General features: G+C 72.4%; 207 protein-coding genes and 6 pseudogenes (1 of these 213 only partly in view). 101 read left to right on the top strand and 112 right to left on the bottom strand.

Going from position 1 to position 227,934, the window contains the following annotated elements:
• A protein-coding gene (locus tag PV364_RS15925) for a hypothetical protein (RefSeq protein WP_319660633.1) crosses the window boundary here: on the bottom strand, nt 1-284 show its 5' end (the start). The gene continues 409 nt to the left of window position 1, outside the view; the window shows 284 of its 693 coding nt (coding positions 1-284); the start codon lies at nt 282-284; the stop codon falls past the left edge of the window.
• A 95-nt stretch (nt 285-379) separates the two neighbouring features.
• On the opposite strand from PV364_RS15925, the gene PV364_RS15920 reads away from it, so the two are divergent.
• Nucleotides 380-1,369: a hypothetical protein gene (locus tag PV364_RS15920; protein ID WP_319660632.1), complete on the top strand. Its 990-nt coding sequence runs from the start codon at nt 380-382 to the stop codon at nt 1,367-1,369.
• On the opposite strand, the gene PV364_RS15915 is transcribed toward PV364_RS15920, so the two are convergent.
• Both PV364_RS15915 and PV364_RS15910 read right to left on the bottom strand, forming a co-directional pair.
• Nucleotides 1,342-1,557 carry a hypothetical protein gene (locus tag PV364_RS15915; RefSeq protein WP_319660631.1) on the bottom strand — a complete coding sequence of 72 codons (216 nt, stop codon included), beginning with the start codon at nt 1,555-1,557 and terminating at the stop codon, nt 1,342-1,344. The genes PV364_RS15920 and PV364_RS15915 overlap by 28 nt on opposite strands.
• A 114-nt stretch (nt 1,558-1,671) precedes the next feature.
• Entirely contained in the window at nt 1,672-1,881 is a 210-nt protein-coding gene (locus PV364_RS15910) for a hypothetical protein (protein WP_319660630.1), read from the bottom strand.
• 167 nt (nt 1,882-2,048) lie between these two features.
• Between PV364_RS15910 and PV364_RS15905 the strand changes: the two genes are divergently transcribed.
• A complete protein-coding gene (locus PV364_RS15905; protein WP_319660629.1) occupies nt 2,049-3,083 on the top strand; it encodes a GTP-binding protein in 1,035 nt (344 codons plus the stop codon).
• Here the strand turns inward: PV364_RS15905 and PV364_RS15900 are convergent.
• The 3 genes from PV364_RS15900 to PV364_RS15890 are packed head-to-tail and all read right to left on the bottom strand — an operon-like array spanning nt 3,068 to nt 5,209.
• Complete coding sequence (locus PV364_RS15900; protein ID WP_319660628.1) at nt 3,068-3,529, bottom strand: hypothetical protein; 462 nt, start codon at nt 3,527-3,529, stop codon at nt 3,068-3,070. The two genes, PV364_RS15905 and PV364_RS15900, sit on opposite strands and share 16 nt — an antisense overlap.
• A gap of 37 nt (nt 3,530-3,566) precedes the next feature.
• Entirely contained in the window at nt 3,567-4,187 is a 621-nt protein-coding gene (locus PV364_RS15895) for a hypothetical protein (RefSeq protein WP_319660627.1), read from the bottom strand.
• A 59-nt stretch (nt 4,188-4,246) separates the two neighbouring features.
• Nucleotides 4,247-5,209, bottom strand: a complete 963-nt coding sequence (locus PV364_RS15890; protein WP_319660626.1) for a GlxA family transcriptional regulator — start codon at nt 5,207-5,209, stop codon at nt 4,247-4,249.
• Nucleotides 5,210-5,345: 136 nt separating this feature from the next.
• Between PV364_RS15890 and PV364_RS15885 the strand changes: the two genes are divergently transcribed.
• The 3 genes from PV364_RS15885 to PV364_RS15875 all read left to right on the top strand — a co-directional run bounded on the left by PV364_RS15885 (nt 5,346) and on the right by PV364_RS15875 (nt 6,744).
• Nucleotides 5,346-5,642, top strand: coding sequence for an antibiotic biosynthesis monooxygenase (locus PV364_RS15885; RefSeq protein ID WP_319660625.1), 297 nt, complete (start codon nt 5,346-5,348; stop codon nt 5,640-5,642).
• A gap of 4 nt (nt 5,643-5,646) precedes the next feature.
• Nucleotides 5,647-5,955: a DUF4326 domain-containing protein gene (locus tag PV364_RS15880; protein WP_319660624.1), complete on the top strand. Its 309-nt coding sequence runs from the start codon at nt 5,647-5,649 to the stop codon at nt 5,953-5,955.
• 150 nt (nt 5,956-6,105) lie between these two features.
• Nucleotides 6,106-6,744 carry an HD domain-containing protein gene (locus PV364_RS15875; protein ID WP_319660623.1) on the top strand — a complete coding sequence of 213 codons (639 nt, stop codon included), beginning with the start codon at nt 6,106-6,108 and terminating at the stop codon, nt 6,742-6,744.
• An 18-nt stretch (nt 6,745-6,762) separates the two neighbouring features.
• Here the strand turns inward: PV364_RS15875 and PV364_RS15870 are convergent, their stop codons facing one another.
• Entirely contained in the window at nt 6,763-7,779 is a 1,017-nt protein-coding gene (locus PV364_RS15870) for a GlxA family transcriptional regulator (RefSeq protein ID WP_319660622.1), read from the bottom strand.
• Nucleotides 7,780-7,880: 101 nt separating this feature from the next.
• Nucleotides 7,881-8,330, bottom strand: a complete 450-nt coding sequence (locus tag PV364_RS15865; RefSeq protein WP_319660621.1) for an ATP-binding protein — start codon at nt 8,328-8,330, stop codon at nt 7,881-7,883.
• 110 nt (nt 8,331-8,440) lie between these two features.
• On the opposite strand from PV364_RS15865, the gene PV364_RS15860 reads away from it, so the two are divergent.
• Nucleotides 8,441-8,944, top strand: a complete 504-nt coding sequence (locus PV364_RS15860; protein ID WP_319660620.1) for a metallophosphoesterase — start codon at nt 8,441-8,443, stop codon at nt 8,942-8,944.
• Nucleotides 8,945-8,995: 51 nt separating this feature from the next.
• Here the strand turns inward: PV364_RS15860 and PV364_RS15855 are convergent, their stop codons facing one another.
• Nucleotides 8,996-10,585, bottom strand: a complete 1,590-nt coding sequence (locus PV364_RS15855; protein ID WP_319660619.1) for a hypothetical protein — start codon at nt 10,583-10,585, stop codon at nt 8,996-8,998.
• Nucleotides 10,586-10,689: 104 nt separating this feature from the next.
• The gene (locus tag PV364_RS15850; RefSeq protein WP_018534760.1) at nt 10,690-10,884 is read right to left on the bottom strand and encodes a hypothetical protein; all 195 of its coding nucleotides are present in this window, start codon (nt 10,882-10,884) and stop codon (nt 10,690-10,692) included.
• 368 nt (nt 10,885-11,252) lie between these two features.
• Between PV364_RS15850 and PV364_RS15845 the strand changes: the two genes are divergently transcribed.
• From PV364_RS15845 to PV364_RS15830, 4 genes are read left to right on the top strand one after another with little or no spacing between them, the layout of a single operon-like run.
• Nucleotides 11,253-11,666 carry an ankyrin repeat domain-containing protein gene (locus PV364_RS15845; protein WP_319660617.1) on the top strand — a complete coding sequence of 138 codons (414 nt, stop codon included), beginning with the start codon at nt 11,253-11,255 and terminating at the stop codon, nt 11,664-11,666.
• A gap of 47 nt (nt 11,667-11,713) precedes the next feature.
• Nucleotides 11,714-13,249, top strand: a complete 1,536-nt coding sequence (gene zwf / locus PV364_RS15840) for a glucose-6-phosphate dehydrogenase (RefSeq protein WP_319660616.1) — start codon at nt 11,714-11,716, stop codon at nt 13,247-13,249.
• Nucleotides 13,246-14,241: a glucose-6-phosphate dehydrogenase assembly protein OpcA gene (opcA, locus tag PV364_RS15835; RefSeq protein ID WP_319660615.1), complete on the top strand. Its 996-nt coding sequence runs from the start codon at nt 13,246-13,248 to the stop codon at nt 14,239-14,241. The genes zwf and opcA overlap by 4 nt, the downstream gene beginning before the upstream one ends.
• A gap of 30 nt (nt 14,242-14,271) precedes the next feature.
• Nucleotides 14,272-14,688: a hypothetical protein gene (locus PV364_RS15830; RefSeq protein ID WP_319660614.1), complete on the top strand. Its 417-nt coding sequence runs from the start codon at nt 14,272-14,274 to the stop codon at nt 14,686-14,688.
• 65 nt (nt 14,689-14,753) lie between these two features.
• Here PV364_RS15830 and PV364_RS15825 read toward each other — a convergent pair whose 3' ends face one another.
• From PV364_RS15825 to PV364_RS15815, 3 genes and pseudogenes are all read right to left on the bottom strand, one after another.
• The gene (locus tag PV364_RS15825) at nt 14,754-15,377 is read right to left on the bottom strand and encodes a TetR/AcrR family transcriptional regulator (RefSeq protein WP_319660613.1); all 624 of its coding nucleotides are present in this window, start codon (nt 15,375-15,377) and stop codon (nt 14,754-14,756) included.
• Nucleotides 15,358-16,205 (bottom strand): annotated as a pseudogene (locus PV364_RS15820) (oxidoreductase). The gene PV364_RS15825 and the pseudogene PV364_RS15820 overlap by 20 nt, the downstream one beginning before the upstream one ends.
• Nucleotides 16,206-16,233: 28 nt before the next feature.
• Nucleotides 16,234-17,106 carry an aldo/keto reductase gene (locus PV364_RS15815; RefSeq protein WP_319660612.1) on the bottom strand — a complete coding sequence of 291 codons (873 nt, stop codon included), beginning with the start codon at nt 17,104-17,106 and terminating at the stop codon, nt 16,234-16,236.
• Nucleotides 17,107-17,232: 126 nt separating this feature from the next.
• Here PV364_RS15815 and PV364_RS15810 point away from each other — a divergent pair, with 126 nt between their 5' ends.
• Nucleotides 17,233-17,460 (top strand): helix-turn-helix domain-containing protein, encoded by a 228-nt coding sequence (locus tag PV364_RS15810; RefSeq protein ID WP_319660611.1) that lies wholly within the window; start codon nt 17,233-17,235, stop codon nt 17,458-17,460.
• 4 nt (nt 17,461-17,464) lie between these two features.
• Here the strand turns inward: PV364_RS15810 and PV364_RS15805 are convergent, their stop codons facing one another.
• Entirely contained in the window at nt 17,465-18,001 is a 537-nt protein-coding gene (locus PV364_RS15805) for a GNAT family N-acetyltransferase (protein WP_319660610.1), read from the bottom strand.
• A 14-nt stretch (nt 18,002-18,015) separates the two neighbouring features.
• The gene (locus PV364_RS15800; RefSeq protein ID WP_319660609.1) at nt 18,016-18,588 is read right to left on the bottom strand and encodes an XRE family transcriptional regulator; all 573 of its coding nucleotides are present in this window, start codon (nt 18,586-18,588) and stop codon (nt 18,016-18,018) included.
• A gap of 149 nt (nt 18,589-18,737) precedes the next feature.
• Between PV364_RS15800 and PV364_RS15795 the strand changes: the two genes are divergently transcribed.
• Nucleotides 18,738-19,052, top strand: a complete 315-nt coding sequence (locus PV364_RS15795) for a hypothetical protein (protein ID WP_319660608.1) — start codon at nt 18,738-18,740, stop codon at nt 19,050-19,052.
• Nucleotides 19,053-19,081: 29 nt separating this feature from the next.
• Here the strand turns inward: PV364_RS15795 and PV364_RS15790 are convergent, their stop codons facing one another.
• On the bottom strand, nt 19,082-20,122 hold the full coding sequence (locus PV364_RS15790) for a LacI family DNA-binding transcriptional regulator (protein WP_319660607.1): 1,041 nt from the start codon (nt 20,120-20,122) through the stop codon (nt 19,082-19,084).
• A gap of 100 nt (nt 20,123-20,222) precedes the next feature.
• Here PV364_RS15790 and PV364_RS15785 point away from each other — a divergent pair, with 100 nt between their 5' ends.
• The 4 genes from PV364_RS15785 to PV364_RS15770 are packed head-to-tail and all read left to right on the top strand — an operon-like array spanning nt 20,223 to nt 24,281.
• The gene (locus PV364_RS15785; RefSeq protein WP_319660605.1) at nt 20,223-21,413 is read left to right on the top strand and encodes a phytanoyl-CoA dioxygenase family protein; all 1,191 of its coding nucleotides are present in this window, start codon (nt 20,223-20,225) and stop codon (nt 21,411-21,413) included.
• Nucleotides 21,414-21,422: 9 nt separating this feature from the next.
• Nucleotides 21,423-22,199, top strand: coding sequence for an SDR family oxidoreductase (locus PV364_RS15780; protein ID WP_319660604.1), 777 nt, complete (start codon nt 21,423-21,425; stop codon nt 22,197-22,199).
• Nucleotides 22,200-22,245: 46 nt separating this feature from the next.
• Complete coding sequence (locus tag PV364_RS15775) at nt 22,246-23,250, top strand: Gfo/Idh/MocA family oxidoreductase (protein WP_319660603.1); 1,005 nt, start codon at nt 22,246-22,248, stop codon at nt 23,248-23,250.
• The gene (locus tag PV364_RS15770; RefSeq protein WP_319660602.1) at nt 23,247-24,281 is read left to right on the top strand and encodes a Gfo/Idh/MocA family oxidoreductase; all 1,035 of its coding nucleotides are present in this window, start codon (nt 23,247-23,249) and stop codon (nt 24,279-24,281) included. The genes PV364_RS15775 and PV364_RS15770 overlap by 4 nt, the downstream gene beginning before the upstream one ends.
• Here PV364_RS15770 and PV364_RS15765 read toward each other — a convergent pair.
• The 3 genes and pseudogenes from PV364_RS15765 to PV364_RS15755 form a co-directional block, all read right to left on the bottom strand.
• A complete protein-coding gene (locus tag PV364_RS15765) occupies nt 24,250-25,776 on the bottom strand; it encodes a glutamate synthase subunit beta (protein ID WP_319660601.1) in 1,527 nt (508 codons plus the stop codon). The genes PV364_RS15770 and PV364_RS15765 overlap by 32 nt on opposite strands.
• Nucleotides 25,777-25,927: 151 nt before the next feature.
• A complete protein-coding gene (locus PV364_RS41250; RefSeq protein WP_401973990.1) occupies nt 25,928-26,305 on the bottom strand; it encodes a universal stress protein in 378 nt (125 codons plus the stop codon).
• A 135-nt stretch (nt 26,306-26,440) separates the two neighbouring features.
• Nucleotides 26,441-27,570 (bottom strand): annotated as a pseudogene (locus PV364_RS15755) (MFS transporter); the annotation flags it as partial.
• Nucleotides 27,571-28,060: 490 nt separating this feature from the next.
• Between PV364_RS15755 and PV364_RS15745 the strand changes: the two are divergent.
• The 4 genes from PV364_RS15745 to PV364_RS15730 all read left to right on the top strand — a co-directional run bounded on the left by PV364_RS15745 (nt 28,061) and on the right by PV364_RS15730 (nt 30,732).
• The gene (locus tag PV364_RS15745; RefSeq protein ID WP_319660598.1) at nt 28,061-28,189 is read left to right on the top strand and encodes a hypothetical protein; all 129 of its coding nucleotides are present in this window, start codon (nt 28,061-28,063) and stop codon (nt 28,187-28,189) included.
• Between the two features lie 429 nt (nt 28,190-28,618).
• Complete coding sequence (locus PV364_RS15740) at nt 28,619-28,810, top strand: hypothetical protein (protein WP_319660597.1); 192 nt, start codon at nt 28,619-28,621, stop codon at nt 28,808-28,810.
• Between the two features lie 459 nt (nt 28,811-29,269).
• Complete coding sequence (locus PV364_RS15735) at nt 29,270-29,461, top strand: DJ-1/PfpI family protein (RefSeq protein ID WP_319660596.1); 192 nt, start codon at nt 29,270-29,272, stop codon at nt 29,459-29,461.
• A 77-nt stretch (nt 29,462-29,538) separates the two neighbouring features.
• Nucleotides 29,539-30,732 carry an alcohol dehydrogenase catalytic domain-containing protein gene (locus tag PV364_RS15730; RefSeq protein WP_319660595.1) on the top strand — a complete coding sequence of 398 codons (1,194 nt, stop codon included), beginning with the start codon at nt 29,539-29,541 and terminating at the stop codon, nt 30,730-30,732.
• A gap of 397 nt (nt 30,733-31,129) precedes the next feature.
• Here PV364_RS15730 and aceE read toward each other — a convergent pair whose 3' ends face one another.
• From aceE to PV364_RS15715, 3 genes are all read right to left on the bottom strand, one after another.
• The gene (gene aceE, locus PV364_RS15725; protein ID WP_319660594.1) at nt 31,130-33,835 is read right to left on the bottom strand and encodes a pyruvate dehydrogenase (acetyl-transferring), homodimeric type; all 2,706 of its coding nucleotides are present in this window, start codon (nt 33,833-33,835) and stop codon (nt 31,130-31,132) included.
• Nucleotides 33,836-33,961: 126 nt separating this feature from the next.
• Nucleotides 33,962-34,585, bottom strand: coding sequence for a GntR family transcriptional regulator (locus tag PV364_RS15720; RefSeq protein ID WP_319660593.1), 624 nt, complete (start codon nt 34,583-34,585; stop codon nt 33,962-33,964).
• Nucleotides 34,586-34,675: 90 nt separating this feature from the next.
• Nucleotides 34,676-35,476: an exodeoxyribonuclease III gene (locus tag PV364_RS15715; protein WP_319660592.1), complete on the bottom strand. Its 801-nt coding sequence runs from the start codon at nt 35,474-35,476 to the stop codon at nt 34,676-34,678.
• Nucleotides 35,477-35,545: 69 nt separating this feature from the next.
• Between PV364_RS15715 and PV364_RS15710 the strand changes: the two genes are divergently transcribed.
• From PV364_RS15710 to PV364_RS15700, 3 genes are read left to right on the top strand one after another with little or no spacing between them, the layout of a single operon-like run.
• Nucleotides 35,546-36,058 (top strand): GNAT family N-acetyltransferase, encoded by a 513-nt coding sequence (locus tag PV364_RS15710; RefSeq protein WP_319660591.1) that lies wholly within the window; start codon nt 35,546-35,548, stop codon nt 36,056-36,058.
• A gap of 9 nt (nt 36,059-36,067) precedes the next feature.
• Nucleotides 36,068-36,454, top strand: a complete 387-nt coding sequence (locus tag PV364_RS15705; protein ID WP_319660590.1) for a PPOX class F420-dependent oxidoreductase — start codon at nt 36,068-36,070, stop codon at nt 36,452-36,454.
• Nucleotides 36,451-36,846: a (2Fe-2S) ferredoxin domain-containing protein gene (locus PV364_RS15700; protein WP_319660589.1), complete on the top strand. Its 396-nt coding sequence runs from the start codon at nt 36,451-36,453 to the stop codon at nt 36,844-36,846. The genes PV364_RS15705 and PV364_RS15700 overlap by 4 nt, the downstream gene beginning before the upstream one ends.
• A gap of 76 nt (nt 36,847-36,922) precedes the next feature.
• Here PV364_RS15700 and PV364_RS15695 read toward each other — a convergent pair whose 3' ends face one another.
• Both PV364_RS15695 and PV364_RS15690 read right to left on the bottom strand, forming a co-directional pair.
• On the bottom strand, nt 36,923-37,093 hold the full coding sequence (locus PV364_RS15695; RefSeq protein WP_319660588.1) for a hypothetical protein: 171 nt from the start codon (nt 37,091-37,093) through the stop codon (nt 36,923-36,925).
• Between the two features lie 270 nt (nt 37,094-37,363).
• A complete protein-coding gene (locus tag PV364_RS15690; RefSeq protein WP_319660587.1) occupies nt 37,364-37,798 on the bottom strand; it encodes an ATP-binding protein in 435 nt (144 codons plus the stop codon).
• Between the two features lie 124 nt (nt 37,799-37,922).
• Between PV364_RS15690 and PV364_RS15685 the strand changes: the two genes are divergently transcribed.
• The 3 genes from PV364_RS15685 to PV364_RS15675 all read left to right on the top strand — a co-directional run bounded on the left by PV364_RS15685 (nt 37,923) and on the right by PV364_RS15675 (nt 39,364).
• Nucleotides 37,923-38,786, top strand: coding sequence for a helix-turn-helix transcriptional regulator (locus PV364_RS15685; RefSeq protein WP_319660586.1), 864 nt, complete (start codon nt 37,923-37,925; stop codon nt 38,784-38,786).
• 5 nt (nt 38,787-38,791) lie between these two features.
• Nucleotides 38,792-39,031, top strand: coding sequence for a DUF397 domain-containing protein (locus PV364_RS15680; protein WP_319660584.1), 240 nt, complete (start codon nt 38,792-38,794; stop codon nt 39,029-39,031).
• 114 nt (nt 39,032-39,145) lie between these two features.
• Nucleotides 39,146-39,364, top strand: coding sequence for a hypothetical protein (locus tag PV364_RS15675; protein WP_319660583.1), 219 nt, complete (start codon nt 39,146-39,148; stop codon nt 39,362-39,364).
• A gap of 30 nt (nt 39,365-39,394) precedes the next feature.
• Here PV364_RS15675 and PV364_RS15670 read toward each other — a convergent pair whose 3' ends face one another.
• Nucleotides 39,395-40,558: a serine hydrolase domain-containing protein gene (locus PV364_RS15670; protein WP_319660582.1), complete on the bottom strand. Its 1,164-nt coding sequence runs from the start codon at nt 40,556-40,558 to the stop codon at nt 39,395-39,397.
• Nucleotides 40,559-40,794: 236 nt separating this feature from the next.
• Nucleotides 40,795-41,853, bottom strand: a complete 1,059-nt coding sequence (locus PV364_RS15665; RefSeq protein WP_319660581.1) for an LLM class flavin-dependent oxidoreductase — start codon at nt 41,851-41,853, stop codon at nt 40,795-40,797.
• Nucleotides 41,854-41,974: 121 nt separating this feature from the next.
• Here PV364_RS15665 and PV364_RS15660 point away from each other — a divergent pair, with 121 nt between their 5' ends.
• The gene (locus PV364_RS15660) at nt 41,975-43,522 is read left to right on the top strand and encodes an MFS transporter (RefSeq protein ID WP_319660580.1); all 1,548 of its coding nucleotides are present in this window, start codon (nt 41,975-41,977) and stop codon (nt 43,520-43,522) included.
• A gap of 148 nt (nt 43,523-43,670) precedes the next feature.
• On the opposite strand, the gene PV364_RS15655 is transcribed toward PV364_RS15660, so the two are convergent.
• Nucleotides 43,671-44,132, bottom strand: coding sequence for a DUF5709 domain-containing protein (locus tag PV364_RS15655; RefSeq protein WP_319660579.1), 462 nt, complete (start codon nt 44,130-44,132; stop codon nt 43,671-43,673).
• Nucleotides 44,133-44,398: 266 nt separating this feature from the next.
• Between PV364_RS15655 and PV364_RS15650 the strand changes: the two genes are divergently transcribed.
• Nucleotides 44,399-46,426, top strand: a complete 2,028-nt coding sequence (locus tag PV364_RS15650) for a phosphocholine-specific phospholipase C (RefSeq protein ID WP_319660578.1) — start codon at nt 44,399-44,401, stop codon at nt 46,424-46,426.
• Between the two features lie 16 nt (nt 46,427-46,442).
• Here the strand turns inward: PV364_RS15650 and PV364_RS15645 are convergent, their stop codons facing one another.
• The 15 genes from PV364_RS15645 to PV364_RS15580 all read right to left on the bottom strand — a co-directional run bounded on the left by PV364_RS15645 (nt 46,443) and on the right by PV364_RS15580 (nt 59,971).
• A complete protein-coding gene (locus PV364_RS15645) occupies nt 46,443-46,814 on the bottom strand; it encodes a low affinity iron permease family protein (protein ID WP_319660577.1) in 372 nt (123 codons plus the stop codon).
• Between the two features lie 132 nt (nt 46,815-46,946).
• Nucleotides 46,947-47,936 (bottom strand): hydrogenase expression/formation protein HypE, encoded by a 990-nt coding sequence (gene hypE / locus PV364_RS15640; RefSeq protein WP_401973988.1) that lies wholly within the window; start codon nt 47,934-47,936, stop codon nt 46,947-46,949.
• Between the two features lie 79 nt (nt 47,937-48,015).
• Nucleotides 48,016-49,140, bottom strand: coding sequence for a hydrogenase formation protein HypD (gene hypD, locus PV364_RS15635; RefSeq protein WP_319660573.1), 1,125 nt, complete (start codon nt 49,138-49,140; stop codon nt 48,016-48,018).
• Nucleotides 49,137-49,457: a HypC/HybG/HupF family hydrogenase formation chaperone gene (locus PV364_RS15630; RefSeq protein ID WP_319660571.1), complete on the bottom strand. Its 321-nt coding sequence runs from the start codon at nt 49,455-49,457 to the stop codon at nt 49,137-49,139. The genes hypD and PV364_RS15630 overlap by 4 nt, the downstream gene beginning before the upstream one ends.
• Nucleotides 49,457-51,844 carry a carbamoyltransferase HypF gene (hypF, locus tag PV364_RS15625; protein ID WP_319660569.1) on the bottom strand — a complete coding sequence of 796 codons (2,388 nt, stop codon included), beginning with the start codon at nt 51,842-51,844 and terminating at the stop codon, nt 49,457-49,459. The genes PV364_RS15630 and hypF overlap by 1 nt, the downstream gene beginning before the upstream one ends.
• Nucleotides 51,844-52,551, bottom strand: coding sequence for a hydrogenase nickel incorporation protein HypB (gene hypB, locus PV364_RS15620; protein ID WP_319660567.1), 708 nt, complete (start codon nt 52,549-52,551; stop codon nt 51,844-51,846). The genes hypF and hypB overlap by 1 nt, the downstream gene beginning before the upstream one ends.
• A gap of 5 nt (nt 52,552-52,556) precedes the next feature.
• Nucleotides 52,557-52,973, bottom strand: coding sequence for a hydrogenase maturation nickel metallochaperone HypA (locus PV364_RS15615; protein ID WP_319660565.1), 417 nt, complete (start codon nt 52,971-52,973; stop codon nt 52,557-52,559).
• Between the two features lie 146 nt (nt 52,974-53,119).
• The gene (locus PV364_RS41245; RefSeq protein WP_384276552.1) at nt 53,120-53,224 is read right to left on the bottom strand and encodes a DUF6893 family small protein; all 105 of its coding nucleotides are present in this window, start codon (nt 53,222-53,224) and stop codon (nt 53,120-53,122) included.
• Nucleotides 53,225-53,287: 63 nt separating this feature from the next.
• Entirely contained in the window at nt 53,288-53,845 is a 558-nt protein-coding gene (locus PV364_RS15610; RefSeq protein ID WP_319660563.1) for a hydrogenase maturation protease, read from the bottom strand.
• Nucleotides 53,842-55,239 (bottom strand): hypothetical protein, encoded by a 1,398-nt coding sequence (locus PV364_RS15605; protein WP_319660561.1) that lies wholly within the window; start codon nt 55,237-55,239, stop codon nt 53,842-53,844. The genes PV364_RS15610 and PV364_RS15605 overlap by 4 nt, the downstream gene beginning before the upstream one ends.
• Complete coding sequence (locus PV364_RS15600; protein WP_319660559.1) at nt 55,236-55,865, bottom strand: DUF6084 family protein; 630 nt, start codon at nt 55,863-55,865, stop codon at nt 55,236-55,238. Before PV364_RS15600 ends, PV364_RS15605 begins: the two co-directional genes overlap by 4 nt.
• Nucleotides 55,862-56,494: a DUF5947 family protein gene (locus PV364_RS15595; protein ID WP_319660746.1), complete on the bottom strand. Its 633-nt coding sequence runs from the start codon at nt 56,492-56,494 to the stop codon at nt 55,862-55,864. Before PV364_RS15595 ends, PV364_RS15600 begins: the two co-directional genes overlap by 4 nt.
• Nucleotides 56,495-56,499: 5 nt before the next feature.
• Entirely contained in the window at nt 56,500-57,021 is a 522-nt protein-coding gene (locus PV364_RS15590; RefSeq protein WP_319660557.1) for a hypothetical protein, read from the bottom strand.
• Nucleotides 57,018-58,802 (bottom strand): nickel-dependent hydrogenase large subunit, encoded by a 1,785-nt coding sequence (locus PV364_RS15585; RefSeq protein WP_319660555.1) that lies wholly within the window; start codon nt 58,800-58,802, stop codon nt 57,018-57,020. Before PV364_RS15585 ends, PV364_RS15590 begins: the two co-directional genes overlap by 4 nt.
• A gap of 89 nt (nt 58,803-58,891) precedes the next feature.
• Nucleotides 58,892-59,971 carry a hydrogenase expression protein HypE gene (locus tag PV364_RS15580; RefSeq protein ID WP_319660553.1) on the bottom strand — a complete coding sequence of 360 codons (1,080 nt, stop codon included), beginning with the start codon at nt 59,969-59,971 and terminating at the stop codon, nt 58,892-58,894.
• Between the two features lie 302 nt (nt 59,972-60,273).
• Between PV364_RS15580 and PV364_RS15575 the strand changes: the two genes are divergently transcribed.
• Nucleotides 60,274-61,011 (top strand): ABC transporter ATP-binding protein, encoded by a 738-nt coding sequence (locus PV364_RS15575; RefSeq protein ID WP_319660551.1) that lies wholly within the window; start codon nt 60,274-60,276, stop codon nt 61,009-61,011.
• 140 nt (nt 61,012-61,151) lie between these two features.
• Here the strand turns inward: PV364_RS15575 and PV364_RS15570 are convergent, their stop codons facing one another.
• Together PV364_RS15570 and PV364_RS15565 are read right to left on the bottom strand one after the other, a co-directional pair.
• Nucleotides 61,152-61,373, bottom strand: a complete 222-nt coding sequence (locus PV364_RS15570) for a hypothetical protein (protein ID WP_401973926.1) — start codon at nt 61,371-61,373, stop codon at nt 61,152-61,154.
• Nucleotides 61,370-63,043 carry an enoyl-CoA hydratase-related protein gene (locus PV364_RS15565; protein WP_319660549.1) on the bottom strand — a complete coding sequence of 558 codons (1,674 nt, stop codon included), beginning with the start codon at nt 63,041-63,043 and terminating at the stop codon, nt 61,370-61,372. The genes PV364_RS15570 and PV364_RS15565 overlap by 4 nt, the downstream gene beginning before the upstream one ends.
• Nucleotides 63,044-63,258: 215 nt before the next feature.
• On the opposite strand from PV364_RS15565, the gene PV364_RS15560 reads away from it, so the two are divergent.
• The 6 genes from PV364_RS15560 (at nt 63,259) to PV364_RS15535 (ending at nt 70,349) form a co-directional block, all read left to right on the top strand.
• Nucleotides 63,259-64,830: a cellulose binding domain-containing protein gene (locus PV364_RS15560; protein ID WP_319660546.1), complete on the top strand. Its 1,572-nt coding sequence runs from the start codon at nt 63,259-63,261 to the stop codon at nt 64,828-64,830.
• A 322-nt stretch (nt 64,831-65,152) separates the two neighbouring features.
• On the top strand, nt 65,153-65,590 hold the full coding sequence (locus tag PV364_RS15555) for a subtilase-type protease inhibitor (protein WP_319660544.1): 438 nt from the start codon (nt 65,153-65,155) through the stop codon (nt 65,588-65,590).
• Nucleotides 65,591-65,872: 282 nt separating this feature from the next.
• Entirely contained in the window at nt 65,873-67,069 is a 1,197-nt protein-coding gene (locus tag PV364_RS15550) for an alginate lyase family protein (protein ID WP_319660542.1), read from the top strand.
• A 36-nt stretch (nt 67,070-67,105) separates the two neighbouring features.
• Nucleotides 67,106-67,897, top strand: coding sequence for a crotonase/enoyl-CoA hydratase family protein (locus PV364_RS15545; protein WP_319660541.1), 792 nt, complete (start codon nt 67,106-67,108; stop codon nt 67,895-67,897).
• A gap of 396 nt (nt 67,898-68,293) precedes the next feature.
• Nucleotides 68,294-69,904, top strand: a complete 1,611-nt coding sequence (locus PV364_RS15540; RefSeq protein WP_319660539.1) for a M4 family metallopeptidase — start codon at nt 68,294-68,296, stop codon at nt 69,902-69,904.
• Nucleotides 69,905-69,989: 85 nt separating this feature from the next.
• A complete protein-coding gene (locus tag PV364_RS15535) occupies nt 69,990-70,349 on the top strand; it encodes a nuclear transport factor 2 family protein (RefSeq protein WP_319660538.1) in 360 nt (119 codons plus the stop codon).
• Between the two features lie 68 nt (nt 70,350-70,417).
• Here the strand turns inward: PV364_RS15535 and PV364_RS15530 are convergent, their stop codons facing one another.
• From PV364_RS15530 to PV364_RS15480, 11 genes are all read right to left on the bottom strand, one after another.
• The gene (locus PV364_RS15530; protein ID WP_319660537.1) at nt 70,418-71,149 is read right to left on the bottom strand and encodes a PhzF family phenazine biosynthesis protein; all 732 of its coding nucleotides are present in this window, start codon (nt 71,147-71,149) and stop codon (nt 70,418-70,420) included.
• Between the two features lie 3 nt (nt 71,150-71,152).
• Nucleotides 71,153-71,767: a DUF4328 domain-containing protein gene (locus PV364_RS15525; protein WP_319660536.1), complete on the bottom strand. Its 615-nt coding sequence runs from the start codon at nt 71,765-71,767 to the stop codon at nt 71,153-71,155.
• 140 nt (nt 71,768-71,907) lie between these two features.
• Complete coding sequence (locus PV364_RS15520) at nt 71,908-73,860, bottom strand: glycoside hydrolase family 5 protein (protein ID WP_319660534.1); 1,953 nt, start codon at nt 73,858-73,860, stop codon at nt 71,908-71,910.
• A 2-nt stretch (nt 73,861-73,862) separates the two neighbouring features.
• Nucleotides 73,863-75,281: a PI-PLC domain-containing protein gene (locus PV364_RS15515; RefSeq protein ID WP_319660532.1), complete on the bottom strand. Its 1,419-nt coding sequence runs from the start codon at nt 75,279-75,281 to the stop codon at nt 73,863-73,865.
• Between the two features lie 536 nt (nt 75,282-75,817).
• Nucleotides 75,818-76,915 carry a 2,3-diaminopropionate biosynthesis protein SbnA gene (sbnA, locus tag PV364_RS15510; RefSeq protein WP_319660530.1) on the bottom strand — a complete coding sequence of 366 codons (1,098 nt, stop codon included), beginning with the start codon at nt 76,913-76,915 and terminating at the stop codon, nt 75,818-75,820.
• 74 nt (nt 76,916-76,989) lie between these two features.
• Entirely contained in the window at nt 76,990-78,069 is a 1,080-nt protein-coding gene (gene sbnB, locus PV364_RS15505; RefSeq protein WP_319660528.1) for a 2,3-diaminopropionate biosynthesis protein SbnB, read from the bottom strand.
• Nucleotides 78,069-79,100, bottom strand: coding sequence for a TauD/TfdA family dioxygenase (locus tag PV364_RS15500; RefSeq protein WP_319660525.1), 1,032 nt, complete (start codon nt 79,098-79,100; stop codon nt 78,069-78,071). The genes sbnB and PV364_RS15500 overlap by 1 nt, the downstream gene beginning before the upstream one ends.
• Entirely contained in the window at nt 79,097-82,369 is a 3,273-nt protein-coding gene (locus PV364_RS15495; RefSeq protein ID WP_319660524.1) for an amino acid adenylation domain-containing protein, read from the bottom strand. Before PV364_RS15495 ends, PV364_RS15500 begins: the two co-directional genes overlap by 4 nt.
• 33 nt (nt 82,370-82,402) lie before the next feature.
• Nucleotides 82,403-85,009, bottom strand: coding sequence for a Pls/PosA family non-ribosomal peptide synthetase (locus PV364_RS15490; protein WP_415924563.1), 2,607 nt, complete (start codon nt 85,007-85,009; stop codon nt 82,403-82,405).
• Between the two features lie 400 nt (nt 85,010-85,409).
• Entirely contained in the window at nt 85,410-86,216 is an 807-nt protein-coding gene (locus tag PV364_RS15485; protein ID WP_319660522.1) for a hypothetical protein, read from the bottom strand.
• Complete coding sequence (locus tag PV364_RS15480; protein WP_319660521.1) at nt 86,213-87,868, bottom strand: serine/threonine-protein kinase; 1,656 nt, start codon at nt 87,866-87,868, stop codon at nt 86,213-86,215. Before PV364_RS15480 ends, PV364_RS15485 begins: the two co-directional genes overlap by 4 nt.
• A gap of 179 nt (nt 87,869-88,047) precedes the next feature.
• Between PV364_RS15480 and PV364_RS15475 the strand changes: the two genes are divergently transcribed.
• The 7 genes from PV364_RS15475 (at nt 88,048) to PV364_RS15440 (ending at nt 97,933) form a co-directional block, all read left to right on the top strand.
• Nucleotides 88,048-89,016 carry a lytic polysaccharide monooxygenase gene (locus PV364_RS15475; RefSeq protein ID WP_319660519.1) on the top strand — a complete coding sequence of 323 codons (969 nt, stop codon included), beginning with the start codon at nt 88,048-88,050 and terminating at the stop codon, nt 89,014-89,016.
• A 1,023-nt stretch (nt 89,017-90,039) separates the two neighbouring features.
• Nucleotides 90,040-90,129: a K(+)-transporting ATPase subunit F gene (kdpF, locus tag PV364_RS15465; protein ID WP_319660518.1), complete on the top strand. Its 90-nt coding sequence runs from the start codon at nt 90,040-90,042 to the stop codon at nt 90,127-90,129.
• Entirely contained in the window at nt 90,129-91,793 is a 1,665-nt protein-coding gene (kdpA, locus tag PV364_RS15460; RefSeq protein ID WP_319660517.1) for a potassium-transporting ATPase subunit KdpA, read from the top strand. The genes kdpF and kdpA (PV364_RS15460) overlap by 1 nt, the downstream gene beginning before the upstream one ends.
• An 83-nt stretch (nt 91,794-91,876) precedes the next feature.
• Nucleotides 91,877-93,910 (top strand): potassium-transporting ATPase subunit KdpB, encoded by a 2,034-nt coding sequence (kdpB, locus tag PV364_RS15455; RefSeq protein WP_319660744.1) that lies wholly within the window; start codon nt 91,877-91,879, stop codon nt 93,908-93,910.
• Nucleotides 93,911-93,928: 18 nt separating this feature from the next.
• Entirely contained in the window at nt 93,929-94,552 is a 624-nt protein-coding gene (gene kdpC / locus PV364_RS15450; RefSeq protein ID WP_319660516.1) for a potassium-transporting ATPase subunit KdpC, read from the top strand.
• Nucleotides 94,553-94,649: 97 nt separating this feature from the next.
• Entirely contained in the window at nt 94,650-97,253 is a 2,604-nt protein-coding gene (locus PV364_RS15445; RefSeq protein ID WP_319660515.1) for an ATP-binding protein, read from the top strand.
• On the top strand, nt 97,250-97,933 hold the full coding sequence (locus tag PV364_RS15440; RefSeq protein WP_319660514.1) for a response regulator transcription factor: 684 nt from the start codon (nt 97,250-97,252) through the stop codon (nt 97,931-97,933). Before PV364_RS15445 ends, PV364_RS15440 begins: the two co-directional genes overlap by 4 nt.
• A 190-nt stretch (nt 97,934-98,123) precedes the next feature.
• On the opposite strand, the gene PV364_RS15435 is transcribed toward PV364_RS15440, so the two are convergent.
• A complete protein-coding gene (locus tag PV364_RS15435; RefSeq protein ID WP_319660513.1) occupies nt 98,124-98,933 on the bottom strand; it encodes an SDR family NAD(P)-dependent oxidoreductase in 810 nt (269 codons plus the stop codon).
• Nucleotides 98,934-99,348: 415 nt separating this feature from the next.
• Between PV364_RS15435 and kdpB (PV364_RS15430) the strand changes: the two genes are divergently transcribed.
• The gene (gene kdpB, locus PV364_RS15430; protein ID WP_319660512.1) at nt 99,349-101,499 is read left to right on the top strand and encodes a potassium-transporting ATPase subunit KdpB; all 2,151 of its coding nucleotides are present in this window, start codon (nt 99,349-99,351) and stop codon (nt 101,497-101,499) included.
• A gap of 11 nt (nt 101,500-101,510) precedes the next feature.
• On the opposite strand, the gene PV364_RS15425 is transcribed toward kdpB (PV364_RS15430), so the two are convergent.
• On the bottom strand, nt 101,511-102,023 hold the full coding sequence (locus PV364_RS15425) for a PH domain-containing protein (RefSeq protein WP_319660511.1): 513 nt from the start codon (nt 102,021-102,023) through the stop codon (nt 101,511-101,513).
• Between the two features lie 121 nt (nt 102,024-102,144).
• Nucleotides 102,145-104,082 carry an amino acid transporter gene (locus PV364_RS15420; RefSeq protein ID WP_319660510.1) on the bottom strand — a complete coding sequence of 646 codons (1,938 nt, stop codon included), beginning with the start codon at nt 104,080-104,082 and terminating at the stop codon, nt 102,145-102,147.
• A 486-nt stretch (nt 104,083-104,568) separates the two neighbouring features.
• On the opposite strand from PV364_RS15420, the gene PV364_RS15415 reads away from it, so the two are divergent.
• On the top strand, nt 104,569-106,140 hold the full coding sequence (locus PV364_RS15415; RefSeq protein ID WP_319660509.1) for a Na+/H+ antiporter: 1,572 nt from the start codon (nt 104,569-104,571) through the stop codon (nt 106,138-106,140).
• On the opposite strand, the gene PV364_RS15410 is transcribed toward PV364_RS15415, so the two are convergent.
• On the bottom strand, nt 106,130-106,672 hold the full coding sequence (locus PV364_RS15410; RefSeq protein ID WP_319660508.1) for a universal stress protein: 543 nt from the start codon (nt 106,670-106,672) through the stop codon (nt 106,130-106,132). The two genes, PV364_RS15415 and PV364_RS15410, sit on opposite strands and share 11 nt — an antisense overlap.
• Nucleotides 106,673-106,912: 240 nt before the next feature.
• Here PV364_RS15410 and PV364_RS15405 point away from each other — a divergent pair, with 240 nt between their 5' ends.
• From PV364_RS15405 to PV364_RS15385, 5 genes are all read left to right on the top strand, one after another.
• Entirely contained in the window at nt 106,913-107,320 is a 408-nt protein-coding gene (locus PV364_RS15405; RefSeq protein ID WP_319660507.1) for an SAV_915 family protein, read from the top strand.
• Between the two features lie 131 nt (nt 107,321-107,451).
• Entirely contained in the window at nt 107,452-109,611 is a 2,160-nt protein-coding gene (gene kdpB / locus PV364_RS15400) for a potassium-transporting ATPase subunit KdpB (protein ID WP_319660506.1), read from the top strand.
• Between the two features lie 2 nt (nt 109,612-109,613).
• A complete protein-coding gene (locus PV364_RS15395) occupies nt 109,614-110,453 on the top strand; it encodes a potassium-transporting ATPase subunit C (RefSeq protein ID WP_319660505.1) in 840 nt (279 codons plus the stop codon).
• 2 nt (nt 110,454-110,455) lie between these two features.
• Entirely contained in the window at nt 110,456-112,078 is a 1,623-nt protein-coding gene (kdpA, locus tag PV364_RS15390) for a potassium-transporting ATPase subunit KdpA (protein WP_319660504.1), read from the top strand.
• A gap of 621 nt (nt 112,079-112,699) precedes the next feature.
• Entirely contained in the window at nt 112,700-113,245 is a 546-nt protein-coding gene (locus tag PV364_RS15385; protein WP_415924560.1) for a phosphohydrolase, read from the top strand.
• Here the strand turns inward: PV364_RS15385 and PV364_RS15380 are convergent.
• From PV364_RS15380 to PV364_RS15370, 3 genes are all read right to left on the bottom strand, one after another.
• Nucleotides 113,208-115,394, bottom strand: coding sequence for an FUSC family protein (locus PV364_RS15380; RefSeq protein WP_319660503.1), 2,187 nt, complete (start codon nt 115,392-115,394; stop codon nt 113,208-113,210). The genes PV364_RS15385 and PV364_RS15380 overlap by 38 nt on opposite strands.
• 295 nt (nt 115,395-115,689) lie before the next feature.
• Complete coding sequence (locus tag PV364_RS15375) at nt 115,690-116,271, bottom strand: peptidoglycan-binding domain-containing protein (RefSeq protein ID WP_319660502.1); 582 nt, start codon at nt 116,269-116,271, stop codon at nt 115,690-115,692.
• Nucleotides 116,272-116,438: 167 nt separating this feature from the next.
• Nucleotides 116,439-117,410, bottom strand: coding sequence for an AbfB domain-containing protein (locus PV364_RS15370; RefSeq protein WP_319660501.1), 972 nt, complete (start codon nt 117,408-117,410; stop codon nt 116,439-116,441).
• 343 nt (nt 117,411-117,753) lie between these two features.
• On the opposite strand from PV364_RS15370, the gene PV364_RS15365 reads away from it, so the two are divergent.
• The gene (locus tag PV364_RS15365) at nt 117,754-119,244 is read left to right on the top strand and encodes an MFS transporter (RefSeq protein ID WP_319660500.1); all 1,491 of its coding nucleotides are present in this window, start codon (nt 117,754-117,756) and stop codon (nt 119,242-119,244) included.
• Between the two features lie 19 nt (nt 119,245-119,263).
• On the opposite strand, the gene PV364_RS15360 is transcribed toward PV364_RS15365, so the two are convergent.
• A complete protein-coding gene (locus PV364_RS15360; protein WP_319660499.1) occupies nt 119,264-119,779 on the bottom strand; it encodes a mycothiol transferase in 516 nt (171 codons plus the stop codon).
• A 44-nt stretch (nt 119,780-119,823) separates the two neighbouring features.
• The gene (locus PV364_RS15355; protein WP_319660498.1) at nt 119,824-120,777 is read right to left on the bottom strand and encodes a LysR family transcriptional regulator; all 954 of its coding nucleotides are present in this window, start codon (nt 120,775-120,777) and stop codon (nt 119,824-119,826) included.
• Between the two features lie 48 nt (nt 120,778-120,825).
• On the opposite strand from PV364_RS15355, the gene PV364_RS15350 reads away from it, so the two are divergent.
• Complete coding sequence (locus PV364_RS15350; RefSeq protein WP_319660497.1) at nt 120,826-121,743, top strand: DMT family transporter; 918 nt, start codon at nt 120,826-120,828, stop codon at nt 121,741-121,743.
• Here the strand turns inward: PV364_RS15350 and PV364_RS15345 are convergent.
• Nucleotides 121,710-122,453 (bottom strand): class I SAM-dependent methyltransferase, encoded by a 744-nt coding sequence (locus tag PV364_RS15345; RefSeq protein ID WP_319660496.1) that lies wholly within the window; start codon nt 122,451-122,453, stop codon nt 121,710-121,712. The genes PV364_RS15350 and PV364_RS15345 overlap by 34 nt on opposite strands.
• A gap of 55 nt (nt 122,454-122,508) precedes the next feature.
• A complete protein-coding gene (locus PV364_RS15340; protein WP_319660495.1) occupies nt 122,509-124,035 on the bottom strand; it encodes a S1 family peptidase in 1,527 nt (508 codons plus the stop codon).
• A 256-nt stretch (nt 124,036-124,291) separates the two neighbouring features.
• On the opposite strand from PV364_RS15340, the gene PV364_RS15335 reads away from it, so the two are divergent.
• Nucleotides 124,292-124,738 (top strand): SRPBCC family protein, encoded by a 447-nt coding sequence (locus PV364_RS15335; RefSeq protein ID WP_319660494.1) that lies wholly within the window; start codon nt 124,292-124,294, stop codon nt 124,736-124,738.
• A gap of 72 nt (nt 124,739-124,810) precedes the next feature.
• Here PV364_RS15335 and PV364_RS15330 read toward each other — a convergent pair whose 3' ends face one another.
• The 5 genes from PV364_RS15330 to PV364_RS15310 form a co-directional block, all read right to left on the bottom strand.
• Entirely contained in the window at nt 124,811-125,929 is a 1,119-nt protein-coding gene (locus PV364_RS15330; protein ID WP_319660493.1) for a chemotaxis protein, read from the bottom strand.
• A gap of 113 nt (nt 125,930-126,042) precedes the next feature.
• Complete coding sequence (locus tag PV364_RS15325; RefSeq protein ID WP_401973983.1) at nt 126,043-126,273, bottom strand: hypothetical protein; 231 nt, start codon at nt 126,271-126,273, stop codon at nt 126,043-126,045.
• Nucleotides 126,260-126,526 (bottom strand): DUF6400 family protein, encoded by a 267-nt coding sequence (locus PV364_RS15320; protein WP_319660491.1) that lies wholly within the window; start codon nt 126,524-126,526, stop codon nt 126,260-126,262. The genes PV364_RS15325 and PV364_RS15320 overlap by 14 nt, the downstream gene beginning before the upstream one ends.
• Nucleotides 126,527-126,635: 109 nt before the next feature.
• Nucleotides 126,636-127,220, bottom strand: coding sequence for a VanZ family protein (locus PV364_RS15315; protein ID WP_319660490.1), 585 nt, complete (start codon nt 127,218-127,220; stop codon nt 126,636-126,638).
• Between the two features lie 230 nt (nt 127,221-127,450).
• A complete protein-coding gene (locus PV364_RS15310; RefSeq protein WP_319660489.1) occupies nt 127,451-127,870 on the bottom strand; it encodes a MarR family winged helix-turn-helix transcriptional regulator in 420 nt (139 codons plus the stop codon).
• Between PV364_RS15310 and PV364_RS15305 the strand changes: the two genes are divergently transcribed.
• On the top strand, nt 127,799-128,245 hold the full coding sequence (locus tag PV364_RS15305; protein ID WP_319660488.1) for a nuclear transport factor 2 family protein: 447 nt from the start codon (nt 127,799-127,801) through the stop codon (nt 128,243-128,245). The two genes, PV364_RS15310 and PV364_RS15305, sit on opposite strands and share 72 nt — an antisense overlap.
• Before the next feature lie 70 nt (nt 128,246-128,315).
• Here the strand turns inward: PV364_RS15305 and PV364_RS15300 are convergent, their stop codons facing one another.
• On the bottom strand, nt 128,316-129,395 hold the full coding sequence (locus PV364_RS15300) for an RICIN domain-containing protein (protein WP_319660487.1): 1,080 nt from the start codon (nt 129,393-129,395) through the stop codon (nt 128,316-128,318).
• A gap of 232 nt (nt 129,396-129,627) precedes the next feature.
• On the opposite strand from PV364_RS15300, the gene PV364_RS15295 reads away from it, so the two are divergent.
• The 6 genes from PV364_RS15295 (at nt 129,628) to PV364_RS15270 (ending at nt 137,467) form a co-directional block, all read left to right on the top strand.
• Nucleotides 129,628-130,176, top strand: coding sequence for a sigma-70 family RNA polymerase sigma factor (locus PV364_RS15295; protein ID WP_319660486.1), 549 nt, complete (start codon nt 129,628-129,630; stop codon nt 130,174-130,176).
• A gap of 181 nt (nt 130,177-130,357) precedes the next feature.
• A complete protein-coding gene (locus tag PV364_RS15290; protein WP_319660485.1) occupies nt 130,358-134,212 on the top strand; it encodes a S8 family peptidase in 3,855 nt (1,284 codons plus the stop codon).
• 149 nt (nt 134,213-134,361) lie between these two features.
• A complete protein-coding gene (locus tag PV364_RS15285) occupies nt 134,362-135,363 on the top strand; it encodes a helix-turn-helix domain-containing protein (RefSeq protein WP_319660484.1) in 1,002 nt (333 codons plus the stop codon).
• 205 nt (nt 135,364-135,568) lie between these two features.
• Nucleotides 135,569-136,231, top strand: coding sequence for a hypothetical protein (locus PV364_RS15280; RefSeq protein ID WP_319660483.1), 663 nt, complete (start codon nt 135,569-135,571; stop codon nt 136,229-136,231).
• A gap of 273 nt (nt 136,232-136,504) precedes the next feature.
• A complete protein-coding gene (locus PV364_RS15275) occupies nt 136,505-136,759 on the top strand; it encodes an acyl carrier protein (protein ID WP_319660482.1) in 255 nt (84 codons plus the stop codon).
• Between the two features lie 405 nt (nt 136,760-137,164).
• Nucleotides 137,165-137,467 carry a hypothetical protein gene (locus tag PV364_RS15270; RefSeq protein WP_319660481.1) on the top strand — a complete coding sequence of 101 codons (303 nt, stop codon included), beginning with the start codon at nt 137,165-137,167 and terminating at the stop codon, nt 137,465-137,467.
• A 109-nt stretch (nt 137,468-137,576) separates the two neighbouring features.
• On the opposite strand, the gene PV364_RS15265 is transcribed toward PV364_RS15270, so the two are convergent.
• From PV364_RS15265 to PV364_RS15255, 3 genes are all read right to left on the bottom strand, one after another.
• Nucleotides 137,577-138,935 carry an FAD-binding oxidoreductase gene (locus PV364_RS15265; protein WP_319660480.1) on the bottom strand — a complete coding sequence of 453 codons (1,359 nt, stop codon included), beginning with the start codon at nt 138,933-138,935 and terminating at the stop codon, nt 137,577-137,579.
• Nucleotides 138,936-139,092: 157 nt separating this feature from the next.
• Nucleotides 139,093-140,496 (bottom strand): Si-specific NAD(P)(+) transhydrogenase, encoded by a 1,404-nt coding sequence (sthA, locus tag PV364_RS15260; RefSeq protein ID WP_319660479.1) that lies wholly within the window; start codon nt 140,494-140,496, stop codon nt 139,093-139,095.
• Nucleotides 140,497-140,551: 55 nt separating this feature from the next.
• Nucleotides 140,552-141,799 carry a glycosyl hydrolase gene (locus PV364_RS15255; RefSeq protein WP_319660478.1) on the bottom strand — a complete coding sequence of 416 codons (1,248 nt, stop codon included), beginning with the start codon at nt 141,797-141,799 and terminating at the stop codon, nt 140,552-140,554.
• Nucleotides 141,800-142,140: 341 nt separating this feature from the next.
• Between PV364_RS15255 and PV364_RS15250 the strand changes: the two genes are divergently transcribed.
• Nucleotides 142,141-143,235, top strand: coding sequence for a LacI family DNA-binding transcriptional regulator (locus tag PV364_RS15250; protein ID WP_319660477.1), 1,095 nt, complete (start codon nt 142,141-142,143; stop codon nt 143,233-143,235).
• A 702-nt stretch (nt 143,236-143,937) separates the two neighbouring features.
• Here PV364_RS15250 and PV364_RS15245 read toward each other — a convergent pair.
• Nucleotides 143,938-144,408, bottom strand: a complete 471-nt coding sequence (locus PV364_RS15245) for a helix-turn-helix domain-containing protein (RefSeq protein ID WP_319660476.1) — start codon at nt 144,406-144,408, stop codon at nt 143,938-143,940.
• A 105-nt stretch (nt 144,409-144,513) separates the two neighbouring features.
• Between PV364_RS15245 and PV364_RS15240 the strand changes: the two genes are divergently transcribed.
• Both PV364_RS15240 and PV364_RS15235 read left to right on the top strand, forming a co-directional pair.
• A complete protein-coding gene (locus PV364_RS15240; protein WP_319660475.1) occupies nt 144,514-146,091 on the top strand; it encodes an MFS transporter in 1,578 nt (525 codons plus the stop codon).
• Nucleotides 146,092-146,103: 12 nt separating this feature from the next.
• Nucleotides 146,104-146,541: a PaaI family thioesterase gene (locus PV364_RS15235; RefSeq protein ID WP_319660474.1), complete on the top strand. Its 438-nt coding sequence runs from the start codon at nt 146,104-146,106 to the stop codon at nt 146,539-146,541.
• Here PV364_RS15235 and PV364_RS15230 read toward each other — a convergent pair.
• The 7 genes from PV364_RS15230 to PV364_RS15200 form a co-directional block, all read right to left on the bottom strand.
• Nucleotides 146,535-147,206, bottom strand: a complete 672-nt coding sequence (locus PV364_RS15230; protein ID WP_319660473.1) for an alpha-ketoglutarate-dependent dioxygenase AlkB — start codon at nt 147,204-147,206, stop codon at nt 146,535-146,537. The two genes, PV364_RS15235 and PV364_RS15230, sit on opposite strands and share 7 nt — an antisense overlap.
• Nucleotides 147,194-147,961 (bottom strand): ABC transporter substrate-binding protein, encoded by a 768-nt coding sequence (locus PV364_RS15225; protein ID WP_319660472.1) that lies wholly within the window; start codon nt 147,959-147,961, stop codon nt 147,194-147,196. The genes PV364_RS15230 and PV364_RS15225 overlap by 13 nt, the downstream gene beginning before the upstream one ends.
• Nucleotides 147,958-148,692, bottom strand: coding sequence for a 2OG-Fe(II) oxygenase (locus tag PV364_RS15220; protein ID WP_319660471.1), 735 nt, complete (start codon nt 148,690-148,692; stop codon nt 147,958-147,960). The genes PV364_RS15225 and PV364_RS15220 overlap by 4 nt, the downstream gene beginning before the upstream one ends.
• Nucleotides 148,693-148,706: 14 nt before the next feature.
• Entirely contained in the window at nt 148,707-149,216 is a 510-nt protein-coding gene (locus tag PV364_RS15215; protein WP_319660470.1) for a methylated-DNA--[protein]-cysteine S-methyltransferase, read from the bottom strand.
• A gap of 120 nt (nt 149,217-149,336) precedes the next feature.
• A complete protein-coding gene (locus PV364_RS15210; protein WP_319660469.1) occupies nt 149,337-150,812 on the bottom strand; it encodes an AlkA N-terminal domain-containing protein in 1,476 nt (491 codons plus the stop codon).
• Between the two features lie 80 nt (nt 150,813-150,892).
• The gene (locus tag PV364_RS15205; protein WP_319660468.1) at nt 150,893-151,309 is read right to left on the bottom strand and encodes a hypothetical protein; all 417 of its coding nucleotides are present in this window, start codon (nt 151,307-151,309) and stop codon (nt 150,893-150,895) included.
• A 38-nt stretch (nt 151,310-151,347) separates the two neighbouring features.
• Nucleotides 151,348-152,361, bottom strand: coding sequence for an MASE1 domain-containing protein (locus PV364_RS15200; protein WP_319660467.1), 1,014 nt, complete (start codon nt 152,359-152,361; stop codon nt 151,348-151,350).
• 194 nt (nt 152,362-152,555) lie between these two features.
• Here PV364_RS15200 and PV364_RS15195 point away from each other — a divergent pair, with 194 nt between their 5' ends.
• The 12 genes from PV364_RS15195 (at nt 152,556) to PV364_RS15140 (ending at nt 165,275) form a co-directional block, all read left to right on the top strand.
• A complete protein-coding gene (locus tag PV364_RS15195) occupies nt 152,556-153,386 on the top strand; it encodes a hypothetical protein (RefSeq protein WP_319660466.1) in 831 nt (276 codons plus the stop codon).
• 535 nt (nt 153,387-153,921) lie between these two features.
• Entirely contained in the window at nt 153,922-155,214 is a 1,293-nt protein-coding gene (locus PV364_RS15190) for an ABC transporter substrate-binding protein (protein ID WP_319660465.1), read from the top strand.
• A 2-nt stretch (nt 155,215-155,216) separates the two neighbouring features.
• Nucleotides 155,217-156,113, top strand: a complete 897-nt coding sequence (locus PV364_RS15185) for a sugar ABC transporter permease (RefSeq protein WP_319660742.1) — start codon at nt 155,217-155,219, stop codon at nt 156,111-156,113.
• Nucleotides 156,113-157,036 carry a carbohydrate ABC transporter permease gene (locus PV364_RS15180; RefSeq protein ID WP_319660464.1) on the top strand — a complete coding sequence of 308 codons (924 nt, stop codon included), beginning with the start codon at nt 156,113-156,115 and terminating at the stop codon, nt 157,034-157,036. The genes PV364_RS15185 and PV364_RS15180 overlap by 1 nt, the downstream gene beginning before the upstream one ends.
• Nucleotides 157,033-159,144, top strand: coding sequence for an alpha-galactosidase (locus tag PV364_RS15175; RefSeq protein ID WP_319660463.1), 2,112 nt, complete (start codon nt 157,033-157,035; stop codon nt 159,142-159,144). The genes PV364_RS15180 and PV364_RS15175 overlap by 4 nt, the downstream gene beginning before the upstream one ends.
• Before the next feature lie 52 nt (nt 159,145-159,196).
• Nucleotides 159,197-159,955 (top strand): SDR family oxidoreductase, encoded by a 759-nt coding sequence (locus PV364_RS15170; RefSeq protein WP_319660462.1) that lies wholly within the window; start codon nt 159,197-159,199, stop codon nt 159,953-159,955.
• Between the two features lie 68 nt (nt 159,956-160,023).
• Nucleotides 160,024-160,779, top strand: coding sequence for a FadR/GntR family transcriptional regulator (locus tag PV364_RS15165; protein WP_319660461.1), 756 nt, complete (start codon nt 160,024-160,026; stop codon nt 160,777-160,779).
• Nucleotides 160,776-161,921 (top strand): galactonate dehydratase, encoded by a 1,146-nt coding sequence (gene dgoD / locus PV364_RS15160; protein WP_319660460.1) that lies wholly within the window; start codon nt 160,776-160,778, stop codon nt 161,919-161,921. Before PV364_RS15165 ends, dgoD begins: the two co-directional genes overlap by 4 nt.
• Complete coding sequence (locus PV364_RS15155) at nt 161,915-162,715, top strand: hypothetical protein (RefSeq protein WP_319660459.1); 801 nt, start codon at nt 161,915-161,917, stop codon at nt 162,713-162,715. The genes dgoD and PV364_RS15155 overlap by 7 nt, the downstream gene beginning before the upstream one ends.
• Nucleotides 162,716-162,742: 27 nt before the next feature.
• Nucleotides 162,743-163,378, top strand: coding sequence for a bifunctional 4-hydroxy-2-oxoglutarate aldolase/2-dehydro-3-deoxy-phosphogluconate aldolase (locus tag PV364_RS15150; protein ID WP_319660458.1), 636 nt, complete (start codon nt 162,743-162,745; stop codon nt 163,376-163,378).
• Complete coding sequence (locus PV364_RS15145) at nt 163,375-164,259, top strand: SMP-30/gluconolactonase/LRE family protein (RefSeq protein WP_319660457.1); 885 nt, start codon at nt 163,375-163,377, stop codon at nt 164,257-164,259. The genes PV364_RS15150 and PV364_RS15145 overlap by 4 nt, the downstream gene beginning before the upstream one ends.
• Complete coding sequence (locus PV364_RS15140) at nt 164,256-165,275, top strand: sugar kinase (RefSeq protein ID WP_319660456.1); 1,020 nt, start codon at nt 164,256-164,258, stop codon at nt 165,273-165,275. The genes PV364_RS15145 and PV364_RS15140 overlap by 4 nt, the downstream gene beginning before the upstream one ends.
• A gap of 450 nt (nt 165,276-165,725) precedes the next feature.
• Here the strand turns inward: PV364_RS15140 and PV364_RS15135 are convergent, their stop codons facing one another.
• The 4 genes from PV364_RS15135 to PV364_RS15120 all read right to left on the bottom strand — a co-directional run bounded on the left by PV364_RS15135 (nt 165,726) and on the right by PV364_RS15120 (nt 169,804).
• On the bottom strand, nt 165,726-166,052 hold the full coding sequence (locus PV364_RS15135) for a plasmid stabilization protein (protein ID WP_319660455.1): 327 nt from the start codon (nt 166,050-166,052) through the stop codon (nt 165,726-165,728).
• A gap of 63 nt (nt 166,053-166,115) precedes the next feature.
• A complete protein-coding gene (locus PV364_RS15130) occupies nt 166,116-167,207 on the bottom strand; it encodes an NAD-dependent epimerase/dehydratase family protein (protein ID WP_319660454.1) in 1,092 nt (363 codons plus the stop codon).
• A 72-nt stretch (nt 167,208-167,279) separates the two neighbouring features.
• Nucleotides 167,280-168,488, bottom strand: a complete 1,209-nt coding sequence (locus tag PV364_RS15125) for a MalY/PatB family protein (protein ID WP_401973844.1) — start codon at nt 168,486-168,488, stop codon at nt 167,280-167,282.
• Between the two features lie 47 nt (nt 168,489-168,535).
• Nucleotides 168,536-169,804, bottom strand: coding sequence for an ATP-binding protein (locus PV364_RS15120; protein WP_319660453.1), 1,269 nt, complete (start codon nt 169,802-169,804; stop codon nt 168,536-168,538).
• A 209-nt stretch (nt 169,805-170,013) separates the two neighbouring features.
• Here PV364_RS15120 and PV364_RS15115 point away from each other — a divergent pair, with 209 nt between their 5' ends.
• Nucleotides 170,014-170,655 (top strand): class I SAM-dependent methyltransferase, encoded by a 642-nt coding sequence (locus PV364_RS15115; RefSeq protein WP_319660452.1) that lies wholly within the window; start codon nt 170,014-170,016, stop codon nt 170,653-170,655.
• A gap of 66 nt (nt 170,656-170,721) precedes the next feature.
• Here the strand turns inward: PV364_RS15115 and PV364_RS15110 are convergent, their stop codons facing one another.
• From PV364_RS15110 to PV364_RS15095, 4 genes are all read right to left on the bottom strand, one after another.
• Nucleotides 170,722-171,618, bottom strand: a complete 897-nt coding sequence (locus PV364_RS15110) for an oxidoreductase (RefSeq protein ID WP_319660451.1) — start codon at nt 171,616-171,618, stop codon at nt 170,722-170,724.
• 14 nt (nt 171,619-171,632) lie between these two features.
• Nucleotides 171,633-173,231, bottom strand: coding sequence for a Gfo/Idh/MocA family oxidoreductase (locus PV364_RS15105; RefSeq protein WP_319660450.1), 1,599 nt, complete (start codon nt 173,229-173,231; stop codon nt 171,633-171,635).
• Nucleotides 173,232-173,453: 222 nt separating this feature from the next.
• Nucleotides 173,454-174,206: a DUF2071 domain-containing protein gene (locus tag PV364_RS15100; protein WP_319660449.1), complete on the bottom strand. Its 753-nt coding sequence runs from the start codon at nt 174,204-174,206 to the stop codon at nt 173,454-173,456.
• Nucleotides 174,207-175,030: 824 nt separating this feature from the next.
• Entirely contained in the window at nt 175,031-175,864 is an 834-nt protein-coding gene (locus tag PV364_RS15095; RefSeq protein WP_319660448.1) for a class II fructose-bisphosphate aldolase, read from the bottom strand.
• 76 nt (nt 175,865-175,940) lie between these two features.
• Between PV364_RS15095 and PV364_RS15090 the strand changes: the two genes are divergently transcribed.
• The 3 genes from PV364_RS15090 to PV364_RS15080 all read left to right on the top strand — a co-directional run bounded on the left by PV364_RS15090 (nt 175,941) and on the right by PV364_RS15080 (nt 179,085).
• Nucleotides 175,941-176,729: a DeoR/GlpR family DNA-binding transcription regulator gene (locus tag PV364_RS15090; protein ID WP_319660447.1), complete on the top strand. Its 789-nt coding sequence runs from the start codon at nt 175,941-175,943 to the stop codon at nt 176,727-176,729.
• 176 nt (nt 176,730-176,905) lie between these two features.
• Nucleotides 176,906-177,820 carry a sugar isomerase gene (locus PV364_RS15085; protein WP_319660446.1) on the top strand — a complete coding sequence of 305 codons (915 nt, stop codon included), beginning with the start codon at nt 176,906-176,908 and terminating at the stop codon, nt 177,818-177,820.
• A 515-nt stretch (nt 177,821-178,335) separates the two neighbouring features.
• Nucleotides 178,336-179,085, top strand: coding sequence for a GNAT family N-acetyltransferase (locus PV364_RS15080; protein ID WP_319660445.1), 750 nt, complete (start codon nt 178,336-178,338; stop codon nt 179,083-179,085).
• A 21-nt stretch (nt 179,086-179,106) separates the two neighbouring features.
• On the opposite strand, the gene PV364_RS15075 is transcribed toward PV364_RS15080, so the two are convergent.
• Nucleotides 179,107-180,447: a GAF domain-containing protein gene (locus PV364_RS15075; RefSeq protein ID WP_319660444.1), complete on the bottom strand. Its 1,341-nt coding sequence runs from the start codon at nt 180,445-180,447 to the stop codon at nt 179,107-179,109.
• Between the two features lie 171 nt (nt 180,448-180,618).
• Between PV364_RS15075 and PV364_RS15070 the strand changes: the two genes are divergently transcribed.
• A complete protein-coding gene (locus PV364_RS15070; RefSeq protein ID WP_319660443.1) occupies nt 180,619-182,142 on the top strand; it encodes an aldehyde dehydrogenase family protein in 1,524 nt (507 codons plus the stop codon).
• A gap of 162 nt (nt 182,143-182,304) precedes the next feature.
• Here PV364_RS15070 and PV364_RS15065 read toward each other — a convergent pair whose 3' ends face one another.
• From PV364_RS15065 to PV364_RS15055, 3 genes are all read right to left on the bottom strand, one after another.
• Nucleotides 182,305-183,699, bottom strand: coding sequence for an integrase (locus PV364_RS15065; protein ID WP_319660442.1), 1,395 nt, complete (start codon nt 183,697-183,699; stop codon nt 182,305-182,307).
• Nucleotides 183,690-183,887 (bottom strand): helix-turn-helix transcriptional regulator, encoded by a 198-nt coding sequence (locus PV364_RS15060; RefSeq protein ID WP_099939993.1) that lies wholly within the window; start codon nt 183,885-183,887, stop codon nt 183,690-183,692. The genes PV364_RS15065 and PV364_RS15060 overlap by 10 nt, the downstream gene beginning before the upstream one ends.
• A gap of 1,410 nt (nt 183,888-185,297) precedes the next feature.
• Nucleotides 185,298-186,641 (bottom strand): endonuclease domain-containing protein, encoded by a 1,344-nt coding sequence (locus PV364_RS15055; protein WP_319660441.1) that lies wholly within the window; start codon nt 186,639-186,641, stop codon nt 185,298-185,300.
• 627 nt (nt 186,642-187,268) lie between these two features.
• On the opposite strand from PV364_RS15055, the gene cutA reads away from it, so the two are divergent.
• A complete protein-coding gene (cutA, locus tag PV364_RS15050; RefSeq protein ID WP_319660440.1) occupies nt 187,269-187,595 on the top strand; it encodes a divalent-cation tolerance protein CutA in 327 nt (108 codons plus the stop codon).
• 305 nt (nt 187,596-187,900) lie between these two features.
• Here the strand turns inward: cutA and PV364_RS15045 are convergent, their stop codons facing one another.
• Both PV364_RS15045 and PV364_RS15040 read right to left on the bottom strand, forming a co-directional pair.
• Nucleotides 187,901-189,142 carry a helix-turn-helix transcriptional regulator gene (locus tag PV364_RS15045; protein WP_319660439.1) on the bottom strand — a complete coding sequence of 414 codons (1,242 nt, stop codon included), beginning with the start codon at nt 189,140-189,142 and terminating at the stop codon, nt 187,901-187,903.
• 605 nt (nt 189,143-189,747) lie between these two features.
• Nucleotides 189,748-189,882, bottom strand: a complete 135-nt coding sequence (locus tag PV364_RS15040) for a hypothetical protein (RefSeq protein WP_319660438.1) — start codon at nt 189,880-189,882, stop codon at nt 189,748-189,750.
• Between the two features lie 737 nt (nt 189,883-190,619).
• On the opposite strand from PV364_RS15040, the gene PV364_RS15035 reads away from it, so the two are divergent.
• Nucleotides 190,620-191,234, top strand: coding sequence for a hypothetical protein (locus PV364_RS15035; RefSeq protein WP_319660437.1), 615 nt, complete (start codon nt 190,620-190,622; stop codon nt 191,232-191,234).
• Nucleotides 191,235-191,237: 3 nt separating this feature from the next.
• On the opposite strand, the pseudogene PV364_RS15030 reads toward PV364_RS15035, so the two are convergent.
• Nucleotides 191,238-191,435, bottom strand: a pseudogene (locus PV364_RS15030) (VapC toxin family PIN domain ribonuclease); the annotation flags it as partial.
• Nucleotides 191,436-191,598: 163 nt separating this feature from the next.
• Here PV364_RS15030 and PV364_RS15025 point away from each other — a divergent pair.
• Both PV364_RS15025 and PV364_RS15020 read left to right on the top strand, forming a co-directional pair.
• A complete protein-coding gene (locus tag PV364_RS15025; protein WP_319660436.1) occupies nt 191,599-195,078 on the top strand; it encodes a type ISP restriction/modification enzyme in 3,480 nt (1,159 codons plus the stop codon).
• Between the two features lie 157 nt (nt 195,079-195,235).
• Nucleotides 195,236-195,486, top strand: a pseudogene (locus tag PV364_RS15020) (exonuclease domain-containing protein); the annotation flags it as partial.
• A gap of 134 nt (nt 195,487-195,620) precedes the next feature.
• Here PV364_RS15020 and PV364_RS15015 read toward each other — a convergent pair.
• The 5 genes and pseudogenes from PV364_RS15015 to PV364_RS41240 form a co-directional block, all read right to left on the bottom strand.
• A complete protein-coding gene (locus tag PV364_RS15015; protein ID WP_319660435.1) occupies nt 195,621-197,435 on the bottom strand; it encodes a UvrD-helicase domain-containing protein in 1,815 nt (604 codons plus the stop codon).
• Nucleotides 197,432-199,594, bottom strand: a complete 2,163-nt coding sequence (locus tag PV364_RS15010; RefSeq protein ID WP_319660434.1) for an ATP-dependent nuclease — start codon at nt 199,592-199,594, stop codon at nt 197,432-197,434. Before PV364_RS15010 ends, PV364_RS15015 begins: the two co-directional genes overlap by 4 nt.
• Nucleotides 199,595-199,924: 330 nt before the next feature.
• On the bottom strand, nt 199,925-201,376 hold the full coding sequence (locus PV364_RS15005) for a hypothetical protein (RefSeq protein ID WP_319660433.1): 1,452 nt from the start codon (nt 201,374-201,376) through the stop codon (nt 199,925-199,927).
• The gene (locus PV364_RS15000) at nt 201,373-201,690 is read right to left on the bottom strand and encodes a hypothetical protein (RefSeq protein WP_030944093.1); all 318 of its coding nucleotides are present in this window, start codon (nt 201,688-201,690) and stop codon (nt 201,373-201,375) included. The genes PV364_RS15005 and PV364_RS15000 overlap by 4 nt, the downstream gene beginning before the upstream one ends.
• Nucleotides 201,691-201,777: 87 nt before the next feature.
• Nucleotides 201,778-201,898, bottom strand: a pseudogene (locus tag PV364_RS41240) (IS5/IS1182 family transposase); the annotation flags it as partial.
• Between the two features lie 278 nt (nt 201,899-202,176).
• Between PV364_RS41240 and PV364_RS14990 the strand changes: the two are divergent.
• Complete coding sequence (locus PV364_RS14990; protein WP_319660432.1) at nt 202,177-203,328, top strand: hypothetical protein; 1,152 nt, start codon at nt 202,177-202,179, stop codon at nt 203,326-203,328.
• A 261-nt stretch (nt 203,329-203,589) separates the two neighbouring features.
• On the opposite strand, the gene PV364_RS14985 is transcribed toward PV364_RS14990, so the two are convergent.
• Both PV364_RS14985 and PV364_RS14980 read right to left on the bottom strand, forming a co-directional pair.
• Nucleotides 203,590-204,162: a hypothetical protein gene (locus PV364_RS14985; protein WP_319660431.1), complete on the bottom strand. Its 573-nt coding sequence runs from the start codon at nt 204,160-204,162 to the stop codon at nt 203,590-203,592.
• Nucleotides 204,105-204,941, bottom strand: a complete 837-nt coding sequence (locus PV364_RS14980) for an IS701 family transposase (protein WP_319660430.1) — start codon at nt 204,939-204,941, stop codon at nt 204,105-204,107. The genes PV364_RS14985 and PV364_RS14980 overlap by 58 nt, the downstream gene beginning before the upstream one ends.
• A gap of 447 nt (nt 204,942-205,388) precedes the next feature.
• Here PV364_RS14980 and PV364_RS14975 point away from each other — a divergent pair, with 447 nt between their 5' ends.
• The 3 genes from PV364_RS14975 (at nt 205,389) to PV364_RS14965 (ending at nt 209,476) form a co-directional block, all read left to right on the top strand.
• A complete protein-coding gene (locus PV364_RS14975; RefSeq protein WP_319660429.1) occupies nt 205,389-207,398 on the top strand; it encodes an ATP-binding protein in 2,010 nt (669 codons plus the stop codon).
• A 232-nt stretch (nt 207,399-207,630) separates the two neighbouring features.
• Complete coding sequence (locus PV364_RS14970; RefSeq protein WP_319660428.1) at nt 207,631-208,605, top strand: hypothetical protein; 975 nt, start codon at nt 207,631-207,633, stop codon at nt 208,603-208,605.
• Between the two features lie 22 nt (nt 208,606-208,627).
• On the top strand, nt 208,628-209,476 hold the full coding sequence (locus PV364_RS14965; protein ID WP_319660427.1) for a hypothetical protein: 849 nt from the start codon (nt 208,628-208,630) through the stop codon (nt 209,474-209,476).
• A 242-nt stretch (nt 209,477-209,718) separates the two neighbouring features.
• On the opposite strand, the gene PV364_RS14960 is transcribed toward PV364_RS14965, so the two are convergent.
• The 4 genes and pseudogenes from PV364_RS14960 to PV364_RS14945 form a co-directional block, all read right to left on the bottom strand.
• Nucleotides 209,719-211,074, bottom strand: a complete 1,356-nt coding sequence (locus tag PV364_RS14960; protein ID WP_319660426.1) for an IS701 family transposase — start codon at nt 211,072-211,074, stop codon at nt 209,719-209,721.
• A gap of 206 nt (nt 211,075-211,280) precedes the next feature.
• A pseudogene (locus PV364_RS14955) lies at nt 211,281-211,723 on the bottom strand (transposase); the annotation flags it as partial.
• A gap of 92 nt (nt 211,724-211,815) precedes the next feature.
• Nucleotides 211,816-212,157 carry a hypothetical protein gene (locus PV364_RS14950; protein ID WP_319660425.1) on the bottom strand — a complete coding sequence of 114 codons (342 nt, stop codon included), beginning with the start codon at nt 212,155-212,157 and terminating at the stop codon, nt 211,816-211,818.
• Nucleotides 212,154-212,321, bottom strand: a complete 168-nt coding sequence (locus PV364_RS14945) for a hypothetical protein (RefSeq protein WP_319660424.1) — start codon at nt 212,319-212,321, stop codon at nt 212,154-212,156. Before PV364_RS14945 ends, PV364_RS14950 begins: the two co-directional genes overlap by 4 nt.
• An 807-nt stretch (nt 212,322-213,128) precedes the next feature.
• Between PV364_RS14945 and PV364_RS14940 the strand changes: the two genes are divergently transcribed.
• Complete coding sequence (locus PV364_RS14940) at nt 213,129-214,667, top strand: CehA/McbA family metallohydrolase (protein ID WP_415924559.1); 1,539 nt, start codon at nt 213,129-213,131, stop codon at nt 214,665-214,667.
• A gap of 84 nt (nt 214,668-214,751) precedes the next feature.
• Entirely contained in the window at nt 214,752-215,096 is a 345-nt protein-coding gene (locus PV364_RS14935) for a hypothetical protein (RefSeq protein ID WP_319660423.1), read from the top strand.
• 12 nt (nt 215,097-215,108) lie between these two features.
• Here PV364_RS14935 and PV364_RS14930 read toward each other — a convergent pair whose 3' ends face one another.
• Nucleotides 215,109-216,092: an AraC family transcriptional regulator gene (locus PV364_RS14930; protein WP_319660422.1), complete on the bottom strand. Its 984-nt coding sequence runs from the start codon at nt 216,090-216,092 to the stop codon at nt 215,109-215,111.
• A 166-nt stretch (nt 216,093-216,258) separates the two neighbouring features.
• Here PV364_RS14930 and PV364_RS14925 point away from each other — a divergent pair, with 166 nt between their 5' ends.
• The 11 genes from PV364_RS14925 to PV364_RS14875 all read left to right on the top strand — a co-directional run bounded on the left by PV364_RS14925 (nt 216,259) and on the right by PV364_RS14875 (nt 226,548).
• Complete coding sequence (locus PV364_RS14925) at nt 216,259-217,278, top strand: aldo/keto reductase (RefSeq protein WP_319660421.1); 1,020 nt, start codon at nt 216,259-216,261, stop codon at nt 217,276-217,278.
• 164 nt (nt 217,279-217,442) lie between these two features.
• Complete coding sequence (locus PV364_RS14920) at nt 217,443-217,640, top strand: hypothetical protein (protein ID WP_319660420.1); 198 nt, start codon at nt 217,443-217,445, stop codon at nt 217,638-217,640.
• A 539-nt stretch (nt 217,641-218,179) separates the two neighbouring features.
• Nucleotides 218,180-219,049, top strand: a complete 870-nt coding sequence (locus tag PV364_RS14915; protein ID WP_319660419.1) for an NAD-dependent epimerase/dehydratase family protein — start codon at nt 218,180-218,182, stop codon at nt 219,047-219,049.
• A 77-nt stretch (nt 219,050-219,126) separates the two neighbouring features.
• Complete coding sequence (locus PV364_RS14910) at nt 219,127-220,020, top strand: LysR family transcriptional regulator (RefSeq protein WP_319660418.1); 894 nt, start codon at nt 219,127-219,129, stop codon at nt 220,018-220,020.
• Nucleotides 220,021-220,564: 544 nt separating this feature from the next.
• Nucleotides 220,565-221,071: a SigE family RNA polymerase sigma factor gene (locus PV364_RS14905; RefSeq protein WP_319660417.1), complete on the top strand. Its 507-nt coding sequence runs from the start codon at nt 220,565-220,567 to the stop codon at nt 221,069-221,071.
• 26 nt (nt 221,072-221,097) lie between these two features.
• On the top strand, nt 221,098-221,634 hold the full coding sequence (locus tag PV364_RS14900; protein ID WP_319660416.1) for a cellulase: 537 nt from the start codon (nt 221,098-221,100) through the stop codon (nt 221,632-221,634).
• Between the two features lie 149 nt (nt 221,635-221,783).
• Nucleotides 221,784-223,025: a bifunctional glycosyltransferase family 2/GtrA family protein gene (locus tag PV364_RS14895; protein ID WP_319660415.1), complete on the top strand. Its 1,242-nt coding sequence runs from the start codon at nt 221,784-221,786 to the stop codon at nt 223,023-223,025.
• Complete coding sequence (locus PV364_RS14890) at nt 223,022-224,278, top strand: hypothetical protein (protein ID WP_319660414.1); 1,257 nt, start codon at nt 223,022-223,024, stop codon at nt 224,276-224,278. The genes PV364_RS14895 and PV364_RS14890 overlap by 4 nt, the downstream gene beginning before the upstream one ends.
• A gap of 73 nt (nt 224,279-224,351) precedes the next feature.
• Entirely contained in the window at nt 224,352-225,755 is a 1,404-nt protein-coding gene (locus tag PV364_RS14885; RefSeq protein WP_319660413.1) for an MFS transporter, read from the top strand.
• A gap of 129 nt (nt 225,756-225,884) precedes the next feature.
• Nucleotides 225,885-226,196 (top strand): hypothetical protein, encoded by a 312-nt coding sequence (locus PV364_RS14880; protein ID WP_319660412.1) that lies wholly within the window; start codon nt 225,885-225,887, stop codon nt 226,194-226,196.
• Between the two features lie 55 nt (nt 226,197-226,251).
• Complete coding sequence (locus PV364_RS14875; protein ID WP_319660411.1) at nt 226,252-226,548, top strand: hypothetical protein; 297 nt, start codon at nt 226,252-226,254, stop codon at nt 226,546-226,548.
• Nucleotides 226,549-226,570: 22 nt separating this feature from the next.
• On the opposite strand, the gene PV364_RS14870 is transcribed toward PV364_RS14875, so the two are convergent.
• Both PV364_RS14870 and PV364_RS14865 read right to left on the bottom strand, forming a co-directional pair.
• A complete protein-coding gene (locus tag PV364_RS14870) occupies nt 226,571-226,966 on the bottom strand; it encodes a hypothetical protein (RefSeq protein ID WP_319660410.1) in 396 nt (131 codons plus the stop codon).
• A complete protein-coding gene (locus PV364_RS14865) occupies nt 226,963-227,613 on the bottom strand; it encodes an RNA polymerase sigma factor (protein WP_319660409.1) in 651 nt (216 codons plus the stop codon). The genes PV364_RS14870 and PV364_RS14865 overlap by 4 nt, the downstream gene beginning before the upstream one ends.
• A gap of 56 nt (nt 227,614-227,669) precedes the next feature.
• Between PV364_RS14865 and PV364_RS14860 the strand changes: the two genes are divergently transcribed.
• Nucleotides 227,670-227,934: SCO6880 family protein (locus PV364_RS14860; RefSeq protein ID WP_319660408.1), on the top strand; the 265-nt coding region annotated here is incomplete at its 3' end.

Here is a 227,934-nt window from a genome sequence, read left to right as displayed (position 1 = left end):
CCGGGACCGCGGCCGTCGTCGGCGGTGAACCCGGACGCGTCGGCCTCCGCGCCGTGCGGTACGCCCGCCGGGCCGGCCGGCTCCGCGGCCGGGGGCTCGGTGCGGGCCAGTTCGGCGCGGACGCGCAGGCCCTCCGGGGTCAGGTAATGGCCGCCGGTGCGCCCGTACCGCACCGCGAGGCCCTGCTTGGCCAGCGCCGCGCAGGTCGCCTCCCGCGCGCCCAGCAGTCCGGTGTTCGCGTCGGACTCCAGGAGGGCTCTGCGCTGCGCGGCGGTCAGGGGCATGGAGCGCAGCCTATGTGCCCCGCACAGGGCCCCGGAATGCCCTACACTCGAAATTCGAGCAACTGTTCGAACAGCAGGGTGGAGGCGGCACGACCATGGTCGAACCGGAGCGGTACCAGAACCAGGACCCGGGGCCCTGCGTGCTCTACATCCGCTGCGGCGGAACGGACTCCGCGACCCTCGCCGCGCTGGCCGGACTGGTCGGCCAGTTCACCCCGATCGTGCGCGTCGAACGGCCGGACGCGGTCGTGGCCGACGTGCGCCCCGCGGTGGGCTTCTACGGCCTGCTGCCGGAACAGCTGGCCCTCATGATCAGCACCCGGGCCGCCGGCCTCTACGACGTCGCCCTGACGATCGGCGTCGCCGGCAGCCGCACGGTCGCGTACATGGCCGCTTACGACATCCTCGCCGGCCGCATCCGGGCCGTGGACGCCGATCCCGGCGCCGTCGCCGACTTCCTGCGCCCCCAGCCCGTCGCGGCCCTCCCCGGGATCACCGCGGACGCCGTGAGGGCACTGGTCGCGGCCGGGCTGGGCACCGTCGGCCGGGTGGCCGCCGCCCCGCTGCACGAGGTGAAGCGGATCCTCGGCGCGGGCCCGGGGCGGGCGGTGTGGGACCGTGCGCACGGTGTCGACGCGGGCCCCCTCGTCCCCGAGGCGCCGCCCGGCGCGCTCGCCGCCGACCGGCTCTTCACGGCCGACGCCACCGACCGGGGCGCGCTGAGCCGGGCCGTCATCGAACTCGGCCTCGGCCTCGGCGACCGGCTGCGCAGCACCGGCCGCACCGCGACCGGCCTCACCCTCACCGTCCGGCTGGGCGGCGGTTCCTCGGTCAGCCGCAGCCGTACCCTGCCCACCCCCACCTCGGACCCGGGCCGACTGGCCGAGGCCGCCTTCGCCATGCACGAGGCCCTCGGCGCGCACCAGGCCCCCGTCCGCGCGGTGGCGCTGCGCGCCGAGGGGCTGTCGGCCGCCGATGCCGTACCCGCCCGTCCCGTGCCGGCGGGCGCCGTACGGGGCCGCGCCGTGCTGCCGTCGACCCTCGCGGTGCATCCCGTTCAGGAGGAGCGCCGGATGTCCTCCTGAACCGCGGCCTCAAGGAGCGCGGCCATCAGCTCGCGGCCGTCCAGCGGCCGCGGCTGCGGGGACCGCCGGGCCCGCGCCATGTCCGCGAAGCACGGGTCGCAGACGGCCAGCGGAAGGTGCGGGATGCCGCAGTCGCGGACGGTGTCGTCCCCCCGCCCGCAGACATCGCAACGCCAAGATGCCGCCACATGTTCGATGGTGCCCCGTCGGGGCGCTTCGCAACAGGGCGCGACCGGCCCGCGACGCGACGTCAACCTCCGCCGCCCCGCGGGCCGTTGGTCCTCGCCGGGGTCCCGCCCGTCCTACTCGTCGCCGATCACCCGCAGGGTGTGCGCCCGCAGCGCGCACGCCACCATCCCGTCGGGGGTGTGCCGCAGTTGCGGCTCGGACGCCGGGTGATACCCAGAGATCAGGTCCACGATGCGGTAGGCGGTCTCCTCGTCCTCGGCGGCTATGCACACCAGCACCGTGCCGTTCCCTGTCCCGGGCGTGGCGTCCGTTCCCTGTGCCATGCGTCCCCTCCGTCCGTCTCGGTCCGTCGCCGTCACGGTGGACGCGTCGGAAGACTGCGGCGCCGGTGCCCCGGTTCTGCCGCGGCCGCCCGTTCACCCGCACGAAGCACCTCGTGGTGCGCGGGGCTTACGATGAGCGGCCGGCAGTCGTACCCGGAGAGGACACCTTGGCCAGGCAACGGATTCCGGTCGTCGTCCTCGCGGGATTCCTGGGCTCGGGGAAGACCACGCTCCTCAACCACCTGCTGCGCACCAGCGGCGGGACGCGCATCGGCGCGATCGTCAACGACTTCGGCAGCATCAACATCGACGCCCTGTCGGTGGCGGGCCAGGTGGACTCGATGGTCGCCCTCGACAACGGCTGCCTGTGCTGCGCGGTCGACGCCACCGAGATGGACGACATGCTCGCCCGGCTCGCCCGTCCCCAGGCCCGGATCGACGTCATCGTCATCGAGGCCAGCGGGCTCGCCGAACCCCAGGGCATGATCCGGCTGCTCCTCGCCAGCACGAACACCGCCATCACCTACGGCGGTCTCGTGGAGGTCGTCGACGCCGCGGAGTTCGAGGCGGTCCGGGCCCGCCATCCCGAACTCGACCGCCATGTGCGCGCGGCCGACCTCGTCGTCCTCAACAAGACCGACCGCGTGGACGCCGAGGCGCTCGGCCGGGTCCGCGGCACCCTCACCGGGCTCGCCCCGGACACCCCGCTGGTCGAGGCCGCCCACGGCCGCGTCGGACCCGACCTGCTCTTCGACCCGCGGCCGCGCCCGGTGGACGACGCGCCCGCGCGCCAGCTCTCCTTCGAGGAACTGTCGGCCGACCACGCCGACGGCGACCATGAAGGGCATCTCCACGCCGCCTACGAGAGCGTCGAGTTCACCTCCGAAGCGCCCCTGCATCCGCGCCGCCTGGCGGAGTTCCTCGACAGCCGCCCCGCCGGGCTGTTCCGCATGAAGGGCTTCGTCCGGTTCGCCGCGCCCGGCCACCCGCAGAAGTTCACCCTGCACGCCGTCGGCGGCTTCCTGCGCTTCACGTCCTCCGCCTGGGCCCGCGGGGAGTCCCGGGCCACCCGCCTCGTCATGATCGGCTCCGGCCTGGACGCGGACGGACTGCGCAAGGCGCTCGACGCCTGCGTCGCCGACCCGGCGGCCGCGGTCCCGGAGGACGCCATGCTCGGCATCCTGCGCTACGTGCGCCCTTGAGACGGTGGCCGCCGCAGCACCCCCCGGCAGGCCATGCGGGCGCACAGCGCGGCGCCCGTGAGCGGCAGGAGGGTGAGGAAGACCCCGGTCGCCCACGTCATGACGCTGTGATCGGTGGCTTCGAGGGTGCCCCACCAGGTGCGCACCACGCGTACCACCTGCCCCGGCTCGCCGGGGTACCGCACGATCACCGGATCGTGGGACGCGGCCGGAACCGAAGCCGTCCCGAGCAGCCGCCCCGTGCATTCCGTCGGCGCCCGCCCCCGCTCCCCGCTGCGCTTCTCGCATTCCACGAGCAGGACCCGCTCCTCCCGGCCCAACGCCCCGGACTCGAAAGCCCCATGGGCGGCCGTGAAGGCCGTCACCGCCAGCAGCAGCGCGGTGAGCAGCGACCACACCAGGCAGACGCCCTTCCCGCTGCCACGCCTGCGCCGCTTCGCGAGCACATCATCAGCGTAGGCCGTGCGCCCGTCCTCCCGCGGGTCAGAGGAACCCGACGACGAGCCGTACCCCGTCGTCCCCGAAGCGCCCCGCCATCGCCCGCATCACGGCGAAGACATGCGGCCAGTGCGACTCCTCGCCGAGCACGGCAGCGGCGGTCAGCGGTTCGTAGCGGCAGGTCCCCGTCGGGACCGCCCACTCGGTGGTCCGGTGCACCTCGTCGAGGCCCGGCGGGGGCGGCCCCGTGACGTCGCGGACGTCGGCGGGCCATTGGGCCGGCACCAGCCATTGGCCGAACGACGGAGGCCAGGTGTCCGACGTCCAGGTCAGCCGCCCCACGAAGTGGGCGGGAGCGGCAGTGGGGGACAGTCCGGCAAGCTCGGACCAGGTGACCCAGGTCGCGTCGTCCATTGCGCTGCCGTCCTCCTCACGCAGGGAGGACGCCAGACCGCTGGACAGGTCGTCGGGCAGGCCACGGCCGGTGGCGAGGGGCCGGAACCCGGCGGAGTTGCGCACGCCGAACAGCTGGCCGAAGGCCGCGTAGTCCTGTTCGTCGTAGAGCGGCCACAGATCCATGGCCTTGACCCAGGGCTCGCCGTCATAGCAGTCGGTGCCGGCGCGGGGGTGCCGGAACTCGATGCCGCCGTGGATGTCCGTGCTCATGGCGCGCACGGTAGCGACCGGACCGGTCCTGGCGCGACGGATTTGTACCGGGGCACGGGTCAGCGGCCGCGCAGGGCGCCGGCCGTGGTGCCCGCGCGTTCGCGCAGGAGGACGCGCAGGGTGTTGGCGTGCTCGTAGCCGACGCGGCGGGCGACGACCTCCACGGGGAGGTCGGTGGTGCGCAGGAGGTGCGAGGCCCGCTCCACCCGGAGGTCCTGGACGAAGCGGACAGGGGAGACGCCGAGCACGCGGCGCACCGCGCGCTGGAGCGTGCGTTCCCCGACACCGAGCGCCCGCGCGGCCTCGGCGATGCCGATCGGCCCGTCGAGCCGGTCCCGCACCCACTGCTCGAAGGCGGCCACGGTCGGGTCGCTGTGGGCCAGCGCGCTGGGGATGATGTACGCCGCCTGGGACGGCCGGTGGTCGACGACGAGGTAGCGGGCCACCAGGTCGGCCAGCGCCGGGCTGCTCATGCGGACGACGGCGAGGGCCAGGTCGACATGGCCGAAGGCGGCGCCCGCGGTGGTCACGCCCCCGCACGTGGTGACCATCCGGGTCTCGTCCACGGTGACGGCGGGGTAGCGCTGCCGGAAGACCGGCGCGAGCCACCAGCTGGTGGTCGCCCGCAGCCCGTCCAGGACGCCGGACTCGGCCAGCAGGAAGGTCCCCGTGCACGCCGAGGCGACCGGCCGGCCCTCCTGCCGGGTACGGGCCACCAGCCGCCGCACGGCGGCCGTCCCGTCTCCGGCCACCCGCTCCAGCAGGGCGTCCGGGCGGCGTTCCGCGAGCGCAGGGACCAGTAGCAGGTCCGCCCCGGCGGCCGCCGCGAACGGCGCCGCGGCGACGGTGTGCCCGGCGCCGGTGCGCACCCGGCGGCGGGAGCCGACGGTCGTCACGTTCCACTCCGGCGGGGGCTGGTGGGGCAGCTCCCCGCGCATGGCGTTGGCCGCCTGGAGCACGTCGAGGACCGCGGAGAGGCCCGAGTCGAAGACCCCGTCGTACGCCACCACGGCTATGTCCATGACGGGAATGCTATCGACCATGCCGGATCCGACACTGGGGGGAGGACTTCGGGCGCTCTAGCGTTCTCGGTGTCCGGAACAGCGGGAACAGCGCGAACAGCGGGAACATCGGGGACAACGGGAATCGGAGCATGTGATGACGGAGATCGGTCTGCCGGACCGCATCGGGGCCGGGCCCGAGCACGCGGGCGAGGTCGACACGATGCTGCGCGACGCCCCGGAGTTCGCGCGGGCGGAGGAGGGCGCCGTCACCTGGTTCTCGTTCCGCGGCTACGCCACCGTCTTCGGGGTCCTCGACTCCTTCGCGGACGAGACCGGCCGCACCCACCTCCAGGGGCGTATCGCCGCGGCGCTGAAAGAGGCGACCGGGACGACGCTCGCGTCCCCGCCCGGCATCCGCCGGGTCGGCGTGCTCGCGGCAGGGCTCCTCTGACGCCATGGCCGCAACCACGGTCGTCAATCTCAAGGGCCACCGCGGCGACCCCGACTACGCGGACGTCGTCTACGTCGGCCGCCCGGCCCACCGCGGCGGCTGGCACCTGCCGGGCTCCCCGCTGGCCAGCCCGTTCCGGCCGGGGCCGGACGGCACGCGCGAGGAGGTCCTGGAGATGTACCGGGACCACCTGCTGTCGCGCCCGGATCTGCTCGCGATGCTGCCCGGGCTGCGCGGCCGCCGTCTGGGCTGCTGGTGCGTGCCCGAGCCGTGCCATGCCCAGGTCATCGCGGAACTGGCCGACCGCGACTGACGGTTGGCGCGGGCGCGCCGGCGATGTCCCGATCCGTGGGTCACGTGTCCTCATGGACCCGGGCCGGCGCGTCCCGCGCGTCGCAGACTGGAGCTGTCGGTGCCCCGGCCCCCTGCCGGGGCGACACCACGAACCCCCTGGAGACACGCCATGGCCGAGATCATCGCGGACGTCGAGGTACCCGAGACCAAGCTGGTGCACGAGGCGACGGAGCTGGTGCGGGACGCGGCGTCGCCGGTCGTCTTCCACCACTCGCGCCGGGTCTTCTTCTGGGCCTCGATGCGCGGCCGCCTGCGCGGCTGGGACTACGACCCGGAACTGCTCTACGTCGGCGCGCTCTTCCACGACCTCGGGCTGACCGAGCGGTTCGCCCGGACGGACCAGCGCTTCGAGATCGACGGCGCCGACGAGGCCCGCCGCTTCCTGCTGGAGCACGGGGTCGCCGAGGACCGCGCCCGCTTGGTGTGGGAGGGGATCGCCCTGCACACCACGCCGGAGATCCCCTGGCACATGGCGCCGGAGATCGCCCTGGTCACCTCCGGGGTCGAGGTGGACGTGCTCGGCATCGGCTACGACGAGATCCCGGCGGAGCAGCGGGAGGCGGTCGTGGCCGTCCACCCGAGGCCGGACTTCAAGAACAACATCCTGAGGGAGTTCACCCACGGCATCGCGCCCCGCCCGGACACCACCTTCGGCAATGTCAAGGCCGACGTCCTGGAGCGGTTCGTGCCCGGCTACGTCCGCGGGAACTTCGTGGACACCATTCTGGAGTCGCCGTGGCCCGAGTGAGCTCCCGCGTACTCCCGCTCAACCCCGGTCGGCGAAGGCCCCGTTGGGGTGGGTGGTGCGGAAGCGCTCCCGGTACGCGCCCGGGCTGACGCCCAGCCTGCGGCGGAAGGCGCGCCGCATCGTCTCCTCCGACCGGAAGCCGCTGCGCCGGGCCACGGTGGACAGGGCCTCGTTGCCCGCCTCCAGCAGGGCCTGGGCGGCCTCCACACGGACGCGCTCCACGTACTCCGCGGCCGTGCCGCCGGTCTCGTTGCGGAACAGCCGGGTCAGGTGACGCGGCGACACCCCCGCCCGCCCGGCGAGCGCCGGCAGGCTGTGGTCGCCCACCGGGTCGGCGGCGACCTCGTCCAGCACGTCGCGCAGCACCGACCGCGCGGCGTGCCTCGACGACTGGCGCACGCTGAACTGCGACTGCCCGCCGGGCCGTGCCATGAAGACCACCAGGTACTTGGCCGCGGCGCGGGCGACCTCCGCCCCGTGGTCGGACTCCACGAGCGCCAGCGCCAGATCGATGCCGGCGGTGATCCCGGCCGAGGTGATGAAGCGGCCGTCGCGCACGAAGATGGCGTCGGCGTCCACCGTGATGCCGGGGTAGCGGGCCGCCAGATCGGCGGCGTGCCGCCAGTGCGTCGTGGCGCGACGTCCGTCCAGCAGCCCGGTCGCCGCCAGCGGGAACGCCCCGGCGCACACGGCGGCCACGGTGCGCGAGTGCTCCGCGAGCCGGGTGACGGCCTCGATGAGCGGGACGTCGGAGACCGCCGCCCACCAGTCCGACCGCCCGGGGACGACGAGGGTGTCCACGGCGAAGTCCACCGCGTCCAGCGCCATGTCGGGGACCAGCGGCAGCCCGGCCGTGCTGTTGACGGGCTTGCCGTCGAGGGAGGCCGTGTACGTGCGGTAGGCCGCGCCGTAGTCGTTGGCGGCGGTGTACACCTCCAGCGGCCCGGCGACGTCCATCAGCTGCACCCCGTCGAAGAGCACCACCAGGACGCGGTGCGGTGCCGTCGGGCCGGGGGACGTGGTGCCGGTGTTCACGCCGAATGCCTCTCCGTCGGTCGCTCCGGGCCGGCCGTGCCGGACCGCGGGGTCACGACCATCATCACCCGCGGCGGGTCGGCACCCCGCCGCGGCGGCCGTCACACGGGCTGGGCGGACCCGGCGGGCGTCACGGGCCGGTGGAGCGGCGCGAGGCAGCGGGTGGTCACCACCCGGTGGGTGTGCTCGTCGTCGTGGATGGCGGTCGAACCGGCGAGCCGTCGCACGATGTCCAGCCCCCGTCCGTGCTCGTCCGCCGGGGTTCCGTCGGCCGGCCCGTGCGGCTGCGACCGGCTGTCACCGGTGTCGGTCACGGTGATCACCAGCCCCCGCCCGCAGATGGTCAGCCGCACGGACATCTCGGCGCGGCCGTGCCGCGCCGCGTTGGCGGCGAGTTCGTCGACGATCAGCTCGGCGCAGTCCCGGTCCTCCGTGGCCAGTCCCCACATCACCAGCATCTCGGCGGTGAAGTGCCGGGCGGTGCTCACATAGGCGGGTTCGGCCGGCTGCACCAGTTCCGCCGATTGTGTGGAGAGGATGTCTGCGGACATGGCCCCGGCCCTTCAGCGATGAGATCCGCGCTCCCCATGACCGCGGGGAACCGCCGCCCACGCCGTGCGGGTCCCGCGCCCCGGCGGTCCCGGGCGGCTAGCGTGGACGAGTGCGTCTACTTGTGATGTCCGATACGCACGTGCCCAAACGTGCCAAGGAGCTGCCGTCCGAACTCGTGGGCCTGATCGCGCACGCGGACGTCGTCCTCCACGCCGGCGACTGGGTGGACGAGGCGACCCTCGACCTGCTCCTGGCGCGCGCCCGGCGCGTGATCGGCGTCCACGGGAACAACGACGGCCCTGGTCTGCGCGTCCGGCTGCCCGAGGTCGCGCACGCGGAGCTCGGCGGGCTGCGGTTCGCCGTCGTCCACGAGACCGGGCCGGCGCAGGGGCGGGAGCGGCGCTGCGAGGAGCGCTTCCCCGATGTGGACGTGCTCGTGTTCGGCCACAGCCACATCCCCTGGGACTCCACGGCGCCCGGTGGCATGCGGCTGCTCAACCCGGGTTCGCCGACCGACCGCAGGCGGCAGCCGCACTGCACCTACCTGACGGCGGAGGTGGCGGGCGGCGCGCTGACGCACGTCGTCCTGCACCGGCTGCCGCCGCGCCCCTGACGTCGCACCTACCTCCTACCTCGTACCTCGCACGTCGAACGCCGGGAGCGGTCAGTGCTCCAGTGCCGGTCCGCCGGCCGGCCGCATCCGGGCGCCCGCGGGGGCGTCCGGCACCGCCGCCGCGTCCTTGACGAAGGCCACGCCGGCCGGCGGCAGCAGGGACAGCACCGCCTGCCGGTGGGTGTCGCTGGTCTCCTCGTCGTACGGGTCCGGCGTGGCGGGCACCTGCATGCGCAGTACCGGACCGGAGCCCAGCCGCGCGTAACCGCGTCCCGGGGGGACCTCCGCGGCGGACGTCGTGCCCTGGGGCGCGCCCAGTACGGCCTGCGTCTGGTCGGCGGTCACCGCTCCCAGCAGCACCCGTGCCCGGGTGTGCGCGACGACCACCTGCGACAGCGCGTCGGCGGTGTCCAGCTGGTCCGCGACGGCCACGGTGACCCCGGCCCCGCGCCCGTGGCGCAGTGGTACGTCCAGCAGTTCCTGCGGGTCGGGCCGACCCTCGGCGTGCGCGAGCTGGGTCAGCGCGGTCGGCCGGTCGACCAGGATCCACAGCGGGCGCCGCACGTCGTCCGGAGCGCCCCGGCCGGCCTGCCGGGCCCGGTTGACGGCGATGAGGCGCCGCTCGGTCTCGTGCGCCGCCCACTCCAGGGTGGCCAGCGTGCCGGCGAGCCCGCTCTCCACCGCCAGTACGCCCGGCCGGCCGTTCAGGCACGCGTACTCCCCGGTCCCGCTGCCGTCGATGACCACGAGGTCGCCGTCCGGGAGGGCCTGCAGCGCGATGGAGCGCAGGAGCGTCGTGGTGCCGGTGCCCGGCCGGCCGAGCGCGAGCAGGTGCGGCTCGGTCGAACGCGGCCCGGTGCGCCACACCACCGGCGGCGCGTCGCGGACCTCCTCGCCGTCGGTGACGGGCACGGTGCGCTGCACGGCCTCGGCGTCGGTGAAGCCGAGCACGGTCTCGCCGGGCGCGGTGACGAAGCGCTGCGCGGCGATGCCGGTGGGCAGCGGGGGGAGGGCGCAGAGGGTGAGGTGGTTCTCCTCCTCGTTCCAGTCGAAGCGGTACTCCCGGCCGCGTCCGGCCTTGGCGTGCAGGACGTGCTCCACGCGGGCCCGCGACACGGCCTCGCCGTCGGTGAAGTACGCGGGGTACTTCAGGTGCAGCCGGGTCAGCCGCCCGTCCTCGAACTCGTAGTCGCCGAAGACGTTCTCCCAGCTCCCGTCGTGCGCGTACAGCGGGCTGGGGTCGCCCGGGTCCGACAGGTAGGGCACCAGCGACTCGTACAGCGCGGTCAGCCGGTCGTTCTCCGCGCCGCTGGGACCGCTCGGCGCCGGGGTGCGGTCCCGGCCCATCCACGCCGCGGAGCCCATGAGCGCGGCGACGGCCAGGTAGGCGCCGTACGGGAGCAGCACCAGGAGCAGGAAGCCCGCCCCGACCGAGGCCATCAGCGCCGGGCCGCGGCGGTCCTGCGGGGTCTTCCCCCACCAGTCGCGCAGCCAGCCGAGCTGGCGGCGCATCCCGCGGGAGATCACGATCAGCGGGTGGAGCACATCGGTGGCGCTGTCGGCGACGCCGCGCGCCATGTCGCGCCCGCGGGCGAGCGCGAGGCGGCTGCTCAGCAGAGTGGGGAGGGGGCGCCGGACCACGAGGAGCTCCAGGGATCGTTGCGGGACGGGAACGGGAACGGAGACGGGCCCGGTGCGGGGAGGCGCGCCGGGCCCGGTGCGTGGACCGTGCGGTGACGGCCCGGCTAGAACTTGATCCCGCCCAGCAGGCTCGCGAGGCTCGCCCCTCCGGCCTTGATGCTCGGGGCGATGGCGGTGCCCGCGAGGTAGAAGCCGAACAGGGCGCAGACGAGTGCGTGGGAGGCCTTGAGGCCGTCCTTGCGGAAGAACAGGAAGACGATGATGCCGAGCAGGACGACGCCTGAAATGGACAGGATCATGGGGCTACTCCTGTGTGATGGGGACTGTCACCATGAGTTGTTCCAGAATTACAGAAAGTAATAAGATCTGAAAACCGGCAAATGAGTGATTTATGGAGAAATTCGCCTGATCAGCCCTCAGGGGCGGTTTCTCCGGCGTGATCCTTGCCGGTCGCCCGGCGTGTCATGTGGCAGGCCCCGCCGACGGAGCAGTGAAGTCCCCCGAACGAGTGATCGTCGCCGCCAGGGTTCGGCCATGGCTTCTCGTACCGTCCCCACCGGCGGATCGTGCCGGAACCGGGCATGCGGCGGGTGTGAAGGTGGTTGACGCTGCATAAGGTGGATCACACGGATCCCGCGCAGTCCCCCGTCCATTCGAGTGAGGAACGATGAGCGAGCCGACCCCGCAGGCCGAACCGGCGCACGACCCCGAGGTGCTGCAGCTCGCGGCCAAGGTCTTCGACCTCGCCCGCCAGGGCGGAACCGAGACCCTGGTGGCCTACGTGGACGCCGGTGTGCCCGCGAACCTCACCAACGACCGGGGCGACACGCTCGTGATGCTCGCCGCCTACCACGGTCACGCCGCCACCGTCACCGCGCTGCTGCGGCGCGGCGCCGACCCCGACCGTCCCAACGACCGCGGCCAGACCCCGCTGGCCGGTGCCGTGTTCAAGGGTGAGGACGAGGTCGTCCACGCCCTGCTCGACGCCGGGGCCGACCCGGCCGCCGGCACCCCGTCCGCCATCGACACCGCCCGCATGTTCGGCAAGACCGAGCTGCTCGAACTCTTCGGCGCCGCGTGATGCCGCGCGCCGCGACGACCCGACGTACCGCGAAGAGAAGTGGACCCATGACGGAAACCGACAGCTGGATCAATCCGCTGCGCGATCCATCCGACCGGCGGCTGCCCCGCATCGCGGGCCCCTCCGGCCTGGTGATCTTCGGGGTGACCGGTGACCTGTCCCGCAAGAAGCTGATGCCCGCCGTGTACGACCTCGCCAACCGCGGGCTGCTGCCGCCGGGCTTCTCGCTGCTCGGCTTCGCCCGCCGCGACTGGGCGGACGAGGACTTCGCCCAGGTCGTGCACGACGCCGTCAAGGAGCACGCGCGCACCCCCTTCCGCGACGAGGTGTGGCAGGAGCTCTCGGCCGGCATGCGCTTCGTGCCGGGCGACTTCGGCGACGACGAGGCGTTCGAGAAGCTCCGTGTCACCGTGGACGAGCTGGACAGGGCCCGGGGCACGAGCGGCAACTTCGCCTTCTACCTCTCCGTGCCGCCGAAGTTCTTCCCGCAGGTCGTGCAGCAGTTGAAGAAGCACGGCCTGGCCGACGCCGCCGCGGGGTCGTGGCGCCGGGCGGTCATCGAGAAGCCCTTCGGGCACGACCTGGCCAGCGCGCAGGAGCTCAACCGCGTGGTCCACGAGGTCTTCCCGCCCTCCCAGGTGTTCCGGATCGACCACTACCTGGGCAAGGAGACGGTCCAGAACATCCTGGCGCTGCGCTTCGCCAACACGATGTTCGAGCCGCTGTGGAACCGCTCGTTCGTCGACCACGTGCAGATCACCATGGCCGAGGACATCGGCATCGGCGGTCGTGCGGGCTACTACGACGGGATCGGCGCGGCGCGCGACGTCATCCAGAACCACCTGCTGCAACTCCTGGCGCTCACCACGATGGAGGAGCCCGCGGGGTTCGACGCCAAGGCCCTCCTGCGGGAGAAGCTCAAGGTGCTGCAGGCCGTCCGGCTCCCGGACGATCTGGGCAAGCACACGGTGCGCGGGCAGTACGCGCACGGCTGGCAGGGCGGCGAGGAGGTGCCCGGCTACCTGGAGGAGGAGGGCATCGACCCCAAGTCCAAGACCGACACCTACGCCGCGATCAAGCTGCAGATCGACAACCGCCGCTGGGCGGGCGTGCCCTTCTACCTGCGCACCGGCAAGCGGCTCGGCCGGCGGGTCACGGAGATCGCGGTGGTCTTCCAGCGCGCCCCGCACCTGCCCTTCAGCCGTACCGACACCCAGGAGCTGGGGCAGAACGCCCTGGTCATCCGCGTCCAGCCGGACGAGGGTGTGACCGTGCGGTTCGGTTCGAAGGTGCCGGGCACCTCGATGGAGATCCGGGACGTGTCGATGGACTTCGCCTACGGCGAGTCCTTCACCGAGTCCAGCCCGGAGGCGTACGAGCGGCTCATCCTGGACGTGCTGCTCGGCGACGCGAACCTCTTCCCCCGCCCGCAGGAGGTGGAGGAGTCCTGGCGCATCCTCGACCCCGTCGAGCAGTACTGGGATCAGCACGGCAAGCCCGAGCAGTACACCGCCGGGACCTGGGGTCCCGTCGCGGCGGACGAGATGCTCGCACGAGACGGCAGGAGCTGGCGCCGGCCATGAACATCGACCTCACCAACACCACCTCGGCAAAGATCAACTCGGCGCTGGTGCGGGCCCGCAGGAGTGTGGGCAGCCCGGCCGTCGGCATGGTGCTGACCCTCGTCATCGTCACCGACGAGGGCAACCACTACGACGCGCTCAAGTCCGCCTCGGACGCGTCGCGCGAGCACCCGTCGCGCATCCTGGTCGTCATCAAGCGGCCCGGACGCTCCGCGCGCGAGCGCAAGAGCGCCCGCCTGGACGCCGAGGTGCGGGTCGGCGGCGAGACCGGAACCGGCGAGACCGTGCTGCTGCGGCTGCACGGCGAACTCGCCGACCACGCCCACAGCGTGGTGCTGCCGCTGCTGCTGCCCGACGCGCCGGTCGTGGTCTGGTGGCCGGTCGACGCCCCCGACCACCCGGCCGAGGACGCGCTCGGCGCGCTGGCGCAGCGCCGCATCACCGACGCCTACGCCGTGGAGCGGCCGCTGCAGCAGATCGACGCCCGCGCGGCCTCCTACGCCCCCGGGGACACGGACCTGTCCTGGACCCGGCTGACGCCCTGGCGGTCCATGCTGGCCGCCGCGCTCGACCAGGCCCGCGCCACCGTCACGTCCGCCGCCGTGGAGAGCGAGGCGGACAACCCCAGCGCCGAACTCCTCGCGCGCTGGCTCGGCAACCGCCTGCGGGTGCCGGTCGACCGGGTCGTCACCGACGGACCGGTGGTCACGGCGGTGCGCCTGCGCACCGCCGACGGCGAGATCCACATCGACCGCCCCGAGGGCCCGCTGGCGACCCTGTCCATCCCCGGGCAGCCGAGTCGGCACCTCGCGCTGAAGGTGCGCACCACGGCCGAGCTCATCGCCGAGGAACTGCGCCGTCTCGACCCGGACGAGATGTACGCCTCGGCCCTGCGCCACACCGAGGCCGCCGAGCCGCCGCGCCGCGCGAAGACCACCGCCCGCAGCACCGCGAAGCGCGCGACCCCGGCAGCACCGGAGGCCGCCAAGTAGACCGACTGCCGCACGAGCACGCCGGGTGCCGTGCACACCGCCGCAAGCGCGAGCATCGCGGCCGTGGTGAACAGCCAGCACACCACGACCGTCAGCGCCGACTGCGTGTGTGCCCGCCACCCGGCGCGCCCGCTCCTGAAGGTGAACCGCGCGTGCAGTTCCGTCGCCAGCACGGTCGAGACCACGGTCACCAGCGCGTTGGCCACGGCGAAGTCCACCGGCCCCGACAACACGACCAGCACCCATGAGGAGACCAGCCCCACACCTCCGCCGCACAGCGTGAAACGGGCGAACGCGGCCGGCGTGCCCGACGCGGAGCCGGTGTCGGAGGCGGGGGCGGCGTCGGCGGCGGAGGGGGCGGACTCCGGGCGTCGGCGGCGGCGGATCCGGTTCCCGGTCATGGTGTCCATGACCGAAGGCTGCCCTTCCCCGCTGACAGGGCGCTGACCGCGCGCTGACACGCCCCCGGCGCACGACGGTGCGCCCGCCGGTACGCCCGCCTTCGGGCCGTCTCAGGCGCCGTCCGCGAGCAGTCCGTGCAGCGCCGCGAGGGCGACGGCCCCGGCCTGTTCCTCGTCGAGCGGGGCGTGACCTGTCATCAGGCGGAAGACGAGCGGCCCGAAGAGCAGATCGGTCGCGGTGCCCGCGGTGACCCCGGGCCGGGCCCTGCCCTCGGCGACGAGGCGGTCCCACAACTCGGCGACGGCCTCGCGCCGTGCCTGTAGGAAGTAGGTGCGGAAATAGGGAGCCCCGCCGGCGTCGGTGGCGCAGGCGGCCAGCAGCTGGCGGAAGACCCTGCCGCTGTCGCCGGAGAAGAACCCGCTGACGCGGCGGACCTGTTCGCGCAGATCGGTCACCGCGTCGCCGCTGTCGGGCAGCGGGATCGCGTCCGCCATCCGCCGGCCGAAGGCCTCGGCGGCGACCGCGGTGCGCGAGGGCCAGTGCTTGTAGATGGTCATCTTGCTGACGCCCGACCGGGCGCTGACCGCGTCGACCGTGGCGGCCGCCAGCCCGCCCTCGGCGAGCAGGTCGGCGGCCGCGGCCAGGACCGCCTCCCGCGCCCGCACGCTGCGCGGATGCAGCGAGGGGGCGGGGACGGCGGGGTGGGGGTGCGGCTCAGCCGGTGGCAGCGACATCGTCGTAGTCCGTACTGGTGGCCACCGAGCGCCACCGTTCCAGCTCGTCCGCCATCGAGTGCAGCTTGGCCTCGATCCGTTCGACGCTGTCCGGCCCCAACTGCAGGCGCAGCGGCGCCTTGTCGCTGCCCCCCAGGCCGACGATGACGCGGGCGGCCTTGACGGGGTCGCCGGGCTGGGCGTGGTTGTGCTCCGGGGCCGTGTCCCGTGTGCCGCCGGCGGTGGGCGCGTAGTCCTCGATCAGGTTCGCCTCGGTGTGCAGGCTTGAGCTGTCGAGGAAGTCCGTCCGGAAACGGCCCGGTTCCACGATGGTCACCTGGATGCCCAACGGCCCGACCTCACCGGCGAGCGCCTCGGACAGGCCCTCCACGGCGAACTTCGTGGAGGCGTAGACGCCCCAGCCGGGCGTGCCGGTGAAGCCGCCCACGGAACTGATGTTGACGATGTGGCCGAGCGGCGGGCGCGCATTCCGGGCAGGGCCGCGCGCAGCACATTGAGGGTGCCGAACACATTGGTCTCGTAGACCGCCCTGGCCGCCGCGTCCGAGACCTCCTCGACCGCGCCGAGCACGCCCCGGCCCGCGTTGTTGACCAGGACGTCGATGCCGCCGAACCGGTTGGCCGCCGCCTCGACGGCGGTTCGCGCCTGCTGCTCGTCGGTGACGTCGAGCGGCAGCGCGAGGAGTGCGTCGCCCGCGTCGGGGAAGAGCGCGGTCACCGCCCGCGGATCGCGCGCGGTGGCCGCGACGACGTGTCCCGACTCCAGGGCGGCGCGGGCGATCTCCGCACCCAGGCCCCGGGAGGCGCCGGTGATGAACCAACTGCTCATGGTGGACCGCCCTCTCCGGCCGCGGCGATCAGACCGCCGCGGTCAGTGCGTCGAACTGCGCTTCGGTCAGGGTGAGTCCGGCCGCCGCGATGTTGTCCTCCAGGTGGCCCACGCTGGACGTGCCCGGGATCGGCAGCATGTTGGGCGAGCGCTTCAGCAGCCACGCGAGCGCCAACTGCGAGGGGGACGCGCCCTGCTCGGCGGCGATCCGCTCCAGGGGACCGCCCTGCTTGGCGAGTTCGCCGGTGGCGAGCGGGAACCACGGGATGAAGGCCATGTCGTGCCGCTCGGCGTACCCGAGCACGTCCTCGGCGGCGCGGTCGGCCAGGTTGAAGCGGTTCTGCACGGACACGATCCGCGCCGTCCGCGCGGCCTCGTCGATGTCGCCGGTGCTCACCTCGCTGAGCCCGATGTGCCGGATCTTGCCCTCCTGCTGGAGCGCGGCGAGCTCGCCGACCTGGTCGGCGACGGGGACCTCCGGGTCGATGCGGTGCAGCTGGAGCAGGTCGATCCGCTCCACGCCGAGGTGGCGCAGGTTGAGCTCCACCTGCTGGCGCAGGTACGCGGGCCGGCCGACCGGGACCCACCCGCCCGGACCGGTCCGCACGAACCCGACCTTCGTGGCGATCACCAGGTCCTCGGGGTAGGGGTGCAGTGCCTTGCGCAGCAGCAGGTCGGCGGTGAACGGCCCGTAGGCGTCCGCGGTGTCGATGAACGTGACGCCGAGCTCCACCGCGCGCCGCAGGACGCGCACGGCCTCCTCCGGGTCGCGGGGGTCGCCCCAGACCCCTTCGCCGGTGAGCTGCATGGTGCCGTACCCCAGGCGGTGCACGGGCAGGTCGCCGCCGATGGCGAAGGTGCCGGAATCGCGGGCGCTGGTGTCCGCGCTGATCGATGTCATGAGGAACCTCCTGTGCGAACTATACGTACAGTATGGATCCGTGCCCGGCGTTCCGCGACGCATCCCCGACGGACGTATGACAACGGGGGGTTGACGTTGACAACGGGGGGTTGTCATCGTGGCGGCATGGCCGACACCAAGGACCTTTCCGCGTACGAGCCCACCTTCGACCGCATCAGGGAGGCGCGGGCACAGGCCGTCCACCACGCCCGCCTCGCCAACCGCTTCGCCGCCGAACGGCGCGAGCTGATGCAGGGACTCCTCGAGCAGGGCGTCTCCCAGTCCGACATCGCCCGCGCCCTCGGGGTGAGCCGCCAGGCCGTCCAGAAGATGCTGGCCGTCCCCGCCTCCTGAGGCCTCAGGCGCCGTGCGCGGCGTCCGTGAGGGACTTGAAGAAGAACGTCGTCGGGCGCGGCACCCCCGCCGGGTCGGTGGCGTGGCCCGGTACGACGCCGTAGGACGTCCAGCCCGCCGAGCGGTACAGAGCGTCGGCCGGGCTGCCGGTCTCCGTGTCGAGCAGCAGCAGGGTCGCGCCGCCGCCTGCCGCGGCCCGTTCCGCTGTGCCGAGCAGCCTGCGGCCGAGGCCCCGCCCGCGGGCCCTGCGGTGCACCATGAGCTTGACGACCTCCGCGCGGTGCCGCCCGTTCGCCTTCTCCTCCCGGGCGAGACTCACCGTCCCGGTCAGCCCTTCCGCGTCCCGGGCCGCCCAGACCGCCAGCCGGCCGTCCGCGACCGCGGCGGCCCTGCCCCGCCACCACTCCAGCGCCTCGTCCCGGCCGAAGGGCGCGAGGAAGCCGAGCGAGGCGCCCCCGGCCACGGCGTCCGCCAGCAGCGCCGCCAGGCCGGGCGTGGCTTCCCGCAACTGCGCCGCGGAGAGCGGGCTGATCGCGTCCATGGCGGTGGTCTCCTTCAGGGGAGTACGACGACGACGGCGTAGCGGGCGGACTCCGGCCCCGCGCAGCGGTAGCGGGACGCGCCCCACAGGCGGAAGCGGAGGCAGTCGCCGGGGGCGAGGTCATGGACCCGGTCCTGCACGGTGACCTCCAGGGCGCCCTCGCGCACCCACACGTGGTGCTCCAGGCCGGCCACCGGCGGGTGCTCGTACGCGATGTCGGCGCCGGGCCGCAGCACCCCCTCGATCACCTCGGCGCGCAGTCCGGGGTGCGGCGGTGACACGGAGCGGCGCACGAACCCGGTGGGCCCGTCGGTCCACACCCGCTGCTCCGCGGCACGCACCAGTTGCGCGGGCTCGCTCTCGACCTCGGCCAGCAGCCGGGACATGGTGCGTTCGTACGCCGCGCCGAGCCGGCCGAGGAGCGCGGCGGTGGGGCTGATCTCGCCGCGTTCGAGCCGGGACAGCGTGGAGCGGCTGATGCCGGTGCGCGCGGCCAGCTCCTCCAGCGACCAGCCCCGCTCCGCCCGCAGCGCGGCGAGGCGGGCGGCGAGCCGGGCGTCGACGGAGTCTGGATCGATGTCTCTCATATACGGGAATCTATCCCGGATGCGGGACAAAGGACAGGGCGGGGTCCGGAGCCGGGTGCCGGATCGCTCGGCAGGCGCGCCCCCGCACGGTCGGCGACAATCGCCGACAGTGACCGGTGGGACCGCGGGACGAGAGGACGACGGACGCCATGGACCAGATGCCTGCCGCGCTGCGGCACATCAGTGACCGCGAGAAGGAGCTGTCCCGCGGGGCGAGCATCTACCACGACACCCCCGTGCGGCACACGATGGAGTTCGCCTGGCAGCAGCCCGACGGAGCCGGTCACGAGGTGCTGGCCGTCATGGGCTGCAGCGGGGTGATCCCGATCCCGGCGGCCGGTCAGGACATCGCCGTGCACGACCGCGACGTGCGGGTGGTCTCGGTGGTCACCACGTACACGCGCACCCCCGACGAGGGCACCCCCATGCTCCACACCAGGGTCTGCATCGCCCCGGGCGCCTGATCCGCGGCGCGCCGACCGCCTCCCCGGGGTCATTGGTCCGGTCGCGTGAAGCCCATGGGGGTGTTGTACGGGGTGATGACCTGGATGGGCGAGGGCCACGCGTGCGCGGCGCCCGGCAGCGCCCGGTGCGCCTGCATGACGATCTGGCAGGCGTGCCGCATGTCCTGGCGCAGGTCGTGGTGGAGCACCGCCGACAGACGGCCCTCGCGCAGCAGCCGCGTGTTGTCGTGGTCGAGGTCGTGCGCGACGAAGACCCGGCAGTCGCGGCCGAGGGCGTCGAAGGCCTCCACGGTGGCGACGTTGCCGCCGCCGATCGAGTAGACCGCGCGGATCTCCGGGTCGCGGCGCAGCGCGCCGAGCACCAGCTCGCGCAGCGTGTCGTCCAGCCCGTCGCTGTCGGTGATCTCCACCAGCGCGCGCTGCGGCCGCAGGGATCGCAGCGTCGCGCGGAACCCCATCTCGCGCTCCTCCTCGCCCCGGAAGAAGCCCCGGCTGATGGTCACCAGCACATTGCCGGGCCGGTCGCCCAGCCACTGCCCGACCAGGTAGGCGGCGGTGGCGCCCGCCGCCCGGTTGTCGATGCCGACGTACGCCAGCCGCCCGCTCGCCGGGAGGTCCGTCACCAGCGTCACCACCGGGATGCCGGCCGCCGCGAGCCGTCCGACGGCGGCCGTCACCTCGGGCACGTCCGGCGCCTTGAGCAGTACGCCCTGCGAACCGCGCTCGGCGATCCGGTCCAGCACGGCGACCAGCCCCGCGACCGGCCCGGACTCCCGGAAGTGGAACCGCGAGCGCATCACCGCGGGCCGCAGGGACGGCAGTTCGGCCTCCAGCGCGCCGCGCACCGCCGTGGAGAAGCGCTCCGGGGCCTGCATCACGATGTCGATCATGAAGGTGCGGCCGCCCAGGCGAATCTGCGCGTGCTGCCGCCGCAGGTCGGCGACGGCCTGGTGGACCTCGCGCGCCGTGCTCTCGCGCACCCCGCCACGGCCGTTGAGCACGCGGTCGACGGTGGCCTCGCTGAGACCGGCCTGGCGGGCGATCTCGCGGATCGGGAAGGGGTGGCCCATGGGCTCGTTCCTGAAGGGTTTTTGATGGGTTTCTGCGGTTGATTGACGGACTGCCGTTCCTAGACTGACAGGAAATCCCCGCCCGTCGAAAGGACCCCCGATGTCCTTCACGTCCCTCACCGCCGCGGGACCGCGGATGTGGCTGTCCGAGGACGACTGCGACCTCGACGCCCTGCGCGCGCTGACCGAGCAGGCCACCGATCCGCGCGACCACCCGCACGCCGAGGCCGTCGAGCACGGCGTCCCGCTGTACGACAGCGAGCGGCTGCTCGCCCTGGCGGCCACGCCGGACGGCCGCCGCGAGGCCCAGGCCGAGCTGGCGCGGGCCCTGATGGACGGTCCAGGGATCGTCGTGCTCCGCGGGGCCTTCCCGGACGCGGACGTCCTCGACCGGGCCACCGAGGCCTTCGAGGGCCTCATCCGCGACCAGCGTGCCGCCGGCACCGGCGCCGGAGACCACTTCGCCCGGCCCGGCGCCAACGACCGGGTCTGGAACGCCATGGAGAAGCTGGCCGTGGCCGCCCCCGCGGTCTTCGCCGCGTACTACGCCAACGAGGCCGTGGCCCTGGCCGCCACCGCCTGGCTCGGCCCCGACCACCAGATCACCTCGCAGATCAACGTGGTGAACCCCGGTGGCGCCGCGCAGACCGCGCACCGCGACTACCACCTCGGCTTCCTGTCCGGCGAGGCCGCCGCCCGGTTCCCCGCGCACGTCCACCGCCTGTCGCCCGTGCTGACCCTCCAGGGCGCCGTCGCGCACTGCGACATGCCCGTCGAGAGCGGGCCCACTCTCTACCTGCCGCACTCGCAGAAGTACGAGCCGGGCTACCTGGCCTGGCGGCTGCCGGAGTTCCGGGCGTACTTCGAGGAGCGGCACGTGCAACTGCCCCTGGCCAAGGGCGACGCCGTCTTCTTCAACCCCGCGCTGTTCCACGCCGCCGGCCACAACCGCTCCGCGGACATCCGGCGGATGGCCAACCTGCTCCAGATCTCCTCCGCCTTCGGGCGGGCCATGGAGACTGTCGACCGCGAGGCCATGACGAACGCCGTGTACCCGGAACTGCTGCGGATGAAGGCGGCCGGCGCCGCCGCCACCGCGCTCGACACGGTGATCGCGGCCACCGCCGAGGGCTACCCCTTCCCCACCGACCTCGACCGCGACCCGCCGGTGGACGGCCTCGCCCCGCCCTCGCAGGCCGACACGGTGCGCCGCGCGCTCGGCGAGGAGTGGAGTCCGGACATCCTGCGCGCCGCGCTGCGGGCCGCCGCCGAACGCCGTACGAGCCGATAGGGGGCCCGCATGGGACTGCTGCGGGACAGGATCGTCCTGATCAACGGCGGCAGCCAGGGCGTCGGCGCCGCCGTCGCGCGGGCGGCCGCCCGCGAGGGTGCCGTCGTGACCGTCACCGGACGCCGCCCCGGGCCGGGGGAGGAGCTGGCGGCAGAACTGGCCGCCGCCGGTGCCAAGGCCGCGTACCTGCGTTGCGACCTGGCCGACCCCGGCCAGGCGCGCGGCGCCGTCGAGGCCGTGGTGGCCGCCCACGGCCGGATCGACTGCCTGGTCAACGCCGCGGGGCTGACCTCGCGCGGCACCCTGCTCGACACCACGCCGGAGCTCTTCGACGCGCATGTCGCGGTCAACCTGCGCGGTCCGTTCTTCGCGATGCAGGCCGCCGTCGCCGACATGGTCGCCCGTTCGGCGCCCGGCACGATCGTCAACGTGATCTCCTCCTCCGCCCACGGCGGGCAGCCCTTCCTCGCCCCCTATGTGGCGGCCAAGGCGGGCCTGGCCGGACTCACCCGCAACGCGGCGCACGCCCACCGCTGGGACCGTGTGCGGATCAACGGGCTCAACATCGGCTGGACCGACACCGAGGGCGAGGACGCCACCCAGCGCGCCTTCCACGGCGCGGGTGACGACTGGCGCGAGGAGGCCGGCCGCCGGCTCCCGATGGGCCGGCTCGGACAGGCCGACGAGATCGCCGACTTCGTCGTGCTGCTGCTGTCCGACCGCAGCGGCGTGGTCACCGGCGCGGTCCTGGACTGGGACCAGAACGTCCTCGGCGGCCTGGACTGACCCCCGCTCCATCCGACCCGCCCGCAACCCCGAGGAGCAACCACCCATGCGCATCGGCCTGATGGGCCTCGGCCGGATCGGGGCCCTCCACGCGGAGACCCTGGCCGCGCTGCCCGTCGTGGAGTCCCTCGTCGTCACCGACCCGGTCCGCGCCGCGGCCGAGGCCGCCGCCACCCGGTACGGCGCCGAGGTGGCCGCATCGCCCGAGGACGTGATCGCCTCGGGCGTCGACGGGATCGTCGTCGCCGCCGCGACGGACGCCCATCCCCGGCTCATCCTGGCCGCGGTCGAGGCGGGGGTGCCCGTCTTCTGCGAGAAGCCGGTCGCCCGCACGATCGAGGAGAGCGTCGGGGTGCTGCGCGCCGTCCAGGACGGCGGCGTGCCCGTGCAGATCGGCTACAACCGGCGCTTCGACGCGGGCTTCGCCGCCGCCCGGGAGGCCGTCGCCGCAGGTGAGCTCGGCCTTCTGCACACCGTCCGCTCCACCACCCTCGACCCCGAGCCGCCGCCGGCCGCCTATGTGGCCGTCTCCGGAGGCATCTTCCGGGACTGCTCGGTCCACGACTTCGACATCGTGCGCTGGGTGACCGGCCGCGAGGTCACCGAGGTGTACGCGACGGGCGGCAACCGCGGCGCCGACTACATCGCCGCCGCCGGTGACGCCGACACCGCGGCGGCCGTGCTCACCCTCGACGACGGCACGCTCGTCCTGATCTCCAACAGCCGCCACAACCCGCGCGGTTACGACGTCCGGATGGAGCTGCACGGCACCAGGGACAGCATCGCGGTGGGCCTGGAGGACGGGCTGCCGCTGCGCTCCGTCGAACCGGGCGCCGGCTTCCCCGCGGGCCCCCCGCACCACTTCTTCATGGACCGCTTCCGCGCTGCCTACCGGGCCGAGCTCGCCGCTTTCACCGAGGTGGTGGCGGGGCTCCGACCGTCGCCGTGTAGCGTCGCGGACGCGGTCGAGGCGGGCTGGATCGCCGAAGCCTGCACGCTGTCACTGCGCGACCGCCGACCCGTACGGATGGAAGAGGTACGTACCGCATGAGCACCGAACCCCTGCGCATCGGAGTGCTCGGCGCCGCCCGCATCGCCGAGCGCGCCATCGTCGACCCCGCCCGCATCACCGGCCACCGCCTGGTCGCCGTCGCCGCCCGCGACCGCGGCCGCGCCGAGGAGTACGCCGCCGCCCACGGCGTCGAGCGCGTCCACGACTCCTACGCCGACCTGCTCGCCGACCCCGAGATCGAGGCGATCTACAACCCGCTCGCCAACGGCCTGCACGGGCCGTGGAACCTGGCCGCCATCGCGGCGGGCAAGCACGTCCTGACCGAGAAGCCCTCCGCCAGCAATCTGGAGGAGGCCATCGAGGTCCGGGACGCCGCCGCCAAGGCGGGCGTCGCTTTCATGGAGGCGTTCCACAACCTGTACCACCCGGTCATCCGCCGCCTGCACGAGCTGCTGGAAAGCGGGGAGCTCGGCGAGCTGCGGCAGGTGGAGGCCACGGTGAACATCCCCGCCCCGCCGGACTCCGACCCCCGCTGGTCGCTGGAGCTGGCCGGCGGAGCGGTGATGGACCTCGGCTGCTACGCGCTGCACGCGCACCGCGCCCTCGCCCCGTGGGGCGGCGGCGCGCCGCGCGTGGCGGGCGCCCGAGGCGGCGAGCACGCCGGCATGCCCGGGGTGGACGAGTGGCTGGAGGCCGACCTGGTCTTCCCCGGCGGCGCCACCGGCACCGCGCGCTGCAACATGGCGTCGGAGGCGGAGGACATGAGCCTGCGTGTCGTCGGCAGCCGGGGCGAGGCGACCGCGGTCAACTTCGTCCTGCCGCACCTCGACGACCGGCTGCTGGTCCGGACGCCCGACGGCGAGCGCGTGGAGGAGCTGGGCCGGCGCACCTCGTACACGTACCAGCTGGAGGCCTTCGCCGACCTGGTGCGGAACGGCACCCGGGTGGCCACCGACGCCGACGACGCGGTGGAGTCGATGCGGCTGATCGACGACGCCTACCGCGCGGCGGGCTTCGCACCGCGTCCGCGCACCGTCGTCACACCACCAGCGGCTGGTCCGTCGGCGTGATCGGCGCCGGCAGGCAGGTGGCGCCGCGCAGCGCGCGGTCCACGGCCGCCGCCGCCGAGCGGCCCTCGGCGATCGCCCAGACGATCAGCGACTGACCGCGACCGGCGTCGCCCGCGACCCAGACCTTCTCCACCGTGGTGGCGAATGCGGCGTCGCGGGCGATCCGGCCGCGCGCGTCGAGTCCCAGGCCGAGCTGCGGGACGACGCCCTCGTTCCGCTCGGGGCCCGAGAACCCCAGGGCCAGCAGCACGAGCTGGGCAGGGACGACGCGTTCGGTGCCGGCCCGCGGCCGCCGCCCGGAGGGCTCCACGCCCACGAGGTGCAGGGAGGCGACATGCCCGTCGTCGTCCCCCTCGAAGCGGAAGGTGGAGGCGGAGAAGACCCGGATGTCGCCCTGCGGGCCGGGCAGCGGGACGCAGCCGTGCTCGGCGGTGTCCCAGTGCTCGCGGCGGCCCAGCAGCCGGGCCTCCTCGTGCGCGGGGGAGATCCGGAAGACCCGGGGGTACACCGGCCAGGGCTCGTGCTCGGGGCGGTCCCAGCCGGGCAGGGGGTTGATGTCCAGCTGGACGACGGAGGCGGCGCGCTGGCGCAGCACGGTTCCCAGGCAGTCCGCGCCGGTGTCGCCCCCGCCGACGATCACCACGTCCTTGCCCTGCGCGCTGATCGGGGACGAGGTGAGATCGCCCTCGCACACCCGGTTGGCCAGCGTCAGGTAGTCCATGGCCTGATGGATTCCCGCCAACTCCCTCCCCGGGACGGGTAGTTCCCGCCAGGCGCGGGCACCCACCGCGAGCAGCACCGCGTCGTGCTCGGCGATCACCCGGTGTGCGTCGAGGTCCCCGCCGACCTCGGCGCCGGTGCAAAAGCGGGTGCCCTCGGCCCGCATCTGGTGCAGCCGCCGGTCCAGGTGGTGCTTCTCCATCTTGAACTCCGGTATCCCGTACCGGAGCAGGCCGCCCAGCCGGTCGTCCCGCTCGTACACCGTGACCGTGTGCCCGGCCCGGGTGAGCTGCTGCGCGGCGGCCAGCCCCGCGGGCCCCGAGCCGACCACCGCCACGGTGCGGCCGGTGCGGCACTCCGGCGGGAGCGGGACGGCGAGCCCCTCGGCCCAGGCCCGGTCGGCGATCGCCACCTCCACGTTCTTGATCGTGACGGGGTCGGCGTTGATGGTGAGGACGCAGGCGCTCTCGCAGGGCGCCGGGCAGAGCCGGCCGGTGAACTCGGGGAAGTTGTTGGTGGCGTGCAGCCGATCGGACGCCGCGACCCAGTCCTCGCGGAAGACCAGGTCGTTCCAGTCGGGGATCATGTTCCCGAGCGGACAGGCGGCGTGGCAGAACGGGATGCCGCAGTCCATGCACCGGCCCGCCTGTGCGGAGACGATCGGCAGCAGGCCCTGGCCCGTGTACACCTCCTGCCAGTCCTGCACCCGTTCGTCCACCGGGCGCCGTTCGGGAGTACGGCGAGGGGTGGTGAGAAAGCCCTTGGGGTCCGCCATGGCCGCCTCCGGCGTGCCTGCGTGACGATCATGAAGAGCACGGTGGCCGCGTCCCCCGGCGAACTGCACCGTCTGGCCACCATACGTCCGCTTCGTGCGGATTTCGATGGCGTGGGGGACGCGGCCGGCTCGCGGACCGTCGCGGGAGGGGTCAGGCGGCGGCCCCCACCTCCGCGGCCCGCGGGTTGATCAGCACGATGTCGCAGGTCGCGCGGCGCATCAGCTCCCGTCCCGCGCTCGCGTCCATCAGCGCGCAGAGCCCGCCGTGCGTCGGGGCGCCGATCACGATGGCACGCGCCCCCGCCGCCTCGGCGTGCTCGGCGATGAGCCGCCCGATCTCGCCGTGGCCGGTGGCGTGCCGCAGCACGTGCCCGACCGCGGGGACGCCCTGCGCGGCGAGCCGGTCCAGGTGGGTGCGCACCGCGGTGCGGGCGGACTCCAGGTCCTCGCCCTCGGCGCCCGACTCCCCGGAGACGGCCGACTCCTCGGCGTGGACGACGTACACGGTGCGGCCGTTGATCGCCGCCAGCCGGCCTGCGGCCTCGGCGACCCGCTCTGTGTGGGAGGAACCGTCGACCGCGGCGACGATCGCGCCCTTGGCCGCGTCGTACTCGACCGGCAGCAGCGACGGCGCGGTGGTGGCGACGGCCGGCTTCGGTGCCGTGTCCGGCGCGACCTGCTCGGCCTGGAGCCGTTCGGCCTGGCCCAGCAGGCCGTGCGCCGTGGAGAGGATGACGATGCCCAGCACCAGGGCGCCCGCGCCGATGCAGAACGGCAGGTGGATGTCGAAGGCCTCCACCAGTTTGCCCGCGGCGAAGGGGGCCAGGCCGCCGCCGATGAAGCGGACGAAGCCGTACGCGGCCGAGGCGACGCTGCGGTCCCACCGGCGACGGTCACGCAGACGATCAGGACGGTCCGGTTGTCCGTCCAGATCGCGATCGCCAGCACGGTCAGGGCGAACGGCGCCAGGTTGGCGTACAGCGTCCTGGCGATGCCGAGGCGGGCCTGCGGCCGCGGCGCGCCGAAGACGGCGAAGAGCGCGACCAGGGCGCCCCAGCCGGTGAAGACCGGACCGAGCTGGATGGCACCGAGCCCCATCGGGAACGGGGCGTAGCCGAGCACGGTGAAGAACGCCCCGTTGTAGCAGAGCGCGGTGAGCGACATCGTCAGCAGACCGCGGTGGCGCAGCGCCTTCAGCGGCTCGCTCAGCCCGGTCCTGCGGGCCGGCAGCTGCATCGGCTCGACGAGCACGACGGTGGCGACCAGCGCGAGGGACATCAGCACCGCGACACCGGAGAACGGCCCGCGCCGGCTCACTTCACCCAGCACGCCGCCGAGCAGCGGGCCAACCGCGATGCCGACGCCCAGCGCGCTCTCGTAGAGGGTGATCGCGCCGACGAAGCCGCCGCTCGCCGACGCGACGATCACCCCCAGGGAGGTGGCGATGAACAGCGCGTTGCCGACGTCCCAGCCGGCCCGGAAGCCGACGATGCCGCCGATGCTCCCCGACGCGCCGGCCAGCGCGGCGAACACCACGATCAGGGCGAGGCCGGCGATCAGCGTCCGCTCGGCCCCCACCCGGCTGGAGACCCAGCCGGTGATCAGCATGGCGACCGCGGTGACCACCAGGTAACCGATGAACAGCAGCGTCACCTGGCTGGGGGAGGCGTCCAGTTGGCTTGATATCGCGGGCAGGATCGGGTCGACCAGGCCGATCCCCATGAACGAGACCACACAGGCGAAGGCGACCGCGAAGACGGCCTTCGGCTGCGAAGCATCCTGAGCAGGCCGTATCCCTGCGCTGCCGTCACACGGGATACCTCAACCCCGGCCGTCTGTGCCGGGCATGTCTGCACGCTGTCCGGCTCGACGCCGACGCCGCGTGGGCCACCGACCCTGAAGGCGCCGGCCCACGAAGCCGCCAGCTGATGCTCCTCTCCTGCGGCCTCGCTCCCACTCACGCCCAACGCCTGAAGACGTACGGCGGGCGCACCGGCCGTACCGGCGCCGATCAGCGCGAGCGGCTGCAATGGGTGGAACACATGCGCGCGGCCGCGGCCCCAACGCGGGACGACCCCACGGTTCTCCCACCCACTGTCCCGGGGCAGCTTCCGCTAAGCCTGCGTCGCCCGGACGTGGCCCCACCTATGCCATGCCGCCCTGTCTCTGAGGGCTTGACCACCCCTGGGCAGGAGGGGCTGTTCGAGTCCCGGCGAGACTGGCGCCCGGTGGTCGAGTTGACGCGGAAGGATCTGCCGACGCTCACGGTCTCGGCCAAGCGGCTATGCGCACCCACCTGCGTGCGGTCTTCGAGGACGTCGAGCGCATCCGGGCCCATCCACCCGAGCTGTTCGCCTCCAATGCGGGCACGGCGCCGGTCAGGCGCAAGCGCAACGTCGTCGTCCGGGAGTGATCCCGCTGGCCCTCTCGCTCCGTGCGGGCCCTGCCGGTCGTCGGCGTGCGCACAGGGCTTTGGACGGGATGCAGTCGACGTTGAGGCAGACGCTGCCCGGTACTTGGCCTCTACGGCGGCGGTGTGCAGGCCCGGCCGGGAGGCACGCACGGCGGCCGCGTACCCGCCGGGCCCGCGCCAGTACGGCGACGTCGAAATGCGTACCCGTGGGCATCGTGCCTTCCGATGCGCGACGACGGGCCGACGGCCAAGTGACCGGTAGTGGTTTGGCGTGGGCCGGGCATGCCTCAGCGCCTACCGGTTTTCCGGCGCCTCACCGGCCATGCATGGTGATTCGACCCTTTTGACATGTCTTGTGGGGGTGGGACAGTGGGAGTGGTGAGGCCTTTCCGTGCGGCACTCCGTCCACGGTGATGTGCGCACCAGACCGTGGGGACGTGCCAGGCCGATGTCAAGGCGCACAACCGTCAGCTGTGCGGGCTGATCGAGCAGGGCAAGGCCAAGCCGTCGTGGAGCGTCTCCCAGGAGCTGTCGCTGGAGCAGGCGCCGCGGGCCTACCAGCACTTCGGCCACCGCGAGGACGGCTGGACCAAGGTCCTCCTCCACCTCGACGGCAGCTGAGCGGCGGCAGCGCGGACCCGAACCGGTCCCCCGCCGACCACCGGAAGGAACCACGCACCATGACCAACGAACTGCACGGCAGGAAGGTCGCAATCCTGGCCACGGACGGCGTTGAGCGCGTCGAGCTCGAAGAGCCTCTCGGCGCACTGCTGGGCGCTGGAGCGCAGGCCGAACTCCTCCCCTCCGGACCGGCGAGATCAACGCGCGCCAGATGGACATCGAGCCGGCCGGAACCTTTACCGTGGACAAGAAGGTCGCTGACGCCCGACCGTGGACAAGAAGGTCGCTGACGCCCGCGTGGGCGACTACGAGGCGCTCCTGCCGCCCGGCGGCACCATGAACCCCGACCAGATGCGCACCGATCCCGACGCCGTCACCTTCGTGACGTGAGGGAGTTCGTGGACCGGGAAGGCCGTTGCCACCATCTGCCACGGACCTCGGACACTGGCGGAGGCTGGCGTGCTGCGCGGTCGCCGCCTCACCTCTTGGCCCAGCATTCGTACTGACCTACGCAACGCCGGCGCCGAGGTCGTCGACGAGGAGGTCGTGACCGACCGCCAGGTGATCTCCAGCCGTGGCCCGCAGGACCTCCCCGCCTTCTGCAAGGCGATCAGCGAACGCTTCGCCGCCGCACTGCAACCCGCCCGATAGGGAGAAGTCGCAAGCCACCGAAATGAGATCCGGCACTCCCACGGCCAAGACCCTGTGGATCAGCAGAGGAGATCGTCATGGCAAGCATCAACCGCGCCGTCACCTTCCAGAACCCGAAAGACATGCGCGTTGAGTCCCTGGACTTCCCGAAGCTTCAGATGCCGAACGGGAAGAAGGCCCCGCACGGAGTCATCCTCAGAATCGTCGCCACCAACATCTGCGGGAGCGACCTGCACATCTACCGCGGGTCCTTCCCGGTGCCCCAGGGCATGGTGATGGGGCACGAGATGACCGGGGAGGTCATCGAGGTCGGCCCCGACGTCGAGTTCCTCAGCGAGGGCGACCTCGTCTCCGTCCCGTTCAACGTCGCATGCGGACGATGCCGCAACTGCAGGGCGCGTCGGACCGACGTCTGCGAGACCACGAACCCCAAGGTGTCCTGCGGAGCGTACGGCTTCAACCTGGGCGACTGGACCGGCGGTCAGGCCGAGTACCTGTTCGTCCCGTACGCCGACTTCCAGCTCCTGCGCTTCCCGGACAGGGACCAGGCCATGGCGAAGATCCGTGACCTGGCGCTGCTCTCGGACATCCTGCCCACCGCGTTCCACGGTCTCATGGAGGCCGGGGCCAAGCCGGGCTCGACCGTGTACATCGCCGGCGCCGGCCCGGTCGGCCGCTGCGGTGCAGCAGCCGCGCGCCTCCTCGGGGCGTCCTGCATCATCGTCGGCGACTACAGCATGGACCGTTTGGAGCTGGTGGAGAAGAACGGCTGCGAGACGATCGACCTGAGGCAGGACGCAGCACTCACCGACCAGATCGAGGCCATCCTGGGCGAACCCATGGTCGACTGCGCAGTCGACTACGTCGGCACCGAGGCACACGGCATCGGCCGCGAGGGCGGGGACATGGACCCGGCCTACGCCATCAACCAGGTGGTCGACGCCACTCGGGCGGGCGGAGCCACCGGAGTCATCGGCGTCTACGGCCCCGACCCGCTCGCCAAGTCGAAGGCCGAGCAAGAGGGAACGTACCCGATCGACTTCGGCAAGGCATGGATCAAGTCGCCGCGGATCTCCGCCGGGCAGGCACCGATCATGCACTACAACCGCGAGCTGATGATGGCGATCCTGTGGGACCGCATGCCCTACTTGAGCGCCATGCTCAACACGAAGGTGATCAGCCTCGACGACGCCCCCGAAGCCTACGCGACCTTCGACACGGGAGTGCCCGAAAAGTTCATCATCAACCCCCACGGCCTCATTCCCGCCTGAGGCCCGCCCTCATCCGTCCCTGCGAACTCACCGACGGCGTAGTGGGCAGGCCGTCGCCCGAGACGAAGCGACGGACTGCCCACTCTCAAGCCTGCTCGGTGCGGCAACGTGAGAGGCGGCGAGTTACTGAGATTCCACGCGTGATGTCGCAGACGGTGTCCGCTTGAACGGCAACGATCACCGGCGACGACGCGACATCACACAAAGATCATCGGGCACGCGAGGAATCAGTGCCTGACGCCCCGTAATTACGACACCGGCTCGAACCCGGCGGGTGCTGGCCGGACGCAGTGCACGATCGTCGACAATGGGCGATCGACTCCGAAGCCGGATCTACCTACCGGTGCATGCGGAAGCCCCCGTGCGCGCCGGGCGCACGGGGGCTTCCGCAGGGGTGTTACAGCCCGTACCGCTCGCGGGCCTCCTCGACCGCCTCCCGCTTGACCTCGCCGCGCGCCGCCAGCGCCGCGAGCGCCGCCACGACGACCGACTGCGGGTCGACGCCGAAGTGGCGCCGGGCCGCCTCACGGGTGTCGGAGAGGCCGAAACCGTCGGTGCCGAGGGAGTACCAGTCCTGCGGAACCCACTGGCTGATCTGGTCCGGGACCGCGCGCATCCAGTCGCTCACCGCGAGCACCGGACCGGGGGCGCCCTCCAGGACCCGGGCGACGTGCGGCAGCGGTGGTTCCTCACCGCGCAGCCGGGCCGCGTCGTACGCCAGACCGCCGCGGCGCAGTTCGGTCCAGGAGGTGGCCGACCAGACGTCCGCCGCCACGCCCCACTCGGCGGCCAGCAGCCGCTGGGCCTCCAGCACCCAGTGGACCGCGGTGCCCGACGCGAGCAGTTGCAGGCGCGGCGCGTCGGCGGCCAGCCCCGCGGTGCCTGCCTCGCGGAAGCGGTACAGGCCGGCGACGATGCCCTCCTCGACACCGGCGGCGTCGGGCATCGGCGGCTGCGTCTTGGTCTCGTTGTAGACCGTGAGGTAGTAGAAGACGTCCTCGGCGTCCGGCCCGAACATGCGCCGCAGGCCGTCGCGGACGATCACGCCCACCTCGTACGCGAACGCCGGGTCGTAGGCGACCGCCGCCGGGTTGGTGGAGGCGATCAGGTGGGAGTGGCCGTCCGCGTGCTGCAGGCCCTCGCCGGTCATGGTGGTGCGCCCGGCGGTCGCGCCGACCAGGAAGCCGCGGCCGAGCTGGTCGCCCAGGGCCCACATCTGGTCGGCGGTGCGCTGCCAGCCGAACATCGAGTAGAAGATGTACAGCGGGATCATCGGCTCGCCGTGCGTGGCGTACGCGGTGGCCGCGGCCGTGAACTCGGCCATCGAACCGGCCTCGGTGATCCCCTCGTTGAGGACCTGGCCGTCCTTGGCCTCCTTGTAGTACATCAGCATGTCGCGGTCGACCGGGTCGTAGGTCTGGCCGAGCGGTGAGTAGATGCCCGCGCTCGGGAAGAGCGACTCCATGCCGAACGTGCGCGCCTCGTCGGGGACGATCGGCACCCAGCGGCGGCCGGTCTCCTTGTCCCGCATCAAATCCTTCACCAGCCGGACCAGGGCCATGGTGGTGGCGATCTCCTGGCCGCCGGAGCCCTTGTTCAGGGCCTCGAAGGCCTTGGCCGGCTGCTCGGGCAGTGCCACGGGGTGCACGGTACGGGCCGGGGCCGGGCCACCGAGGGCGGCGCGGCGCTCCTGGAGGTAGCGCACCTCGGGCGAGTTCGCGCCCGGGTGCACGTAGGGCACCAGGTCGGTGTCCAGGGCGCTGTCCGGGATCGGCAGCTCCAGCAGGTCCCGCATCGCGCGGAACTGCTCACCGGACAGCTTCTTCATCTGGTGGTTGGCGTTGCGCGACTCGAAGCCCGGACCGAGCGTCCAGCCCTTCACCGTCTGCGCCAGGATCACGGTGGGAGCGCCCTTGTGCTCGACCGCGGCACGGTAGGCCGCGTACACCTTGCGCGGTTCGTGGCCGCCGCGCGAGGTGTGGAAGCACTCGGCGATCTTGGCGTCGGTCAGCAGGCGGGCCATCTCGACCAGCGCCGGATCGGCGCCGAAGAAGTGCTCGCGGATGTACCCGGCGTCGCGGGTGGCGTACGTCTGGAACTGGCCGTCCGGGACCTGCCGCAGCCGCCGCACCAGGGCGCCGGTGGTGTCGAGCGCGAACAGCTCGTCCCAGGCCGAGCCCCACAGCGACTTGACGACGTTCCAGCCGGCCGCGCGGAACTGGGCCTCCAGCTCCTGCACGATCTTGAAGTTGGCGCGCACCGGGCCGTCGAGCCGCTGGAGGTTGCAGTTGATGACGAAGGTGAGGTTGTCCAGCCCCTCGCGGCCGGCCAGCGCCAGGGCCGCGGTCGACTCGGGCTCGTCCATCTCGCCGTCACCGAGGAAGGCCCACACGTGGGAGGCCGAGGTGTCCTTGATGCCGCGGTGGTGCAGGTAGCGGTTGAAGCGCGCCTGATGGATGGCGCTCAGCGGGCCGAGCCCCATGGAGACGGTGGGGAACTCCCACAGCCACGGCAGCCGGCGCGGGTGCGGGTACGAGGGCAGGCCGTTGCCGCCCGCCTCCTGACGGAAGCGGTCCAGGTCGGCCTCGGTGAGCCGGCCGTCGAGGAAGGCGCGCGCGTAGATCCCGGGCGAGGCGTGGCCCTGGATGTAGAGCTGGTCGCCGGAGGCCGGCCGCGAGTCGCCGGACAGCGCGGAGCCCGGTGCCTGCTTGCCGTGGAAGAAGTGGTTGAAGCCCGTCTCGTAGAGCCAGGCCGCCGAGGCGAAGGTCGCGATGTGGCCGCCGAGGCCGAGGCGGCTGCCGCGGGTCACCATCGCCGCCGCGTTCCACCGGTTCCAGCCGGCGATGCGTCGCTCCATCTCCTCGTCGCCCGGGAGCACCGGCTCGTCGGCGGTCGCGATGGTGTTGACGTACGCCGTCTCCAGGGGACTGGGCACGTCGAGCCCCTGGGCCCGGGCGTGGTCCAGTGTCCGCCGCATCAGGTAGGCGGCGCGGTGGGGACCGGCGGCATGGCTGACCGCGTCCAGGGAGGCGGCCCACTCGCCGGTCTCCTCGGGGTCAAGGTCGGGCAGGTGAGCGGGTGTGCTCGGCGTGGCGTCGGTCATCGGTGACCGCCTTCCAGGTGGTTCGGGGCGGGGCCGCTTTCAGCATAGTTCTGATCGATGATCGATCAAATACATGTGACGCGTGTCACGGAAGTATGTACCCGGAGAAACGCGCCCAGCGGTGACTCAGGTGCGTGGCGCGCACCCGAGCACGTGTTCCTTCACCAGCTCGCCCACCCGCGGATCGCCGCGCCGGAAGACCTCGACGACCGCCTGGTGCTCCTCGGCGTACGACTGCTGCCGGGTCCCCAGCCAGCGGATCGACAACGCCGTCCAGATCTCGATGCCCAGCGACTCCCAGGTGTGCAGCAGCACGCTGTTGCCGGACGCGCGCACCAGCTCCCGGTGGAAGGCGACGGTGTGCCGCACCTGGGCCTGCCCGTCCCCGTCCCGGTCCGCGGCGTGCAGCAGGGCGACCTCTGCCTCCAGGGCCGACAGGTCCGCCCTCAGCCGGGGGGCCGCCAGTTCGGCGGCGATCTGCTCCAGGCCGGCCCGCACCGGGTAGATCTCCTCCAGGTCGGCCGCCGTCAGATTGCGCACCCGGACACCCTTGTTCGGCGCCGACTCGATGAGCCGCATGACCTCCAGCTCGCGCAGCGCCTCGCGCACGGGCGTCTGGCTGACCTCCAGCTCGACCGCGATCCCGCGCTCGACGATCCGCTCGCCCGGCTTCCAGCGCCCGCTGACGATGCCCTCCACGATGTACTCGCGGATCTGCTCGCGCAGCGAGTGGACGACGGGGGGCGCCATGCGGACTCCTCGGGAACGACGGCGGATGGGGCAGCTGTCTAGACGATACGGCCGCCGCCCGGCCCGCCGCCGGTTCCGGGGCGCGGGCCGCTACGCGGGGGAGTAGGCGACCGTCACCGGCGCGTGGTCCGACCAGCGCTCGGGATGGGTGGCGGCGCGCTCGACGCGGGCCGCCGCGGCACGGGCGGCGAGGCCGCGGGTGGCCACGTGCAGGTCGATGCGCCAGCCGGTGTCGTTGTCGAAGGCCCGGCCGCGGTACGACCACCAGCTGTAGGGTCCCTCGCCCTCGGGGTGGAGCCGGCGGACGACGTCGGTCCAGCCGCCCTCGTCGTACAGCCGGGACAGCCAGGCGCGCTCCTCCGGCAGGAAACCGGCCTTCTTCTGGTTGGCGCGCCAGTTGCGCAGGTCGCGCTCGGTGTGCGCGATGTTCCAGTCGCCGCAGACCAGGGCCTCGCGGCCACCGGCGGCGCTCTTCTCGCGGAGCGTGGTCAGGTGGGCCAGGAACTCCTCCATGAACCGTTCCTTCTCCGTCTGCCGCTCCGTGCCGACCTCGCCGGAGGGCAGGTAGAGGCTGGCCACCGTGATCCCGGGCAGGTCGATCTCGGCGTAGCGGCCGGAGTCCTCGAACTCCTGCGAGCCGAAGCCGATCCGCACCGCCTCGGGCTCCAGCCGCGAGTACACCGAGACCCCGGCGCGCCCCTTGGCCGCGGCGGGGGCGTGCACCACGTGCCAGCCCCGCGGCGCGCGCACCTCCTCCGGCAGCTGGCCGGGCTCCGCGCGCACCTCCTGGAGGCACACCACGTCGGCGGAGGTGGCCGCCAGCCAGGGCAGGAACCCCTTCGTGGCCGCGGCGCGCAGCCCGTTCACATTCACGGTCGTCACGGTGAGCATGACGGGGACGATACCCGGCGGCGGAGCCTCTCCCGACGGGTGCGTTCCGTACGCACGTACGATATGCGGGTGCAGATCCGGAAGACGCGCTACGACCACCCCGACGCCGTCCTGCTGACCGCGCAGGTCCAGCAGGAGTACGTGGAGCGCTACGGCGACCCCGACGCGACGCCGGTGGACGTGGGGCATTTCGACGCCCCGTACGGCCGTTTCCTGCTCGGCTACCTCGACGGCGCCCCCGTGGCGACCGGCGGCTGGCGGGCCCAGGACGCCTCCCCGGACGGCTTCGAGGACGGCGACGCCGAACTCAAGCGCATGTACGTCGTCCCGCAGGCCCGCGGCAAGGGGCTGGCCCGCCGGATGCTCGCGGAACTGGAGCGCGACGCGGCCGCCGCCGGCCGCACCCGCATGGTGCTGGAGACCGGCCTGATGCAGCCCGAGGCGATCGCCCTGTACACCTCCAGCGGCTACACCCCGGTCGCCAAGTTCGGTCACTACAGGGACAGTCCGCTCAGTGTGTGCCTGGGCAAGTCCCTGCTCGCCGTCGGCCCGGCCTCGGCCACGCGGGCGCGGCCCGCGTAGCCTGGGGGCATGACCGAGGACAGCGCGACCGCCCGTCTCGCGGCGGGGAAGTACCTCCTCGTCACCACCTACCGCAGGGACGGCCGCTCCGTGCCGACCCCGGTGTGGGTGGTGCGCGACGGCGACGCCCTGGGGGCGTGGACGGCCGCCGACTCCGGCAAGGTCAAGCGGATCCGCAACCGGGCCGACGTCCTGGTCGGTCCCTGCGACGTGCGCGGCCGGCCGACGGGGGATCAGATGCCCGCCCGCGCCGAGATCCTGGAGGCGCGGGACAGTGAGCGCTACCGCTCCCTGGTGGCGCGCAAGTACGGGTTGATGGGCCGGCTCACCCTCTTCGGCAGCCGGCTGCGCCGGGGCCGCGAGGGCACGGTGGGTCTGCGGATCACGCTCGCGTGAGCACCGGGTCCGCCGGGTCCGGCCGGCCCGCCCGGTCCGGCGTCTGCACGGTGAGCGTCTGCCGCGACTGCTGCTGCGGCACCGAGAAGGTCCCCGGTGTCGATCACGCGGCGCAGTTGGCCGGTTTGGAAGAAGCGCTCGGCGGGGTGTGCCGGGTGCGGGTCACCGACTGCCTCGACGTGTGCGAGCAGGCCAATGTCGTGGTCGTCCAGCCGTCGCCCCGGGGACGCGCGGCGGGCGGCCGTCCCGTCTGGCTCGGTCTCGTCAACGACCCCGGCGCCGTGCGGGACATCACGGCCTGGGTGCGCGCCGGGGGCCCGGGTCTCGCGGAGCCGCCGGAGGTGCTGGAGCTGTACGCCATCCGTCCGCCGAACGGCCCGGGCGGCGGCTGACGCCGGCCTGGCGGCGCACGGAAGGGCCGCACGGGCGTCGTTGCCCGTACGGCCCGGAACCAGCCCTGGCGACGGGTCAGTCGATGCTGCGCAGGATGTGCAGCTCGTTCAGATCGTCCTCGTACCCGGCGAGCAGGATCGGCGCGGACCTGGCCCAGACGTCCAGATTGCGCACCTCCCGCTGCGGGTTGGGCTGATCGTCAGGCTCCTTGGGGAGCTGGTTCCGCTTTGACTTCTCGGGTGTCACCGCGCACTCCTTCGTGTCGGGTGAGCCGGACGCCGGGCCCGGCCGCTGCCGGACGCCTTCGCCCGGTCGGGCTGATGGGCTGAGCGGACGCGGTGGCGCCGGTTGCGGAACCGGGCGGGGGCCGCGGTGGGCGGCTCCTCCCGGGGCGGAGGCCGTGGGTGGTCGGTGCTCGCCCAGGGGCCGTTCCGTCGACCCCCAGCGTAAGCCCGCCTGGAGGGCGCCACCATCCAATTGGCCACGACGCGACCGCAGTGGGGTCGTTGCCGGGTGTCAGCCCGTGCGCCGGGAGGCTCCGCCGCGCGCGCAGACAAGGGTCGCCCACACGGCGCGGCCCGTACCGCGAGTGGGCGGTTTGACACCCCAGCCTTCGGCCAAATGGGCGACGAGGGCGAGTCCGCGGCCGTTCTCGTCGGCATCCGCCGCCCGGCGGCTCAGCGGACCGGCGTCGCCGCGCCCCTCGTCGACGATCTCCACGTGCAGCAGTCCCCCCGCGGTCCACAGCAGGCAGGCGACGTGCTCGCTCCCGCTGTGCAGTACCGCGTTGGTGAACAGCTCCGTGACGACGAGCCCGGCGTCGTCGCCCAGGGCCTCCAGGCCCCAGTGGCCCAGCGTCGACCGCACCTGGCGGCGGGCGATCCCGACCGACGAGGCGTGCGCCGGGAGGCGAAGCCGGAAGGTGTCCCGGGCGCTGAGGGCATGAAGCACACAGGTAACTATGGCCAGAGCCTGCACAGAAGGCAAGGGTCATTCTGCAAATTGCACAATCGCCAATACAGGGTGTCGGTTCCATTCCTGACATGGCACACTGCTTCCATGGGAGAGAGGGATCGTGGCTGAGGCCAGGGCCGGTGGAGCGCCGACCGTCCTGCGCGTCATCCTCGGCAAACGCCTCCACCACCTGCGCGAGAAGGCCGGGCTCTCGTACGAGCAGGCCGCGCGGGCCCTCGACGTCACCCACGCCACCGTCCGCCGCATGGAGAAGGCCGAGGTCGGCCTCCGCATCCCGTACGTGGAGAAGCTGCTCGGCCTCTACGGGGTGCCGCAGGCCGAGGCCGACGCCTTCGTCGACCTCGCCCGGGAGGGCAACCAGCCGGGCTGGTGGCACCGTTATCGGGACGTCCTGCCCTCCTGGTTCAGTGCGTTCGTCAGCCTGGAGGCCGAGGCGGGCACGATCCGCGCCTACGAGCCGCACTACGTGCCCGGCCTGCTGCAGACCGAGGAGTACGCCCGTGCCGTGCTCCGGGCCGGCAGCCCGCACGCCTCGGCCGCCGAGACCGAGCGGGCCGTCGCCCTGCGGCTGGAGCGCCAGGCACTGCTGTGCCGGCCCGACGCGCCGCTGCTGTGGGTGGTCATGGACGAGACCGTGCTCCGGCGCCCCATCGGCGGCGCCGACGTCATGTGCGCGCAGCTCGAACGGCTCGTGGCGGCGTGCGAACTGCCTTACGTACGGCTGCAGATCATGCCCTTCAGTGCGGGCCCGCACCCCGCGATGTACGGGCCTTTCCACATCTTCCGGTTCCAGGTCCAGGAGCTGCCGGACGTCGTCTTCACCGAGAGCCTGGTCGGCGCCGCCTACCTGGACGACCGGGACGACGTGTCCGTCTTCCTCGAGGCCCTGGACCGGATGTGCGCGCAAGCCTCGCCCGCACACAGCACCGCAGCCATCCTCGATGGCATCCGCAAGGAGATCTGACACACATGGACGACCGCATATACAACGGCATGCGTGCCCTGGACCTCGGAACCGAGGGCTGGCACAAGCCGTGGAGCGGCGGCAACGGGGGAAGTTGCGTGGAAGCCATGAAACTGGCGGACGGCAGAGTCGCGCTGCGGCAGTCCACCGACCCCGAAGGGCCGGCGCTCATCTACACGGACCTGGAGATCAAGATGTTCATCCAGGGCGCGAAGGACGGAAAGGCGGACTTCCTGCTGTCCTGAGCCTCCCGGTTGACGACTTCGAGTGAAAACGGCCCGCGCGGGCAACCGCGGTGACCAACGGGCCGTCTCCGGCGGTGATCCGCCGCCGACGGACGGGACAAGGGGAGCATCACTATGGCCGAGGACCTCGGACCGCTGTACGAGCCGGGCGTCGCCCACGTGCGCATCGCCGCGGCCGACGCGGCGACCGCCCACCGGGTCGCCGATCTCATCGCCTCCCGCTACCCCGGGACCCGCCCGGCGAGCGTGACCACCAACGCCGACGGGCTGGTGGAGTTCGCCCTGTTCACCCACACACTGGAGTCGAGCCCCACCCACCCGTACGACCACTGATCCGCGGACGACGCCGGAGCCGCGGCGGCCTCACCGCCCCGCGGCGTACCGCCAGAAGTCGCGCATCAGCGCGGGCGGGGTGGGGCCGGCCAGCTCCCGCTGGGTCAGGAGCACGGTGACCGTGCCGGTCGACGGCACGATGTGGGCCGCCGTGCCGGTGCCGCCGACCCAGCCGTAGCGGCCCGGCACGTTCCACGGCTCGACGGACGCGACGTCCACCGATCCGCCGAAGCCCCAGCTCTGGCCCTCCAGGAACAGCGGGCTGGCCTCCCGCTGGCCGGGCGTCAGGCGATCGGTCGTCATCAGCCGTACCGACTCCGGCGACAGCACCCGCCGGGCGGCCTTGCCGCCGTCGATGCCGCCGCCGAGCAGCATGCGGCCGAAGGCGTGCAGGTCGTCGGCGGTCGACACCAGTCCTCCGGCGCCCGAGGGGAAGGCGGGCACGGTGCTCCACTGCCCGTCCGGCGCGTCGACGAGCTGCAGACCGCCCGGATGGTCGGCCCGGTAGTAGCCGGTGAACCGGCCGAGGTCGCCCGGCGGCACCGCGAAGCCGGTGTCCTTCATGCCGAGCGGCTCGAAGATCCGCTCCGCCAGGAACTCCGGCAGCGACCGCCCGGCCACCCGGGCGATCAGCACGCCCTGGATGTCCGACGTGGTGTTGTACAGCCAGGCCTCGCCGGGCTGCTCCAGCAGCGGGATGCGCGAGAGCGCCGCCATCCACGCGTCCGGCTCCGCGACGTGCCGGGGCATCGGCGGCCCCTGCTTCAGCTCGGAGAACAGCGGCACGACCGCCGGGAGCGAGAAGTCGGAGGGAAACCCGTAGCCGGCCCGGGCGTCCAGCAGATCGGCCACGGTGATCGGACGTTCGGCCGGGACGACGTCGTCCACCGGGCTGTGCGGGGTGCGGACGACCACCGGCGACGCCAGTTCCGGCAGCCACTTCGCCACCGGGTCGTCCAGCGTGAGCCGCCCGTCGTCCACCAGCGTCATGACAGCGGCGGCGGTGATCGGCTTGGAGACCGAGGCGATGCGGAAGATCGAGTCCGGGGCCATCGGGGCCGGGGCCGTGCCGGCGATGCCGGCCGAGCCGACGGCCGCCACCTCGGTCCGCTCGCCGCGGGCCACCAGGCCCACCGCCCCCGGCACCGTTCCGTCGTCGACGTACGCCTTGAGGATGTCGTGCAGATCGGTCATCGGTCCACCTTCGGGAAAGTACGGTCGGGAAGGCAGACCGCCCGGGGACGCCGAACTCATCGGCCGCGGGTCCGGCGGCGGTCCCGGGCGCCGCCGGCCACCGCTGTCCCCCCGGGCCCACCGACACCGCTGGGAGGTGCCCGGTGCACGCGTGCGCCGCGGGGCGGTGGAGTCCTCCCCGGATGGGTGGCCGGGGAGCGCCGCGGAGCAGGCGGGAAGGTGGCGGCAGGGCCCGGCTACGCGGACACCACGCCCGTGCCCGCGGGTCGCCGGTCCGTTCCGAGGCCGGCCGCCCGGGCCAGCCGGCGGTGGGAGTCCAGCAGTGCCGCGCGGTCGTACCCGGCCGTGCTGACCAGGACCTCGTCCGCCCCGGTGCGTGCGACCAGCCCCGCGAGCGCCGCCCCGGCCTCCGCCTCCGTGCCGTGGATGCCACCGGCCAGCGACTCCTCGAAACGACCGCGTTCGCGGGCGGTCATGGGGCCCGCCAGGATCTCCGCCGGCGGCCCCAGCGGCGGGAACTCCCCGTGGTCGCGGGAGTACGCGGCCGACCAGGCCTCGGAGACCAGCAGCCGGCGTGCCGCCTCGGTGGTGGCGGCGACGGCGACCGGCGTGGAGACCACCACGTACGGCCGTGCCGCCCACGCCGAGGGCCGGAACTCGGCGCGGTACCGGTCGATCGCCGCCCGCATCCGCCCCTCGTCACGGCCCGCGATCACCAGCGGCAGCCCGAAGGCCGCGGCCTGCGCCGCGCCCGAGCCCGTGGCCAGGACGAAGGTCGGCAGGCGCAGTCCCTCCGGCGGCCGGGCGTGCACGGCGGTGCCCCCGCCCGGGCTGCCGGTGAAGTAGCCCAGCAGTTCGGTCAGCAGCCCCGCGAAGTCGTCCGCCGCGCCCATGTCCTTGCCCAGTGCCCGCCGCACGCCGTCGGTGAAGCCCACCGAGCGGCCCAGCCCCATGTCGATCCGCCCCGGGAACAGCGACTCCAGCACCCCGAACTGCTCGGCCACCACCAGCGGCCGGTGGTTCGGCAGCATCACCCCGCCGGTGCCCACCCTGATCCGGGACGTCGCCCCCGCGATCGCCGCGGCCAGCACGGTGGGCGCCGACCCCGCCAGTCCCGGCACCCCGTGGTGCTCGGACACCCAGAAGCGGTGGTAGCCGAGCTCCTCGGCCCGCTGCGCCAGCCACACGGTGTCCCGCAACGCCTGCGCGGGGTCCTGCCCCTTGCGCACCGGGGACCGGTCGAGGAGCGAGAGCCGGAAGGACGGCGGAAAAACGGGAAGCGGCGGCGAGGTCACCCCTTCTTCAACGTCCCGCGCGGCCCCGGATTCCCGCGCTTCGAGATCTTCGTACGCCACGCGAGGGCCGTGCTCGCGGGGTAGCCTCGGGGAAGACCAGCGGGGACGGCCGGAGGCTGCGATGACGGAAGCCGCGCGCGCGACGGGGCGGACCGGTGGGCTGACGCTCGGTGAAGCGGCGGGACGGTGGGTGCTGGTCGCCGTCGTGCTCGGGTCGGGCATGACCTTCCTCGACAGCACGGTCGTCAACGTGGCGCTCCCCACCATCGGCCGTGATCTCGGCGCCTCCCTTGAGGGGCTCCAGTGGACGGTCAACGCCTACACCCTCACCCTGGCCGCGCTCATCCTGCTCGGCGGCTCCCTCGGCGACCGCTTCGGGCGGCGCAAGATCTTCATGATCGGCACGGTGTGGTTCGCGCTGGCCTCGCTGATGTGCGGCCTGGCGCCCGACATCCACGTGCTGATCATCGCCCGCGCCCTCCAGGGGATCGGCGGCGCCCTGCTGACACCGGGGTCGCTCGCGCTGATCCAGTCGTCCTTCGCCTCCGAGGACCGGGCCCGCGCGATCGGCGTCTGGTCCGGCCTCGGCGGCATCGCCGGGGCGCTGGGGCCGCTGCTGGGCGGCTGGCTGGTGGACGCCGTCAGCTGGCGCTGGGTCTTCTTCATCAACCTGCCGCTGGCGGTACTCGTGCTCGCCGTGTCGTCCCGGCACGTCCCGGAGAGCCGGGACGAGTCCGCCACCGGCGACTTCGACGTGGCCGGGGCCGTGCTCGGCGCCGTGGGCCTCGCGGGCATCACGTACGCGCTGATCGGTGCGGGCGGGCGGCAGGCCGACCTGGCCGCCGTCGGGGTCTCCGGCTTCCTGGGCCTGGCGGCCCTGGCCGGCTTCGTGTGGACCGAACGGCGCAGCAGCCATCCCATGCTGCCGCCCGGCCTCTTCGCCAACCGTCAGTTCACCGCCGCGAACCTGGTGACCTTCGCCGTGTACGCCGCGCTCGGCGGCGTCTTCTTCTTCCTGGTGCTGGAGCTGCAGACCGAGGCCCGGTTCTCCCCGCTGGCCGCCGGCTCCGCGCTGCTGCCGATCACGATCATCATGCTGGCGCTGTCCGAACGCTCCGGGCGGCTGGCCGAGCGGATCGGCCCGCGCATCCCCATGACGGTCGGCCCGGCGCTGTCCGCGGTGGGACTGCTGCTGATGCTGCGCATCGGCGCCGACGCCTCGTACGTGGCCGACGTCCTGCCGGCGGTGTGCGTCTTCGGGCTCGGCCTCGCCTGCACGGTGGCCCCGCTGACCGCGACCGTGCTGGGGGCGGCCGACGTACGGCACGCGGGCACCGCCTCCGGTGTGAACAACGCCGTCGCCCGGGCGGCGGGCCTGCTGTCGGTGGCGGCCCTGCCGCTGATGGTGGGACTGTCCGGTGACGACTACGAGAACCCGGCGGCCTTCGGGCACGGCTTCCGCCTCGCCGTCCTGATCTGCGCCGGGCTGCTCGTGGTGGGATCCGTGCTGGCGTGGACCTTCATCAGCTCCGACGTGCTGAAGGAGACCCCGGAGGAGCCGGAGAAGGAGCTGCCGCCGCTCCACCACCACTGTGCGATCGTGGCCCCGCCGCTCCAGTGCAACGCGGCGGGGGCGCCGTCGCCCCCGTCCTCCCGGCCGGAATCCTGATCGGGCCGGCGCGCGCACCGGCCCCTGGTCCTGCCGTCACGCTCGCTCCCCGCCCCGCGAAGCACCGCACGTGACGGCACGTCCCCCGGCGGTGGCCGGGGGAACCAGTGCGACGACAGGGGCCAGGGAGATCAGGGCCCGGGGGCGATCAGTACTCGTCGGCGCCCCGTACGAGGTGCATCGCGGCCTCCTCGGCGGAGGCGGCGGCCCCGTCGACACCGATGTCGTACGCGACCAGGCCCTCGGTCTCGTAGTGCGCGCCCTCGTCCGGGGCGACCAGCCGGCCCGCGCGCGGCCCGCCGACCTCGTCGTCGATCAGCTCACCGTCGGTGTCCCAGGCGTCACCGATACCGTCACCGGTCGGGACGGCCAGGTCCGGAAGCTCCTCGGCCAGACGTTCGTCCAGCGTCTCCCCCCGCAGGCGGCCTTCCGCGGTGGTGGCCGCCTTGTTCACCGCCCAGGGCCGCTCCGGCGGCGAGTAGCCCTCGTCGAGCACCTGGTCCACGCCGTGGTAGTCCAGCGTGTCCTCGGGCTCCAGCAACCCGGCGTCGTCCTGCACCTCGGACCCGTCCGGCTGGTAGACCTCATCACCCATGTCGTTGTCGCTCATGTCCGTCTCCTCGCTCACGCGCCGCCACCACCGACGTCGGCGCGCCGCCTCGCGGGCCGCGTGCCCCCTCTGCCTCCAAGACTCTTCCGTTCGGACGCCGAACGCCACCCGAAAGCGGGAAAAAGCCCGGTCGAGGCGGTGTTCCCCGGACATTCACCCGGCGGACCGGTGCCCGCCGCCGCGAACCCCTGGTCCCTTCCGCCGCCCGGCGGCACCCTTGCCTGCGATCACACGCACCTGACGTCGAGTCGACAAGGATCGGTGGGATGACGGGTATCAGTCGCCGGAAGTTCGTGGCCCTGTCCGCGGGGGCGGCCGCGGGGGCCGCCGTCACGCAGACGGGCGCCGCGGCGCCGCAGCAGCAGGCGGCAGCCGCCGCCGGCACCATCGCCGATGTACGGCACGTGGTCGTGCTGATGCAGGAGAACCGCAGCTTCGACCACTACTTCGGGACGCTGGGGGGTGTGCGCGGCTTCGGCGACCGGGCCGCCATCACCCTGTCCGGCGGCCAGTCGGTCTTCAACCAGCCGAACGGCACCGGACGGCAGTACCCCTGGCGGCTCAGCGCCACGCCCGCCGCCGGCGGCGCCGACCCCGAGACGCTCGCCCAGTGCAACGGCGACCTGCCGCACAGCTGGTCCTCCCAGCACGCCGCCTGGAACAAGGGCGCCCTGGACTCCTGGGTCTCCGGCGTCGGCAACGTGCGCTCCCTCGGCCACCTCACCCGGGCCGACATCCCCTTCCACTACGCCCTCGCGGACGCCTACACCATCTGCGACGCCTACTACTCCTCCACCCTGAGCGCGACCGGACCCAACCGGACGTACCTGTGGAGCGGGAAGGTCGACTCCTCCAGCCACGACGGCGGCGACGAGTCGGGCCTGGCCTGGCAGACGTACGCCGAGGCCCTGCAGAACGCCGGGGTGAGCTGGCGGGTCTACCAGAACGCCGACGACAACTACGGCGACAACGGCCTGGCGTACTTCAAGCAGTTCACCCAGGCCGCCGCGGGCACCCCGCTGCACGACCGCGGCATGGCCTCAGTCCCGCGCACGACCGGCTCGACGCCGGACGACATCGTGGCCGCCGTCAAGGCCGACGTGCTGGCCGGCACCCTGCCCCAGGTCTCGTGGATCGTCCCCAACCAGGCCTTCTCCGAGCACCCCTACGCCCCGCCCGGCGACGGCGCGCACTTCGTGCACCAGGTGCTCCAGGCCCTGAGCGCGAACCCGGCGGTCTTCGACTCGACCGTGCTCTTCCTCAACTACGACGAGAACGACGGCTACTTCGACCACGTCCCGCCGCCGTCCCCGCCCGCCGGCACGGCCGGCGAGTTCCTGAACGGCACGCCCTACGGGCTGGGCTTCCGCGTCCCGATGATCGTCGTCTCGCCCTGGACGCGCGGCGGCTGGGTGTCCTCCGAGGTCTACGACCACACCTCCGTCATCCGCTTCATGGAACGCTGGACCGCGGCCCTGGGCACGCCCGCCACCAGCCCCAACATCAGCGCCTGGCGCCGCAAGGTGACCGGCGACCTGACCCGCTGCTTCGACTTCACCGCGCCGGTCACCGGACTGCCCGCGCTGCCCGCGACATCCGTCATCGGCATCGACACCTGTGCCCCCCTGCCCAACCCCAGGCCCACCACCAACGCGCTGCCCGTGCAGGAGGCGGGCACCCGGCCCGCCCGCGCCCTGCCCTACCAGCCGAACGGCCACCTGGACCGGCTGGAGTTCGGCAGCGGCGGCTCGATCCTGGCCTGGATCGCCATGAGCAACCAGGGTGCCCAGGCCACCGGCGCCGCGCACTTCTCCGTCCACCCCAACGCCTACCGCAGCCGCGTGCCCTGGCAGTACACGATCGACGCGGGCGGGACCGGCAGCGACTACTTCAACATCGGCTCCGGCTACGGCGACGGCAAGTACGACCTGACCCTCGTCGGCCCCAACCGCTTCCTGCGCCGCTTCACCGGGGACGCCAAGGCGGCCGGCAAGGCCTGCGAGGTCGTCCCGACCTACGCGGCCGCGCCCGACACGGGCAAGCAGGCGGTCTGGTTCCGCATGACCAACACCTCCGCCGCCGCCGTCACCTTCACCATCAGGGCGAACCAGTACCGCACCGACGGCCCCTGGACCTACACCGTTCCCGCCGGCGGCAGCACCGACGACTTCTTCAACGCCGTCGCGTACTCCTCGGGCTGGTACGACTTCACGGTCACGATCGGCTCCGACGCGTCCTGGTCGCGCCGCTTCACCGGCCACCTGGAGACCGGCGCCGCGAGCGTCACCGGCTGATCCGTCCCGGGGCCCGTCAGGCCTCCTCGTGGATGCCGATCACCTTGCGCAACGCGTCGCGCGCCTCGTGCGAGCTGCCGCCCTGCTCCAGCAGGGCGGCGGCGATCGCGTCCAGCTTGGTCTGCAGGGCGTGCTCGGCGCGGCGCTCGGAGTTCTTCAGCAGCGCCAGCAGGAGCAGGGTGACCGCCGTCATCAGGTCCGCCGCGAACAACTGCCAGTTCAGCGGCAGCCCGAGGACGTGGACGACGACGAAGGCGGACACCATGACGACGCACACCCCGTAGAAGGCGGGGGAGGCCGTGAAGTTCGAGGCCCCCTCCGCCAGTTGCTCGAAGCGGCCGCCGCGGCCGCGTTCGTCGGTGCGTTCCACCGGGTGCTGGAAGGTCATCGCGTCCTCCTCGGGCGTCGGGTGCGGCGGGGCCGCGTCCTGCATCCCTGCTGCCCCGGACGGCCGGGCGCACCCCTGCCGGTGGGCACGGCCGGGTGCGGGGGCCCCGCACCCGGCCGCGCCGGTGAGGAGTCAGCAGATCCGGGGGAGTTGTTCGCCCAGTGGAAGATCGACCACCCGGGTGCCGCCGAGTCCGGTGCGCGCGACCACCATGCCCGCGTGGTCCTCGACGCACTCGCCGATCACGGCCGCCCGGGTCCCCAGCGGGTGCGCGCGCAGAGCCGCCAGCACCGCGTCGGCATGGGCCCGGGGGACGAAGGCCACGAGTTTGCCCTCGTTCGCCGCGTACCACGGGTCCAGGCCGAGCACCGCGCACGCGTTGGCGACCGGGGAGGGCACGGGCACCGCGCGCTCCTCGACGACGACGCCGACCCCGGAGGCGGCGGCGATCTCGTTGAGCGCGGCGGCGAGCCCGCCCCGGGTGGGGTCGCGCAGCACATGCAGATCGGTCGTCACCGCGAGCATCGCCTCGACGAGACCGTTCAGCGGAGCGCAGTCGCTCTCGATCTCGACGTCGAACTCCAGCCCCTCGCGGACGCTCATGACGGCGACGCCGTGCGCGCCGATCTCCCCGCTGACGATGACGACGTCGCCCGGCTCCGCGCGCTGCGGCCGGATGTCGACCCCCTCGGGGACCAGGCCGATGCCCGCGGTGTTGATGTAGATCCCGTCGCCGTGGCCGGACTCGACGACCTTGGTGTCCCCGGTGACGATCTCGACCCCGGCGGTCCGCGCGGCCGCGCCGATCGCCTCGGCGACCCGGGCGACCAGCGGCATCTCCACACCCTCCTCCAAAATGAACCCGCAGGACAGGAAGGCCGGACGGGCGCCGCTCATCGCGAGGTCGTTGACCGTGCCGTTGACGGCCAGGTCCCCGATGCTGCCGCCGGGGAAGAACAGCGGCCGCACCACGTACGAGTCGGTGGAGAACGCCAGCCGTGCCCCGCCGAGCGGCACCACCGCGGAGTCGGCGAGCTGGGCCAGCACGGGCCCGCCGAAGGCCGGGGCGAAGACGTGCCGGACGAGTTCGGCCGACAGCGTCCCACCGCCGCCGTGCCCCATCACCACACGGGGCTGGTCGCGCAGCGGCGCGGGGCAGGTCCAGCCGGAGAAGTCCGGTGCCGCAAGGGTGTCAGCGGTCTCAGCCAACGGGGCTCGCCTCCAGAGGTGCGCTGGTGCCGCCGAGCCGGCGGTAGAGGTAGTAGGCGGCACAGGCCCCCTCGCTGGAGACCATCGTGGCGCCCAGCGGATTGCGGGGGGTGCAGGCGGTGCCGAACGCCTCGCACTCGTGCGGCTTGATCAGGCCCTGCAGCACCTCGCCGCTGCGGCAGGCGGCCGGCTCCCGGGTGGAGATGCCGGTGACCTCGAAGCGGTGCTCCGCGTCGAACTCCCGGTAGCGCGGGGAGAGCCGCCAGCCGCTGTCCGGGATGACCCCGATGCCGCGCCACGCCCGGTCGGTGACCTCGAAGACGTCCGCGAGCATCGCCTTGGCCGCCGCGTTGCCCTCGGGGCGGACGGCGCGCGGGTAGGCGTTCTCGACGGTGTGCTCGCCGCGCTCCAGCTGGCGCACGGTGCGGCGCACCCCCTCCAGGATGTCCAGCGGCTCGAAGCCGGTGACGACGATGGGCACGCCGAAGCCGTCCGCCAGCTCCGGGTACTCCTCAGTCCCCATCACGCTGCACACGTGCCCGGCGGCCAGGAACGCCTGCACCCGCACGTCCGGCGACCGCATGATCGCCTCGATCGCGGGGGGCACCCGGACGTGCGAGACCAGCAGGCTGAAGTTGCGGATGCCGAGCCTGCGCGCCTGGTACACCGTCATGGCGTTGGGCGGGGCGGTGGTCTCGAAGCCGATGCCGAAGAACACCACCTGTCGGTCGGGGTTCTCCCGGGCGATCCGCAGCGCGTCGAGCGGGGAGTAGACCACCCGCACGTCGCCGCCCTCGCTGCGCACCCGGAACAGGTCGCGGCCGGTGCCGGGCACGCGCAGCATGTCGCCGAAGGAGCAGAAGATCACTTCGGGCCGGGAGGCGATCTCCAGGGCCTTGTCGATGACCTCCAGCGGCGTCACGCAGACCGGGCAGCCGGGCCCGTGGATGAGCTCGACCTCCTCGGGCAGCAACTGGTCGATGCCGTGCCGGATGATGGTGTGGGTCTGGCCGCCGCACACCTCCATCAGCGCCCAGCGCCGGGTCACGGTGGCGCGGATGTCGTCCAGCAGCCGCTTGGCCAGTGCGGGGTCCTGGAACTCCTCGATGTACTTCACCGGTCCGTCTCCACCCCCGCTGTGGCCGTCCCGGACGGGGTGGTGCCCGCCTCGGCCGCCGCCTGCTGCCACGGGTCGCCGAACTCCTCCTCCAGCAGGCCCAGGTTGCCGAAGAGGGCGAGCGTCTGCCGCGCCGACTCCTCGTCCAGGCGCTGCAGCGCGAAGCCGACGTGGACGATGGCGTACTCGCCGACCTGGAGGTCGGGCAGGTACTCCAGGCACACGTCCTTGATCACGCCGCCGAAGTCGACGGTCGCCATCCTTGTCCCGTCACGTTCCTCGATCTCCAGCACCTTGCCGGGTACCGCCAGGCACATCAGCTGTCTCCTCGCTCTGGGTGGGGGGTCCGCGGGCCGTCGCCGCGGGCAGCGGCGACGAGTTGGCCGAGCGCCAGGCCGCCGTCGTTCGGCGGCACCAGGCGGTGGAGCAGGACCTCGAAGCCGTCCGCGCGCAGCGCGCCCGCGCAGGCGGCGGACAGCAGCGCGTTGGCGAAGACGCCGCCGCTCAGGGCGACCGTCGCGACGCCGTCGCGGTCGCGTACGGCGGCGCACACCCGGAGCACGAGGTCGGCCACGGCACGGTGGAAGCGGCCCGCGACGACGCCCGCCGGCACGCCGCGGCCCAGGTCCGCGACGACGCCCGCGAGCACCGGGCCCGCGTCGCAGGCGGTGGCGCCGTCCGCACCGCCGCCGGGACGCAGCGCGAACGCGTAACCCCGCACGGGCAGTTCGCCGGCGGCGACCGCGGCGGCCTCCAGCTCGACGGCCGCCTGCGCCTCGTACCCGGCCTCCTGGCAGACCCCGGCCAGCGCGGAGACCGCGTCGAAGAGCCGGCCCATGCTGGAGGTGGGGACGCAGGCCAGGCCGCGTTCCAACTGCGTCGCCAAGAGGCGGAGTTCGTCCTGCGGGCAGGCTGCCACGCACGGCAGGCCGGCCGTCCAGGGCAGACCGGCCGCCCACAGGTGCGCCAGCGCCATGCGGTAGGGCCTGCGGACCGCGGCGTCCCCGCCCGGCAGCGGCACGTAGGCGAGATGGGCCGCGCGCCGGAAGCCGTCGTAGTCGGCGACCAGGAACTCCCCGCCCCAGACGGCGCCGTCGTCGCCGTGGCCGGTGCCGTCGAAGGCGACACCGAGCACCGGCGCGGTACCGTCGAGCCCCGCCTCGGCCATCGCCGCGGCGACGTGCGCGTGGTGGTGCTGCACCTGGCGCAGCGGACGCCCGCCCGCCGCGCGGCGAGCCCAGCCCAGCGACCGGTAGCCCGGGTGCCGGTCGGCGGCCAGCAGGACCGGCCGCACGCCGGTGATGTCCTCCAGCTGCCGTTCCGCGGCGCCGAAGGCGGTCAGCGTCTCCAGGTCGTCCATGTCACCGACGTGCGCCGACATCCAGGCGTGCCGCCCCTCGCCCACACAGAAGGTGTTCTTCAGGTCGCCGCCGACGGCGAGCGCCGGGAGCACGGACACCGGCAGTGGCACCGGGAAGGGCGCGTAACCGCGCGAGCGCCGTACCGGGAGTTCACCGCCGTCGCAGATCCGCACCACCGAGTCGTCGCAGGGCACATGGATCGGCCGGTCGTGCGTGAGCCACGCGTCGGCGAGCCCCGCGAGCCGGCGCAGGGCGTCCTCGTCGTCCGTGACGATGGGTTCGCCGCCCAGGTTGCCGCTGGTCATCACCAGCAGCCGGGGACCCGGCGGGTCGCCGGGCAGTCCCAGCAGCAGATGGTGCACCGGGGTGTACGGCAGCATGACGCCGAGGTCGGCGACCCGCGGCGCGACGGCCGGCGCCACACCGCCGGTACCGGGCCGCCGCCGCAGCAGCACGACGGGGCGCCGGGCCCCGGCCAGCAACGTCCACTCCGCGGCGTCCACATGGGCCAGTCGCGTGACGTCCGCGAGGTCCCGGGCCATCAGGGCGAACGGCTTGTCGCCCCGGTTCTTGCGCGTCCGCAGCAGCCGTACGCTCGTGTCGTTCGCCGCGTCGCAGGCCAGGTGGTAGCCGCCGAGCCCCTTCACGGCGAGGATCGCGCCGTCCGCGAGCAGCCGTCGCGCGCCGCCGAGCGGATCGTGCGCCGCCGCCTCCACCGTGCCGCGCCCGCGCCGCACCAGCAGCCGCAGCCGCGGACCGCAGTCGTGGCAGGACACCGGCTGCGCGTGGAAGCGCCGGTCGCCCGGGTCCTCGTACTCCGCCCGGCAGGCCCCGCACATCGGGAACCGGGCCATCGTGGTGTTCGCCCGGTCGTAGGGCAGTGCGGTCACGATCGTGAAGCGCGGCCCGCAGTGCGTGCAGGTGATGAACGGGTGGCGGAAGCGGCGGTCGCCCCGGTCGCGGAGCTCCGCCAGGCAGGCCCCGCAGGTCGCGGTGTCGGGGGAGACCAGTGTCCGCGCGGCGCCCCCGCCCGCCCGTGAGGGCGCGATGGCGAAGTCCGAGCCACCGGCGAGCGGTACCGCGGCGTGCGAGACGGACTCGACCACCGCCAGCGGCGGGGCGTCGGTGCCGATGCGGACGCAGAAGGCGGCGACGGCCGCCGGGGCGCCCTCGACCTCGGCGACCACGCCCTCACCGGTGTTGCCGACGTGCCCCGAAAGACCGAGTTCCCGGGCCAGTCCGAAGACGAACGGGCGGAAGCCGACCCCTTGCACCACGCCCCGCACCAGCACCCTGCGGCGCTGCGCGGCGGCGTCGGCCGCCGGGGCCGGCCGGCCGGCCATCAGTGCCCGTGCCCCACGGCGGTGCGCGCCATCACGGGCCGGTGGACGGCGGCCCCGGCGTGCACCGCGAGCGCCCGCTCCAGCAGCACACCCACGCCCTCACCGTCGCGCACCGAGGTGCGGACCACCTCGACCCCCGGGTTCACCTGGGCGACGTTGGCGAGGAACGCCCCCTCGTCGAAGTCCACGGCCGCCGCGATGTCGTACTTGGTGATCAGGACCAGCTGCGCCAGTCCGAAGGCGCTGGGGTACTTCAGCGGCTTGTCCTCGCCCTCGGTGACCGAGGCGAGGACCACGCGCAGCGACTCGCCGAGATCGTAGGAGGCCGGGCACACCAGGTTGCCGACGTTCTCCACGAACAGCAGGTGGGTGTCCCCGGGCAGCCAGTCGTCGACGTGCGAGCGCACCATCCGGGACTCCAGATGGCACAGCCCGTCGGTCAGCACCTGCCGCACCGGCGCGCCCGAACGGCCCAGGCGCAGCGCGTCGTTCTCGGTGGCGAGGTCGGCGGTGAGCGCGGCGACCGGCACGCCGCGCCCGCGGGCCAGGCTCAGTTCCGCCTCCAGGAGGGCGGTCTTGCCGCTCCCGGGGCTGGACAGCAGGTTCACCATGACGGTCCCGCGCGCGGCGAGGTCCTCACGCAGGTGCGCGGCGCCGTGGTCGTTCCTGGCGAGCACGGACTGCTGCAGGTCGGTGACTTTGCACATGGCGTTCAGCGCTCCTCGGCGAGTGGTGCGGACAGCGGGACGGGCGGGCCGGGTGGGACCGGCTCGGCCCACCGCACTTCGGTGATGCGCAGTTCGCGACCGGACAGCAGCTCCGACGCGCCCGCGCCGCAGCGGGGGCAGCCCAGCTGCGGGGGCATCCCGGTCGGCCACTCGTGGTCGCAGGGGGCGCACCGGGCCCGGCCCGGCACGGTCCCGGCCGTCAGGGACGAGCCCTCCAGGACGGTGCCGGAGCAGGCGAGGTCGAAGCAGAAGGACAGGGAGTCGGGCAGCACGCCGGCGAGTTCGCCCACCTCCAGCCGGACCTCCCGCACGGCGGGCGGGACGGCGCCGTCGGCCGCCAGGCGGGCGGCGGCCTGCTCGACCTGCTCCACCACCGCCATCGCGATGGACATCTCGTGCATCGGTCTCATCTCCGGTGTGGGGCGCCGGCCGGGCCACCGGCTGCCGCCCGGCGGTACCCCCGGCTCGCGCGGCTCCATTAGAGGCCGGTCGTGGCGGGCCCCCCGCCCGCCACGCCGCCGGCCCGGCGGCGGGTACCCGTTCGGCCTCACATGGACCGAATGTGCATGTAGCGCTTCACGTCGGGCAGGACGCGGGACATGGCGAGGACGGCCGCGGCCGCCCCCACCGCGCCGAGGGCGATCTTCCACATGGCGGGTGCTCCTTTCTGTTGGTTCCGCTGTTTGCGTGGTGGGGTCTGCTCGGCCGGATCCGCTCACCGCGGACGAGCCGCGGGACCGCTCGCCGTGCGCGGACTTCCGGCCCGCGCGCACTCCTCCCCGACGACCCGGAGCACGAGGCCCACGGCCTCGTCCACGGCGGCGGCGACGGGTGCGCTGAGGCCGATGCCCTCGTCCAGGCAGGCCGGTTCGCAGCCCACGACCAGCACGCGCGTGGGACGTCTGCCCGCGCCCGTGCCGGCGCTGAGGGTGTCCAGCAGGGCCAGGACGGCGTCCGGCGTCATGCGGTGGCCGTCGACGACCGGCGGCTGCGCGGGGTCGGCCGCCGGCTGCGGCGGCACCTCGATCAGCCGCAGGGTGCCGGGCGGCTCGCCCCCCGGCACGGCGTCGACCAGGACCACGCAGCGGTAGCCGTCCAGCAGCCGGTACGCCAGGTGCACCCCGCGGACGCCGGTGTCGGTGAGCTCGGCGCCCTCCGGCAGCGGGTGCCCGGCCAGCCGCCGTACGACCTCGACGCCGAAGCCGTCGTCGCCCAGGAAGATGTTGCCGATGCCGGCGACCAGCACGCCGCCGCTCACGCCCCCGCCGCTCACGCCTCCTCCGCCGGGGCCAGTTCGTCGGGCTGGAAGTACAGGAACCGCCCCTGCTGGCGCCGGAGTTCCGCGCCCGGGTCGCCGTCCACGGTGACCGCGAGGTGCACCCCGCCGTCCACGTCGCGCAGCACCGCTTCCACCAGCGCACCGCGCCCGTGCAGGAACAGGTCCTGGGCGTCGGTGCGCCGCTTGCCGGGGCGCAGCACGACCCGGCTGCCCGCGCCGACGGACGCGCCCTCGATCACCACGCGGTCGCGCGCCGGGTCCACCGAGGCGTCGGCGCCCGGGTCCCACCAGGGCGTGTCCGGCGCGGTCACGGACGGCACCGGGTCCGGCCCGGTGACCTCGCGCAGCGCCCGTACGGCCCCGTGCAGACGCTCCATCACCTCCGGCGGCATGGTCTCCGCCAGGTCGATGACGGCGGCGGCGCGGTCGTCGGTGCCCCTGGCGTGCCGCTTCTCCTCGTCGGTGAGGGCGGCGGTGCGCAGGGCCAGGATCTCGTCGATCTCGGTGGCGTCGTACATCGCGCCGGCGCTCTCCGGGGCGATGCGCGGATGGTCCTCCAGGATGATGGGGGAGGACAGCACCACGTCGGCGGCACCGTCGTCGCCCGCCAGCACCGGCCACGTCTGCTCGTTGCGGCACTCCGCGACGGCTCCGCGCGCCCACTGCGGCGGATCGGTCATGGAGACGAACGAGCCCGCGGTCAGCCCGAGCATCAGGTGTGCCGACACCAGCGAGTGCGCGAGGGCGTCCTCGCGCCGGTTCGCGGTGCCCGGGCCGGTGTTCTCCACGACGGCGGTCAGCCGCAGGACCCGGTAGGGGCCCGGCAGTTCCTCCGCGGAGATCCGGACCACGCCTTCCAGCGCCTCGCGGCGCCGGACGACCGCGCCGACAGGCGCGCCGCCCTCGCCCTCGACCGGCTCGGTGGTCTCGGCCGCGGGCAGGGTGAACGGGAGTGTAATGCCGCCCGCGGTCAACTCGGCCACGCCGGCCTTCAGTTCGACGCGCTCCTCGCACCCCTCGTCCCAGGGCACCAGGACCCGGTCGGGCAGTTCCAGCGCCTCCACCGGCTGGTACGACCCGTCGGGCAGCAGGCGCCGGACGGTGCGCCGCTGGGCGTGCAGGAAGCGCAGCTCGGCGTGGAGCACGGCGTCCGCGCGCGGCTCCATGAGGAGTTCGGTGCGCTGCGCGGCGGGTTCGCCCGACGCTGCCGCCCACGCCGGGGGCACGAGCACGCCGAACTGCCAGCGCATGCGGTTCTTCGCCGACGACGCCCGGTACGGGTAGAGGACGTAGCCCTCGAAGAGCACGGCGTCGGCCACCTTGCGGGCGGTGCCGAAGCGTTCGGCCGTCCCCGCGGTCCCCGCCGCCTCCGCGGCGCCGGCCGTCACCGTGCCGCTCCGGCGAGCAGGGCCTCCACGGTGGCCTCCCAGGACGGCAGCGCGTGCCGGCTGCGGAAGGACCGCAACGCGTCCATGGAGCCGCGCGGCAGCCGGATCCAGCCGCAGCCGGGGAAGTGCGCGTCGATCGTCTCCCGCCACACCGCCACCGGAAGGCGGCACGTGGCCTCCTTGTGCCAGGGCACGGGCAGCACCTGGAATCCGCCGGGTCCGAGGAAGGCGGTGCCGGAGAACAGCATCAGCAGCGGTGCCTCGCCCTCCTCCAGTGCGTCGAAGTACTTGGCGGAGGCGATGTCCATGTCGTAGGTGCACGGCACCGGCAGATCGACCTCGACCTCGCCGGTGAAGCCGGGCACCATCACCGGCACCTGGGCGAACTGGAGCGGTTGCAGCGTGGTGCCCCAGCGTTCGGGCCCGCCGAACAGGTCGTCCAGGCCCTCGGCCTCGGCCGGTGTGTACCCGCGCTGTGCCGGCTCGATGCGCAACTGGCAGCGCAGTGCGATCGCGTGCACCCGCTCCCCGCCGGAGGCGGTGATCCGCAGCCGGAAGACGAGCGTCGGTCCGGCGGCGTACGGATCGGCCCGTACGCCCGTGCACGTGAAGCCCAGGTCGGTCACGACCGGTTCCCTTCCCGCGGCACGGCGGCCGCCCGCTGTCGTAGGTCGTCGAAGAAGGCGGCGAGCTCGGCGCGCGCCCCGGGCCCGCCGTCGAAGCCCTGCCAGGTCAGCCGCAGCCGGCCGACCAGTTCGTACGCGCGGTCGACCGGCGTCAGGTAGCACTCGCCGCCGTCGCCCTCGCGGCGCACCAGCAGCGTCTCCACATCCGGTCGCAGCGCGCGCGCCAGTGGCGAGTCGCCGAACACGGCCTCCCAGGTGCCCGGGTCCACGTCGCTCTCGGTGGCGCCCGCCGGGCTGGGGTAGAGCACGACGGGCCGGTCGAGGGAGGCGTTGTGGAAGAAGAAGGCCACCGACACCGGGATGCGCAGCCGCTGCCAGGCCACGGCGTCCGGCACCGAGCCGGGGTCGGAGAGATAGCGGTCGGGCACGGAGGCGAAACGGCCGCCGCCGGCGCCCGGCCGGTCGAAGAGCAGCGAGCAGGGCGTGCAGGCGCACGCCAGCGCGCGCCGGCCGACGTCCACCAGGTGCCGGTGGGGACCGGTCAGCGTCTCCCCGCACAGCTCGCACCGTTCGGGTGCGGCCGGGCGCGGGGCGACGAAGCGGCGCAGCCCCGCCGCGGGTGGGGACAGCGGGTTCACGGCGCCCCCGGCGGGCGGGTGCCGATCTGGAGCAGGGCGGGTTCCCGCGCGGCGGGACCGGCCTGCGGCAGCTCGACCGCGGTCACCTCGGGCGCCCAGCAGGACAGCGCGGCCTCGATGCGCTGCCGGGTGGCGTCCATGGTGCTCGGGCAGCCGCAGCCGCCGCCCTCGCGGGCGGCCAGCCGCAGCGTGCCGCTGTCGGGGTCGAAGTGCTCGATGTCCACCGAGGTGCCGGCCCGGGCGGCGTGGACCGCGCGCCCGGCCCGCGTGAGGGTGTCCTCGGGGTGCAGGTCGTGCAGGACGAGCAGGCCCGCCACCACCTCGTCCGCCAGCAGCGCGGCCATGGGGTCGGTGCCGCGCTTCTCCAGGAGTTCCACGGCGCGGGCCAGGCCCGCCCCGTAGAACTCCATGAGCGTGCGCACCAGTTCCTCGGCGGCGGCCGCGGCCTCGCCGTCGCCCGAGGCGGCGAGGCCGTCCAGGATCTCCTCGATCCGCCGCGCGGTCCGCTCCGCGCTCATCCGGCCATGCCGCTCAGGCCGGTGGGGACGTGCAGCTTCTCCACGGTGCGGCCGCCGCCGACGTACATGTGGACACCGCACGGCAGACAGGGGTCGAAGCTGCGCACGGCGCGCATGATGTCGATGCCCTTGAAGTTCTCCGGGGAGTTCTCCTCGAAGATCGGGGTGTTCTGCACGGCGTCCTCGTAGGGGCCGGGCGTGCCGTAGGTGTCGCGCACGCTCGCGTTCCAGGGCGTGGGCGGGTACGGGTGGTAGTTGGCGATCTTGCCGCCGCGGATCACCATGTGGTGCGAGAGCACGCCGCGCACCGCCTCGGTGAAGCCCACGCCGATGCTCTCCTCGGGGACCTCGAACTTCTCCCAGGTCTGGGTGCGGCCCGCGCGGACCTCCTCCAGCGCCTTCTCCGTGAAGTGCAGGGCGCAGGCGGCGGCGTAGGCCTGGAAGTAGGTCCGTGCCCGGTTGCGCTCCAGGGCGTTGCTCCACTGCGGGATCTTCCACTCGAAGGTGGTCTCCGGCTTGGTCAGCGTCTTGGGCAGGTTGATGACCACACTGTGCCCGGTGGCCTTCACATAGCCGATGTCGACCAGCCCGTTGAGCGCCGTCGACCACAGGCGGGCCAGCGGGCCGCCGCCGGTGTCGAGGGCCAGGTGCTCCTGGCCGTCGAACCAGCGCGGCGACATGACCCAGCTGTACTTGTCGTCGAAGTCCCGCTTCTGCGGCGCCGGGATGGTGTGCTGGTTCCACGGGTGGCGCGGGTCGACCGGGTTGCCGAGCGGGTCGTGCGTGACGAACTGCTCCTGGCCCTCCCAGTCCTGGTAGTACGAGCTGCCCAGGAGGATCCGGATGCCGAGGTTGATGTTCGTCAGGTCGTTGGTGACCAGCTTGCCGTCCACGACGATGCCGGGGGAGACGAACATCCGCCGGCCCCAGTCGGTCATGTTGGCGTAGGTGAAGTCGCAGTACTCCGGGTCGTTGAAGGCGCCCCAGCAGCCGAGCATGATGCGGCGGCGGCCGACCTCCTCGTAGCCGGGCAGGGCCTCGTAGAAGAAGTCGAAGAGGTCGTCGTGGAGCGGCACGACCCGCTTCATGAATTCCACGTACCGCATCAGCCGGGTGAGGTAGTCGGTGAACAGCTGGACCGACGCGATGGTGCCGACGCCGCCCGCGTACAGCGTGGAGGGGTGGACGTGCCGGCCCTCCATCAGGCAGAACATCTCCCGCGTGTAGCGGCTCACTTGGAGCGCCTCGCGGTAGAACTCGCCCTCCAGCGGGTTGAGCGAGCGCATGATGTCCGCGATGGTGCGGTAGCCGTGCTCCGCGGCGTGCGGCGCCTCGGTGCGCTCGGCCAGCTCCAGGACGCCCGGGTTGGTCTCGCGGACCATCTTCTCGCAGTAGTCGACCCCGACCAGGTTCTCCTGGAAGATGTTGTGGTCGAACATGAACTCCGCGGCCTCGCCGAGGTTGATGATCCACTCGCCGAGGTGCGGCGGCTTGACGCCGTACGCCATGTTCTGCGCGTACACCGAGCAGGTCGCGTGGTTGTCACCGCAGATGCCGCAGATGCGGCTGGTGATGAAGTGCGCGTCGCGCGGGTCCTTGCCCCGCATGAAGACGCTGTAGCCGCGGAAGACCGACGAGGTGCTGTAGCACTCGGCGACCCGCTTCTGCTTGAAGTCGATCTTCGTGTGGATGCCGAGGCTGCCCACGATCCGGGTGATCGGATCCCAGGACATCTCCATCAGGCCACTGCCGTCTCCGGCCGTCTTCGTCTTCGGAGCCATGGTTCTGCGTGCCCTTCGTCAAGCGGGGGAGGCCGGGGTCGGCGGCCGGGGTCAGTGCCGGGGTCGGTGGCCGGTGCGGTGCCCTGGGGTCACCAGGGCGCCTTGTAACCGGTGGTGAGCTTGCGGCCGGTGTGGCGCCACTTGGGCTCGTGGTCGACGGTCTTGGCCGTCATGGAGCGGAGCCTGCGGATCGCCGCGCCGTACACGCCGCTGGCGGTGCTGGACAGCCGTGCGCCGGGCGGTTCGTCCATGAACGGCATGAACATGTCCGGGAAGCCCGGCATGGTGCACGCGATGCAGATGCCGCCGACGTTGGGGCAGCCGCCGACGCCGTCCATCCAGCCGCGCTTGGGGACGTTGCACTTGACCACCGGGCCCCAGCAGCCGATCTTCACCAGGCACTGCGGGGAGTCGTAGCGGTCGGCGAACTGGCCCTGCTCGTAGTAGCCGGCCCGGTCGCAGCCCTCGTGGACGGTCGCGCCGAACAGCCAGGCCGGGCGCAGCTTGTCGTCCAGCGGGATCATCGGCGCGGAGCCGGCCGCCTGGTAGAGCAGGTACGTCAGCGTCTCCGCGAAGTTGTCCGGCTGGATCGGGCACCCGGGCACGCAGACGATCGGGATGCCCGCCTTGGACTTCCACTCCCAGCCCAGGTAGTCGGGCACGCCCATGGCGCCGGTCGGGTTGCCCTCCATGGCGTGGATGCCGCCGTACGTGGCGCAGGTGCCGATGGCGACCACGGCCAGGGCCTTGGGCGCCAGGCGGTCGATCCACTCGCTGGTGGTGATTGGCTGGCCCGTCTCCGGGTTGTCGCCGAAACCGCACCAGTAGCCCTCGGCCTTGATCGACTCATTGGGGATGGACCCCTCGACGACCAGCACGAAGGGGTCGATCTCGCCGCGCTCGGCCTTGAAGAACCACTCGATGAAGTTGTCGGCGCCCTGGACCGGACCGCACTCGAAGTCGATCAGCGGCCAGTGCACGGCGATCTTCGGCAGGCCGGGGAGCCCGCCGAGGGCGATCTCCTCGATGCTGGGCAGCGTCGCGGCGGTGAGCGACACGGAGTCGCCGTCGCAGCTGAGCCCGGCGTTGATCCAGAGAATGTGGATCGGCGCCTCGTCGTCGGCCGGGGTGGGGGCGGCGGCGTTCGTGGTCGCAGCAGTCGCATCCATGGGGATGCCTCCTCAGAGAGCGGCAAATGCCACATAACGGCATCTCCTCCCCTTGATAGCGACTGGCTCGCCGGAGCGGGATGTTGAAGGGGGCCAATCCGGTGATCTGCTTTTCAGGCCGGTTCGCTGGGCGGCCTCTGTGAACGCTTGCGTGGCCCGGCATGGAGGCACTCCGGTGCGTGGGGGAGTTCTCCCGGATGACCCCGGGGGCGATCGTTCACCGCCGCGGTCGCCGCCGTGGCTGCCCTGCTCCTCGGCGCCGGACTCGACCACTGCACGACGACTCGGCAAGGACAGCGCCCATGAGCCTCACGTTCACCGACTGCACCTACCGCTACAAGCGCCGCAACCGGCCGGTGCTGGCGGACTTCTCGTACGAGCTTCAGGAAGGCCTCACCGTCCTCCTCGGGCCGAACGGCGCCGGAAAGTCCACGCTCCTGCGACTCGGGGCCTCCGTGATCCGGCCGCAGTCCGGCCGCATCTCCTGGGACGCGATCGCTTCGACGGCGCGCGAATACCGTCGGCGCGTCTCGTGGATGCCACAGCAGGTCACCCCCATGGCGGGGCTGACCGCCAGGGAGCAGGTCGCCTACACGGGCTGGTTGAAGGGCATGAACCGCGGGGACGCCTGGGACCGTGCGCTGGACGCGCTCTCCAGGGTGGGCCTCCAGGACCAAGCGGGGGACCGGGTGAAGAACCTCTCCGGAGGTCAACTGCGCCGCGTCGGGGTCGCCGCCGCCCTGGTGCACGACTCCCGGGTCCTGCTCCTGGACGAGCCGACGGCGGGCATGGACCCCACCCAGCGGCGCGTCTTCCGCGACATGCTGGGTGCCGCCTTGGGCGCCGGCGGTCTCAGCGTCCTGATGTCGACCCACGACGTGGCGGACCTGGCCGGAGAGGCCGACCGCGTCACCGTGCTCTCCGAGGGGCGCATCCGCTTCGACGGCACCCCGCACCACTTCCTCGCCCAGGCCCCCGCGGACACCCCGGACCCCCGCCATGCGGAAGCCGCCTACACCGCGTTGACGCTGCGGGGGTGAGAGGCGCCGGCAGGACGGCGGGGTCCACTGACATACACGCCGCGCGCCCAGGGCCTTCACCGCTCCGACCGACCACGCGTCCGGCGGTCGACATGAGCGGAGAGGGGAACGCCGGGGTCCGAGGCCGGCAGCTCGGGCGGTCAGCGGGAGGTGAGGGGTGTCTCGGACTCGATGCAGGTGAGCTCCTCGGGGTTGCGGACGTAGTAGAGCCCGGTGACCCGGCCGTTCTCGACGCGTACGGCCATGAAGCCGTCGATCACGCCGTCGAGGCGCAGGACGAGTCCAGGGTTGCCGTTGACCGTCGTGAGCGTGCTGGTGAAGGTACCGCCGACCTTCTCGAGGCTGAAGCGATAGCTCCTCACGCCGTGCCGCATCCGGGGGAGGGACGGCTGCGGACGAAGGCGGCGCGCAGGGCGTGGTAGGGGGCCTCGGGGTCGGAGAAGGTGGCGCGCATGCGGGCGAGCTCGGCGTCGCGGTAGGCGGACAGGGGCTGGACCGCCTCGCGGCGTTCGAGGTCGGCCTTCTTTGCGGCGACGCGGGCCTGGGCGGCGGCGGTGCCGGCCAGGCGGGCGGCCAGCCGGCGCACATCGGCGGCGAAGTCCCGTGGTCCGCACATCAGCAGCCGGTCCACCAGGCCGAGCCGCATCGCCTCCGTGGCGCCGACCGGCATGGCCCGTTCGGTGAGCCGTCGCGCCGTGCCGGTTCCGACACGGCGGGGCAGGGAGTAGGTCCAGTACTCCGATCCGTACAGGCCCATCAGGCGGTAGTGCGGGTTGAGCACCACGCCCTGGCGGCACCAGACCTCGTCCGCGGCGAGGGCGAGCATCACGCCGCCGGCGCCCGCGTTGCCGCCCAGCGCGGCGACGACGAGGCGGTCGGTGGTGGTGAGGACCGCCTCGACGAGGTCGTTCATGGCCGTGATGTTGGCCCAGGACTCCGCGGCGGGGTCCGCGGCGGCCTCGATCGTCTTGAGGTCGATGCCGTTGGAGAACACGTCCCGGCCACCGCCCAGCACCAGCACCGAGGTGGGCCGGGCGCAGGCGCGCCGGTATGCCGTCAGCAGGCGGCGGCAGACGTCGGTGGACATGGCGCCGCCCGGGATCGAGAACGAGAGCACACCCGCGGCCCCCTGCTCGCGGTAGCGGATGTCGGCCCAGTCGTCCTCGTCCGCGCCCCGGGCGGGGACCTCGGGGAGGTCCGGCAGCAGTGCGCCGAGCGCGGTGACCGCGGGCAGGGCGAAGGTGCCCGGGCCGCCGGGGGTGCGGCGGGCCCGCAGCCGCGGGATCCACACCGCGCCGTCCGACGTCGCCCGGCACACCGCGCCCGCCCGGGTGGCCAGCAGCCGCCCGGGCTCGCCGCGCAGCCGCTGCTCGGGGTGGCCGCCGTGCAGGAACCAGCGGGCGCCGAGCAGTTCGTCCAGCACGCCGGGCCGGGAGTCGGCGGCGCGGAGCTTGCGCAGGACGGTCCCGGTGGTGTCGTGGGCCCAGTCGACGCGCCGCTCGTCCTGGGTGACGGCCGGCCGGGCGCGGATGTGCGGGCGGACCGCCGCGTCGGTCTGCGGCCTCGGGAGGTAGGCGCCGGAGGCGACGCGGTCGACCGCCAGCAGAACCGCCTCCATGGCGGCGTCGGAGATCTCGCCGCGGTACAGGTCGCTCTTGCCGACCGGCGGAACGGCGCAGCCCACGGAGGCCCAGACCGCCCCGGCGTCCATCTCGGCCTCCGCCTGGAGGACCGTCACGCCCCACTCGGCGGCGCCCTCCTGGATCGCCCGGTCCAGCGAGGCCGGGCCCCGGTCGCCGGGCGGTCCGGGGTGGACGACCAGGCAGGTGCGGGCGGCACAGACGTCCGGCGGGATCGCCGCCTTGAGCATCGGCGCGAGGACGAGTTCCGGCTCGTACCGGGCCACCGCCGCGCGCACCGCTGCGCCGTCCGGGGTCACCTCGACGGCGACGCTGTGACCCAGTTCGGTCAGTTCCACCAGGGCGCGCTGGGTCAGGCTGTTGAACGCCGAAGCCACCAACAGGATGTGCATCTGTACCTCCCGGCCACCCGGCACGGTCGGGGAGCGCCAGGACTCTTCGCAGCCGATGATGCCCGCCGGGCGGCCGCCGCCCGGTGCGGCCCGGCCGGGGCGTCACCCGATCGGCCAGAACCGGCTATTGACGCGGACGCATCAAGTCGATAGGTCTATACCAGATGCTTTGGTACAGACCAAATCTGCGCCTGTTCCCGCCTGTGGAGGCATGGATGCGAAGAACTCTGGCCCTGGTCACCGCGCTCGTCGGAGCGCTCGTCCTGCTCCTCGCCCCGCCCGCCGCCGCGGCCACCCCGACCGCGGCCTTCGTGAAGACGTCGACCTGGGACACCGGTTACCAGGGGCAGTACACGATCACCAACGGCGGCACCACCACGCTCAGCGGATGGACCGTCGAATTCGACCTGCCCTCCGGTACCTCCGTCGGCTCCTACTGGGACACGCTGCTCACCCAGAGCGGCAGCCACTACACCTTCAAGAACCGCGACTACAACGGCACTCTGGCCCCCGGCGCGACCGCCGCCTTCGGCTGGGTCTCCACCGGCACCGGCGCGCCCACCGGCTGCAAGCTCAACGGCGGCTCCTGTACCGGCGGCGGTGGGGGCAACGACACCACCGCGCCCAGCGTCCCGTCCGGTGTGACCGTCGGCTCGGCGACGAGTTCGTCCCTCACCGTGCGCTGGACCGCCTCCACGGACGACTCCGGCAGCGTCGCCGGCTACGAGGTCTCGCGCGACGGCGGCACGCCCGTCGCGGTGACCGGTACCTCGTACACCGCCACCGGGCTCTCGGCGAGCACCGCCTACGCCTTCCGGGTGCGGGCCAAGGACGCGGCCGGCAACACCTCCGCGTACAGCACCGCCGTCAGCGGGACGACCACCTCCGGCGGGGGCACCAACCCGCCGCCCGGCGGCGTCAGGACCGCCCCCTACGTCGACATGGGTGCCTGGCCGACGCCCAGCCTGACCGCCATGTCCTCGGCGAGCGGACTGAAGAGCTTCACCATGGCCTTCATCACCGCCTCCTCCTGCAAGGCGATGTGGTTCAACGCGTACGACCCGCGCGCGGCGTGGGGCAAGGACCAGATCGACGCCATCCGCGCGGCCGGCGGTGACGTCAAGATCTCCTTCGGCGGCGCCTCCGGCATCGAACTGGCCCAGGCGTGCGGGACGGTCGACGCGCTGTACACCGAGTACAACGCCGTGGTGAACGCCTACGGCCTGACCTACGCCGACTTCGACATCGAGGGCGCGGCCACCGCCGACCCGGCCTCCGTCGCCCGCCGCTCCCAGGCGCTGGCCCGGCTGCAGCAGGCCCACCCCGGGCTGCGGATCTCGCTGACCCTGCCCGCGCTGCCCGAGGGGCTGACGGACGACGGACTGGCCGTCGTGCGCTCCGCCCGGGACGCGGGCGTCACCCTGGACGTCGTCAACATCATGGCGATGGACTACTACCGCTCCACCGACTACGGCGACGCCGCGGTCCAGGCCGCCAACAGCACCTTCGCGCAGCTCAAGACCCTGTATCCGGGCAAGACCGACGCTCAGGTGTGGGCCATGACCGGGGTCACGCCGATGCTCGGCCAGAACGACGACGGCCACATCTACGACCAGGCCGACGCGCGGCAGCTGGTCGGCTTCGCCCAGGGCAAGCACCTCGGGATGCTGGCCTTCTGGGAGATGACGCGGGACCGCAACGCCTGCAACGGCGCGCTCTACATGTGCACCAACATCGCGCAGTCGCCGTACGAGTTCTCGAAGATCTTCGCGGGCTACAGCGGCTGACGCCGCGCCCGCGGCCACCGCGGGCCGCGCCGTTCATTGCTCCATCGGGCCGTCATCGCGTACGAAACGCGGTGGCGGCCCGCTGCTTTCCGGCCGATGTGGAGATGATGTGTCGGGCCGTGAAGGCGCTTTCACCCAGTCCGCGGCTCCGCTGAGTCCTTTCACCGGACGCCCAGCCCCGCCCCAAGTGCGACACAACGGATAGTGCACAGTGTGAACAATCGGTGACTGAAAGTCGCGGAGCGATGTGACGCGGACGTGTCCGATGCACAAGACTCCGGGACGTCCGATTACCGGAGCGAGAGCCGAAGGAGTGTTCGCTATGCGGTTCAGTGCGGTGAGTGCCTGTCTGGCCCTGGTGGCGGCGGTGGGTTCGGCCGGAGTGGCGGCCGGCACCGCCGAGGCGCGGCCGGCGGGTGCGGCGAGTCTGTACGCACCTTCCGCCGTGGTGCTGTCCGTGGGCAAGGGCGAGGATCCGGCCACGGCGACGATGCAGCGCACGGTGGTGCTGCGGTGCAGCCCGACCCCGTACGGCGACCACCCGGACCCGGCGTCCGCCTGTGCGGAACTCAGGGCGGTGCAGGGTGACTTCACGGCGCTGACCGCCGACTCCCCGGGTGCGAACTGCACCCGCATCTGGGACCCGGTCGTCGTCACCGCGGACGGGGTCTGGGAAGGCCGTCGTGTCACCTTCAGCCGCGCGTTCGGCAACGCGTGCATGCTGCGCGGCAGTGACACGCACGGTGTCTTCGCCTTCTGACGGGCCGTCGAGAAGGCGGTGACGGCGAAGGTGTGACCCGAAAGCCACGGGGTTCACCGTGGGGGAGAACCCTGTGAGGGGCGGCCGACTCGTGGGACGGAGTCGGCCGCCCCTGATTCTTTTGTCCGCCCGCCCAGGCATGGCATGGCAATCCCCTCTGGTTCAAGGGGGGTTGACGCGGCATTGGTCTAGTCCTACCGTCATCCGTCAATCGCATCGTTCACGGGTGAGTCCCTTGTTCACCCTTGTGAACGTGCCGTCTCCTGGGAAGGCGTCCCCCACATGTCCCACAGAACACGCGGCATCCTGTCCAAGTCCGTCCTCGCCCTCAGCGCGGCCCTCGTCGCCGCCCTGCTGTCGGCGGTACCCGGCACCGGTCGCGCCTCGGCGGCTCCGGCCGCCTTCACGCACCCCGGTGTCCTGGTCAGCCAGTCCCAACTCGACTTCGTGCGCGGCAAGGTCCAGGCCGGAGCGCAGCCGTGGAAGGCCGCGTACGACCAGATGATGGCGTCGTCCTACGCCTCGCAGTCGCGGAACCCCAAGCCGCGCGCGGTGGTCGAGTGCGGCTCGTACTCCAACCCCAACTACGGTTGCACCGACGAGCGCGAGGACGCGATCGCGGCCTACACCAACGCGCTGGCGTGGTACATCACCCGCGACAGCAGGTACGCGCAGAAGGCGATCCAGCTCATGGACGCCTGGTCGGCCACCATCACCGACCACACCAACAGCAACGCCCCGCTGCAGACCGGCTGGGCCGGCTCGGTGTGGCCGAGGGCCGCGGAGATCATCCGCTACTCGTACGGCAACTGGCCGAACGTGAACCGGTTCGCCACCATGCTGCGCACCGTCTACCTCCCCGAGGTCATCAACGGCTCCAAGAGCAACGGCAACTGGGAGCTGAGCATGATGGAGGCCGCCGTCGGCATCTCCGTCTTCCTCGACGACAAGGCCTCCTACGACAAGGCCGTCACCCGCTACCTCAACCGTGTCGCGGCCTACGTCTACCTGGACACCGACGGCGCGCTGCCGAAGACCGTGCCCGGCAGCGGGCTCGACACCCGGGACGAGATCGTCGGCTACTGGCAGGGCCAGTCCACCTTCGTGACCGGCCTGACCCAGGAGACCTGCCGGGACTTCACCCACACCGGATACGGCATCTCCGCGATCTCGCACGTCGCCGAGACCAGCCGCATCCAGGGCCAGGACCTGTACCCGCAGGTCGGCGAACGGCTGCGGCAGGCGCTCGGCTTCCAGTCGAAGTACCAGCGCGGTGAGGCCGTGCCCTCGTGGCTGTGCGGCGGGCACCTCAACCTCGGGCTCGGGCCGGTGACCGAGGTCGGCTACAACGCGATCCACAACCGCCTCGGCTACGCCATGACCAACACCCAGGCGCTGACCGAGTCGCAGCGGCCGGCCGGCAGCAACAACCTGTTCGTGGCCTGGGAGACGCTGACCCACGGGGATAACCTCGCGTGAACCGGCAGAGGTGACGGGCGGCGGAGGGAAGTGGTCATGGCCGTACGTGTGGAGCGCAGCGGACCCGTCACCACGGTGGTGCTCTCCCGCCCCGGGGCACGCAACGCCGTGGACGGTCCGACCGCACGGGAACTGGCCTCCGCCTTCCGTGAGTTCGACGCCGATCCCGGAGCCTCGGTCGCCGTGCTGTGGGGGGAGGGCGGCACCTTCTGCGCGGGTGCCGACCTCAAGGCCATCGGCACCCCGCGGGGCAACGAGGTGACCGAGGTGAGGGACGGGGGCGACGGCCCGATGGGCCCGACCCGGATGCGGCTGGGCAAGCCGGTCATCGCGGCGATCTCCGGTCACGCGGTGGCCGGCGGCCTGGAACTCGCCCTCTGGTGCGACCTGCGGGTCGCGGAGGAGGACGCGGTGCTCGGGGTGTTCTGCCGGCGCTGGGGGGTGCCGCTGATCGACGGCGGCACGGTGCGGCTGCCGCGGCTCATCGGGACCTCCCGGGCGATGGACCTCATCCTGACGGGGCGTCCGGTCGACGCGGCCGAGGCCTACACCATGGGCCTGGTCAACCGGGTCGTCCCGGCGGGCGGCGCGCGCGAGGCGGCCGAGCGGCTGGCGTCGGAGATCGCGGCGTTCCCGCAGACCTGCGTACGGCACGACCGGCTGGCCGTGCTGGACGCCGAGGGTCTCCAGGAGGGTGCGGCCCTCGCCGCGGAACTGCGGCACGGCCGGATCTCGCTCGCCGAGGCGGCCGAGGGCGCGGCCCGCTTCGCCGCGGGTGCGGGCCGGCACGGGTCGTTCGGGGAGGACGGGCCGGCCGCGGCACGCTGAGCCGGGGTGCCTTCGCCGGGGGCCGGCACGGGCGACGCGAGCAGCCGGTCTCCCCGACGCCGGCGGGCGCGCGGGCTCGTCGGCCCGGTCGCCGGTACGGGGGGCGAGTGCCGCCGCCGGTGACGGGGCTGCCCGGCCCGGCCCGGTGATCGGGACGTCCCCGGTTGCCTCCACCGGCCAGCGGCGCACATCGGACGTCGGCCGCTCCGCCGGACGGGCCGCGGCGGAGCCCACGTGACCGGGGCGTGCGGGGTGGCTGGTTCCCGTGTGTGGGCTGTGTGTGCCCTCTGGACAGCGGAATGTCATGGGCACTTAAATCTGGCTCCGTTTCACCTCCCACCGCGCATGCGCCTCCGCGCACGTCCCCGCGACCCGAGGAGCAGGATGCAGCACTCAATGAGACGCGCAGCCACCGCGACCGCCGCCGCGCTCGGCACAGCCGCGCTGACCGCGGCCCTTCTGGTGCCGTCGGCCGCGTCGGCGGACCACGGGAACCTCCCCTCGCGCGCCACCGCCGTGGCCCGCGCCGACGCGGCGGTGAGCCTGCCGGCCGGGCAGGGGCGCACCGTCCGCGACGTCGTCGTCGACACCGACGGCGCGCAGCACGTCCGCTACGACCGCACCTACCGCGGACTCCCGGTCCTCGGCGGCGACATGATCGTCCACCTCGCCCCCGACGGGTCCGTCGAAGGCACGCAGCGGGCCACCCGTGCCGATCTCGCCGTGCCCAGCGTCACGCCCGCCGTCCGGGCGGGCGCCGCCGCGGACAAGGGCCTCGCGGCCCTGCGCTCCGCCCACCACGGCACGGCCTTCCGGCAGGCCAAGGCCAAGCCGCAGCTGGTCGTCGACGCGCTGCACGGGACGCCGCGGCTGGCCTGGCGGACCACCGCCGTCGGCCTGGACAGCCTCGGCAACCCTGCCGCGCGCGTGCTCGTCACCGACGCCCGCACCGGCGCGCGCATCGACGCCTGGGACGCCCTTGAGACCGCCGCCGGCGACGGCACGTCCCTCTACGGGGGCACCGTCTCCCTGGAGACGACCCCCAGCGGCGGCAGCTACGAGTTGAAGGACCCGACCCGCGGCAACACCTACACCGGTGACGCGCAGAACAAGACGGACCTGTGCATCTTCGGGATCTGCTTCTCCCGCGCCCCCGCCGTGCTCTTCACCGACGCCGACAACCACTGGGGCACCGGCACCACGGCCGACCGCGCGACGGCCGCCGTCGACGCGCAGTACGGCACCGACGAGACCTGGGACTACTACAAGGCCGTCCACGGCCGCAGCGGCATAGCCGGGGACGGCAAGGGCTCGTACAACCGCGTCCACTACGGCAGCAACTACAACAACGCCTTCTGGGACGACAGCTGCTTCTGCATGACCTACGGCGACGGCGACGGCACCACCTTCGGGCCGCTGGTCGCCCTCGACGTCGCCGGGCACGAGATGTCGCACGGCGTCACCTCGCGTACCGCGGCCCTCACCTACTCCGGCGAGTCCGGCGGCCTCAACGAGGCCACCTCGGACATCTTCGGCACGCTGGTGGAGTGGTACGCGGGCAACGCCTCCGACACCGGCGACTACCTCATCGGCGAACGCATCGTGAAGCCCGGCTTCGGCAAGGCGGCGCTGCGCTTCATGGACAAGCCCTCCAAGGACGGCAGTTCCGCCGACTGCTGGAGCTCCGGCGTCGGCAATCTCGACGTCCACTACTCCTCCGGCGTCGCCAACCACTTCGCCTACCTGCTCGCCGAGGGCAGCGGCGCCAAGACCGTCAACGGCGTCAGCTACAACAGCCCCACCTGCAACGGCTCCACGGTGAGCGGCATCGGCCACGACAAGCTCGGCAAGATCTGGTACCGGGCCCTGACGGTCTACATGACCTCCGGAACCAACTACGCGGCGGCCCGCACCGCCACCCTCAAGGCCGCCGCCGACCTGTACGGCGCATCCGGCACCGACTACGCGGCCGTGGCCGCGGCCTGGTCCGCCGTCAACGTCAACTGACCGCGGCGGCGTCGCCGGACCCCGCCGGACCCGCCGGACCCGCCTGATCCAGGCCCGCCCGGCGGGGTCCTGGCACACTGACCGCGTGACGACGACCGACGCGGCGGCTGCCGTACGCGAGCACCTGCGGGCCTTCAACGCCCGTGACCTGGAAGCACTCCTGGCCGGCTTCACCGACGACGTCGTGTGGATCACCGGTGGCACGACCGTACGCGGTCGCGCCGCGCTGACCGGGTTCTTCGACGAGGCGATGCGCGGGCTCCTGCCCACCCTCGAGCTGCGGGACGTGATCGCCGAAGGCGCCCGCGCAGCCTGCCAGATGACCGAGACCCTGACCTACGGCGGAGAGGTGCGGTCGTACCCGATCGCCGCTTTCTACGAGCTCCGCGACGGGCGCATCGCCTCGGCGAAGGTCTACCGCGAGGGCAGCGCGGACGTCGCCTGAGGACGTCGCTGAACGGAGGTCACCTGACGGACGGCGCCCCCGCCCGCTCGCGCGGGCGGGGGCCCGTTTCACAGGTCGAGCAGGTGGATGCGGCGCCGGGAGGACGGCGAGGTGCCGAGGGTGATGGCCGGACGGGGGCGGGTGCCGGGGACCGCGCGGTCGAGGCGGACACGGCCGCCGAGCTCCACCAACCCGTGCGGTGCCGGCGCGGTGAGGATCTGGGAGCCCCGGCCCTGGGTGATGTTGAGGGCCCGGTTCAGGCGCTCGGTGAGCAGGAGGGCCGCCGAGCCGGAGGCCTCGACCTCGGCGGGACCGGCGGGACGGCCGGGGAAGCCGCGCGCCCGTACGCGGCCGGCGGCCTCGTCCTCCCACGCCCAGGCGTAGAGCCATTCGCCGGGGGCCGGCACAGGGAGCGTGTCGACCTCGCGGGGCGAGGCGTACTGGCGCAGGGTGCGCTTCCTGGCCCATTCGGGGCTGGCCTCGACCCAGTTGAACTCGCCGTCGAGCCGCACTCCCAGCACTCCGGCGGGGGTGATCAGCTCGGGGGCGTCCAGCAGCCAGGCGGCGGCGAGCGACGCCGAGCCGGCGAAGGGCAGCTGCCGGCCGGGGATGCGGACGTCGACGACGCCGCGCTCGGCGTCGTTCACGAAGACCGTCTCGGGCAGGCCCGACTGCCGTGCGAAGGTGGCCCGTTCGGGCTCGTTGGCGGTGGCGTCCTCGTCGCGGACGACGGCGACGCGGTTGCCGAGGCCGCCGTCGGGTGCGCAGAAGACGCGGACTATGTCATATCCGGAGTTCATGGGTCAGACCTCGACGGGCGACGGGACGGGAGCCGGGCGGTCGAGCGCGGCGGACTGGAGTGCCGTGATGCGCTCGATCACGAGGATCAGCAGCACGGCCGCGGCGGCCATGAGGACCTCGGTGACCACGAGGCCGGCCATGGACTCCGGGACGACCTTCAAGGTCGTGGTGAGTACGATCCCGTGCCCCAGCCAGGCCGCCCACCAGAGGCTCACCAGCGTCGTGTCGCGCTTGCGGTCCCACGCCGCGGAACTCGCACGCGCGATGGCGAGGACGTGCCGCAACGGGACGAAGAGGTTGACCACGGGGACGAACCACGCGCCGATCAGCCAGCCGCCACCGGGCAGCTTCGCCTCGGGCGACAGTTCCAGCGCGTTGCGCCGGCTCCTGGCGAGCCACACCAGGAAGAGCAGGGCCGACAATGTCATCAGCCAGATGAAGATCTGAGTGCCGAGGACCGAGTCCCGCGGCGCCTCGTTCTGCTGGGACACCGTGTGGGGCACGGTGTGTTCCCGGAATTCCAGGGTGCGGAAGACGTCCGCGACGGCGGCCGCGGCTGTCGCGGTCTGTGCGGCCCGGGCGAGCAGCCGGGGGGTCTTGGGGGGTGGTGACGTCATGGTCGGGGGGCCTGCTTCTGAAGTGCGTGCGCGGGGGCAGCGGACACTGGGGCGGAGTGATCATAGGGTCTGATCGCCACGTCCGCCGACGAGTTGGGGGTCCCGGACCGCGCGTGGTCCGGGACCCTTCCTGGTCAGGGCTATGTCAAGGACCGGCAATAGACCGCATCGGGTGTGCGCGAGGAGCCGACGCGGCCGGTGAAGGCGACGCCGGCCGCGTACTCGCCGTCGGCGCACTGGCCCTTGTAGCTGCCGTAGGCGAAGTCACCGCCCTTGGCGGAGGAGGGACGGTTGTCGCCGCGGTCGAACCACACCGTGCGGCCGCCCGAGCCGAGGGGGGTGCCCGCGACGGCGCACAGGACGCTGGAGACGGCGGCGCCGCGGACGGCGTAGCCGATCATGAAGTCGCCCTGCGGACACTGGTACTTGGTGTATCCGGAGGCCCAGTCGCCGCCGGACGCGACGTACCGTTCGTCGGTCACGACCTCGTACGCCCCGGAGGACGCCCACAGATCGCCCGCGCCGGTGTCGGTGCACAGGGCGCGGTTGCCGGTGTGGGCCAGCCCCACCAGCCGCTGGCCGTCGGGGCAGGCGGCCTTGCGGGCACCGGAGTCCCAGTCGGGGCGGGCGCGCAGGCGCAGGCTCTGCACGAAGTCGCCGTGGTCGGGGCTGAGCATGGACCAGCGCGGGACGGGGTCGACGCGACCCGTCCGGGAGGGGGCGTCGACCAGCCGGGTCCAGGCGTCGGCGCGCCAGTCGTCGCCGTCGTACAGGCCCATGCGGTGCCCGGCCGCGTCCCAGTGGAGCAGCGCCCAGCCGTTGCCCCGGCGGTTCTCGTGCCAGCCGACGAGCGGCCAGTAGGCGAAGTCGGCGTCGGCCCGGATCAGGAAATCGGTGAAGTCCGCGAACCAGGCCCGGGTCCTCGCATCGGTCTCGCCGCGGCCCCCGACACCGAACTCGCTGATCCACAGGGGTGCGGTGAAGTGCTGGTCGGGGGTGGAGGGGACGTAGAACGCCTGGCGGCGCAGCTCCGCGTAGAGGCCGTCGCGGCCGAGGTCGCTGTAGCGCGGGTCGTGGGTCTCGCCGATCCCGGTCGCGCCGCTGTGGCGGGGGCCGGTGTAGCCGTAGAAGTGCGCGGAGTACACCAGCTTCCCGGACCGCACGAGCGTGTGACACAGCCGCTGGACGGGCTCCAGCGTGGGGCGGTCGTGGGGGAAGCCGTCGATGGGCAGTCCGGTCCAGTTGATGCCCTCGACGATGATCAGCAGGTCGGGGTCGGCCTCCTGGAGGATGCGGTCGCCCAGGTGCTGGGAGGCGGCGAACCAGTCGTGGTCGTCGCCGGAGCCCCAGTTGGGGTCGTCCAGGACGGAGCGGCGGACCTCGTTGTACAGGTCGGCGCCGACGACGCGGGGGTTGTCCCGGTAGCGGCGCACCATGAACAGCCAGTCGGCCTCCCAGGCCGCGGTGGACTGCGACGCGTTCCAGCGTTCGTTGCCGTCCACGCCGCAGCACCAACGGGTGGTATTGGTGTGGTTGTTGAGGACGACCGCGAATCCCTCGTCGGTGAGCGCCCGGACGACGGTGTCGTACACCTGGAGCGGCGTCCTGCCGCGCAGCTGCGGATTGGCCGCGACGGAGGCGTCGGTGACGGGGACGGTGTCGTGGATCATCTCGTTGGAGAACGGCAGCCGGACGCTGTTGATCCCCAGTTCGCCGAACCCGGCGAGGATCTCGGCGATCGGGGCGCGGTCCAGGCCCAGCGGCATCCGGCCGGAGTCCTCGCCCGCGTGGTGGTCCGCGGGGTCGGCGGCGTCGCCGGAACCGTTCCAGGTTCCGCTGGCGCCGTGCCAGTTGCCGGACTTCAGCTTGAAGCGGTTGCCGTCGGCGTCGACGATCCAGCGGCCCCGGGTGCTGAGCGGCGGGGTCCACGAGGCGGCGAGCGGGGTGGACGCGGCGGCGGGGGCCGCCGTCGGTGACTGCGCCGCGGGGGTCGCCGCGGGGCTCGCCGCGGCGACCGGGGCCAGCAGGCCGAGGAGCGTGCCGAGGGCGGCGGCCACCGCCGCGAAGGGACTGCGTACGAGTGTCCTCCCCATGGCTACGGCACCACGGTGTAGCCGTTGAGCCGGTCGACCGCGGACTGCGGGGAGCCCAGGTCGTAGCGGTCCACCGCGACGTAGGTGGGCTTCTTGCGGGCGGCGGGCTCGCAGAAGTTCCGGACGCGGTTGAGGAGCTTGCCGTTGTCCGTGGCGGCGGTGCCGGAGAGGGTCGTGTCCCGGAAGTGGTTCATGACGAAGAGCGGGTGGAAGCCGGGCTCCTCGCGGGTGAGGGGGACGTTGACCCCGGAGGCGTACCAGCGGCTGTAGCAGGCCCAGTCGGAGCTTCCCACGCCCGAGCCCATCGACCAGTAGTTCTCGACGGTCCACTCCTGCTGGTACATGACGCCGAAGCTGTCGCGGGTCGGGCCCCCGGAGTCCGCGGCGCGGGTCCGGTCGGTGAAGAGCATCAACTGCTTGCCGCGGGCCGCCAGGTCGGCCATCCTCGGCCAGCCGTGCTCGCGGACGCCGTCCTGGTCGGGGCGGTACAGGACGTCCTGGAGGCCGTCGACGCGGGCGAGTTCGGCGCGCAGCACGTCGGCGGAGACGTAGTCCTCCAGGAAGACGGTGGCGAACTCTCCGGGGTGCTGCTTGAGGAAGTCCACCATGCGCTGGACGTCCACCCATAGTGCGACGGGGCGGCTGACCAGGGTGCAGCTGTCGTGGCAGAGGATGGCGCCGTCCGGGGTCTGGTGGATGTCCATCATGAAGCCGCGTACGCCGTCGTCGAGTTGCTGCGAGATGCCGCGCGACTGGTTGGGGAAGAAGTTCACGAAGGGCGGGGCGAACCCGCCGTCGACGCCGTTGGCGTACGCGTTGTGCGCGGTCAGGAAGGTGACCTGGTCGAGGGTGCGCTGGTCCGCGGGCGGCATCGTGGCCTGGGGGAGCGGCGCGGGGGTCAGGTACCAGCGGGCGAGGGGGCCGTCGGCGCCGATCTGCGGACGCTCGGGATACACCCCGCCTGCGGGCGCGGCGCCGAGGGCGAGGCGGTCGGCGGTGCCGGGGACGCCCAGGGCGTACGCGCCCGGGTCCGCCGCGGCCACCTGCCACACGGCGTTCGCCCCGCCGCACGCGACGACCGCGGCCTCCGCGCCGGACCGGCCGAGGCAGTGGGCCGCGTCGTCGGTGCTGCGCAGTTCATGACCACCCGGCACGGCCACGGCCGTCCACTGCTGGTGGTCCTCGTCGCCCTTGGGGCGGTGCAGGGCCAGGGAGCCGCTGCTGTCGGACGCGTTGAGGCCGTTGACGGCGCTCTGCACGTACAAGGCGCCGCCCGGGACGACGGTGGTGGCGCCGGACGCCTGGGGCAGGGCGGGGAGCGAGATCGCCGCGACGGCGGCGGCGACGGCGCAGGCGCGGGCGCGGGCGCGGGCGAAGTGGGGGGAGCGGAGAGGGTCTCTCCGAGGGGGAGTCATGGGCATGACATACCACTAGGCACACCCGTCGGGAAAGCACGCCGGGCAGCGGCCGTCGGCCCGCCCCGCCCCGCCGCGCGGCGGGGCGGATTCGTCCGGGAGCCGGGGGAGATCGACCGGCGCCGTGATGCGGTGATGCGGCGTGACGCTGCTGGACCTGGAGCGTTGACCGCGGGCCGGGTGGCCAGGGCGGCTTGCTCCGGCGGGCGTGCGGTCGGTGGACTGTGTGCCGGGCGCTGCCCGCGCTTCCGCGTGGCGGTGGGGCGGCTTTCCGATCCGGCCGGGACCGGTGGTGACCGTTGCGGGTCAGGTCGCCGGGGCGGGCCTGGCCCGAAACGGCGGTCCGTCAGGCGGTCCGTCAGGGGAGGGTGCGTGCCCGGGCGCCGGCCGCATTTCCGCGCGGCGGTGGGGCGGTGCTCCGGTCCCGGCGACCCGGTGGTGGGCCCCGGTGGGACGGCCGCGCGCCGTCGGCGGAGCCTGCGGGCCGATGCCCCCAGCCGACGGCTGGGGGCGGGGAGGAGGGAAGGACTGAGTGGCCGGGCCTACGCTTCGGCCTCGCGGATCTCGGGCTGACGTTCCTGGTCGGTGCTCCGCCGGCCGGCCCGGTTGTAGCGGCGGCGGTCCGGGGCGGGGGACACCGGCGGTGGCTGGGGGGCCATCCAGGCGCCGGCGGCCGACTCGTCGGAGTCGAGCACGTCCTCGCCGTAGAGGGCCTGGAGCCAGTTGGTGTGGTAAACGGTGTCGAGGTAGCGCTCCCCGAGGTCGGGTGCGATGGCGGCGGCCGTCAGCTCGTCGGGCGCGTCCTGCCGGGCGAACCACTCCATCGCGCCGCTGACCACGGTCCCGGTCGAGCCGCCGAACAGGAAACCGCTCCTGGCCATGCGGTGGCAGGTGCGGATCGTGTCGGCCTCCTCGACGAGCACGACCTCGTCGACGAAGGACTCGTCGAGCAGCGGCGGCCGCACCCCCATCCCCAGACCGGGGATCATCCGGCGACCGGGGGGACCGCCGAAGGTGACCGAACCGACGCTGTCCACCGCGACGATGCGCACCGGGCGCTGCCACTCCCGGAACCAGCGCGCGCAGCCCATCAGGGTGCCGGTGGTGCCGGCCCCGACGAAGAGCACGTCCAGATCGGGGAACTGCCGGGCGATCTGCGGCGCCGTCGTGCGGTAGTGGGCCCTCCAGTTGCCGGGATTGGTGTACTGGCTGAGCCAGACGTACCGGTCGTCGGAAGCGCACAGCGCGCGCACGTAGTCCAGCCGCGCCCCGAGGAAGCCGCCGTTGGCGTCCAGTCCGGCGATGACGTGCACCTGGCTGCCCAGGGCCTCCATCAGCAACCTGGTGGAGAGGTTGCAGCGGGAGTCGGTGACGCACAGGAACCGGTAGCCCTTGCTGGCCGCGATCATGCTCAGCGCCACGCCAAGATTTCCGGACGACGACTCGACCAGGACCGACTCCGGAGTGAGGAGCCCCTCCTGCTCCGCTGTCTCCACCATCTCGATGGCCGCTTTGAGCTTGATCGAGCCGGCGAAGTTGAATCCCTCGCACTTCAGGTACAGCGAGCGCCCGAAGATCGACCGCAGGTCGACATAGAGATCCGCCTCGTTGAAGGCGTGGGGGGCGGAAATGATTGGCACGACGGCCTCCTCATGTGCACGACGATCTGTTCTGCCGGGCGTGACGCATAGACCTCCTCACTGGACGGGTCGCCTCATCCGTACCGCCTGAGTTCATGGAAGAAGTCGTCGACGACGGTCAGTTCCCCGGAGCGGACCACCTCGTCGTAGACGAACTTGCCGACCGCGAGGTCGAGCACGCCGAGACCGAAGGGCGAGAAGACGATGGTTTGGTCCGCGGGCACCGAGGCCCGTCCGGTCATGACGTCGCCGAGGGTGCCGTGCAGGAACTCCCGGGTGCCGGTGAGCTGTTCCGCCAGGTGCGGCGAGGTGTCGGCCTTCAGGCAGTGCTCGACGTCGTCGACGATGTTGAAGGAGTCGAGCACGATCTCCGGCGCGAGGTCGCGCAGCGACACGTGCAGCACCAGGGGGTGGTGCGCGAACCAGGACCGCTCGGACACGTGCGGCCGGCCGGCGACGGTGGCGAACACCACCAGGTCGCTGGAGCGGATCAGCTGCTCCGCGCTGTCGTACCGGGTGACGCGTCCGGCCGAGCGCGACTGCTCCAGGTAGCCCTGGAAGCCCGCCGCGCTGTCGGCGGACAGGTCGTGCACCCCGACCTCGTCGAACGTCCAGCCGGTCCCGGTCAGATAGGTGTGGATGTACCGGGCGATCAGCCCGGTGCCGATGAAGCCCACGCGCGCCGGGCGGGCCCGGCCCTTACTGAGCCGGTCGGCGGCGAGGGCCGCCAGCGCGGCCGTCCGGGTGGCGCTGATGATCGAACTCTCCAGGCAGGCGAACGGGTAGCCGGTGCCGTGGTCGTTGAGGATCAGCACGGCCGAGGCCCGGGGGATGTCCGCCGCCACGTTCTCCGGGAAGCTGGAGATCCACTTCAGGCCGTCCACCCGCAGGTCGCCGCCGATCGAGGCGGGCAGCGCGATGATCCGGGAGCTCGGCCGGTCGGGGAAGCGCAGGAAGTACGAGGGCGGGTTCACCGAGTCGCCGGCGCAGTGCAGCCGGTAGGCGGCGCCGACCAGTTCGGTGATCTCGTTCTCGCGGCCCCGCAGGGCCCGCTGGACCTGGCCGCCGGGGATCACCGCGAACGACGGCACCGCGGCCGGTCCGCGGGGCGCGGCCGGTCCGGGCGTCGGGGCGACGGAGTCGAGGGCGGTCATCAGGAACCCACCTCCACCGTCGGCGCGCAGTCGGCCAGGCGCACCGCGTCGGCCATGCCGACCAGCACCTCGCGCGGCCCGGCGAAGGGCTCCCTGCTGTGCGCGGTACGGATGTTGTCGACGAGCAGCAGATCGCCGGACTGCCACGGCTCGCGGACGGTGTGCGCCTCGTACACGCCGTTCAGCAGCCGCACGACGTCCTCACCGACCGGGTCGCCGCCGCCGAAGCGGGTGTTGAACGGCAGGCCGTCGGGACCGTAGACGTCCACCAGGTACTCGCGCACCTCGGGGTCGAGCGTCCACTCGTTGAGGAAGGCGATCTGGTTGAACCAGCAACGCCGCCCGCTGAGCGGGTGCCCGACCACCGCGCTGCGGCGCTGGCGGGTGCGGAGCGTGCCGTCGGGCTGCCACTCGAACGCGATCGCGTGGGCGCGGCAGTAGGCCTCCACCGCGGCGCGGTCGTCGGTGCCGAAGGCCTCGGCGACCGTCGCGCCGACCTCGTCGTTGTAGCTGCGGGTGAGCAGCCAGCCCTCGCGTTCGAACCGCTGGACCAGCTCGGACGGCAGCGCGTCCAGCACGGCCGTGGCGTCGGCCACCGCGGTGGCGCCGCCCTCGTCCGGCGCCTGGAGGCAGGCGAACATCATCAGGCCGGGGAACTCCAGCGCATAGCTGAGTTCGTGGTGCATGCACATCGGCTGGTTCTGCGGCCACTTCGTCGAGGAGTACACGCCGCCCGGGTGGGACTGCCGGGGTGCGAAGGACTCCCGCTCGGTCATCAGGCCGCCGGAGAGCCGGGCGAACACCGCGCCGGTTCCGGCCGCGTCGTGGAGCCCGAGGCCCCGGACGAGGACCGAGCCGTGCTCGGCGAGGACGCCGCGCAGCGCGTCGCGGTGCGCGGCCGCCCAGGCGGCGGCGTCATCGGCGGGACGGACCTGGAGCAGGGGCGGCGCCGACGGGCGCAGCTCCAGGTCGAGCAAGGAGGGCGGGGACGGTGAGGTCGACAAGTCGGTCTCCTCTCGGACGCCGGTCATGACGTGGCCGGCAGGGGGACGGCGCGCAGAACGGCGGCCGCGGCCGCCTCGGGACAGGTGCGCAGGAAGTAGTGGCCCCCGCCCGCGATCTCGTGGAGGTCCACGTGCTCGGCCAGCAGGCGCCATTCGGGGTAGCGGCGCCGGTGGTCCGCCGTGCGCGGGTCGTCGTCGGCGACGACCACGGTGACCGGCACCGTGAGCCGTGCGGCCCACGGCTTCTCCAGGGCGTGGGCGAGGTAGCGGTGCGCCGACACGCAGTCGTGGCGGTAGGCGGCGGCGACGTGCCCGGCGCGTGCGGCGTCCAGCTCGCCGAGTTCGGGGTGGCCGCCGTACGCGTTGAGTCCGAGGGTGAGCTCGGCGTCGCCGAGCGCGGTCAGCTCGGCGACCTCGGCACGGCGGCCGGCGGCGTCGCCCAGCAACTGCGCGGCGAGGAAGACCCGTCGGACCGCCACGCCGCGCTCCAGCAACCGCCGCGTGGTCTCCAGCGCGTAGGCGGCGCCGGAGGAGTGTCCCCACAGCATGACCGGACCCGCGCCGCGCGCGGCGACCTCCGCGGCCACCTGCTCGACGACCTGCGTCATCGGGGCGAACGGCTCACCGTCGGCGGCCGGATCGTGACCGGGCAGTTCGACGGCGAGGACGGCGGGACCACCGTTGCCCAGGGCCTTGGCCATCGGCTGGAAGTTGACCGCGTTGCCGCCGGCGTACGGGAAGCAGACCAGCACACCGGCGCGTGCCGGGTCGCCCGGATTCAGTTGCTGGAGCAGGCCGGAGCGCCGGGCCGAGCCGCCGGTGGCCCCGGCGCCCAGGAGCCCGGCCAGGTCGGCGAGCACCGGGTGGCGGGTGACGTCCTTCAACGAGACGGCGCGGTCCAGCAGGATCGCCATGCGCACCGCGGCCAGTGAGGTGCCGCCGCGCTCGAAGAAGTCGTCGCGCCGGTCGACGCGGTCCTCGGGGATGCCGAGCACCTGCGCCCAGGCCGCCGCCAGCCTCCGCTCGGCCGGGGTGCGCGGCGCCTGGCGCTCGTCCTCGGGGACGTCCAGCTCCCCGGCGAGCGCGGTCAGCGCCTTCCGGTCGATCTTGCTGTTGGCCGTCAGCGGCAGGATCTCCCGCCAGTGGAAGGCCGAGGGGATCATGTACGCGGGCAGGGAACGGCCCATCCGCTCCCGCAGGGCGACCGTCTCGACCGGCTGGGGGCCGGAGTGGAAGGCGACCAGCCGCGCGCCGCCGTCCGCGCCGTCCACGACCACCACCGCGCCGTCGCGGACGCCGGGCACCCGCACCAGGGCGTTCTCGATCTCGCCGATCTCGATGCGGAAGCCGCGCACCTTCACCTGGCTGTCCTGGCGGCCCAGGAACTCCAGGGTGCCGCCGGGGTGCCAGCGGCCGTAGTCGCCCGCCCGGTACAGCCGGCGGCCCGGGTGATGCGGGTCCTCCCCGAACGCCTGCCGGGTGCGCTCGGGGTCGTTGACGTAGCCGCGGCCGACACAGACACCGGAGAAGACGATCAGGCCGGGGGCGCCGAGCGGCACGGGGGACAGGTGCTCGTCGACGACGTACACGCTCACGTTCCGCACGGGCGGGCCGAGCGGGACCCAGCCGGTGTCGGGAGGCCGGTGCATGACCGCGTGGTTGGTGTCGTCCGAGGTCTCGGTCAGGCCGTACGCGTTGACCAGCGTGACCCCGGGCCGGGCCGTGAACCAGCGCTGCGTCAGCTCCTTCTTCAGGGCCTCGCCGGTGACCGACACGCACCGCAGGTCGGGCAGGTCGCGCGGCCGGCGTTCGAGGGCGGTCAGCACGACCTCCAGATACGACGGGACGACCTGGAGCACCGCGACCCGGCCCTCGGCGATCCGGTCCAGGAACCGGTCCACGTCCAGGATCACGTCCTGCTCGACGATGAGGGTGCGGCCGCCGGTCAGCAGCGCGGAGACGAGTTGCCACAGCGAGATGTCGAAGCACTGCGGCGCGGTCTGGGCGACCACCTGCCCCTCGGCGATCCCCAGGTCCTCGATCTTGGCGAGCAGGTGGTTCAGGAAGCCGGCGTGCTCGCACATCGCGCCCTTGGGCTCCCCCGTGGAGCCGGAGGTGAAGTAGATGTACGCGAGCTGGTCCGGCGCGACCGGGATGCCCAGGTCGGAGCCCGCGTGGTCCTCCTCGTACGCGGTGCCGACCAGCATCTTGCGGACCCCGGGCAGGTCCGGCAGCGCCTGGTCCAGCGTGGCGGTGCTGCCGGGCTCGGTCACCACGAGCGCGCAGCCGGCGCGGGACAGCACGGTGGCGATGCGGCCGGCCGGGAAGTGCGGTTCGACGGGGAGGTAGACACCGCCGGTCTTGAGGACCGCGAGGACCGTGGCCATCCAGTCCAGGTTGCGTTCCGTCACCACCGCCACGACGCCCTCGCGCCGCAGGCCGCGTGCCAGCAGGGCCCGGCCCAGCCGGTTGGCCCGGGCGTTGAGCTCCCGGTAGGTCCACCGCCGGTCGCCGTGGACGGCGGCGACGGCGTCCGGGTGCGCGCGCACCCGCTCCTCGAACAGCTCGTGGAAGGGACGGCGGGGCAGTTCCCGACGCGGTCCGCCCATCTCCTCCAGCTGGAGGTGGAGTTCGGCGGGGGAGAGCAGGCTCTGCCGGCCGTGCTCGTCGTCGGGCCCGTCGGCCATCAGCCGCAGCGCGGCCAGGTGGTAACCGACGATGCGGGCGGCGCTGTCCGCGTCCAGCACATCCGTGCGGTAGCGCAGTCGCAGCCCGCGCGGCGAGTCCTGCCCGGTGACACCGAGCCACAGCACGGTGGTCCCGGTGGGGTCGACGGCGGAGCCGCCGCCGGTGGGGTCCAGGACGGTCTCGAACGCCGGCCCGGTGCGGCCGAGTTCGCGGAGCAGGGCGTCGAGGGGGACGTCCTGGTGCGCCGACACGGCCGAAGCGGCGCGGTGCGCGTCCCGCGCCAGCGCCCGCCATGTCGCGGGCCGGGTGCTCAGCCGGCAGGGCAGCGGCGGGGTGTCCGCGGCGGCGACCCAGCCGGTCGTCACGTCGGGCTCGCCCGCGAGCGCGGCCAGCACCTTGGCGTGCGCGGCCAGCAGCACCGAGCCGAACGGCACGCCGAGTTCGCCGGTCAGCCGGTCCAGTGCGGCGACGAGGTCGGCGGGGACGGCCGCCGCGTGCTCGCCGAGGCCCGGCGACGGGTCCGCGGTCCACCGGGGGATCGCGGTGAAGCCGCCTGCTGTGAGCACACCGCGCCAGAACTCCCGGCCGGTGTCCGCTGCTGTGTTCATCGGAGCGTTCCTCCACTCACCGCTGACGCGGCGCTACTCTCGGCCGATCAGGGTGCTGCCGCAGGCGTGGACGCCGCCCGGGGCGGCGCTCCGCGCGGCGGCCGGAGCGTCCTCCGGCATCTCCCGCGCGGGGTTTCCACCCCACCGGGCGTGCGGGGGCATTTCCTCGCCCTTCATGAGGAAGGAGTCGGGGGCGAGTTCGGCACCGTCGTGCATCGTCACGCCGTAGTGGACGAGGGCGCCGATGCCGAGCGTGCAGCCGGCCCCCAGCGTGATGCGGTCGGACTTGAAGGTGCCGTCCTCCTGGGAGTGGCACTGGACGACGGTGCCCTCGTTGAGCGTGCAGTCGTCGCCGATGGTGGTCAGGGAGCGCTCCGGCAGGAAGCAGCCGTCGTCGAAGACCCGTTTGCCGATGCGCACGCCCATCAGCCGCCAGATCACGCTCTTCAGCGGCGTGCCGTTGAAGAACATGACGAACAGCGACGCCGCGGTCACCTTCCAGTAGCGCTCGTGCCGCCAGAAGGCCCGGTCGTAGATCGAGCAGTAGAGCGGCTCGAGCCCGCGGAAGCCGGTGGCCGCGCGCTCGGCGAGGACGAGGTAGGCGGCGGTGAACGCCAGCGTCACCACGTTGGCCAGGGCGACCACCGCGACGCCGTACGCCGGGTACAGGTCGTACAGGTCGGCGGCGAAGGACGCGATCAGGGCGACGCCGAAGAAGAACAGCCACCGCATCAGCAGGTGCAGGCCCATGGTGACGGCGTTGTGCCGGTTCTTCTCCCTCAGGCGGGCGTGGAACTTCTCACCGCTCTTGAGGTCGTCGAAGCGGCTGTCGCGCAGCACCGTGCGCGGGATCTCGAAGCTCGGCGACCCGAGCAGCCCGACGTTCTCCCGGACCTCGCCGTCGAGCGGCACCATGACCTTCGTGCCGAGCAGGCAGTTCTCGCCGGTCCTGCCCTGCGCGGGATAGGCGATGTGGTTGCCCAGGAAGTTGTGGGCGCCGATGGACACCCGGGTCACGCGGAAGGACGTGCCGGAGTACTCGGCGTTCATGATCGACAGTCCGTCGGCGACCATCGTGCCGCTGCCCACGGAACTCAGGTACGGGTTCTCGTGCTTGACCTCGGTTCCGAAGTTGGAACCGGTCTGCTCGACCTTCGACAGGTCGTACCCGAGGTGGCGCAGGTAGGGGACGATGGCCGAGCTGTCACCGAACAGCGTGCGGTAGAACCGCCGGTTGGTCAGCAGGCCGATGGCCCGGTGGACGCCGTAGCGGAAGCCGTAGAGCGAGTACACGGTGTCCGGCTTGACCAGCAGGTTCAGCAGCCGTGGCAGGGTGACGACGAGGAGCAGGCCGAGCAGCGCGGCCCCGAAGAAGAAGAGGAGGGACGCCGCCAGGGCGTCGGCGTAGAACGTCCACGAGCTCAGCGCCACGGGCCCCGGGTCGAGCAGCGTGGCGAACTGCGGGACCACGGCCAGCAGCAGGGACACACCGCCGACCGCGGCGGGCAGATACAGCGCCACCGCCATCAGCAGCTGGGAGAGGCTGTACACGGTCTTGCGCGCCCCGCCGCAGTCCGCGGCGGGCACCGTCATGAAGTCCGCACCCGCCCCGGGCTGCGCCGGTGAGCCGTGCCAGCGCTCGCCGGCCGGCACGCACTGGCCCCGGTGCAGGGAGGAGGCGTGGGCGAGCTGGGCGCCGTCACCCATGGAGACGCCGATGTCGAGCACCGTGACCTCGCCGACGAAGACGTCCTTCCCGAGGGTGACCGGGCCGGTCTGGATCACTCCGGACTGCGCCCGGTAGCAGCTCAGATAGGAGTCCTTGCGGATCACCGTGCCGTCGCCGATGGTCAGCAGGTCGGTACAGACCGGCAGGTGCCGCGACAGGACGGTGACGCCGCGGCCGATCCGCGCCCCCAGGGCCCGCAGGTAGAAGGAGTAGAGCGGCGAACCCACGAAGAGCATCAGCGGATTGATCCGCATGAGCGTCTTGGCGCACCAGAAACGGAAGTACGCCAGGCTCCAGATGCGGATCTGCTGCGGCTTCCAGCGACCCACCAGCAGCCACTTGCCGAGCACGGGCAGGACGCACAGGGACAGGAAGGCGCCACCGCCGAAGGCCACCGAGCGCAGGTAGGTCTCGAGCAGGCCGTGCCCGGCGGCCGTCCACTCCGCGCCGGTGGTCGCTATCAGCGCCACCACGTAGGCGTAGCCGAGGAAGAACAGCACCTGCAGGGTTCCGCAGAGAACGTGGTGCGGGGTGCCGACGGGCTCCGGCAGGGCCGGGGGAGCCGCTGGGGCCGGAGCCCGGGCGGGGGCGGCCGGGGACGGGCCGTCCGTCTCCGCGAGGGCCGCAGCGAGGCCGCGGACCGTGGGGTACCGGTAGATCTCGCGCATGGAGACGGCGGGCAGATCGGCGTGCTTCCTGACCCGCGCGCAGAAATGCGCCATCACCAAGGAGTCGGCGCCCAGTTCCTCGAAGAAGTGGCCGTCGGCCGGCACCCGCTCGACCCCCAGCAGGCCGGCCAGCATGTCGGCGAGGATCTCCTCGGTACCGGCCGCCGTGCCGGTGGTTTCACGCCGGGTGGTTGAAGGTTCACCCGAATCGTGCGCCAGGAGTTCGACGGATTCGTCCACGATCTGAGCTCCTTGAGGAGGTTTCGCCCCGCCGGCTGTCGGAGCCGCCGACTGCCGGTGTCCTCACGCCCCGGTTAATGCCGGGGCAAAAAATCCCAAATGCTTCGGTTAATGAGCTCTTCTTAAGCCATACAACCATATGTCGCTCCTCGTAGTCTCCGCTGATCTTCTCCGGGCTGCCACTCGGGCATGGCCGACGCGGTTCCGGCCGGATCCGGTCGCGGAGGTCCGCAGTGAAACCGGGGGCGGCCACTGATACCGTTGCCGTGGACGCCGAAGGCCACGGATTCACGATCTGTGGGCAGGCGGAAGGGCGCTCCGTACTGCGTTACTCAGCGTGTTCCTGCCGGGTCCGGTTGTGAGCCGGGGAACACCGCGAGCCGAGGTGCCGTCACTGTTCGTGTCAGGCGCAGGTGTAGGTGAACGCGGTCACCGCCGACCGGCTGCCGGGCGCGCTCACCCGCAATTCGGCTCGCGCGTCGTAGCTGCCGTGTCCGTGGAAGGTCCACAGCAGGTGCAGACGGGTCGTGTCGCGACCGCCCGGCACCTTTTCGTACAACGGCCCCGATGACGTTCCGTCATTGCGCAGCCAACGGTAAGTGAGCGTTCCGGCGCGGCCGTTGGTGCGGACGGTGGCGATCACGTCCACCCGGGTGTCGCAGGACGGTGCCGAGGGCACCGCGGCCACCGTGACCTCCCGCACCGCGAGCACCGGCCCGAACCGCTGCCACGCCAGGTAGGCCAGCACGGCGAGCAGGACGGCGCCCGCCAGGACGTACCGGCGCGGCCCGCGGCGCCGGGACGCCGCCTGGGTGCCGGGCACGGCGGGCGGGCGCAGCGTGCCGTGCCACACCTCCGCCGCGACGCTCGCGGCGCGGGCGGCGGCTGCCGGGGTCACGCCGGGGCCGAACCGCATGACCTCGCCGTCCACCCGGTCCGGGAGGGTGAGCGACGGCTCGCTGCGGGTCGCGGGGCGTGCCGGCGCTGCGGGCACGGGCTCGCGCAGCGTGGGCGCCGCGGCGGCGGGGGCCCAGTGCTCCGCGAGGACGGTCGCGCTGTAGTCCGCGCCCGGCTCCGGGCGCTCGTCGGCCGGTGGCGCGTACGCCGGAGGGACGGCGTCCTCGACGGGCGGCACGGCGTCCCGCGGCTCCTGGCCGAGCCGCCAGGTGCGCTTCGTGTCCTCCGGGGTCAGGTCACGCGGCTCGCTCACGAGATCACCTCGCACTGCCCCGCGGTGGAGCGGATCTGCTGCGTGGACTGCCCGTTGCCCGCCGCCGGGGAGGTCGACGCGACGGCCCCGAACCAGCAGCCCGACGTGCGCGGGAACGTGTGCGGTGCCGGGATCGTGTACGAGGTCTGCCCGTTCAGGTCGAAGACCGACGTACCGTCCGGTGCGCCGAGGTCGCCCTTGGCGGTGCCCTGGTACCAGGCGACGGTCAGCGTCACCGGTCGCGGGTCGCTCGTGGTGACCCGGAGGCTCGCCGACACGTCGAACGTCCCCGTCTGGGACAGCGAGGCGACGGACACCGATTCGACCGTCACGGGCGGCGTGGGCGAGGTCGACGTGGGCGGCGGGGTGGTCGTCGGCGGTGCGGGCGGTGTCGTGGTGGCCGTTCCGCCGGTGGGAGCGGTGGTCGTGGCGCCGCCGGTCGGCGGGGCCGCGGTGGTGGCACCCGCCGTGGCGGTCGTGGTCGTGGTCGTGGACGCCGACGCGGAAGCCGACGCCGGGGAACTCACGGAGGGGCTGCCGGACGGCGCGACCGTTCCGCCGGGTGCGCCCGAGCCGTCGTCCGCGGTGGCGGTGGCGGTGGTGGTGGACCCGGACCAGTTGGCGGTGGTCTGCCGGGGGGCCTCGCCGGAGGCGACCGCGGCGAAGGTCAGCAGACCCGCCAGGGCGAGGCCCCCGACGGCCGCCAGGAGTCCCTGCCGGCCGAGCCGCCGGGCACCCGGCCCGACCACGGTGGTGGCGAGCGCGGTCTGCGACCCCTGCGTCCTCGCCGAGGGGAACAGCAGCGGCAGCAGCGCCGCCAGGGCGGCCAGCCTGCGCTGACCGCGTTCCTCCCAGTCCGGCCCGTACGCGCCGCCCGCGACGGCCTCCAGCTCCGCGACGAAGGCCGCGGCGTCCGCGGGCCGGTCCGCCGGCTCCTTGGCCATCCCCCGACGCAGCAGCGGACGCAACTCCTCCGGCGTGCCCTCCTCGGGCACCGGGCCCTCGATGTGCTGCACGGCGAGTTCGGCGATGTTCTGGCCCGCGAAGGGCTTGGTCCCGGTCAGGCACTCGTAGAAGGTGGCCGTCGCCGCGTAGACGTCGGTGGCGGGTGAGGCGGACAGACCGGTCCACTGCTCCGGTGCCATGTAGGCGGGCGTGCCCGCCACGTCCGGGGTCTCGCCGCTGCGGGCCGCGATGCCGAAGTCGACCAGCTTGGAGGAGCCGTCCGCCGCGACGAGCACGTTCTCGGGCTTGTAGTCACGGTGCACGACACCCGTGCGGTGCGCTGCGGCCAGACCCAGCAGTGAGCCCTTCAGGACCACCAGGGCCGCCTCCGGCCCCGTCGCGCCCTCCTGCCGGAGCAGCGCGCGCAGCGCGATGCCGTCCACGAGCTCCATGACGATGGCCGCGCCGCGCGGGCCCTCGACGTACTCGTACAGGCGCACCACGTACGGTGTGTCCAGGCCGCCGAGCAGCTGCGCCTCGGCGCGGAACTCCCGCAGGAACCCGGCGTCGACCCGAAGCTCGTCGCTGAGGTACTTGATCGCCACGGGAGTTGACGTGGCGTCATGACGGGCCAGGACGACCCGCCCGCTGCCGCCCGAACCCAGTTCCGCGGACTCCGTGTAGCCCGGAGCGTGCCAGCCGCTCATCCCCTCGCCCCCCTCAGCGACGCACGGTACCCCCGCCCGTACGCGCTGTCCCCCTCACAGACACATTTCCCCCACCGCCGGTTCCCGGGGCCCGGCCGCTGAACGCAGGGCGCACCGCGTCCGTAGTACGGGGCGATCCGCGTACCCGACTCAGAACCGGCAAAGGGGAGGCGCCCGGCATGGCCCCATCGCGCCACGTGCTCAGAACCGTCGTCGCGGGGACCGCCGCGCTGCTCCCGCTGATGGCGTCGGCAGGACCCGCCGCCGCGCACGGGGCGCCCGTCGACCCCGTGAGCCGGGCCGCGGCGTGCGCGGCCGGCAGCGGGCGGTTCACCGGCACGGCGGCCTGCCGCGCGGCAGCGGCCGCCAACGGGGGCGGCGCCGCCTTCGCCGACTGGGACAACCTGCGGGTCGCCGGTGTCGCGGGACGTGACCGACAGGTCATCCCGGACGGGAAGTTGTGCAGCGGCGGCCTGCCCGCCTACCGGGGCCTGGACCTCGCGCGCGCCGACTGGCCCGCCACGCGGCTCACACCCGGCGCCGTCTTCACGATGCGATACGGCACGACCATCCCCCACCAGGGCACGTTCCGGCTCTACCTGACGAAGCAGGGCTACGACCCGACCCGCCCGCTCACCTGGTCCGAGCTGGCGACGAGCCCCTTCCTGACCGCCACCGACCCGGCGGTCGTGGAGGGTTCCTACCGGATCAGCGGGCGGCTGCCCGCCGACCGTACGGGCAGGCATGTGCTGTTCACGATCTGGCAGAACTCCTCGACCCCGGACACCTATTACTCCTGCTCGGACGTGGTCTTCCCGGCCGCGGCGAAACCGGCGGGCAGGAAGCCCGCCGCGCCGGTGAAGCCGACGCCGCGGCCCAGCCGCCCGAGCGCCACCGCCGAGCGGTCCGTGTCCGCGACGCCCACCGCGACGCCCACCGCGGCGTCCGCCGCGCCGTCCGCCGTGCCGCCGTCCGCGGCCTTCCCGGCGGTCGAGTCCCCCGACGCGCAGCCCGTCGCCGCCCAGGGCGGCGGTTCCGGCTCCGGCCCCACCGCCCTCGCGGTCGGGAGCGCCGCGGGCCTCGCCGTCACCGGCCTTCTCGCCCTCGCCCTGCGCCGCAGGCGCTCCCCGGGCACGCGCCCGGGCTGATCCACCGTCCCCCGCAGCCCGGGGTCACGCCGCCGTCGGATGGTGTGGTGCATCAGTGCGGTCTCCTGTGGTGAGGACCCGCGCCCCGCGACCGTCCGCAGCACGGCCTGGCGCACCCGCAGGGTGCGGATCTGCACCTCCAGCGCCTCCGCGTGGGCCGCGGCGACCTCGGCGACGGTGGTCTCGCGGCGCAGGATGCGAGGGATCGCGGCGAGATCGATGCCGAGGTCGCGCCAGCGTGCGGACGAGGCCGAGGCGGTCCAGTGCGGCACGGTCGTGGAGCCGGTATCCGGCGGGCGTGCGGTCGGTCGGCGAGGGTGGCGTCGTCGTCCATGTCCGCCGTCGTGGGGTCTCCCGCCGGGGGAGACCCAACCCCCCCTTGCCCGGCCCGGCCCGCGCCGCGGAGCCCGGGCCTGCGAAACGTCGGCCCTGAGTGACGGTGGGCACGCAGGCGGCGCGCGGTGCCCGATGTCGTGCCTGCCGGTGGGCCTGCGGGTGCTGCTCAGGGTGGGCTGTTTCCCCGGCGGTGAGCTCGCCGATGTCGTGAGCGGGGTGGCCTTGACGGTCCGGTCGGGGGTGCCGCCGTCGGCGGGGTTCGGTGCGGCGGGTGGCGTCAAGACGGCCGGGGACCGTCCCGGCGGGTGCTGGGCCCGGGGCCCGAGGGGCCGCCCGTGCGGCCACGGCGCCCGCTCGTCCCCTCGGGGGCGGACAGGCCCCGCCGCAGGCGGGCGGCTCCGGGCGGACGGGATCACCCCGGGCGGTGCGGGGCGTCAAAAAGCGTCAAAGCTGCGTTAAGCCGCCGCAGGGACCCGTATGGAAGCCGCCAACAAACCTGGTCAGGGGTATGGCAGGGCGCTTTTCTACGGAAGGCCGGTTCTCGCCGGCACCGCTTGCCCCGAGGGCGGGCGGTCACCGTGTCATTCGTCCCCCGGGGTGCTCTCGCATGCCAGACCTCTGGTTCCTCATCCTCACCGTCGTCGTTTTCGCCGTCATCGGCCTCGTGGCCAAGGGGGCGGAGCGGCTGTGAGCGTTGACAACATCGTCGGCCTCGTCGTCGCCGTGGCCCTGGTCGGATACCTGGTCGTGGCGCTGATTCACCCGGAGAAGTTCTAGTGAACGACACCCTCGCGGGCTGGCTCCAGATACTCGCGCTGGTCGGCGCGCTGGCCCTCTCCTACCGACCGCTGGGCGACTACATGGCCCACACCCTGACCTCCGTCAAGCACCTGCGCGTCGAGCGCTTCGCTTACCGGCTGGGCGGGGTGGACGGGGACGCGGACCAAAAGTGGTCCGTCTACCTGCGCAGCGTGCTGGCCTTCTCGGCCGTCTCCGTGCTCTTCCTCTACGGCTTCATGCGACTGCAGAACCACCTGCTGCTGTCCATAGGCATGCCCGCCGTGACCCCCGGGCTGGCCTTCAACACGGCCGCCTCCTTCGTGACCAACACCAACTGGCAGGCGTACTCGGGTGAGTCCGCCATGGGCCACCTGGTGCAGATGTCCGGTCTCGCGGTGCAGAACTTCGTGTCCGCGGCCGTCGGCATCGCCGTCGTCGCGGCCCTGATCCGGGGCTTCACGCGCAAGAAGACCGACCGCATCGGCAACTTCTGGGTGGACCTCACCCGGATCGTCATCCGCGTGCTGCTCCCGCTCGCCTTCGTCTTCGCGATCGTGCTCGTCGCGGCCGGCGTCATCCAGAACTTCCACGGCGCCGAGTCGATCTCGACCCTCGTCGGTGACCACCAGAGCCTGACCGGCGGACCGGTCGCCTCGCAGGAGGCCATCAAGGAGCTGGGCACCAACGGCGGCGGTTTCTACAACGCCAACTCCGCCCACCCCTTCGAGAACCCCAACGCCTTCACCAACTGGCTGGAGATCTACCTCCTGCTGGTGATCGCCACCTCCCTGCCGCGGACCTTCGGCCGCATGGTCGGGGACAACCGCCAGGGCTACGCGATCATCGCCGTGATGGGCGTGATCTGGGCCGCCTCGGTCGCCATCGTCACCGTGAACGAGCTGCACAGCGTGAGCAGCCAGGCCGGTCACTTGGCGGGCGGCATGATGGAGGGCAAGGAGCAGCGGTTCGGGGTGTGGGGCTCGGCGCTCTTCGCGGTGTCGACGACGCTCACCTCCACGGGCGCGGTCAACTCCTTCCACGACTCGTTCTCGCCCATCGGCGGCGGGATGACGATCTTCAACATGATGCTCGGCGAGATCGCCCCCGGTGGTACCGGATCCGGCCTCTACGGCATCCTCGTCCTCGCGATCATCACGGTCTTCATCGCCGGCCTGATGGTCGGCCGCACGCCGGAGTACCTGGGCAAGAAGCTCGGCGGCCGCGAGATGAAGTTCGCCTCGCTCTACATCCTCACCACCCCGGCGATCGTCCTGGTCGGCGCCGGCCTCGCCATGGCGCTGCCGGGTGAGCGGGCGGGCATGCTGAACAGCGGTGCGCACGGCTTCTCCGAGGTGCTGTACGCCTTCACCTCGGCCGCCAACAACAACGGCTCGGCGTTCGCCGGCATCACGGTCAACACCGACTGGTACAACACCGCGCTCGGTCTGGCCATGCTCCTCGGCCGCTTCCTGCCGATGGTGTTCGTCCTCGCGCTGGCCGGCTCCCTGGCCCAGCAGCAGCCGGTCCCGGCCACGGCGGGCACGCTGCCCACCCACCGGCCGCAGTTCGTCGGCCTGCTGACGGCCGTGATCCTGATCGTCGTCGGCCTCACCTACTTCCCCGCCCTCGCGCTGGGTCCGCTCGCGGAAGGTCTGTCCTGATGTCCCTGACCACCCTCGAACCCCCGACCGCGCCGGGGGCCGCATCGCCCGGGCCGCAGCAGCCCCACCGGGTCTCCGGCGGCATGCTGGACCCGAAGCAGATGCTCACCTCGCTTCCCGACGCGCTGAAGAAGCTCGACCCCCGGGTGATGTTCAAGAACCCGGTCATGTTCGTGGTCGAGGTCGGCGCCGTCCTGACCACCCTGTCGGCGATCAAGGACCCGAGCGTCTTCGCCTGGGTCATCACGGTCTGGCTGTGGCTGACCGCCGTCTTCGCCAACCTGTCCGAGGCCGTCGCCGAGGGGCGCGGCAAGGCACAGGCCGAGACCCTGCGGCGCACGAAGACCGACACCGTCGCGCGCCGTGTCACCGACTGGCGGCCCGGGGCCACCGGGCTCGCCGAGGAGCAGGTGCCCGCCTCCGGGCTGCGGCTCGGCGACCACGTCGTCGTCGAGGCCGGGCAGATCATCCCCGGCGACGGTGACGTCGTCGAGGGCGTTGCGTCGGTGGACGAGTCGGCGATCACCGGTGAGTCGGCCCCGGTCATCCGGGAGTCCGGCGGCGACCGCTCGGCCGTCACGGGCGGCACCAAGGTGCTGTCGGACCGCATCGTCGTGCGCATCACGTCCAAGCCGGGCGAGACCTTCATCGACCGGATGATCGCGCTGGTCGAGGGCGCCTCCCGGCAGAAGACGCCCAACGAGATCGCGCTCAACATCCTGCTGGCCTCGCTGACCATCGTCTTCCTGCTGGCGGTCGTGACCTTGCAGCCGTTCGCGATCTACGCGGGCGCCGAGCAGAGCATCGTCATCCTGGTGGCCCTGGTCGTCGCGCTCATCCCGACGACCATCGGCGGACTGCTGTCGGCGATCGGCATCGCGGGCATGGACCGCCTGGTGCAGCGCAATGTGCTGGCCATGTCCGGCCGTGCCGTCGAGGCCGCCGGTGACGTCAACACCCTGCTGCTGGACAAGACCGGCACCATCACCCTCGGCAACCGCCAGGCGGCCGAGTTCCTGCCGGTCGGCGCCGTCACCGCCGAGGAACTGGCGGACGCCGCGCAGCTGTCGTCGCTCGCCGACGAGACGCCCGAGGGCCGCTCCGTGGTCGTCCTGGCGAAGGAGAAGTACGGCCTGCGGGCCCGGCACGAGGGCGAGCTCGGCCACGCCGAGTTCGTGCCCTTCACCGCCCAGACCCGCATGTCCGGCGTCGACATCGACGGCCGCCAGATCCGCAAGGGCGCCGCGTCCGCGGTCACCGCGTGGGTCGCGCAGAACGGCGGGCAGGCCGGCGAGGACGTGCAGGCGCAGGTCGACCGCATCTCGCAGTCCGGCGGCACCCCGCTGGTCGTCGCGGTGAAGGACGGCGGCGCGGCCCGGGTCCTGGGTGTCATTCACCTGAAGGACGTCGTCAAGGAGGGCATGCGGGAGCGGTTCGACGAGCTGCGGCGGATGGGTATCCGCACGGTGATGATCACGGGTGACAACCCGCTGACCGCGAAGGCGATCGCCGAGGAAGCGGGTGTGGACGACTTCCTCGCGGAGGCGACGCCCGAGGACAAGATGGCGCTGATCAAGCGGGAGCAGGCGGGCGGCAAACTCGTCGCGATGACCGGTGACGGCACCAACGACGCCCCGGCGCTGGCGCAGGCCGATGTCGGCGTGGCGATGAACACCGGTACCTCGGCCGCCAAGGAGGCCGGGAACATGGTGGACCTGGACTCCAACCCGACCAAGCTGATCGAGATCGTGGAGATCGGCAAGCAGTTGCTGATCACCCGCGGCGCGCTGACGACCTTCTCCATCGCCAACGACGTGGCGAAGTACTTCGCGATCATCCCCGCGATGTTCGCGATCGCCTACCCGGGCCTGGACAAGCTCAACATCATGCAGCTGCACAGCCCGCAGTCGGCGATCGTCTCGGCGATCATCTTCAACGCCCTGATCATCGTGGTGCTGATCCCGCTGGCCCTGCGCGGCGTCCGCTACCGGCCGTCCTCGGCGTCCGCTCTGCTGACCCGCAACATCTGGGTCTACGGTCTGGGTGGCCTGGTGCTGCCGTTCGCCGGCATCAAGGTGATCGACCTGATCATCCAGTTCATCCCCGGACTCAGCTGAAGAAGAAGGCAATCCGACATGTTCAGCTCCCTTCCCGCCGTGGTCCGGAACCATCTGGCCGCCCTGCGCATGCTGCTGGTGCTCACGGTCGTCGCGGGCATCGTGTACCCGCTGGCCGTCACCGGTGTGGCGCAGGCCGTCTTCTCCGACCAGGCCAACGGCTCCAAGGTTACCCAGGACGGCAAGACCGTCGGCTCCAGCCTCATCGGCCAGAGCTTCAACCTCCCGAAGAAGAACCCCGACGACGCCGACGAGGTCGCCCAGCCGGACCCGAAGTGGTTCCAGCCGCGGCCCGGCGGCTACGACCCGCTCGCCACCGGTGCGTCCAACCTCGGTCCCAACAACGAGGACCTGATCAAGACGATCAAGGAGCGCCGCGCGGCCGTGGCCGAGTTCGACGGCGTGGCCCCCGGCGACGTCCCGGTCGACGCCATCACGGCCTCCGGCTCCGGCCTCGACCCGCACATCTCGCCGGCTTACGCCGACGAGCAGGTCGACCGGGTGGCCAAGGCCCGCGGCCTGGACACGGCCGAGGTGCGCAAGCTGGTCGCCGACCACGTGCAGAGCCGCGTCATCGGCTTCCTGGGCGAGGAACGCGTCAACGTACTCGAGCTCAACCTCGCACTCGCCCAGCTCGGGTGACGTCGCGTTCCAGCCGTATCGCACGGACCACGCCGCCCGGCGTCGCAGGCATCCTGCGACGCCGGGCGGCGTGACATCCCGCAAGGAAGGAACTCCGGTGACGCAGCCAGTCGTCACAGCCGGGACCGGCGCCCGCCAGGGGCGGCCCGGCAAACTGAAGGTCTTCCTCGGAGCCGCACCCGGAGTGGGCAAGACCTACCGGATGCTGGACGAGGGCCGCCGGCGCGCCGCCCGCGGGACGGACGTCGTCGTGGGCTACGTCGAGTGCCACAAACGGCCGCACACCGAGGCCAAACTCGACGGCCTGGAGATCGTCCCGCGCGCCGCACGGAGCTACCGCGGCGCCGACTTCACCGAGATGGACCTCGACGCGGTGCTCGCCAGGGCCCCCCAGGTGGCGCTGGTCGACGAGATGGCCCACACCAACATCCCCGGCGGGGCGCACGCCAAGCGGTGGCAGGACATCGAGGTGCTGCTCGACGCCGGGATCGACGTCCTCACGGCCGTCAACATTCAGCACCTGGAATCGCTCAACGACGTCGTCGAGAAGATCACGGGCGTGCCCCAGCGCGAGACGCTCCCCGACGAGGTCGTCCGCCGCGCCGACGAGATCGAGCTCGTGGACATGCCCGCCGAGGCCCTGCGCCGGCGCATGGCCCACGGCAACGTCTACGCCCCGGAGAAGGTCGACGCCGCCCTGTCGAACTACTTCCGGGTCGGCAACCTCACCGCGCTGCGCGAACTGGCCCTGCTCTGGGTCGCCGGGCGGGTCGACGAGGCCTTGCAGAAGTACCGCACCGAACACGGCATCGGCCGGGTCTGGGAGACCCGCGAACGCGTCGTGGTGGCGCTGACCGGCGGGCCGGAGGGCGAGACGCTGATCCGCCGGGCGGCACGCATCGCCGAGCGCTCCTCGGGCGGGGGCGCGTCCGGCGCGGGCGGCACGCGCGACCTGCTCGCCGTCCACATCGCCCGCAGCGACGGTCTGGCGGACGCCTCGCCCGCCGCGCTGTCCCGGCAGCGCGCCCTGGTGGAGAGCCTGGGCGGCAGCTTCCACTCCGTGGTCGGGGACCATGTCCCCACCGCCCTGCTGGACTTCGCCCGCGCCGAGAACGCCACCCAGCTGGTGGTCGGGGTGAGCCGGCGCGGCCGGCTGGCGCGCTTCGTCACCGGGCGCGGGGTCGGCGAGACCATCGTGGAACGTTCCGGCGACATCGACGTCCACATGGTCAGCCACGAACGGGCCGGCCGCGGGCGGCTCCTGTCCACCCCCAGCAACGACCTGCCCTTCGTGCGCAAGGTCGCCGGACCCGTGGCGGGATTCGTGCTGCCCGCGCTGCTGACCGTCGTGCTCGCGAACACCCGCGGGCACCTCAACCTCACCAGCGAGGCCCTGCTCTTCCTGCTCACCGTGGTCGGCGTCGCCTGCATCGGCGGGGTGGTCTCCGCGCTGCTGGCGTCGGTCACGGCCTCGCTGCTGCTCAACTACTTCTTCATCCCGCCCATCGGCCGGTTCACCATCGGCGAGACCAACAACGTGCTCGCCCTGGCCGTCTTCGCGGTCGTCGCCGTCACCGTCGCCACGATCGTGGACCGCTCCCTGCGGCTGTCCCGGCGCGCGGCCGGGGCGACGGCCGAGGCCGAGACGCTCTCCTCGCTGGCCGGGAACATCCTCCGCGGCGACCAGGCCGTGGAGGTGCTGCTGCAGCGTACCCGGGAGGCCTTCGGGCTGGAGTCCGCGGACCTCGTCCACAAGCCCTCCGGGCACGGCCGCCTCGCGGTCACCGCGGGGGACGGCGAGACGGGCGACACCGTCGCCGTCGCCGTCGGGCCGCAGGACACCCTCGTCCTGCGCGGGCGCCGGCTGGCCGCATCCGAGCGGCGGGTCCTGGTCGCCTTCGCGGGGCACGTGGCCTCCGCGCTGGAACGGGCCCGGCTCGCCGAGGTCGCCGCCGAGGTCGAACCCGTCAAGGCGGCGGACCGCATGCGGACCGCACTGCTGGCCGCGGTCGGCCACGACCTGCGCACGCCGCTGGCCGGCGCCTGGGCGGCCGTCAGCTCCCTGCGCAGCCGGGAGGTGGACTTCTCGGCCGAGGACCGCGAGGAACTGCTGACGACGGCGGAGGAGTCGCTGGCCCGGCTCAGCCGCCTCGTGGACAACCTGCTGGACATGAGCAGACTCCAGGCGGGCGCCCTCCAACTGACCCTGCGGCCGACGGCGTTCGCCGAGGTGGTACCCCTCGCCCTGGACAGCGTCGGCGACGCCACCGCTCCGGTGGTCACCCAGGGGCTGGACGAGGCACCGCTCGCGCTGGCCGACCCGCCCCTGGTGGAGCGGGTCGTCGCCAACCTGGTGACGAACGCGCAGCGGCACGCCCCGGAGGGCACCAAGGTCCTGATCGGCGCGAGCGCGCTCGGTGGGCGCGTCGAACTGCGCGTCGCCGACCGGGGGCCCGGGCTGCCGCCCGCCGACCGGGAACGGGTCTTCGCGCCGTTCCAGCGGCTCGGCGACACCGACAACACCACCGGGCTCGGTCTGGGGCTCGCGCTCTCCCGCGGTCTGACCGAGGCCATGGGCGGCACCCTCACACCCGAGGACACGCCCGGCGGCGGACTGACCATGGTGCTGTCGCTGCCCGTGGCGGACGCCCCCGGGGGCGTCGCCACCCCCACCCCCGGAGACGAGGAGGCCCTGGCATGAGGCGCGTTCTGGTCGTCGACGACGAGCCGGGCTTCCGCAAGGCCCTCGACATCGACCTCACCGCCCGTCACTACACCGTGTCCACGGCACCTGACGGGGTCACCGCCCTGACGCTGGTGTCCCTCAACCCGCCCGACGTGATCGTCCTCGACCTGGGACTGCCGGACATGGCGGGCATCGACGTCATCCTCGGTGTCCGGGCGTGGACCCCGCTGCCGATCATCGTGGTGTCCGGGCGGTCGGACCCGGCCGACAAGGTCCCGGCGCTGGACGCGGGCGCCGACGACTACCTCACCAAGCCGTTCTCCATGGACGAACTCGCGGCCCGGCTGCGTGCCGTGTTCCGCCGCCCCGCGGCCGTGGAGGAGCCGCAGACGGTCGACGTCGGCGGATACCGGCTGGACCTGGCCGCGTTCACCGTCGGCACCCGCCGCGGCCGGGGCAAGGCACCGCACCTGACCCCCACCGAGTGGCGGCTGCTCATGCCGCTGCTGCGCAATCCGGGCCGGCTGGTCACCGGGCGCCAACTGCTGCGCGAGGTCTGGGGACCGGGCAACGAGATGCGCACCAACTACCTGCGCGTCTACCTGGCCACCCTCCGGCACAAGCTGGAGCCGGACCCCGCCCACCCCCGCCACCTGATCACCGTTCCCGGACTCGGCTACCGCTTCGAGCCCTGAGCGGTCCGGGTACCCGGTCGCCACACGGCGGTGCGGACCACCCGATCGTCCGGGTGGTCCGCACCGTGGGGTCCAGGGATCTCAGCCCTGGTTGGCCTTTCCGCCGTGGTTGGCCCCCTTCTTGCGACGAGCCCTCTTCTTGCGGGCGCGCTTGGACATCGTGTTCCTCCTCCGGGCAGTGACGGGGCCGTCAGACGGCGACGAGCAGATCGGCGGCCTTGCACAGGCGGCGCGCGGTGCGTTCCCCGTGACCGTCGGTGGAAGGGCCGTCGGCGTCGTAGTGGGCACCGGGCACCAGCCGGGTCCGCGGGTCGCAGAGCCGCACGACGCGGGCGGCGCCGTCGACCGGCGGCTCGCCCTCGTGGGCGTACGGCGACAGCAGGGCGGTCGTGGAGACGCCGGGGTCGACGCTGACCACCGTGCAGCCGTCGGGCGCCGCCGCGCCGGCGAACACGGTCAGGGCCAGCTGCGACTGCGCGTAGGCGGCGAACCGGGAGTAGCGGCGCGCCCGGTTGAGGTCGGTCCAGGCCAGGGACGCCGTCCGGTGGGTGGTGGACGAGACGTTGACGACCCGGCTGCCGGGCCGCGCCGACAGCGGGCCCGTCAGCTCGCGGGTGAGCAGGTACGCCGCCAGGAAGTTGACCTGGAAGGAGAGCTCGTTGCCGTCCTCGGTCAGCGTGTGCTGTTCGGGGGCCGCGACCGCCGCGTTGTTGACCAGGACGTCGAGGACGGGATGGGCGGCCGTCAGCCGCGAGGCCATCGCCTTGACCTGCGCCAGCCGGCGGAAGTCCGCGACGGCCAGGCGCAGCCGGGCCCGGTCGGCGCCGGCGGCCACCAGCCGTTCCACGGCGTGGTGGGCGGACTCGGTGTCGGGGCCGTGGACGATGACCATGTGCCCCCGTTCGGCGAGCAGGCGGGCGGTCTCCCACCCGATGCCGGAGGTCGCCCCCGTGACCATGGCGGTCCTCGGGGCAGCGGCGGGCTGGGCGGATGTGGACATGGGTCATCCCTCCGGGGGAACGACACGCCGGCGCGCGCCCCGGCCACGGGTCGTGGGGGCGCGCGCCGTACGTGAGGGGACGCGGCCTCAGGCCGGGCCGCGGGACACCGGCTCGTCAGGGAGCCGGCAGGAGAACAGCGCGCGGAACCGGCGGCACCCGATGGGGTGGCCGGTCGTCATGGCGCCGACCGCTGTTCACACCCCCATCCCACCGCCCGGCGCCGCGGGCGGCAAGATCCGCCGTCCGTTCCTGACACCGCCCTGACGCCGCGGACGACGCGGCGTCAAGACGCCGTCAGAAAGGCGGACCCCGCGCGCAAAGGTCCTGTCAGGGAAGCCCGTCGGGCACCCGCCGCCGCGATGTGCTGGCCTTCGCACCCCCCCGTACTCCCGTACCGCTCAGAAGGTCCCCTCCATGCAGCCTCTGGCCCCCGCCCCCGAGACGGACCGCACCGCCCCGCCCCCGCCGGCCCCCGGGCGCGGGCCCGGCAGGCGCCGCAAGGTGTCCGCGGGACTGCTCGACCCCCAGCAGCTGTGGACCGCCTTCCCGGAGGCACTGCGCAAGCTCGACCCGCGCGGCATGGCGCGAAAGCCGGTTCTGTTCGTCGTCGAGGCCGGCGCGCTGCTCACGACGCTGTCGGCGCTGCTGCACCCCGGGGTCTTCGCCTGGGTGATCACCGTCTGGCTGTGGCTGACGGTCGTCTTCGCCAACCTCGCCGAGGCCGTCGCGGAAGGGCGCGGCAAGGCGCAGGCGGAGAGCCTGCGCCGGGCCCGGACCGGCACGGTGGCCCGGCGGCTGCGCGGATGGCGCCCGTACGGCCGGGAGTTCACGGAGGAGACCGTCCCGGCCGGCGAACTGCGGCGGTTCGACGTGGTGGTCGTCGAGACGGGCGGGACCATCCCCGGCGACGGGGAGGTCGTCGAGGGCATCGCGGCCGTCGACGAGTCGGCGATCACGGGGGAGTCGGCACCGGTCATCCGCGAGGCGGGCGGCGACCGCTCCGGAGTCACCGGCGGTACGAAGGTGCTCTCGGACCGGATCGTCGTGCGCATCACGTCACGCTCCGGCAGGACCTTCCTGGACCGGATGATCGCCCTGGTCGAGGGCGCCTCACGGCAGAAGACGCCCAACGAGGTCGCGCTGAACATCCTGCTGGCGTCGCTGACCGTCGTCTTCATCCTCGTCGTCGTCACGCTGGCACCGATGGCCTCCTACGCCGGCGCCGCCCAGGGCACGGTCGTCCTGGTGGCCCTGCTGGTCACGCTGATTCCCACCACCATCGGGGCGCTGCTGTCGGCGATCGGCATCGCGGGCATGGACCGTCTGGTGCAGCGCAACGTGCTGGCGATGTCCGGGCGCGCGGTCGAGGCGGCGGGCGACGTCTCGGTCCTGCTGCTGGACAAGACCGGCACCATCACCTTCGGCAACCGCCGCGCCGCCGCGTTCGTCCCGCTGTCCGGCGTGGACGAGATGCAACTCGCCCAGGCCGCCCAGGTGTCCAGCCTCGCCGACGAGACCCCCGAGGGCCGGTCGGTCGTCGTCCTGGCCAAGGAGCGCCACGGGCTGCGCGCCCCGGCCGCCGGTGAGCTGGGACAGACCCGCTTCGTGCCGTTCTCCGCCCGCAGCCGCATGAGCGGGGTGGACCTGCGCTGGGAGGACGGCGCCGGAGTCTCCGTGCGCAAGGGCGCCGCGGCGACCGTGGCCGCGTGGGTCACGGGGCGCGGCGGGCAGGTGCCCGAGGAGGTCGCGTCGATCGTGGACCGTATCGGCGCCTCCGGCGGTACCCCGCTCCTGGTCGCGCTCGACGACGGGCACGAGGCGCGGGTCCTCGGCGTGATCCACCTCAAGGACGTGGTGAAGAACGGCATCCGCGAACGCTTCGCCGAGCTGCGGCGGATGGGTATCCGCACGGTGATGGTCACCGGTGACAACCCGCTGACGGCCCGGGCGATCGCGCAGGAGGCGGGTGTGGACGACTTCCTCGCGGAGGCGACGCCCGAGGACAAACTCGCCCTGATCAGGCGCGAGCAGGAAGGCGGCAACCTGGTCGCGATGACCGGTGACGGCACCAACGACGCCCCGGCGCTGGCGCAGGCCGATGTCGGCGTGGCGATGAACACCGGTACCTCGGCCGCCAAGGAGGCCGGGAACATGGTGGACCTGGACTCCAACCCGACCAAGCTGATCGAGATCGTGGAGGTCGGCAAGCAGTTGCTGATCACCCGTGGCGCGCTGACGACCTTCTCCATCGTCAACGACGTGGCGAAGTACTTCGCGATCATCCCGGCGATGTTCGCCGGTGCCTACCCGGGCCTGGACAAGCTCAACATCATGCGGCTGCACAGCCCGCAGTCGGCGATCGTCTCGGCGATCGTCTTCAACGCCCTGATCATCGTGGTGCTGATCCCGCTGGCCCTGCGCGGCGTCCGCTACACGCCCGCTTCCGCGGGCGAGCTGCTGCGGCGCAACCTGCTGGTGTACGGAGTGGGCGGGCTCGTGCTGCCGTTCCTCGGCATCAAGCTGATCGACATGGCCGTCGTCCAGTTCGTGCCGGGCCTCGGCTGACCCGCCGCGTCCTACCGCATCCCCGACACGCGGAACACCGCCCGGGCCCGCGGGCCGTCGACGCGGTCGCCCAGGTGGGCCAGCACCTCGCAGCCGTGGCGCAGGACGCCGAGCTCGCGGGAGCGGTGGGCGCCGGTCTCCAACAGGTGCCACAGCAGCGGGTCGGCGATCAGCGTGCGCGGATCGACCTCCACGTGCCGGCCGAAGGCGTCGTACAGCAGCAGCTGCGCCCCGGGGCCCTGGTGCCGGCCCACCGCGACCAGGGCGTCCGTGCGTACCGTGCGGGTCCGCAGCAGGCCGCGTACCGAGAGCGTGCCCTCGTCCGCCGTCACACGCGGCGGCAGCAGCACCGCCAGGACCAGGGCCGCCAGGCCCGCCCAGAGTCCGGCGCGCGCGGCGTCGAGCGTGCCCGCCGCCGTGTCGAGGGCCAGGGCGAGGGTCAGGAAGCCCAGCGCCCAGCCCACCGCGGACCGTGCGTGCGCGGTCCAGCGGCGGTCGGCGTACCCGGTGGTGGTCCGCTTCATGCGGCCGACCGTAGGAGCGTGCGCCTGCCGCCTGGAGCGGGGTTGACGGGCTCCTGACGGGTGGCCGCGGGATCCTGGCGCGGTCCTGACGGCCCGGCGGCCGGGCGGCCTGGCGGCCGGGTCAGCCGACGTGCACGCGGGGGCGGCGGTTGCGGTCCGGCTCCGCCTCGCGGAGCACCTCGCGGGTGACAGGAGCCACCTCACCCTGCCCGAACAGGAAGAAGCGCAGGAAGTTCGCGAAGGGGGTGCCCTCGGTCCACTCGAAGTAGATGTGCGGCCGCTGCCCGCTGGCGTCGCGCACGTGCAGGAGCAGGGCGGCCAGCGCGTTGGGGATCGAGGACGACTCCAGCGTCAGGACCCGGTAGCGCTCGTGGAGCACCGCGCCGCGCACGGTGAGGCCGGACTCGAACTCCGAGGGGTCCAGGACCGTGACCTCGACGAAGACGAAGTCGTCCTCCGCGGGGATGTCGTTGTCGGCGCGGATCTGCTGGATCTTGTCGCGGTACTCCGCCACGTCCCGGCGGTCCGGCTCGTTGGCGATGAAGCGGATCCTGCGGTGGGACATGTCGCGGACGAAGCGCTCGGCCATGTCGTCCAGCGTCACGCTGGTGACCCGGAGTTCGAAGGCGCGGGCCAGCCGGGACAGCAGGGAGATGAGGATGATGCCGGCGATGAAGCAGGCACCGATCTTCACACCGTCCGGGCGCTCGATGACGTTGACGACGGTCGTGTAGAGGAAGACCGCCGAGATCACGGCGAACGCCACGGTCCAGGCGCGCTGGCGGGCCTTGCGGGCGGCGATCGTCACGGCGATGGCCGCGGAGCTGATCAGCACCAGTACACCGGTGGCGTAGGCGCCGCCCTGTGCGTCGACGTCGGCGTCGAAGATCCAGGTGACCAGGAAGGCCACCAGCGTGAAGACCAGCACCATGGGGCGTACCGCGCGCGCCCAGTGCGGGGCCATTCCGTAGCGGGGCAGGTAGCGCGGCATCAGGTTGAGCAGACCCGCCATGGCCGAGGCGCCGGCGAACCACAGGATGCAGATGGTGGACACGTCGTAGACGGTGCCGAAGGCGTTGCCCAGGTACTCGTGCGCCAGGTAGGCCAGGGCGCGGCCGTTGGCCTGGCCGCCGGACTCGAACTCCTGGGCGGGGATGAGGAGCGTGGTGATGAAGCTGGTGGCGATGAGGAAGCAGCTCATGATGACCGCGGCCGTGGTGAGCAGCTTCTTCGTCCCGCGGATCCGACCGGTGGGGTTCTCCTCCGTGTCACTGGCGTCGCCCTGCACATGGGGCATGACCGCGACGCCGGTCTCGAAGCCGGACAGGCCGAGGGCCAGTTTGGGGAAGACCAGCAGGGCCACGCCCACCATCGCCAGCACGTTGCCGTGCTGGGCGGTCAGCGCGGTGGACCAGTCGGTGACGACGTGCGAGGCGGTCGCCACGTGCCACAGACCGACGACGACCACCACCACGTTCAGCGCCAGGTAGAGCCCGACCAGGGCCACCGCGACGCCGATCGCCTCCAGGAAGCCCTTGAGGAACACCGCCCCGAGCAGCGCCACCAGGAACAAGGTGATGATCATCTCGTGGCCGTGCAGCACGCTCGTCAGGTGCGGGTTCTCCACCAGGTGGGTGGAGGCGTCCGCCGCCGACAGCGTGATGGTGATCAGGAAGTCCGTGGCCGCGAAGCCCAGCAGCGTCAGCACGAAGAGCTTGCCCTGCCAGAACGACAGCAGCCGCTCCAGCATCGCGATCGAACCCTCGCCGTGCGGGCTCTCCTCCGCCACCCGCCGGTACACCGGCAGGGCGCCCGCCAGGGTCACGATCACCAGGACGATCGTGGCGACCGGCGACAGCAGGCCGGCGGCGAGCGCCGCGATGCCCGGCTGGTAGCCCAGGGTGGAGAAGTAGTCGACACCCGTCAGGCACATGACCCGCCACCACCGCTGTCCGCGGTGGGCGCTCTCGGGCGCCGGCTGCCCGCCCTGCTGGTGCCGGGCCATGTCGGACAGGCCCTCCAGCATCCACGCGCGCAGCCGACTCGGATGAGCGGACATGGCCACGTTGCACTCCCGTCGACAACAGTCAAGATTCCGCCGTCGGCGGACGGCCAGGTCAGCGTACGCAGCCCGGCAGGGGCCGTCCGCGCACGGCACGGCGGCGCGACGGCACCGCGCCGCCCCGGCCACTGCCGCGGCCCGCGGGCCCGCGGTGGCCCGGGGCGGCGCGGCGCCGGAGGCCGCCGTCGCCCCGCACGTGATCAACTCCGCAGGTGGGAGCGGGATTCGGGGGCGCGCGGGGGAGCGGCCGCGCCGTGCCGGGGGACGAGCCGCCGGGCGGAGGGTCCCGCGGACCGCCGGGGCCCGGCGTTGACGCGCTCCATACGGCTGACGCGCAATCCTGACGCTTTCTTAACGCCCCGCCTCCCCCCGCGGTCCGGACGGGCGCCCGGGCCGGGTAGATTCGACCGCGGTGTGCCGGGAAGTCTGGTCGGCGGTAAGTGCGCAGCAGCCGCAGCAACTCCTTCCCGTGGGGACCCTCACATGACCGTCCTGACCGCCGTTCTCCTGCTGGTGGCCCTGGCGACCGCCGTCGCCACCGGCGCCCGGCACTGGCGGGTTCCCGCGCCCTCGCTCCTGGTCGTGGCGGGGCTGCTGGTGGGACTGCTGCCGTGGGTGCCCGCGGTGCACGTCGCGCCCGAGGTGATCAGTGTCGTCGTGCTGCCCCCGCTGCTGTACGCCTCCGCCGAGGAGATCTCCTGGCGGGAACTGCGCCGCGTGTGGCGCCCGGTCACGGTCCTCGCCTTTGGGCTCGTGGTGACCTCGGCCGCGGCCGTCGCGGCCGTGGCGGCCTCCGTGACGCCGCTCGGCGGGCCGATGGCCCTGGTGCTGGGCGCGGTCCTCGCCAGCACCGACCCGGTCGCCGTGACCGCCCTCGGGCGCCGGCTGTCGCTGCCGCCCCGGGTGAAGGTACTGGTGCAGTCGGAGAGCCTCTTCAACGACGCCACCAGCCTGGTGCTGTTCAAGGTCGCCGTCGGCGCGGCGGTCGCCTCGGGCTCGCTGCTCACGCCCGCCGCGGCGGGCCGGTTCCTCGAACTGGGCGGCGGCGGCGCGCTGGTCGGCGCCGCCGTCGCCGGACTCGTCACGCTGATCCGCCGGCGCACCGAGGACCCGGTGCTGGAGACGGTGGTCGCGCTGGTCACGCCGTACGGCGTCTACGTGCTCGCCGAGGACCTGCACACCTCAGGGGTCACGGCGGTCGTGCTGGCCGGCGTGGTGCTGGGCAGCACCGGGCACCGGATCACGAACGCGCCGATACGGCTGCAGATCCACGCCGTCTACGCCACCGTCGTCTTCCTCCTGGAGAACGTCGTGTTCGCGCTCATCGGCCTCCAGCTGCCCACGCTCGTGCGCGAACTCGACCCGTCGGAGCGGGGCCTGCCGCTGCTGACCGGCGTCCTCGCGGTGGCCGCCACGGTCGTCGTGGTACGGCTCGTGTGGGTCTTCCCGCTCTCGGCCGTCATGCAGCACCGCCGCAAGGACGGCCCGGTGTCCTGGTGGGTGCCGCTGGTCACCTCGTGGGCCGGTACGCGCGGGGTCATGCCGCTGGCCGCCGCGCTGTCGGTGCCCGAACTGACCTCCGCCGGGGCACCGCTGCCGCACCGCTCGCTCGTGCTCACCCTGACGACCGGCGTGGTGGTGCTGACCGTCGTCGTCCAGGGCTTCACCCTGGCCCCGGTGGTACGGCGCTCGGGCATCGCCCTGGAACCGGAGCACACCGCCCGCGAGGAGGCCCGGGCACGGGACGCGCTGTCGCGTGCGGGGCTGCGCTACCTCGACCAGCTCGACGACCTCGAGGCCGCTCCGGCGTCGGTCGTCGTCCAGCTGCGCCGCCATCTGGAGGCCGGACTGGACGAAGCGGACGAGAGCCCCGGGGCGGACCGCGCCGCCGTCTCCGCCGAGGCCGTCACCGCCCACCGGGACCTGCGCCGGACCCTGATCGGCGTGCAGAACGGCGAACTGCGGCGGCTGTACGAGTCCGGCCAGGTGAGCGACGCCACCCGGCGAGCCGTCCAGCGGGCCCTGGACCTGGAGGAGGCCGGGCTCACAGGGTGATCGAGCCGTGCGGACGGCGTCCGAGGCCGAGTCGCGCCCGTGACCCGCGGCGCCGCGCCTCGACGAGCTCCGACATCAGGGGCGGCGGCGGCACGGCGAGGACGGGGCACCGGGCGTGGTCCAGGCAGTGCCGGGCCACCGACGGCGACAGCAGGCGGCGCAGCGGCCCGTGCGAACCGGTGCCCACCACGAGCAGGTCGGACTCCTGGTCGGCCACCCGCACCAGCGTGGGGCCGGGCAGACCGAGGGCGATGACGGGGCGCAGCGGCGGGTCCAGCGGGATGCTGCCGCCGAAGGCCGTGTCCAGGGCGGCGAACAACTGCCGTCGGGCCAGGGAATGCCAGCGGTCGAGCAGGGGAGGCGACGGCGGCCTGCTGGAGCCGAAGTCGACGCCCACGGTCTCCCAGGCGATCACCACCGTCAGGGCCGCCGACCGGCGGCGGGCCTCCTCGACGGCCCGGTGGAGTGCCGCCAGGCTGCCCAGGGATCCGCTGACACCGACCACGACACGGTCTTCGCGGGACTCACGCATGGCTCCATGCAAACGCCGTGCCGCCGGCCCGCGACGGCCGTTGTCGCGATCCTGACGCCGCGGTCCCGGGGCCTGACGCACCCCTGATCCGCCCGCGGCCCGGGCGTCAACATTTCCCCGGGTGCCGTCAACGTCCCGTCAGGGAGGGCCGTCACCCCCCGTGCCCCGGGAATAGCGTCCTGGTGCGCCCCGGTCCGACGTGCCCGGACCGGGGTCCTGCCGCCCCTCCTGGAGGAATCCATGACCGAGCCCGCGTCCGAGGACGATCCCGAGCCTTGCGAACCCGTCCCGGCCGGAGCCGGTGGAACGCTCTGCGTCCCCGTCCGGCCGGGACCGGTCGGCCCCGTCGCGCGCATGTTCCGCACGCCGCTGGGCGACCGCACCGCGGTCGCCTTCACCACACCGGAACGCCTCACCGCGACCCTCGGCGCGGAACAGGAATGGATCGACCTGTCGGAGTCCGCGCTGCGCTCGATGGCCCGGCCGCTCGGTGTCACCGCGCTCACGGTGGACCCCCGGTTCGCCGCCCCCGCCGTCAAGGACGACCCCGACGCGTCGCCCGACCGATTCGGCTCCCAGATCATGGGCGTCCTGCGGGTGACCGGCGCGTTCGCCCTCGTCGACGCCCTGTGTCTGTGGATCCGCTGACACGTCCGCAGTAGCCCGGCCCCCTGGGGCCCCTCATTCGCCCTCCGGGCAGGTGCCGTCCCCGCGTTGCCCTGCCCGGAGGTGCCATGCCGTTTCGGCACCATGGTTCGATTTTCCTCGGAGCAGCTCAGATGACCACCGCCCCAGCCCCCGTCAGACCGGCCGCGCAGAGCGCGGCGGAACCGCCCGGTCCCGACCACGGCCGCCGTGTCGGCGGCGGGCTGCTCGATCCCCGGCAGCTGTGGCTCGCCCTGCCGGAGGCGCTGCGCAAGCTCAACCCGGTCACGCTGTTCCGCAACCCGGTCATGTTCGTCACCGAGATCGGCGCGGCCCTCACCACCGGGCTCGCGGTCGCCCACTCCTCGCTCTTCGCGTGGCTGATCACCGCGTGGCTCTGGCTCACCGTCGTCTTCGGCAACCTCGCCGAGGCCGTGGCCGAGAGCCGCGGCAAGGCGCAGGCCGACTCCCTGCGCCGCACCCGCAGGCAGACCACCGCCCGCCGCCTGACGGCGACGGGGGAGAAGACCGTCCCCGCGATCGCCCTGCGCCGCGGCGACAGGGTGGTCGTGGCGGCCGGCGAACTGGTCCCCGGGGACGGCGACGTCGTCGAGGGCGTCGCCAGCGTCGACGAGTCCGCGATCACCGGGGAGTCCGCACCCGTCATCCGCGAGTCCGGCGGCGACCGCTCCGCCGTGACCGGCGGTACCAAGGTGCTGTCCGACCGCATCGTCGTACGCATCACCCAGGAACCCGGAGAGAGCTTCCTGGACCGGATGATCGCCCTGGTCGAGGGCGCCAACCGGCAGAAGACCCCCAACGAGCTGGCCCTCAACCTGCTCCTGGTCATGCTGACCTTCGTCTTCCTGATCGCCGTCGTGACGCTCCAGCCCATGGCGATCTTCTCCAAGGGCATCACCGGCGCCGCTCCCGACAGCACCGCGCTGACCGCCGACGGCGTCACCGGGATCGTCCTGGTCTCCCTGCTGGTCTGCCTCATCCCGACCACCATCGGGGCCCTGCTGTCGGCGATCGGCATCGCGGGCATGGACCGTCTGGTGCAGCGCAACGTGCTCGCCTCGTCGGGACGCGCCGTGGAGGCGGCGGGCGACGTGAACACCCTGCTGCTCGACAAGACCGGCACCATCACCTACGGCAACCGGCAGGCGAGCGGGTTCCTGCCGATCGGAGGCGTCGAGCCGGAGCAGCTCGCCCAGGCCGCCCTGCTGTCCAGCCTCGCCGACGAGACCCCGGAGGGCCGGTCGATCGTCACCCACGCCCGTGAGCACTTCACGCTGAACCACCACAGGGCCGACGAACTCGATCTGCCCGACGCCGAGTGGGTGCCGTTCAGTGCCGTCACCCGCATGTCCGGGGTCGACCTGCCCCGGGGCGGGCGCCAGTTGCGCAAGGGCGCCGCGTCGGCGGTCGCCGGATGGGTGCGCGACAGCGGCGGCACGGTGCCGGCCGGCCTGGACGTGTACGTCGAGCAGGTGTCGGCCTCCGGCGGCACCCCGCTGGCGGTGGCCGAACGCCGGGCCGACGGCCCCGCCCGGGTGCTCGGTGTCATCCACCTCAAGGACGTCGTCAAGCCCGGCCTGCGCGAACGCTTCGACGAGATGCGCCGCATGGGCATCCGCACCGTCATGATCACCGGCGACAACCCGGTGACGGCCCGCGCCATCGCCGAGGAGGCGGGGGTGGACGACTTCCTCGCCGAGGCCACCCCCGAGGACAAACTCGCCCTGATCAAGCGCGAGCAGGAAGGCGGCAACCTGGTCGCGATGACCGGTGACGGCACCAACGACGCCCCGGCGCTGGCGCAGGCGGACGTCGGCGTGGCGATGAACACCGGCACCTCGGCCGCCAAGGAGGCCGGCAACATGGTCGACCTCGACTCCGACCCCACGAAGATCGTGGAGATCGTCGAGATCGGCAAGCAACTCCTCATCACGCGCGGGGCGCTGACGGCCTTCTCGATCGCCAACGACATCGCCAAGTACTTCGCGATCCTCCCGGCCATGTTCGGCGGGGTCTACCCCGCCCTCGACGCCGTCAACATCATGCGGCTGCACTCGCCGGCCTCCGCGATCCTGTCCGCCGTCGTCTTCAACGCCGTCGTCATCGTCGCGCTCATCCCGCTCGCCCTGCGCGGCGTGCGCTACCGGCCGTCCTCGGCGTCCGCCCTGCTCACCCGCAACCTGTGGGTGTACGGCCTCGGCGGCGTCGTCGTCCCCTTCCTCGCCATCAAGCTGATCGACCTCGCCCTCGTCCAGTTCGTCCCCGGGATCTGACCATGCCTGCCCTCACCCGCCTCCCGCACTGGGCGGCCCACCACCTGGCCGCCGTGCGGGTCGTCGTGGCGCTCACCCTGCTCGTCGGCCTGGCCTACCCGCTCGGCATGACCGCGCTCGGACAGCTGCCAGGGCTACGCCACACCGCCCACGGCACCGCCCTCGGCAGGTCGTACACCGACACCAAGGGCCGCCCGCTGCCCGGCTACTTCCAGTCCCGGCCCTCCAACGCCGGCGCCGGCTACGACCCGGCCGCCTCGGCGGCCGGCAACCTCGGCCCCGAGAGCGTCGTGGACACCCCGGACAAGCCGAGCCTGCTCACCCAGGTCTGCACGCGCAGCAAGGCGGTCGGCGAGCTGGAGCACGTCGACGGCTCGCGCCCCTACTGCACCGCCGACGGCGTCGGCGCTGTGCTCGGCGTCTTCCGCGCGGGCGGCACCACCGGTGCCGTGGAACGCGTGGTCAGCCTCAACCAGCCGTGCCCCGCACGGCCGTTCGCCGCCTCGTACGAGGGTGTGGCCGTCGTGTGCGCCGCCCCGGACGCGGACTGGTCCCAGGCCGTCGTCGTCCCCGTACGCGGCGACGCCCCGGCCCGCCCCGTGGTGCCCGCGGACGCCGTCACCGCCAGTGGCAGCGGCCTCGACCCGGACATCAGCCCCGCCTACGCGCGCCTCCAGGCCCCCCGTGTCGCCCGCGAGCGCGGCCTGCCCGAGAGCAGCGTCCGCGCCCTCGTCGCCCGGTTCACCACGGGCCGCGCGCTCGGCGTGCTCGGTGAGCCGGCCGTCGACGTCGTCGCACTCAACAACGCGCTCGACCGCGCCCGTCCGCTCCAGGGAGCCTGAGCATGACCGTCTGCGGCTGGCTTCAGGCCACCCTCGTCATCGCCGTCGTCGTGGGCCTGCACGTACCGCTCGGCGACTACCTCGCCCGCGCCCTCGACGGCGGGCGCCACCTCGCCCCCGAACGGCTGCTGTACCGCGTGTGCGGCATCGATCCCGACCGCGAACAGAACTGGCGGCACTACCTGTTCGCGCTCCTGGCCTTCTCCGCCGCGAGCATCGCCGCCCTCTTCGCGCTCTTCACCTTCCAGGACCGGCTGCCGTGGTCGCTCGGCCGGGACGGCATGCCCTGGCCGCTCGCCCTGCACACCGCGGTCAGCTTCACCACCAACACCAGCTGGCAGAACTACGCCGGCGAGTCCACCACCGGTCACCTCGCCGTGATGGCGGGCCTGGGCACCCAGGCCTTCGCCTCCGGCGCCGTCGGCATCTGCGCGGCCCTCGCGCTGGTCCGCGGCCTGGTCCGGCACGGCGCCGACGAACTGGGCAACTTCTGGGTGGACCTGATCCGCTCGGTCCTCCGGGTGTTCCTGCCGCTGGCCGTCGTCTCCGGGCTGCTGCTCATGGCGTTCGGCGTGCCGCAGCACCTGTCGGGCGCCGACCAGTTGGCGGGCCCGGTCGGCTCCTGGGAGCCGATCAAACTCTTGTCGGGCGACGGCGGCGGCTTCTTCAACGCCAACAGCGCCCACCCCCTGGAGAACCCCTCCGCCTGGACCAACACCGTCGAGATCGTGCTCATGCTGCTGATCCCGACCGCGCTCATCCGCACCTACGGCCGGATGGCCGGCAGCCTGCGCCAGAGCTGGACCCTGCTCACGGTCGTGGGCGTCCTGTTCGGCCTGCTGCTGGTGGCGGGCAACCTGGCGCAGAGCATGCACACCGGGACCGTGACGGCGGCCGTCGGCGGCCAGACCGAGGGCACCGAGACCCGCTTCGGCGTCCCGGCGAGCACCCTGTTCGGCGTCTCGGCCACCGCGTCGGCCGACGGCGCGGCCAACGCCTCGTACGACAGCTTCTCCAGCCTCGGCGGAGGCGTGCTCCTCGCGGGCATGATGCTCGGCGAGATCGCGCCCGGCGGCACCGGCAGCGGGCTGTACGGCCTGCTCATGGCGGTCCTGGTCGCGGTCTTCATCGGCGGGCTCATGGTCGGCCGCACACCCGAGTACCTGCGCAAGCGGATCGGCTTCGGCGAGATGCGGCACGTCGTGCTCTACGCCCTGGTCGCGCCCACCGCGATCCTCGTCTGCTCCGCGATCGCGGTCGCCCTGCCCGAGAGCCGCGCGTCGATGGGCAACGCGGGACCGCACGGGCTCAGCGAACTGATCTACGCGTACACGAGCAACACGGCGAGCAACGGCAGCGCGATGGCCGGGTTCAACGGGGCCACCGACTTCCACAACCTGCTCATGGTGGCCGCCATGCTGATCGGCCGCTACCTGCCGATCGTGTTCGTGCTCGCCCTCGCCGGGCGCCTCGCCCGGCAGCGCCCCGGCGTGGTCACGGTCGGCACCCTGCGGCCCTACGGCGTCAACTTCGTCGTCCTCGCCACCGGCGCCGCACTCGTCCTGGCGCTGCTCAACTTCCTGCCGGTCCTCTCCCTCGGGCCGGTCGCGGAGGGACTGCTCTAGCGGCGGGGCGTGGCGGGTCCCCGGTGGGGCCGGGCGGGCGGTCCGCGCTTTCGGGCCACCCGCCCGGCTCGCGCGCGTCGGGGCCGGTTGTCTCATGGGGTCGAGCGCGGCACGGGGTTCCGGCGTCCGCGCGGGCCGTTGCCGCGGCGGGCCGGGCCGGGCCGCGCCGGTTGCGGGCGGGCCAGGCCCGCCCCGTGAGGCGACTGGGCGAGCCGGGCTCTCGGCGGGGTGCGGGCGCATGTCCCGGTCCGGCGCCCGCGTCGGCCGCCGGGTGCTCCGGCGACGTTCCGCCGCGAATGCTGATCGCGTCGTCGGTGGCTCCTGGGGGCCGCGGGGCGCGGCCTTGGAGGCCGGTCGGGGGAGGGCCCTGTCCGTGCGTTCTGGCACGCGTATCCGCGGGAGGGGCGGACGAGCGTTCGCCCCCCCGGGGGGTGATCGCGCGGTCCGTGGAGCCTGGGGACGGCCGCTCACCGCTGCCGCGCCCGGCGGCGCCGGTGCGGTCCCGGGCGCCAAGGCGCCGGCCGGCGCCGGTTCACCCCGGTCGCGCACGGCCGCGCCGCCCGACGGGCGTTCGCCGCAGGCGCTGGACGGGCCGGGCGGCGCCCCGGAGGATGGGGTGCCGTGAGGGTGAACAGCGTCGAGGACGCCGACGCGCTGGCGAGCAGCGCGCACGAGGGCCAGACCGATCGCATCGGCGTGGCGTACGTCGAGCACGTCCGTGCCGTCGCCGCGGGGCTCGCGCCCTTCGGGCCCGAGCTGCAGATGGCCGGTCTGCTGCACGACGTCATCGAGGACACGTCATGGACCGCCGGGCGGCTGCGTGCCGTGGGGGTTCCCGACCGCGTCGTCGCCGTCGTCGAGCAGGTCACCAACCAGCCGGGCGTCGCCTACGAGGACAAGCTGCGCACGATCACCGGCAGCCGGGACGCGACGCTGGTCAAGATCGCCGACAACGCCCACAACAGCCGGGCGGACCGCGCCGCCCGCCTCGACCCCGCCACGCGCGAACGCCTCGCCGCCAAGTACCGGGCCGCCCGCGCGGTCCTGTGGCCTGCCGCCTCCCGCGAGGACGTCGCGGCGATCCTCGCCGTCGTCAACCCGGACCTGCTCGCCGAACTGCCGAGCGCGCTCAGTCGGGAGCGGCGGGCGCCGGGCGGGCCGCGGTGATCGCGGCCTGGAGACTGGCCAGCCAGATGGCGGCGTCGACGGCGTAGTACAGCAGCGGGTCAGGGGCCCGGCCCGCCGAGGCCGTGCAGACGTCGTGGATGACCGTGCGGTCGGTCGGCACCTCGCCGGGCTCCGGGTCCCCGGGGGAGCGGCGCTCGCGGCCCAGGCGCAGGTCGTAGCTGAACGGCAGCGCCATGCCCCGCAGGTGATGGGCGGCGTCGCGCAGGTGCGCGGCGCTCAGCGGCCAGGCGGACAGCGCGCCCGGTGGGCAGTTGTCCAGCAGGATCTGCCCCATCGTGATGACGCGGTTCCCGGCCAGCATGATCACCTGGAAGTCGGTGTCCCCGGACGACGCCTGCCGGGGACCGTGCCGTTCGGTGGCGTACTGGGCGTAGGTCGCCTCGAAGATCAGCTGGGCGAGCCGGACCCGCGGCAGCGAGTCGGTGGCCCGCGCGCCCTCGGTGATGGTCTCGGTGATGTCGGCGACCGCGCGGGAGCCTTGATCGAGGACGCGCGCGCAGGCGCGCCGCAGTTCGCCGGTTCCGCCGTGCGGCCAGGCGAGCAGGCCGACGACGGCACCCGTGACGGCCCCGGTGAGTACGTCCAGCACGCGGGCGGCTGCCAGTTCGGGCCCGCTGCGGGCGATCTGGGTGAACGCGGCCGCCACGGTCAGTGTGAAGAACGCCTGGCCCCAGCCGGGCCCGAGCACCGAGCCCGCCGCGAAGGCCAGCAGCATGCACGGCGGCAGCAGCGCGGCGTACACCAGCGGCGTCCCGGCCGCGACGTACAGGATCCCGGCGGCGATCACGGCGCCTGCGAGCGTTCCGCGCAGCGCGGGCCACAGCGCGGTACGGGTGTCCACGGCGCTGGTGCGCATCACGGTGAGCGTGGTGAGCAGCGCCCAGAAGCCGTGCTCCAGGCCGAGCGCGCCGACGACCAGCCGGACCGCCGCGAGGGCCAGGGCGATGCGCACCGCGTTCTGGAAGTACACCGACCGCGGCGTGAGATGGGCACGCAGCCGGTGGTAGTACAGCTCCGCCGTGGGGCGCCCGGCGTACCAGAAGGCCCCGGGCCGGGCCCCGGGCGGCGTGCTGTCCGGGGGGATGCGGGCGCCGAGCGCGATCCGGACCGCCGTGACGACGGAGTCCGCCGTGTGCGTGATGTCCAGGGCGAGCGCGCCGTTGCGCACCATCGTGGCGGAGTCCGTGCCCGTCCCGCGCGGTCGTACGCGGTGCGACTCGAAGGCGCTCGCCGCGGCACCGCAGACGGCCTGCATGGGCGGCGGGGCCCGGCCGGTCAGCGCGCGGTCCACGTCCTCGCAGGCCGCCGCCGAGGTCAGCAGCAGTCCCATGGCGGCCGGTTCGGGCGGGGGCGCCCCCTCGTCGGCCGACTCCGTCAGTTGCCGCGTCTGCGCGAGCAGGTGCCGCATCTGCGAGGCGGCCTCGGACAGCGCACGGTCGCGTGCGGACGCCGACGCGGGGCGCTCGTCGGTCGGCACGTGGCTCATCCGCAGTTGCTGCGATGCCTTCAGCAGGGCGTCCGGGTCCCGGCGGCGGGGCGGGTCCGCCGCCAGCCCGTACAGTGCGTCGGCGGCCGTCCGCGCCGCCCGCGCGAGCCGGTGCTCGTACCGGCCCGGGCACGGCGCGGGCCACAGGAATACCTCCGCGACGCAGGTCAGCACGATCCCGGCCACCAGGCCTGCCAGCCGGTGTCCGAGCGTCGACGGCGCGTACGGCGGGAAGCACGGAAGGATGTAGAACAGTTGCAGCCCGTTGGCGAGGCCCACCAGCTTCGGGCCGCCGACCCCGCTGAACGAGACGAGGAAGCCGACGACCAGCATCCCCAGGGCCGCGGTCCAGGCGTGCGCGGCCAGCACCGTGCCCAGGGCCACCAGCGCCATGCCGACCGGCAGCGCCGCCAGCAGGGTGCGCGCCCGCTCGCGCGGCGTCCCGGGAACCGAGGACAGGCCGCCCGCCGCGACGGCGCCGAACAGGGCGTAGATGGCCACCGTCCGGTCGCCCAGCCCGTACCGCGCCGCATAGAAGCCCGTGCAGGCCACCACGGTCACCCGTGCCGAGCGCCGCACCGCCGCCAGCCCCGGATCGCGGGCCCGCAGCCACTCCAGTCCGCTCCGACGCGCCCATCCCATCGTCAAACGGTAGGCCGCCCGATCACACCGGGCCACCGCGACGCGCGTGCCGCGCGCGGGGCGGGACCCGTCGTCGCGGACTGCTCCCGGCTGCCGGGCTGTCGTGCCCTTTCGGGGGATGCCCGACGGGTTTCGTCCGGTGGTGGGGTCGGTCGGGCGGCAGGGGCGCTCGGGAGTCTGTCCGGCATGCGCGGTGCGGTGACGGTGCGGGATGCTCGCACGCCGCTGATCGTGAGCCGGAGCGAACCACGGGTTGTCGGGGCGGGCGGCCGGGCCGGTCCGGTGCTTCGTGGGCTCAGGGGGTGCGGGACTCGAGGTCGTGGCGGGTGACGTCGCCGTATTCGCCGCTCTCGTCGCCGCGGATGCCGTACCAGACCTGGAAGCGGGCGACGGCTGCCGTGAGGCGGCGGTCGAAGCGGCCGTCGACCGCGCCGCCCGTGTAGACGTCGGGGATGCGCAGCAGGCGGGACTGGAGGTCGCTGACGGCGGGGCCGCTGTCGCCTTCCCGGAGTACGCCGGAGACGGTCCGCGCGGCGGGCGGCGCTGTGGTGACCGGCACGGCGGGGGCGGCGGCGGGGGAGAAGAGCGCGAGGGCGAGGCCGAAGCCGGCCGCGCCGGCGCCCGCGACGAGGGCGCCGAGGCCGGTCAGGCGGGCGGTGCGCGACGAGCGGGGCCGCCGGACGGGAGGAGCCGGGGGCGGTGCCGGGGCGGGGCGCCGGACGGGGGGCGGCAGGGGCTGGGTGTCAGGGCCTGGGCCGCCCCCGCGCGGGGGCGGGGCGGCGCCGTCGGCAGGGCGGAAGAGGTCGAGGGACTCCTCCCAGGAACTGCCCGCGGCCGCGGACTCGCGTGCGGGGATGACCCGCGTCGGCTCGATCATGCGGCGCCGTGACGGCCCTCCGGCGGACGGGTTCGGCACTGCGGTACCCCTTGTCTCCCCCCTCGGCCCTGCTGGTTCGCCCACGTTAGGACCGAACTCACGCACTCCCGGCGGGAATCGGCGAACCCGTCCCGCCCGCGGCCGCACTGCGCTATGCCGACGGCCCGTCAGCCGGCCCAGGGCGGCGCGATCCGGAACGAACTGTCGGCGCGGTACGAGGAGTCGTGCCGGTACGGGTCGAGGCGCAGCCGGAAGTCGCGGTGCCGCAGCAGGCGCTCCGGATGGTCGTACGACGCGAAGGAGACCGTGCCCCGCCAGATGCCCGGCCGGGCGCAGAAGGTCGCGTCCTCGCGGAAGAGCGCGGAGCCGTCCGGCCGGTCGAGGCGGATGCGGAAGCCCTCGTGCCGCAGGTAGCGGCCGTCCGTCGTGGCGAAGGAGGCGCAGCGCGCGTCGGCCAGTCCGGTGACGAGGACGAAGGTGGCGGCCCGGCGTGCCGCGCGGGTGGAGGACGCGCCGACGGCGTCGAGGCGGCCGGTGTCCCCGGCCGCGCTCCAGAAGCGGTCGGGGAAGTTCACGGACCGCAGCGACAGGCGGTGCCCCCGGGGTGCGTGGGGGCCGTCGCCGCCGGACCGGGGCGCGGCGGGAGTGCGGTGGGACGGACCGGAGGGGCTGTTCGCGGGGGACGTGGTCACCGCCGGGATCCGGGTGGAGGCTGGCTGGATCCGCGGGGCGGAGGGCAGGGGCGAGGACGATGCCCTCACCGCTCCCGTCGTGGGCGTCCCCGGCGCGGCCGCCGGGCCGTCCGGCGGCTGGGCGAGCGCGGCCTGCTCGGCCGCGGCCTCGCCGGGCGCGGGTGCCGTGTCGTGGAACACCACCGGTGCGACCAGGGCGCACACCGCCACCACCGCGGTGCCCACGACCAGTCGCAGCGCCCGCGTCTGGCGCCGCGGAGCCGGTTCCGCCCGGCCCGGTGCGGTGAGGGCGACGCGTAACGGAGCACGCGACACCGACCGCGTCCACGCGTCGTCGTCGAAGCCCGGGAACGGGTGCCGCGCGGCGGGGGCGGCGCGTCGCGGCTGGAAGACGTCCAGTTCATCGTCGTCGAGGCCGTCGGGGCCGTCGGGCTCTTGCGCTGTCACGTGGGGTGCTCCGTGGCTGTCGGGCCGGGGACGGACGGGGCGGGATCCGGCTGCCCGGCAGCTCGGCTGGTCCGCGCCTTCCGTGATCGGCGAGATTAGCGAGACCGGGTGGTTTCCGTGGGGCTTCGGTGAAAACTCCTGCCCAGTGGTGTCGCTGTTGTATGCCCCCCCCAACTTCCCCTCCCGCCCCTCGGATTGACGCGCGAACCGGCCCGGAGCCGCCCGCCCCGGCTGCGCCGCCGCCCGCCCCGGCCGGCCCATCCCCCTGGCATGAACGGACCGGTCGGCGGGAAGGCGCGCCTGCGGAACCCGCCCCGTACGCAGAACGCCAGGAGGTGGCCCCATGGCAGGGTCGACCGCGCACGCCGATCCCCCGGGATCGATCCGTACGGACGTGCCCGCACGGCTGGACCGGCTGCCCTGGACCCGCTGGCACTGGCGCATCGTGATCGGGCTCGGCACGGTCTGGATCCTCGACGGCCTCGAGGTGACCATCGTCGGCAACATCGCCGGCCGCCTCGCGGAGTCCGGCAGCGGCATCGACATCAGCACTGCCCAGGTCACCACCCTCGCGGCGGCGGTGTACGTGGCCGGGGCGTGCCTGGGAGCGCTGTACTTCGGCCGACTGACCGACCGGCTCGGCCGCAAGAAGCTGTTCATGGTCACCCTCGCCGTCTACCTCGTGGCGACCGCGGTCACGGCGTTCTCGTGGACCGCGTGGTTCTTCATCCTGTGCCGCTTCTTCACCGGCTTCGGCATCGGCGGCGAGTACGCGGCCATCAATTCCGCGATCGACGAGCTGATCCCGGCCCGGGTCCGCGGCCGGGTGGACCTGATCATCAACGGCAGCTTCTGGGTCGGCGCGGCGGTGGGCGCCTTCGCCTCCATTGCCCTGCTGAACACCGCCCTGTTCGCCACCGACGTCGGCTGGCGGCTCGCCTTCGCCATCGGTGTCGTCCTGGGCCTGGTCATCCTCCTCGTCCGCCGCCATGTGCCGGAGAGCCCGCGCTGGCTGTTCGTCCACGGCAGGGCCGAGGAGGCCGAAGGCATCGTCGCGGACGTCGAGCGCGAGGTCCACGAGCAGACCGGGCAACGGCTTCCGGAGCCGGAGGGCAGCATCCTCATCACCCCGCGCGGCGACATCGGCTTCCTCACCATCGCCCGCACGGTGACCCGCACCTACCCCCGGCGCACGATCCTCGGCCTCTCCCTCTTCGCGGGCCAGGCCTTCCTCTACAACGCCGTCACCTTCGGCTACGCCGTCATCCTGACCACGTTCTTCGACGTCCCGAACGGCGACACCGGGTACTACTTCGCCGTGATCGCGGTCGGCAACTTCATGGGACCGCTGCTGCTCGGCCACCTCTTCGACTCGGTGGGCCGCAAACCGATGATCTCCGGCACCTACATCGGCTCCGGTGTGCTTCTCCTGGGCACCGCCTGGCTGTTCCAGCAGGGCGTGCTCAGCGCGTTCACGATGACCGCCTGCTGGACCGCCGTGCTCTTCCTGGCCTCGGCGGGTGCCAGTGCCGCGTACCTCACGGTCAGCGAGATCTTCCCGCTGGAGACCCGGGCGCTGTGCATCGCGTTCTTCTACGCGGTCGGCACGGCCCTCGGCGGCATCACCGGCCCGCTGCTCTTCAACGGCCTGGTCAGCAGCGGCAAGCCGTCCGACACCACGCTCGCCTTCTGCATCGGCGCCGTGCTGATGATCCTCGCCGGGGGCGTGGAGGCGGCCATCGGGGTGCGCGCGGAGCGCCGCAGCCTGGAGTCGCTGGCCTCGCCGCTCAGCGCCGTCGACGAGTCCGGGCGGACCGCCGCCGCGAAGGGCTGAGACCCCGCGGCCGTCCGGCTCAGCGCGTGCGACGGGCCACCAGGCCGCGCAGGAAGGCGGCCTGGCCGGCGTGCTGCAGGTCGTCGGAGACGACGCTGACCAGCCGGACGGCGAGGGTCACGGGCGGGTCCCAGCTCTCGTCGACGACACGCTCGAAGTCGGCCTCGTGCAGGGTGCGGAGATAGCCCACGGTGTGGTCGTGGACGGCGTCGTGGTAGCCGGTCAGCAGCTCGCCCGTCGGCACCCGCACCGCGTCGACCTCTTTGCGGACGTGCCCGTACCCGGTGTCGTACACCGGCAGGGCCAGGTCGAAGCGGTCGGCCCAGCCGTCGGCGGTCCACAGCTGCTCGCTGCCGGCGGCGTCGGCCACGTGGTCGTCCTGGATCCGTGTGAGGTGCCAGACCAGCCAGGCGATGGAGTTGGAGCGGTCCTCCAGGCGGGCGTGCAGTTCATCGGGCGACAGGCCGTCGACGGCCTCGTGGACGACCTCCTGGATCCGGCCGAAGGCGTCTACCAGCAGTCGGGCGCTCTTCACGGGTACTCCCTGCGATCGGTGCGGGCCGGCGGCTGCGCCCCACGCTAGGCCGCCTCCCCGGCGGCGGCCACGAGACACTCCAGGACCCGGCGCAGCGCCGGCTGCTCCGCGGTGCCCGTGGCGAGCAGGGCGGAGACGGTACGGGTCACCGGGCGGGCCGGCGGGTGCAGGCTGACGCCGTCCAGGGCGGCGGGGAGGGCCATGCGCGGTACGAGGGCGACACCCGCCCCGGCCCCGACGAGCGCGGTGAGCACGGCGAAGTCGGAGGCCAGCGCCACCGGCCGGGGGACGAACCCGGAGGCTCCGCAGGCCCGCCGGGTCAGCTCGTGGCACGAGGTCTCGGGCCCGGGCATCAGCCAGTTCTCCCCGGCAAGGCCGGCGAGGTCGGCGGGCTCCCCGGCGGCCAGCCGCAGCCGGTCCGCGAGGTCCGCGGGGAGGGCCAGCAGCACGGGCTCGTCGAGCAGATGGTGCCGCTCGCACCCCGCGGGGACGTCGCGGGGCAGCAGGCTGTACGCGTGGACCACGGCGATGTCCGTCTCGCGGCGGCGCAGCGCGCCGGCGGCGGCGTCCGGCTCGTGCTCGGCGATGCGCAGTTCCGCCGGGCCGGTGCCGTCCGCGGCGGCCCCGGCGGCGAGCCGTGCCCAGGTCCTCGGCAGCAGGACGCGGGCGGCGGAGGGGAACGCGGCGACGCGCACCGGCGCCCGGCCTCCGCCGCGCAGGCCCTCCAGGGCGGCTTCGGCGGACGCCAGATCGCCCAGGATGACCTCGGCGTGCTCCACGAGCAGCCGGCCCGCGGGGGTCAGCCGCAGCGTGCGCCCGTGCTTCTCCAGGACGGCGACGCCCGCCTCGCGCTCCAGCGCGGCCAGTTGCTGCGAGACCGCGGGGCCGGTCAGGTGCAGGGCCTCGGCGGTGGCGGCGATGGTGCGGTGCACGGAGAACTCGCGCAGCAGGGTCAGCCGGCGGACGTCGAGCATGAAGCTCACCTTCTTGTTCCGCATAGGAAGAGTAACTGGATCTTCTGAATCCTAGCGGGGACAGTGGAGGGCGTGCAGAGTTCCCCCCGCTTCCTGGCCCTCGCCGGCACCGTGGTGCTGTGGGCGTCCGCCTTCCCCGCGATCCGCGTCGGGCTCGACGGTCTCGGCGTCGCGGGACTGTCGTTCCTGCGCCTGGCGGTCGCCTCGGTGGCGCTGGCGGCCGTGGCGCCGCTGGCGGGGGTGCGGCGGCCGCGAGGGCGCGACCTGCCGCTGATCCTGCTGTGCGGGCTGACCGGGATGAGCGCCTACCAGGTGCTGCTGAACTGGGGCGAGGTGCACGTCCCCGCCGGGACCGCGAGTCTGCTCGTCGCGTTCGCGCCCGTGTTCAGCGTGCTGCTGGCCACCGCCTTCCTCGGCGAGGCGCTGACCGCGCGCATCGTCCTCGGCAGCCTGGTGGCCGTCGCGGGCGCCGCCGTCATCGCCTTCGCCCACGGCGGCGCGCGGGTCTCCGCGGGGGCCCTGGTGGTTCTCGCGGCGGCTGTCGTCCAGGGGACGTACCACGTGGCCACGAAGCCGCTGCTGGCCCGCCGCACGGGCCTGGAGGTCGCCTGCTACGCCATGTGGTCCGGGACGGCGCTGCTGCTGCCGCTCGCGCCGGGGACGGTGGCGGCGCTGGCCCACGCGCCCGCCGCCGCCATCGGGTCCGCCGTCTACCTCGGCCTGCTGCCCTCCGCGCTGGGCTTCGTGATCTGGGGCTGGGCGGTCGCCCGTACGACGCTGGCCGTCTCGACCGCGGCGCTCTATCTCGTCCCGCCGGTCGCCGTCGCCGTCGCCTTCGTGTGGCTCGGCGAGACCCCGCACTGGATCGAACTGGGCGGCGGGGCGCTCGGGATCGCCGGCGTCGTGCTCATCAACCGGCGGCGGCCCCCGGCGGGCGCCGTCCCGGGAGCGGGGGCTCAGCGGAGCGCGACCGCCAAGGTGACGACGTAGGGCTCCTCGACCGTGCCGTCCGGGAAGAGCGAGGTCAGCCGCTCCCGTTCGGCCGCGAGGAAGTCCCGGGCCCGCTCCTCGCCGAGCACGAGGAAGGCGGAGTGGCTGCCGAGGCTCCCCAGGTGGACCTCCAGCGGTACCCGCCGCGTCCAGGCCACCCGGCGCACGGTGAACTCCGGCCCCTCCGGCACCCGGTCCTTGGAACCGCCGCCCAGGGCCCCGCCGCCGTGCCCGAAGTACGCCCGCAGCCGGGCCTCCTGGTCCGCCAGCCAGGGCGCCGAGCGGTCGAAGTCGTTGCGCCACACCGCGAAGGCGCCGCCCGGGCGCAGTACCCGCAGCGCCTCCGGCACCGACGCCGCCGGGTCCGTCCAGTGCCAGGCCTGCGCGTACGTCACGAAGTCCATGACGCCGGTCGCCAGCGGCAGCCGGTCGCCCTCACCGCGCACGACGGGCACGTCCGGCAGCGAGCGGCGGAACTGGGCGGACATGCCGTCCCCCGGCTCCACGGCCAGGACGCGGGCGCCGCGGGCGTGCAGCAGCGCCGTCGCGATCCCGGTCCCCGCCCCGACGTCCGCCACCCGGGCGCCGGTCAGCGACCGGTCCGCGACCTCCTCCAGGGCGTCCAGCAGCGACACCGGGTAGGAGGGGCGGTTCGCCGCGTACTGGGCGGCCGCCTTGTCGAACGAACGGGCACGGGAAATGGTCGTCATGCCCCCATCCTGCGTCGCCGCGCGCCCACCGGGCGAAAGCTTTGCCGTTCCGTGGTCAATTCCACTGGCGGCGGTAGGCGTGCCCCCCTCCGCCGCTCGCGGGCCTGATCCACAGCGTGGCCAGCAGCCCCAGGAAACTGATGGCGATGACGAGCACCCCGGGGCCGATGCCGCGGCCGCTGCTGATGGCGGCGAAGGCCGAGGTGTCGGCGGCCGTGCCCGGATAACCGGCGGCCCCGGGGACCGCCGGGGCGTTCTGCCCGCCCTGCGCCCCGGGAGCGGCCGGCGCGGCCGGGGCCGCGGGCGCCGTCTGCCCGTTGGGGCCGTCCGGCTCGTTCCGGCCGCCCGGTGTGGAGCCGCCGGCGCCCGTGCCGGTCCCCGGGGTACCGGCGGGCGCGGAGGAGGCCGGGGCCGCGCCGGAGTCCTGGCCGCCCGGCGTCGCGCCGTCGCTGTCCGTGGCCCGGGGGATGCCGACGCCCAGCGCGGCCAGCGCGGTCGTCACCGGCTGGAAGAAGGTGATGCCGCCGGAGGTGCAGTCACCACTGCCGCCCGAGGTGACGCCGAGGGCGAGGCTCTGGGCGAACAGCGGGCCGCCGCTGTCCCCGGGCTCGGCGCACACCGTGGTCTGGATCAGGCCGCCGACCTGGCCCTCGGGATAGTTGACCGTCGCGTTCAGCCCGGTGACCCGGCCCGCGTGCAGGCCCGAGGTGCTGCCGCTGCGGAAGACCTGCTGTCCCACCAGTGCCTCGGCCGCCCCGTTGATCCGCACCGCCCGTCCGTCGCCGAGGTTCACCACGCTCGCGCGGTCGTCGTCGGCCCCGACCGGGTCGCCGTAGCGGATCAGGGAGAAGTCCGCACCGGGAAAGGAGCTCGCGACCGTCGTGCCGACCCCGGTGGCACCCCGGTTGTCGCCGAACCAGGTGGTGCCGACCGGGCCGCAGTGACCCGCGGTCAGCAGGAACGTCTCCGGGCCGTTGGTGACGTTGAAGCCGGCCGAACAGCGGCTGCCCCGGGTGAAGATGGGCGCGGCCCCGGCGGTACGGGTGGTGAACGTGTCCGTGGTCCGCTCCATGCGGACCGCGTCCCCGATGCCGTCGGCGACGTCCTTCAGCCGCGACCAGTCCTCGGCCGAGACGGTGCGGTCCGCGAGGACCACCACCGTGTTCGTCCTCGGGTCGACCGACCACGCCGTGCCCGCCACCCGTGGTGCCTCGCGGAGCGTGTCACCGGCCGAACTCAGCTCGCGCATGCTGTGGCGCACGATCTTCGCCCGCGCGCCCGCCCGGGTCACCTCGGCCGCGGACGCGTCGTCGGTGACGGCGACCACCGCGCGGCCCTGGGCGTCCACCCAGCTGCCGGCGGTGCGGGAGTCGCCGAGCCGGCTCTCCAGCTGTCTGGCGAGGGCCGCCGCGCTCCCCACGCTCTGCGCGCCGTCGGCCGGGGCGTCCAGGACGCGGTGGCCGCCGCCGCCGTCCTGTGACGCGTTCGCCCCGGCCTGGGACACCATCACCCCGCCGCAGACGACTCCCGCGACGGCCACGAGCCGTATCGCGCGCTGCACGTGACGCCGTGTGCGCCTCACCCAGACCCCTACTTCCGCATCCGTACGCGGACCCGCGGACCCGGGCCCACCCTCCATACGTGCGGTACGCGCCGCGTGCTCACCGCCCCGGCGACCGGTGTCCGCGAGGCCGGCGCGGGCGGGGGTGAGGCGGGCCGGGGCGGTCGTCCCGGGTGCCCGGGCCGGGGCGAGGACCTATGGTGACGGAGAGGCGCCATGCGGGCGCCGTCCGCGACGGCGCGTCCGTGCCGCCGGGGTGAGCCGTCAAGGAGCCGTGATGGGCGGACAGTTCGAGGCAGTGGTCGAGATCGGCCGGTCCGTGGGCGAGGTCTTCGCCTACCTCGCCGAAGGCACGCACGACCCCGAGTTCAGCCCCCGGGTGCAGGAGATCAGGAAGAGCCCGGCGGGTCCGACCACCGTGGGCACGATCTTCACCAGCGTGGTCAAGGACGCCGGGATGAAGACCCGGCGGGAGTTCCGGATCACGGCGCTCGACGCGCCCAACCGGATCCGCTGGGCGGAGCAGTCCAAGAACCTGGTCACCGCGACGCAGGGCGGTTACGACCTGGAGCCGGTCGCCGAGCGGGTGACGCGGCTGCGCATCTTCAACGAGCTGGAGGGGCACGGCGTCGGCAAGCTGCTCGTCGGGCTGGCCCTGAGCGCGGCCCGCAAGGACGCGCCGGCCTTCGGGCAGCGCATCAAGGCGGCCGTCGAGGCCTCCTGACGCGCGGCGCACCACGCCGCGGCCGGGTCCGGCCGCGCCCCCGCGTCACCCGGGAGTGCGGCCGGGCCGGGGTCAGTAGCGCAGTACCGCGGCGATGCGCTCGTGCTCGGCGAGGGTGTCCGGGGGCAGGAAGACGACCTCCGCGCCCTTGTCGAGCGCGGTCTCCACGACCTCGTCCACGATGTCCTCGCGCACACCGCCCTCGAAGCCGTCGGCCTGTTCGCCGTCGCCGTCGACCGGGACCAGGTGGCCCTCCGAGACCTTCACGATGCGCTGGTAGTCCTCCTCGACCGCGACCAGCTCGGCCCGGCCCTCGCACACCGACTCCCAGACCTCGTCCAGTCCGGCGGCGAAGGTGCGGCGGCTGCGGGCCTCCTCGAGCCGCGCCCCGACCCGCTGGGTCTCCTGGCGGGCGAACTCCTCCTTCGCGGGGGCGAGTTCCTGCAGCAGGGTCGGCTCGGGGGCGTCGACCAGACCGCCCTTGAGCACGGTGGCCACGGCGGCGTCGGAGGCCGTGCCGACCTCCTTGAGCAGCCCGACGGCGTCGGGGAGCCCGACCAGGTACAGCGGTCGGGCGTCCGTGCCCAGCAGCGCGGCCAGCGCGGTGTCGACGGAGCGCAGGAAGCGCCGGGTCTCCTCGTTGCTGAAGGTGCTCGGGTGGTCGCCGATCTGCTCCAGCCGTTCGGGGTCCCACTCCAGGTGTTCCGGCTCCGCGGGGAAGCCGTCGCCCTCATGGGCGTGGAGCGACCGCCCCGTGCCACTCCACAGCCTCGCGCGGTCGGCGGCGACGCCGAGCACCCAGTACGGGCGGGCACGGGCCTTGGCGGCGACCAGGTTCCGGGTGAGGAAGCTGTCGCTGATGACCACGCGCTCGGGCACCGGGCGCGGCAGGACCCACAACTGGTGGTCCTCCTCTGTGGCGTACATGACCAGCCCGTCGAGGGAATGCCGCAGGTCCACCTCGGACGCGACCCGCTGGAGCTGGCCCTTGATGTTCATCCGGGTCCGGCGGGACGCGTCCGGGTCGTTCTCGACCCGGCGTTCGGCCTCGGCGATCAGATTGCGCAGCCGCACCGCGTCCTGGGCGTTGTCCGGACGCCGGTGCGTAGGCATGGTCAGCGACACCGCTGGGTACGGCCTGGTCGCGCGGAGCTCCCGCAGCGTTCCGGCCGTGAGGGCGTCGGTTTCCATGGTTGCCTCCCTGAGGTCCACGGTTGCTCCCCGCGGACGGGGGCAGCCCACCTCCCGAGCGTTTCACACCCCGCGCCGGGCCGCCTGCCGGGGAACGGGTCCCACCGGGCGGGTCAGCCGGAGGCGCGGTGCCGGGCGCCGAAGCCGCTGTCCCAGGACCACATGTGGGTGCAGGAAGGGCACTGCAGGTGCACCACGGGACCCTGGTTGGAGAGCAAGTAGCGCCAGTGGTCGGGGCAGTTGTGGCCCGCGGCGCACGTGGCGCACTCGACGTGGTCCGCACAGCGGGGGCACGGGATCCAGGCCCGGCGGGCGGGGTCCGCCGAAGGGTCAATCGGAAGCAGCACCGTCGTCCTTCCCGGTCTCCTCGCGGGCGGGCAGGACGCCGGCGGCGACGAGCATGCGGTGCACCGCCTCCTGCTCCTCGTCCAGTCCCGAGTAGAGCAGGCGGTGGGCCTCGTCCTCGCCGCGCAGGACCTCGACCGGGTCCCAGTCGTCGCCGAGGGCGGCGACGACCTCGGCGCGACGGGCCGTCTCGTGCTCGGTGAAGTCGAGCTCGAAGGTGTGGAGCTGGTCCGGGGATTCGTTGTGGTTCATGGATGCTCGCCCGCTCCCGCGGCACTCGGGGTTCAATCAAACGTGTGTATCAAAATGCCGGACTTGCTGGGAAGTGCTCGAACCCCGAATGTGACGCACCCCATGCCGGTCAGGGGCGTTTGGCGAACCCGCGGCGGACGGTCGCCAAGGGCCGGAAGGGCTTGCGCGCGGTGCTCGTGCCGGGCGTGCCCTTGGGGCGGCCGACCTTGGCGGGAGCGGCCTTGCGCGGCGTGCTCCTGGCCGCGGGGGCGGTCTCGGGCGCGGGGGTCGCGGCGGGCTCGGGCAGGGCGTGCACGACCCGGCCGAGCCGGCGGCCGAGGAGCAGGTAGCCGAGCAGGGCGCCGGTGGTGTTCATGATCACGTCGTCGACGTCGAAGGCCCGGCCCTGCACGACCGCGCCCTGTGCGAGCTCGACGAGGACCATCACCAGCCCGGTGGTGACCACGACCCGCAGCGCGCCGCGCGCCTTGGGCGCCAGTACCGGCAGCAGCACACCGAAGGGCATGCCCAGCAGGACGTTCCCGCCGACCTGGCGGACGGCTCCGGCCACCGTGTAGCGCTCGTAGTACTGGCGGAGCGAGGCTCCCGGGTGGAGATTGGCGTGCGCCAGTCCCTCGGAGGCGTACGAGGGGGAGAGCGTCGCGCGGGCGAGCACCGCCCCGAAGGCCACCATGGCGACGAACGCCAAAGCCATCGCCGCCCACCGGCCCACCGTCGCCAACACCGACCGGCGCCTTCGCTCCGGTACCTCCGGCACCTCCGGCGATCTCCTGCGCCACACCGACCGACCCACTGAGCCCCTCCTCCGGTCCTGGCCCCCGCCTCCGACCGGATACCCCGGAAGCGGCGGAGGATGCCCTGCTCCGGGGCCGGGCTTCGCGGGCGGGACGGAACGGCCGGTACGCCGCCCGCGCGGTCACCCCGTCAGCGCGCTGGGCGCACATCGCGGCGGCGCACCCGCGCGGCCCCGCCCAGTTCCCCCAGCAGGTCGGCGAGCACCGCCCGGCCGGCTGCGAGGGATTCCGCTCCGCAGCGCCTGGTCAGCCGCTCCTCCAGCGCGGCCCGGGCCCGGCGTGCGGCGGCGACGGCCTCGCGGCCGCGTGGAGTGAGGCGCACGAGCCGCACACGGGCGTCGCCGGGGTCGGGGACGCGCTCGGTGTACCCGAGGCGTTCGAGCTCGGCGACGGCCTTGGACGCGCCCTGCTGCGTCATGCCGAGCCTCGCGGCGAGGTCGCCGACGGTGGGTTGTCCCTGCACGAGGTGCTGGAAGACGTGGCCGTGCGACAGGCGCAGGTCGCCGAAGCCCCGGGCGGCCAGTTCCGCCCGGACGGCGTCGCCGACCACGAGGCCGTCTCGCGCGGGGCGTTCGGTGAGGAACTGGCCCGCTTCCTCACCGAGGACGTGGTTCACCGGGAGTTGCCCGACGCCCTCTTGCCCGAGGGCGCGGTGCGCGACCTGTCCGCACCGCTGGAGGCGGCCCGACGCGGGCGGCAGGGACTGCGCGAGCAGACCTTCGGGGGCGTCAACGCCGTCGCCGCGCGGGACACGGTCGCACGGGAGGTGGCCTGGGAGGGCACCCTGGCCGTCCCGTTGGGCGACCCGCCGGCAGGACACGTGCTGCGGGCGCACATCGGCACGTTCCTGGAGTTCCGGGACGGCCGGATCGCCGGGCAGCGGAACTACGACTGCTACGAGCCGCTGCGCGCCGCGGCTGCCTGAGCCGGCGACGCCCCCGCCGCCTCCTCGGCGGCGGGGGCGGCCGGCGGGTACCGGTCGATATGACGGTTCGTCAGTTGCGGTACCACTTCTGGTTGGAGGTGCCGTAGCAGGTCCACAGCTGCAGCGTCGTGCCGTTGCCGGTGGCCTTGTCCACGACGTCGACGCACTTGTCGGCGTGCGGGTTCACCAGGTCGCCCGCGCTGTTGAGGACGAACTGCTGCGCCCAGCCGCCGTTGCACTTGGCCAGCTGGACCGCCGTGCCGTTGGCGGTGGACGCCCAGGCCAGGTCCATGCACAGACCGAGGGAGTGGACCGAACCGTCGGAACGGAAGTCCCACTTCTGCGAGGCAGCACCGCCGCAGTCCCAGATCCGCAGGCGGCTGCCGTCGCGGCCGATGCCGTCCGACGCGTTGGTGATGTCGATGCACCGTCCGGAGGCCGAGCTGCGGATGCGCACGCCGGGAACCGTGACGGTCTGCTGCGTCTTGGTGGGCTTCGGGGTGGGCTTGGTGGCCGAACCGCTCGTCCCGGAGCCGGAGCCGGAGCCGGAGCCGGAGCCGGAGCCGGTGGTGCCGGAGCCGGAGGAACCCGTGCCGCCCGTGCCGGTCGTCGTGCTGCCGCCGCCGGTGGTGCTGCCGCCGCCCGCGGCCGCGATGCCTCCGCTGCCGCCGCTGTGGACCGTGCCGTTGCCGCCGCCGGTGAGGACCGTCCCGGCGCCGCCGCCGGTGAGGACCGTCCCGGCGCCGCCGCCCGTCACGCCGCCGGTGCCGCCGCCCGTGCCGCTCACCAGGCCGCGCGGGCCGGAGTTCTGGGAGTCGGTGTGGGTGCCGACGGTGGGTGAGCCGGTGGACGCCGAGGGGTCCGATCCCGTCTCCCCGGGTGTGCCGGCGGACACGGAGGCGGCCGGAGCGGCGGCCACCGGGCCGCCGTCGGCGCCGTGTTCGGGGAACACGTCGATCTGTGCGAGCAGGGGAACCACCAGCACCGCGCAGCCGACGACGGCGGCCGCCGTGGCTGTCGCGGCCCACACCCGCTTGCCCGGCAGCAGCCCCCGGCGGGGCAGTGCGGGGCGCCGTGCGAAGTGCTCGCTGAAGCGCTCGGGTGCTCCTTCGAGCACCTCGGGGTGCCGTGGCTCGGATGGGGACGGCACATCGTCTCCTGTCGTATCGGTGGGGCTGCCGCGAAGCATGAAGGTGCCGGTCCGCGCGAGTTCAGCCGGAACGTGCACATTGGACGAACGTCGTCTTAAGAGCCTCGCCAAATGATCGACTGTTCGCCAACCTCGTAAGTACAGCACGCCCTGGCGGGCAATATCGTTCACCCCCATGGGCACGAACGAGTCCGGTCACCAGGGCCGATGACATCCTCCGGGAGCCGGCGCCGTGACCCCCACAGAAGACGACGCGCAAGGGGGGCGCCCGGATCTCGCGGCCCGCCTCCTTGCCGAGACCGAAGTCCTGCGACGTTATGTCGGCGGCCTGATGGGCGGTGACGTGCACGCCGCCGAGGACGTCCTGCAGGAGACCCTGCTGCGGGCCTGGCAGAGCGCCGGACGGCTCGACCTCGACGAGCGGCCGATCCGCATGTGGCTCTTCCGCGTCGCCCGCAACCTCGCCGTCGACCACCGCCGCCGCGACCGCTCCGTACCCGTCGGGGTCACCGCCGCGGACTTCGCGGGCACCGCGCTCGCGCCCGTCCGCGACCACGCCGGCGCCGTCGAGGACCGCTCCCTCCTGGTCGGCGCCCTGCGCGCGCTCGCGCCCGCGCACCGCGAGGCGCTGGTCCGCGTCCACGTGATGGGCCAGGCCGGCGAGGACGTCGCCGTCCAGCTGGGCGTCCCGTGCGGGACGGTCAAGTCCCGTACCCACCACGGGGTGCGCGCCCTGCGCGCGGAACTCGCGCGCCGGGGTATCCGCGGCGCGGCCGCCTGAGCACCCGGCCGGTCCTGGCGCGCAGTGCCGCGCCGCCCTCCTGGCGGCGTCACGGCGGCTTCCCGTGGCGCCGTTGTGACATGTCGCAGCTGTGACACCTGAGGCCGGTGACATGCCCGTCGCCACAGCAGATTCTGTCGGACAGCGCGTGACGTCCAGCTGTACGAAAGGTGCTTGGCTGATGGCATGGATCCGCCTGACGGCGGCAATATCGACAGGACTGTTGCTGACCGCCGGAGGCGTATCGTCCGCCTCCGCCCGAACACCCCAGGAGACCGCGGCGCGACCCGCCGGCGGCCAGGGCGCGTCGTCCGTGACCGTACGCCTGGTGACCGGCGACCGTGTGACGGTGACGCCCGGCACCGACGGCCGCACCATCGCGTCGGTCGAGCCCGGGCCGGGCCGCGAGGGGATCGTCTTCCGTACGTACCAGGAGGACGGCGGGAACTTGACGGTGCTGCCGTCGGACGCCGCGGACCTGGTCTCCGCCGGGACGCTGGACCGGCGTCTGTTCGACGTCTCCACCCTGATCGCCCAGGGCTACGACGAGGCCCGCACCTCCGCGCTGCCGCTCATCGTCTCCGGCGGCCCGCAGGGCGGCGTGGCCCGGACGACGGCGAAGAGCGAGAAGGCCGCGGCCGCCGTCGCGGACCGGGTCGCCGCGTTCAACGAGGCATCGGCCCCGGCACGGACCCTCGCCAGCATCGACGCGCGGTCGCTGCGCGTCGCGGACGAGGACCTCGGCGCCTTCTGGAAGGCGCTGAACCCGGGCGCCGCCCAGGGTGCCGCGCGCGCCGCCGCGACCCCGCGGGTGTGGCTGGACGGCCGCGTTGCGCCCGTGCTGGACCGCAGCACGGCGCAGATCAACGCGCCGGCGGCGTGGAAGGCCGGGTACGAGGGCCAGGGCGTGAAGGTGGCCGTGCTGGACACCGGCGTGGACGCCACCCACCCCGATCTGGCGGGCCGGATCGCGGAGTCGAAGGACTTCTCGGGCAGCGGGAACACCGTGGACCACTTCGGGCACGGCACGCATGTGGCGTCGATCGTCGGCGGCACGGGCGCGGCGTCCTCCGGCTCCCGCAAGGGCGTGGCTCCGAAGGCGGAGCTGCTGGTCGGGAAGGTGCTCGGTGACGACGGCTACGGCTCGGAGTCGCAGGTCATCGACGGCATGGAGTGGGCGGCCGCCGAGCACGCCAAGGTCGTCAACATGAGCCTCGGCTCCGACGACCCGACCGACGGCACCGACCCCATGAGCCAGGCCCTCAACACGCTGTCCGCCTCGGGCGACACCCTGTTCGTCGTCGCGGCGGGCAACGCGGGCGAGAACGGCGAGTCCACGATCGGCTCGCCCGGTGCGGCCGACGCCGCGCTGACGGTGGGCGCCGTGGACCGCGACGACTCCCTCGCCCCCTTCTCCAGCCGCGGCCCGCGGCTGGGCGACAAGGCGGTCAAGCCGGATGTGACGGCGCCGGGCGTGGGCATCGTGGCCGCGCGTGCCGCGGGCACCACGATGGGCGACCCTGTCGACGCCAACTACACGGCGGCGTCGGGTACGTCGATGGCGACCCCGCACGTCGCGGGTGCCGTCGCGCTGATCGCCCAGCAGCACCCCGGCTGGACCGGTCAGCAGTTGAAGGACGCGCTCATCAGCACCGCGCACACCGTGTCCGGCACCAAGGTGACCGAGCAGGGCGGCGGCCGGATCGACGTCGCCGCGGCGATGCGCGCGGTCACGGCGACCGGCAGCGTGTCCCTGCCCGCCGTCCAGGTGGGCGGCGAGCGCCGGCAGTCGGGAACCCTGCACTACACCAACACCGGTGACAAGGCCGTCGACCTGAAGCTCACGGTGGACCTGGCCACCGCCGACGGCGTGGCCCTGACGACCGGTGTCGTCACACCCGGCACGAGCACCGTGCACCTCGCCCCCGGCGCGTCCGCCGACGTGCCGCTGAGCACGGACGCCAAGAACGCCAAGCGCGGCGCCTACTACGGCTACGCCACCGCGACCGGCGCGGACGGCGCCGTGGTCGCCCACACCACCCTCTCCCTGGTCGTGCACGCGCCGCTGCACCGGCTCACCGTGATCTCCCGCGACCGCGCGGGCAAGGTGCTGCCGGGCTGGCTGCCGACGATCTGGGGCCAGGACGGCTTCGTCTCGTACACCAGCGCCGACCCCGCGGTCGCCGTCGTGGAGGAGGGCACCTACCAGGCCGACTTCAGCAGCCTGGACAACGCCGCGGACGGCCAGGAACTGGTCGAGGTGATCAACCCGCAGGTGAAGGTCACCAAGGACACCACGGTGACGCTGGACGCCTCCAAGGTCACCCCGGTGCAGATCCGCACGCCCAAGCCCGCCGAGCAGCACGGTGTCATCAGCTACCAGACATACCGGAAGATCGAGGGACACGGCCTGATCCAGGGCGTGATGTTCTTCGACGTCGCCAAGCGCATCTACGTCAGCCCGACCGCCCAGGTCACCGACGGCACCTTCGAGTTCGCCTCACGGTGGCAGATGACGGCGCCGCAGCTGCGGGCGAAGGTGTCCGGCACCTCGGCGCCCTTCGCCCCGTACTACCTGCCGGCCTCCCCGGTCCTCGACTCCAAGGGCGTCAGGCTGACCGCGGTGGACGCCGGCGCGGGCACCGCCGCCGATCTCAAGGCCGCCCACGTGCGCGGGAAACTCGCCGTCATCCGCTACGACTTCGGCAACGACGCCGAGCTGGCGAAGGCCGCCGCGGCCGCCGGGGCCAAGGCGCTCATGCTCGTCATGCCGCAGGGCTTCTACCCCTGGACGCGCTGGCAGCCGGAGGGCGACCGCCTCGCGCTGCCGGTGATGCGCGCCGGTGCGAAGGAGGGCACCGACCTGCTCGGGCGTGCCGGGAAGCGCACGACCACCGTGGACTTCTCCGGCACGGTGAAGAGCCCCTACCTGTACGACGTGCTGCAGGTGTCCCAGCAGCGCATCCCCGAGAAGGTGGTGTACACCGTCAGCGACCGCAACAGCGCGGTCGTGAAGGCCTCCTACGCCCGTACCGGAGCCTCGGCCTGGGGCAGCGAGCAGCGCTTCGGATGGCGGCCCTACCAGAGCACCGCCTGGAGCGAGACCGCGCGCGACGTGCCGATGGGCCAGGAGCGCGTGGAGTACGTGACGGCCGGGGACACGCTGTGGAGCCACATCGTGCACCACGACACGGTCATGGACCGCGACATCGCGCTGGGCGTCGGCATGCGGGACGCCGCCCACACCTACAGGCCCGGACAGCGCGCCACGGAGAAGTGGTTCGCGGGCCCGGTGCGTCCGTCGATCCCGCACGGTGTGACGGGCTGGCCCGGTTCGGTGCGCAACGGCGACACCCTGTCGCTGTACATCCCGGAGTTCACCGACTCCCAGGCCGGCCACTGGTCGTTCGCGGAGGTCAGCGCGCTGGGTGGCGGTATCGGCACCGGTGCCGCCGTGTCCGCGGTGGGTGACCCGAGCGACGTCGCCCACGCGGAGGTGTACCGCAACGGCCGGCTCGTGGCGCAGTCCGACTCCGGTGCGTGGGGCGGCTTCGAGGTGCCCGCGGGCAAGGCCGGCTACCGGCTGGACCTGACCACCGCCCGCACCTCCGCCGACTGGCGGTTCGGCACCGGCACGAAGACGTCCTGGACGTTCACCTCGGACACCGCGGCGACGGCCACGCTGCTGCCGCTGCTCCAGGTCGACTACAGCGCGCCGGTGGACCTCCACAACGCGGTGGATTCGCGGCGGTCGCACACCTTGGGTCTGAACGTGCGGATGCCGGACGGCCTGGCCGCCCCGCGCGGGGTCACGCTCAAGGTCGAGGCGTCGTACGACGACGGCCGGACCTGGACCACGGCCCGCACCAAGCGGCTCGGCGGCGGTACGGGCTTCAGCGCCGGTGTGGAACGGCCGTCCCGGCTGCACGGGGACGCGTACGTGACGCTGCGGGTCACCGCCACCGACAGCGCGGGCCACAGCGTGCGGCAGACGATCGACCGCGCCTACCTGCACCGCGGCCCCTCGGGGCGGTGACGCAGGTCGGGCGGCACGACTGACCGACGGCGGGTGCCGGGGCGCGGGCCCCGGCACCCGCCGTTTGCTTGCCCGGCGGGGGCATGCCGTGCAAACTTCAACGGGCCGTTCCGCTTATGGGGCCGGCCGCGGCGAGGGAGGGGCACGGCATGCTGGAGGCTGCAGGCCTCACGGGGATCGAGGAGACGGTGTACCGGCTCCTGGTCGGGACCGCGACCGCGTCGGCCCAGGAGGTCGCCGACCAGACCGGACTCCCGCGCGAGTCCGTCGAGGCCGTCCTGGCGGCCCTGCGCGGCAAGGGACTCGCCAGCCCCACCGACCGCGACCCGCTGCACTACGCCGCGGTACCGCCCGACGTGGCGCTGCTGCCGCGGCTGCAACGCCACGCCGACGCGCTCGACAAGGCCCGCACCGCCGTCACCGACCTGCTCGACAGCTACCGCAGCACCCGCCGCAGGCACGACCCCGGCCAGCTCATCGAGGTGATCACCGGCGCCGAGGCGCTGCGCCAGCACCTGCGCCAGATGCAGGACAACGCGCGCCACGAGATGCTCTGGTTCTGCAAGGCCCAGTACGTCGCGATGCCCTCGGGCAGCAACCGCGCGGAGTACGACGCCCTCGCCCGCGGGGTGCGCTACCGCGTGCTGTACGAGCAGGCCTTCTTCGACGACGAGGGCGCCATCGACAACGTCGTCGAGGGAGTGCGCGCCGGCGAGATCGCCCGTTCCGTCCCGCACCTCCCGCTGCGTCTGGCCGTCTCCGACCGGGCCATCGCCATCTGCCCGCTGGTCCCCGGCGGGCCCCAGGGCAGTCCGAACGAGGCGACGGCCGCCCTCGTGCGCGGCAGCAGCCTGCTGGAGGCGCTCATCTCGCTCTTCGAGCGCTACTGGGAGACCGCGGTCCCCCTCAACGTGAGCGCCTCCGGCGGGGTCGAGGGAAGCGACGGTGTCATCGACTCCGACCCGCTCTCCGAGACCGACCGCCGGCTGCTCTCGCTGCTCGTGGCGGGTGTCGCCGACAAGGCCATCGCCAGTCAGATGGGGCTGAGCCGGCGTACCGTACAGCGGCACATCCAGCACATGATGACGCTCGCCGGCGCGGACACGCGGATGCAGCTCGCCTGGCAGGCCGCCCGCCGCGGCTGGCTCTGAGTCGCGCCACGACCAGGTGATATGATGATGCGTCAGAACTGGGCGGCCGGCGGCCGAGGCGGGTCGGGGCCGCGCGGGCGGCGGCCCGGGGGACCGGTGCGGGCCGGTCCCGCCGGGGCGCGGGCGGCGGCTTCCCGGACGCTGCCGTTGGCCAAAGCTTCTCGCCCTCGTCGCGGACCCGGCCGGTTGGTGGGAGGCTTGAACCATGAGTACCCGCCTACCAGCGGGTTCCGTGGAGCAGGCTGCCCTGCCGTCCTGGTCGCCCATGCTGGCGGTGGCCGGTCCGCTGCCCGGGCCGGAGGACGAGGCGCAGTACGGGTTCGAGCCGCTCTTCAACGGTGCCCGAGTTCTCGTCCATCTACCGGGGGACGGCCGGGTTCGGCTGATCTCCGGGATCGGCCAGGACGTCACGAGCGTGTATCCCGAACTACGACAACTGCCCGACGTGCTGCCACCCGGGTTGGTCGCCGTCCTCGACGGCGAGATCATCACCCTGGGAAAGCACGGCGGTCCGTCCATGGAGCGGCTGCAGCGGCGGATGAGTCTGCGGCACCCGGCGGCCGTGGAGCAGGCGGCCGTGGACATGCCGGCCCGGCTGATGGTCTACGACATCCTCCACCTGGGGGAGCCGGTGCTGCACTCCCCGTACACCGCGCGCCGCGCCCTCCTGGACGACCTGGGCATGTCCGGCCCCTTCGTCGCCGTCCCGCCGTACTGGCCGGCGATGGCGGAGGAAGCGCTGCAGCACATCCGTCAGGAGGGGTATGACGGCATCGTGGCGAAACGGCTGACCAGCCCCTATCTACCGGGGCGGCGCAGCCGCGACTGGATCAAGATCAAGAACATGCATCCTGGCGAGTCCCACTGATTCCTGCCGGCCGCCGCCGCGGCGGCCGGCCCTCGTGGGGCCGTGTGCCGGTGCCGTCCGTCCGGCCGTCCCGCCGGAGCGTTTCTCCCTTCTCTCTCCTCCCTTGTGTGTCCCGTGCTCCCGCGTGTCCGGCGGGAGCACGGGACGCGCCCGTCCGCCTCCGTTTCGTGACCGCCGCGGGGGCGTTCCCCGCTGTTCCCGGGGTAGTGGCCGAGCGACCGCCGGGGTACGCGTATCCCGCAGCAGCCGATGGGGAGAAGAGGGCGCAAGGACATGACGCATGACGTCGCGCAGATCGTCCGCAGGGCCGTCGCCGAGTACGCGGGCGTGCCGGAGGACGAGGTGGTGCCCGAGGCGACCTTCGCCGGGCTCGGGCTCGGGGACCGGGGCAAGCAGCAGGCGGCCGACGCCGTGGAGCGCAAAGTGGGCGTGATGCTGCTGGCCGACGAGGTCGAGCGGATGGGGACGGTGGGCGACCTCGTCGACACCGTGTCGGGGAAGCTCTCCGAGCAACTCTCGTCAGGCTGATCGCGCACTCTCGGTAGTCGCACACACTGCGTGGCCGGTGGGAACCCTGCGCACCCGGTGGTGGTGACGCTGCACCCAAATCCCCTGTGAGGCAGGGGATTTGGGCTGCGGACGAGGTGTCAGGAGGTGCCGTTCCCGACCTCCGGAAGCCATGTTTATTTGTCCGAGTTCACGTAATTTGTCGGAAACCTTTGACTCTGGGCCACTAACGTGCCTACGGTGCAAATGGGACGCCTTCAACTAGGCACATCGGATACGGCGTTCCACACCAGTGATGGTGTGCCCCGTCCCAAGGACCCGGGCACATCCCGGTCGCACCGGGGTCACGCGCACGAAGCCGGTGCGACGGCGACCAAGTCCTTTTGGTCGCGCATCCCAAACACGTTCACACCCCAAGGGAACGACATGCGCGCGAACAAGAACACCACTCGCAGGATTGTCGCAGCGGCCTTTGTTGCTCCGCTGCTGGCCTTCGCCGGTGCGTCAGCAGCCAGTGCGGCCACGCCGCACGAGACCGCTCCGCAGGCAGTCGCCTCCGCGCACAGCTGGGGCGGCGGCTGGGGCGGTGGCTGGGGCCACGGTGGCTGGGGCGGCGGCTGGGGCCACGGCTGGGGCGGCTACGGCTGGGGCCACGGTGGCTGGGGCGGCGGCTGGGGCGGCTACGGCTGGGGCCCGGGCTACGGAGGCTACTACGGCTTCTTCCGCTGAGGTCTGACGATCTGAGCAGAACAGTGACAGTACGACAGGGCCGCCACCTCGCCCGAGGTGGCGGCCCTGCCGCGTGCGCTGGTGGGGGCGGTCGCGGCGGACGGCGTACTCACCGGGGGAACGAGTGGAAGAGCCCGTCGGGGTCGTGCCTCTCGCGCAGCGCGCCGAGCCGCGCCCAGTCCGCCGCCGTGTACGACCTGCGGGCGTGCGAGTCGTCCGCGGTCAGGTCCGCTTCGGCGATGTAGTGCCCGGTCCCGAGCGGGGCGACGGCCGCCATCGCCCCGCGCAGCCACCGGACGTTGGCCTCGTCCCGCGACGGGTCGTCCCAGACCGCGTACGCGGAGACCTTGGCGTCGCCGAGGACGGAGAAGGCCGTGTCGCCCAGCAGCCGAGGGTTCCGTGAGGCCGGCGCGAGCGCGGCAAGGACGAGGGACTTCGCCGAGGGCGCCCGGCCGAGGGCGTCGCCGAGCCGGGTCAGCAGCGTCCCCGGGTCGGCGTGGGACCAGACGGTGTCGGCCGCGTAGCGGTGCCCCTCCGGCCAGAGTGCGGCGGTGCGCGCGTACAGGGCCTGCATCGAGGTGGGCTCCGCGACGGCCCGGAGCAGCGGAGCGACGGTGAACGGCGGCTCGGCGAGCGGTGCCAGCGCGCGGGCCGCCTCGTCGTGCGAGCCGGCGAACGCGGTGCCTGACAACGAGAGGACCACCTCCCCGGAGGCGGGATCGGTCGACAGGGTGAGGACGACCTCCACGTCGGCGGGCAGGGCCCCGGCGGCGTCGGCGACCCAGTCGGCGAGCGACTCGACCTCGCCGAGGTGGCACACGTACGACGTGGTGGCGATCGCCGCCGGACCAGGCCACAGGGCCAGCCGGAAGGCGGTCACGACCGCGAAGAAGCCCGGTCCCGCGCCCCGCGCCGCCCAGAACAGATCGGCGTTCTCCCGTTCGTCGCAGCGCACCACCTCGCCGTCCGCCGTGACGGCCTCGATCGCGCGCACGCTCGCGCAGGCCGGGCCCCACGCGCCGGAGTTCCAGCCGAGGCCCCCGCTGAGCAGGTAGCCGCCGAGCGCGACCGCGGCGCCGTGACCGGTGGGGAAGGCCAGGCCGGCCCCGGCGAGGACGCGCGTGAACTCCCCGGACGGGAGCCCGGGCTCGACGGTCGCCGTGGCACGCGCGGGATCGACGACGCAACGGCGCAGGGCCGACAGGTCGAGCAGCATCCCGCCGTCGCGCAGGGGCGCGCCGCACCAGCTGTGGCCGCCCGAGCGGACCGCGACCCGCAGGCCCTCGGCGCGGGCCGTCGCGATCGCCGCCGGGACGTCGCGCACGGAGGCGGCGCGGACGATCACATCGGGGCGGCGGTCCGGCCGGTACCCGTTCCACAGCAGGCCGGCCCGGACGTCCTCGTAGCCGGCGTCGCCCTTGCGGACGATCGGCCCCTCGACGCCCGGAACCCGTGCGGGATCGCTCATGACGACCTCCTGGCCGCCGTCAGGCGGAGTGCCGCGTGCGTCGTCCCAGGCTAACCGCACGTCGCACGGGCCGCCCGTGGTCACGGCGGCCGCGGGGGCCGGGGTCTCCCCTGCCACCGCCGGGAGGTATCGCCGGGTCCGCGGCCGCCGTGCGGGCTCAGCCGGTGAGCCGGTCGATCTGGCGGATCTTGTTGGTCGCGTCGAGCGCGGCCACCTTGTAGGACTCGGCGAGCGTCGGGTAGTTGAACACGGCGTCCACCAGGTAGTCGACCGTACCGCCGCAGCCCATCACGGCCTGGCCGATGTGCAGCAGCTCGGTCGCCCCGGAGCCGAAGCAGTGCACGCCGAGCAGCGTGCGGTCCTCGGGCGACACCAGCAGCTTCAGCATGCCGTGGGAGTCGCCGATGATCTGGCCGCGGGCCAGCTCGCGGTAGCGCGAGATGCCGACCTCGAACGGCACGTTGTCATCGGTCAGCTGGTCCTCGGTGCGGCCGACGAAGCTGATCTCGGGGATGGTGTAGATGCCGATCGGCTGCAGGCCCCGCATCGCGTTCACCGGCTCCTCGCACGCGTGGTACGCGGCGGCCCGGCCCTGCTCCATCGAGGTCGCGGCCAGCGCGGGGAAGCCGATCACGTCGCCGACGGCATAGATGTGCGGCACCGCGGTCCGGTAGTGCTCGTCGACGGTTATCCGCCCGCGCTTGTCCGCGGCCAGTCCCGCCTTGCCGAGGTCGAGCTCCTCGGTGAGCCCCTGCCGGCCCGCCGAGTACATGACGGTGTCCGCGGGGATCTTCTTGCCGCTCGCCAGCAGGGTCAGCGCCCCGGTGGCGTGCCGCTCGACGGCCGCCACGGTCTCGCCGAAGCGGAAGGTCACGGCCAGGTCCCGCAGGTGGTACTTGAGGGCCTCGACGATCTCGACGTCGCAGAAGTCCAGCATGCCGTCGCGCTGCTCGACCACCGTCACCTTGGTGCCGAGCGCGGCGAACATCGAGGCGTACTCGATGCCGATGACCCCGGCGCCGACGATCACCATCGAGCGCGGGACCCGCTCGAGGTTCAGCACGCTGTCGGAGTCCATGATCGTGCGGTCGTCGAACTCGACACTCGCGGGACGGGCCGGCCGGGTGCCCGTCGCGATCACGATGTGCCCCGCCGTCACCAGCGTGTCCTGGCCCGAGGCGTCCCGCACGGCGACGGTGCGCTCGTCCACGAAGCGGCCGGTGCCCGGCAGCATCGCGACCCGGTTGCGCGCCAGTTGGCTGCGGATCACGTCCACCTCCCGGCTCACCACGTGCTGGGTGCGCGCGGTGAGGTCGGCGACGGTGATGTCCTCCTTGAGGCGGTAGCTCTGCCCGTACATGTCGCGCTGGGTCAGGCCGGTGAGGTACAGCACCGCCTCGCGCAGGGTCTTCGACGGAATGGTGCCGGTGTGGATGGAGACGCCGCCCAGCATGTCGGGGCGGTCGACGATGGCGACCCGGCGGCCGAGCTTGGCCGCGGCGATGGCGGCCTTCTGGCCGCCCGGGCCGGATCCGATGACGAGCAGGTCGAATTCGGTCACGGGCCGAGTCTGACAGGGGGCGACACTCCGGGGAAAGGGAGGTCCCGGGTCGGGGTCAGCGGGCCTCGGCGACGGTGAGGACCTCGGTGATGCCGCGCGCGGCCAGATGCGCCGGGTCCTCGGCGAGCCCGGCCAGGACGAGGGCCGGCCGGACCCCGCGCGCGGTGAGGGCCGCCCAGGCCTCGAACACCTCGCCCCCCGGGGCGCAGATGGCGCGGCGCGGCGCCGTGTCGGGGTCGCCGACGTCCACGACGAGAGCGGTGGTACGGGGGAGCGGAGCCGGTGCGGGCCCTGAACGCAGTTCCCCGGCGGCCCGGGCGACGGCGGCGCCCGCCGGTTTCACACGGCGGTCGTTGCCGAGCAGACCGAGCGTGTACTCCAGCTCCGGGAAGTCGGCCAGGCTCCGCGCGACGTCGTGGGAGCACCACCAGGTGATGCCCCACACGTCCGTGCAGTCCAGCGCGTTGGCGATGGTGGCCGACGCGAAGGCCGCCGCGTGGTCCGGCGGGATCAGTGGCGCGGGGGCGCCGACCTCCTGGAGCCAGACGGGACGGTGCGGGTCGGTGGCCCACGCCTTGGAGAGCTCGACGAGGTACGCGGCGTGGTGCTCGGTGGCGACCCCCGCGTGGCCGTGGCGCTGGGCGGTGCCGTTGAAGACCCAGGAGTGGACGGCGGTGGCGAAGCCGAGGCGGGCGGCCTGACCGGGTGTGAAGGCGTGGTCGTCCTGGTACCAGGCCGCGTCGTACTCCGCGTGCAGGTGCAGCTTGCCGGGGGCGCCGCGCTCGCACGCGTCCAGCATCAGGCGCAGCCACGCCTCGGCCTGTGCGGGGCCGATGCGGTCCGGGTCCGGGTGCGGCGGTCCGGAGAACTGGTTGATTTCGTTGCCGACCGTCATGCCGAGGAAGTTGGGCCGGTCGGCGAGGGCCGCGGCCAGGGTGCGCAGGTACTCGGCCTCCGCCGCGACGACGTCGGGGTCGGTGAAGATGTTCCGCCGGTGCCAGGTGCCGGTCCAGGCGGGCAGGAAGTCGAAACTGGACAGATGGCCCTGCAGGCCGTCGACGTTGACGTCCAGGCCGCGTTCCGCGGCGGCGTCGACGAGGGCCACCAACTGCTCGACCGCCCGCGGCCGGATCAGCGCGCGGTTGGGCTGGAACAGCGGCCACAGCGGGAAGACCCGGATGTGGTCCAGGCCCAGGCCGGCGATGGAGTCGAGGTCGGCGCGGACCGCGTCGAGGTCGAAGTCCAGCCAGTGGTGGAACCAGCCCTGGCTCGGGGTGTAGTTGACGCCTAGGCGCGGGGTCATGGCAGGTCCAGGTGGCGAGGGGCGGGCGCGGGCGGCACGCCGGGGCTGTCGGGCGGGCCGGGGGAGTGGCCGTGCCGCGACCGGCTTCGGCCGGGGGAGCCGGCCGCCGGCGCCCACGCCAAACTGGCATCGCGCCCCCGGTAAAGTCAACTCGCTCCGGGCAAAGCCTTTTTGCGTCTGAGAATCCGCAGGTCACCGCCCTGGTGAAGAATACGGGGAGGAGCTGCTAATGCGCTTTAGGAGAACGCCGCTCAAGCGCTATAGCAGCGCGTGGTGTTCCGCGGGTGGATACTGGCACACCACAGCGGGGACACGGGGCGGCGAGCGGAGGGAGGGGTCCGATGACGGCGTACGAGCGGCCGCAGGACCCGGCGCCCGGGGGCCGCGCCGACCGGCGCGGCCCGGCACGCCGCCCGACCATGAAGGACATCGCCCGCCGGGCGGGGGTGTCCGAGAGCGCGGTCTCCTTCGCCCTCAACGACCGGCCCGGCGTGTCCGACGCCACGCGCCGCCGGGTCCGCGCGGTCGCCGAGCAACTGGGCTGGCAGGCCAGTACCGCCGCCCGCGCGCTGTCCGGCGAGGGCGCGGCCACGGTCGGCCTGGTCCTGGCCCGGCCGGCCAACACCCTCGGCCTCGAGTCGTTCTTCCTGCAACTCGTCTCGGGCCTCCAGGAGGTGCTGTCGGCGCGCCAACTGGGCCTGCTCTTCAGGGTGGTGGAGGACAGCGGGGCGGAGTGCGACGTCTACCGCAGATGGTGGGCGGAACAGCGGGTCGACGGGGTGATCGTGGTCGACCCCCACGCCGGCGACCCGCGCCCGGAACTCCTGGACTCCCTGGGCCTGCCCGCGGTCGTCATCGGCACCACACCGGACGGTGCCGCCGCGCGCCCCGGGATCTCCACCGTGTGGGCCGACGACACCGCCGCGATGGCCGCGATCGCCCGCCACCTCCACGCCCTCGGCCACCGCCGCGTCGTGCACGTCGCGGGGCCGCCGCACCTGTCGCACACCGCGCGCCGCCTCGCCTCGCTCCGCGCCGAGGCCGCGCGCCTCGGGGTGGCCGCGGCCCGCTCGGTCACCACGGACTACTCCGGCGAGCAGGGTGCCGAGGTCACGAGCCGCGTGCTGGCCGGCGCCGATCCGCCCACGGCGATCGTCTACGACAACGACGTGATGGCGGTGGCGGGCGCGGCCGTCGCCGCCCGGCGCGGGCTGTCCGTACCGGGCGACCTGTCCCTCGTCGCCTTCGACGACTCGCCGCTGTGCCGGACCACCCACCCTCCGCTGACCGCGCTCGTGCGGGACACCCTCGCGGTGGGGCGCTGTGCCGCGACGGAGCTGCTCGCGCTTCTCGCGGGCGGTTCGGCGCGCCGCGTCCAGGTGCCGACGCCGCGGCTCTGTGTGCGTGCCAGCACGGCCCCGCCTTCGGCGGCCTGACCGGTTTTCCCCCGCCCGCCCTCCCGGGTGCCCTGTGAAGTCAGTGACCCCGGCGCGCGTGTTGGGTGGGCCGGGTGCGGGGCCTCCGGGGCTGCACGTCCTGGACTGTGATATTTACGCGCGTTTCCAGCACTTGCTCATCCCGTCCCTGCCCGGATGGTGCGCACAAATATCCCGCAGCGTCCAGAACATCCACCCCTACGACCCCGCCCCCTCCGTCTCCATATGCGCCTGATCCCCGGTGGGGGGTGTGGGGGCGGTCCGGGGTGACCGCGGTTGCCTGACTCCACCCCTTCGGCCTGCCGCGCGAGCGCTGGCCCCGCGGACCGCGCCGGTGGGGGGTGTGGGGGCGGTGCGGGTGACCCCGGTTGCCTCACTCCACCCCGGCGGCCTGCCGCGAGACAGCGGGCCCCCTCGGACCGCGCTGCGCCAACGGTGGCCCGAGCACGGTGCCGCTTCTACCCCCCTCCGGGGATCAGGCGCATGACGAAACGGAGGGGGCGGGGTCGTAGGGGTGGGTGTTCTGGACTGTGGAGCATATTTGGGTGCATGACCCGGGGTGATCAGTTGAGGGTGCGTGAGGCACCGAAATGTGCTGTCCAGAATGGCCGGCCCCGGAGGCCCCGCACCCGGCCCCCACGAAACGCGCGCCGGGGTCACTGACTTCACGGGGCACCCGGGAGGGCGGGCGGGGGAAAGACCTCACGGGGTCCGGGGCCGCGCCCCGGGGCCGGGGTGGCGATCCACCTCGTCGCCTCCGGCGACGAGGTGCCCGTGCTCGCACATCAGCGCCACCTGCACGGACGCCCCGCACCCGTGGTGCGTCGCCAGCAGCGAGGGCCCCTCGGGATCGGCGAGATACTTGTCACCCCACGTGCGCAGCGCGCTGATCAGCGGGTAGAGGTCCTGCCCCATCGTGGTGAGGACGTACTCCGAGCGCCGGCGCGCGCCGGGTTCCTGGTAGTCGCGCAGCTCCAGCAGGCCCCGTTCGACCATGCCGTTCAGCCGGTCGCTGAGGACCGAGCGGGAGACGCCCAGGTGGTTCTGGATGTCGCTGAACCGCCGGACCCCGCGGGTGACCTCGCGGAGGATCAGCAGCACCCATGGCTGGCCGACGAGTTCGACGGCGCGCCCCACCGAGCAGTTCGAGACGTCCTGGTCGAGGTATTCCATGAGGCCGATCCTATCTGAGTTCTCCATAAGAACTCAGGGATGGTAGCGTGCGCCCCAACGGCTGAGTTCGAGAGTCGCACCCAGCCGAGGAGGGACACCCCACTCATGACACCCACGACCGCCGCCGGCGCGCCCGCCGCACCGGCGTCCACACAGAGCGAGCAGCCCGTTGCCGCCCGGCAGAGCCGGAGGCAGTGGATCGGATTCGTCGTCGCCAGCCTCGGCCAGATGGCGATGTTCGTGAACATCACCCAGACCGCGGCGGTCCTCGCGCCCCTCCAGCAGGACCTGCACGTATCCGGTGCCGCATTCGTCTGGATCGCCGGCATCTACTCGATGATGGTCGCGAGCTTCGTGCTCTCCGCCGGCACCGTCGGCGACATCCTGGGACGCCGCCGGGTCTTCGCCCTCGGCATGGCGCTCCTGGGCGCCGGCAGCCTCGTGGTCTTCCTGGCGTCCGGGGCCGGGACGGTGATCGTGGGCCAGGCGCTCATGGGCATCGGTGGCGCGGCGATCCTGCCCAACAGCCTGTCACTGGTGACCCACATGTTCCCCGACCCGCAGGAGCGGACCCGGGCGGTGGGCATCTGGGTCGCGGTGTCCGGGATCGGGCTCGCCTTCGGGCCCGTCGCGGCCGGGCTGATCCTGGAGCGCTTCTCCTGGAACGCGGTCTTCCTGGTCAACGTGGTCCTCGCGGTGGTCGTGCTGCTGCTCACGCCGCGCTTCGTCACCGAGAGCCGCCACCCGGGCCGCCACCTCGACCCGCCCGGCCTGGTGCTGGCCGTGATCGCGATCGGCGCGCTCAACTACGGTCTGGTCCAGGGCGGTCACAGCGGATACGGCACCTGGCAGGCGTCCGGCGCGTTCGTCCTCGCCGCCGTCGCGCTGGCGGCGTTCGTCGCGCACGAGTCCCGCACCCGCACGCCGATGCTCAATCTGCGGCTGTTCCGCAACCGGACCTTCGCCACGGCCAACGTCGTCGCCATGATCGGCCAGTACTCCTTCGTGGCCGTCGCCTTCGCCCAGGTGCTGTACTTCGAGCGGGTCCGGCACGAGTCGATCCTCGACGCGGGACTGCTGCTGCTGCCGGTGATGATCGCGTACGTACTGGTCAGCTACGTGGCCGCCGCCGTGGCCCGGCGCGTCGGCTTCAAGACGACCCTCGGCGCCGGGACGGTGCTCGCCGCGGTGGGCGCCCTGGCGATGACCGCGCAGACCCCCACCACGCCCGTCGTCGTCATCGCGGTGCTGATGGGCCTGTTCGGGGCCGGCGCGGGGCTCATCCTGCCCCCGGGGACGGCCGTGGCGGTCATCAGCGTGCCGCACACCGACGGCGGCATGGCCAGCGGCACGGTCAACCTCTTCCGCCAGGTCGGCGGAACCCTCGGCGCGACCGTCACCGGCACCGTCCTGACCAGCGGCCTCGCCTCACGGCTGCCGAACGCGCTCGCCGAGCGCGGCACCCCGTCCGCGGTCACCGGCCAGGTGGTCAAGGCGGTCGGCAGCGGCTCGTCCGGCGCGGGCCTGCCCGCGGGGCTGCGTGCCACCGTCGACTCCGCGGTCGGCGACGCGTTCTCGGGGGCACTGCACATCGCGGTGCTCATCCCGGGTGTGGCCATCGCCGCGGCGGCCGTCGCGGCCGTCGCACTGATCCGCAACCGTCCCACTCCGCAACAGCACTGAGGGAGCCCCGCCGTGCCCGAAGCAGCCCAGCCCGACTCCACCCCCGACGCCCACCTGGCCCCGGAGCGCGCGGGAGCCTTCCTCCGCGCCGTCGGGCTGCACCTCGACTCCGTCACCCCGACCGAGGTCCGCGGCCACCTCGAGGTGACGGCGGAGCACCACACACCGTGGGGCATCACCCACGGCGGGGTCCACACCACCGTCATCGAGAGCGTGGCCAGTGTCGGCGCGTCGGTCGCGGTGGAGTCCCGGGGGCAGTTCGCGGTCGGGGTCGGCAACCAGACGGACTTCCTGCGGTCGCACGTCACCGGGCGCCTCGACGTGGTCGGCAGGCCCATCCAGCAGGGGCGCAGCCTGCAACTGTGGCTCGTGGAGATCAACGACGAGTCCGGCAGGCCCGTCGCCCGCGGCCAGGTGCGGCTGTTCAACCGCGACCTGCCCGGTCACTGACCGGGGACGTCCGTCAGACCGGTGACCCGCAGGGTGAGGTTCAGCCGCCCGGCCGTGAGGCCGGTGGCCGGGTCACCGGTCCCGGGCAGGATCCTCGGGACCCCGTGGTACGCGAAGCGCGACGGCCCGCCGAAGACGAACAGGTCGCCGGAGGCCAGTTCCAGATCGGTGTAGGGGCGGTTGCGGTTCTCGGTGTTGCCGAAGCGGAAGACGCAGCTGTCGCCGATGGTCAGCGACACCACCGGGGCGCCGGACCGCTCGTCCTTGTCCTGGTGCATGCCCATCCGGGCGTCGGCGTCATAGAAGTTGATCAGAGCGGTGTCCGGTGCGTAGCCGTCGCCCGCCGAGGGGTCCTGGTACGCGTCCACCAGTGCCCGGCGGCCCAACTCGGCCAGCCAGTCGGGGAATTCCGCGACCCGGGCACCGTTCACGTCACCCGCCGTCCGGGTGTAGCGGTACGGCTGCCAGTGCCAGCCCACGCAGACCGTCTGCACCGACATCACACCGCCGCGCGGCAGCCTGGTGTGCCGCATGGGAACCGGCCCGGCGGCCCAGCCGCGGCACGCGGTCACGAGCCCGCGCTGCTCGTCCGGGCCGAGCCAGCCGGGCACGTGCACCGCGCCGGGTGCGACCTCCAGCCGGGGGCGGGGGATCAGGGCGACCATCGGACGCCCCCCGCGGCGGTACGGACCACCCAGCCGCGGTCGAAGTGCCAGACGCCGCCGTCGGGCGCCGCCCCGCGCATTCCCTGGAGCGCGGCCGTGCCGGTCGCGGCCGCGATGCGGGGGTCGCCGAGCGCGGCGAAGCCGGCCGTGCGAGCGGCGTCCCAGCCGGTGCCGCGCCGCAGCCGGCGGACGAGCTGGGCCCATCCTCGGGGCGCCGCCGCGACCGCCCAGGCGTCGGGGGCGTCCGCGGTCAGCCGCTGGGCCGGCCGCAGCCAGGAGGCCGCCTCCTCGGGCCAGTCCACGACGGCGGCGATCTCGCGGCCCGCCGCGCGCCAGGCGGCCGCGAAGGCCACCGCGGCGTCTCGGGAGGCCGCGTCGCGGCTGTGACCGACCGCGACGACCCGCGCGCCGCCCAGCAGGCCGAGGACGGCGGCCAACTCCGCCGCCGTGTGCGCGGCGGGCGCGGGTGGTTCCTCCAGGACGGCGAGATCACCGGCCGTGAGGAGGGGCGAGGGCGGGGGCGCCTCGTTGTCGGGGATGCGGGGCAGTTCCATGGTCTCCGGGTCCCTGTTCGCTCGGCTCGCTTTCCATTGTGCGTACTGGCGGGCCAGCGCCCGCAGCGCGCTGGGGCAGTCCAGCCTGCCGTAGAGCCGGCCGCGCCGGTGCCCGCCGAGGGTGCCGGGCACGGCGCTCGGGTACGGCGCTCCGTCCGGTCCGGTCAGGGTGTAGGCGCGGACGGGGCCGGAGCCGGTCACGTGGCGTCGTGGAGGACCAGCCCCAGCGTGTGCCGGCGGCCGGAGCGGACGGTGCTCACGCCGTGCCGCATGGGAGCGGCGGACCAGCCGCGCGCGGAGCGGACGGGGCGGTCGCGGGTGGTGAACACCAGCGCGTGGCCCTGGGGGAGCGCGGTGGACGAGCCCCGTGACTGGGCTCGCGCCCGCTGCTCGGTCATCAGGAACTCGCCGCCGGTGTAGTCGCCGCCCGGCCCGTCCAGGCCGATCACGACCTGGAGCGGGAAGACCAGTTCCCCGTACAGATCCTGGTGCAGCGCGTTCCAGTCGCCCGCGCCGTAGCGAAGCAGGATCGGGGTCGGCCGCCGCTGTCCCGCGGCGTGGCACATCCCCAGCCACTCCTCCAGGGTGTCCGGCCACGGCGCGGGGCGGCCGAGGCGGGCCGCCCAGTCCCGCGCGACGGGCAGCAGGCGGGGGTAGAACGCCTCGCGCAGTTCCCGTACGAGGTCCGGCAGCGGATGGGCGAAGTAGCGGTACTGGCCCGAGCCGAAGCGGTGCCGGGCCATGTCGACGGTGGAGCGGAAGCGTGCCGGTTCGTCGTACAGTCCGGCCACCGCGCGGCACTCGGCGGGGGTGAGGACGCGATGGGCGGTCAGGGCACTGCCGTACGCGTCGAGCTCGCCCGCGAGCGCGGGCCAGTCGGCGGCGGCGACCCGCTCGCGGGCCGCCGCCGGGGTGTGGGGGGTCGTGGTCATGAGGGTGCTCCCGGTCAGGCGGTGCGGCGGCCGGACTCCAGCGCCAGCAGGTGTTCCTTGCGGGACATGCCCCCGGCGTAGCCGGTCAGGGCGCCACTGGAGGCGACCACGCGGTGGCAGGGCCGGACGACCAGCAGCGGGTTGCGGCCGATCGCGGCGCCCACCGCGCGCGACGAGCTGCGCGGAATGCCGCACCGTTCGGCGACGTCGGCGTACGAGAGGGTCGTGCCGTAGCCGATGGTCTCCACGGTCTTCCACACCTGCTGCTGGAACGGGGTGCCGGCCGTGGTGAACTCGATGTCGAAGCAGGTCCGTTCGCCCGCGAAGTACGCCGTGAGCTGGCCGAGGATCTCGGCGAAGGCCGCCCGGTCCTCGCGCCAGCCGGCCTCGGGGGCCGCGACGCCGAACCTCTGCCCGGGAACGGACAGCGAAGTGAGCGCCGTACCGCCCTTGGCGGTCGCCGACTCCTCTCCGACGAGCAGGAGTTCGCCGAGCGGGCTGTGTGTCGTGGTGTAGACCGTCATCGGTCCGGTCCTTCCGTCGTTCGTGCGGTACGGCTACGAGTCTGGCCCCCGGGCAGGGGACGGTGCTGGCGGGATTCGGACGTCGCATCCCGCTGCCTGCATGCCAGGCCGGTCTGCCCCTCAGGTCACGGTCTGCCCGGCGTTCCAGAGGTGGTGCGCTGCGTAGGTGCGCCAGGGGCGCCAGGCCTCGGCCTCCTGCAGCGAGACGCCCGCCCGGGCGGCGCCGGCGCGCACCGCCACGTCGTCCTCCAGCAGGACGTCGGGGTCGCCCAGGGCGCGCATCCGCAGGTAGCCCGCCGTCCAGGGACCGATGCCGCGCAGCGCGAGCAGTGCCTTCTCCGCGGCGTCCCGGTCGACCCCCGGGTCGAGGGCGACGGTGCCGTCGGCCAGCGCGGCGGCGAGCCCGCGCAGCGTGTCCCGGCGGGCACCGGGCATGCCGAGTTCCGAGAGCGACGCCCCCGCGAGGGTGTCCACCGTGGGGAACAGATGGCTGAGGCCGCCGCTCGGCACGGGCAGAGGCGTCCCGTACGCGGCCACGAGCGCGGCGCCCAGGCGCCGCCCCGCGGCGAGGGTGACCTGCTGGCCCAGCACGGCGCGGACCGCCGTCTCGTGCGGATCGACGGTGCCGGGCGCGCGCAGTCCGGGGCGGAGCGCGGCCAGCGCCCCCATCGCCGGGGCGGCAGCGAGCCGTTCGGCCACCGCGTACGGATCGGCGTCCAGGTCGAACAGGCGCCGGACGCGCTGGGTGGCGGTCGTCAGGTCCCGCAGCTCGCTCAGGTGCAGGCGGCACTCCAGCCAGCGGCCGCCCTTGCCGGCGGTCTCGGCCACCTCGGCGACCGCGTGGCCGCCGGGCAGCCGCAGGGTACGCCGGTAGGTACGGCCGCCGGGGGGCCCGGTGACCTCCTCGATGCCCTGGAGGGCGCGGCGCTCCAGGTGGTCGAAGACCTGGCCGGTGTCGTAGGCGCCCCGATAGGCGAGCCGCAGCGGGATACCGGCGGCGGGGGACCCGCCCTCGCCGACGGCGGACGCGGAACGCGCACTGCCGGGCCTGGCCGCCCGCAGCTCCGTGGGCGTCATGCCGTAGATCTCGCGGATCGTGTCGTTGAACTGCCGCACGCTCGCGAAACCGGCGGCGAACGCGATCCCGGCGGCCTGCATACCGGTCGTCTGCAGCAGGATGCGCGCGGTGTGCGCCCGCTGGGCCCGCGCCAGGGCGATCGGGCCCGCGCCGAGCTCCGCGTTGAGCTGGCGCTGCACCTGCCGGGCGCTGTAACCCAGCCGCGTGGCGAGACCCGCCACGCCCTCGCGGTCCACGATGCCGTCGCCGATCAGCCGCATCGCCCGGCCGACGACGTCCGCCCGCACGTTCCACGCTGCGGAACCGGGCACGGCGTCCGGGCGGCACCGCCGGCAGGCCCGGAAACCGGCGCCCTGCGCGGCGGCCGCGGTCGGGAAGAAGCGCACATTGCGCTGCCGTGGCGTCACGGCGGGGCAGCTGGGACGGCAGTAGATGCCCGTCGTCGTCACCGCGAAGAAGAACTCCCCGTCGAAGCGGGCGTCCCGGCTGCGCACCGCCTCGTACCTGCGGTCGTCCATGGTCACCCCTCCACTGTGCGGCATCGCGCCCGCGAACACCGGCGGAAATCGGACACGGCCTTCCCGCGGGTCCGGCCGGCTCAGGCGCCCGCTGCCCTGCCCGCACGCTTGATCCGCCACGCGAACACCGCCGCGCCGAGGGGGAGGCCGACGAACCCGCCCAGGGCGGACCCGACGTCATGGGTGTCCGGCGAGATCCACGTCTCGACGGCGTCTCCCGGCAGCACCAGTGCCGGGGTGGCCAGAGCGGCGGCCGCGGCGGACCGCCGGCCCGGCGGCCGGGCCCGGTGCTGTTCGGCCACCGGCACGCCCCCGGCGAGGACGCAGATTCCGAGGCTCAGGAAGGCCGCACCCGGCAGCAGGCCGAGCGCCCAGGCGATGAGTTCGAGGAGTCCCACGGGGACGAGGCAGATGAGCATGTGCGCGACCACGGCGGCGGCGAGGTCCCGGGCCCCGTACGGCACCGGGCCGGCTCCGGCGCTCCCCTCCTCGGCCATGCCGGGAGCGTACCGGGCACGGTGGGCACCCCCGTGACCTACGAGCGGTCCTGGCCGCGCGGCGGCGCGGGTGCCCACGGGGCGATGTCGCCGGCGGCGAGCCGGTCGAGCGCGGCGCTGAGCCGGCGGCACACCTGCTCGGTCTTCTGACGCGAACGGTCCCGTTCGGTGATGGTCGCGGCCAGCAGGAGGGCGGTCAGCGCCACCGACCCGTTGAACGCCTGGAGGGCGACCATCGTGGCGAGGAGGGTGTGACCGGCGAACGGACCCGCCCCGTCGGCGGCCGCGACGACGGCGAAGAGGGAGACGACCGCCGCGCAGGGCGCCGCGCCCGCGAGCCGGAAGCGGAAGGCGGCCCAGATCAGGACCGGGAAGACCAGGAAGAGCAGCCCGAGACCGCTCCGGGTGGCCACTCCCGCGACGATCACGGTGCACACCAGCAGTGCCGCCGCCTCGGCCCAACGCAGCGGCACGACCCCGCGCGGCCACCGGTACGCGCGGGCGGCCAGCAGCAGGGGCGCGATGACCAGCACGCCCATCGCGTCCCCGGTCCACCACACCGACCAGGTCCGCCAGAAGTCACCGGCGGGCACGGCTCCGGCGGCCACCAGCACCGCGCTGCCGAGGGTCGCGCTGACGAGCATCCCGCCCAGGGCGCCGAGGAAGACCAGTGCCAGCGCGTCCCGCAGCCGGTCCAGTTCGGGGCGGAAGCCGACGTGCCGCAGCAGCAGGCATGCGCACACCGGGGCGATCGTGTTGCCTGCGGCGATGGCGGCGACCGGGAGGATCGAGGGGCCGATGGCGAGGTTCACCAGGAACGCGCCGACGGCGACCCCGGGCCACATCCGCACCCCCCACAGCAGCAGGCCGACCACGGCGATCCCGGTCGGCGGCCACAGCGGGGTGACCTGGCCGCGGACGAGCTGCTGCATCAGTCCCAGGCGCGCGGAGCCGTAGTAGACCGCGCCGACGACGGCGATCCGCAGGACGAGCACCGCCCAGCGCCGTGGCCCGCGAGCCCCGCCGGGCGGTTCGGTACGGAGTCGGGACATGGCATCAGCGCCCTGCGGTCGTCTGCTGTGCGACTGATGTGCGGGGAATTCCCACGCTACCGCCGCCTCCGTCCCCCGGCAGGCCACCCGGGGGCGGTGGTGCGGGCGGGAAATGGTTACGGGCTTGTCGTACGTGCGCACTACAGTCCGCACAGCGAACGCACACCATCAACAGGCAACAGGGGTGGGACCGGATGAGCACGTCGAGGCGTATGCGCCTTGCCGCCGCGGTGGGGGCCGCGGCCGTCGCACTGATCGCGACGGCCGGCTGCGGGGCGGCGCACGACACGGCGAAGGCCGTGGGCAAGACGGACACGATCGCGAAGATCCTCGCGCGGGTCACGGACCGCACGGAGAAGGTCGGGTCGGCGCAGGTCAGGTTCGTCACCGACCCGGGGCAGGGCAGCCCGGTCACCATGACGGGCACCTACTCGTGGGGCAAGGGACTCGCCTACGACGTCATGATGGACACCAAGGCCGCCCAGATGCAGTCGGTTCAGGACGCCCCGACGCTGCGGGCCCTGCTGGTGGACGGTGCCTACTACTACAACGTGGACCCGCAGCCCGCCGGCCCGCTGAAGGGCAAGCACTGGATGCGCGTCGACGTGTCGGCGCTGCTGGGCGAGAAGGGCGCCGCGGCGGTCGAGAAGAACGGTGACCCGACGGCGGGGCTGCGCTACATCGGCATGTCCAAGGACGCCGAGGACCTGGGCGAGGAGCCGGTGCGCGGCATCAAGGCGCATCACTACCACGTGACCCTCGACAAGGACGACCTGGGCGCCGGGATGTCCGCGGAGGACAAGAAGAACCTCATCGGTTCCATGGTCGGTTCCGGCGGCGGCATCGACATGGACGTCTGGGTCGACGGCAAGGACCTGCCGGTCCGGCTCATCCAGGTGATGGGGAAGGTGAAGGTGACCGCGGACTTCCTGAAGTTCGGTCACGCCAAGACGGTGACGGCGCCCCCTGCGTCGGACACCGCTGACGTCAGCGCCCAGGTGAAGGCCGCCCAGCCGGGCTCCTGACCGCCTGCCGCCGCTTCACGAACGCCCCCGTCCGCGTGCCGCGGACGGGGGCGTCCGCGTGTCCTGACGTGGGCACGGCCGCGGTCCAACCACCCCGTTTTTAAGTTAATTAGCAATTAATATTGACAGGCTCCGGGTGTCCCGCCACAGTTTCCGCCGTGGGCACCGGCGCCCGGCACGGCCGAGGCGGGGTGCCCTGTGCACCCAACTCTCGGGAGAACTCAGTGGCTTCGCATCGTGCAAGGACGGCGCGCGGGCGGCGTTCCGCGGCGTCACGCGGCCGCGTCCGCCGGACCGCTCTCTGAGCGTCGCGCTCCGCGTCCCTCCCGTACCGCTCGACCTGTTCCGCCGGCTTGTTCGCTTCATCAGGTGTGCCCTCGGGGTCCGTTGGGACCGGGGCACGTCCTGCCAGAAATAAATTAGTAATTAATCTTGACGGGGCGCAGACGCCTGCGACAGGCTTCTCCTGCCGCACCCAGAGCCGGGCCGTCAGGGGGCCTCAGCTCCGTTCCGTGGGCACATTAGGAGTACACAGATGACCGCCATCAACGCCAGCCGCCGCCGGTTCCTCGTGGGAGCCGGCGCAGTCGGCGCCGGCGCGCTGCTCAGCAGCTGCGTCACCCAGAGCCCGGCCGCATCCGGAGGAAAGTCCGGCGGCCCGGTGACCCTGCAGTCCAACCTCTCCTCCCCGCAGGCCAAGACCGCGATGCAGGAGATCGTCGCCGCGTTCGACAAGCGCGGGAAGACCAAGGCGCAGCTCAACACGGTCGCGTCCGAGACCTTCCGCACCCAGCTGCCGACCTACCTCACCTCGGCCAACCCGCCGGACGCCTACACCTGGTACCCCGGTTCCGTCGCCGAGTCGTACGCCAAGAAGGACCTGCTCCTCGACATCAGCGACGTCTGGGAGAAGCCCGAGCTCGCCGGGTACTCCGACGCCCTGAAGAAGCTGTGCACCTCGGCCTCCAGCGGCAAGAAGGTCTTCGTGCCCACCAGTTACTACTGGTGGGGCATGTTCTACCGGAAGTCCAACTTCGAGAAGTGGGGCGTGCAGGAGCCCAAGACCTGGGACGAGTTCCTGGACCTCTGCGACAAGCTCAAGAGCAAGGGTGTGGCCCCCATCGGCCTCGGCGCGGGCGGTGACACCCCGTGGGTCGCCTCCGCATGGTTCGACTACCTGAACATCCGGGTCAACGGTGCCACCTACCACCGCGAACTCCTCGCCGGGAAGCACCGCTTCGACGACCCCGAGGTCCGCAAGGTCTTCGACACGTGGGACCAGGCGCGCCCGTTCTTCGACCCCAACGGCACGGCGATCCCCTTCCAGGACGCCACCACCGCGCTCCTCCAGGGCCGCACCGGCATGATGCTGATCGGCACCTTCTTCGCCGACGCCGCGCCCAAGGACGCCCTCGGGGACCTGGACTTCTTCCAGTTCCCGATCATCGACCCGAAGGTGCCGGTCGCCGAGGAGGCGCCCACCGACGGCTACTTCGCCAGCGCCCGAACCCAGCGCGCCGACGGCGTCAAGGAGCTGCTGCGCTACCTCGCCACCGCCGAGGCGCAGGAGCTCTACCTCAAGAGCTCGTCCGGCACCACGCTGCCCACCCACCCGGACGCCAAGGACAGCGGCACCCCGCTGGTCCTCAAGGGCCGCAAGCTCATCGAGAGCGCCGCCGACCTCACCCAGTTCTTCAACCGGGACTCCAGCGACGCCCTCCAGCCCACCGCCGACACCGCGCTCGTGCACTACCTGGCGAAGCCCAAGGAGATCGGCTCCATCCTCACCACGTGGCAGCGCAGCGCGCAGAAGATCTGGAGCCAGTGAGCATGGCTCTGATCGGCTCCGCACGACGGTCCAGGGCCACTCGGGTGCCCCCGGTGGTCCTGGCCTTCGTCCTCGTCCCGCTGCTCGCCGAGGCGTTCTGGGTCTTCTGGCCGGCCCTCCAGGGGTTCTACCTCTCCCTGACCTCCTGGGACGGCCTGTCCACGCCGACGTTCGTCGGCCTCGGCAACTTCAGCGAGATGGTGCACGACGAGGTCTTCCGCACCGCCGCGATCAACACGGTGCTGTGGCTGCTCCTCTTCGGCGGGCTGTCGGCCGGTCTCGGACTCGGTGCCGCGCTGCTGCTCCAGCAGGAGCGGCGCGGCATCGGGTTCTACCGGGCGGCGCTCTTCCTGCCGGTGGTCTTCTCACTGGTCGCCACCGCCCTGGTGTGGCAGGCGATGTACCAGCCGGACGGCCTGATCAACAACGTCCTCGGGGCCGTCGGCCTCGGCGGCTGGAAGCACGCCTGGCTCGCCGACCAGGACACCGCCTTCTACGCGGTGATCGTGCCCGCGCTGTGGCGCCAGGTCGGCTACGTGATGGTGCTGTACCTGGCCGGCCTCAAGGGCGTCGACCCGGCGCTGTACGAAGCCGCGAAGGTCGACGGCGCCGGCCGCTGGCAGCAGTTCCGGCACATCACCCTGCCGCAGCTGCGCAGTGTCAACGCGGTCGTCCTTTCGGTGATCGTCATCGACTCGCTGCGCTCCTTCGACGTCGTGTGGGCGCTCACCCGCGGCGGCCCGTACCACTCCTCCGAACTGCTGAGCACCTACATGTACTCCACCGCGTTCCAGTCCCTGCGGCTGGGATACGGCTCCGCGCTCGCCGTCGTCATCTTCGTGCTGGCCTTCGGCGTCATCGCGAGCTACCTCGTGCGCGCCTTCAGGGAGGCCGACTGATGACCGCCACCCACGCCGCCGCGCGCGTCAAGGACCCGGACGGCCCGGCGGACCGGACCGGAGAGGACCCGGCCGGGCAGCTCCGCCGTTCTCCGGGGCGCGGCCGCGCCCTGCGCACCGCCGGTTTCCACCTCTCCGCGGGCCTGCTGTCCGCGCTGTGGCTGCTGCCGATCGCCCTCGTCCTGGTCACCAGCACGCGGACGTTCGACGACATCGCCGCGCACGGCGTCGGCAGCTGGCCGCACTCGTTCACCTTCGACAGCTTCCGCCAGGCGTGGGTGGACGGCGGCCAGCAGCGGGCCCTCATCAACAGCATGCTGGTCACCCTTCCCACCGTGGCGCTCTCGCTCGGCCTCGCCTCCATGGCCGCCTTCGCGCTCAGCCGCTACGACCTGCCCTTCCGGCGCGTCCTGCTGCTGCTGATGCTCGGCGGCAACCTGCTGCCCCCGCAGATCCTGCTGATCCCGGTCTCCAAGCTGAGCGAAGTGCTCGGCATCTACGACCAGCTGTACGCCCTGATCGGTGTGCAGGTCGGCTTCGGCGTCGGGTTCTACGTCTTCGTGCTGCACGGCTTCATGCGGTCGATCCCCGGCGAGATCCAGCAGGCCGCCGTCATCGACGGCGCGAACCCCTGGCAGATCTACTGGCGGGTCATCCTGCCGCTGGCCCGCCCGGCGCTGGCCGCGCTCTGCGCGCTGTCGTTCACCTGGATCTTCAACGATCTGCTGTGGGCCATCACGGTGCTGCGCACCGACACGCAGATGCCCATCACGGCGTCCCTCATCGGACTCCAGGGACAGTACGTGTCGATGTGGAACGTCATCGCCGCCGGCTCGGTGATCGCCGCGGCCCCGACGGTGGCCGTCTTCCTCCGCTTCCAGCGCCACTTCGTGGCCGGACTCAACCTCGGAGCCGTCAAGTGACCGCGCACGACCGGTGGCTGCTGCGCACCGACACCACCACCTACGCCGTCACCCTCGGCGGCGAGGGCCGCTGGGCCGAACTCGCCGCCTGGGGGCCGCACGGCGCGGAGGACGGCCCGTCGCCCATGGACTGGTCGCGCCGCACCCACTTCATCACCCCCGCGGACGCGGCACCGGCCGAGTACATCCCGTACGGGCTGCGGCCGTTCACCGGCGCCGACCTGATCGCCTCCCGCCCCGGCGGCGACCGCGGCAGCTGGTGGCGGTTCGAGGGGGCCACCCCGGACGGCGACCGGGCGCTGCGCCTGGACTTCGCCGACGACCTCCTGGGTCTGCGCACCACGCTGTGCTACGAGACCGTGCCCGGCACCGACGTCGTCCTGCGCTGGACGGAGCTGACCTGCACCGGTGAGCACGACGTCCGGCTGGAGCGCTTCGACTCCGCGGCCGTCAACGTCCCCGTCCAGGGCGGCGCGCGGCTGACCTACCTGGCCGGCCAGTGGTCGCAGGAGTTCCAGCTCAAGGACGTCACGCTGGAGCGCGGCCGTTTCGAGATGGAGAGCACCCAGGGCTCGGCGGGCCACGCCTACCACCCCTGGCTCGCCGTCCAGGACGCCGCCGCCCCCGCCGAGGGAGCCACGCCCACCTACGGCATCGCCCTGGAGTGGTCCGGCAACTGGCGGATCACCGCCGACGCCGAGCCCGGCGGCGCGGTGCGGGTGCGCGCCGGCCGGGTGCCCCACGAGGGCGCCGTCCGCCTCGCCCCCGGTGCCACCCTCGTCACGCCCCGGCTGGCCTGCGCGTTCAGCCCCGACGGGCTCGACGGACTGGCCCGCGTCTGGCACCGCTACGAGCGGCACCTGACCGGCGAGCGGATCGACCGGCCCCGCAAGGTGCTCTACAACTCCTGGGAGGCGACCGGCTTCGACGTCGACGCCGGGAACCAGCTGGAGCTGGCCAAGGTCGCCGCCGAGCTCGGCGCCGAACTCTTCGTCGTCGACGACGGCTGGTTCACCGGGCGCCCCGACGACACCGGCGGCCTCGGCGACTGGGACCCGGACCCGGCCGAGTTCCCCGGCGGCTTCGACCGCTTCGTCGAGGACGTGCGCGCTCTCGGCATGGACTTCGGCCTGTGGGTCGAGCCCGAGGGCATCAGCCCCCGCTCGAAGCTCTACGCCGAGCACCCCGAGTGGGTCTACCGCATCGACGGCCGCCCGGCCACCCTCGTGCGCAACCAGTTGCTGCTGGACCTCGGCCGCGAGGACGTCCAGGCCTTCGTCATCGGCACCCTCGACCGGCTGCTCGGCTCCCACGCCATCAGCTACCTCAAGTGGGACATGAACCGGCCGCCCACCGAGCGCGGCCGCCCCGGTCACGCCGCGGGCGCCGACCCCGAGCTCCAGGACCTCGACGCCGCCCACATCGCCGGGTACCTGAGGGTCCTGGACCACCTGCGCACCGCCCACCCGCACGTCACCGTCGAGGGCTGCGCGGGCGGCGGCGGCCGGGTCGAGCACGCCACCATCGCGCGCACCGACGTGGTGTGGCCCAGCGACAACACCGCGCCCATCGACCGGCTGCGCATCCAGTACGGCTACCTCCACGCGCACGCCCCGCACACCATGAGCTCCTGGGTCACCGACGCCCCCGGCGTCTTCGACCCGCGGCCCCGCTCGCTCGCCTTCCGGTTCGTCAACTCCGCGGCCGGGGTGCTCGGCATCGGTGCCGACATCCGCCACTGGACGCCCGAGCAGCGCGCCGAGGCGGCGCGGTGGATCGCCCGCTACAAGGAGATCCGCGACGTCGTCCACCACGGCGAGGTCCACCTGCTGGGCAGCCCCGCCGACCCGACCTGCGGCGTCCAGTACGAGGAACCGGGCGGCGCGCGTGTGGTGGTGACGGCGTGGAACACCGGGCCGCTCGACGGCGCGCCCCTGGTGCCCGGCCGGCCCGCCCGCCTGCGCCTGCGCGGCCTGCCGCCGGACGCCGCCTACACGGACACCGCCACCGGCACCCGCTACAGCGCCGCCCATCTGGCGCACTCCGGCCTGCCGTTCGCATGGACGGCGCAGCACGACGCGGAGCTCGTCGTCCTGGCCCGGCAGTGACGATCCGGCGAGAATCTGCACACCAGCGATGAAACAGGAGACGACCAGCCCCATGAACCCAGCGGCCCGCTTCACCCACCGCGTCGCCGTCGTCACCGGAGCCGCCTCGGGCATCGGCGCCGCATCGGCGGCGCGCCTGGCCGCTGAGGGGGCGGCCGTCGTCCTCGTCGACATCGCCGCCGAGCGCGGCGAGGAGACCGCCGCGCGGCTGCGCAAGGACGGCGCGCGCGCCGCCTTCGTCGCCGCCGACGTCGCGAGCGAGGACGACTGGCAGCGGGTCACCGACGCCGCGCACGGCTTCGGCCCCGTCGACGTCCTGGTCAGCAACGCGTACACGGTCCAGGTCGCCCCCGCGCACGAGACCAGCCTCGCCTCCTGGGAACGGCAGTTGTCGGTCAACCTCACCGGCGCCTTCCTCGGCTTCAAGGCCGTGCTGCCCGACCTGCGCGAGCGGCGTGGCGCGGTGGTGCTCACCTCCTCCGTCCACGCCCACCGGGGCATTCCCGGCCACCCGGCCTATGCGGCCAGCAAGGGCGCGCTGCTGTCGCTGTGCGGCCAGCTCGCCGTCGAGTACGGACCGGAGGTCCGCGTCAACGCCGTGGTCCCCGGGCCGATCCTGACCGCCGCGTGGGACCGGGTACCGCAGGCCGAACGCGAACAGAGCGTCGCCGAGACCGCGGCCGGCCGCTTCGGCACTCCCGAGGAGGTCGCCGCCGCCGTCGCCTTCCTCGCCGCCGAAGAAGCCTCGTACATCACCGGAACGAGCCTGCTCGTCGACGGCGGCTGGAGCGTCGTCAAAGCCTCCGCCTGACGGGTACGCCCCGACGGAGCCGGCCGAGACGACGGTCCTGCCCCCCGACCAGCAAGAAAGGCATACACATGACGCCATACGCGCGCCGCGGAGTGCACGGCCAGACCGTGGAGACCCTCGCCCGCCGAGTGCTCAGCGGCGAGATCCCCGAGGGAGCGACGCTCGACATGGCGGCCCTGCAGAGCGAACTGGACGTCAGCCTGACGGCCCTGCGCGAGTCGCTGAAGGTGCTCGCGGCCAAGGGCATGGTCGACGCCCGGCAGAAACGCGGCACCTTCGTGCGGCCGCGCGCCGACTGGAACCTGCTCGACGCCGACGTCCTGCGCTGGCAGTTCTCGGAGAACAACGGCAACGGAGCCGACCTGGCGCTGCTGCGCAACCTCGGCGAGGTCCGCGGCATCATCGAACCCGCCGCCGTGCGCCTGGCCGCGGCCAGGCGCACCGACGAGGACCTCGAAGCGCTGGACGCGGCCCTGGCAGCCATGAGCGAGGAGGGCAGCGCGAGCCACGCCGTCGAGGCCGACCTCGCCTTCCACCGCGCGCTGCTGGCGGCCACGCACAACGAGTTGCTGGAACGCATGGAGATGGTCATCGAGTCCGGTCTCGCCCAGCGCGACCAGATCGTGCACAGCGCCCCCCACAGCGAGGACCCCGTGCCGAGCCACCGTGCCGTCCTGGACGCCGTGCGCGACCGGGACGCGGACGCGGCGGAGCACGCCATGCGCGCTCTGCTCGACCAGGCCGTGCGCGACCTGGACAAGGTCAGCGGCCCGCGCGGCTCGGAACAGCCCCCCACCGAAGAGAAGGACGACCCCGCAAAGTGAAGATCGCGCGCATCGAGACGTTCCTCGTGCCGCCCCGTTGGCTGTTCTGCCGCATCGAGACCGACGACGGCGTCGTCGGCTGGGGCGAACCCGTCGTGGAGGGCCGCGCCGAGGTGGTGCGGGCCGCCGTGGAGGTGCTGGCGGAACAGCTCATCGGCAAGGACCCGTTGCGCATCCAGGACCACTGGCAGGTGCTGACCAAGGGCGGCTTCTACCGCGGCGGCCCCGTGCTCTCCAGCGCCGTCGCCGGCATCGACCAGGCGCTGTGGGACATCGCGGGCCGCACCCTCGGCGTTCCCGTGCACACCCTGCTCGGCGGGCCGGTGCGCGACACCGTCCGCGTCTACGCCTGGGTCGGCGGCGACGAACCGGCGCGGCTGAAGGACGAGATCACCGCCCAGATCGAGGCCGGCTTCACCGCCGTCAAGATGAACGCCGCGGGCGCCACCCCGCCGCTCACCAGCCCCGCCCAGACGGCCGCCGTCGTCGAGCGGGTGACCGTCGCCCGTGAGGTGCTGGGCGCGCACCGCGACGTCGCCGTCGACTTCCACGGCCGGTTCAGCGCGGCCAACGCGCGGCGGGTGCTGCACGAGATAGCCCCGCTGCACCCGCTCTTCGTCGAGGAGCCCGTGCTGCCGGACCAGGCGCATCTGCTCCCCGGGCTGGTCGCCGCCTCCTCCGTCCCGCTCGCCACCGGCGAACGGCTCTACGGGCGCTCGGAGTTCCTCTCCGTGCTCAACGCGGGCGTCGCCGTGGCGCAGCCCGACCTCTCGCACGCGGGCGGCATCTCCGAGGTGACCCGGATCGCCGCGCTCGCCGAGACCTTCGGAGCCCACCTCGCACCGCACTGCCCGCTCGGGCCCATCGCGCTCGCGGCGAGCCTCCAGGTCGCCTTCGCCACGCCCAACTTCCTGATCCAGGAACAGAGCCGGGGCATCCACTACAACAAGGACGCCGACCTGCTGTCGTACCTGGTCGACACCGAGCCGTTCCGCTTCGTCGACGGCCAGGCCCGGCGCAATGAGGCGCCCGGTCTCGGCATCGACATCGACGAGCAGGCCGTGCGCGCCGCCGACCGCGCCGGGCACGCCTGGCGCAACCCCGTGTGGCGGCACGCCGACGGCTCCTTCGCCGAATGGTGACCACGTCCCGGCCGGTGCCGCTCACCGTCGCCACCGACCCGGCGCACGGCGGCCGGTGGACCTCGCTGTCCGGCGGCGGCCGTGAATGGCTCTGGCACCGCGAGGAGCCGCGCCGCGCGGGCGCCGCGCCCGGCGACGCCTTTGCCGACGCCGGGGGTCTCGAGGAGTGCGTGCCCACCGTGCGAGGCGTCCCGGACCACGGGGACGCCTGGTCGCGGCCGTGGCGGGCGGAGGGCGACGGGTACGCCGTGCAGTGCCCCGGCTTCCGGCTGACCCGGCGCGTCACCACCGAGGCGGGGTCCGTCGTCGCCGCGTACACACTGCGCGCCGAGCCCGGCCACCGCTTCGTCTGGGCCGCCCACGCCCTGCTGGACCTGTCGCCCGCCGCCCGGCTGGGCGTCGACGGGGCCGCCGCCACCTGGCTCTACCCGGACGAGGGCGCGACCCGGGTCCCCGGCACCTGGCCCCGGGTGGGCGGTGTCCCGCTCGACATGCTCGGGCCCGACGACGGGACCGCCGTCGGCGCCGTCGTCGACACCGCCCGGGTGACGGTGACCGACGGTCCCGACACGCTGCACCTGGCCGTCGAGGCGGAGGGGCAACCGGTCGCCGTCGCGCTCTGGCGCAACCTCGGCGGCTTCCCGGCCGGCGCGCCGTACCGCTCCATCGGCGTCGAGCCGATGCTGGGACGGGTCTTCGACCGCGAGGGCGCCGATGAGGGCGACACGGCCGTCGTGCCCGCCTCCGGCGAGGTCTCCTGGCGGCTGACCGTCACCGCGACCCGCCGCACCTGAACCACCCACCAGCAGAAGGGATGTCGGATGGACCTGCTCGCCGCGCTGCGCGCCCACCGGCTGCTCGCCATCGTCCGGGGCAACGACCCGGACGCCGCACTCAAGACCGTGCTGACCCTCGCCGAGGAGGGCGTCACCCTCATCGAGGTCTCCCTCACCGGACACGGCGCGCTCGACGTGATCGCGCAGGCCCGCGCCGCGCTCGGGCCCGGGGCGACCCTCGGTGCGGGCACCGTGCTCAGCGCCGACGACGCGCACGCCGCCCACCGGGCCGGTGCCGCCTTCCTCGTCACCCCCGCCCTCGGCGAGGGCGTCGCCACCGGCCGTGACCTCGGACTGCCCGTCCTGGCCGGTGTGATGACCCCGACCGACATCCTGCAGGCGCAGCGGATGGGCGCGCAGGCGCTCAAGCTCTTCCCCGCCGGCAGCGCGGGCGGTCCGGGCTACCTGCGGGACCTGCGCGCGCCCTTCCCCGACCTGCCCTTCGTGCCGGTCGGCGGGGTGGACGCGCCCGCCGCCGCCGCGTACCTGGCCGCCGGAGCCGTCGCGGTCGGCGTCGGCTCGCCGCTCGTCGCGGACGCGGCCGCCGGGGGCGGCCTCGCCGCGCTGCGGGAGCGGGCCCGGGAGTTCCTCGACGTCGTCCGCGAGGAGCCCGCGCCGTGACGGCCGCCGGCACCGCCTACGAGGTCCTCGGCGACGAACGGCTCGAACTGGGCGAGGGCATCCGCTGGACGGACGGCCGCGCCGTGCTGACCGACATCCTCACGGGCCGCCTGCTCGCCGCCCCCACCTTCGAGGCCGTCGCCGAACTGGCCGTCCCGCTCGGCGCGGTGGCCCCCGTCGAGGGACACCCCGGCCACTGGATCGCGGCGGCCGGCACGGGCATCTGCCGCATCGACCCCGCCGGGCGCACCCGCTGGCTCGCCCGGCCCGAGGACGGCGCGCCCGAGCCCATGCGCATGAACGACGGCGTCGCCGACCCGTACGGCCGCTTCTGGGCGGGCAGCATGGCCTACGCGACGACGGAGGACGCCGGCTCCCTGTACCGCGTGGACCGCGACGGACACGTCACGCGCGCGCTGCACGGCATCACCGTGCCCAACGGGCCCGCCTTCACCGCCGACGGCCGCACGATGTACCTCGCCGACAGCGCCCGCGGCGTCGTCCGGCGCTACCCGGTGGACGTGGCCACCGGTGAACTCGGCTCGCCCGAGACCTTCGTGACCCTGGACTCCGGCAGCCCGGACGGCATGACCGTCGACGCCGAGGGCGCCCTGTGGACCGCTGTCTGGGGCACCGGTCAGGTGCGTCGCCACCTGCCGGACGGGACGCTCGACCGGGTCCTGGAGCTCCCCGCCGTCCAGCCCGCCGGCCTGTGCCTCGGCGGCCCCGACGGCCGCACCCTCCACGTCACCAGCGCCACCATAGGCCTCGCCGCCCCGGGCCCGTTCGACGGTGCCGTCTTCACCGTCCGTGTGGACGTGCCGGGTACCCCCGTCGCGCCGTACCGCCCGGCCGGACCCGAGCCGGAGGACGGCCCGTGACCACCGACGCGGTGAACCTCGGCCCGGGCCCCGTGGTCTGCGTCGGGGAGACCATGGCAGCGCTCGTGCCCGATCCGCTCGGTCCGCTGGAGAGCGCGGACCGCCTCGGGGTGGCGGTCGCGGGCGCCGAGTCCAACGTCGCCCTCTACCTCGCCGATCACGGTGTGCCCGCGCGCTGGGTCTCGGCCGTCGGTGACGACCCGTTCGGCCGCCGCGTCCGCGAGCGGATCGCCGCGGGCGGGGTGGACGTCAGCGGCGTACGCGTCGACCCGGACCGCCCCACGGGGCTGCTGTTCAAGGACCCTGGGGAGCACGGCACGCGCGTGCACTACCGGCGCCGCGACTCCGCGGCGTCGGCGCTCGGCGAGGCCCTGCTCGACGGCCCGGCCCTGCACGGCGCCGCGCTGCTGCACCTCAGCGGGATCACGCCCGCGCTGTCGAGCAGTTGCCGTGCCCTCGTCGAGCGCGCGCTGCGCCCCGGACGGCCGTGCCCCGTCAGCTTCGACGTGAACCACCGCCCCGCCCTGTGGAGCGACCGTGCCACCGCGGCCGACGTGCTGGGCACCCTCGCCGACCGCGCGGACATCGTGCTCGTCGGCCTGGACGAGGCGCAGGCGCTGTGGGGGGACGCCGTCACCGACGCGCCTTCGGTCCGCGCGCTGCTGGCCGGGCCGCGGGTCCTCGTGGTGAAGGACGGCGCGCGGGCCGCGACCGCCTTCGTCGGCGCCGACGCGCACACGGTCCCCGCACTGACCGTCCGTGTGGCCGAACCCGTGGGTGCGGGCGACGCGTTCGCCGCCGGCTTCCTGGCCGGCCTCCACCGGGGCCTCCCCGTCGAGCCCGCACTCCGCCTCGGCCACCTCACGGCCGCCTCGGCCCTCCGCGTCCCCGCCGACCACGGCCCGCTGCCGCCGGCCGACGTCCTCGCGGCCCTGCTCGACGCGGACGAGACGACCTGGCGGGAGGCTTCCTTCGGCTGCGAGGCGCCTGCCGATCAGGGGGGACGGGTGGCCTGACGCGGTCGTCGCCGGGCTGAGGGCGGCGGGAGACGGCCCGATGCCCGGCCCGGCCGCCCCGTGCGACGCCGCGTCCCGTCGGTGTCGCCCCCACGTCGCAGATCGGGAAGGCATTCCGCGACCGGCAGTCGCCTGCCGTGAACGGTCGGCCGGCCTTGCGGTGGGACACGAAGACCTCCGTGCGGTGGAGTCCCGGACAGCTCCACCACACTGGAGGCCTGCGCCTTTACCAAGCCCGGGACCGGTGTCGACAACGTCCGTGATCAGTGCACCCGGGCGCCGGGCACGGAGTCCACCCTCGGGCGCCCGAGCCGGTTCGCCGCCCGTGCCCGGCCTCGGAGTCCGAGCAGACGCACGGGCCCGTCAGCACGGCCGCGGGGACCGCGCGCCCTGCGACCGCGCGGCGGGTCCGACGCGCTCCCGTCGTCGCCGAAGCCCTGACCCGAGGGGTCAGTTCCGACCGAGGGCCCGTTCCAATTCGGCCTTGTTCATGTGCGAGCGGCCGTCGATGTTGCGCCGCCGCGCCTCCGCGTACAGCTGGTCGTACGTGGGGCCCTGCGTGCCGTGGCCCGAGCGCAGGCCGCCGCGGCGACCGGAGGAGATGTCGTCCACGGAACTGCGGCTCGCGGTCCGGGACTCGCCCGCGCGGGCGCGCTCCTTGTTGACGGTCCGGGCGGCGATCTCCTCCGCGCGCCTCTCGCTCTCGCCGCGCTCCTTGGCGCTCTCCTTGATGTGTTCGTACTGCCGCTCGCGCTTGGGGCTGGAACCTGCCGGCATGACCGTCACCTCACCTTTCCTATGCGTGTTCCCGTGTGCTCCGCGTCGTTCCCGCGCTCTCGCTCAGGGCCGTGAACCGACGCCCGTCGCGACCTCGTGGAGCCGTCCCACCGCCCCGCTCGGCGCCAGGACCGCGGTCGATGCGCCACTGCCCTCCCGCAGGCCCTCCAGGAACTGCTCGACCGCGTCGGTCGCGCTGTGCAGGGGCCGCCAGTCGAGTTCCCGCCGTGCCCGGCCGGTGTCGAGCAGCGGCAGCCGCAGCACCGCGTCGAAGAGTCCCGGGGAGGACGGCACGAGGTGCAGCCGCCAGGCGCCCGCCAGGGCCGCGCGCACCGCGGCGCGCGGCATCCGCACGACCTGGGCACCGAAGATCGAGGCGAGTTCCCCCGCGTCGAGCGGCGGCTCCGCGGCCAGGTTGAAGGCACCGCGCACCGGCCGCAGGACCGCCTTGCGGTAGGCCTCGGCGGCGTCGTCGGTGTGCAGGGCCTGGAAGCGCAGGCCACGCATGTCGGGCACGACCGGGACGAGCCGCGGCCGGACCAGCCGTCCGGGCAGGAACGGTCCGGCGAACAGGCGGCGTTGCTGTGCGGCGGACTCCTTCTTGAAGATGAAGGCGGGCCGCATGCGCACCACCCGCACCCGCGGATGGTCCGCCTCGTACCCGTCGAGGTAGCGCTCGATGTAGGCCTTCTCGCGGCAGTACGCGGCCCCCGGCCAGCCGTGCGTGGGCCAGGACTCGTCGACGCGGCGGTCCTTCGGGCCGGGAGAGTACGCGGCCACCGACGAGGCGTGCACGAGGGCGGGGACGCCTGCCGCCGCCACGGCGTCGAAGACCCGGATGCCGCCGAGGACGTTGGTGCGCCAGGTGATCGCCGGGTCGTGGCTGGGCTGCAGCAGCCAGGCGAGGTGGACGACGGCGTCGGCGCCGCGGAAGAGGTCCGCCAGCCGGGTGCCGTCGTCCGCGATGTCGGCCCTGACCCACGTGGTCCTCGCCGGGTGCCAGTCCGAGGGCACCCGGCGGGCGATGCCGGTGATCCGGGCGACCGCCGGGTCCTCGCCGAGTACCCGCAGCAGGCTGGTGCCGACGTTGCCCGTCGCGCCCACGACGACGACGTGCAGCCCGTCGCGGGGTCCGTGTGCCGGAGTGCTGGTCACGGTGCTCGCCTCCTCGGTGCTCCGACGCTCCGCGGTTCGCGTTCTTGGGGCGGCTACCCGTGTGCGCCGGATTCAGACGGCCCGGCCGGCCGCGGCGGCCGCCATGCGGCGCACCGCCTCCGTGATCACCTCTGGGCCGGTCGCCAGGTTGAGCCGCACGTGGCCGGCGCCGCCCGTGCCGAAGTCGGGGCCGGGGCTGAACGCCACGCGCCCGCGTTCCAGGAACACCTGCGACGGGTTCTCGCCGAGGCCCAGCGCCCGGCAGTCCAGCCAGGCCAGATACGTCCCCGGGGCGGGCCGGTAGCCCACCGCGGGCAGTTGCTCGGCCAGCAGGCAGGCCAGCAGCCGACGGTTGTGGTCCAGGTCGGCCAGGACCGCGTCCAGCCAGTCGCCGCCCTCCCGCAGGGCCGCGGTGTGCGCGATGACGCCCAAGTGGCTCGGCCCGTGGGAGACCTCCTCCGGCATCCGTGCCAGGTCCCCGGCCGCGGCGGGTCCGGCGAGGGCGAGCGCCGCCTTCAGCCCTGCCAGGTTCCACGCCTTCGACGCCGACATGAGCGACAGCCCGCTCTCCGCGCCCGGCACGCTCAGGTACGGCACGAAAACGGCGTCCGGGGCCACCACCGGGGCGTGGATCTCGTCGGCCACGACCCGCACGCCGTACCGGCCGGCCAGCGCCGCCACGGCGGCCAGCTCCCCGGCGGTGTGCACCGTGCCGGTGGGGTTGTGCGGGCTGCACAGCAGGTACGCGGCCCGCCCCCCGCCCGGGCCGCGGCCGGCGAAGGCCTCCTCCAGGGCGGCGAGGTCCAGCCGCAGGTCCGGGCCGAGCGGCGCCTCCACCACGCGCCGGTCCATGTGCGTCACGAACTGGTAGAACGGCGGGTACACCGGACAGTTGACGATCACCGCGTCACCGGGCGCGGTCACGAGTCTCAGCATCTCGACGACGCCGAGCATCACGTCCGGGACGATCGCGGCGCGCTCGCTCGTCACGCCGTCCCAGCCCCAGCGTTCCCGGGCGAAGCCCGCGAGCGCGTCGGCGTACCCGGTGCCCGCCGGGTAACCGGTGTCGCCGAGCGCGATCGCCTCGGTGAGGGCCCGCGCCACCGGCTCGGCCAGGGGGACGTCCATCTCGGCCACCCACAGCGGCAGCACGTCGGCCGGGTAGGACCGCCACTTCATGCTCGTGCGGCGCCGGAGCTGGTCGAGCGTGAGCCGGTGCAGCGGGCCGGGCGAGGGCGCGGTCGGGGGCACGGCTGCGGATGCGGGAGGAATCGTGTCCATGACATCAACATAGGGTGGAACCGCGTCCGTGCGGCCCCTCTCGACGCTCATGTGCGGCCGTAGCGGACGCTGTGCTCCGCGAACTCCAGCGCCATGTCGCTGGTGACCGTGGGGCGGGTGGTGCGGATGGTGCGCAGGTAGTCGTCCGTGGTCGCCTGCGTCCTGTTCCCGGTGTCCAAGGTGCGTTCGAACGCGGTCTGCGCCACGGCGCGCGCGGCCTGCTTGATGTCCGCCGGTGTGAAGCCCTCGCTGGCGTCGGCCAGGGCGGTGGTGTCGGCGTCGGCCCCCGCCTTGGCGAGGTAGCTCCCCCACAGCGCGCGGCGCGCCTCGTGGTCGGGCGGCCCCACCGGCAGGACGTAGTCGAAGCGGCCGTGCCGCAGGAACGCCGGGTCGAGGGCGGCGACGGTGTTGGTGGCGCAGATCAGCAGCCGGCCGTCGCGGTCGCGGAACCGCACGATGGACTTGAGGAGTTCGTTGACCACGCCCACGGAGGCCGGGTCGGCGAGATTGCGGCGGCCCGCGACCTCCTCCACCTCGTCGATGAACACCAGCACATGGTCGAGCTGCGAGATCTCGTCGAAGCGCCGCCCGAGTCCTGTCGCGATGCCGCCCTCCAGGGCCAGCCGCGACGGGAACAACTCCACGAACGGCCAGCCCAGCCGGCCGGCCACCGCCTGGGCGAAGGTGCTCTTGCCCGTGCCCGGCGGCCCGAACAGGACGACGGCCTGCGGCGGTTCCACCCCGTGCTCGTCGGCGAGCTCGGCATTGGCCAGCGGAAGCACGATGCGGCGCTCGATCAGGGCCTTCTCCCGCCCCATCCCCGCGAGTTTCTCCCACAGCCCGGTGGGCGGCACGAGTGCGCCGAGGGAGGCCAGCACCGCCGGGTCCTGGGCGGTCACCGCCTGGGCCTTCTCGAAGTACGTCAGGCCCTGGCGCCGGGTGAACCCGGAGTTGCACAGCGCCGCGGTGCCCGTCTCGTCCTCGGGCAGCACGGCGGCCAGCGTCCGCGCCCCGGCCGCCTGCAGCCGGTGCTCCAGCGCGGACAGCAGCGCGGTGCCCAGGCCCAGGTTCCGCCAGGACGGGTGGAGGCTGATCCGCAGCACCCACGCCCGGTCCCCGTCGACGCGGCCGATGGCGGCGCCGATGAGGTGGCCGTCGGCGATCGCCACCACGCTGGGGTGCTGCGCCTGCAGGGCGGCGACGGCCTCGGAGAGGCGGAAGACGGCGGGCTGGTCGGTGGTGCCGCTCTCGGCGTCCAGGCGCACCACGGCCTCGAGATCGTCCGGGGTGAAATCGCGTACGTGCCACACGGCCATGGCGAGCCTCCACGTGGGACGTCCTGCCGTCCCCCCCCCCATCATCGGCCGGGCGGCACGCGGGCGCCCCCCGGGCCCCGCCCGGCGCGCGCGGTGTTGCCGAACCGGCAAGAACCTTGCCCACCCGCGTGCGCCGGGCGCATCGTCGGCACCGAGGCGGCGCCCGCGGGGGCGCCGCGCCGCGCACTTCGAAGGGACCCGATCCACCGATGACCGACGACATCGCCTCGCAGGAGGACTACTGGGACGGCCGCTACGCCTCGACCGAGCGCGTGTGGAGCGGCAACCCCAACGGCGTCCTGGTCCGCGAGACCTCCGAGCTGACCCCGGGCACCGCCCTCGACCTGGGCTGCGGCGAGGGCGGTGACGCGATCTGGCTGGCCGGCCGGGGCTGGCGCGTCACCGCCGTCGACATCTCCGGCGTCGCGCTGCGGCGCGCGGCGGATCACGCGGCCGACGCCGGTGTCGGCGGGCTGATCAGCTGGGAACGCCACGACCTCGGCGAGTCCTTCCCCGAGGGCGCCTACGACCTGGTCTCGGCCCACTTCCTGCACACCGTCGGCTACATGCCCCGCGAGCGCATCCTGCGCTCCGCCGCGGCCGCCGTCGCGCCCGGCGGCATCCTGCTCGTCACCGGGCACGGCGGCTTCCCGGCCTGGGAGCACAACCACCACCCGGAGGTGCACTTCCCCACGCCGGACGAGGTCGTGCGCGACCTCGAACTCGCCGAGGGGGAGTGGGAGGTGCTGCTCAGCGAGGAGCACGAGCGCGTGCAGAACGACCCGGAGGGCCGGCCCACGACGCGCCAGGACAACGTCGTCAAGGTGCGGCGGCTGCGCGGCGCGGGCTGACGGCCGGAGGGCCGCCGGTCACGCGGCCGGCCACGCGGCCGGCCACGCGATCGGTCACGCGATCGGTCACCCGGTCGCGGACCGGCCGCCGTCGAGCAGGGACAGGTCGTCGGCGTCGAGGACGATCGCGGCGGCGGCCATGTTCTGCTCCAGGTGGGTCAGGGAGGCCGTGCCGGGGATCTGCACGATCGAGGGGGACCGGGCCAGGCCCCAGGCCACGGCGATCTGGAACGGTGTCGCGCCGTGCCGTTCCGCCACCTTGGCCAGGGCGTCGCCGTCGAGCGGGGCGTGTCCGCCGCCGAGGGCGAAGAACGGCATGTAGGCGATGTCCACGGTCGCGCAGAAGTCGACCAGAGCGCTGTCGACCTGGTCCAGGACGCCGAACCGGTTCTGCACCGCCGCGACCGGGGCGATGGCACGCGCCTCGTCCAGCTGATCACGCGTCACATTGCTGACACCCAGGTGCCTGACGAGGCCTTCGTCCCGCAACTGGGCGAGCGCGGCGAAGCGTTCGCCGAGGGAGTCGCGCGCATCGGTGCCGAGGCGGCCGACCCGCAGGTAGACCAGGTCCAGGACGTCGACGCCGAGTTCCCGCAGGTTCTCCTCCACCAGGCCGCGCAACTGCCCCGGCTCCGCCTGCCCGTACATCCTGCCCTCCGCGTCGCGCAGCGGGCCCACCTTGGTGGCGAGGGTGACGTCGGCGGGGTACGGGTGGAGGGCCTCGCGCAGGATCGCGTTGGCCCGGTTGCCGCCGGAGAAGTAGAAGGCGGCGGTGTCGATGTGGCGCGCGCCGAGCTCGACGGCCCGGCGCGCGACCGCCACCGACGCCGCCGGGTTGGTGGCGGGCCCGTTCCACCGGCCGGGCAGCTGCATCGCGCCGAAGCCCAGGCGCGGGACGGTGGTCGTTCCGTCGAGGGCGTAGGTGGCGGCGGGGGACGGGGGTTCGTTCGGTGCGGTCGTCATACGGGAAGCATGACTCACGGCGCGATGTCGAGGCGCCGGATCAGGCCGTCGCGCAGGGCGAAGCGGTAGCGCAGGTCGACCACGCCGCCCGGGAAGTCGCCCTCCAGGCGGTTGGTGACGGTGCAGTGCTCCGCGTCGGTGCGTTCGGCGGCGGTCAGTTCGGTCGTGTAGGTGTACTCGCTCGCCGCCCGGTCCAGCCACCGCTCGATGGCGGCGCGGCCCTCGTACGTCCGGCCGTCGTCGGTCACGGTGGCGTCGGGGGTGAAGGCGCCGATCGCCGTGGCGGTGTCGCGGGCGGCGTGGGCGCGGAGGTAGCGCGTGACGATACCGGGCAGGTCGGAGGGGTTGACGGGCTGTGCGGTCATGGCGTCGTTCCTCGGGGGAGCAGGGGCGTGCGACGGGGTGCGTGAGTGGCTGCTAAATCGGAAGCAAGTAGCTTCGATATTAGCAGCAACTCCACGGTGACCGTCAACCGCTCGGGCCCGGGCGCGGTGGCGGGGCCGGCGGACCGGGGCCCGCCGGGTCTGCGCCACGCCCGTGGCGGAGGCGCGCTCATGGCGTCGATGAGCCGGTGCCGGTCCAGGGCGTGGCGGAAGTCGGGGACCGTGTGGCCGCCCTCGGCGAGGTCGCGGGCGGACTGCGCGTACAGGGCCACATTGCCGGTCATGGAGCGGGAGAGGTCGGCGGGCAGGCCGTCGCCGAAGTACGACGCGGGGACCTCCAGGGGCGGAGGCGGTGGTGTCCGTGCCGCGGCCGCCGGCCAGGGAGAGATCGGCGACCTGCATGTTGCCCCAGTCCGCGGAGAGGACCAGGTCGCCTTCGGTGCCGTTGATCTCCCAGCGTAAGTTGTCACCCCGGGAGGTCCCGCCCCGGTAGAACACCGAGGCGGCCGCGCCGCCGGTGAGCGTGCCGATCACGGCGACCTGGTCCGGCGCGGTGATCGGCACGGTGCCGCCGTCCGCGGTGATCCGGGCCTCCGTGCGGCCGACCACGAGGTTGGCGCTCAGCTTCTCGAAGTCCCCCAGCACGTGGTTCAGCGGGTCGACGGCGTGCGAGAAGGGCGAGGTCAGCGGGGTCGCGCCATGGGCGTTGTCGTAGTAGTACTCCGCCTGGCGGGTGGCGGCCTCCGGGCCCCGGACCATGCCGGAACCGACCATGGTGGTGCCGATCACCCGGCCCACGTATCCGTCGTTGATCAGGTCCTGCGCGTACCGCACCTGCGGGGCGTAGCGGCCCTGTGTGCCGATGACGCTGCGCACCCCGGCCTTCTCCGCGAGTTCCGTCAGGTGCTGGGCCTCGGCCAGGCCGTTCCCCAGCGGCCACTCGCTGTAGACGTGCTTGCCCGCCTCCATGGCGGCCGACAGGAGTTCCAGGTGCTCGCTGACCTTCACCGCCACCACGACCAGGTCGATGCCCGGGTGTGCCAGGAGTTCCCGGTGGTTGACGTAGCCGGCCACCCCGTACCGCGCCGCCGCGGCCTCCGCCGAGCCGCGCCGGGAGGTGCTGACGGCGCGCAGCTCGTACGCCGGGGACGCCGTGACGACGGGGATGTGCGAGATCGAGGCCCAGCCGCCGGTGCTGCCGCCGATGATGCCTGCGCCGATCGTTTTCATGGGTTTCTCATCACAGGAGAGGAGGTGAATTCTGGAACGGATGAAAGCAATCTGGGATGCGCGGGGTCGCCGCGTCTCGGCCGGAATCCGACGGCCCGTGCGCCGGGGGCAAGGGCTGTGGGCGAGCGGGGTGTGGCCGTCTCACCGCACGCTGACACGTTATGGAATGAACGTACAGTAAAGAAAATGTCCGGTTCGCCACGCCTCTGGTGACGTGGTCCCTCAGGGAGTCGGAATGCCGGCCGGGCGGGAGGGTCGCCCGAAGCGGACGGGGACGCCGGCGGAGTACAGGACGCTCACCGGGGGACCCGCGGGCGCCGGCAGTCCGGCGGCGGTGACGAGGTTCTCCTCGCACGCGACGAGCTCGGCGCGGTGCAGGGGCCAGCGCGGATGGGTGTTGGGCAGGTACAGGGACCGCTCGAAGAACGTGTTGTGCAGACCCCAGCGCGCCGTGAGGAAGTGCTCCAGCTCGCTCGGCTCGGCGACGGGCTCGCCCACTCGCACGGTGATCCGCGCGTGCGCACCGCCCGCCCCCGGCCCGCGCCGCCGACTGGTGTACGTCAGGGTGTCGCCGTCGCGGCGGATGTCCATGCGCGCCCACTGGTACGGCAGCCGGAACGCGGCCCGCGCCACCGCGACCGGGATCAGCCGGGACGCGTCGAGCGAGCGGAAGACCACGCCGCGCCGCCCGTGCGCGTCCACCGAGTACAGGCGGACGTTGGTCTCGGGGAAGGTGCCGAGGTACGGGATGCCGGGGAGCCGGAACCAGCCGACACGGTGCATCCGGAAGGCGACGAGCCCCACGTAGGTGACCCCGTCGAGAGTGTCGGGCACCGTACCGGCGGGCAGCAGCGGCGCCACGTCCGCGGGATCGGCGGCCCAGTGCAGGAACGCCAGGTCGAGCCACGACTGCGTCAGCAGCGGATTCGCCGTGGCGCCCGGTGGGTCGGCCGTTATCGGTTCCGGGGCGGGCACACAGCAAGCATCGCAGAGTCGTCCGGCCTCCCGGGGAGTGAACGCCGGGGACCTGCCTCCCGGGCGGGTCCGGGGGCGTGCTCGATGGGGGGCCGCGGCAGGCGGGCGCGGGCGGCGCGGCCATGCGGGCGCGGGCGGCGCGGCCATGCGGGCGCGGCCGTTGTGCGTGCCCGGCGGCAGGTGTCAGCAGCGCGTTGCGCGGTCGGCGCGGCATGATCACCCCGCGATCCGGAGGACCGCATGTTCGGCGGACTCGGGCCCGTCGAACTGATCCTCGTCCTCGTGGTGCGCGTCGTGGCGGCCGTCATCGTCGGAGTCCTCGCCCTCGAACGACGCCGGTGACCCCCGCGGACCTACCCCGGGATCGAGCGGGGCCACCGCGGGGCGGGCTGCACCGCCGGACGGCCCGGGCGGGTCGGTCCCTTCGCGCCCTCGCCGCGCCGGGAGGGGACACGGGGGCGCTGCTCGCGGACCCGGACCCCGCCGTACGGCCTGCGCCGCGTCGGGCACCGGCGATCCGGAGGCGGTGTCCGTCCCGCCGGCCGCCGCCGACACCTGGTTCGAGGGCCGCTGCCGGTCGCCCGCGCCACGGTGCCGCTGTGCGCCGCTCCCACGGCGGAACACAACGGGCGGCCGCTGTTGGCGTGCGCCCTCCCCGATGGGCGGCGGCCGGGGCAGCCGCTGACGCGAACTCAACGCGCCTTCCTGGCCGCGCTGATGGAGCGGAACCCCTGCCGGGGCGACATCGCCCACCGCGACCACTGGCTGTGTGCGGCGGGCCTCCCGGCGGAGGGCGCCCGCGGGGTGACCCGCGCGGGGCCCGATCAGCCCAGGACGCGCAGGGCCCGCTCCACCGCCGTCGCCATGTCCGTGCGCGCGGGCGCGAGATAGCGGCGCGGATCGACGGTGGTGCCGTCCGCCGCGAGGAAGCCGCGGACCGCGCCGGTGAAGGCGATGTTGAGGGCGGTGCCGATGTTGATCTTCGCCATGCCGCCGGCGACGGCGCGCCGCAGCTCGTCCTCGGGGACACCGGTCGAGCCGTGCAGGACGAGCGGTACGGCGACGGCGGTGCGCAGACGGGCGATCAGGCCGTGGTCGAGCCGGGCGGTCCGGGTGGTCATCGCGTGCGAACTGCCCACGGCGACGGCGAGGGCGTCGACCCCGGTCGCGGCCACGTAGGCGCGGGCCCCGTCGGGGTCGGTGCGGGCACCGGGGGCGTGCACGCCGTCTTTGCCGCCGACCTCGCCGAGTTCGGCCTCCAGCCACAGGCCCGCGTCGTGCGCCCACTCGGCCGCGGCGCGCGTGGCGGCCACGTTCCGCTCGTGCGGCAGCGCGGAGGCGTCGTACATGACCGAGCCGAAACCGCAGTCGGCGGCCTGCCGCAGCAACGCGTCGTCGGTGACGTGGTCGAGGTGCAGGGCGACGGGGACCCGCGCGGATTCGGCCACGGCCGCGGTCGCCCGAGCTATGGGCGCGAGGGCGCCGCCGTGGAAGCGCACGGCGTTCTCACTGATCTGGCAGATCACCGGGCGGCCCGCGGCCTCGGCCCCGGCGACGATCGCCTCGGCGTGCTCCAGGGTGATGACGTTGAAGGCTCCCGCGCCGCGGCCGTCGGCGCGGGCGGAGCGGACGAGGGCGGCGGTCCCGATCAGCGGCATGAGGTCGTTGTTCCTCTCGACGGGCCGATGGCCTGTGGTTTCATGGCCGCCAGGTCCGGCGACAAGGGGCGAGACGATGGCGGCACCGCAGGCCCGATGGAGCGCGCTGCTGGAGATGCTGACCCGCGACGGACGGATCGAGGTCGAGGCCGCGGCCGCCGAACTCGCCGTCTCCGCCGCCACGATCCGCCGTGACCTGGACGAGCTGGCCCGCCAGAACATGGTCACCCGCACCCATGGCGGCGCCACGATCAACGCCATCGCCTACGACCTGCCGCTGCGCTACAAGTCCGCCCGCCGCGCCGCCGAGAAGGAGCGCATCGCACGCACCGCGGCGGCCCTGGTGAAGCCCGGCGCCGTCGTGGGCCTGAACGGCGGGACCACGACGACAGCGGTCGCCCGTGCGCTGGCCGAGCGGGGCGACCTGGCCGAGGAGGCCGGCGAGCCGACGCTGACCGTGGTCACCAACGCGCTCAACATCGCGGGTGAGTTGGCCGTGCGCCGGCATGTGAAGCTCGTCGTCACCGGCGGGGTGGCCCGCCCGGCCTCGTACGAGCTGATCGGTCCCCTGGCGGCCGATCTGCTCGCGCAGATCACGCTCGACCAGGTCTTCCTCGGCGTCGACGCCCTCGATGTCGCACACGGCGCCACGGCCCGCCACGAGGGTGAGGCGGGCGTCAACCGCGAACTCGCCCGGCGCGCCGAGCGGGTCGTGGTCGTCGCCGACGCCTCGAAGCTCGGCAAGCGGGCCTTCGCGCGGATCTGCCCCGTCGAGGACGTGCACGTCCTGGTGACGGACGGGGACGCGCCCGCCGGGCTCACCGAGCCCTTCGTCGCAGCCGGCGTGGAGGTCGTCCGCGCCTGACCACGCGTCGCGCCGGTCTTCACCCACGGGGACCTCCGCCTCCTTCCGGTGTGCGCGTTTTTGCGCGAACCTTGCACGAGTCGAGCAACTTCGCTCATCATGCTGGATCGAGCGTGCGGCCTGTCAAGACCGGCGGCACCGCCAGAGGCCGGATCGAATCGAGCGGACGGAGTCCCGTGAGCCAGACCGAGATCGAGATCGCGACCCAGCCCGACTGCTGGCGCCGGGCCGTCGCCCTGGCCGCCGACCCGAACGCCCCCTGGCGGGCGGCGATGCCCCGTCCCGGTGAGCGCGTGGCGGTCGTCGGCTGCGGCACCTCCTGGTTCATGGCCCACGCGTATGCCGTGCTGCGCGAGTCCGCCGGCCTGGGCGAGACGGACGCCTTCGCGGCCTCCGAGATGCCGGCCGGCCGCGCCTACGACCGCGTGCTCGCCCTGACCCGGTCCGGCACCACGAGCGAAGTGCTCGCTCTGCTGGGGCGCCTGCGCGGAGTGACGCCCACCGTCGCGGTCACCGCCGACCCGGCCACCCCCGTCATGGAACGCGCGGACGCCGCCGTGGTCCTGGACTTCGCCGACGAGACATCGGTCGTGCAGACGCGCTTCGCCACCACCGAACTCGTGCTGCTGCGGGCGCTGCTCGGCGAGGACCTGACCGGACTGGCCGCGCAGGGCGAGTCGGCGCTGACCGACCCGCTGCCCGGCGAGCTGCTGGAGACCGAGCAGTTCACGTTCCTCGGCAAGGGCTGGGCGTACGGCGTGGCCCAGGAGGCCGCGCTGAAGATGCGTGAGGCGGCGGGCGCCTGGACCGAGGCCTACCCCGTCATGGAGTACCGCCACGGCCCGATCAGCGTCACCGGGCCCGGCCGTGTCGCCTGGTGGTTCGGCGACCCGGCCGACCTGCCGCCGGGCCTGGCGGAGGAGATCGCCGGGACCGGCGGCCGTCTGGTGGCGGCCGGCCGAGACCCGCTGGCCGACCTCGTCCTCGTCCAGCGTCTCGCGGCGGCCCTCGGAGCCGCCCGCGGCCTGGACCCGGACTCCCCTCGGCACCTCACCCGCTCCGTGATCCTGCCCCCGGCGGAGAGCAGCTGACACTGCGTCAGGTGCGAGCACGGGCGGGCCGCCCCGGCTTCGAGGAGGCGGCCGCGGTCCTGCGGCGTCGGCACGTACGCGCTGCAATCGGCCGAGGCCCTCGGTGCCGGCCACGTCACCGGTGCGTGCGGCACGGCCAAGACCGCTTTCGTCGGCTCCCCCGGCGCCGACGGGGTCGCCGGCCGCACCCGCGACTGACGCCGTCCCGTCCCGCGCCCCGGCCCGTGGGCGCGGAGGTCGTCCGGCCCCGGATCGTCGGAACGCGGTTCGCCGCCGCGGAGCGGGTGCGCGCGGCGCTCGCCGACGCCCTCGAAGCGGTCCGCCGGCCACGCGGCGGCGATGCGCGGGGCAAGCCCGTCCTCCGCGTCCGACGCTCTCCCCTGGGGGTGTGCCGGTGGGGCACGGAGCCGGGTCGTAGGGTGGGGAGCTGCTTCTCAGGGCAGGAAGGGATACGGCTCCGTGGCCGTTGCACCCAGTGGCCCGCGCAACCCCACGGATCGGAGAACCGCCCCGCCATGTCGACCAGCGTCCACCCCGCCCACCCGTCCGACTCCGGTGCGGAGCCGCTCGCCGCCGCCGCGCCGCATCCGCTGGACAACCCCGTGTGGTTCGCGTTGACCGGAGCGCACGCGCGGTTCGCCGAGCGGCACGGCCGGGCCGTGCGCTACCCCGGCGACATGTCGCCGTTCGCGTCACTGGAGGACCAGGCCGACCCGGCGGCCTGGGCGGACCTGGCCGAACTGCTGGGCCCCGGCGGGACCGCGCTGGTCACGGGCTCGCCCGAGGTTCCCGGGGACTGGCAGGTACTGGAGGGCGGCGAGGGCGTGCAGCTCGTCGGGACGAACCTGCGTGTCGCGCACGATCCGCAGGCGGTACTGCTGGGCGCCGACGACGTCCCCGAGGTCATGGACCTGATCGCCCGCACGAAGCCCGGCCCCTTCGCGCCGCGCACCATCGAACTCGGCACCTATCTCGGCGTGCGGGAGAACGGGCGCCTCATCGCCATGGCGGGCGAGCGCATGCGCCCGCCCGGCGGCACGGAGATCAGTGCCGTGTGCACCGACCCGGACCACCGCGGCCGCGGCCTGGCGAGCCGGCTGATCCGCGCGGTCGCCGCGGGCATCGCGGACCGGGGGGACACGCCCTTCCTGCACGCCGATCCCAGGAACACCAACGCGATCCGGCTCTACGAGTCCATGGGCTTCGCACTCCGCCGCCGCCCGCTCTTCCTCCTGGTCAGGGCGCCGGGCGACGCGACGGTGTGACGCCGGCCGGAGGAGCGCCGCTCAGGCCCGGTCCAGCAGCGTCCGCAGCATCAGCCGGCGCGGCGACTCCCGGGGAAGCGCGCTGATCGCCGCCTGCAGCATCTCGGCGTCGACGTGGTTCTCCGGGCGCTCCAGCCAGGCGAGCAGCAGCCGGGCGTCGCCGCGGTGCCGCAGCGCCCGGCGCATCTCGCAGTCGAGTTCGTCCCGCGCCTCGGCGACGGCGGGAGCGGTGGACCCGGGCAGCAGCGCCCCCGGGTAGGCGGCGAGCGCCTGGCGGTACGCGCCGCGGGCGAGCAACGCGCGCACCTCCTCGGCGTCGCTGGAGGCGGGCAGCAGAAGCCGGTACGGGCGCGAGCCGACGACATGCGGGCCCAGCAGGCGCCGCAGCCGGGACATCTCCGCGCGAACCGTGACACGGGCCGCCTCGTGCTCGTGCAGCCGTACGGCGAGCGCGTCGGCGCCGAGCCCGCGCGGGTGCAGGGCGAGGACGAATACGATCTCGGAGTGGCGGGGGCTCAGTTCGACACGCCCGTAGGGCGAGCCGAACCTCGCCCGGTCGCGCGCGAGCACCTCCAGCCGGCAGGTCGCAGCGGCGGTCCCGGCCGCCGCCGGAACCGGTACCCGACCAGGCACCGGAGCGGGGACCGAGGCCGGTTCCGGTGCGGCCGCCGGGATCTCACCGCGCAGCCGCAGCACCCGCAGTTCCGCCTCCGCCGCCGCGACCGTGGCCCGCACCAGCGCCAGCGCGTGGGGCGCCGCGATGTGGTCGCCCCCGGTCAGGTCCAGCACACCGATGACCCGCCCGGTGTCCGGGTCCCGCAGCGGCGCGGCCGAACAGCTCCAGGGATGCACCCGGCGTACGAAGTGCTCGCCTGCGTAGATCTGCAGCGGCCGGCCGAGGGCGAGCGCCGTGCCCGGCGCGTTCGTACCGGCGGCCTCCTCGGCCCACACCGCACCCTCGACGAAGCCGATCCGCTCTGCGCGCGCCGCCAGCCCCGGCGCGCCCTCGACCCACAGCAGACGGCCGTGCTCGTCGCCGACGGCCACCAGTTCGTTGCTCTCCTGCGCCGATTCGACCAGCAGGCGGCGGACCACGGGCAGCACCGCCGCCAGCGGGTGGCTCTCGCGGTAGGCGCGCAGCTCCGGTCCCGCGAGGGCGGGCACGCTGGGCCCCGCGACCTCCGGGTCGACCCCGCGGCTGCGGGAGCGCTGCCACGAGTCCCGCACCACGTCGCGCACCGGCCGCGGCGCCCGCCCGGTGATGAGGAACTCCTCGTGGGCACGTGCCACGTCCCGGCGCAGCAGCTTCGGATCGGTCCCGGGTGGCCAGGCCGCGTAAGAGGCCGCGTACGAGACAGTCATGGTCGCCCCTGGGTCGGGGGTGGGCCGGCGCCCGGCGGCACCGGCCGGCTGCAGCCGAGTGTAGTTCCGCGGGTACGCCGCGTCGCAACCCTCCTGCAACCTTCTCCGTTCTACGGTCGCACCACCGCCGTCCGCAACGGAGCGGGCGGCCCATCCATGGGAGGCCGCCCCATGACCCGCTACGCCAACCCCGGTTCCGAGGGCTCGATCGTCCGGTACCAGGCCCGCTACGACCACTGGATCGGCGGCGAGTACGTCCCTCCCGCGCGCGGCGAGTACTTCGAGAACCCGACCCCCGTCACCGGTCAGCCGTTCACCGAGATCGCCCGCGGCACCGCCGACGACGTCGAGCGGGCCCTGGACGCCGCGCACGCGGCGGCCCCCGCGTGGGCCAGGACCTCGGCCGGCGAGCGCGCGAACATCCTCAACCGGATCGCCGACCGCATGGAGCAGCACCTGGAGGAACTGGCCGTCGCCGAGAGCTGGGAGAACGGCAAGCCGGTCCGCGAGACGCTGGCCGCCGACATCCCGCTGGCCATCGACCACTTCCGCTACTTCGCGGGCGCCGTCCGGGCCCAGGAGGGCAGCCTGGCCGAGATCGACGACGACACCGTCGCGTACCACTTCCACGAGCCGCTGGGCGTCGTCGCCCAGATCATCCCGTGGAACTTCCCGATCCTGATGGCGACCTGGAAGCTCGCCCCGGCCCTGGCCGCGGGCAACGCCGTCGTCATCAAGCCCGCCGAGCAGACCCCGGCGTCCATCCACTTCTGGATGAGCCTGATCGCCGACCTCCTGCCGCCCGGTGTCGTCAACATCGTCAACGGCTTCGGCGTCGAGGCCGGCAAGCCGCTCGCGTCGAGCCCGCGCGTCGCCAAGGTCGCCTTCACCGGCGAGACCACCACGGGCCGGCTCATCATGCAGTACGCCTCGCAGAACCTGAAGCCCGTCACGCTCGAACTCGGCGGCAAGAGCCCCAACATCTTCTTCGAGGACGTCTCGGTCGCCGACGACGACTTCTACGACAAGGCGCTCGAGGGCTTCACGATGTTCGCCCTCAACCAGGGCGAGGTCTGCACCTGCCCGTCCCGCGCGCTGATCCAGCGCGGCCACTACAGCGCCTTCCTGGAGGCGGGCGTCACCCGCACCGAGAAGATCGTCCAGGGTCACCCGCTGGACACGTCCACCATGATCGGCGCGCAGGCCTCCAACGACCAGCTGGAGAAGATCCTCTCCTACTTCGACATCGGCCAGCAGGAGGGCGCCAAGGTCCTCACCGGCGGCGAGCGCGCGCAGCTCGGCGGCGAACTGGCGGGCGGATACTACGTCCAGCCCACCATCCTGGAGGGTGACAACCGCATGCGGGTCTTCCAGGAGGAGATCTTCGGCCCGGTCGTCGCCGTCACGTCGTTCAACGACTTCGAGGACGCCATCTCCATCGCCAACGACACCCTCTACGGCCTCGGCGCCGGCGTCTGGACCCGCGACGGCAGCACCGCCTACCGCGCGGGCCGCGCGATCCAGGCGGGCCGGGTGTGGACCAACTGCTACCACGCCTACCCGGCGCACGCCGCCTTCGGCGGCTACAAGCAGTCCGGCATCGGGCGCGAGAACCACAAGATGATGCTCGACCACTACCAGCAGACCAAGAACCTTCTGGTCAGCTACTCGCCGAAGAAGCTCGGCTTCTTCTAGGAGCACGAAAAAAGGCGCCTGACCTGGTCTTTCACCCGTCAGGCGCCTTTCCCTCAGCTTGCTCTCGGCCGAGCCCGGCTTGCGTGCTAACTCCCAGTTCCTCCCACACCTGTACCGCTCCTGACCAGTACTTCCGGACCAGTCACGGACCAAACCCACGCTTCAGCCCTCGGTTGCTTCGCCTTGGCTGACACGCCCCCACTCCTGCATCGACTGCTCGATGAGGCGGTTCGCCTGTTCTCGAACGCCGTCGAGGAACTTGGCGTAGTGACGGAAGAGAACCTCGATGCTCTGGCCGGCGCGGCGGGCGCATTCGGCCGGGTCCACTCCGGAGTAGAGCCAGAACGAGATCCCCGCGTGCCGGAGATCGTAAGGTCGCTTAGCCAGGCCAGAGGTGCGCTCCGGGCGAGTCAGGGCGTGTTCCTGGGCCCGCGCCCACGTCTTGCCGTATGCGGCAGCGTCGACGTAGTTGCCAGCCTCGTTCCGGAAGAGTCGGCCATCAGGTGCCACGTCGAAGCGTTCCACGTGGGCACGCAGCATGCGTACGAACTGCGGTGGGATGGGCACAGGCCGCGTCGCGCTTGCCGCGCGACGCTTGAGCGAGTGCACCTCGTGCACCTCACCGTCGTCAGTCCACTCCTTGCCGGACGTGACGACCCCGCCCGAAAGGTTGAGCATTCCCCATCCGGTCTTCGCCAAGTGGCATTGCTCGATCCGAAGATGGATGACCTCAGCCGGCCGCATGGCCGCGAAGTACATGCAGCCGAAGAACGCCTCAAGATGACGCCCCCGCCCCGACTGGCCGGCAACAGCCTCGAGTAGCCGAAGCACCTGGGCCGGATTCGGAACGGCAGCCGGATCCACCTCCTCATTGACCGCCGGCGCATTCCACCGGAGCCCGTTGAGGGGGTTCTCCGCGAAGTACCTCTTCTCCACCGCAGTGTTGAGAGCTTCGTTGAACGCAGCCCTCTTGCGTCGGGCTGTCTTGGCCGCAGCCGCCTTGCCGTCCAGCTTGCGGCACATAGCATCGAGGGCCCTGCGCAGAACATCCGCATCCGCACGGGCGCTGACAGGCAGAGAGTTCCGCTTCATCCAGTCCAGCGCGTGGAGCCACTCCTCGTCGGGTTCGCGCTGCCAGGCGTTCTTGTTGAATGCCCAGGAGTACAGGGCACGCCTCAGTACCCGCGGATCGGAATACGTTGCGCCGGGGTGCACCAGGGCGGGCGTGATGGTAGCGAAGGCATCGGCCAGGGTGCGGCGGGTGTTCCCTGGCGTACGCTCCCATCTTTGCTCGATGTATTCGTGCGCCAGGTCGTACCACGTAGTCCGCTGCTTGATGGCCCGCAACTCAGATGCGGGCAGACCGGTGTGCTCATCAAAAGGCTCACCCTCGCGCGCCGCTGTCATCAGCTTCGCGCGCCGGCTATCAGCAAGCGCGAATGTGATGAAGGACGCGGACTTCTCGCGCCCGTTGACCGTCCACCGGATCTGGAAAGGCTTGCGCCGATCAGAACGCTCGCGTATGTCCCAGAAGCGGACGTTATAACTCATCGCCATCCAGGCGTATCCCTTTCACACGCCTCCCACCACGCATCCAGATCGGCGCGGCGGCAGCGCAGTTCACCATTCGGTAGCTTGATCATTCGGGGTGCCTGACCGCGAGCGCGTAGGCGGTAGAAGGCCGATGCGCTCATGCGGATTTCCGCTAGGACTTCGGCAAGCTTGAGCGCAGGTGGACGAGCCATTGATGTCTTCCTCGGGCATTCCGGATTTGTCGGCCACCCAAGCGGCAGCGCGCGACTTGTACCCACTCCGCCACAGCTGATGGGCAGGCGCTGTCAGTTACAGGGGCTGCAGGGCGCCGACATGAAGGGCCATAGTGTCCGAACGGCTCCACCGCCAAGCACAGCCGCTGCGAACACCCTCAATGGTCTTCATGATCGCCGGTTTGGCCAACCGGCGATCGTGGTCTATGTTGTGCGCCCCCACAGGGAAATTCACGGACGATCGCTAGCGGACGAAACTCAGGGGCCAGCCGGTGCGATCGGACAACGGGGTCGCGCCGTCCGTCACGAGCACCCGGAGCCCGTCGTCAATTAGCCAGTCCAAATCGTGCGCAACGATGCGCTCGGGAGCGCCGACGGCTCGGGCTATGTGCCAGGGTGGGGCTCCAGGCGTGTCGCGATGCGCGCGAGGACCACTCGGTCCCGGCGATAGCTACGTTGCAGCAAGTCCTCGCCGACCAACCCGGTCGCACAGACGCAAAGAAACAGCGCCGTGGATGAGCGTCGTAATCCTCTCGCTCCGATGTGTTCCATACGTTCAGGGCGGTGCCAAGCGGATGGGGGCGTTGAATCGGACGGATCGGAGAGCGGCGTTCGTCAGGGGGTACTCCTTGGGTCGGGCCTCTGCGATGAGGCCGAGCAGCACGAGGTACCGGCCTCCGGCATGGCCGACCTGCAGGTCGGCCCGGAATCCTGAATCCCATCACTGACCTGGTGTTTTTCGGGGACGTTGTACGTTGACATAGTCCCAGAGAAGGTTCCAGTCCTTCGGGTCTATTTCTCGTCTGCCGTGGGCGAATGCCGGGCCGAGGGAAGTCCAACCGGAAAACGTCAGGGGCTTTCCGTCGGAGAAGAGCGGCAGGGCATGCTCCGCCTTCGCCTGGCTCGGGCGCACCGTGAAACCGGTGTGCACGGCGCCGGCGGCCAGCCCGGACGAGAAGCCGACAGCCTCCGAGAAAGAGGCGGCGCGGAAGTCGCTGGCTGTACTGCGGACAGACCTGCGGGTGGCGCAGATCGCTGGGAATCGGGGCCCGGAGTGAAACGGAAGGGCTACAACGCCTGAGTGTCGCGGCCTTTGCGAGGGCTGCATGATCCCTTTCCAGTGCCAGGGTCACTGCTCTGCACGGCCACGCAGGCAGTCGACACGGTACTGAGCCTCTGCCTGCGAGTCAGGTCGCATGGACGCGTGCTGGGCTGTGTAGGTTGTCATGCGTAACTCGCGAGCCCCAGCGAGGAGCTCGTATCCCTCCCACTCGGTGACGTCCGTTCCGTACGGACTCTGCTGCGCATTTCGCTGGGGCGTGCGGGGTGACCCTGTCGGGGCCGGCAGATGCGAGGTGACGTGGGGGCGTCAGGTCTCCCGGTGCTCGCTCAGAACAGTGCTGGGCCCTCGCCGCTGGTGTCCACGATGACTGGCCGGAACTGGGCAGGGAGGCCATCCAGGCGGTCAGGACCGGCCGCGGCGGCCACGGCAGGGGCCGTCTCGGCCAGCCAGGTGCGAAACCGCTCGGCGGCTTCGCGGTAGGGGACTCGCGCCAGGACACGGTGCTCGCCGGAGGGGCAGAAGTCGACGGCGGCCGTGAGCAGGCAGGAACGGGGCGCCTGGTGACTGCCCGTCCAGGACACGCGCAGGACACCGCAGGGCTTGCGCCCGCGGGGAGCGGGGTGGGTCGGGCGCAGTGATCGGCAGGCTGTGTGGGCGGTCCACGCGGCGAGGTGCGGCAACGGGAGGGTGGTGCGTGCGCGGCAGCCGGGGCAGCGGTGCCAGTGGCGGAGCCAGTCGTCGGTGTCGGTGTGGAAGAGGCGTGTGTAGCGGTTCGCCACGCGGATGTCGTTGCTGTACAGGTGGTCGGGGCGTTCCAGTGTGTTGCAGGACTGGCAGAGGGGGGCGCGGGCGTAGTCGTGTTCGTGGCAGTGGTCGAGGACGGTGGCGGGCGCAGTGCGGCAGACGGCGCATGCCCACCCGGCCACCCTGCGGGAGGTACCGGGTTTCCTGCTGAGCACCGAGTACAGCTGGCCTTCCAGCTCTTTGTTGTACGGGCGCAGTGAGGCGGTGGGGTCCTCGGGGCTCGTCGTCTGCCGACCGCCGGCGTCTCGGGCCTGCCGGGGGTAGGAGGACGGCTCGGTTGCGGCTGCGCCTGCCTGGCGGGTCCGCGCGGCTTGCACCCACTGCGTTTCGGTGTGCTCGGCCGCATCCAGCAGCCTGACCACAGCGCGCGGCAGCCACCACGTCCGCTGCGTCCCGTCGCGGGTCTGCTCCACGAGTATCTGTCGCCAGTCGATCCCCGCCAGATGGTACGGCCGACCGACTTCACGTCGTGCTGCCCGCGCGGGGCCGCCCGGCTCCTGCAGTTCCCGCGTGATGCGCCGGCGCCAACGCAGCGGCGTCTCCTCGTTGTACTCCTGCCTCGGCGCCCCACGAAACGGACCGATGCGGACCAGGTCCTGCCGGTCCATTCCCACCGCGTTCAGTTCCGCGGCCGCCCGGCGCACCTGAGCCTCCGGAACACTCCACTGACCGCCGCTCGCCCTCACCGTCGCCACCACATGGCCGCCGAGCAGGACGTAGCCCGCCCGGGCATGGGCAGGAGAGCAGGTGAATGCCCCAGAAGCCGTCGGCACAGCACTGTCGGCCGTCAAGTCGACCCACAGAGCGTCCGCGGCACCCAGGGTGATCAGGCCGTCCGTGCGACCGGGCATGACACGCTCTGACATACCGACAGGCTAACGGCCTGCACCGCGGCAACGGTCTCCAAGCTCCTCGGTCAGCCGGGCCGCCGCCCGCAACTCCATATTCCTGAGCATCTGGTTCGTCAGCACCTCCCGTGCCCGCAGCGTCACCACCAGAACGTCAAGAACCGGGCAAGTCACCCTCGCGCATCAGCGGTCCCCGAGCCCAGACGAATTGAGCAACAGAGTCCGTACGTCTCGCAAAACTCGGCGTACTCGGCCTCGGTGACCGCGCCGGTCGTCGTCATCTTGACCGCCGTAGAGACGAGATCCCACTCCGAGGGCCCGACAGAGACCAGCTTGAAGTCCATCAGTAGCGGCCGGGCCGCCGTGCGGTCGACGTTGCCGACCCACGCGCCGTGCACGACGCATTCGGGCGTGCCCGCGGGCCTGTGCTCCCGCCACGGAGTTCCGCATGTCGTTGCCGCAACCACCCGCGATCACCCTCAGACAGGGACGTCGCCGCCTCGATCACTCGGCGACCCGTATGAACGTTCGGGTCTGTCGAGCGGAAAGTTCGGCACGGGCAAGGGACGGAGCTGTTTCAGCAGCGTGACGTGTGCCCTTGACGGCTGGGTAGAGTCGCGGTATCCGAGCTGGAGAGGTAGTTGTATGGCCAACGATATTGTGATTGCGCAGACGACCAGCGACGACGAGGATCAGGCGAAGGCGCTGGCCCGGGGCGCGGTCGAGAGCAAGCTGGCAGCGGGCGTTCACGTTGATGCGCCGATCACCGCCTTCTATTGGTGGAAGGGGAAGGTCGAGACGGCGCAGGAGTGGCGGATCTCGTACATGACTACGACGGACCGTCTCCCGGCACTGGAGGCGTGGCTGCACGAGCAGCACCCGTACGACGTTCCCCAGTGGATCACGCTGCCCGTGAGTGGTGGGTTGGAGGCGTACCTGTCCTGGGTTGTCGAGGAGGCGGCACGCGACTGACGGCCGACAGGTCATACGACGGCGTTGGGTGTGGCTCCTTTCGAGGGACAGGCTGAGCTGGGCATTTGCCGGTTCGGCTCGACCGCCGGTCGTGGAGATCCTTTCGGAACCAGCAGGTCACGCCCGCGCGTTGAATCAAGATCGACAGCACGGGGGTGCGGGTCATCGCGTGACCCCCCGCGGTGGTCGAGTCGATCATTCGGGTACGCCGCAAGTCGCAGTTCATGCAGGTGAGGCCGTCCCTCCAAAGGAGCTGCACCCGACGGCGTTCGCATCCTGAGCTTGCCCGTGTGCCGCGCGGGGGGTCAGGAAGCGAACTGCCGCAGGTGAAGGCCAAGTTCCTGCTCGCTGTCGGGGAGCGACGCTGCGATAGTCGCGGCGCGCTCCTTGCCCATCGTGTTGGGCTTGGCCTGAGCCGCTGCGGCGAACTGGCGTGACACGTAGACGCCTTGGTCAACGTCACCTCCACGCAGCAGGGCCGAAGCGAGATCACCGAGAACCACGACACCCCCATCCGACAGTTCGTCTCCGAGGCGGCCGACCGCGGTGTCGGCTGTAACGGTGAGTTCAGGACGCCCCAACTGTCCGTATACGGAGAGGGCCAACGAGTCCATGCGGTACGGGGTCACGAACCGGACCCACGCCTGCTCGCTGGTGTGATCCGCAAAGTCGTAGGCGAAGCGCGCTCGCTCCAACGCCCGGAGCGCCCCCGTCTCGTCGCCGACCGCCGCGGCTTCCTCCGCGTGCCTGCCGAGGACCCAGGCGGCAGCCGTAGCGTTGCCGTGGCCTCGCACATCGTTGGCCGCTTGGGAAAGGAACTCCAACTTCGCCTTCGGCGACGAAGCGCCGTAGCTGGCATAGGTCAGAGCCAGAGCCCGGAGTGGAGGGTGCCCGGCGGTCGCCGCGCACTGCGAAGTGACCCTGTAGTAGGCGTCGGCTCTGTCGTGCTCCGCCAGGTCCCAGGCCACCCAACCGGCCAAGGCTGCGGTTTCTCCAGCGGCGATGGCGAGAGCCCGTTCGTGCTCGCCGGCACGAGGCAGAGCCGCGGTGATCGCGTCAAGGTGCGCCTCGACTGTGCTTTGTAGTCGCCGGGCGCTGAGGTTGAGTTCCTGGACGTGCAGTTCAGCGGCCCGGTCGATGAGCGCGACAGCGGAGGACGAATCGATCTTAGAGCCCTTGCTGAGAGCGAAGGCGAGTCGCCCCCAGGGCTCGGCAGCCGCGCTCACGCTGATAGCCGCCCCGCCCAGCAGCGTGCGACGCTCCACGGCGTCCTGGTCCTCCCCTGCATTGGCATGCCCCTCTCTCTTCCGAACGCGGGCAGCCTTAGCCTCCCGCTGTAGTTCCTCGAAGGGGACACCGCAGGCTGCCGCAATGTGACCGATTGTGTGATTGGTAGGGATGTTCTCGAAGTTCTCATAGCGACTGATCTCTCGGCGAGTCAGGGTGTACCGGCCGGAGACAGCGTTGATCGCCTCTGCCTGCTCCTCCTGCGTCCGACCCGAATCCTGCCGAAGCCGGAGGAGCAGGTCGGCGAACGGATCTGGCATGAGTGTGACCTCTGTTGGTGGGCGGAATCCAATCATGGCCTCAATTCCCCCTCCGGTTTCCCCCCTTGACAGATTTTTCCCCCTCTGGATTCCCCTGGTCGACGGCGTGGCCACGCGGTGCGATAGCCCTCATGACCAGGCTCCAAGCGCCCCCGCCCGACGGGGCCATCCGTAGCTTTGCGGCCGCAGCAGGCGCATCACGCGTGAGGTCGGTTCAGGAAGGCCGACGCAGCACATCGGCATGGGCAGCCATACCGGCGGCACCCCATGCCTGTCAGGCGGCCTTCCTTCCTGATCTCGCGCAAGTTGGGGAGATGCGCCAGACAACCAGGGCGTTCCTACGGTGGTGCCATGTTTCGAAGCCGGTGGCGGGGTTCGCCGTGCTGGCCGTCTCAGAGCTGATCACCAACGCTGTGGTTCACGGTGAGGGCGAAATCGTGCTCCGGAAGCGCCCTGTACGAACGGATTTCCTGACGTCTCGCAGAGCGGCCTTCCGGAGCCTCTCTGTGAGAACCAGGCGTCGCCAACCGGCCCGAGCTGCATGGCCAACAAGCTGCTGGCCCATCAGGACAGGCCGACCACACAGACGATGTCTGGTACCCCGACTACTCCTGGCGCACGATGCGCCACGACGGCATGCCCTTTAACGGATTCACCCGGTCCCTCTCAGGCTGGGCCCGAGTGATGCCGTCCCCGAGGCCGGGCAATGCCTCGTCGACCACCTCGGCCAGCTCCGCCATCGCGCCGTCCTGCCGTCGGGCCGGCACCAGCCTCACCACGCGCCGGTGAGGCCGGGTGTCGGTGCCGTTGCCCCGACGGAGTCGCGGAAGGCCGGGGCAGTTACAGCGCCGAGCTCCACAGGCGTTTCCCGGGAGAGGGCAGCAAGAAACGGGCCCAGGCTGAAACAGCCGGTCCACACGAGTGGACGCCTATGGGCCCAGACAGCTTCGAAGCGAAGCAACATAGCCCAGGATCGCCGGTTAGCCAAACCGGCGATCCCGCGGATCATTGATGGTCCACCGCCACTACCTGCCCCTACATCGAAAGGGACCGCCAAGACGGCTGTCAATTCCAAGCGTCGCGCGTCTGTCAGCGCTCTGCGCTGCCGCAGAGCTCCTGCGAACAGGTGCCGTGAGCACTCAAGGTCCAGTAAGGCGCGTAGTGGCATCCCGAGTACACCCGGGCATGGAGTCGACCTTGCACCGGGGGGCTTGCTCATCGCCATCAGCCGCAGCCCGCAATGCAGGTGACCTCACTTACGTCACGTGTTGTTTTAATCAATTTCCGGGTCGGCACCGTGATCCACAAGCACCGTCTTAACAACCGGAGAATCCGAATTGCTGACAGATCAACGAGGTGCAAGGCACCCGTTAGATGGCGTCCCGCCATGTGGTGTACGGGATCAAGACTCGCGCCCCCGTCTCATCGCCGCCGCAGAGCGTCTCCCCACTTCACCATCACCGCACAGGGCCAGACCGTGGGGTTTCTCGTCCTCCAGGAACAGGACCGGACCGAGCACGTCGCCACCGAGAAGGAACTCGCCGACGCCAAGAAGAACTCCTGGATCAGGATCCCCCGCTTCGACTACACCCCATCCGAACGCCTCCGCTTCGTCCTCAGCGGCGGCCAACCGCACCGGGCAAGCGAATGGTCCGACGCCCCCGGCCACCCCCTCGAAGACCAGCTCGCCGAGATCGCACAGGAGGTCACCTTCCGCGGCGAAGCCGCCGAACGCAGACGTCTCGACGAGATCGAAGCCGCACGCCAGAAGCGCATCCGCTGGGAAGCCGCCATGGAAGACGCCCGCATCCAGTACGCCGAGGCGTACCGCTTCAGACACTTTGAAGCGCAGGAAGCGGCGTGGCGCCACGCCACCGGACTGACGGAGTACTTGAGCGCCGTACGCACGCGAGTCGAGGCCATGCCCCCGGGGCAGACCAGAACCGAAGCCGAAGCATGGATCAGCTGGGCAGCATCCACCGTCGAGCGCCTCGACCCATTACACACACCACCCCGACTGCCCGACATCCCCGAACCACGAGCCGACGACCTCAGGCCCTTCCTCGGGCACTGGAGCCCCTACGGCCCCTGAGTCGCGATAGCGGGCGCGCACCGACTCGGTGACACCCAGATGATCATCCGTGATCTCGGACAGAACGACACGGCCTCGTCGCACCCAATGTCGGATGTCGTCGACCGCGCTGAGCGCCGCTTCACGGCCGAGCTTGCGCGTGGCGACGTGGTCGACCTCCGAGAGCAGCAGCGGAGACATCACCAGGAGCCCCGCAGCCATGATGGCTTCGTTTGACGCACGCACGCAGCTCCCCGCGATCGCCCCCAGCGTGCCTGCAAGATCGCCATGCCGTCCACCGATTGCGCTCCGCACGCTGACGCACGCCCGGGATGCGCTCCCGGCACACGCTCCAACCCACCTCCGTACGCGGGTCTTTGGTGACATGTCGCCAATCAACCTACATCCACTGGCGTTTGCTGCTTGGGATGTCATGGGCATTCTGTATGGGTCTGATCGTCGGCGTGGGTGCAACCTTGGGGGGCCGATGGCAAGAGGGGACGTCTGGGCGGGAAAGGCCACGACCGGATCGGTCGCGAACCTCGTCGCTCAGTTCGGCGAGGAGGTCAGGGCCAAGCTGCAAGGTCCCGCAGGGGCGGTCAGCAGTAAGGAGGACAGCCTGACCGCGCCGGTGGAGCATCTGCTGCGCGGCATGGCCTCGCGGCAACGCCTCAAGCTCATCGTCCACGGTCAGAGTCGCATCAAGGAACTCGGGATCCGGCCCGACTTCGCCATCGCCTGCGGCGGCAGGACCATAGGGCACGTCGAGCTGAAGCAGCCGGGTTCGGGGGCCGATCCGGAGAAGTGGTCGGTGAAGAGCCACGACCGCAAGCAGTGGGAGAAGATCAAGGCACTCCACAATGTGCTGTACACCGACGGATACCAGTGGGCGGTCTACCGTTTCGGCGTACAGGTCGGCCCGACCGGGATCCTGGTCGGAGACCTTCATTCCGGTAGCCGGCAACTCGTCGTCGCGGACACCGGGTTCGAGCGCGCCCTCACGCACTTCTTCCTGCCAGCGCCCATCGTCCACGACAGCATCAACGAACTGGTCAAGCGCATCGCGGGAATCTGCGCCCTGCTGCGTGACGAGGTCACCGAACGCCTCATCCGCGAGGAGCACGGGGAGGCTGACGCTGCGTTCTCGATCCTGGCCGACAACTGGAAGGACCTGCTCTTCCCCGACGCTCGCCCGGAGGAGTTCGCGGACCAATACAGTCAGACGCTGACGTTTGCCATGCTGCTGGCTCGTCTTGAGCACATTGATCTGGGCAGGCTCACGCTCCCCGAGGTCGCAATCCGACTGGGCAAGCGGCATTCCTTGATGGGCAAGGCGCTCGCGGTGCTGACGGACGACGCCCTCGACGATCTGCGGGGCATCATCGACCCGCTGATCGACGTCTTATCGGCCGTCGACCCCGAGATGTTCAAGGACGAGACCGGAGACGCCTACCTCCACCTGTACGAGGGCTTTCTGAGCGCCTACGACCCGGAACTGCGACGGCGGACGGGTACTTACTACACGGCCGGCGAGGTCGTCCGCTTCATGGTCGGCTTCACCGACGAGGTGCTGCGAGACCGGCTCGGCCAGGAGGACGGGTACGGAAGCGAGGACGTCACCGTCGTCGATCCGGCCATGGGCACCGGGACCTTCCTCATCAACATCATCGACCACGTCGCCAAGTCCCTGTCACTGAAGTACGGCAGGACGCTCAAGTCCGGGCTTCTCCGGGAACTCTCGGGCCGACTGGTCGGGCTGGAGAAACAGACCGGGCCGTACGCCGTCGCCGAACTCCGTGTGCACCACGCCTTCCGGTCCCACGACGCCGACATCACGCGCCGCCCGCCGAGGCTTCTGGTGGCCGACACACTCGACGATCCCGCCGTCGAGCACCACCTGGGCTTCATGTACGAGGCTATCGCCCGCCACCGCCGAATGGCGAACAAGATCAAGGCGGACGAGAAGGTCATGGTGGTCATCGGCAATCCGCCCTACCTGCGGGGTGCGAGACAATCGGGCGTCGGACGCTGGGTCACCGAGGGCAACCCGAACGGCCAGGGCCCGATCCTCGCCCGCTTCCACCCAGAGGACAACGGACGCGTCGGATACGCCCTCGACAACCTCTACATCTACTTCTGGGCGTGGTCTACCTGGAAGGTCTTCGACCAGTTGACCGCCTCGGGAGCGCCGAAGGCCCCTAGCGGGATCGTTGCCCTCATCACCAACTCCGGATACCTGGACAGCGAGGGCTCGGCCGGCATGCGCCACTACCTGCGCGAGGTCGCCGACGAGGGCTGGGTCATCGGTCTCTCCCCCGAGGGCGCCTACTCCGACACGCGCACCCGTGTCTTCCAGGATGTCAAGCGGGAGATCTGCATCGCCGTCTTCGTCCGCCATGGCGCCCCGGACGCGGGTACACCGGCGCGGGTCTGGCGACTCGACGTCCCCGCGGGCACACGCGAGGAGAAGTTCGACTGGCTGGAAGGGCTTGGCCTCGACGGCCATCGCGGAGGGACCTCCTGGCAGCTCTGCCCCACACAGTGGACCGCGCCCTTTCACGCCACGTCCGACTCCGAGTGGTCGGCAATGCCACCGGTGGACGCCCTGCTGCCCTGGACGAGCTCCGGCAACAAGAACAACCGCAACTGGCCCGTCTCACCCAGCCGGGACGTTCTGGAGAGGCGCTGGCACAGGCTCGTCCAGGCTCCGGCAGACGCCAAAGCGGAGCTGATGAAGAGCACCGGAGACCGCCGTCCGGACAAGCTGGAACCACCACTGCCCGGCCAGCAGGAGAGGGGCAGCCTTGCCGCAGAGAAAGAGAGGGTTCCGGTCATCGTCAAGTACGGACGGATGACGTTCGACCGGCAGTACATCATCGCGGACCGAAGAGTGATCGACCGACCGCGGCCGGCCTTGTGGTTTGCCCACAACGACCAGCGTCAGATCTACCTGTCCGAACTCCACACGGAATCAGGCCGTCCGGGGCCGGCGGTGAGTTTCACCGCCCTTCTGCCCGACATTCATCACTTCAAAGGCACCGAAGGCGGCCGCGTCGCCCCTCTTTACCGCCACCCCCACCAGGCTGAACCAAACGTCACCCCTGGCCTGCTGCGGCTGCTCACCAAGACGCACGGCGTGACGGTCACCGCCGAGGACCTCTTCGCGTACATCGCGGGAACAGCCGGCCACAGCGGCTACACCCGCCGGTTCGCCGCGAACCTCGCCGAGCGCGGTGCCCGTATCCCTATAACACGCGACCCGGCTCTATGGGCGGAGCTCGTGGAAGTGGGCAGGCGCACGGTGTGGATCCACACGTACGGCCAGCGCTTCGCCTCCCACCACGACAGTTCACCTGGCTCGTCCCCGAGGCTTCCCCCGGAGGAACAACCGGAATGCGTCGTCGTGATCGGAGAGGACCACGGGTTACCTGAGGACATCTCCTACGACGCGTCCACGCGAACCCTCACGGTGGGCACGGGCTGCATACATCCGGTGGCGCCGGAAGTCTGGGACTATCGGATCGGCGGGGTGCAGGTGATCCGCAAGTGGTTCAGCTTCCGCAAGCGCAAGCCAGACGTGGAACGACAGACCCCGTTGAACGACATCCTGCCCCCGACCTGGCCTGCCCGGTGGACCGTTGACCTGCTTGACCTCATCAACGCGCTCGGGCTCCTCGTAGCCCTCGAACCCCGACAGGCCCGGCTGCTGGACGCCGTGAGCAGCGGCCCGCTCATCACCACCGACGACCTACGGGGCGAGGGCATCCTGCCCGTACCTGCCTACGCAACCAAGGAACCGAAACCGCCGCGGAAGTCTCGACGCACCCCCGGCCCTAGTCAGGAGAGCCTCGACTTCTCGGACTGACACCCGCCCGGCCTGAGTGCCTGACGCCCGCAACATCAACGGAATATTCACTCTCAAGGCGGTCAAGTTCGAGGAGTCCTGTCCCTGACCGTCAGTCGGGCTGCAGTAGGGCACACGACGCCACGTAAGTCACCGAGTTGATTGGGCAACCCACGCGATGATTCTCGTCTCTGCTGGCTTGGATATACCACCGCAAGTGACTACGCCTGCGACTGGGCGCTGATCGATGTAGAAACCTCAGTACTCGTACCCTGACGGGACCGAATGCTGTCCGTCGCGGTGGTGACGATCAGCCCGGAAGGCCAACAGTCCGGAGAGTTCTCGACCCTGCTCAACCCTGTATGCGACCCGGGGCCAGTCGAGGTACACGGGATCACGGCTGAGCGACTGCGGGGCGCTCCAACCTTCGCCCACCTCCTCCGTGATCTTTGGCGGCCGGGAGCTGCCCGAGGTCGTCATGAGGCGATCACATCCGGGCGACCAGCAACCCAGGGCATTCCTTGTCGGGGTTGGCCCGGGGATCCGTCCGGCCTACCTCGTCCTCATTCGCCACCCACCACCGTATCTCCGTCGAACCGCAGCGACGTGATCCGCGACTCGTCGACCCACTCCCGGAGGGTGTCCAGTGCGGCGGGCTCAAGTTTCGTGGTGAAGAGGATGGCCAGGTGCTCTCTGGCCCGTGAGCATGCCACGTAGAAGAGGTTGCGTGCCCTGATGAACGCCTCCAGTTCCTTGTCCATCAGTTCGTCGCGCCGGGAGAAGTTAGCCAGCATCTCGGGGATCTGGAAGCGGGAGTGTCCCTTGCTGACCACGGCGAGGACCCGGTTGAACTCCAGTCCCTTGACTCCGTGTTGTGTGGCGAAGGGCGTGCCGCCGCCGAGGTGTTCGTTCAACGCCAGCAACTCCGCGTACGGCACCTGGCGCAGTTGTTGGTACTCCTTCGACCGCGCCGCCGCCCGGGCTTCGGCCTTGTCGTCACTCACAGCCTGCGGGTCGGTGCCGGGTGGTGACACGGCCTTACGGTGGCGCTCGCGCACCTTCCCCAGGCCGTCGAAGAGCTGCTGCTCAAGACAGAGGTCGAGGACGTCGCCGACCGTGCCCGTCTTGCGGGCCTCCCCCAGTTTCGTCAGGAACGCCATCCATTCCTGCTTGTCGGCCGACGAGTTGATGGGTGGGCGGCCACGGGGGTCGAGTGCGTCGAACATCGCGCCGTAGCGCTTGTTCCGGTGGTGGAGCAGGGCCGGTTCCAGCGTGTCCATGAAGAAGGCCATGGCATGGTCCTCCTTCCTCACGTAGGAATCGTTGCGCCGAAAGGCCCCGTGGAGCTTCTGATATCCCAGTTCGCCGGCGATCGTCTCGTGCGTGAGCATGAGGATCTTCGTGCTGGGCTCCTCCGCCCGCGCCTGGGCATCGTGACCGGATGCCCCGGTGCTCCATAACCGGTCACGGACGTCGTCCAGTACCCATTTCCGGGCCGTGTGGGCCGCGTCCCAGCCGAGCTGACCCTTCCGGTGGTGGGTGAGCCTCGTCCCGGCCCATTCGTTGGTGTGATAGACGGCTACGGTGCCCTCGCCAACTCCTGACGCCGTGGTCTGCGTCAGTTCGGGACGCATCGCGTTCAGGAGGTTCACGACGGCGCGCTGCGAGCGCCGATTGCGCCGTCTGAAGACCGGTGTCGGGCGGGCGTCCTCGAGTGCCCCGCACGCGTTGTCGTAGATCTGCTGCCAATGGTCCCCGAAGAAGCCGCAGAGGGGGCCGCGCGCGGTGGCCTCATCGCCCGGCGTGCCCAGCATGGCCTCCACCAGGCCGGCGGGGGTGTCCTGGTACTCGTCCACGAAGACGATCGGGAACCGGTCGGCAGCCAGGGCCCGGAACTTGGGAAGGGCGAAAAACGCCCTCGCGAGGACGGGCAGATCGTTGTGACCCAGCTGCACGCGACGGCTGTCGTGGTCCACTTTCTGGAAGCCGGTGCTGTACTCGACGGTGTAGCCGTCCAGTGAGGTGTGGCCCTCCATCTTCGACAGCATGATGTCCAGCTCGACGATGTGGCGCAACAGGTGCTTGCGGAAAGGGGAGAGCAGCTGCCACAGGAAACCATGGATGGTTTCGGCGAACACGTACGGGCTGCGGTCGGTACGGCTGATGATCTCGTCGCGGGCCACATTGGTGTAGGTGACGCAGGCGATGCGCTGGTGGGGCCGCGGGAGGTAGCAGGGGCGGTCAGCCAGGATGTTCTGGAGCGCCTCGATCAGTGAGCTGGTCTTGCCCGCACCGGCACCGGCCTCCACCTTGAAGTGACGGCCCGCCTGGAGAGCCGTCAGGATCGTGTGCGTGACGTCTTCCGCCTCGGTCGTCACTGGACGTCCGCCTTCGTCGCCGTCCCGTCCTGTGCCATGAGCCACTCGAGGCCGCGCCTGATGTACTTCGGGACCTGCCAGTCGTGGTCTCCGAGGACGTAGTCGAGGGCGAAGTCGACCTTGCTGCGCCTGGTCTCCACGCTGCTACGGGCCTGTTGTTCCAGTTCCTCGGCGGGAGCGGCACCCGTGGAAATACCGAACAGGGCCCGGTTGGCCAGCGCGAAGGCGTCCTCGAAAGTGCGGCCGCACGGACCGCCGGGCTCCTCCGGCACCTGGTAAGCGAGGCACATGCTGCCGCCGGCGATCGGCGGGTCCGTCTCGGCCCGCTGCAGCAGCTCGGCCACCGTGATGTCGGCCATCTCGGGGGACCACGCCCTGATGGACTGGTTGGACGTGCGTCCGGATTCGGACACCAGGCATTTGCGGATCTTGGGTTCCCTGTCGTCGACGGGATCAAGATCCGTGATGATCAGGGCTGGGATCCCGAGGACCTTCAGCAGCGGATAGAACCTGTGGGCATGCGCCCCGCCGACCTCCATCAAGGTCACGTACTGGTGCTGGGGCGTCTCTCCGGGCCTCCTCGCCGCCAGCTTCTCCTCCGCAGCCGGGACGAAGATACGCTCGCTGGCGCCCTCGACGAGGATGGCCTTGTCCGCGAAGTAGAGGTCGGCCCGGGTGAGGGTCAGGTACTTGCGGAGGAACCTCTCGTCGCCGGTCACCTGGGACAGGTCCTTGATGACGGTGCGGGCCGGCCCCGGCTCGCTTCCGCTCTCCACGGTGTCCTCCTCCTTCCGGAAGTACCGGATGTCGGAGAAGTGTCCCCGGTTGGCCACGTGTGCCGAGTGGGTGGTCACCACGAACTGAGCGTTCCACCGGGGGCTGCTGTCGATTGCGGTGCTACTCTTCTCGACCGCTCCCTTTTGCTCGGGCATCGTCGCTCTCATCTGCGCGTCGATCCGGGGGAACAGATTGACGGAGTACGTGAGTCGCTGAATGAACGCCTCCTGCATCTGCGGATGCAGATGGGCCTCCGGTTCCTCCAGGAAGACGAGATGGATCCCCGACTCCGGAGAGGTCGCCGTGTGGTCGCGGTAGCAGGTGAAGAGCCTGAGCAGAATCATCACCAAGTTCCGCGTACCGAGGCCGTTGTACGACTCCGGGAACCGCACACCGGCCACTCCCGGATAGTGAATGCGCGCGAAGTTCCTGAGCAGCCTCTTGGAGTCCAGCCGGGCGGCCGTGACGAACTCCTGGTTGGCTAGACCCGGATAGCCGAATGCCTTCAACGTCGGCGCCACCCGTTCGCGGACCTTCTGGAGGCTGCTGTCGAGACTGCCGGAGGTGTCCACGAGTGTCCTGTCGATGTTCGCGGCGAGCTCCTCCAGCCACGTCGCGTTCTGGCTCTTCTCCGCCGCGGTCAGCAGTTGCTCGAAGACCGCTCCGATTGGTGCGGCATGCCCGTCGCTCTCGTCGTCCAGCCCTCGCTGCGCCTCGACGAAGTCCACCCTCACCAGGGTGCGCACGTCCGCGAGGTCGACCGGTCGGACGTTCGCCTCATCGGTCGGGTCGACCGCCATCACCGACATCTCGAAGTGCTTCGGGATGCCTCTGCCCAGCTGCTCAAGCGTGGCCGTGGCATCCGGCCCCACCGGCACGCCGCCGAAGAACTCCTTCAGGGCACCGTCCCCCAACGCGAAGGCGAACCTGATCACCACCTCGGAGCAGTCGGGGTCAAGGTCCACCACGAAGGGGGCCAGGGGTCCGTACTGGCCGCAGTCCTTGTCGTAGGAGATGTGGAGGGTGAGGGTGACTGCCGGAACCGTGTCGCGCGCCTGCTCCGCCTCACCCGAGGCGAAGAGGCGATGGGCGGCGAGGAACTCCTCGTAGCAGTCGGCGGAGAAGTCCTCGATGCGCAGCGCGGCCTTCTTCCTCGCCACGAAGAATTCGAACAGTTTCGCCAGCGAGGTCTTTCCCGTGTTGTTGCGGCCGACGCACAGTGTCACCTTGTCCGTGAAGGAAAGCTCGGTTCTGCGGAGCAGCCGGAAGTTGCGGATGACCGCCTTGGTGAGCCGGGGCGGCACCGGGACTGCGGTCCCGTGTGGTTCGGCGGAGCCGTCTCGCGGGCCTGGGATGGCACGCGGATCACTGGGCTGGGTCATCGCGGCTCCTTGCTGCGCTCGTACACACCCTGGGACGTCCGGCGGGAACACACAGCAATGGGAGCCACAAGCCCCATGAGATGCCGTCGCCCCCTCAGGATCTGGGGCCGCATCTTGTCACCATAATTCTCTAAATGCACAGCGGTCACATTTGATTCAGTTTCGGTCGCCTATCGATCTGAATTCACTCCCGAATGTTCGAGATACGGCACCCATGCGGCCACCACCTCATAAGCCGACGGACCGGGTGAGGGATGGCCATGTACGAGGCGCACAGCGTGACCGGTGCTCAGTGAAGGCGTTGCGCCAGGAGCGGTGAATGGGTCCGCATCAGGTCCGATGCCAGCCCATGGCCAGTCCCGTCGAGTCCTTGAGGACCTGGTTCAGCGCTTCGACCTGTCCGACGTCGTCGAAGAGGCTGCGGGGAAGGTGGTCGTGAGCGAGAGGGCCGACGCCGTGCAGGATGTCGTCGTACGCCGACGCCACGGCGGCACCTATCAGTAGGTCCGTCGCCTCATCGAGGCCCACGTGCTCCGCCGGCCACCGGTACTCACCCTGACTCACCTGGAACACCGGGAACAGCCACTGCATGTCCCGGTCGGGCTTGATGAACCTGGTCGCTCTCTCGCCCAGGAAATTGACGCCGTAGTGCGAGATCGAACAGACGTCTCTTTCCCGCAGGGCAAGCAGACGTGAAGCGCACATGAGGGACACGGCAGGCGTACGCGCGGACAGGTGCATGGGGGTCGTGGCGGCTTCCCGGAGGGTCGAGAGGTCGGACAGACGGGAAGCCACGCTTCCCATCCGGAGCCCACTGCGCTTGGCCAGCAAGTGCTGGAAGTGGACCGTCGCCTCGTGGCTCGGATACTGGAACTCCAGGTCCGTCTCCCAGCCTGTCATCGCCTTGGCTGCCGTCACGAACCGGTAGGGAGGGTAGAGCTCTTTCCAGTCGACGGACGGGTCGTCGGAGTTCAAGCCCGGCACCACAGGGTTCAGTGCGAAGTCGATGAGGGCCAGGACGGTACTTCCGCCGAGGGTGCGCCCTGCGAGAGTACGTGCCAGGCGACACGGCATCCCATACTCGCCGTTCAGCACCTCGAGCAAGAACTCGCGCAGCGCCGGGTCAGCTTTCCGTATGAAGGCGCCCTCGAACTGGAAGAGTTCGTCGAGCACCGCCGCGCACTCGAAGAGGACGCGAGTGGTGAGCGGGCCCTCGGAGGTGTGCACGAGCTTCAGGGGCCCGTCGATGCCGACGCGTACGTCATCGGGACACTCGACCATCTCCATGCCCGCACCCTGGCGCCACATGTCTTCGAGGGAGTGCTCCATTGCCGCCCGCATGTCCCAGGTGGCGGTGTCGAACTCCGTCAGACCCTCCGGGTCCAAGAGGAGGTAGTAGGCGAAGTAGAGGTTGAGCCAATCCGCTTCGCTGTATTTCAGTTCCCCTTGGGCGTGCTTGGGGTAGCGCTCGAAGGAGAAAAAGGGGAGTCCGCTGCTCCGGTCCTCGTGGAGATGCTCCACGTCTTGCCGGGGCAGGTGAGAGATCGTGTACGCGGCTAACTGGTCCCTCGTGCGCCGCAGCAGGCTCAGAAGAATGCCGACAGTGGATCCGTGATATCGCGCCCAGTGGCTGCTCTCGTGGACGTAGGTCTTATGCCAGGAGCCGACCGCCGTCACAAGATCGCTGGTGCGCGTGCGGGTCTGATCCTGGAAGAGGATCTGGCTGCGCAGATTCAACTCGGCGCCGCTCGAGTTCCGTAGACGTGGAGAGCGGACGGTCACCGGTTCACTCCTTCCGAGCCGTCCGCACCCTGGTCGTCGTCTTCCGGTCGAGGAGGCGCCTCCTCCACGGGCCCCCGGTCACGCGCCCGCTCGACCAGTGCCTTCAAGGCGTCATACAGGGTGTTCGTGGCCAGTCCGGCGGCGACGGAGATGGAGATCTCCGCCCAGTGGGCGTGGCGTAAGGAGTCGCGCCTGTTCTGCTGCAGGGGCGTGAGGGCGAGGGAGCACTTTCCGGCGAGGTGCTGATCCGCCTCTATTTCCCGTGCTAGCACCTTCAAGTTCGCGGCTTCGCCCCGGTATTCAAAGATCGGCATGACGGGAGCCTACAACTGGCCTCCGGTTCCCGGATCGGGACTCGGACACCGCCGTCTTCGCTGGAGGACCGCGGTAGCGCAACGTCGGGTGAGTTCGCCCCCGGGTGGTCGTTTGAGGCCGGCGGCGACGTGGGGGGCCGGCGCCGGTATAGGCGCGGTCGGCGAGGACAGGGACGCCTTGTCGCTCACAGATCCGGATGATGTGGTGGCCCACGCCGACGCTCACTTTCCAGCAACATACGGCTGTCGTGGGTCGCTTCGGTGACTGATGGCCGGCGCGGTCCTACGCGCCCGTCGCCATCAGGGCGGCACGCGGACACAGGCGCCTGGCGTGGCCGGAGCCATGCGGCGAGCCAGGGTTCCCGGGGGATCGCTTCCGTCTCCGCTGATGCCGGGGCGGACTGCGGACCGGGGTGATAGAGAGATGCCGGTACGACGATCCTCACGGTCTGTGTATGACGGCCCTGAACCCGGAAAGCGGCGACGATGTTCTTCAATGGCCCCGCGCACGTGCGCACCGATGCCACGCTCTTCCCGGCCAGTACCGGCGTCCCCGTCGAGCAGGATCTGCCAGTCCTGCCGCAAGACTTGGCACGCGCGTTGTTCATCACGGGCAGGGCCCCGTACGACCAAACCAAGCACGGGAGGTCATCGGCGTACGAGTGGTGCCACAGGGTGGCGGTCCTGCCCGCCTATCTCAGCTGGAGCGATGATCCGGTCCGTCGCATCACACGTACCGACCTCGCCCGCGAACTCGACCCCTCCGAGAAGGGCATGCTGTCCTACACCCTGGGGCAGGCCATGTGCCAGATCTTCGCCGAGAGGCAGCTATCCGTCCGGTTCTTCATGCACGTCGCCCGCTACGCCTCCGCCTACAATCTCACCTTCGCCCCCGGCCGGAGCCGGGCGGACTTCTTCGGAGAGCGGACCGTCGGCGGTTATGTCGTCGCGGAAGCCAAGGGCCGCTCAGGCCCGCTGACGAAGGAGCTGCGCGAAGCCATGGAGGAACAGAAGAGGACAGTCAAGACCATCAAGGGCGAAGTGCCGAAGATCGCATACGCGAGCGCGGTGCACTTCTCCTCCCCCCATAGCCCCATGCGTCTGACGGCGATCGACCCGGACACAGCCGACCCTCGCGCCGTAGACCTTCCCGTCGACCCGGACCTACATGTGCTGGCCTACTACACGCCGTTCCTGGACGCCTTCACCCATCAGGAACCACTCATTCTGGGCGACTACGTCGTGGCTGGCTTCGCGGCGCTCGGCGTGACGCTCGGGGTCTTGGCGCCGGTGCTGCAGCGTGTGGAACGGGCGGCTCAACGCAACGAAATCACGGGCCTTCGCGACGACATCCTGGGCTTGCTCGCCCGCCACCGGCCTCGCCAGGAGCGCACGCTCTACATCGACGGCACTCTTTTCGCGGCAGACTGGACGGTTCCTGAGGACCGGCGCCGCCCGGGCCGTCGGGACAGCGAGGTGCTCCCCGACTTCCTGCACGAGGCGTTCCGTAGCATGAACGAGGAGGACGACTGGCGAGTGGCGTCTGTGGAGGAGGGGGACCTCGACTGGCGGGATCTGTCCCCTGCCAGGGGCTACATGCCGGGAATCCTCCCCCAGGGTGATGTCCTCGAGGGCTGAGGCATGGACGGCCGCCGGGCACCCTACGGCCGCTGCAGATTCACCGCCGCGGTGTGGACGCCGCCGAGGGCCTGTCAGGCGCTGTCCCGGTTCACGCGCTGTGTAGATCGGCTTGTCCCCGTCGGTCCGGCGACACGAGTTTCGCCGGGCAGCCCAACGTGGCAACTCCACCAGGTCGATGCGAATGTCGACGATGGTGGTGTGGCCTGTCCGGGGCGACGATAGACACGGCAGCTGTAAGTCTTGATCGTCTGGCTCCGGTCATGTGGTCGCCGCCGCGGTGATGTTGTTCCATCGGCGGTGGGCCTCGGTGGCCTGGTGCCGGTGGTGACGGCGCCAGGCAGACCAGTGCAGGGCGTGCTCGAGGTCGCGGCGGGGCGTGGGGAGTGCGGTGATCCGCAGGATGGCCAGGAGTTCGCGGCCGCTGGCCGGGGCGAGGTGAAGGCCGTGTTCCGTTGCGTTGGCGGTGCGGGTGGCAGCGTGGGTGACGGCGAGGACGGCGGCGGCGAAAAGGCTGATCAGGCTCCAGCGCATCCAGGAGGTCCAGCAGGTCACCTGGCCCTGGTCCAGTCCGGCCAGGCCCTTCGCGCCTTGGAAGTCCTCCTCGATCTTCCAGCGGGTGCAGATGATGTTCACGAGGACCGCGAGGCTGACGGGGGTGGTGGAGTGGCAGCGGTAGAAGGACAGTTGGCGGGTGTAGCGGTGGCGGCGCACGACGAGGAACGCGTGCCCGGCCTTGTCCCGGTCCACGGGGGCGTCGTCGGCCAGGACGTGGATCAGGGCCCAGTCGTAGTGGCGGTCGCCCTTGGTGCCGTTGCCCGTGCGTCGTCGCATCCAGGCCCTGGCCGGCACCTTCGCCGCCGTTCAGTGGCGCTGAAGCGGCCCGCGGCAGTGCTCGCGCGATGGTCGGCCTTGACCGCCAGGGCGTAGTCGAAGCCCAGAGTGCGGGCGGTGCGGCGCAGTTCCAGGCTGCCGTAGACCTCGTCGCCGGTGAACCAGCGTGCGGGAAGAGTGAGTTGACGGGCGCGGTGCAGCATGGCGGCGGCCAGCTGGGGCTTGGTGGCGAAGGTGACCTCGTCGGGCACGTGCCGCAGCAGCCTGCGCTCCTCGTCCTCGGCCCAGGCGGCGGGCAGGTAGAGCTCGCGGTCGATCAGGGCGTGACCGTGCGGCGAGGCGTAGGTGAGATGGACGGCGATCTGGCACAATCCCACTCCGCCAAGCGCGCCGGAGTACTGGTGGGAGGCTCCCACGCAGTCGGTGGAGGATTTCTCGTCACCCGTCTCGTCGACGATCAACACGGCTTCGTTGTAGGCGAGTTCGGCCGCGACCCAGACGGCGAGACGGTCGCGGGCCAGGTCATGGTTCCAGGCGCCGCGCGAGAGGAAGTGCTGGAGGCGGTGGGGCCCGTCGTGCCCGAGTGCCTCGGCAAGGGTCCAGCAGTTGCGCCGTTCCAGCTCCATCAGCATGCCCTGCGTCATCGCCCGGCCCAGCATCCGCGAGTCCCGGCGCGGGAAGCAGACGGCCACCGCCGCCATCAGCGACCCGAACGCCGCCTTCCAGGCCCGCTCGGCTATCGTGGCCTCCACGGCCACCTGGTTCTTGATCGTCTTCACACACGTCAATGATCACGGTGGCCGTTCCCGTGTCCGCGACCGCCCCTGCCCTGACCTGCACGGACGCCTCAACGATCAAGACTTACAGCTGCCGTGGCTGAGCACGGGTTTCCTCCTGCGACCGTCATCAGATATATAGATCTCGGCAGTGAGAGGCATGTGGACGGGGAAGGGCGGCCGATAGTGATGCCCACACGGCAGCAAACTCCTGGCCGATACCGGGCGTTGGTAATCGGGATCAAGGGCCAGGTACAAAGTCTCCACGGCGAGGATGAGGCGATCCAGGAGTTGCCTCTGCTGGAATATGCACCTGGGTACACCTTGAGGGTTTGTGACGCACTGGGCAAGTATGGATACACAACCCACCCGTTGAGCGGAGACCCAGGACCTTCTGCCTCAGCACTGGAAGGCTCCGTTTTATCGGTGCGAGACTCTGGACCCGGGTTTGTGGTGGTTCATCTCCTCGCTCACGGCACTTCAGGAAAATCCGGCGGAGTTTATGTTATTGGTGGGGATGGGAAGAGAACTACCGGCGATATCGAAGCCTGGCTAAAGCTAGTCGAAGACCACGAACCGGAGAATGAAGCACCTCTGGTTCTCTTCCTCCTCGACATGTGCCACTCTGGCGGACCTGCTCGACTCAACTGGCAGCAGGTCATGCGCGCCGAATATCGCAAAGCGTGGGTCATCGCCGCATCAGAACCTGGCAAGCTGGCCTACAATGGCTGGCTTTCGCAAGCGGTCGCGCAGGTACTGGAATGGTTTCACGACGACACTCTACGTGTGGACTCGCAGCTGCCGCACATTCCTCTGTCCCGGTTCTGCTGGGAGGTCAAGAGGTTGGTAGAGGGGTATGTGGTGGAAGGGCCTGGGGTGGAGCAGTTGGTGCAGACTCCATTGGCTCCACTCGGCGACGACCTCTCCCATCTAGCCTTTTTCCCAAATCCGAGATACCTCTCAGACGAGGCTCCAGCGAAAGATCACCCAGAGGCGCGCGAGGCGGCAGAACCACTCCCGACAGCGGCACTGGACCCTACACTTGCAGCATTGCTGGACGAAGCCCCAGATTTCCGGCACTTCATGAGTCGGGCCTCTGGCGTCGAACCGTTTCTCGACCGTATCGATGGTGGTTTCTTCTGCGGGCGCAGGAAGGAAGTAAGTAATCTGGCCGACTGGCTACGAGGCAAAGGAAAAGCGCTGCGGGTGGTTACCGGAAAGCCGGGCGTGGGAAAGTCCGCGCTATTGGGGGTCTTGGTATGCGCTGCACACCCTGCCCTTCGGCCAAAGACCCAAATGCTGTGGCGCCGCCTGGTTGACCCACCCCCCGCGGTGTCGAAGCTGGCCGTGGTGCACGCCCGTCGACGTTCGGTGGCCGAGGTGCTAGCTGCGATGGCCCGCCAGTGGAGTTTGAAACTCGTCGGCAGCCATACCGTCCAGGACATCGCCACAGCTCTGGCGGAGAGTGAATCTCCGCCGACTCTGGTGATCGACGCCGTCGATGAAGCGGAGAGTCCTCGTGAGCTGATGGCTGTGCTGCTCATGCTGATCGATTCGCGGCGCGCGGATGGGCGCCCTGTATGCCGTCTGCTGGTTGGTATCCGACCCGAACGCCGCTTTGCCCCGCTACTGAGAAGGGCTCGCCGAGCGCGAGGTCGCCTTGATTTGGGCCGGGCACCTCGGCGTGAGCTTCAACGCGACTTGCATGGCTATATCCGGGAGTTGCTGTCCGCCACCGAGATGTACGGGATGGCCGCCCAAGAAGAGGCCGCCGAAGAACTCGCACGAAGCATCGCGCACAGGTTGACGCGGCGTCACCACATGCCGGTCGGGGAGTTTCTGGTTGCGGCGCTGTACATGCGGACCGTGTTGGACCAACCTGTTCCCGTGACTGCTCTCGGGGCTCGGGAACTGGGCGCGGAGATGCCCCGTGGACTGCGTGAACTGCTAGACCTCGACCTATCGCAGCGTCCATCGACACCATGGCTTCGGCCGGTGCTGACCGCATTGGCCTTCGCACAGGGCAACGGCATGCCCGAGGAGATCGTCCAGGCGGCGGCCAGAGCGTTCCGCGTCAAAGAGCGGGAACAGCCCGTCCTTGGAAGAAATCCGCGCTGCCCTACATGCCGGCAGCTTTTACCTGCGCAGAGATGTGGACAAAGACGGCAACACGCTATATCGCCTCTTTCATCAAAGCCTTGCAGATCAGCTACGTCCGGCCGCTGGCGCAGGGAGAGTTTGGCGGTACCTTTCGGATCATGGCGGACGGTGGTCGACGGCTCACCCGTATCTGCTGCAGTATGCGGCACACCATGCCAAAGAGGCTGGATGCCTGGAAAAGTTGATCAACGATCCCGAGTTCTTGGTCCATGCCGAAGTCCGGTCATTGAAGTCAGTGCTGACCTCGGGGTATCGGGTCCGCAAGCACCCGAAATACCGAGAGGCCAGAAATGTCGCTGAGTTGTACGCATGGACGCTCAGTGATCACCTCGACAGTTACCCTCATGAACGCAGGCAGATACTGGCTGTCGCCGCCGAGTGGCGGGGCTTCCATGAACTAGCGGCGGCCCTCTCCCGAGGCCACATTTGGCAGCCCCGGGAGATCGGCCGAATGCAGGACGCCATCATCAGGGATCCTGGAGGCATGGCGGGGCCACCCGGTGTCACTGTCAGACGCAAAAGGGTGAATGGCATGGCTGCTGTAACGTTAGCCAGCGGCCCGCGAGTGATCTCCAGCGCCGACGAAGACTGGCTGCGGCTTTGGGACGTGCGGAAGGGCGGGGAGATCGGCAAACCAGAGCCCAGTGATTTTTACCTAGCTTTGGCCGGCTGTGGGGTGGTCGAGGATCGTTTTGCGATCCTAGCCGTGAGACCGGTGTCGACCTCCGGACGTGTGCGCCTATGCCTTTGGCATAGGCGTGATCTGGCACAACCACTGGGAATGCCTGAACATTTTGGCTTTGACATGGCCGCAAACGAAATGCTGACTGGTGTGGCGTGCACTGCGGTGGAGAACCGGCAAGCGATCGCCATTACCTGCGGGAATCGCCGATCTTCCAGCGGCCGATCCATCGAGGGGGTGATACGTTTCTGGGATCTGCGTGACTTGACAGAGTGGAGCCCACCGCTCATCGACCACCATGGGGCGGTGCAAACCGTCACCACTACTTGCATCAATGGGCGTCTGCATGTGGCCACCGGCGGTGATGACGGCATGATTCGGTTGTGGGATTTGAAATCTGGGGCAAGACGCAGCAGATTAATTGGCCACGATGGTCCAGTGCGTGTGCTTAAAGCAGTGGCCCTCGGTGAACGTCCATATATTGTCTCTGGCGGTGACGACGGAACGGTCCGGCTGTGGAACTTGGAAACCAGCAGATTGACTCGCAAATTCGCCGGTCACGCAGGGATGGTGCGCCGGATCGTGCCAGTGACGCTTGAAAGACACCCGCATGTAGTCACCGAGGGAGACGACAATAGGATCCGGTTGTGGGACCTGGAAAGCGGCGACGAGATCGAAACGCTTTGGGTTCCAGACAAGCTACGGGGACTGGTAGTGACGACCGACGGTTCGATCATCGTTGGCCTGGACACAATGATTATGGCCCTGGAGCCGGGGCCGTCGCTGCCACGTCTTCATCCCATTGACCCAGTTGTCCTGCCCTAACTCATTTCGGAGGAAGCCTGCTATGACTCTGATCCTCGGTGTGCACGGCGTCTGGAACCATGCAGCCGGACACTCTCCACAGGAGGTTGCCCGTGCTCGTGCCGCGACCTGGGCAAAGCACCTGAGTGAGGGGATCGGGCACGACCTGACCACGAAAGACGTGGCTTATGCGTACTACGCGCAGCATCTTCGTCGGGAGCTTCCAGTCGCTCAGGGGGCCGACGATGAGCTGCTAGACCATCTCACTCAGGACGAGATCGAACTTGTCACCCACTGGCTGGAGGCCCTTAACTTGCCGCAGGCCACATCCCAAGGAAGACTGGCCGTCCCCCTGCGCCAGGCTGCCACTGTATTGGCGCGGCACTTCAGTCTGGACGGGCGCCTAACCCGAGCGTTCATCGCCATGTGTTTTCGAGAGGTAGCCGCTTACCTGCGTGGCGACGGAGCGGACGCACCATCACGTGGAGCAGCCCGCGAGGAGGTTGCCGCAGCGATCGCTGCGCATACCCCCCGAGTAGTGATCGCTCACTCACTCGGCACCGTTGTTACGTATGAAGCACTGCATGCGCATCCCGAGTTGAATGTTGAACTACTTCTCACCCTCGGTTCGCCACTCGCCCTTCCGCACGGCGTCTTTCACCGGCTGGTGCCCGCTCCCGTCAACGGTGCTGGATCGCGCCCCCATGGGGTAGCAAGGTGGGTCAACATCGCTGACCATGGCGACCCGATCGCCGTGCTACGTCCGCTGAAGCATTACTTCCACGACGTAGACCTTGACCTCAACGAAAGCATCGGGGCCTTCGACTTTCACCGTGCCGCTGGCTATCTGCGCAGCCCCGCAGTCGCCGCTACCCTCGCCCCCATGCTGTAACTGCCCTGTACGAGCGGCGGCCTCGACCTGGGCGCCCGCACTGAATGGCGCGCAGGCTGTCACCGGCTCCCGGGTCGAACGGCGTCGCAGCCGGGATTGGCGACGCGGGTGCCGGTCCGCAGGATGCCGGTGGCAGTCTCCATCGTCTGGTGCAACCGGTTTTCGTGGCTGGAGTTCAGTGTGACCCCGGCCGGGGACCCGGTCTGACAAGGCAGTTGTAAGTCTTGATCTTGGTCGTTGGGTCACGTGGTCGCGGCCGCGGTGATGTTGTTCCAGTGCCGGTGGCAGGTGGTGGCGCGGTGTTGGTGGCGGCGGCGCCAGGCGGACCAGTGCAGGACGTGGTCGAGGTCGCGGCGGGGCGTCGGGATGACGGTGGCGCGGAGGACGGCCAGGAGTTCGCGCGGGCTGGCCGGGACGAGGTCGGTCCCTGCGGCGTCGGCAGTGTGGGTTTGGGTGCGGGCGCGGGTGACGGTCAGGACCGCGGCGGCCATCAGGCTGATCAGACTCCACCGCATCCAAGAGTTCCAGCAGGTCACCTGGCCCTGGTCGAGGCCGGTGACCCCCTTCGCGCCTTGGAAATCCTCTTCGATCTTCCATCTGGTGCAGATGATGTGGACGAGGTCGGCGAGGCTGACGGGCGTGGCGGAGTGGCAGCGGTAGAAGGAGAGTTCACGGGTGTAGCGGTGGCGGCGGACGACGAGGCGGGCGTGCCCGGCGGCGGCTGCCTCGTCGGCGGGGGTGTCGTCCTCGATCACGTCGATCAGGGCCCAGTCGTAGTGTCGGTCGCCTTTGAGGCCGTGGCCGGTGCGCATCCGCATCCACGCCTTCTTCGGGACGCGGCGGGCGAGTTCGGCGGCGGTCAGGCGGCCGGCCCGGGTGGTGGCGCGGTGGTCGGCCTTCACGGCCAGGGCGTAGTCGAAGCCCAGGGTGCGGGCGGTTCGGCGCAGCTCGCGTCCGCCGTACACCTCGTCCCCGGCGAACCAGCGCGCCGCGATGCCCAGGGACCGGGCGCGGGCGAGCATGGCGGCGGCGAGCTGCGGCTTGGTGGCGAACTCCACCGCGTCGGACACGTGCCGCAGCAGGCGGCGTTCCTCGTCCGCGGCCCAGCCGGCCGGCAGGTACAGCTCCCGGTCGATCAGGGCATGGCCGCGGGTGGAGGCGTAGGCCAGGTGGACGGCGACCTGGCACAGACCGACCCCGCCCAGAGCGCCGGAGTACTGGTGGGCGGCGCCGATGCAGTCCGTGGACGACTTCGCGTCCCCGGTCTCGTCCACCACCAACACCGCCTCATCTTCGAGGAGTTCGCCGACCGCCCAGACCGCGAGCCGGTCCCGGGCCAGGTCGTGGTCCCACGCGCCGCGGGAGAGGAAGTGCTGCAGCCGGTGCGGCCCGCCATGCCCCAGCGCCTCGGCCAGCGACCAGCAGCTGCGCCGCTCCAGCTCCATCAGCATCGCCTGCACCGCCTCCCGGGCCAGCAGTCGCGAGTCCCGCCGCGGGAAGCAGTCCGCGACCTGCGCCATCACGTCCCCGAACGCGGCCGTCCACTCCTGCTGGGCTATCGTGGCCTCCACGGCCACCACGTCGTGCGTTGTCTTCACAAACGACCATGATCGCGGTGGCCGTTCCCATGCCCGCGCCACCCCTGACCTGCACAGACACATCAACGATCAAGACTTACTGCCGTGATAGAGCCTCCCCGGTTGCACCGAGGGCGCCGAGAGTGGTGCCGATTTCCCAGAGGATCCCCGACCGACGTCACCGCTCACCAGCGAGGTCGAGATCCCCCTTGCTCGTCTCGGCCGCACAAGGTGCGGGGCTTGCGCCGGGGCCGGCCCCGCTTGCCCCGCACCGGCGGCAGGCCGTCGACCAGCGGCAGGAGCTGCGTGATGTCGTTTCGGTGCCCGGCCGTCAACTACACCCGCAGCGGGGTGCCGTGCGCGTCGGTCAGCACGTGGTGCTCCGAGCCCAGCCGTCCACGGTCAACCAGGCTCGGACCGACTTTTGGGGCTGCTTCGCCCCCGCTTGGCCTGCACGTGCAAGGCGTCAACGGGGACGCAGGAGAAGTCCAGGCGGTCCACCGCCCGCAGCCGGTCCAGCAGCACGCATTGGAGTTCTTCCCTGCAGCGTCTTGCGGTCATCGATCCGCTTGCGCCCCGGGTGCCGGAACCGTCGTTCATGCTTCGGCAGCAACGGCTCGATCACCGCCCACAGCTCGTCACTGACCTCCCACGGCTTCCGCCGTGCCACGGTCACCCCCAAGCAGCACGGGATCACATACCTCTAAAAGAGCCCGCCGCAGCAGGCCGCTCTCCAGCGCACGCAATCGACCTGCGGCTCACTCACTTCGGCGCCTCCGGCAGCGCCGGCACCGTCGAGATGGACTGGATAGTGGACTCCCACTCCCCGGTCCGCGTGTTCTTGAACCGAAGATGCAGCACCTCGAACTCGTCCGGCACCCAGTCGAACTCGCCGACCTCATCCTGGTCGAAGACCTGGTGTTCCGCGAACAGCTTGGCCAGCTCGATGTCCATAGACGCCTGCATGATGAACTTGCCGACCTTAACGACGTGCATCACCGGACGACCCTGCGCCTCCGCCTCCCGGACGCTCTCCCAGAACGGCTCGTACCTCCTGGCCGACTTGGTCATCCCAACCCACTCGTCGCGCCTGATCTCGCTCACTTCGGCCCCTCCAGCCTGCTCGTCGTCACCGGCGTCCGGCTCTGCACATACTTCACCTTCGGCGCCTTCGCGACCGCCAGGCGGTTGGCCTCCTGCACGAACTCCGCTTCCGCCTCGACGCGCAGCGCCGCGTGACCGTGCAGAGCCACCGTATATCTCGCCATTACCTCAACCCCTCCGCCTCAGGACCATGACCACGCTGTAGAGAACGCACAGCCCCAGACTCATCCTGAACGCCGTTTCGGGGGCCATCCCCGCGGGCGCGAGGAGCAGCCGAGCCTGGCAGTCCGGCGGGCCTTCTGCGCGGGAGCATCCCCGCACCCGCGGGAATGCTCCCATCTCGGCCTGCATGCCAGGCAGGCGCAGCCATCTGCTCCCCACACCCGATGTACAGCAGCCTCGTCCTCGAAGGCGAAGAGCATCGTTCCCTGTACGTCGCCCTTACCCAGGCACGACGCCACACTGCCGTTCTCGGACTCACCCACACTCGCGCGGAACCCGCACGGATCACTGCCCGCGCCCAAGGACGGCGATTGCGATCCCCTCGCCCCCAGGCGACCGCCACGCCGCCAATCCGGGCTCGCCACAACCGCGAGCTGGCCTTCGCTCTCCCATGAGCGCCTGAAGTGCAGCACTTCTCCGCGAGTTACGCCCGCCCAACCGATCAAGACCAAGATCCGGACCATACACGGGCCAAGACCCCAGTCAGAGTGAGTACGATCTTCATTCCCCCTGGTCACAACGCCATGAATGGTGTACCACCAGCAGACCAAGAACCTTCTGGTCAGCTACTCGCCGAAGAAGCTCGGCTTCTTCTAGGAGCGGGGCGGCAGGCGTCCGCACCGGCCCGCCGGCCGGTGCGGACGCATCGCCGCGGCCACCGCGGAGCCCACGTCCGTCAGCCGGCGCACAACGGTCGCCACGCTCCCGTCACCCGGACGCCTGAGGCTGAAGGGACGGAACGACGCGATGTGTTGCAGCTTTCCGCGCTCGCGGGTGCCACCGGCGTGCTGACACTGGCCCCGATGAGCTCCGCGGCCGCATCCGACTCCGCCCCGGCCGGCGGTCACCCCGGCGGCTCAGGCGGCATCCCGCCGGAGGGGAGCATGCAGACCCGGGTCGTCACGGGGCATCTGCCGACCGGTGCTGCCGACTTCGTCCACCTGCCCGTGGAAGTGCCGCGCGGGGTCGGGCAGATCGCGGTGTCGTACGGCTACGACAGGCCGGCCGTGCAGCCCGGGACGCAGGGCAACGCCTGCGACATCGGCATCTTCGACCAGCACGGCACCGACGTCGGCGGGCGCGGCTTCCGCGGCTGGTCGGGCGGCGCGCGGACGGAGTTCGCGATCAGCGCCGACACGGCGACCCCCGGCTACCTGGCGGGACCGGTCGGGGCGGGCACCTGGCACGTCGTCCTCGGACCGTACACGGTCGCGCCGCAGGGACTGGACTACTCCGTCACCGTCACGCTCACCTTCGGCGCCCCCGCCGCCGCGCAGGTCCCGAACTACCCGCCGGACCACGCGACCGGCCGCGGCCGGGCCTGGTACCGGGGCGACTGCCACCTGCACAGCGTGCACTCCGACGGCAAGCGCACCCTGGAGCAGTTGGCCGCGCTGGCCCGGGCCGCCGGGCTGGACTTCATCAACTCCAGCGACCACAACACCACTTCGGCGCACGCCCACCTGGGCGCCGTATCCGGCGACGACCTGCTGATCCTCACGGGCGAGGAGGTCACCACCCGCAACGGCCACTACCTGGCGATCGGCCTGGACGCCGGAGAGTGGATCGACTGGCGCTACCGTGCCCGCGACGACGCCTTCGGCCGCTTCGCCCGGCAGATCCGGCGGGCCGGCGGCATCGTGGTGCCGGCGCACCCGTACGCCCCCAGCCTGGCCGGCCAGTGGAAGTTCGGCTACGACGACGTCGACGCCATCGAGGTGTGGAACGGCCCCTGGACCCTCGACGACGAGCTGACCCTTCTCACCTGGGACAACCTGCTGACCGGTGCCGCGCGCCGCGGCGACGGCCACTGGATCCCGGCGATGGGCAACTCCGACGCCCACCGCGACCCCGACGTGGTCGGCCTGCCGCAGACCGTGGTGCTCGCGGACGGCCTCAACCGGCGCGCCCTGCAGGCGGGTCTGCGGGCCGGGACCTCCTGGATCGCCGAGAGCGCCGCCGTGCGGCTCTCGTTCACCGCGAGCGGCCCGCGCGGCGAGCACGCCGGCATCGGCGAGCGGCTGCCGGTGGCCCGCGACGCGGCGGTGACCGTCCGCCTGGAGGCGGGCGGGGTGCCGGCGGGCACGGTGGTGCGCCTGATGACCGACGAGGGGCAGATGGTGGGCGCGCCACTGCCCGCATCCGGTGTCCTGGAGTGGTCCACCACCGCGTCGCTGGCCTCCTACGTACGGGCCGAGGTGCGCCGTCCGGCCCCGGACGGGGGCGCGTCGGGTCTCCCGGGTCCGGCGCTGGCCCTCACCAACCCGATCTGGCTGGGCCGGAAGTAGCCAGTACGCCGGCCCCGGCACCACGCCACGGTTCCGGGGCCGAGGCCGCTCCGGAACCCGGCCGCGTCCGGCAGGATGGCGTGCATGACTGCCATCCCCGAGGGGTCCTCGCTCTCCCTGTGGTCGAAGGGCTCCGTCCTGTCCATCGGTTCCGTGGACTCCGTCCTCTCGATCGGCTCCGTCGGTTCCGTGCTCTCCGTCGGTTCCGTCGGCAGCGCCCTGTCCGCCGCTTCCCTCGGTTCCAGCCTCTCGCTGCTCTCCGCCGGTTCCTGGCTCAGCGTCGGTTCCCTCCTGTCCGCCCAGTCCCGCTGGTCCGTGCTGTCCTGGCGCTCCTCCCGCACGATCCTCACCGCGGCCACGGCCGCCGCCGTGACCGGCGCCGCGCTGGTCCTCCTCGACGGCGCGCGCACCCACCGGACGGCGCGCTGACACCGGCGCGCCTCACCCCGACGCCTGCGCCGCCTCCCGTTCCCCCTGACGCAGGGCCAGGGTCCGGTGGCGGGCCGGGGGCTGGCCGGTGACGCGCTTGAAGGCGTTGCTGAAGGCACTCTCGGAGGCGTAGCCCCACTCGGCGGCGACGGAGGCGACGGTGCGGTCACCGCCGCGGAGCGCGGCGGCCGCGCGCTGGATGCGCCAGCGCATCAGGTAGTCCAGGGGCGGGCGGCCGACGAGCGACCTGAAGCGGAGCGCGAAGGCGGAGCGCGACATGCCGACCGCGGAGGCGAGTTCGCCCACCGTCCAGGGGTACGCGGGCCGCTGGTGCATGTGCCCGAGGGCGGCGCCGATCTGGGGGTCGCTGAGGCCGCCGAGCCAGCCGGTGCCGGACTCGCCCGCCTCGGCGGCGAGTTCCAGGTAGGCGCGCAGGGCCTGGAGGAAGAGGATCTGCGTGAGGCTGGCCGCCATGACGGAGGCCCCCGGGCGGTCCTCGGCGGTCTCGTCGGCGAGCAGTTGCAGCGTGGGTCGCAGCACCTGCGCCTGCGGGTTGCCGGCGGGGATGCCCGCGGTCGGCGGCAGGCTGCTGAGCAGCAGGCCGGCCGTGACGTCGTCGAACTCGATGCTGCCGCCGACGACGACGGTACGGTCCGGCGCCCCGGGATCGCCGTGGCGGACGACCATCGAACTGCTCCCGGTGCGCGCCCGGGCCGCCTGGTAGACGGCGTGCCCGTCGACCGGCTCGACCGGCGGGTCGCTGATGCTGCCCACCTGGTACGGCCGGTCGCCCGTGAGCAGGTAGCAGTCGCCCGCCCCGAGCAGCAGCGGCGCGGTGCCGTCCGGGGCGAGCCGGCAGGAGCCGGTGAGGACGGCGCCGACCTTGACGTACGGGTAGGCGCGGAAGCGCATCGCCCAGGGGCCGCCGACCTCGATCCGGGAGGGCGAGGCTCCGCGCAGGTGCAGCAGGTTCAGGACGTCGGACAGCGGATCCATGGTCACTCCGGACGATCGCGCAACTTCGAAGGACTTTCTCTTATGGATTGTCCATCGTCACCGTCTTAGCGTGCACATACGGAGGCACCGCGGGCCTCCGGGCAGACCGGCAGATGACGTTGCACACGCACCCGCACCCGCACCACAAGAGGCAGTGAGACAGCACATGCAGTACGAGCAACTGGGCAGCACCGGAGTCTTCGTGTCCCGCGTCGCCCTCGGCGCGATGACCTTCGGCGGAAGGACCACCCCGCCCTACGACTCGGTCGGCGGCCTGGACCTCCCGCAGACCGACGCGATCGTGGGCCTCGCCCTGGACAGCGGCATCAACCTGATCGACACCGCGAACGTCTACTCCGCCGGCGAGTCCGAGGAACTGCTCGGCCAGGTGCTCGGCAAGCGCCGCCGCGACGTGGTCCTCGCCACCAAGATGACCGCCCGCGTCGGCCCCGGCCCCAACGAGGTCGGCCAGTCGCGGCTGCACATCATGCAGGCCCTGGAGGACAGCCTGCGCCGCCTGCGCACCGACCACATCGACCTCTACCAGATCCACAACATCGACCCGGTCACGCCGGTCGAGGAGACACTCGGCGCCCTCGACGACGCCGTGCGCCAGGGCAAGATCCGCTACATCGGCGCCTCCAACCTCGCCGCCTGGCACATGATGAAGGCCCTCGGCGTCTCCGACCGGCGCGGACTGGCCCGCTTCTGCTCGCTCCAGTCGTACTACTCCCTGGCCGGACGGGACATCGAGCGGGAGATCCTGCCCCTGGTCCGCGACCAGAAGCTGGGCATGCTCGTGTGGAGCCCGCTGGCAGGCGGCATGCTCACCGGCAAGTTCGACCGCGACGGCGCGAGCGACGCCGCCGCCCGCCGTGCCAAGATCGACTTCCCGCCCGTCGACCGCGAGCGCGTCTACGACGTCGTCGACGCCCTGCGTCTGGTGGCGGCCCGTCACGACGCCTCGGTCGCGAGCGTCGCCCTGGCGTGGGTGCTGGGCCGGCCCGGCGTCACGAGTGCCATCGTCGGAGCCCGCCGCCCCGAGCAGCTCACCGACAACCTGTCCGCCCTGGACCTGGCGCTCTCCGCGCAGGATCTGGAGGAGCTGGACGCCGCGAGCCGCCTCCCGGTGGAGTACCCGGGCTGGATCCACGGCTTCTCGGAGCGGCTCCCCAACAGGGCGTGACGCTCCGCGAACTCACCGGAACCGCTGGCAGGCCGGCGCGCTGTACGGTACGACTGCAAGAGTGAACTGTACGAACTGTGGCGCGTCCGTGCTCCAGGGCCCCGGAGGGCGCTGGTCCTGCAACAACTGCGGCGCATCCGGCTGAGGAGTAAGGACAGGTCGGCATGGACTGTGAGCGCTGCCTCGAACCCGTCATCGAAGGCCCCGAGGGCGGTTACGTCTGCGGCCTGTGCCTGTTCACCGTCGAGCCCCCCGGGTACAACAAGCGCCGCGAGGAGGGCCTGAAGGCGGCCGCCGCCGAGCGCCGCCGGCGCACCCTGGAACGCCGTGCCCGCAAGGAGCACAGCGCCGGACGCACCTGAGCCGTGCCGCGTGAACGCAACCGCCGGTGTCCACCGGCGGTTGCGTGTTCCCGTGGTCGTCGGCCGCGCGGCCCCCGGGCGCGTCGGCGTCCGGGTCCGCCGGGCAGGCGGGTCGCGATGCAGTCGATGAGGAAGTCCGGGCCCAGGGCGAACCGCATCGTCCACGCCAGGGCCTCCGGAACGGCCTCGCCCGTGCGGCCGGCCCCCCGACGGTGCCACGGCCGTGCGGCCGCGCGACCCCGGTGGCCGCCCGGCTCCGGCACGTCTTCGAGGTGTGCCGCGACGGCAGGGCGCCGCTGCACGTCTGTGGTCCGCCGGCCACGTCGTCCACCGGCGCGGACGAGCCCGCCGCGCCCGCGCGGGCAGGGCGCCGTCCGCGTACCGGTCCCGGTCGCGCAGGTCTTCCCGACCGTCGCCGGCCAGGCGTGATACCCGACGGGCATCACAGGGGCCGCAACAGGTCTTGGACCGCCGCGGCGCCTCGCGACAAGACTCGGCTGCATCACATCCGTCTGGAGTCGTCGAGAGAGGCGAGCAGCATGAAGGTCTTCGTGACCGGAGGGTCCGGGTACATCGGGCAGGCGACGATCAAGGCGCTGGTGCGCCGGGACATCCAGGTCAGCGCCCTGGTCCGCAGCGATCAGGCGGCGGCGGTCGTGAACGGGCTCGGGGCGGCCGCGGTCCGCGGCGCGCTCACCGACACCGCTGTGCTCACCGAGGCGGCCCGCGCCGCGGACGGGGTCGTCCATCTGGGCCAGCACGCCGGCCCCGACAGCGGCGACATCGACCGGGCGGCCGCCGAGGCGCTCCAGGACGGGGCCGGCCCCCGCCCGTACGTGCACACCGGCGGGATCTGGGTCTACGGCGACACCGACGGCGTCGTCGACGAGGACGCGCCGCTCATCCCGCCGCGGCTCACCGCCTGGCGGCTGGAGAACGAGAAGCGGGTCCTGGCCCGCGCCGCGACCGGCGAGCGGCCCGTGGTGGTCATGCCCGGCGTGGTGTTCGGCCACGCGGCCGGCCTGGTCGAGGCGTTCTACGCGCAGCCTGGGCGCGCCGACGGCGCTGTGCCGTGCATCGGGGACGGCGCCAACCACTGGTCCGTCGTGCACGTCGACGACGTCGCGGAGCTCTACGCGCTCGCCCTGGGCGCCCCGGCGGGCTCGGTCTTCGCGGGCACCATCGACGTGTTCCCCACGGCCGCCGAGATCAGTCAGGCGGTCAGCCGGGCGATCGGGCGCCCGGGCGCCGTCCGCCACCTGTCGCCCGCCGAGGCCGAGGAGCGGATGGGCCCGATCGCCCAGGCGTTCGCGCTCGACCAGCGGATCACCGGCGCCCGGGCCCGCCGCGAGCTGGGCTGGGCCCCGACCCGTCTGGACCCCCTCGCCGCCCTCGCCGACGGCTCCTGATCCGCGATCGACGTCGTGCCTCCTCCCGAACGCGCATAGGCTCGTCCGGGAGGAGTCCGGCCGCGAGGGAGGTGCCCGTGGACCTCGATCTGCGCAAGCTGCGGTACTTCGTCGCGGTGGCCGAGGAACTGCACTTCGGGCGGGCCGCCGAGCGGCTGCACATCGCGCAGCCGGTGCTGTCCCGGCAGATCCGGGCGCTGGAGCACGAACTCAGGGCACAGTTGTTCTCCCGCGACCGCCGCACCACCGGCCTGACGGCGGCGGGGGAGCAGCTCCTCGCCGACGCCGGGCCTCTGCTGGCCGCGGCGGAGGCGGCGCAGCGCCGGGTGGCCCGTGCCGCACTCGGGGGTCCGGGGACGTTCACCGTCGGCTTCATGCCGGGCCTGATCGTCACCGGCGCGGTCCGGGAGTTCTCCGGGCGCCATCAGGGGCTGTCCGTGGAGGTCGTCAGGACCGGCTGGGACGACCAGACCGAGGCCATCCGTGACGGCCGGGTCGACGTCGGGTACGTCAGGATGCCGCTCGACGCCCGGGGCCTGGACATGTGCGAGCTGATGACCGAGCCGCGGGTCGCGGTCCTGCCCGCCGACCACCGCTACGCGGGCAAGCCCTCCCTCGGCATCGCCGACCTCGCCGGCGAGCACCTGCTGCAGGACCCGGACGCGGTCCCGGAGTGGCGCGACGTCGCGCAGGAGCTGCGCACCGACGCCCCGGCCCCGGTCCCGGCGTTCCGCACGGTCGAGGAGAAGCTGGAGAACGTGGCGGCCGGGCGCGGTGTGGTCGTCCTGCCGCTGTCCACCGCTTCGTACTACACCCGCCCCGACGTCACCCACGTCGAACTGTCGGACATCGGCCCGAACCGGGTGTGCTTGGCCTGGGACGGCAGCCGCCACGACCCTCTCGTGGAGGAGTTCGTCTCCGTCGCCCTCGCGCACCGCCCCCCCGTCCCTCACGGGCTGCCCCGCGAGTGATTGTGGGGTGCGCCCGCCTGGGAGTTTGGCTGGTGGGTGATTCAGCAGGCCATCGTGCGGACGTGCACGAGTTCGGTGCCGGGCTTGCGGCGGGTGGTCCTGCGGGCGGCGCGGTCGGCTCATCGCTCATGACGACCCCCTCATCGAGGCAGGGGAGGAGTCCCCCTGCCTTCCGCCACGATCCTTGCCCGTCCTCGGCGTTGACCGGCAGAAGATCCGGGAAGATACGGGGCTGTTGCGGGCAGCCGGTCGGCCCGCTGTGTGGCCCACCTCGGCACCGGCCTGTCCGGCGCCACGGATGCCGACCCGCCCGTCCAGCTGCTGAAATCGCACCCACCAGCCGCACCTCCAGGCCGACACACCCCACAATCCATCGTGGGGCAGCCCGTTGGCACTCCGCGCGTCCCCGCCCTGCCCGGTGCCCCCGTCCGGCCGGACGGGGGCACCGTCGTGTGACGGGGATCACGGCCCCCGGCCGCATAGTGGAGCGGGGGCCGGCGTCTTTCCAGAGGTGCAAGAGGCGGTGAAGGGCGGGGCGGTGTTGATGGGTTCGACGCGGACGGATGAGTTCGACGAGTTCGTGGCAGCCCGTTGGTCCGCTTTGTTCCATCTTGCGCGGTTGCTGGCCGGTGGTGACCGCCATCGGGCCGAGGACCTGCTCCAGGAAGCCCTGGTCAAGCTGTGGTTCGCGTGGCCGAGGGTCGGCTCCCAGGCGCCCGAGCCGTATGTGCGCAAGGTGCTGGCCCGGGCGGCGGCGCGATCCGCGCGCCGCCGCTGGTGGGGGGAGCGGCCGGTGGGGGAGGTGCCGGAACGGGCCGCGGCCGGGGACGTGTCGGCGGCCGTCGCCGAACGCACGCGCCTGGAGTCGGCCCTGGCGCTGCTGCCGGCGCCGCAGCGAGCGGCGGTGGTGCTGCGCTACTACCAGGACCTGCCGGAGGCGCAGGTCGCGGAGGCGCTGGGCTGCCCGCTGGGCACCGCCCGGTCGCACGCGTCACGCGGCATCGCGCGACTGCGGCAGCTCCTGGCCGATGCCATCGAGCCGGTGGGATGAGGGACGAGGGAAACGGGGGAGAGGGGATGGACTCCATGGACGACTTCGAGCGGCGACTGGCGCGGATGATGCACGCCTCCGAGCAGCACACCCCCTTCGAGCCCCGGCACCGGGAGCGGCTGCGTGACGGGGTCGTCGTCCGGCGCCGGGTGCGTACCGCGTGGCAGGCCGGCAGTTCCGCGGTCGCGGTGACCGCCGTCGCCTGCGCCCTGGTCCTGCTGCCCGGTTCCTCGTCCGGTCAGGTGGTGCCGGCCGGCCCCGGCGGTCCGGCGACGTCCGGTGCGGCGTACCCGAGCACCTCCGCACCGGCGGGGCCGAGCGCCGGCGGCGGCGCCAGCTCCAGCCCCACCTTCTCGCCGTCGGGCGCGGACACGGGCGGGACGCCGACCGCGCCCACCGGCTCCGCGGATCCGTCGACCGCCACCGCCTCCGTCGCCGACACCGCCACGAGCAGTTCCACCGCCACCGCCACCAGCACCGACACCGGCACGGCGTCGGGCGGGCCCGGCTCCACGACCTCTCCGCCGGTGAGCCCGTACGGGAACTCCACCGGCACGGGATAGCACCCGCTCGCCCCGTCACCCCACCGCGCCACCACCCCACCGAACGCCCGTAGTGCCGTCGGCGCGCCCGCGATGCGGCCCCGGCACGGCCCGGCATGCCCCGGCGCGCTCCGGCACGCCCCGACGCAGAGAGCAGATACGGACAGACCATGAGAAACGAACCACCCGGTGCTCTGAGGGAACGCGTCCCGCTGCCGGCCCGGCACCAGGAGCCCGTCCTGGACGTGGTCGTCCCCGTCCACAACGAGGAGGCGGACCTGGAGCGGTCCGTGCGGCGGCTCCACGCCCATCTGCGCGAGACCTTCCCCTACCCGTTCCGGATCACCGTCGCCGACAACGCCAGCACCGACCGGACCCCGCTGATCGCGGCCCGCCTCGCCGAGGAACTGCCCGAGGCGCGGTGGCTGCACCTGGCCGAGAAGGGGCGCGGCCGGGCGCTGCGCACCGCGTGGTCCCACTCGACGGCGCCGGTACTGGCCTACCTGGACGTGGACCTGTCGACCGATCTGGCCGCCCTGCTCCCGCTCGTCGCCCCGCTCATATCCGGGCACTCCGACATCGCCATCGGCACCCGGCTCGCGCGCGGCTCCCGCGTCGTACGGGGACCCAAGCGGGAGGTCGTCTCCCGCTGCTACAACGCGATCCTGCGCTCCACCCTCGCCGTCCGCTTCACCGACGCGCAGTGCGGATTCAAGGCCGTTCGCCGTGACGTCGCCGAGCGGCTGCTGCCGATGGTGGAGGACGCTGGGTGGTTCTTCGACACCGAGCTGCTGGTGATCGCCGAGCGGGCCGGCCTGCGCATCCACGAAGTGCCCGTGGACTGGGTCGACGACCCCGACAGCCGGGTGCACATCGTGTCCACCGCCCTCGGCGACCTGCGCGGCATCGCGCGCATCGGCCGTGCCCTGGCCGGCGGCCGGCTCCCGCTCGCCGAACTGCGCCGCAGCGCCGTGGCCACCGAGCCCCCGGGGGGCCTGCTCTCCCAGCTGCTGCGTTTCGCCGCCGTCGGCGTCGCCAGCACCGTCGGGTACGTGGCGCTGTACGCGGTCCTGCGACCCGCCACCGGCGCGCAGGCCGGCAACGCGCTCGCCCTGCTGGTGTGCGCGGTCGCCAACACCGCTGCGAACCGCCGGCTCACCTTCGGCGTGCGCGGCCGCACGGGCGCCGCCCGGCACCACGCCCGCGGGCTCGCGGCGTTCCTGATGGGGCTGGCGCTCACCAGCGGGGCCCTGGCCGTGCTGCACCACGCGGCACCGGGCGCCGGACAGCGGGTCGAGACCGGCGCGCTGGTGGCCGCCAATCTCGCCGCGACGCTGCTGCGGTTCCTGCTGCTGCGGTCCTGGGTCTTCCCCGGCCGGCACACCCCGCGGACGGGAACCGGCTCCCGATGACCCTCGTGCCCGGCACCCTCGACGCGCCCGTCGGCACCCGCCCCCCGGCCGACGGCGATCCGCCGGCAGAACCCTCCCGCGCCGCCCGCTGGGGCCGTGTGCTGGCGACGTACGGCACGCTGAAGCTCGCCGGCTTCGCGGTCTTCCTCCTGCTGCTGCGGTACGCGGGCGACTACCGCACGAAGAACCCGCGCTTCGGGGGCGGCGCGCGCCCCTGGGACGTCCTCGCCAGCTGGGACGGCTGGTGGTACCAGCAGGTCGCCGCGCACGGTTACCACCCGGCCCTGGTGCCGGTGCCCGGGGCCACCGGCCTGATCACCCTCGAAGGCAACTCCGCGGCCTTCTTCCCGCTCTACCCCGCGGTGATGCGGCTGGTCGCGGAGTGCACCGGCCTCGGCCTGTACGGCGCCGGGATGCTCGTCTCCGTCGTCTGCTCGTTCGCCGCCGCGCTCGGCGTGTACGTCGTCACCGCGCGCTTCGGCGGGCACCGCGCGGGACTTGCCGCGGCCGGGCTGTGGGCCGTGTGGCCGGGCTCCGGCATGGAGTGGTCGGGGTACTCCGAGTCGCTCTACGTCGCCCTCGCGGTCTGGTCCTGCCACGCCGTCATGACCCGCCGCTGGATCACGGCGGGACTGCTGACCTTCGCCGCCGGACTCGCGCGGCCCACCGCCACCTCGCTGATCGCCGCCCTCACCGTCGCCGCGCTGCTCGCCCTGGTGCGAGACCGGCGGCGCTCCGGCGTGCTGCGTCCCCTGGCCGCGATCGCCGTGGCGCCGCTCGGCCTGTTCGGCTACCTCGGCTGGGTGGGGTACCGCATGGGCGACTACGGCGGCTACTTCGCGCTGCAGGAGGGCGCCTGGGCGCACACCTTCGACTGGGGGCGGTACACGGCGGACGTGTTCACCTCCGTCCCGGTGGGCCGTTTCGACTACCTGTCCGCGTTCCCGTTCGCCGATCTGATCGGCGTGGCCGTGGTCCTGCTGGACATCGCGCTGATCTGGCTGCTGATCCGCCTGCGGCCGCCCGCGGAGCTGGTCGTCCACGCGGTGCTCACCGTCGTCACGGTGCTCGGCACGCAGCAGATCTTCAGCAACGTCTCGCGCTATCTGCTGCCGGCCTTCCCGCTGTTCATCCCGCTCGCCCTCGTCCTCGGCCGGCTCAAGGCCCCGCACCGGGCCGTACTGCTCGGGATCGCCGCCCTGGCCTCCGGCTCGTACGCGGGCTACGCGCTCTTCGAGCTCGGTGTGCCGTAACCGCACCGCCGTGCGGGGCGTTGGACCTCGGCGCCGGACCCGTCCCCCACCGGGCCTTCCCACTGGAGCCGCCATGTCCTCCCACGCCGCCATGCCGCCGCATCCCGCCGAGGCGCAGCCGCCGCCCGGGGACGGGCGCGCCGGGCGCCGCCTCGCCCTGGTCGGCGGATCGCTGGGCAATCTCGTCGAGTGGTACGACTGGTTCGTCTACGCGAGCTTCGCCGTCTACTTCGCCGAGTCCTTCTTCCCCGGTGGCAACCCGACCACCCGGCTGAGGAACACCGCCGGGATCTTCGCGGTGGGCTTCCTGATGCGCCCGGTGGGCGGCTGGGTGCTCGGCAGGGCCGCCGACCGGCACGGCCGCAAGAGCGCGCTGACGCTCACCGTCGCCATGATGTCGGTCGCGGCGCTGCTGATCGCGGTCGCGCCCAGCCATGCGCGGGCCGGCTGGCTCGGCGCGCTCGTCCTGCTCGTCGCCCGGCTGCTGCAGGGGCTCAGCATCGGCGGCGAGTACGCGGCCAGCGCCACCTATCTGACCGAGGCCTCGGCGCGCGACCGGCGGGGGCTCGGTTCCTCCTTCCAGTACGTGTCCATGACCGGCGGCCAGCTGCTCGGCCTCGCGGTCCTGATCGCCCTCCAGCACCTGCTGACGGAACGGCAGTTGACGGACTGGGGCTGGCGCGTCCCCTTTGTGCTGGGTGCGGTCCTCGCGGTGGTGGTGCTGTGGATCCGGCGCAGCCTGGAGGAGACCGAGGCCTTCGCGGAGGAGGCCGCCGAGCCCGCCGCCGCGCGGGGATCGCTGGCCCTGCTGTGGCAGTACCGGCGGCAGGCACTGCTCGTCATGGCACTGACCCTCGGCGGGACGGTCGCCTACTACACGTACACCACCTACCTGACGAAGTACCTGATCGGCAGTGCGGGGATGGCCAAGACCACGGCCACGCTGGTGAGTTTCACGGCCCTGGCCGTCTTCGCGCTGCTCCAGCCGCTCGCGGGCGCGCTCTCCGACCGCGTCGGCCGCCGTCCGCTGCTGATCACCTTCGCCGTCGGCTGCTCGGTCTGCACCTACCCGGTGATGACCGCGCTCGGCTCGGTGACGACCTACTGGCCCGCCCTCGGGCTGTCCCTGATCGCCCTCACCGTCGTCACCGGCTACACGTCCATCAATGCCGCGGTGAAGGCCGAGTTGTTCCCCACCAGGGTGCGGGCCCTGGGCGTCGCGTTGCCGTACGCGCTGGCCAACGCGCTGTTCGGCGGGACGGCCGAGTACGTGGCCCTGTGGTTCAAGGACGCGGGGCACGAGAGCGCGTTCTTCTGGTACGTGTCCGGGTGCGCGCTGGTCTCGCTCGTCGTCTACGTCCTCATGCCGGACACCCGCGCCGTCGCCCTGAGCCGGGCCGAGGCGCGCGACGACGGCGTACGGGCCGAGCCGGACACGACCGCTGAGGCATCGTCGGAGCGCACCGGAAGGCAGTGAACCGGCGGGCGGTGATGGTGAATGTCATGACCACGTAAAATTAGCCTCGTCGCTCTACCCGCATAGATCCCAGGAGGCCATCCTGATGCGCGGACCCGGTGATCTCAGCGATCGACGAGAGGACCACAGATGAGGACGTTGACGAAGGTGCTGGCCGCGACGGCCGCCGCCGCGGCCTTCACGGTCATGGCCCAGCCGGCGCACGCGGTGGTGCCGCCCGAGCACGCGATCATCGTGTGCCAGAGCGCCAGCTTCTACGCCAACTACGACAGTTCCTCCGGACCCAGCGGCCTGATCCGCGTCCTGGGCTACGGCAACAAGGTCGGCCACACCCGCGGCGCCCACCCCGTCTACAACGGCTGGGCCGCCACCTTCGACTTCGGCAAGGGCGACTGGGGTTACGTCCGCAACGAGTGCCTCGGCGGCTACGGCTCCTGGTGAACCGCCCCCGCCGTCCCCGATCCGCCACCGCCCCCCGACGCAGGAAGGAACCACCATGCCCCTACCCCGCACCCTCCGGATCTCCCGCGCCGTCGTCGTCGCCGCAGCCCTGGCCGCGGGCCTGCTGACGACCGCGGGCCCCGCCCGTGCGGCCGACGGCACCATCGGCCGGCGTGAGACCGTCTGCGCCCAGGACCTGTACGTGCGCACCGCCCCCGGCGGCGCGTGGACCGGGACCCTGTACACGGGCCAGACCTTCACCGTGGAGAGCAAGCAGAGCGGCTGGGCCTACGGGTTCGCCTACGGCAACATCAACCGCCACGGCTGGGTCCAGGACGGCTGGTTCTGCTGATCCCCGCCCGGGCCCTCCCGGCTCACCGTGCCACGGCGGCCGGTCCCGCCTGCTCGCTCGCCCCGCCGGGCGACACGGCGCGCGGGACCGCCGCCGTGCCGGACTGCGCCGGCGCGGGAGCCGGTCCGCCGCGCCGCTGCTCCGGCGCCGTGGGGGAGTGGGTGGGACTGGCCGGCGGCACGGGATCGCCCTCCCGCCGCGCGGCGGTCAGGACGAGCAGCACGCAGGCGAGCGCCGCCGCGAGCCCCAGCACGGCCACGGCGGCGGGACGGACCCGCGTCCGCGGGCGGGTCAGCAGGGACGGCGGGGCCGCCCGGCGCAGGCTGTCCGGGCCCACGGTGCGGGCCTTCGCGTCCAGCGCGGCACGCAGGAGCTCCTCGGTCCCGGCCCGGTCCGGCCGCTGGACGGCGGCGGTCATGACGGCACCTCCAAGTGACGGGCCAGGGCGTCCAGCGCCCGGCTCGCGGTGGACTTCACCGCGCCGCGCGACAGCCGCAGCGTGTCCGCGATCTGGGCCTCGGTGAGGTTCGACCAGTAGCGCAGCACGAGCACCTCCCGCTGCCTGCGCGTCAGCCGGCCGAGCGCGGCCAACACCTCCCGGTGCTCCTCACGCAGCAGCACGTACTCCTCCGGGGGCGGCGCGTGCCCCTCGCGCTCCGGAACGTGGGCCCGCATCGTCCTGCGCCGGCGCAGCACGGACCGGGCACCGTTGACCACGCTGGTGCGCACGTACGCCTCGGGGTCGTCCACGCCCGCCAGCCGTTCGCCGTGCCGGCGGTAGAGCGCGGCGAAGGCGTCCTGCACGACGTCCTCCGCGGTGGGCAGGTCGTCGACCAGGAACAGTGCCAGACGCACGAGGTCCAGACGGCGGTGGTGGTACAGCTCGTCGATCTCCGGCCGCGCGATGTGCCCGGGCCGTCCGGCGCGCACCTGGGACGACGGGTGCACCGCCCGCGCCGCGGGCCGGCGGGCGTCCCCGGACACGGCGCTCCGCAGCCGTGCCCAGACGTGCCGGAGCGGGGCCGTCGGGAGGGCGGGGCGCGACCCCACAGCCGCTGTGCTCATGGATCTCCTGGGTAGCGGTTCGGGAGGCGGCCGCCGGGCGGGGCCCGGCGGCCGCCGTGGAGTCGGTGCAGGCGTACAAGCACGACTCGGGTGTCTCGCGGACATGGATGCTGACACTGGCGCCGCGCGGCACGGTCCGGTCCAGCGTGCTGCGGGGCCTGCTGGAGCCCGCGGCGGGCACCCGCCGCAAGCGGGTCTCGCTGGTCTACCGCCCGATCGACCCGGCGACCTCCGCCCGCATCGTCCAGGCCGACCGGCGTGCCGCGCACTTCATGGCGGGCTCCAAGCGGGGCCTGGTGCAGGCGCGGGCCAGTTCCGAGA

The sequence above is a fragment of the Streptomyces sp. MI02-7b genome (assembly GCF_033793585.1).
GTDB lineage: Bacteria > Actinomycetota > Actinomycetes > Streptomycetales > Streptomycetaceae > Actinacidiphila.
Note: the sequence above shows the minus strand (reverse complement) of the source record. Positions and strands in the feature narration are given on the sequence as shown.

Bases quoted from the DNA above. Each gene is read 5' to 3' on its own strand.
- PV364_RS14885 (WP_319660413.1), top strand. From the start codon at position 224,352: ATGTCCTCCCACGCCGCCATGCCGCCGCATCCCGCCGAGGCGCAGCCG.
- PV364_RS15775 (WP_319660603.1), top strand. From the start codon at position 22,246: ATGCGCATCGGCCTGATGGGCCTCGGCCGGATCGGGGCCCTCCACGCG.
- PV364_RS15745 (WP_319660598.1), top strand. From the start codon at position 28,061: ATGCGCACCCACCTGCGTGCGGTCTTCGAGGACGTCGAGCGCATCCGG.
- PV364_RS14945 (WP_319660424.1), bottom strand. From the start codon at position 212,321: ATGGCGAGATATACGGTGGCTCTGCACGGTCACGCGGCGCTGCGCGTC.
- PV364_RS15815 (WP_319660612.1), bottom strand. From the start codon at position 17,106: ATGACATCGATCAGCGCGGACACCAGCGCCCGCGATTCCGGCACCTTC.
- PV364_RS15355 (WP_319660498.1), bottom strand. From the start codon at position 120,777: ATGCGGAACAAGAAGGTGAGCTTCATGCTCGACGTCCGCCGGCTGACC.
- PV364_RS15575 (WP_319660551.1), top strand. From the start codon at position 60,274: ATGAGCCTCACGTTCACCGACTGCACCTACCGCTACAAGCGCCGCAAC.
- PV364_RS15180 (WP_319660464.1), top strand. From the start codon at position 156,113: ATGACCGCCACCCACGCCGCCGCGCGCGTCAAGGACCCGGACGGCCCG.
- PV364_RS15865 (WP_319660621.1), bottom strand. From the start codon at position 8,330: ATGTCCGCAGACATCCTCTCCACACAATCGGCGGAACTGGTGCAGCCG.
- hypB (WP_319660567.1), bottom strand. From the start codon at position 52,551: ATGTGCAAAGTCACCGACCTGCAGCAGTCCGTGCTCGCCAGGAACGAC.
- PV364_RS15420 (WP_319660510.1), bottom strand. From the start codon at position 104,082: ATGTCCGCTCATCCGAGTCGGCTGCGCGCGTGGATGCTGGAGGGCCTG.
- PV364_RS15555 (WP_319660544.1), top strand. From the start codon at position 65,153: ATGCGGTTCAGTGCGGTGAGTGCCTGTCTGGCCCTGGTGGCGGCGGTG.
- PV364_RS14880 (WP_319660412.1), top strand. From the start codon at position 225,885: ATGAGGACGTTGACGAAGGTGCTGGCCGCGACGGCCGCCGCCGCGGCC.
- PV364_RS15660 (WP_319660580.1), top strand. From the start codon at position 41,975: ATGACGGAAGCCGCGCGCGCGACGGGGCGGACCGGTGGGCTGACGCTC.
- PV364_RS14865 (WP_319660409.1), bottom strand. From the start codon at position 227,613: ATGAGCACAGCGGCTGTGGGGTCGCGCCCCGCCCTCCCGACGGCCCCG.
- PV364_RS15240 (WP_319660475.1), top strand. From the start codon at position 144,514: ATGACACCCACGACCGCCGCCGGCGCGCCCGCCGCACCGGCGTCCACA.
- PV364_RS14990 (WP_319660432.1), top strand. From the start codon at position 202,177: ATGTTCTTCAATGGCCCCGCGCACGTGCGCACCGATGCCACGCTCTTC.
- PV364_RS15525 (WP_319660536.1), bottom strand. From the start codon at position 71,767: ATGACGTCACCACCCCCCAAGACCCCCCGGCTGCTCGCCCGGGCCGCA.
- PV364_RS15650 (WP_319660578.1), top strand. From the start codon at position 44,399: ATGACGGGTATCAGTCGCCGGAAGTTCGTGGCCCTGTCCGCGGGGGCG.
- PV364_RS15110 (WP_319660451.1), bottom strand. From the start codon at position 171,618: ATGACGACCGCACCGAACGAACCCCCGTCCCCCGCCGCCACCTACGCC.
- PV364_RS15910 (WP_319660630.1), bottom strand. From the start codon at position 1,881: ATGGCACAGGGAACGGACGCCACGCCCGGGACAGGGAACGGCACGGTG.
- PV364_RS14970 (WP_319660428.1), top strand. From the start codon at position 207,631: ATGGCTGCTGTAACGTTAGCCAGCGGCCCGCGAGTGATCTCCAGCGCC.
- PV364_RS15550 (WP_319660542.1), top strand. From the start codon at position 65,873: ATGTCCCACAGAACACGCGGCATCCTGTCCAAGTCCGTCCTCGCCCTC.
- PV364_RS14965 (WP_319660427.1), top strand. From the start codon at position 208,628: ATGACTCTGATCCTCGGTGTGCACGGCGTCTGGAACCATGCAGCCGGA.
- zwf (WP_319660616.1), top strand. From the start codon at position 11,714: ATGACGGAAACCGACAGCTGGATCAATCCGCTGCGCGATCCATCCGAC.
- PV364_RS15705 (WP_319660590.1), top strand. From the start codon at position 36,068: ATGACCGAGGACAGCGCGACCGCCCGTCTCGCGGCGGGGAAGTACCTC.
- PV364_RS15230 (WP_319660473.1), bottom strand. From the start codon at position 147,206: ATGGTCGCCCTGATCCCCCGCCCCCGGCTGGAGGTCGCACCCGGCGCG.
- PV364_RS15205 (WP_319660468.1), bottom strand. From the start codon at position 151,309: ATGGCCGAGGAGGGGAGCGCCGGAGCCGGCCCGGTGCCGTACGGGGCC.
- PV364_RS15060 (WP_099939993.1), bottom strand. From the start codon at position 183,887: ATGGCTCGTCCACCTGCGCTCAAGCTTGCCGAAGTCCTAGCGGAAATC.
- cutA (WP_319660440.1), top strand. From the start codon at position 187,269: ATGGCCAACGATATTGTGATTGCGCAGACGACCAGCGACGACGAGGAT.
- PV364_RS15090 (WP_319660447.1), top strand. From the start codon at position 175,941: ATGGCGGCACCGCAGGCCCGATGGAGCGCGCTGCTGGAGATGCTGACC.
- PV364_RS15770 (WP_319660602.1), top strand. From the start codon at position 23,247: ATGAGCACCGAACCCCTGCGCATCGGAGTGCTCGGCGCCGCCCGCATC.
- PV364_RS15215 (WP_319660470.1), bottom strand. From the start codon at position 149,216: ATGACGGTCTACACCACGACACACAGCCCGCTCGGCGAACTCCTGCTC.
- PV364_RS15250 (WP_319660477.1), top strand. From the start codon at position 142,141: ATGACGGCGTACGAGCGGCCGCAGGACCCGGCGCCCGGGGGCCGCGCC.
- kdpC (WP_319660516.1), top strand. From the start codon at position 93,929: ATGTTCAGCTCCCTTCCCGCCGTGGTCCGGAACCATCTGGCCGCCCTG.
- PV364_RS15530 (WP_319660537.1), bottom strand. From the start codon at position 71,149: ATGAACTCCGGATATGACATAGTCCGCGTCTTCTGCGCACCCGACGGC.
- PV364_RS15825 (WP_319660613.1), bottom strand. From the start codon at position 15,377: ATGTCGCTGCCACCGGCTGAGCCGCACCCCCACCCCGCCGTCCCCGCC.
- PV364_RS14925 (WP_319660421.1), top strand. From the start codon at position 216,259: ATGCAGTACGAGCAACTGGGCAGCACCGGAGTCTTCGTGTCCCGCGTC.
- PV364_RS14935 (WP_319660423.1), top strand. From the start codon at position 214,752: ATGACTGCCATCCCCGAGGGGTCCTCGCTCTCCCTGTGGTCGAAGGGC.
- PV364_RS15480 (WP_319660521.1), bottom strand. From the start codon at position 87,868: ATGAGCGGCTGGCACGCTCCGGGCTACACGGAGTCCGCGGAACTGGGT.
- PV364_RS15670 (WP_319660582.1), bottom strand. From the start codon at position 40,558: ATGACCGATCTGCACGACATCCTCAAGGCGTACGTCGACGACGGAACG.
- PV364_RS15845 (WP_319660617.1), top strand. From the start codon at position 11,253: ATGAGCGAGCCGACCCCGCAGGCCGAACCGGCGCACGACCCCGAGGTG.
- PV364_RS15365 (WP_319660500.1), top strand. From the start codon at position 117,754: ATGGCAGGGTCGACCGCGCACGCCGATCCCCCGGGATCGATCCGTACG.
- kdpB (WP_319660744.1), top strand. From the start codon at position 91,877: ATGCTGGACCCGAAGCAGATGCTCACCTCGCTTCCCGACGCGCTGAAG.
- PV364_RS14895 (WP_319660415.1), top strand. From the start codon at position 221,784: ATGAGAAACGAACCACCCGGTGCTCTGAGGGAACGCGTCCCGCTGCCG.
- PV364_RS15170 (WP_319660462.1), top strand. From the start codon at position 159,197: ATGAACCCAGCGGCCCGCTTCACCCACCGCGTCGCCGTCGTCACCGGA.
- PV364_RS15720 (WP_319660593.1), bottom strand. From the start codon at position 34,585: ATGGCGCCCCCCGTCGTCCACTCGCTGCGCGAGCAGATCCGCGAGTAC.
- PV364_RS15080 (WP_319660445.1), top strand. From the start codon at position 178,336: ATGTCGACCAGCGTCCACCCCGCCCACCCGTCCGACTCCGGTGCGGAG.
- PV364_RS15475 (WP_319660519.1), top strand. From the start codon at position 88,048: ATGGCCCCATCGCGCCACGTGCTCAGAACCGTCGTCGCGGGGACCGCC.
- PV364_RS14890 (WP_319660414.1), top strand. From the start codon at position 223,022: ATGACCCTCGTGCCCGGCACCCTCGACGCGCCCGTCGGCACCCGCCCC.
- PV364_RS15000 (WP_030944093.1), bottom strand. From the start codon at position 201,690: ATGCCGATCTTTGAATACCGGGGCGAAGCCGCGAACTTGAAGGTGCTA.
- PV364_RS15040 (WP_319660438.1), bottom strand. From the start codon at position 189,882: ATGGCGGAGCTGGCCGAGGTGGTCGACGAGGCATTGCCCGGCCTCGGG.
- PV364_RS41245 (WP_384276552.1), bottom strand. From the start codon at position 53,224: ATGTGGAAGATCGCCCTCGGCGCGGTGGGGGCGGCCGCGGCCGTCCTC.
- PV364_RS15275 (WP_319660482.1), top strand. From the start codon at position 136,505: ATGACGCATGACGTCGCGCAGATCGTCCGCAGGGCCGTCGCCGAGTAC.
- PV364_RS15410 (WP_319660508.1), bottom strand. From the start codon at position 106,672: ATGCGTGAGTCCCGCGAAGACCGTGTCGTGGTCGGTGTCAGCGGATCC.
- PV364_RS15500 (WP_319660525.1), bottom strand. From the start codon at position 79,100: ATGACCGGCGTCCGAGAGGAGACCGACTTGTCGACCTCACCGTCCCCG.
- kdpB (WP_319660512.1), top strand. From the start codon at position 99,349: ATGCAGCCTCTGGCCCCCGCCCCCGAGACGGACCGCACCGCCCCGCCC.
- PV364_RS15190 (WP_319660465.1), top strand. From the start codon at position 153,922: ATGACCGCCATCAACGCCAGCCGCCGCCGGTTCCTCGTGGGAGCCGGC.
- PV364_RS15790 (WP_319660607.1), bottom strand. From the start codon at position 20,122: ATGGGCCACCCCTTCCCGATCCGCGAGATCGCCCGCCAGGCCGGTCTC.
- kdpA (WP_319660504.1), top strand. From the start codon at position 110,456: ATGACCGTCTGCGGCTGGCTTCAGGCCACCCTCGTCATCGCCGTCGTC.
- PV364_RS15125 (WP_401973844.1), bottom strand. From the start codon at position 168,488: ATGGACACGATTCCTCCCGCATCCGCAGCCGTGCCCCCGACCGCGCCC.
- PV364_RS15135 (WP_319660455.1), bottom strand. From the start codon at position 166,052: ATGCCGGCAGGTTCCAGCCCCAAGCGCGAGCGGCAGTACGAACACATC.
- PV364_RS15070 (WP_319660443.1), top strand. From the start codon at position 180,619: ATGACCCGCTACGCCAACCCCGGTTCCGAGGGCTCGATCGTCCGGTAC.
- PV364_RS15795 (WP_319660608.1), top strand. From the start codon at position 18,738: ATGGACCAGATGCCTGCCGCGCTGCGGCACATCAGTGACCGCGAGAAG.
- PV364_RS14875 (WP_319660411.1), top strand. From the start codon at position 226,252: ATGCCCCTACCCCGCACCCTCCGGATCTCCCGCGCCGTCGTCGTCGCC.
- PV364_RS15165 (WP_319660461.1), top strand. From the start codon at position 160,024: ATGACGCCATACGCGCGCCGCGGAGTGCACGGCCAGACCGTGGAGACC.
- PV364_RS14920 (WP_319660420.1), top strand. From the start codon at position 217,443: ATGGACTGTGAGCGCTGCCTCGAACCCGTCATCGAAGGCCCCGAGGGC.
- aceE (WP_319660594.1), bottom strand. From the start codon at position 33,835: ATGACCGACGCCACGCCGAGCACACCCGCTCACCTGCCCGACCTTGAC.
- PV364_RS15255 (WP_319660478.1), bottom strand. From the start codon at position 141,799: ATGACCCCGCGCCTAGGCGTCAACTACACCCCGAGCCAGGGCTGGTTC.
- PV364_RS15075 (WP_319660444.1), bottom strand. From the start codon at position 180,447: ATGACTGTCTCGTACGCGGCCTCTTACGCGGCCTGGCCACCCGGGACC.
- PV364_RS15115 (WP_319660452.1), top strand. From the start codon at position 170,014: ATGACCGACGACATCGCCTCGCAGGAGGACTACTGGGACGGCCGCTAC.
- PV364_RS15880 (WP_319660624.1), top strand. From the start codon at position 5,647: ATGGCCGCAACCACGGTCGTCAATCTCAAGGGCCACCGCGGCGACCCC.
- PV364_RS15850 (WP_018534760.1), bottom strand. From the start codon at position 10,884: ATGATCCTGTCCATTTCAGGCGTCGTCCTGCTCGGCATCATCGTCTTC.
- PV364_RS15715 (WP_319660592.1), bottom strand. From the start codon at position 35,476: ATGCTCACCGTGACGACCGTGAATGTGAACGGGCTGCGCGCCGCGGCC.
- PV364_RS15435 (WP_319660513.1), bottom strand. From the start codon at position 98,933: ATGTCCACATCCGCCCAGCCCGCCGCTGCCCCGAGGACCGCCATGGTC.
- PV364_RS15155 (WP_319660459.1), top strand. From the start codon at position 161,915: ATGGTGACCACGTCCCGGCCGGTGCCGCTCACCGTCGCCACCGACCCG.
- PV364_RS15800 (WP_319660609.1), bottom strand. From the start codon at position 18,588: ATGAGAGACATCGATCCAGACTCCGTCGACGCCCGGCTCGCCGCCCGC.
- PV364_RS15245 (WP_319660476.1), bottom strand. From the start codon at position 144,408: ATGGAATACCTCGACCAGGACGTCTCGAACTGCTCGGTGGGGCGCGCC.
- hypF (WP_319660569.1), bottom strand. From the start codon at position 51,844: ATGGCCGGCCGGCCGGCCCCGGCGGCCGACGCCGCCGCGCAGCGCCGC.
- PV364_RS15120 (WP_319660453.1), bottom strand. From the start codon at position 169,804: ATGGCCGTGTGGCACGTACGCGATTTCACCCCGGACGATCTCGAGGCC.
- PV364_RS15630 (WP_319660571.1), bottom strand. From the start codon at position 49,457: ATGTGCCTGGCGGTACCCGGCAAGGTGCTGGAGATCGAGGAACGTGAC.
- PV364_RS15150 (WP_319660458.1), top strand. From the start codon at position 162,743: ATGGACCTGCTCGCCGCGCTGCGCGCCCACCGGCTGCTCGCCATCGTC.
- PV364_RS15590 (WP_319660557.1), bottom strand. From the start codon at position 57,021: ATGAGCGCGGAGCGGACCGCGCGGCGGATCGAGGAGATCCTGGACGGC.
- PV364_RS15395 (WP_319660505.1), top strand. From the start codon at position 109,614: ATGCCTGCCCTCACCCGCCTCCCGCACTGGGCGGCCCACCACCTGGCC.
- PV364_RS15810 (WP_319660611.1), top strand. From the start codon at position 17,233: ATGGCCGACACCAAGGACCTTTCCGCGTACGAGCCCACCTTCGACCGC.
- PV364_RS15315 (WP_319660490.1), bottom strand. From the start codon at position 127,220: ATGGCTTTGGCGTTCGTCGCCATGGTGGCCTTCGGGGCGGTGCTCGCC.
- PV364_RS15415 (WP_319660509.1), top strand. From the start codon at position 104,569: ATGACCGTCCTGACCGCCGTTCTCCTGCTGGTGGCCCTGGCGACCGCC.
- PV364_RS14985 (WP_319660431.1), bottom strand. From the start codon at position 204,162: ATGCGACGACGCACGGGCAACGGCACCAAGGGCGACCGCCACTACGAC.
- PV364_RS15565 (WP_319660549.1), bottom strand. From the start codon at position 63,043: ATGCACATCCTGTTGGTGGCTTCGGCGTTCAACAGCCTGACCCAGCGC.
- PV364_RS15890 (WP_319660626.1), bottom strand. From the start codon at position 5,209: ATGGACATAGCCGTGGTGGCGTACGACGGGGTCTTCGACTCGGGCCTC.
- PV364_RS15345 (WP_319660496.1), bottom strand. From the start codon at position 122,453: ATGACGACCATTTCCCGTGCCCGTTCGTTCGACAAGGCGGCCGCCCAG.
- PV364_RS15920 (WP_319660632.1), top strand. From the start codon at position 380: ATGGTCGAACCGGAGCGGTACCAGAACCAGGACCCGGGGCCCTGCGTG.
- PV364_RS15785 (WP_319660605.1), top strand. From the start codon at position 20,223: ATGTCCTTCACGTCCCTCACCGCCGCGGGACCGCGGATGTGGCTGTCC.
- PV364_RS15615 (WP_319660565.1), bottom strand. From the start codon at position 52,973: ATGCACGAGATGTCCATCGCGATGGCGGTGGTGGAGCAGGTCGAGCAG.
- PV364_RS15025 (WP_319660436.1), top strand. From the start codon at position 191,599: ATGTCGCCAATCAACCTACATCCACTGGCGTTTGCTGCTTGGGATGTC.
- PV364_RS15780 (WP_319660604.1), top strand. From the start codon at position 21,423: ATGGGACTGCTGCGGGACAGGATCGTCCTGATCAACGGCGGCAGCCAG.
- PV364_RS15055 (WP_319660441.1), bottom strand. From the start codon at position 186,641: ATGTCAGAGCGTGTCATGCCCGGTCGCACGGACGGCCTGATCACCCTG.
- PV364_RS15680 (WP_319660584.1), top strand. From the start codon at position 38,792: ATGGACGACCGCATATACAACGGCATGCGTGCCCTGGACCTCGGAACC.
- PV364_RS15045 (WP_319660439.1), bottom strand. From the start codon at position 189,142: ATGCCAGATCCGTTCGCCGACCTGCTCCTCCGGCTTCGGCAGGATTCG.
- PV364_RS15515 (WP_319660532.1), bottom strand. From the start codon at position 75,281: ATGCCCATGACTCCCCCTCGGAGAGACCCTCTCCGCTCCCCCCACTTC.
- PV364_RS15560 (WP_319660546.1), top strand. From the start codon at position 63,259: ATGCGAAGAACTCTGGCCCTGGTCACCGCGCTCGTCGGAGCGCTCGTC.
- PV364_RS15875 (WP_319660623.1), top strand. From the start codon at position 6,106: ATGGCCGAGATCATCGCGGACGTCGAGGTACCCGAGACCAAGCTGGTG.
- PV364_RS15010 (WP_319660434.1), bottom strand. From the start codon at position 199,594: ATGACCCAGCCCAGTGATCCGCGTGCCATCCCAGGCCCGCGAGACGGC.
- PV364_RS15580 (WP_319660553.1), bottom strand. From the start codon at position 59,971: ATGGATGCGACTGCTGCGACCACGAACGCCGCCGCCCCCACCCCGGCC.
- PV364_RS15425 (WP_319660511.1), bottom strand. From the start codon at position 102,023: ATGAAGCGGACCACCACCGGGTACGCCGACCGCCGCTGGACCGCGCAC.
- PV364_RS15895 (WP_319660627.1), bottom strand. From the start codon at position 4,187: ATGAGCACGGACATCCACGGCGGCATCGAGTTCCGGCACCCCCGCGCC.
- PV364_RS15270 (WP_319660481.1), top strand. From the start codon at position 137,165: ATGCGCGCGAACAAGAACACCACTCGCAGGATTGTCGCAGCGGCCTTT.
- hypE (WP_401973988.1), bottom strand. From the start codon at position 47,936: ATGGGGCACGGCGGCGGTGGGACGCTGTCGGCCGAACTCGTCCGGCAC.
- kdpB (WP_319660506.1), top strand. From the start codon at position 107,452: ATGACCACCGCCCCAGCCCCCGTCAGACCGGCCGCGCAGAGCGCGGCG.
- PV364_RS14870 (WP_319660410.1), bottom strand. From the start codon at position 226,966: ATGACCGCCGCCGTCCAGCGGCCGGACCGGGCCGGGACCGAGGAGCTC.
- PV364_RS14905 (WP_319660417.1), top strand. From the start codon at position 220,565: ATGGGTTCGACGCGGACGGATGAGTTCGACGAGTTCGTGGCAGCCCGT.
- PV364_RS15885 (WP_319660625.1), top strand. From the start codon at position 5,346: ATGACGGAGATCGGTCTGCCGGACCGCATCGGGGCCGGGCCCGAGCAC.
- PV364_RS15655 (WP_319660579.1), bottom strand. From the start codon at position 44,132: ATGAGCGACAACGACATGGGTGATGAGGTCTACCAGCCGGACGGGTCC.
- PV364_RS15285 (WP_319660484.1), top strand. From the start codon at position 134,362: ATGCTGGAGGCTGCAGGCCTCACGGGGATCGAGGAGACGGTGTACCGG.
- PV364_RS15380 (WP_319660503.1), bottom strand. From the start codon at position 115,394: ATGGGATGGGCGCGTCGGAGCGGACTGGAGTGGCTGCGGGCCCGCGAT.
- PV364_RS15290 (WP_319660485.1), top strand. From the start codon at position 130,358: ATGGCATGGATCCGCCTGACGGCGGCAATATCGACAGGACTGTTGCTG.
- PV364_RS15585 (WP_319660555.1), bottom strand. From the start codon at position 58,802: ATGGCTCCGAAGACGAAGACGGCCGGAGACGGCAGTGGCCTGATGGAG.
- PV364_RS15200 (WP_319660467.1), bottom strand. From the start codon at position 152,361: ATGTCCCGACTCCGTACCGAACCGCCCGGCGGGGCTCGCGGGCCACGG.
- PV364_RS15335 (WP_319660494.1), top strand. From the start codon at position 124,292: ATGGGCGGACAGTTCGAGGCAGTGGTCGAGATCGGCCGGTCCGTGGGC.
- PV364_RS15405 (WP_319660507.1), top strand. From the start codon at position 106,913: ATGACCGAGCCCGCGTCCGAGGACGATCCCGAGCCTTGCGAACCCGTC.
- PV364_RS15195 (WP_319660466.1), top strand. From the start codon at position 152,556: ATGAGCACGTCGAGGCGTATGCGCCTTGCCGCCGCGGTGGGGGCCGCG.
- PV364_RS15095 (WP_319660448.1), bottom strand. From the start codon at position 175,864: ATGCCGCTGATCGGGACCGCCGCCCTCGTCCGCTCCGCCCGCGCCGAC.
- PV364_RS15540 (WP_319660539.1), top strand. From the start codon at position 68,294: ATGAGACGCGCAGCCACCGCGACCGCCGCCGCGCTCGGCACAGCCGCG.
- PV364_RS14915 (WP_319660419.1), top strand. From the start codon at position 218,180: ATGAAGGTCTTCGTGACCGGAGGGTCCGGGTACATCGGGCAGGCGACG.
- PV364_RS15765 (WP_319660601.1), bottom strand. From the start codon at position 25,776: ATGGCGGACCCCAAGGGCTTTCTCACCACCCCTCGCCGTACTCCCGAA.
- PV364_RS15265 (WP_319660480.1), bottom strand. From the start codon at position 138,935: ATGAGCGATCCCGCACGGGTTCCGGGCGTCGAGGGGCCGATCGTCCGC.
- PV364_RS14930 (WP_319660422.1), bottom strand. From the start codon at position 216,092: ATGGATCCGCTGTCCGACGTCCTGAACCTGCTGCACCTGCGCGGAGCC.
- PV364_RS15330 (WP_319660493.1), bottom strand. From the start codon at position 125,929: ATGGAAACCGACGCCCTCACGGCCGGAACGCTGCGGGAGCTCCGCGCG.
- PV364_RS15495 (WP_319660524.1), bottom strand. From the start codon at position 82,369: ATGAACACAGCAGCGGACACCGGCCGGGAGTTCTGGCGCGGTGTGCTC.
- PV364_RS15645 (WP_319660577.1), bottom strand. From the start codon at position 46,814: ATGACCTTCCAGCACCCGGTGGAACGCACCGACGAACGCGGCCGCGGC.
- PV364_RS15730 (WP_319660595.1), top strand. From the start codon at position 29,539: ATGGCAAGCATCAACCGCGCCGTCACCTTCCAGAACCCGAAAGACATG.
- PV364_RS14900 (WP_319660416.1), top strand. From the start codon at position 221,098: ATGGACTCCATGGACGACTTCGAGCGGCGACTGGCGCGGATGATGCAC.
- PV364_RS15545 (WP_319660541.1), top strand. From the start codon at position 67,106: ATGGCCGTACGTGTGGAGCGCAGCGGACCCGTCACCACGGTGGTGCTC.
- opcA (WP_319660615.1), top strand. From the start codon at position 13,246: ATGAACATCGACCTCACCAACACCACCTCGGCAAAGATCAACTCGGCG.
- PV364_RS15220 (WP_319660471.1), bottom strand. From the start codon at position 148,692: ATGACCACGACCCCCCACACCCCGGCGGCGGCCCGCGAGCGGGTCGCC.
- PV364_RS15065 (WP_319660442.1), bottom strand. From the start codon at position 183,699: ATGGCGATGAGTTATAACGTCCGCTTCTGGGACATACGCGAGCGTTCT.
- PV364_RS15520 (WP_319660534.1), bottom strand. From the start codon at position 73,860: ATGGGGAGGACACTCGTACGCAGTCCCTTCGCGGCGGTGGCCGCCGCC.
- PV364_RS15185 (WP_319660742.1), top strand. From the start codon at position 155,217: ATGGCTCTGATCGGCTCCGCACGACGGTCCAGGGCCACTCGGGTGCCC.
- PV364_RS15105 (WP_319660450.1), bottom strand. From the start codon at position 173,231: ATGAAAACGATCGGCGCAGGCATCATCGGCGGCAGCACCGGCGGCTGG.
- PV364_RS15320 (WP_319660491.1), bottom strand. From the start codon at position 126,526: ATGAACCACAACGAATCCCCGGACCAGCTCCACACCTTCGAGCTCGAC.
- PV364_RS15805 (WP_319660610.1), bottom strand. From the start codon at position 18,001: ATGGACGCGATCAGCCCGCTCTCCGCGGCGCAGTTGCGGGAAGCCACG.
- PV364_RS15280 (WP_319660483.1), top strand. From the start codon at position 135,569: ATGAGTACCCGCCTACCAGCGGGTTCCGTGGAGCAGGCTGCCCTGCCG.
- PV364_RS15440 (WP_319660514.1), top strand. From the start codon at position 97,250: ATGAGGCGCGTTCTGGTCGTCGACGACGAGCCGGGCTTCCGCAAGGCC.
- PV364_RS15375 (WP_319660502.1), bottom strand. From the start codon at position 116,271: ATGATCGAGCCGACGCGGGTCATCCCCGCACGCGAGTCCGCGGCCGCG.
- sbnB (WP_319660528.1), bottom strand. From the start codon at position 78,069: ATGACCGCCCTCGACTCCGTCGCCCCGACGCCCGGACCGGCCGCGCCC.
- PV364_RS15210 (WP_319660469.1), bottom strand. From the start codon at position 150,812: ATGGACGACCGCAGGTACGAGGCGGTGCGCAGCCGGGACGCCCGCTTC.
- PV364_RS15675 (WP_319660583.1), top strand. From the start codon at position 39,146: ATGGCCGAGGACCTCGGACCGCTGTACGAGCCGGGCGTCGCCCACGTG.